This is a genomic window from Pseudomonas fluorescens (assembly GCF_902497855.1).
In the GTDB taxonomy this organism is placed as follows: Bacteria; Pseudomonadota; Gammaproteobacteria; order Pseudomonadales; family Pseudomonadaceae; genus Aquipseudomonas; species Aquipseudomonas fluorescens_BI.
Window position 1 is genome coordinate 1 of record NZ_CABVHU010000001.1, and the last position, 230,686, is coordinate 230,686.

Annotated in this window: 204 protein-coding genes and 11 pseudogenes (1 of these 215 cut by a window edge); 124 read left to right on the plus strand and 91 right to left on the minus strand. The window is 59.2% G+C overall.

Annotation, left to right across the window (positions count from 1 at the left end; translation table 11 throughout):
* The coding region (locus tag F8N96_RS35195; RefSeq protein WP_224794059.1) for a hypothetical protein at positions 1–183 on the plus strand (183 nt) is incomplete at its 5' end.
* A gap of 159 nt (positions 184–342) precedes the next feature.
* Here F8N96_RS35195 and F8N96_RS00005 read toward each other — a convergent pair.
* The 11 genes from F8N96_RS00005 to F8N96_RS00055 all read right to left on the minus strand — a co-directional run bounded on the left by F8N96_RS00005 (position 343) and on the right by F8N96_RS00055 (position 13,363).
* On the minus strand, positions 343–834 hold the full coding sequence (locus F8N96_RS00005; RefSeq protein WP_150796017.1) for a hypothetical protein: 492 nt from the start codon (positions 832–834) through the stop codon (positions 343–345).
* On the minus strand, positions 770–2,125 hold the full coding sequence (locus F8N96_RS00010; RefSeq protein WP_150796018.1) for an AAA family ATPase: 1,356 nt from the start codon (positions 2,123–2,125) through the stop codon (positions 770–772). Before F8N96_RS00010 ends, F8N96_RS00005 begins: the two co-directional genes overlap by 65 nt.
* Positions 2,126–2,418: 293 nt before the next feature.
* The gene (locus tag F8N96_RS00015) at positions 2,419–2,778 is read right to left on the minus strand and encodes a DUF6124 family protein (protein WP_150796019.1); all 360 of its coding nucleotides are present in this window, start codon (positions 2,776–2,778) and stop codon (positions 2,419–2,421) included.
* Positions 2,779–3,931: 1,153 nt separating this feature from the next.
* Entirely contained in the window at positions 3,932–5,104 is a 1,173-nt protein-coding gene (locus tag F8N96_RS00020; protein WP_150796020.1) for a DUF1624 domain-containing protein, read from the minus strand.
* Between the two features lie 66 nt (positions 5,105–5,170).
* A complete protein-coding gene (locus F8N96_RS00025; protein ID WP_150796021.1) occupies positions 5,171–5,560 on the minus strand; it encodes a hypothetical protein in 390 nt (129 codons plus the stop codon).
* Positions 5,561–5,573: 13 nt separating this feature from the next.
* Positions 5,574–7,829 carry a TonB-dependent siderophore receptor gene (locus F8N96_RS00030; protein WP_150796022.1) on the minus strand — a complete coding sequence of 752 codons (2,256 nt, stop codon included), beginning with the start codon at positions 7,827–7,829 and terminating at the stop codon, positions 5,574–5,576.
* Positions 7,830–7,994: 165 nt separating this feature from the next.
* A complete protein-coding gene (locus tag F8N96_RS00035; protein WP_150796023.1) occupies positions 7,995–8,933 on the minus strand; it encodes a carbohydrate kinase family protein in 939 nt (312 codons plus the stop codon).
* A gap of 103 nt (positions 8,934–9,036) precedes the next feature.
* Entirely contained in the window at positions 9,037–9,765 is a 729-nt protein-coding gene (locus F8N96_RS00040) for a nucleoside/nucleotide kinase family protein (protein ID WP_224789450.1), read from the minus strand.
* A gap of 46 nt (positions 9,766–9,811) precedes the next feature.
* Positions 9,812–10,738: an ABC transporter substrate-binding protein gene (locus F8N96_RS00045; RefSeq protein WP_150796024.1), complete on the minus strand. Its 927-nt coding sequence runs from the start codon at positions 10,736–10,738 to the stop codon at positions 9,812–9,814.
* Positions 10,739–10,784: 46 nt separating this feature from the next.
* Positions 10,785–11,807 carry an ABC transporter permease subunit gene (locus tag F8N96_RS00050; RefSeq protein ID WP_150796025.1) on the minus strand — a complete coding sequence of 341 codons (1,023 nt, stop codon included), beginning with the start codon at positions 11,805–11,807 and terminating at the stop codon, positions 10,785–10,787.
* Positions 11,804–13,363, minus strand: coding sequence for a sugar ABC transporter ATP-binding protein (locus tag F8N96_RS00055; protein WP_150796026.1), 1,560 nt, complete (start codon positions 13,361–13,363; stop codon positions 11,804–11,806). The genes F8N96_RS00050 and F8N96_RS00055 overlap by 4 nt, the downstream gene beginning before the upstream one ends.
* Positions 13,364–13,821: 458 nt before the next feature.
* Here F8N96_RS00055 and F8N96_RS00060 point away from each other — a divergent pair, with 458 nt between their 5' ends.
* From F8N96_RS00060 to F8N96_RS00070, 3 genes are all read left to right on the plus strand, one after another.
* Complete coding sequence (locus tag F8N96_RS00060; protein ID WP_150764123.1) at positions 13,822–14,826, plus strand: LacI family DNA-binding transcriptional regulator; 1,005 nt, start codon at positions 13,822–13,824, stop codon at positions 14,824–14,826.
* Between the two features lie 393 nt (positions 14,827–15,219).
* Positions 15,220–16,884: a glucose-6-phosphate isomerase gene (gene pgi / locus F8N96_RS00065; protein WP_150796027.1), complete on the plus strand. Its 1,665-nt coding sequence runs from the start codon at positions 15,220–15,222 to the stop codon at positions 16,882–16,884.
* A gap of 226 nt (positions 16,885–17,110) precedes the next feature.
* Positions 17,111–18,337, plus strand: coding sequence for a maltoporin (locus F8N96_RS00070; protein WP_150796028.1), 1,227 nt, complete (start codon positions 17,111–17,113; stop codon positions 18,335–18,337).
* Positions 18,338–18,471: 134 nt separating this feature from the next.
* On the opposite strand, the gene F8N96_RS00075 is transcribed toward F8N96_RS00070, so the two are convergent.
* Entirely contained in the window at positions 18,472–18,804 is a 333-nt protein-coding gene (locus F8N96_RS00075) for a hypothetical protein (RefSeq protein WP_150796029.1), read from the minus strand.
* Positions 18,805–19,007: 203 nt separating this feature from the next.
* On the opposite strand from F8N96_RS00075, the gene F8N96_RS00080 reads away from it, so the two are divergent.
* The 13 genes from F8N96_RS00080 to F8N96_RS00140 all read left to right on the plus strand — a co-directional run bounded on the left by F8N96_RS00080 (position 19,008) and on the right by F8N96_RS00140 (position 34,264).
* Positions 19,008–20,654: a thiamine pyrophosphate-dependent enzyme gene (locus tag F8N96_RS00080; RefSeq protein WP_150796030.1), complete on the plus strand. Its 1,647-nt coding sequence runs from the start codon at positions 19,008–19,010 to the stop codon at positions 20,652–20,654.
* A 31-nt stretch (positions 20,655–20,685) separates the two neighbouring features.
* Positions 20,686–22,179: an aldehyde dehydrogenase gene (locus tag F8N96_RS00085; RefSeq protein WP_150796031.1), complete on the plus strand. Its 1,494-nt coding sequence runs from the start codon at positions 20,686–20,688 to the stop codon at positions 22,177–22,179.
* A gap of 174 nt (positions 22,180–22,353) precedes the next feature.
* Positions 22,354–23,646, plus strand: coding sequence for an ArgE/DapE family deacylase (locus F8N96_RS00090; protein WP_150796032.1), 1,293 nt, complete (start codon positions 22,354–22,356; stop codon positions 23,644–23,646).
* Positions 23,647–23,765: 119 nt separating this feature from the next.
* The gene (locus F8N96_RS00095) at positions 23,766–25,052 is read left to right on the plus strand and encodes an OprD family outer membrane porin (protein WP_224789451.1); all 1,287 of its coding nucleotides are present in this window, start codon (positions 23,766–23,768) and stop codon (positions 25,050–25,052) included.
* A 50-nt stretch (positions 25,053–25,102) separates the two neighbouring features.
* Positions 25,103–26,431, plus strand: coding sequence for an MFS transporter (locus F8N96_RS00100; protein WP_150796034.1), 1,329 nt, complete (start codon positions 25,103–25,105; stop codon positions 26,429–26,431).
* Between the two features lie 115 nt (positions 26,432–26,546).
* Positions 26,547–27,890, plus strand: a complete 1,344-nt coding sequence (locus F8N96_RS00105) for an amidohydrolase (protein WP_224789452.1) — start codon at positions 26,547–26,549, stop codon at positions 27,888–27,890.
* Positions 27,887–29,491 carry a flavin monoamine oxidase family protein gene (locus F8N96_RS00110; protein WP_263596445.1) on the plus strand — a complete coding sequence of 535 codons (1,605 nt, stop codon included), beginning with the start codon at positions 27,887–27,889 and terminating at the stop codon, positions 29,489–29,491. The genes F8N96_RS00105 and F8N96_RS00110 overlap by 4 nt, the downstream gene beginning before the upstream one ends.
* A 10-nt stretch (positions 29,492–29,501) precedes the next feature.
* Positions 29,502–29,897 (plus strand): c-type cytochrome, encoded by a 396-nt coding sequence (locus tag F8N96_RS00115; protein WP_150796035.1) that lies wholly within the window; start codon positions 29,502–29,504, stop codon positions 29,895–29,897.
* A 29-nt stretch (positions 29,898–29,926) separates the two neighbouring features.
* The gene (locus F8N96_RS00120) at positions 29,927–30,433 is read left to right on the plus strand and encodes a RidA family protein (protein ID WP_150796036.1); all 507 of its coding nucleotides are present in this window, start codon (positions 29,927–29,929) and stop codon (positions 30,431–30,433) included.
* A 71-nt stretch (positions 30,434–30,504) separates the two neighbouring features.
* The gene (locus F8N96_RS00125) at positions 30,505–31,392 is read left to right on the plus strand and encodes a LysR family transcriptional regulator (RefSeq protein WP_191630681.1); all 888 of its coding nucleotides are present in this window, start codon (positions 30,505–30,507) and stop codon (positions 31,390–31,392) included.
* A 173-nt stretch (positions 31,393–31,565) separates the two neighbouring features.
* Positions 31,566–33,089 carry a CoA-acylating methylmalonate-semialdehyde dehydrogenase gene (locus F8N96_RS00130; protein ID WP_150796038.1) on the plus strand — a complete coding sequence of 508 codons (1,524 nt, stop codon included), beginning with the start codon at positions 31,566–31,568 and terminating at the stop codon, positions 33,087–33,089.
* Positions 33,090–33,169: 80 nt separating this feature from the next.
* A complete protein-coding gene (locus tag F8N96_RS00135; RefSeq protein WP_150796039.1) occupies positions 33,170–33,805 on the plus strand; it encodes a TetR/AcrR family transcriptional regulator in 636 nt (211 codons plus the stop codon).
* Positions 33,806–33,892: 87 nt separating this feature from the next.
* A complete protein-coding gene (locus F8N96_RS00140; protein WP_224789453.1) occupies positions 33,893–34,264 on the plus strand; it encodes an enoyl-CoA hydratase-related protein in 372 nt (123 codons plus the stop codon).
* Between the two features lie 71 nt (positions 34,265–34,335).
* Here the strand turns inward: F8N96_RS00140 and F8N96_RS00145 are convergent, their stop codons facing one another.
* Positions 34,336–34,725, minus strand: a complete 390-nt coding sequence (locus F8N96_RS00145; protein WP_150796040.1) for a tautomerase family protein — start codon at positions 34,723–34,725, stop codon at positions 34,336–34,338.
* A gap of 127 nt (positions 34,726–34,852) precedes the next feature.
* Between F8N96_RS00145 and F8N96_RS00150 the strand changes: the two genes are divergently transcribed.
* Positions 34,853–35,791: a LysR family transcriptional regulator gene (locus F8N96_RS00150; protein WP_150796041.1), complete on the plus strand. Its 939-nt coding sequence runs from the start codon at positions 34,853–34,855 to the stop codon at positions 35,789–35,791.
* 218 nt (positions 35,792–36,009) lie between these two features.
* Here the strand turns inward: F8N96_RS00150 and F8N96_RS00155 are convergent, their stop codons facing one another.
* The gene (locus F8N96_RS00155) at positions 36,010–36,750 is read right to left on the minus strand and encodes a Mut7-C RNAse domain-containing protein (protein WP_150796042.1); all 741 of its coding nucleotides are present in this window, start codon (positions 36,748–36,750) and stop codon (positions 36,010–36,012) included.
* A gap of 94 nt (positions 36,751–36,844) precedes the next feature.
* Positions 36,845–37,675, minus strand: coding sequence for an alpha/beta fold hydrolase (locus F8N96_RS00160; RefSeq protein WP_150796043.1), 831 nt, complete (start codon positions 37,673–37,675; stop codon positions 36,845–36,847).
* A 323-nt stretch (positions 37,676–37,998) separates the two neighbouring features.
* Between F8N96_RS00160 and F8N96_RS00170 the strand changes: the two genes are divergently transcribed.
* Positions 37,999–38,763, plus strand: a complete 765-nt coding sequence (locus F8N96_RS00170; RefSeq protein WP_150796044.1) for a tetratricopeptide repeat protein — start codon at positions 37,999–38,001, stop codon at positions 38,761–38,763.
* Positions 38,764–38,848: 85 nt separating this feature from the next.
* Here the strand turns inward: F8N96_RS00170 and F8N96_RS00175 are convergent.
* Positions 38,849–38,944: pseudogene (locus F8N96_RS00175) on the minus strand (MAPEG family protein); the annotation flags it as partial.
* Between the two features lie 69 nt (positions 38,945–39,013).
* Complete coding sequence (locus tag F8N96_RS00180; protein WP_150796045.1) at positions 39,014–39,967, minus strand: diiron oxygenase; 954 nt, start codon at positions 39,965–39,967, stop codon at positions 39,014–39,016.
* Positions 39,968–40,166: 199 nt separating this feature from the next.
* On the opposite strand from F8N96_RS00180, the gene F8N96_RS00185 reads away from it, so the two are divergent.
* On the plus strand, positions 40,167–41,114 hold the full coding sequence (locus F8N96_RS00185) for an AraC family transcriptional regulator (RefSeq protein WP_150796046.1): 948 nt from the start codon (positions 40,167–40,169) through the stop codon (positions 41,112–41,114).
* Here the strand turns inward: F8N96_RS00185 and F8N96_RS00190 are convergent.
* On the minus strand, positions 41,071–41,721 hold the full coding sequence (locus F8N96_RS00190) for a TetR/AcrR family transcriptional regulator (RefSeq protein WP_150796047.1): 651 nt from the start codon (positions 41,719–41,721) through the stop codon (positions 41,071–41,073). The genes F8N96_RS00185 and F8N96_RS00190 overlap by 44 nt on opposite strands.
* Positions 41,722–41,850: 129 nt before the next feature.
* Here F8N96_RS00190 and F8N96_RS00195 point away from each other — a divergent pair, with 129 nt between their 5' ends.
* Both F8N96_RS00195 and F8N96_RS00200 read left to right on the plus strand, forming a co-directional pair.
* Positions 41,851–43,068 carry an MFS transporter gene (locus tag F8N96_RS00195; protein WP_150796048.1) on the plus strand — a complete coding sequence of 406 codons (1,218 nt, stop codon included), beginning with the start codon at positions 41,851–41,853 and terminating at the stop codon, positions 43,066–43,068.
* A gap of 391 nt (positions 43,069–43,459) precedes the next feature.
* Positions 43,460–44,356, plus strand: a complete 897-nt coding sequence (locus F8N96_RS00200; protein WP_150796049.1) for a universal stress protein — start codon at positions 43,460–43,462, stop codon at positions 44,354–44,356.
* A 9-nt stretch (positions 44,357–44,365) separates the two neighbouring features.
* On the opposite strand, the gene F8N96_RS00205 is transcribed toward F8N96_RS00200, so the two are convergent.
* From F8N96_RS00205 to F8N96_RS00225, 5 genes are all read right to left on the minus strand, one after another.
* The gene (locus tag F8N96_RS00205; RefSeq protein ID WP_150796050.1) at positions 44,366–45,430 is read right to left on the minus strand and encodes an alpha/beta fold hydrolase; all 1,065 of its coding nucleotides are present in this window, start codon (positions 45,428–45,430) and stop codon (positions 44,366–44,368) included.
* Between the two features lie 343 nt (positions 45,431–45,773).
* Positions 45,774–46,262 (minus strand): GNAT family N-acetyltransferase, encoded by a 489-nt coding sequence (locus tag F8N96_RS00210; RefSeq protein WP_150796051.1) that lies wholly within the window; start codon positions 46,260–46,262, stop codon positions 45,774–45,776.
* A 49-nt stretch (positions 46,263–46,311) separates the two neighbouring features.
* On the minus strand, positions 46,312–47,367 hold the full coding sequence (locus F8N96_RS00215) for a hypothetical protein (protein WP_150796052.1): 1,056 nt from the start codon (positions 47,365–47,367) through the stop codon (positions 46,312–46,314).
* A 94-nt stretch (positions 47,368–47,461) separates the two neighbouring features.
* Positions 47,462–47,842, minus strand: a complete 381-nt coding sequence (locus F8N96_RS00220) for a RidA family protein (RefSeq protein WP_150796053.1) — start codon at positions 47,840–47,842, stop codon at positions 47,462–47,464.
* A gap of 27 nt (positions 47,843–47,869) precedes the next feature.
* Positions 47,870–49,006, minus strand: a complete 1,137-nt coding sequence (locus tag F8N96_RS00225; RefSeq protein ID WP_150796054.1) for an NAD(P)/FAD-dependent oxidoreductase — start codon at positions 49,004–49,006, stop codon at positions 47,870–47,872.
* 183 nt (positions 49,007–49,189) lie between these two features.
* Between F8N96_RS00225 and F8N96_RS00230 the strand changes: the two genes are divergently transcribed.
* Entirely contained in the window at positions 49,190–49,804 is a 615-nt protein-coding gene (locus F8N96_RS00230; RefSeq protein WP_150796055.1) for a helix-turn-helix domain-containing protein, read from the plus strand.
* Positions 49,805–49,807: 3 nt separating this feature from the next.
* Here the strand turns inward: F8N96_RS00230 and F8N96_RS00235 are convergent, their stop codons facing one another.
* Positions 49,808–51,277, minus strand: coding sequence for an efflux transporter outer membrane subunit (locus F8N96_RS00235; RefSeq protein ID WP_150796056.1), 1,470 nt, complete (start codon positions 51,275–51,277; stop codon positions 49,808–49,810).
* Positions 51,278–51,359: 82 nt separating this feature from the next.
* Here F8N96_RS00235 and F8N96_RS00240 point away from each other — a divergent pair, with 82 nt between their 5' ends.
* The 3 genes from F8N96_RS00240 to F8N96_RS00250 all read left to right on the plus strand — a co-directional run bounded on the left by F8N96_RS00240 (position 51,360) and on the right by F8N96_RS00250 (position 56,423).
* Positions 51,360–51,995 (plus strand): TetR/AcrR family transcriptional regulator, encoded by a 636-nt coding sequence (locus tag F8N96_RS00240; RefSeq protein WP_224789454.1) that lies wholly within the window; start codon positions 51,360–51,362, stop codon positions 51,993–51,995.
* 121 nt (positions 51,996–52,116) lie between these two features.
* Positions 52,117–53,316, plus strand: a complete 1,200-nt coding sequence (locus F8N96_RS00245; RefSeq protein WP_150796057.1) for an efflux RND transporter periplasmic adaptor subunit — start codon at positions 52,117–52,119, stop codon at positions 53,314–53,316.
* The gene (locus F8N96_RS00250) at positions 53,313–56,423 is read left to right on the plus strand and encodes an efflux RND transporter permease subunit (protein WP_150796058.1); all 3,111 of its coding nucleotides are present in this window, start codon (positions 53,313–53,315) and stop codon (positions 56,421–56,423) included. Before F8N96_RS00245 ends, F8N96_RS00250 begins: the two co-directional genes overlap by 4 nt.
* Here the strand turns inward: F8N96_RS00250 and F8N96_RS00255 are convergent.
* On the minus strand, positions 56,412–56,858 hold the full coding sequence (locus F8N96_RS00255; RefSeq protein WP_150796059.1) for a helix-turn-helix domain-containing protein: 447 nt from the start codon (positions 56,856–56,858) through the stop codon (positions 56,412–56,414). The genes F8N96_RS00250 and F8N96_RS00255 overlap by 12 nt on opposite strands.
* An 81-nt stretch (positions 56,859–56,939) precedes the next feature.
* Between F8N96_RS00255 and F8N96_RS00260 the strand changes: the two genes are divergently transcribed.
* From F8N96_RS00260 to F8N96_RS00285, 7 genes are all read left to right on the plus strand, one after another.
* Entirely contained in the window at positions 56,940–57,434 is a 495-nt protein-coding gene (locus F8N96_RS00260; protein WP_150796060.1) for a DUF2938 domain-containing protein, read from the plus strand.
* Between the two features lie 85 nt (positions 57,435–57,519).
* The gene (locus tag F8N96_RS00265; RefSeq protein ID WP_150796061.1) at positions 57,520–58,170 is read left to right on the plus strand and encodes a GrpB family protein; all 651 of its coding nucleotides are present in this window, start codon (positions 57,520–57,522) and stop codon (positions 58,168–58,170) included.
* Between the two features lie 23 nt (positions 58,171–58,193).
* Positions 58,194–58,646, plus strand: a complete 453-nt coding sequence (locus F8N96_RS00270) for an acetyltransferase (RefSeq protein WP_224794060.1) — start codon at positions 58,194–58,196, stop codon at positions 58,644–58,646.
* A gap of 77 nt (positions 58,647–58,723) precedes the next feature.
* Positions 58,724–59,494 (plus strand): APH(3')-II family aminoglycoside O-phosphotransferase, encoded by a 771-nt coding sequence (locus F8N96_RS00275; RefSeq protein WP_150796062.1) that lies wholly within the window; start codon positions 58,724–58,726, stop codon positions 59,492–59,494.
* A 97-nt stretch (positions 59,495–59,591) separates the two neighbouring features.
* Positions 59,592–59,735 carry a hypothetical protein gene (locus F8N96_RS34955; RefSeq protein ID WP_191630682.1) on the plus strand — a complete coding sequence of 48 codons (144 nt, stop codon included), beginning with the start codon at positions 59,592–59,594 and terminating at the stop codon, positions 59,733–59,735.
* Positions 59,736–59,859: 124 nt separating this feature from the next.
* Positions 59,860–60,663, plus strand: coding sequence for a helix-turn-helix transcriptional regulator (locus tag F8N96_RS00280; protein WP_150796063.1), 804 nt, complete (start codon positions 59,860–59,862; stop codon positions 60,661–60,663).
* Between the two features lie 117 nt (positions 60,664–60,780).
* A complete protein-coding gene (locus F8N96_RS00285) occupies positions 60,781–62,295 on the plus strand; it encodes a GMC family oxidoreductase (RefSeq protein WP_224794061.1) in 1,515 nt (504 codons plus the stop codon).
* 22 nt (positions 62,296–62,317) lie between these two features.
* Here the strand turns inward: F8N96_RS00285 and F8N96_RS00290 are convergent, their stop codons facing one another.
* Positions 62,318–63,838: an MFS transporter gene (locus tag F8N96_RS00290; RefSeq protein WP_150796065.1), complete on the minus strand. Its 1,521-nt coding sequence runs from the start codon at positions 63,836–63,838 to the stop codon at positions 62,318–62,320.
* Positions 63,839–63,949: 111 nt separating this feature from the next.
* Between F8N96_RS00290 and soxR the strand changes: the two genes are divergently transcribed.
* Positions 63,950–64,390 (plus strand): redox-sensitive transcriptional activator SoxR, encoded by a 441-nt coding sequence (gene soxR, locus F8N96_RS00295; protein ID WP_150796066.1) that lies wholly within the window; start codon positions 63,950–63,952, stop codon positions 64,388–64,390.
* Between the two features lie 19 nt (positions 64,391–64,409).
* On the opposite strand, the gene F8N96_RS00300 is transcribed toward soxR, so the two are convergent.
* Complete coding sequence (locus F8N96_RS00300) at positions 64,410–66,197, minus strand: ABC transporter ATP-binding protein (RefSeq protein ID WP_150796067.1); 1,788 nt, start codon at positions 66,195–66,197, stop codon at positions 64,410–64,412.
* 270 nt (positions 66,198–66,467) lie between these two features.
* Between F8N96_RS00300 and F8N96_RS00305 the strand changes: the two genes are divergently transcribed.
* Positions 66,468–67,295 carry an NAD(P)/FAD-dependent oxidoreductase gene (locus F8N96_RS00305; RefSeq protein WP_224794062.1) on the plus strand — a complete coding sequence of 276 codons (828 nt, stop codon included), beginning with the start codon at positions 66,468–66,470 and terminating at the stop codon, positions 67,293–67,295.
* Here the strand turns inward: F8N96_RS00305 and F8N96_RS00310 are convergent.
* From F8N96_RS00310 to F8N96_RS00340, 7 genes are all read right to left on the minus strand, one after another.
* Positions 67,187–68,815 (minus strand): AMP-binding protein, encoded by a 1,629-nt coding sequence (locus F8N96_RS00310; protein WP_150796068.1) that lies wholly within the window; start codon positions 68,813–68,815, stop codon positions 67,187–67,189. The two genes, F8N96_RS00305 and F8N96_RS00310, sit on opposite strands and share 109 nt — an antisense overlap.
* 11 nt (positions 68,816–68,826) lie before the next feature.
* Positions 68,827–69,579 (minus strand): enoyl-CoA hydratase/isomerase family protein, encoded by a 753-nt coding sequence (locus F8N96_RS00315; RefSeq protein WP_150796069.1) that lies wholly within the window; start codon positions 69,577–69,579, stop codon positions 68,827–68,829.
* 2 nt (positions 69,580–69,581) lie between these two features.
* Complete coding sequence (locus F8N96_RS00320; protein ID WP_150796070.1) at positions 69,582–70,823, minus strand: CaiB/BaiF CoA transferase family protein; 1,242 nt, start codon at positions 70,821–70,823, stop codon at positions 69,582–69,584.
* Positions 70,820–71,566 carry an enoyl-CoA hydratase/isomerase family protein gene (locus tag F8N96_RS00325; RefSeq protein WP_150796071.1) on the minus strand — a complete coding sequence of 249 codons (747 nt, stop codon included), beginning with the start codon at positions 71,564–71,566 and terminating at the stop codon, positions 70,820–70,822. Before F8N96_RS00325 ends, F8N96_RS00320 begins: the two co-directional genes overlap by 4 nt.
* 14 nt (positions 71,567–71,580) lie before the next feature.
* Positions 71,581–72,546, minus strand: coding sequence for an NAD(P)H-dependent flavin oxidoreductase (locus F8N96_RS00330; RefSeq protein WP_150796072.1), 966 nt, complete (start codon positions 72,544–72,546; stop codon positions 71,581–71,583).
* Positions 72,547–72,549: 3 nt separating this feature from the next.
* Positions 72,550–73,083: a MarR family winged helix-turn-helix transcriptional regulator gene (locus tag F8N96_RS00335; protein ID WP_150796073.1), complete on the minus strand. Its 534-nt coding sequence runs from the start codon at positions 73,081–73,083 to the stop codon at positions 72,550–72,552.
* A 66-nt stretch (positions 73,084–73,149) separates the two neighbouring features.
* A complete protein-coding gene (locus F8N96_RS00340; protein WP_150796074.1) occupies positions 73,150–74,529 on the minus strand; it encodes an aspartate aminotransferase family protein in 1,380 nt (459 codons plus the stop codon).
* Between the two features lie 248 nt (positions 74,530–74,777).
* Between F8N96_RS00340 and F8N96_RS00345 the strand changes: the two genes are divergently transcribed.
* The 15 genes and pseudogenes from F8N96_RS00345 to F8N96_RS35840 all read left to right on the plus strand — a co-directional run.
* The gene (locus F8N96_RS00345) at positions 74,778–75,833 is read left to right on the plus strand and encodes an ABC transporter substrate-binding protein (protein ID WP_191630683.1); all 1,056 of its coding nucleotides are present in this window, start codon (positions 74,778–74,780) and stop codon (positions 75,831–75,833) included.
* Between the two features lie 26 nt (positions 75,834–75,859).
* A complete protein-coding gene (locus F8N96_RS00350; RefSeq protein ID WP_150796076.1) occupies positions 75,860–76,930 on the plus strand; it encodes an ABC transporter ATP-binding protein in 1,071 nt (356 codons plus the stop codon).
* A 104-nt stretch (positions 76,931–77,034) separates the two neighbouring features.
* A complete protein-coding gene (locus tag F8N96_RS00355) occupies positions 77,035–77,895 on the plus strand; it encodes an ABC transporter permease (protein WP_224794063.1) in 861 nt (286 codons plus the stop codon).
* Positions 77,895–78,722, plus strand: coding sequence for an ABC transporter permease (locus F8N96_RS00360; protein WP_150796078.1), 828 nt, complete (start codon positions 77,895–77,897; stop codon positions 78,720–78,722). Before F8N96_RS00355 ends, F8N96_RS00360 begins: the two co-directional genes overlap by 1 nt.
* Before the next feature lie 421 nt (positions 78,723–79,143).
* Positions 79,144–79,836 carry an HAD family hydrolase gene (locus F8N96_RS00365; protein ID WP_150796079.1) on the plus strand — a complete coding sequence of 231 codons (693 nt, stop codon included), beginning with the start codon at positions 79,144–79,146 and terminating at the stop codon, positions 79,834–79,836.
* A 391-nt stretch (positions 79,837–80,227) separates the two neighbouring features.
* Entirely contained in the window at positions 80,228–80,641 is a 414-nt protein-coding gene (locus tag F8N96_RS00370) for a thioesterase family protein (RefSeq protein ID WP_150796080.1), read from the plus strand.
* A gap of 13 nt (positions 80,642–80,654) precedes the next feature.
* Complete coding sequence (locus F8N96_RS00375; protein ID WP_150796081.1) at positions 80,655–81,971, plus strand: phenylacetate--CoA ligase family protein; 1,317 nt, start codon at positions 80,655–80,657, stop codon at positions 81,969–81,971.
* A complete protein-coding gene (locus F8N96_RS00380) occupies positions 81,968–82,729 on the plus strand; it encodes an enoyl-CoA hydratase/isomerase family protein (protein WP_150796082.1) in 762 nt (253 codons plus the stop codon). The genes F8N96_RS00375 and F8N96_RS00380 overlap by 4 nt, the downstream gene beginning before the upstream one ends.
* Positions 82,730–82,775: 46 nt before the next feature.
* Positions 82,776–83,879, plus strand: coding sequence for a branched-chain amino acid ABC transporter substrate-binding protein (locus F8N96_RS00385; RefSeq protein WP_150796083.1), 1,104 nt, complete (start codon positions 82,776–82,778; stop codon positions 83,877–83,879).
* Positions 83,880–83,950: 71 nt separating this feature from the next.
* Entirely contained in the window at positions 83,951–84,865 is a 915-nt protein-coding gene (locus tag F8N96_RS00390) for an ABC transporter permease subunit (RefSeq protein ID WP_150796084.1), read from the plus strand.
* A 21-nt stretch (positions 84,866–84,886) separates the two neighbouring features.
* Positions 84,887–86,164 (plus strand): high-affinity branched-chain amino acid ABC transporter permease LivM, encoded by a 1,278-nt coding sequence (gene livM / locus F8N96_RS00395; RefSeq protein WP_318187364.1) that lies wholly within the window; start codon positions 84,887–84,889, stop codon positions 86,162–86,164.
* A 44-nt stretch (positions 86,165–86,208) separates the two neighbouring features.
* A pseudogene (locus F8N96_RS35200) lies at positions 86,209–86,952 on the plus strand (ABC transporter ATP-binding protein); the annotation flags it as partial.
* Between the two features lie 33 nt (positions 86,953–86,985).
* Entirely contained in the window at positions 86,986–87,744 is a 759-nt protein-coding gene (locus tag F8N96_RS35205; protein WP_224789473.1) for an ABC transporter ATP-binding protein, read from the plus strand.
* A 59-nt stretch (positions 87,745–87,803) separates the two neighbouring features.
* The gene (locus F8N96_RS00405; protein ID WP_224789459.1) at positions 87,804–89,516 is read left to right on the plus strand and encodes a sigma-54 interaction domain-containing protein; all 1,713 of its coding nucleotides are present in this window, start codon (positions 87,804–87,806) and stop codon (positions 89,514–89,516) included.
* Positions 89,517–89,655: 139 nt separating this feature from the next.
* Positions 89,656–89,796: pseudogene (locus tag F8N96_RS35840) on the plus strand (3-methyl-2-oxobutanoate hydroxymethyltransferase); the annotation flags it as partial.
* 248 nt (positions 89,797–90,044) lie between these two features.
* Here the strand turns inward: F8N96_RS35840 and F8N96_RS00415 are convergent.
* Positions 90,045–90,857: a cupin domain-containing protein gene (locus F8N96_RS00415; RefSeq protein WP_150796087.1), complete on the minus strand. Its 813-nt coding sequence runs from the start codon at positions 90,855–90,857 to the stop codon at positions 90,045–90,047.
* A gap of 13 nt (positions 90,858–90,870) precedes the next feature.
* Positions 90,871–91,824 carry a hydroxymethylglutaryl-CoA lyase gene (locus tag F8N96_RS00420; RefSeq protein ID WP_150796088.1) on the minus strand — a complete coding sequence of 318 codons (954 nt, stop codon included), beginning with the start codon at positions 91,822–91,824 and terminating at the stop codon, positions 90,871–90,873.
* A 164-nt stretch (positions 91,825–91,988) separates the two neighbouring features.
* Between F8N96_RS00420 and F8N96_RS00425 the strand changes: the two genes are divergently transcribed.
* The 7 genes and pseudogenes from F8N96_RS00425 to F8N96_RS00460 all read left to right on the plus strand — a co-directional run bounded on the left by F8N96_RS00425 (position 91,989) and on the right by F8N96_RS00460 (position 99,122).
* Positions 91,989–93,422, plus strand: a complete 1,434-nt coding sequence (locus F8N96_RS00425) for an NAD-dependent succinate-semialdehyde dehydrogenase (RefSeq protein ID WP_150796089.1) — start codon at positions 91,989–91,991, stop codon at positions 93,420–93,422.
* Between the two features lie 568 nt (positions 93,423–93,990).
* A complete protein-coding gene (locus tag F8N96_RS00430; protein ID WP_150796090.1) occupies positions 93,991–95,241 on the plus strand; it encodes a Zn-dependent hydrolase in 1,251 nt (416 codons plus the stop codon).
* A 526-nt stretch (positions 95,242–95,767) separates the two neighbouring features.
* A pseudogene (locus F8N96_RS00435) lies at positions 95,768–96,541 on the plus strand (ABC transporter substrate-binding protein).
* A gap of 14 nt (positions 96,542–96,555) precedes the next feature.
* Positions 96,556–96,900: pseudogene (locus tag F8N96_RS00440) on the plus strand (ABC transporter permease subunit); the annotation flags it as partial.
* 97 nt (positions 96,901–96,997) lie between these two features.
* Positions 96,998–97,438 (plus strand): annotated as a pseudogene (locus F8N96_RS00445) (ATP-binding cassette domain-containing protein); the annotation flags it as partial.
* Between the two features lie 219 nt (positions 97,439–97,657).
* Positions 97,658–98,625, plus strand: a pseudogene (locus tag F8N96_RS00455) (PLP-dependent aminotransferase family protein); the annotation flags it as partial.
* Positions 98,538–99,122 (plus strand): TetR/AcrR family transcriptional regulator, encoded by a 585-nt coding sequence (locus F8N96_RS00460; protein ID WP_150796091.1) that lies wholly within the window; start codon positions 98,538–98,540, stop codon positions 99,120–99,122. The pseudogene F8N96_RS00455 and the gene F8N96_RS00460, both read left to right, overlap by 88 nt.
* Positions 99,123–99,162: 40 nt before the next feature.
* Here the strand turns inward: F8N96_RS00460 and F8N96_RS00465 are convergent, their stop codons facing one another.
* The 5 genes from F8N96_RS00465 to F8N96_RS00485 form a co-directional block, all read right to left on the minus strand.
* A complete protein-coding gene (locus F8N96_RS00465; protein WP_150796092.1) occupies positions 99,163–101,556 on the minus strand; it encodes an efflux RND transporter permease subunit in 2,394 nt (797 codons plus the stop codon).
* On the minus strand, positions 101,553–102,662 hold the full coding sequence (locus F8N96_RS00470; RefSeq protein WP_150796093.1) for a YCF48-related protein: 1,110 nt from the start codon (positions 102,660–102,662) through the stop codon (positions 101,553–101,555). Before F8N96_RS00470 ends, F8N96_RS00465 begins: the two co-directional genes overlap by 4 nt.
* Before the next feature lie 66 nt (positions 102,663–102,728).
* Positions 102,729–104,078 carry a DUF1329 domain-containing protein gene (locus F8N96_RS00475; protein WP_150796094.1) on the minus strand — a complete coding sequence of 450 codons (1,350 nt, stop codon included), beginning with the start codon at positions 104,076–104,078 and terminating at the stop codon, positions 102,729–102,731.
* A gap of 14 nt (positions 104,079–104,092) precedes the next feature.
* Positions 104,093–105,961, minus strand: coding sequence for a DUF1302 domain-containing protein (locus F8N96_RS00480; protein WP_150796095.1), 1,869 nt, complete (start codon positions 105,959–105,961; stop codon positions 104,093–104,095).
* Between the two features lie 124 nt (positions 105,962–106,085).
* Positions 106,086–107,417 carry a serine hydrolase domain-containing protein gene (locus tag F8N96_RS00485; RefSeq protein WP_150796096.1) on the minus strand — a complete coding sequence of 444 codons (1,332 nt, stop codon included), beginning with the start codon at positions 107,415–107,417 and terminating at the stop codon, positions 106,086–106,088.
* A gap of 151 nt (positions 107,418–107,568) precedes the next feature.
* On the opposite strand from F8N96_RS00485, the gene F8N96_RS00490 reads away from it, so the two are divergent.
* From F8N96_RS00490 to F8N96_RS00505, 4 genes are all read left to right on the plus strand, one after another.
* On the plus strand, positions 107,569–108,480 hold the full coding sequence (locus F8N96_RS00490) for a LysR family transcriptional regulator (protein WP_150796097.1): 912 nt from the start codon (positions 107,569–107,571) through the stop codon (positions 108,478–108,480).
* A 109-nt stretch (positions 108,481–108,589) separates the two neighbouring features.
* On the plus strand, positions 108,590–110,137 hold the full coding sequence (locus tag F8N96_RS00495) for an AMP-binding protein (RefSeq protein ID WP_150796098.1): 1,548 nt from the start codon (positions 108,590–108,592) through the stop codon (positions 110,135–110,137).
* A 21-nt stretch (positions 110,138–110,158) separates the two neighbouring features.
* Positions 110,159–111,322: an acyl-CoA dehydrogenase family protein gene (locus F8N96_RS00500; protein ID WP_150796099.1), complete on the plus strand. Its 1,164-nt coding sequence runs from the start codon at positions 110,159–110,161 to the stop codon at positions 111,320–111,322.
* 67 nt (positions 111,323–111,389) lie between these two features.
* Positions 111,390–112,691 (plus strand): MFS transporter, encoded by a 1,302-nt coding sequence (locus F8N96_RS00505; protein WP_150796100.1) that lies wholly within the window; start codon positions 111,390–111,392, stop codon positions 112,689–112,691.
* A 6-nt stretch (positions 112,692–112,697) separates the two neighbouring features.
* On the opposite strand, the gene F8N96_RS00510 is transcribed toward F8N96_RS00505, so the two are convergent.
* Positions 112,698–113,639 carry a LysR family transcriptional regulator gene (locus F8N96_RS00510; RefSeq protein ID WP_150796101.1) on the minus strand — a complete coding sequence of 314 codons (942 nt, stop codon included), beginning with the start codon at positions 113,637–113,639 and terminating at the stop codon, positions 112,698–112,700.
* Positions 113,640–113,819: 180 nt separating this feature from the next.
* Here F8N96_RS00510 and F8N96_RS00515 point away from each other — a divergent pair, with 180 nt between their 5' ends.
* Genes F8N96_RS00515 through F8N96_RS00525 form a run of 3 tightly spaced genes read left to right on the plus strand, consistent with a single transcriptional unit; the run spans position 113,820 to position 115,644 of the window.
* On the plus strand, positions 113,820–114,200 hold the full coding sequence (locus F8N96_RS00515; protein ID WP_150796102.1) for a YidH family protein: 381 nt from the start codon (positions 113,820–113,822) through the stop codon (positions 114,198–114,200).
* Entirely contained in the window at positions 114,197–114,499 is a 303-nt protein-coding gene (locus F8N96_RS00520; RefSeq protein WP_150796103.1) for a DUF202 domain-containing protein, read from the plus strand. The genes F8N96_RS00515 and F8N96_RS00520 overlap by 4 nt, the downstream gene beginning before the upstream one ends.
* Positions 114,500–114,525: 26 nt before the next feature.
* Entirely contained in the window at positions 114,526–115,644 is a 1,119-nt protein-coding gene (locus F8N96_RS00525; RefSeq protein ID WP_150796104.1) for a CaiB/BaiF CoA transferase family protein, read from the plus strand.
* 53 nt (positions 115,645–115,697) lie between these two features.
* Here the strand turns inward: F8N96_RS00525 and F8N96_RS00530 are convergent, their stop codons facing one another.
* Both F8N96_RS00530 and F8N96_RS00535 read right to left on the minus strand, forming a co-directional pair.
* Complete coding sequence (locus F8N96_RS00530; protein WP_150796105.1) at positions 115,698–117,824, minus strand: TonB-dependent receptor family protein; 2,127 nt, start codon at positions 117,822–117,824, stop codon at positions 115,698–115,700.
* A 104-nt stretch (positions 117,825–117,928) separates the two neighbouring features.
* Entirely contained in the window at positions 117,929–118,228 is a 300-nt protein-coding gene (locus F8N96_RS00535; protein WP_150796106.1) for a hypothetical protein, read from the minus strand.
* Between the two features lie 84 nt (positions 118,229–118,312).
* Here F8N96_RS00535 and F8N96_RS00540 point away from each other — a divergent pair, with 84 nt between their 5' ends.
* Positions 118,313–119,008, plus strand: coding sequence for a tRNA (adenine(22)-N(1))-methyltransferase (locus F8N96_RS00540; RefSeq protein WP_150796107.1), 696 nt, complete (start codon positions 118,313–118,315; stop codon positions 119,006–119,008).
* A 6-nt stretch (positions 119,009–119,014) separates the two neighbouring features.
* On the opposite strand, the gene F8N96_RS00545 is transcribed toward F8N96_RS00540, so the two are convergent.
* Positions 119,015–120,331, minus strand: a complete 1,317-nt coding sequence (locus tag F8N96_RS00545) for an L-fuconate dehydratase (protein ID WP_150796108.1) — start codon at positions 120,329–120,331, stop codon at positions 119,015–119,017.
* Positions 120,332–120,432: 101 nt separating this feature from the next.
* Between F8N96_RS00545 and F8N96_RS00550 the strand changes: the two genes are divergently transcribed.
* The 7 genes from F8N96_RS00550 (at position 120,433) to F8N96_RS00580 (ending at position 129,466) form a co-directional block, all read left to right on the plus strand.
* Complete coding sequence (locus F8N96_RS00550) at positions 120,433–121,380, plus strand: LysR family transcriptional regulator (protein ID WP_150796109.1); 948 nt, start codon at positions 120,433–120,435, stop codon at positions 121,378–121,380.
* 1 nt (position 121,381) lies between these two features.
* Positions 121,382–122,344 (plus strand): LysR family transcriptional regulator, encoded by a 963-nt coding sequence (locus F8N96_RS00555; protein WP_150796110.1) that lies wholly within the window; start codon positions 121,382–121,384, stop codon positions 122,342–122,344.
* Positions 122,345–122,505: 161 nt separating this feature from the next.
* Positions 122,506–124,053 carry a UxaA family hydrolase gene (locus F8N96_RS00560; RefSeq protein WP_150796111.1) on the plus strand — a complete coding sequence of 516 codons (1,548 nt, stop codon included), beginning with the start codon at positions 122,506–122,508 and terminating at the stop codon, positions 124,051–124,053.
* A 137-nt stretch (positions 124,054–124,190) separates the two neighbouring features.
* Positions 124,191–125,246, plus strand: coding sequence for an Ldh family oxidoreductase (locus F8N96_RS00565; protein WP_150796112.1), 1,056 nt, complete (start codon positions 124,191–124,193; stop codon positions 125,244–125,246).
* A 201-nt stretch (positions 125,247–125,447) separates the two neighbouring features.
* Positions 125,448–126,665 (plus strand): fumarylacetoacetate hydrolase family protein, encoded by a 1,218-nt coding sequence (locus tag F8N96_RS00570; protein ID WP_150796113.1) that lies wholly within the window; start codon positions 125,448–125,450, stop codon positions 126,663–126,665.
* A 237-nt stretch (positions 126,666–126,902) separates the two neighbouring features.
* Positions 126,903–128,219 (plus strand): MFS transporter, encoded by a 1,317-nt coding sequence (locus F8N96_RS00575; protein ID WP_150796114.1) that lies wholly within the window; start codon positions 126,903–126,905, stop codon positions 128,217–128,219.
* A 155-nt stretch (positions 128,220–128,374) separates the two neighbouring features.
* Entirely contained in the window at positions 128,375–129,466 is a 1,092-nt protein-coding gene (locus F8N96_RS00580) for a GlxA family transcriptional regulator (protein ID WP_150796115.1), read from the plus strand.
* 94 nt (positions 129,467–129,560) lie between these two features.
* Here F8N96_RS00580 and F8N96_RS00585 read toward each other — a convergent pair whose 3' ends face one another.
* Positions 129,561–130,391, minus strand: coding sequence for a helix-turn-helix transcriptional regulator (locus tag F8N96_RS00585; RefSeq protein ID WP_150796847.1), 831 nt, complete (start codon positions 130,389–130,391; stop codon positions 129,561–129,563).
* A gap of 96 nt (positions 130,392–130,487) precedes the next feature.
* Here F8N96_RS00585 and F8N96_RS00590 point away from each other — a divergent pair, with 96 nt between their 5' ends.
* The gene (locus tag F8N96_RS00590; protein ID WP_150796116.1) at positions 130,488–131,444 is read left to right on the plus strand and encodes a threonine dehydratase; all 957 of its coding nucleotides are present in this window, start codon (positions 130,488–130,490) and stop codon (positions 131,442–131,444) included.
* Between the two features lie 68 nt (positions 131,445–131,512).
* Here F8N96_RS00590 and F8N96_RS00595 read toward each other — a convergent pair whose 3' ends face one another.
* From F8N96_RS00595 to F8N96_RS00605, 3 genes are all read right to left on the minus strand, one after another.
* Positions 131,513–132,187, minus strand: coding sequence for an NADPH-dependent F420 reductase (locus tag F8N96_RS00595; protein WP_150796117.1), 675 nt, complete (start codon positions 132,185–132,187; stop codon positions 131,513–131,515).
* Positions 132,188–132,421: 234 nt separating this feature from the next.
* Entirely contained in the window at positions 132,422–133,924 is a 1,503-nt protein-coding gene (gene proP, locus F8N96_RS00600; RefSeq protein ID WP_150796118.1) for a glycine betaine/L-proline transporter ProP, read from the minus strand.
* 195 nt (positions 133,925–134,119) lie between these two features.
* Positions 134,120–134,893: a ParA family protein gene (locus tag F8N96_RS00605; RefSeq protein WP_150796119.1), complete on the minus strand. Its 774-nt coding sequence runs from the start codon at positions 134,891–134,893 to the stop codon at positions 134,120–134,122.
* Between the two features lie 565 nt (positions 134,894–135,458).
* Here F8N96_RS00605 and F8N96_RS00610 point away from each other — a divergent pair.
* Complete coding sequence (locus F8N96_RS00610; protein WP_150796120.1) at positions 135,459–135,821, plus strand: histone-like nucleoid-structuring protein, MvaT/MvaU family; 363 nt, start codon at positions 135,459–135,461, stop codon at positions 135,819–135,821.
* A gap of 121 nt (positions 135,822–135,942) precedes the next feature.
* Here F8N96_RS00610 and F8N96_RS00615 read toward each other — a convergent pair whose 3' ends face one another.
* Entirely contained in the window at positions 135,943–136,407 is a 465-nt protein-coding gene (locus F8N96_RS00615) for a hypothetical protein (protein WP_150796121.1), read from the minus strand.
* A gap of 42 nt (positions 136,408–136,449) precedes the next feature.
* On the minus strand, positions 136,450–137,364 hold the full coding sequence (locus F8N96_RS00620; RefSeq protein ID WP_150796122.1) for a LysR family transcriptional regulator: 915 nt from the start codon (positions 137,362–137,364) through the stop codon (positions 136,450–136,452).
* A gap of 172 nt (positions 137,365–137,536) precedes the next feature.
* Here F8N96_RS00620 and F8N96_RS00625 point away from each other — a divergent pair, with 172 nt between their 5' ends.
* Positions 137,537–138,547, plus strand: coding sequence for a zinc-dependent alcohol dehydrogenase family protein (locus tag F8N96_RS00625; protein WP_150796123.1), 1,011 nt, complete (start codon positions 137,537–137,539; stop codon positions 138,545–138,547).
* Here the strand turns inward: F8N96_RS00625 and F8N96_RS00630 are convergent.
* The 4 genes from F8N96_RS00630 to F8N96_RS00645 form a co-directional block, all read right to left on the minus strand.
* Positions 138,534–139,214: a class I SAM-dependent methyltransferase gene (locus F8N96_RS00630; protein WP_150796848.1), complete on the minus strand. Its 681-nt coding sequence runs from the start codon at positions 139,212–139,214 to the stop codon at positions 138,534–138,536. The two genes, F8N96_RS00625 and F8N96_RS00630, sit on opposite strands and share 14 nt — an antisense overlap.
* A 126-nt stretch (positions 139,215–139,340) precedes the next feature.
* Entirely contained in the window at positions 139,341–140,324 is a 984-nt protein-coding gene (locus F8N96_RS00635; protein ID WP_150796124.1) for a helix-turn-helix domain-containing protein, read from the minus strand.
* Between the two features lie 94 nt (positions 140,325–140,418).
* Positions 140,419–142,509, minus strand: coding sequence for a hydantoinase/oxoprolinase family protein (locus tag F8N96_RS00640; protein WP_150796125.1), 2,091 nt, complete (start codon positions 142,507–142,509; stop codon positions 140,419–140,421).
* A gap of 39 nt (positions 142,510–142,548) precedes the next feature.
* On the minus strand, positions 142,549–144,294 hold the full coding sequence (locus F8N96_RS00645; protein WP_150796126.1) for a hydantoinase B/oxoprolinase family protein: 1,746 nt from the start codon (positions 144,292–144,294) through the stop codon (positions 142,549–142,551).
* A gap of 449 nt (positions 144,295–144,743) precedes the next feature.
* Between F8N96_RS00645 and F8N96_RS00650 the strand changes: the two genes are divergently transcribed.
* The 7 genes from F8N96_RS00650 to F8N96_RS00675 all read left to right on the plus strand — a co-directional run bounded on the left by F8N96_RS00650 (position 144,744) and on the right by F8N96_RS00675 (position 152,488).
* A complete protein-coding gene (locus tag F8N96_RS00650) occupies positions 144,744–146,792 on the plus strand; it encodes a hydantoinase/oxoprolinase family protein (protein ID WP_150796127.1) in 2,049 nt (682 codons plus the stop codon).
* A gap of 14 nt (positions 146,793–146,806) precedes the next feature.
* Positions 146,807–148,489, plus strand: a complete 1,683-nt coding sequence (locus F8N96_RS00655; RefSeq protein WP_224789460.1) for a hydantoinase B/oxoprolinase family protein — start codon at positions 146,807–146,809, stop codon at positions 148,487–148,489.
* Positions 148,490–148,491: 2 nt separating this feature from the next.
* Complete coding sequence (locus tag F8N96_RS34960) at positions 148,492–148,668, plus strand: hypothetical protein (protein WP_161599979.1); 177 nt, start codon at positions 148,492–148,494, stop codon at positions 148,666–148,668.
* Positions 148,669–148,717: 49 nt separating this feature from the next.
* Positions 148,718–149,275 (plus strand): HD domain-containing protein, encoded by a 558-nt coding sequence (locus tag F8N96_RS00660; RefSeq protein ID WP_150796129.1) that lies wholly within the window; start codon positions 148,718–148,720, stop codon positions 149,273–149,275.
* Positions 149,276–149,377: 102 nt separating this feature from the next.
* A complete protein-coding gene (locus F8N96_RS00665; protein WP_224794064.1) occupies positions 149,378–150,715 on the plus strand; it encodes a purine-cytosine permease family protein in 1,338 nt (445 codons plus the stop codon).
* A 179-nt stretch (positions 150,716–150,894) separates the two neighbouring features.
* Positions 150,895–151,605: a GntR family transcriptional regulator gene (locus F8N96_RS00670; RefSeq protein ID WP_128873168.1), complete on the plus strand. Its 711-nt coding sequence runs from the start codon at positions 150,895–150,897 to the stop codon at positions 151,603–151,605.
* Positions 151,606–151,720: 115 nt separating this feature from the next.
* Positions 151,721–152,488, plus strand: a complete 768-nt coding sequence (locus F8N96_RS00675) for a class II aldolase/adducin family protein (RefSeq protein ID WP_150796130.1) — start codon at positions 151,721–151,723, stop codon at positions 152,486–152,488.
* Positions 152,489–152,625: 137 nt separating this feature from the next.
* Here F8N96_RS00675 and F8N96_RS00685 read toward each other — a convergent pair whose 3' ends face one another.
* The gene (locus F8N96_RS00685; RefSeq protein WP_150796131.1) at positions 152,626–153,963 is read right to left on the minus strand and encodes an MFS transporter; all 1,338 of its coding nucleotides are present in this window, start codon (positions 153,961–153,963) and stop codon (positions 152,626–152,628) included.
* 246 nt (positions 153,964–154,209) lie between these two features.
* Here F8N96_RS00685 and F8N96_RS00690 point away from each other — a divergent pair, with 246 nt between their 5' ends.
* From F8N96_RS00690 to F8N96_RS00720, 7 genes are all read left to right on the plus strand, one after another.
* A complete protein-coding gene (locus tag F8N96_RS00690) occupies positions 154,210–155,922 on the plus strand; it encodes an FAD-dependent monooxygenase (RefSeq protein WP_150796132.1) in 1,713 nt (570 codons plus the stop codon).
* Complete coding sequence (locus F8N96_RS00695; RefSeq protein ID WP_150796133.1) at positions 155,919–156,101, plus strand: DUF2783 domain-containing protein; 183 nt, start codon at positions 155,919–155,921, stop codon at positions 156,099–156,101. The genes F8N96_RS00690 and F8N96_RS00695 overlap by 4 nt, the downstream gene beginning before the upstream one ends.
* 41 nt (positions 156,102–156,142) lie before the next feature.
* The gene (locus F8N96_RS00700; protein ID WP_150796134.1) at positions 156,143–157,468 is read left to right on the plus strand and encodes an MFS transporter; all 1,326 of its coding nucleotides are present in this window, start codon (positions 156,143–156,145) and stop codon (positions 157,466–157,468) included.
* The gene (locus F8N96_RS00705; protein WP_150796135.1) at positions 157,465–158,283 is read left to right on the plus strand and encodes a helix-turn-helix transcriptional regulator; all 819 of its coding nucleotides are present in this window, start codon (positions 157,465–157,467) and stop codon (positions 158,281–158,283) included. Before F8N96_RS00700 ends, F8N96_RS00705 begins: the two co-directional genes overlap by 4 nt.
* Before the next feature lie 151 nt (positions 158,284–158,434).
* Positions 158,435–158,914, plus strand: coding sequence for a VOC family protein (locus tag F8N96_RS00710; RefSeq protein ID WP_150796136.1), 480 nt, complete (start codon positions 158,435–158,437; stop codon positions 158,912–158,914).
* Positions 158,915–158,989: 75 nt separating this feature from the next.
* A complete protein-coding gene (locus F8N96_RS00715) occupies positions 158,990–159,382 on the plus strand; it encodes a GFA family protein (RefSeq protein WP_150796137.1) in 393 nt (130 codons plus the stop codon).
* A 58-nt stretch (positions 159,383–159,440) separates the two neighbouring features.
* A complete protein-coding gene (locus tag F8N96_RS00720) occupies positions 159,441–159,656 on the plus strand; it encodes a hypothetical protein (RefSeq protein WP_150796138.1) in 216 nt (71 codons plus the stop codon).
* Between the two features lie 203 nt (positions 159,657–159,859).
* On the opposite strand, the gene F8N96_RS00725 is transcribed toward F8N96_RS00720, so the two are convergent.
* The 4 genes from F8N96_RS00725 to F8N96_RS00740 form a co-directional block, all read right to left on the minus strand.
* On the minus strand, positions 159,860–160,750 hold the full coding sequence (locus tag F8N96_RS00725) for a DUF2950 domain-containing protein (protein ID WP_150796139.1): 891 nt from the start codon (positions 160,748–160,750) through the stop codon (positions 159,860–159,862).
* 13 nt (positions 160,751–160,763) lie between these two features.
* Positions 160,764–162,353, minus strand: coding sequence for a DUF3300 domain-containing protein (locus F8N96_RS00730; RefSeq protein ID WP_150796140.1), 1,590 nt, complete (start codon positions 162,351–162,353; stop codon positions 160,764–160,766).
* A 145-nt stretch (positions 162,354–162,498) separates the two neighbouring features.
* The gene (locus F8N96_RS00735) at positions 162,499–162,933 is read right to left on the minus strand and encodes a GFA family protein (protein WP_150796141.1); all 435 of its coding nucleotides are present in this window, start codon (positions 162,931–162,933) and stop codon (positions 162,499–162,501) included.
* Positions 162,934–163,007: 74 nt separating this feature from the next.
* Positions 163,008–163,949, minus strand: a complete 942-nt coding sequence (locus F8N96_RS00740; RefSeq protein WP_150796142.1) for a carbon-nitrogen hydrolase family protein — start codon at positions 163,947–163,949, stop codon at positions 163,008–163,010.
* A 104-nt stretch (positions 163,950–164,053) separates the two neighbouring features.
* Between F8N96_RS00740 and F8N96_RS00745 the strand changes: the two genes are divergently transcribed.
* Together F8N96_RS00745 and F8N96_RS00750 are read left to right on the plus strand one after the other, a co-directional pair.
* Positions 164,054–164,743 (plus strand): winged helix-turn-helix transcriptional regulator, encoded by a 690-nt coding sequence (locus F8N96_RS00745; protein ID WP_150796143.1) that lies wholly within the window; start codon positions 164,054–164,056, stop codon positions 164,741–164,743.
* A gap of 222 nt (positions 164,744–164,965) precedes the next feature.
* Positions 164,966–166,111 (plus strand): AraC family transcriptional regulator, encoded by a 1,146-nt coding sequence (locus F8N96_RS00750; protein WP_150796144.1) that lies wholly within the window; start codon positions 164,966–164,968, stop codon positions 166,109–166,111.
* 34 nt (positions 166,112–166,145) lie between these two features.
* Here the strand turns inward: F8N96_RS00750 and F8N96_RS00755 are convergent, their stop codons facing one another.
* Positions 166,146–167,042, minus strand: a complete 897-nt coding sequence (locus F8N96_RS00755) for a LysR substrate-binding domain-containing protein (protein ID WP_150764216.1) — start codon at positions 167,040–167,042, stop codon at positions 166,146–166,148.
* Between the two features lie 223 nt (positions 167,043–167,265).
* Here F8N96_RS00755 and F8N96_RS00760 point away from each other — a divergent pair, with 223 nt between their 5' ends.
* The 9 genes from F8N96_RS00760 to F8N96_RS00800 all read left to right on the plus strand — a co-directional run bounded on the left by F8N96_RS00760 (position 167,266) and on the right by F8N96_RS00800 (position 175,537).
* A complete protein-coding gene (locus tag F8N96_RS00760; protein WP_224789462.1) occupies positions 167,266–168,342 on the plus strand; it encodes an ABC transporter substrate-binding protein in 1,077 nt (358 codons plus the stop codon).
* Positions 168,343–168,411: 69 nt separating this feature from the next.
* Positions 168,412–169,485: an ABC transporter ATP-binding protein gene (locus F8N96_RS00765; RefSeq protein ID WP_150796145.1), complete on the plus strand. Its 1,074-nt coding sequence runs from the start codon at positions 168,412–168,414 to the stop codon at positions 169,483–169,485.
* Positions 169,472–170,344, plus strand: a complete 873-nt coding sequence (locus tag F8N96_RS00770) for an ABC transporter permease (protein WP_064678432.1) — start codon at positions 169,472–169,474, stop codon at positions 170,342–170,344. Before F8N96_RS00765 ends, F8N96_RS00770 begins: the two co-directional genes overlap by 14 nt.
* A gap of 6 nt (positions 170,345–170,350) precedes the next feature.
* Positions 170,351–171,148: an ABC transporter permease gene (locus tag F8N96_RS00775; protein ID WP_150796146.1), complete on the plus strand. Its 798-nt coding sequence runs from the start codon at positions 170,351–170,353 to the stop codon at positions 171,146–171,148.
* Positions 171,145–172,287: an NAD(P)/FAD-dependent oxidoreductase gene (locus F8N96_RS00780; RefSeq protein WP_150796147.1), complete on the plus strand. Its 1,143-nt coding sequence runs from the start codon at positions 171,145–171,147 to the stop codon at positions 172,285–172,287. The genes F8N96_RS00775 and F8N96_RS00780 overlap by 4 nt, the downstream gene beginning before the upstream one ends.
* Positions 172,277–172,630 carry a (2Fe-2S)-binding protein gene (locus F8N96_RS00785; RefSeq protein WP_150796148.1) on the plus strand — a complete coding sequence of 118 codons (354 nt, stop codon included), beginning with the start codon at positions 172,277–172,279 and terminating at the stop codon, positions 172,628–172,630. The genes F8N96_RS00780 and F8N96_RS00785 overlap by 11 nt, the downstream gene beginning before the upstream one ends.
* A complete protein-coding gene (locus F8N96_RS00790; RefSeq protein ID WP_150796149.1) occupies positions 172,627–174,003 on the plus strand; it encodes an NAD(P)/FAD-dependent oxidoreductase in 1,377 nt (458 codons plus the stop codon). The genes F8N96_RS00785 and F8N96_RS00790 overlap by 4 nt, the downstream gene beginning before the upstream one ends.
* A complete protein-coding gene (locus F8N96_RS00795) occupies positions 173,996–175,174 on the plus strand; it encodes an NAD(P)/FAD-dependent oxidoreductase (protein ID WP_150796150.1) in 1,179 nt (392 codons plus the stop codon). Before F8N96_RS00790 ends, F8N96_RS00795 begins: the two co-directional genes overlap by 8 nt.
* A gap of 9 nt (positions 175,175–175,183) precedes the next feature.
* Complete coding sequence (locus tag F8N96_RS00800; RefSeq protein WP_064678426.1) at positions 175,184–175,537, plus strand: RidA family protein; 354 nt, start codon at positions 175,184–175,186, stop codon at positions 175,535–175,537.
* Positions 175,538–175,793: 256 nt separating this feature from the next.
* Here F8N96_RS00800 and F8N96_RS00805 read toward each other — a convergent pair whose 3' ends face one another.
* From F8N96_RS00805 to F8N96_RS00835, 7 genes are all read right to left on the minus strand, one after another.
* On the minus strand, positions 175,794–176,240 hold the full coding sequence (locus F8N96_RS00805) for an RES family NAD+ phosphorylase (RefSeq protein WP_150796151.1): 447 nt from the start codon (positions 176,238–176,240) through the stop codon (positions 175,794–175,796).
* Positions 176,237–176,686, minus strand: a complete 450-nt coding sequence (locus tag F8N96_RS00810; protein ID WP_150796152.1) for an antitoxin Xre/MbcA/ParS toxin-binding domain-containing protein — start codon at positions 176,684–176,686, stop codon at positions 176,237–176,239. The genes F8N96_RS00805 and F8N96_RS00810 overlap by 4 nt, the downstream gene beginning before the upstream one ends.
* 104 nt (positions 176,687–176,790) lie before the next feature.
* Positions 176,791–177,804: a proline racemase family protein gene (locus F8N96_RS00815; RefSeq protein WP_150796153.1), complete on the minus strand. Its 1,014-nt coding sequence runs from the start codon at positions 177,802–177,804 to the stop codon at positions 176,791–176,793.
* Positions 177,805–177,851: 47 nt separating this feature from the next.
* The gene (locus F8N96_RS00820) at positions 177,852–178,640 is read right to left on the minus strand and encodes an ABC transporter permease (RefSeq protein ID WP_064678422.1); all 789 of its coding nucleotides are present in this window, start codon (positions 178,638–178,640) and stop codon (positions 177,852–177,854) included.
* Entirely contained in the window at positions 178,637–179,479 is an 843-nt protein-coding gene (locus tag F8N96_RS00825) for an ABC transporter permease (protein WP_150796154.1), read from the minus strand. The genes F8N96_RS00820 and F8N96_RS00825 overlap by 4 nt, the downstream gene beginning before the upstream one ends.
* Entirely contained in the window at positions 179,476–180,543 is a 1,068-nt protein-coding gene (locus F8N96_RS00830; RefSeq protein WP_150796155.1) for an ABC transporter ATP-binding protein, read from the minus strand. The genes F8N96_RS00825 and F8N96_RS00830 overlap by 4 nt, the downstream gene beginning before the upstream one ends.
* 15 nt (positions 180,544–180,558) lie before the next feature.
* A complete protein-coding gene (locus F8N96_RS00835) occupies positions 180,559–181,611 on the minus strand; it encodes an ABC transporter substrate-binding protein (protein ID WP_150796156.1) in 1,053 nt (350 codons plus the stop codon).
* A 108-nt stretch (positions 181,612–181,719) separates the two neighbouring features.
* Between F8N96_RS00835 and F8N96_RS00840 the strand changes: the two genes are divergently transcribed.
* Together F8N96_RS00840 and gabP are read left to right on the plus strand one after the other, a co-directional pair.
* The gene (locus F8N96_RS00840; protein WP_150796157.1) at positions 181,720–182,760 is read left to right on the plus strand and encodes a GlxA family transcriptional regulator; all 1,041 of its coding nucleotides are present in this window, start codon (positions 181,720–181,722) and stop codon (positions 182,758–182,760) included.
* A 403-nt stretch (positions 182,761–183,163) separates the two neighbouring features.
* Entirely contained in the window at positions 183,164–184,564 is a 1,401-nt protein-coding gene (gene gabP / locus F8N96_RS00845) for a GABA permease (RefSeq protein ID WP_150796158.1), read from the plus strand.
* 39 nt (positions 184,565–184,603) lie between these two features.
* Here the strand turns inward: gabP and F8N96_RS35210 are convergent.
* Positions 184,604–184,693: pseudogene (locus tag F8N96_RS35210) on the minus strand (cupin); the annotation flags it as partial.
* A gap of 182 nt (positions 184,694–184,875) precedes the next feature.
* Here F8N96_RS35210 and F8N96_RS00855 point away from each other — a divergent pair.
* On the plus strand, positions 184,876–186,549 hold the full coding sequence (locus F8N96_RS00855; protein ID WP_150796159.1) for a hypothetical protein: 1,674 nt from the start codon (positions 184,876–184,878) through the stop codon (positions 186,547–186,549).
* 352 nt (positions 186,550–186,901) lie between these two features.
* Here the strand turns inward: F8N96_RS00855 and F8N96_RS00860 are convergent, their stop codons facing one another.
* Both F8N96_RS00860 and F8N96_RS00865 read right to left on the minus strand, forming a co-directional pair.
* Complete coding sequence (locus F8N96_RS00860) at positions 186,902–187,594, minus strand: RES family NAD+ phosphorylase (RefSeq protein ID WP_150796160.1); 693 nt, start codon at positions 187,592–187,594, stop codon at positions 186,902–186,904.
* Entirely contained in the window at positions 187,588–187,992 is a 405-nt protein-coding gene (locus F8N96_RS00865; RefSeq protein ID WP_150764233.1) for a hypothetical protein, read from the minus strand. Before F8N96_RS00865 ends, F8N96_RS00860 begins: the two co-directional genes overlap by 7 nt.
* Before the next feature lie 168 nt (positions 187,993–188,160).
* Between F8N96_RS00865 and F8N96_RS00870 the strand changes: the two genes are divergently transcribed.
* A complete protein-coding gene (locus F8N96_RS00870) occupies positions 188,161–189,006 on the plus strand; it encodes a helix-turn-helix transcriptional regulator (protein WP_150796161.1) in 846 nt (281 codons plus the stop codon).
* Positions 189,007–189,050: 44 nt separating this feature from the next.
* Here the strand turns inward: F8N96_RS00870 and F8N96_RS00875 are convergent, their stop codons facing one another.
* A complete protein-coding gene (locus F8N96_RS00875; protein ID WP_150796162.1) occupies positions 189,051–189,560 on the minus strand; it encodes a YkgB family protein in 510 nt (169 codons plus the stop codon).
* A 341-nt stretch (positions 189,561–189,901) separates the two neighbouring features.
* Here F8N96_RS00875 and vapB point away from each other — a divergent pair, with 341 nt between their 5' ends.
* Complete coding sequence (gene vapB / locus F8N96_RS00880) at positions 189,902–190,132, plus strand: type II toxin-antitoxin system VapB family antitoxin (protein WP_150764235.1); 231 nt, start codon at positions 189,902–189,904, stop codon at positions 190,130–190,132.
* Positions 190,129–190,542 (plus strand): type II toxin-antitoxin system VapC family toxin, encoded by a 414-nt coding sequence (locus F8N96_RS00885; RefSeq protein WP_150796163.1) that lies wholly within the window; start codon positions 190,129–190,131, stop codon positions 190,540–190,542. The genes vapB and F8N96_RS00885 overlap by 4 nt, the downstream gene beginning before the upstream one ends.
* Positions 190,543–190,615: 73 nt before the next feature.
* On the opposite strand, the gene F8N96_RS00890 is transcribed toward F8N96_RS00885, so the two are convergent.
* The 9 genes and pseudogenes from F8N96_RS00890 to F8N96_RS35215 form a co-directional block, all read right to left on the minus strand.
* Positions 190,616–191,176, minus strand: a complete 561-nt coding sequence (locus tag F8N96_RS00890) for a YSC84-related protein (protein ID WP_150796164.1) — start codon at positions 191,174–191,176, stop codon at positions 190,616–190,618.
* A gap of 337 nt (positions 191,177–191,513) precedes the next feature.
* On the minus strand, positions 191,514–192,842 hold the full coding sequence (locus tag F8N96_RS00895) for an MFS transporter (protein ID WP_150796165.1): 1,329 nt from the start codon (positions 192,840–192,842) through the stop codon (positions 191,514–191,516).
* 152 nt (positions 192,843–192,994) lie between these two features.
* Positions 192,995–194,251, minus strand: a complete 1,257-nt coding sequence (locus tag F8N96_RS00900; protein ID WP_150796166.1) for an amidase — start codon at positions 194,249–194,251, stop codon at positions 192,995–192,997.
* 16 nt (positions 194,252–194,267) lie between these two features.
* Positions 194,268–194,834, minus strand: a pseudogene (locus F8N96_RS00905) (DUF2848 domain-containing protein); the annotation flags it as partial.
* Positions 194,835–194,856: 22 nt separating this feature from the next.
* Positions 194,857–195,258 carry a GntR family transcriptional regulator gene (locus F8N96_RS00910; RefSeq protein WP_224789464.1) on the minus strand — a complete coding sequence of 134 codons (402 nt, stop codon included), beginning with the start codon at positions 195,256–195,258 and terminating at the stop codon, positions 194,857–194,859.
* 228 nt (positions 195,259–195,486) lie between these two features.
* Positions 195,487–195,657: pseudogene (locus F8N96_RS00915) on the minus strand (SDR family oxidoreductase); the annotation flags it as partial.
* 11 nt (positions 195,658–195,668) lie between these two features.
* Complete coding sequence (locus F8N96_RS00920) at positions 195,669–197,216, minus strand: amino acid ABC transporter permease/ATP-binding protein (protein ID WP_150796167.1); 1,548 nt, start codon at positions 197,214–197,216, stop codon at positions 195,669–195,671.
* Positions 197,217–197,280: 64 nt separating this feature from the next.
* Positions 197,281–198,075: an ABC transporter substrate-binding protein gene (locus tag F8N96_RS00925; RefSeq protein WP_150796168.1), complete on the minus strand. Its 795-nt coding sequence runs from the start codon at positions 198,073–198,075 to the stop codon at positions 197,281–197,283.
* 49 nt (positions 198,076–198,124) lie between these two features.
* Positions 198,125–198,273 (minus strand): annotated as a pseudogene (locus tag F8N96_RS35215) (isopenicillin N synthase family oxygenase); the annotation flags it as partial.
* Between the two features lie 170 nt (positions 198,274–198,443).
* On the opposite strand from F8N96_RS35215, the gene F8N96_RS00935 reads away from it, so the two are divergent.
* The 6 genes from F8N96_RS00935 to F8N96_RS00960 all read left to right on the plus strand — a co-directional run bounded on the left by F8N96_RS00935 (position 198,444) and on the right by F8N96_RS00960 (position 204,041).
* The gene (locus tag F8N96_RS00935; RefSeq protein ID WP_150796169.1) at positions 198,444–199,043 is read left to right on the plus strand and encodes a DUF4157 domain-containing protein; all 600 of its coding nucleotides are present in this window, start codon (positions 198,444–198,446) and stop codon (positions 199,041–199,043) included.
* Between the two features lie 106 nt (positions 199,044–199,149).
* Positions 199,150–200,253, plus strand: coding sequence for a polyamine ABC transporter substrate-binding protein (locus F8N96_RS00940; protein ID WP_150796170.1), 1,104 nt, complete (start codon positions 199,150–199,152; stop codon positions 200,251–200,253).
* Between the two features lie 30 nt (positions 200,254–200,283).
* A complete protein-coding gene (locus F8N96_RS00945) occupies positions 200,284–201,702 on the plus strand; it encodes an aminotransferase (RefSeq protein WP_150796171.1) in 1,419 nt (472 codons plus the stop codon).
* A gap of 53 nt (positions 201,703–201,755) precedes the next feature.
* Positions 201,756–202,607 carry a helix-turn-helix transcriptional regulator gene (locus tag F8N96_RS00950; protein WP_224789465.1) on the plus strand — a complete coding sequence of 284 codons (852 nt, stop codon included), beginning with the start codon at positions 201,756–201,758 and terminating at the stop codon, positions 202,605–202,607.
* A gap of 370 nt (positions 202,608–202,977) precedes the next feature.
* Positions 202,978–203,718 (plus strand): AzlC family ABC transporter permease, encoded by a 741-nt coding sequence (locus F8N96_RS00955; RefSeq protein WP_150796173.1) that lies wholly within the window; start codon positions 202,978–202,980, stop codon positions 203,716–203,718.
* Complete coding sequence (locus F8N96_RS00960) at positions 203,715–204,041, plus strand: AzlD domain-containing protein (RefSeq protein ID WP_150796174.1); 327 nt, start codon at positions 203,715–203,717, stop codon at positions 204,039–204,041. Before F8N96_RS00955 ends, F8N96_RS00960 begins: the two co-directional genes overlap by 4 nt.
* A 290-nt stretch (positions 204,042–204,331) precedes the next feature.
* Here the strand turns inward: F8N96_RS00960 and F8N96_RS00965 are convergent, their stop codons facing one another.
* Positions 204,332–204,604, minus strand: coding sequence for a hypothetical protein (locus F8N96_RS00965; protein ID WP_150796175.1), 273 nt, complete (start codon positions 204,602–204,604; stop codon positions 204,332–204,334).
* Positions 204,605–204,914: 310 nt separating this feature from the next.
* Here F8N96_RS00965 and F8N96_RS00970 point away from each other — a divergent pair, with 310 nt between their 5' ends.
* Positions 204,915–205,745 (plus strand): sce7726 family protein, encoded by an 831-nt coding sequence (locus F8N96_RS00970; protein ID WP_191635320.1) that lies wholly within the window; start codon positions 204,915–204,917, stop codon positions 205,743–205,745.
* On the opposite strand, the gene F8N96_RS00975 is transcribed toward F8N96_RS00970, so the two are convergent.
* On the minus strand, positions 205,697–206,758 hold the full coding sequence (locus F8N96_RS00975; RefSeq protein WP_150796176.1) for a beta family protein: 1,062 nt from the start codon (positions 206,756–206,758) through the stop codon (positions 205,697–205,699). The genes F8N96_RS00970 and F8N96_RS00975 overlap by 49 nt on opposite strands.
* Before the next feature lie 231 nt (positions 206,759–206,989).
* Here F8N96_RS00975 and F8N96_RS00980 point away from each other — a divergent pair, with 231 nt between their 5' ends.
* From F8N96_RS00980 to F8N96_RS01000, 5 genes are all read left to right on the plus strand, one after another.
* A complete protein-coding gene (locus F8N96_RS00980) occupies positions 206,990–208,348 on the plus strand; it encodes an MATE family efflux transporter (RefSeq protein ID WP_150796177.1) in 1,359 nt (452 codons plus the stop codon).
* A 182-nt stretch (positions 208,349–208,530) separates the two neighbouring features.
* On the plus strand, positions 208,531–211,245 hold the full coding sequence (locus F8N96_RS00985; protein WP_150796178.1) for a type VI secretion system Vgr family protein: 2,715 nt from the start codon (positions 208,531–208,533) through the stop codon (positions 211,243–211,245).
* Positions 211,242–213,149: a phospholipase gene (locus F8N96_RS00990; RefSeq protein ID WP_150796179.1), complete on the plus strand. Its 1,908-nt coding sequence runs from the start codon at positions 211,242–211,244 to the stop codon at positions 213,147–213,149. Before F8N96_RS00985 ends, F8N96_RS00990 begins: the two co-directional genes overlap by 4 nt.
* Positions 213,149–214,435: a sel1 repeat family protein gene (locus tag F8N96_RS00995; RefSeq protein ID WP_150796180.1), complete on the plus strand. Its 1,287-nt coding sequence runs from the start codon at positions 213,149–213,151 to the stop codon at positions 214,433–214,435. The genes F8N96_RS00990 and F8N96_RS00995 overlap by 1 nt, the downstream gene beginning before the upstream one ends.
* Before the next feature lie 227 nt (positions 214,436–214,662).
* Positions 214,663–215,358 carry a phosphoribosyltransferase gene (locus F8N96_RS01000; RefSeq protein ID WP_150796181.1) on the plus strand — a complete coding sequence of 232 codons (696 nt, stop codon included), beginning with the start codon at positions 214,663–214,665 and terminating at the stop codon, positions 215,356–215,358.
* On the opposite strand, the gene F8N96_RS01005 is transcribed toward F8N96_RS01000, so the two are convergent.
* A complete protein-coding gene (locus F8N96_RS01005) occupies positions 215,349–215,906 on the minus strand; it encodes a YdcF family protein (protein WP_191630684.1) in 558 nt (185 codons plus the stop codon). The genes F8N96_RS01000 and F8N96_RS01005 overlap by 10 nt on opposite strands.
* Before the next feature lie 551 nt (positions 215,907–216,457).
* On the opposite strand from F8N96_RS01005, the gene F8N96_RS01010 reads away from it, so the two are divergent.
* Both F8N96_RS01010 and F8N96_RS01015 read left to right on the plus strand, forming a co-directional pair.
* Positions 216,458–217,861, plus strand: a complete 1,404-nt coding sequence (locus F8N96_RS01010) for an MFS transporter (RefSeq protein WP_150796183.1) — start codon at positions 216,458–216,460, stop codon at positions 217,859–217,861.
* Between the two features lie 216 nt (positions 217,862–218,077).
* The gene (locus F8N96_RS01015) at positions 218,078–219,106 is read left to right on the plus strand and encodes an AraC family transcriptional regulator (RefSeq protein WP_150796184.1); all 1,029 of its coding nucleotides are present in this window, start codon (positions 218,078–218,080) and stop codon (positions 219,104–219,106) included.
* 86 nt (positions 219,107–219,192) lie between these two features.
* Here F8N96_RS01015 and F8N96_RS01020 read toward each other — a convergent pair whose 3' ends face one another.
* The 3 genes from F8N96_RS01020 to F8N96_RS01030 form a co-directional block, all read right to left on the minus strand.
* Entirely contained in the window at positions 219,193–220,116 is a 924-nt protein-coding gene (locus F8N96_RS01020) for a transporter (protein WP_150796185.1), read from the minus strand.
* Between the two features lie 106 nt (positions 220,117–220,222).
* Positions 220,223–221,407, minus strand: a complete 1,185-nt coding sequence (locus tag F8N96_RS01025) for a serine hydrolase domain-containing protein (RefSeq protein WP_150796186.1) — start codon at positions 221,405–221,407, stop codon at positions 220,223–220,225.
* Positions 221,408–221,622: 215 nt separating this feature from the next.
* Positions 221,623–222,969 (minus strand): 2-hydroxycarboxylate transporter family protein, encoded by a 1,347-nt coding sequence (locus F8N96_RS01030; RefSeq protein ID WP_150796187.1) that lies wholly within the window; start codon positions 222,967–222,969, stop codon positions 221,623–221,625.
* Positions 222,970–223,102: 133 nt separating this feature from the next.
* Here F8N96_RS01030 and F8N96_RS01035 point away from each other — a divergent pair, with 133 nt between their 5' ends.
* Positions 223,103–224,020, plus strand: coding sequence for a LysR substrate-binding domain-containing protein (locus F8N96_RS01035; RefSeq protein ID WP_150796188.1), 918 nt, complete (start codon positions 223,103–223,105; stop codon positions 224,018–224,020).
* 153 nt (positions 224,021–224,173) lie between these two features.
* On the opposite strand, the gene leuD is transcribed toward F8N96_RS01035, so the two are convergent.
* From leuD to F8N96_RS01055, 3 genes are all read right to left on the minus strand, one after another.
* Positions 224,174–224,782 carry a 3-isopropylmalate dehydratase small subunit gene (leuD, locus tag F8N96_RS01045; RefSeq protein WP_150796189.1) on the minus strand — a complete coding sequence of 203 codons (609 nt, stop codon included), beginning with the start codon at positions 224,780–224,782 and terminating at the stop codon, positions 224,174–224,176.
* 3 nt (positions 224,783–224,785) lie between these two features.
* Positions 224,786–226,207, minus strand: a complete 1,422-nt coding sequence (leuC, locus tag F8N96_RS01050; RefSeq protein ID WP_150796190.1) for a 3-isopropylmalate dehydratase large subunit — start codon at positions 226,205–226,207, stop codon at positions 224,786–224,788.
* A 201-nt stretch (positions 226,208–226,408) separates the two neighbouring features.
* Positions 226,409–227,164, minus strand: a complete 756-nt coding sequence (locus F8N96_RS01055; protein WP_150796191.1) for an SDR family oxidoreductase — start codon at positions 227,162–227,164, stop codon at positions 226,409–226,411.
* 204 nt (positions 227,165–227,368) lie between these two features.
* Between F8N96_RS01055 and F8N96_RS01060 the strand changes: the two genes are divergently transcribed.
* Complete coding sequence (locus F8N96_RS01060) at positions 227,369–227,938, plus strand: YceI family protein (protein ID WP_150796192.1); 570 nt, start codon at positions 227,369–227,371, stop codon at positions 227,936–227,938.
* A 51-nt stretch (positions 227,939–227,989) separates the two neighbouring features.
* Here the strand turns inward: F8N96_RS01060 and F8N96_RS01065 are convergent, their stop codons facing one another.
* Positions 227,990–228,595: a M15 family metallopeptidase gene (locus F8N96_RS01065; protein ID WP_150796193.1), complete on the minus strand. Its 606-nt coding sequence runs from the start codon at positions 228,593–228,595 to the stop codon at positions 227,990–227,992.
* Positions 228,596–228,904: 309 nt separating this feature from the next.
* Here F8N96_RS01065 and F8N96_RS01070 point away from each other — a divergent pair, with 309 nt between their 5' ends.
* Both F8N96_RS01070 and F8N96_RS01075 read left to right on the plus strand, forming a co-directional pair.
* The gene (locus F8N96_RS01070) at positions 228,905–230,506 is read left to right on the plus strand and encodes an esterase/lipase family protein (protein ID WP_224794066.1); all 1,602 of its coding nucleotides are present in this window, start codon (positions 228,905–228,907) and stop codon (positions 230,504–230,506) included.
* A gap of 142 nt (positions 230,507–230,648) precedes the next feature.
* A protein-coding gene (locus F8N96_RS01075) for a sigma-70 family RNA polymerase sigma factor (RefSeq protein ID WP_150796195.1) crosses the window boundary here: on the plus strand, positions 230,649–230,686 show its 5' portion. The gene runs 472 nt beyond the window's last position; 38 of the gene's 510 nt are visible here — the first part of the coding sequence; its start codon is at positions 230,649–230,651; its stop codon lies off the right edge, out of view.

Here is a 230,686-nt window from a genome sequence, read left to right on the forward strand (position 1 = left end):
ATAGGAACGGCGTTCTTGTGGCATAGGCGTCCGCTTAAAAAGGCTAAAAATGGTGTCCACTTAAATTTAGGTGGACACCATCGCCTCAAGCGACGGTGTCAGGAAGGTGTGTTGCCCGGACGGTTACTAAAAAGCAGCAATCGCGCATCGAAAAAACGGGTGGAGTTGAAAAAAGGGGACTGAAAAAAGGGGCGGGAAAAACGAAAAAGGGAACGAAAAAGGGGGCGGATTTATTTTATAAAGAAATGATTTGTTTTCTAGAAGGGACGGAAAATAAATCCGCCCCCTTTTTTTATCTTGCGCAAACCCGCAGTCGAGCTGCATGAATACGCTGTTACTCCATCATCGACGTTTCGGTATGTGATGGTACGCTTCCAAGTCACTGTCGAGAGACCAGATAAAAAGCTCGCTCATGGGGAATCGCTCTAAGCATTTCTCGTATTCCCTGATGATGCTGAGATCACCAAAGCTAGTGCCTTCACCGGTGCGGGCGGCAGACTGGTTTTGACCTGCCCTGTCAGGGAACTCGGCTAGCCAGTCGAGCACTTCTCTAGTACTGGGAAATTCGCTAAGTCTATACGGCGGCGCATCGGTGAAAGCATCGTTTACTGCTTTGCAGAAGCGTTGCGCTGTTTGTCGACGGAGTCGGCCATCGCCGTTTTGAGCGATATGGTTTCCGGTTTCAAGGATGGTGGCCATTGGTAGAATAAAAGTGCAGTTATTGCCAGCATAATCGACAAACTCGGCAGCCACGCGCTGTGTGTTCTGATTAAGTCCCGGCACATTGAGTAGATTCAGAAATACGCTGGTATCGATCAAGCAGACCGCACTCATTCGGTCTCTCCCTGCATGCTCTGCAACCAAGCCAGTGCGTTTTGCCTTTCTGCTCTACTGTGACCGGACACTTGACGAAGCGATCGACAATGCCGTTAGTTACCAATTCTCCTAACGGCCCTTGAGAGACCAACCCGGCGTAGTCCTGCAGGTCGGCAAGGCGTACCAGGCGGCTATCGCCGTCTTGTGAGTCACGGTAGCAAAACACCACATCACCTAACGCGCTGTCCGGCAGTGCATCCATCAAAGCTGGATTGTGGGTGCTCAACAGTAGGCGCACTCCACGCAATTCTGCTTGATCGCGCATCGTGCTCAATAACTGTCTGGCACGTGACGGGTGTACGCCGTTATCGACCTCTTCAATTACAAGAGTCGACTCTGCCGGTGCAGACAATAGGGCGGCAGCAATCGCCAGAACCCTGAGAGTGCCATCGGAAAGCAGTTCCGCAGACCAGTTGCGCTCGACCGAACCGAAACTCTCGACGAGCTCAAGGGATACACGCCCGCGGCGATCCTCGAAGAAGCGGACATCCTTGACGTCTTGCTCTGGCAGACACCTGATGAACTCGATGATGGCAGGGCGAGCTTCCTCATCTTGCCAAAGGGAGTAAAGCACTCCGGACAGGTTTGAGCAGTCGCCACGTAGCTTCTTGTCCGGGTAACTGTCACCGCGCATCAGTGAAGGCACGGGATCGAGGAACAAGGTATTGGCCAATATACGCTGAAAGTGACTCGTGGTTTCCGGGATAATCTTTTGAGCCGCCTTGTGCCCGGATTCGAACAGTGCCGAACTGGCCAGCTGGTTAAAAATGGCGATCTGATCGGTACAAGTGACCTGCGGTTTTTTACCGCCCCGTGCAAAATTGTTGTAGGCAACGCGCGCGTCGGTGCTTAGGCCACTGGAGGGCTGCTCAATGCGATAAAGCGGCATTTTTTTTCGAGGCGATTTGATAGTTTCCTGAACGATATGCAACTCATCGTCGCGTAGTGCGATTTCGACGCTGAGAATATTCCACTCTTTATCGTCGGTTTCGCAACCCAAGATAAATGACTGCCCACGCAGATAGGGAAGATCCCTGACTTGGCCTCGGAGAATTTGCTCCGAATCATCGACCCGCTGGCGTAACACAGACAGTTTCTGACCTTGGCCAAGCCAGCATAGGAAACGGAAGGCCTCCAGCGCATTGCTCTTGCCTGAGGCATTGGCACCTATCATCAGCGTCAAAGGCGAAAGCGGTAGCCGCTGGTTCCGATAGCTTTTAAATCCCTCGATACGAATATTCGTCAGCATTCTGACTCCTTCCAAGGCTCGGATTTTCACCCGGCTTTTCCTATTTGACTGTGGGTCGTGCGAGAGCCTGTTCGTTTTGGACGCGAAACCCGCGCCATAGTACTACCAAAGCCCGCGACAATGGCGGGCTGACGGCATAGCGGTTTTTCCATGAGCTCTGCTGGGTTATTCGCTATGTAGTGGTGATAGTTCGATAGAGCTACGGCTGGTTTCGTTACTGGAATGACCATTGCTGAAATGCGGTCCCCAACAAAAGGGACCGCTGCACAACCTGCATCGCGAACGCGTTCGCCTCAAGCGGGCGGATCGATCTGATCCAACATACGGTTCGCCGTGATTTCCGCGAGCATGATGCTGTTGGAAATTCCCAGTAGGGCGTTGCGCGATCCGCCGTCCAGATGATCCACCAGGTGATGGACCATCACGTCGACCGAGGCCAGCGTCTCGACCAGATAAACCGCCAGGGTTTGGGTCGTGGCTTGCGGGTCGACGGTAAACAGGGTGCTTGGTGTACGCGGGGTGGCTTTGATGTCGGCAGTGGAGGGGAAGTGGAAGTCGAGGGCGCGTTCGACGGCTTCGTTGAGCTTGTCTGAATCGTGTTCGTATGGCGATACCGGATCGGTGTCCGGGGGATTGGGTGTGACCTTGAACATATGCTGATTCTCCAACTTGGAGCCGCAGCGATATCGCGACTAAACGAAAAGGCGGCGGCTGTGTGCAGGTTAGTCGACCGGTGAGAATCAGCATTGCCGGCGCGCCGAAGCGCCCTACACACAGCCACCATTGAGTACAGATACAGAGATACTGACTTAAGGAAGCTTGTGAATCTTGCTGAATAACACCGGGCGACTAAACCCGATCACTGATGAGCAGTGACACGAATCAAGGTACCGAGCGGCCTCAAGACGCACAAGCCGGCGGATTCTGGCGTAACCGTAGGCAACGGCGCAAGGTCCTGTAGCTTTCAGGACGTAAGCAGTAGGACGCTTAAACATGGGCCTTTCGCGAATGTTTAATTTGCTTGATTGAATATTGCTGCACGCCTGATTTCTTCACTCGGCCAGCGCCATGTGACGAGTATCCGGCGTGCCACCGGATAGGCCGGCATAACGGATGCAGCTATTCAGTGGTTTCTTGCACGCCATGCTTTCGATATCTCCCCAAGCGAGGCCGTCCTCCGCCAACGTGGGTAATGCTTTGGTTTAGCAGCATGACTTTGCATTAAGCCGAGTAGCGCATTTCAGAGTTTTAGGCCTGCGGTTTGTCGGTGACAAATGTCGATCCATAGCTGCCCTTCGTACAGGCCTGCTATTGGCTAAAAACAGCCAGTCACATGCATGTGAAATTGCAAATGATTTATTGTTTGGCGGAGGGTATCAGTGATGTCGCGACTGGCAGGCACTAATAGCGAGGATGTCTCGCTGCAATGAGAATTTTTTAGACATAATTATTGTGAATAACATCAATAATCTTGATGCTGGCACGGAGCTTCTCAGTGCAGCACGGACTGTTGCCGTAGGTGGCGTTGTAGTAGTCCTTGCCTTTCCAGTGCTAGCGGGAGGCAGTTGCGGGAAGCACTGATAACGCATTACCTGTAGGAGCCGGCTTGCCGGCGATGGACTCAAGTGCGCCGCGTTTAACCAGAACGCACGCGTTATCGTTAGCGATCATCGCCGGCAAGCCGGCTCCTACAAGGGACCGGTTCGCAAGGCAACGTGGCGGCGCGTTCGTACAAATGAATCGATACACCCATTGTTTTGGTCGGGAGTCGGGCGACCACGCCGCCCAAGGTGAACCGGTGTCCCGTTAAAAGTATTTAAGCCAGCCGATATCGCGACGGCGCGCCTTCAATGCGGCGAACCAGCGCACCGGCAGATACAGCGTTGCAGCCAGCAGCACCGCCGTCAGCCACACCGCCCAGATGCTGTCGTAGCCGAAGTAGTTGCCTTGGTTCGCGCCGAACACTGCCACGCTGATCAGGTACATCACTTTCAGTACGTACAGGTGGAGCAGGTAGAAGAACATCGGCGCCGCGCCAAATACCGCGAGGGTGCTGATCCACTTGCGTTGCTGAGCCCGTTCAAAGCCAAGAAGCAAGAGCAAACCGACCCCCAGCGTCAGCGACAGGAAGAGCAGGGAAGGGGGGTATTTGGTGATGTTGAAGAAGCTCATGACGGTTTGCAGGGTGCTTTCATAGGCCACCCAATGTGCCTCGCCATAACCGTTGACCAGGCGCAGTGCGACGAAGCCGATCAATGCGCCGGCGCCTGCCAGCAACAGATAGCGCTGACGCACGGGGGTGGAGGCTGAGCGAGAGAACCAGGGGCCGATGCCGTAACCCAGGGCGATCACGCCGATCCACGGCAGTACCGGGTAGGAGCTGCGCAGGCGCAGGCTGTCCGAGAATTCGAGCCAGCCGCGATCATGCAGGATCGCCCAAGGGATGTGCATCGCCGAGCCGACCAGGAAGTGCAGCGGATCGAGCAGGTTGTGCCCGGCGACGATGACCAGGCCGAGGACACAGAGGATTGGCCGAGGTAGCCAGACCAGTGCGGCGAGGGCAATCATGCTGACGCCGATCGCCCAGATCACCTGCAGGTAGATCACGGTGGGCGGGAGTTGGAATGTCCAGGCGAAATTCACCAGGGTGAATTCCAGCAGCACCAGGAACAGGCCACGCTTGAACAGGAACATCGAGACATCGTGTCTGCCCTGGTGCTTTTCGCCGTACAGGCAAGCGGACAGGCCGGTGAGCAGAACGAATACCGGTGCACATAGATGGGCGAGGGTTCGGCTGAAGAATAGCGTCGGGTCGGTGGTGTCGATGGCCATCGGGTCGGCGACTTGACGGTGGAGGAAGAAGGTTTCGCGCACGTGGTCCAGCAGCATGAAGATGATGACCAATCCCCGGAGGGCATCGATGGACATCAGGCGTTGGCTGACGCTTGTGGTGGGGGGGATTTGAGTGAAGTGGGTCATCGAGAGTCGCAGGCAGGGAGTGGATGGTGCTGTCGGTGGATAGCCGATAGCTGACGTGATGTTATTCTATAACGTGTCATTTGATTCTGTCTTGTCCGCGCGGATTTCGGTTGTCGGCGTGCTGCAAAAGCAGAAGGCGGCCTTGAGGCTTGCGGCGGCCGTGATGACGCCTTCGCCGGCAAGCCGGGCTCCTACAGGGGGTTGGGGTCGTTCACGGGTTTCTTGTTCAGTGAAAATCCCTGTAGGAGCTGGCTTGTCGGATCGCCGCACCGCAGCGAAGGCGGCCTTGAGTCTTGCGGCGGCTGTGATGACGCCTTCGCCGGCAAGCCGGGCTCCTACAGGGGATCGGTTTCGTTTCGCGATTTTGTGTTTACTGGAAAAGCACAACACCGGCGCCAGGCCGGTGTCGGGTTTTTCTTTGTCGCGTTCATCTCGGGTAGCCGGGAATGGCGCCACCCGACCGGGTGCCTTAGAAGCGGTACTTTGCCGAAGCCGTAATGCTGCGCGGTGCACCGTACGTCAGGGCGCCGTAGGCATCGAAGATGTCGAAGTACTTCTGGTCAGTGACGTTGTCGGCATTCACCTGGGCCGAGAGGTTTTCGGTGATCTCGTAGCGGGCCATCAGGTTGACCAGGGCGTAGGCGTCCTGCTGGATTTTCTCGGAGTTGCCGGCCGGGTTGGTGGCGTAGGTGTAGATCGAGTCCTGCCAGTTGACGCCGCCGCCGATGGTCAGCTTGTTGAAAGCGCCTGGCAGGCGGTAGGTGGTGAAGGTGCGCAGCAACTTGGTCGGGTACAGCGTGTTGACGTCGTCGCCGTTGGCATCTTCGGCCGTGAACTGGGTGTAGCCCACCGATGCGTTCCAGTTGGTCGCGAGTTCGCCGGACACTTCCAGTTCGAAGCCCTTGCTGGTTGCGCCTTCACTGGCCTCGTAGGCGAAGCCGCCGACCGGGTTCGAAGGATCGATCAGCTGGCCGGTGTTCTGGCCCAGGTTATCCTGCTTGATCTGGAAGATGGCCGCGGAGGCGTTCAGGCGGCCGTCGAAGTACTCGCCCTTCAGGCCGAGTTCCGTGCTCTCGCCAACGATCGGGTCCAATACCTGGCCACTGCTGTCGCGTACCGACTGCGGCAGGAAGATTTCCGTGTAGCTGGCATAGGCCGAGAGGTTGTCGGTGAGGTCGTAGACGATGCCCGCATAGGGGGTCAGCTCATGATCGACATCGACCTTGCTCGCTTCCGAGAAGATGTCATCGCTGGTCTTCTCGTACCAGCTTTCACGGGCGCCGAGAATCACTTTCAAATCGTCGGTCACGTTCAGGCGGGTGGCGGCATAGAGGCCTTTCTGCCGGGTCTCGCTGTAGCCGTAGTCGGTCCGCGGGCCCCATACCGGCTCGGCGAAATTGCCGTTGTAGGCATCGAAATCGGCAACGCCGTCAAAGCCTGTTTGCGCGTCGAGTGAATCGGCGTCGAACTTCTGCTTGCTGTCCACATAACCGAAGGCCAGATCGTGCTCGCGGCCCAACAGCTTGAACGGGCCATTGAAGCGGATGGCGTAGTCGTCCTGGGTGGTCTCGGTCTTGTAGGTCGCCGGGAACGAAAACATGCCCGAGCTGCCGTTACGGCCGGGGTTGCCGGACAGGTACAGCAGGGACGAGTCGCCGGTGCGCTCGCCACGGTTGTAGCTGAGGTTGACTTGCCAGTCGTTGGCAAAGGTGTGATCGAGGTTGACGAAGTAGGTCTCGTAGGTGGTGTCCCACTTGCTCCACTTGGCGGAGGTCGACTTCGAGCGGCTCCAGTTGGTGCGGCCGCCGTCTGCGTACCAGACGGGCAGGCCGCCCCACATCGGCGAGTCGGCGTTGCTTTCTTGCCGGCTCAAGCCGAACCAGAGCGTGGTGTCGGGCGTCAGGTCGATGTCCATGGTGCCGTAGACGGTCTGGCGCTTGTTCGAGTTCATGTCGATCCAGGTGTCGCCCTCGTTGCTCTCCGCGACCAGGCGCCCGCGAATGGTGCCTTCCTCGTTCAGCTTGCTGGCGACGTCAGCCTCGACGCCATAGGTGTCCCATGAGCCGGCGCTCAGTTCCAGCGAACCCTTAAGGTCGGTACTGCTGGCGCGCTTGCGCACCATGTTGATGGACGCGGAAGGGTCGCCGGCACCGGTCATCAGACCGTTGGCGCCACGGACCACTTCAACGCGGTCATACATGGCCAGGCTGCTGAAAACCTCCCCCGAACTCCATGGCTGTTCGTAGATGGTGGGCACGCCGTCGATCATCAGCGAGTTGAGCTCGAAGCCCCGGGCGTTGAACTGCGCCCGGCTGGTCTCGTAGCGGTTGACCGAGACACCGGTGGCATTGTTGACCACGTCGAGGATCGTATGCAGGTCCTGGTCCTGGATGCGCTGCTGGGTGACGACGCTGACCGACTGCGGCGTCTCCCGCAGGGACATGCTCAACGGCGTGGCCGTGCGTGCGGCAGCGGTGGTGTACGAGTTTGTGTCTTCAGTGACCGCACTGCGCTCGCGAACGGCCGTCTCCGTAACGGCGATAGGGGCCAAGGTCAGAGAACTCCCTGTCTCTGTCTGTTCAGTCTTTTCCGCCGCCTGCGCGGATGGCGCAGCGAAGGCGATACCGGCTGCAAGCATGTGCACGGCCAGGGCCAGGGGGCGCACAGCCAGCTGCGCGCGGGGCGGAACGGTGTTTTGTGAACACAGGGAGATGGGGGTGTACATGTGCACTCACATTTGGCTTGTTGTTAATGAGAATCCGTATCATACGCAAATGTGGTGAGTTATCAAATGCTACATGTAATGTCTTTATGGACAGATTTTACCCCAGGCCAGGCCGGAGACCCCCGTGAAGACCGCAGTGCCCGCGGCTCCGACCCTGACCAGATGTCAATCCAACTGATGCCGCAAAGGCAAGTCCGGCCCGGTCTTGCCGCAGGTCAGGGCGGCGGCGCTGACGGCAAAGGTGAGCATTGCGTCGATCTGTTCGCGGCTCAAGCGCTGCAAGCCTTCCACCGAATCAAGCTGCTGCTCGGTCAGCCAAGCGATCAATGCCGCCTGGAAGGTGTCGCCGGCGCCCACGGTATCGACCATCGCCACGGCACGGGCCGGCACCGACCAGGTGCCATGGCGGCGGCTGAACACTGTCGCACCCTGACCACCACGGGTGAGGAATACCAGTTGGCAGCGGTGCTCCAGCCAACCCCCGATCACACTCTGCGGATCGCGCTCGGGGTAGAGCAGCTTCAGGTCTTCGTCACTGACCTTGATCAGGTCGGCATGCTCGACCAGAGTGCTGATACGTTCGCGCCAACATTCGATATTCGGCTCCGGGTTGAGTCGCACGTTGGGGTCGAGGCTGATCAGACGTTTGCCGCTTTCCCGGCGGACCAGCGCCAGCAGGGTATCGGCAATCGGCTGCACCACCAACGAGAACGAGCCGATATGCAACCCGCGCACCTCAGCGCCCAACTCAGGCAAGTGCCCTGGCAACAGCTGGCGATCGGCGCAGCCTTCGCCGCGGAAGCTGTAATGCGGCGAGCCATCGGCACCGACGGCGACCATGGCGAGGGTGGTCGGTGCATCGAAGTCCTGCAGGTAGTCCGGGCGCACGCCTTCCTCCTGCAGTACTTGCCGTAAGCGCCGGCCCAGGTAGTCGGTGGACAACCCGGCGAACAGTGCCGCATCGATGCCCAGACGCCGCAGGCCCACGGCGACGTTGAACGGTGAGCCGCCAGCAACGGCCTTGTAGTTCACTTTTGAAGCTTGAACGCCAGCGTCGTTTTCACTGAAGAAATCGAACAGGGCTTCGCCACATACCAGATACATAGTCATTTGCTCTTTAAAGGTTCGCTACAGGTTGTCATTGAATCAATTGCGCCAAGGCGGACACCTGATCCAGCGAAGCTGTTGGTTAACGGCACGATCTTTCTCAAAGAGAGGAAGAGGGGGCGCTATCTGTGAGCGTGAAGTCGGCGGCAAGGCTGGCCGACATCACAAATTCGGCATTCGGAAGGTCGTTGCGACGAACTTTTTCACAGGAAGCAGACTCATCGAAACCCAATGAGCGCCATCGATCCAGCAATCGCGCCTCCAGGGTTTTGCGATCAACCTGCAGCATGATGGTCGCGTCAAAACAGTCCCTCAAGGAGGACCATGGGGCGCGGTTCAATAGAAGGTAGTTGCCTTCCACGATGAGATATTTCACGTCAGAGGACACCAGGCGTCCTGCAGCACGGGATATCTCCAGGGTTCGATCGAACACTGGAACGGCAACCGTTGGTTCGTTGTTCGCACGAAGCCGTAGCAGGAGATTCCTGAAGCCACCCACATCGAATGTATCGGGGGAGCCCTTGCGATCTAAAAGGTTCAAGGATCCAAGAACCGCGTCATCGTAATGAAAGCCATCCCCGGGAATGACCGCTGCGCTCCCCGGAATAAAACGGTTAAGGGCCTCTACCAAGGCCTCGGAGACGGTGGACTTGCCGGCCCCAGGCGGCCCCGCTAGCGCAACGACAATTCGATTGCCAGGCAGCGCCTTGACGTAGTCGAGTAGCTCTACGCTTACTAGTGTATTTGCGTTGGTATGCATGCCAGTTTTCTCGTCACCAGGGTCGTTCAGGCTTTCGCAGGCTGCTGCTTCGTATTTCGCAGCAGCCATTCCCTGTATTACAGGCTAAAAATCCCTATGCCACTTGATCAACCGGTCAGTGATCAGCCTGCCAACCTTTGTACTCAAGGACATTGGTTCGGGTGACAAGTGTGGGTTGGAGCAGTACCGTCGTGCTTTCCAGGGATTTGCCATTAAGCAGATCGTTACCCATCGTGACGGCCTGTTGTGCCTGGCCCCAAGGGGACTGAGAGGCAGAGGCCTGGATCTGTGTATCGCTCTTGAGTGCTGTCTCTATATCGGGAGCGCCATCCACCGATGCGATAATGATGCCTTTACGCTTGAGTTGCTTTGCTGCCAGGTCTGCACCTATGGCTTGGGGATCATTGATGGCGAACACTGCGTCGACTTTTGCGAAGCGGGTCAGGTCGCCTTGCATCACGCTGTAGCCACCTTCGCGCGAGCCTTTTGCATCCTGATTATCGGACAGTACCTTGATACCGGGTAACTGTGCGAAAACACTTTTGCAACCATTGACCCGGTCCAAAACTGCAGAAGTTTGCGTGCCGTTCTGGATAATAACGTTACCCTTGCCACCCAACTTCTCGGAAATGTACTGGCATACAATCCTGCCGGCTTCGACGTTATCTGTCTGTACCGTGGCGTTGGCACCTTGCACCATGACATCTACACCCACAACCACGATGCCGGCCTTTCTCGCTTTCGCAATCGCAGGCGCAATGGCCACAGGGTCGACGGCATTGACAAGAATCAGGTTTACGCCCGATGAAATGAAGTTATCGATCTGGGTGAACTGCTTGTTTAAATCGTAGTCGGCCGAGACTGAGGTAAATTTTGCGGCTGGATTGATTTGCAAGGCCTGCGCTTTGGCGCCATTTACCATCGCAACGAAATAAGGATTCCCCAACGAGCCAACGGTTATTCCTACGGATTTCAATTCTTGCGCTTGAGCGGTGTTAAATGCCAGGAATGCACAAGCCGCGGCCAATATCGTTTTCTTCATGAGTACAGTCTCTTATTGTTGGAATATTAGAGGGGTGTTACAGGGTTCAAGTGCGTGCGCCGGTCTGCCGAAAGCGATCGAGTGCTACCGCCCCGATAATGACGACACCCTTGATGATGTATTGCCAGATATCCGAAACCCCAAGCAATATCAGGCCGTTGGACAGTGTCGCGATGATCAGGGCGCCAATCAGCGTGCCGACGATGGTGCCGACGCCTCCGGTGAAACGTGTGCCTCCCAGAATAACGGCGGCAATAGCGTCGAGTTCATAGGACTGGCCCATTTGCAGTCCGTTGGCAGCCATCAATCGAGCGGAAGTCATGATGGCCCCCACACCGGCCAGCAAACCGGATATGGCATAAACGAAGAGCAGGACTTTCCAGACCTTGATCCCCGATAACCGTGCGGCCTCAGGATTGCCGCCCACTGCGTAAATCTGTACGCCTAAAACGGTCCGACGAAGAATGAGCCACGAAAGCGTCACCACGACCAATGCGATCACGACCAGCCATGGCACCCCGAACAACGTATCGTTACCAATGTAGGCAAACGACAGATCGGGGTTGAACACTGTTTTGTCTTCGCCAATGAGGCGTGCGATCCCACGCATCGCCGTCAATCCGCCCAGCGTGACTATAAAAGCAGGCAGCTTGCCGAAGGCGACCAACACGCCATTGACGAGCCCTAGCAACAGTCCGATTCCAAGCCCCGCAGGAATGGCCAGGGCAGCCAACCCGGGAACTTGCGATACCAACAGCGCCACTACTGCGCAAACAGCCAGGATCGAACCCACCGAGAGGTCGATACCCCCGGTCAAAATCACGAAAGTCAGACCGGATGCCAACACCACGTTGATAGAGGCTTGTTGGCTGATGATCGAAAAATTTTGCGCCGAGAAAAAGCTGTCGCTCATCAGGCTGAAGCCTACACACAGGAGCAGCAATACGGGGAGCATGCCCGCCACCCTCATCAGTTGGCGCATTTTATCCTGTGCGCCAGGTCCGGCGATGTTCCGTGCATTGGGGGTGATGAAGTCACTTGCTACTTTGCGTTGCAGTGGGGAAGTCATTGGACTAAGTCTCCGTTGGCTAGAGTCAAGCTGTCGCTGCCTGTGGCAAATGCGATAATGGTTTCAGGTGTGATATCAAGACCGCTGCGGCCACCGAGTTCGGCGACAAGTTTTCCTTCACACATGACCAACACACGGTCAGCAATTGCGACAATCTCTGGCAGTTCACTTGAAATCATCACTACACAAACGCCGGAGGCGGCCAATGCATTGATTATTTTATATATTTCTGTTTTGGCTCCAATATCGACTCCCGAAGTAGGCTCGTCGAGGAACAGCACCCTGGGCTTCATTTCAAGTAGACGAGCCAGCAAAACCTTTTGTTGGTTGCCTCCAGACAGCGCGCCGACATTGATGTCCGGGGATGCTTTGATATTGAGTGCCTGAATGGCTTGTTTAACGCGTGCGGTTCCAGCCGATCGGTCCACAACACCCGTCAATGAAGCATCACTTCCCAACACACAGACATTGATATTGTCGTGGACACTCATATCGAGAAAGAGGCCCAAGGCTTTGCGGTCTTCTGTCAGATAGGCGATACCTGCATTGCCTGCATCGCGAGGGGAACGTATGGCTACAACTTCGCCATCGAGTTCAATGTGTCCACCGGCGTACGCATCGACACCCGCGATCAATCGGGCAAGTTCCGTTCTCCCTGAACCCACCAGTCCTGCAATCCCGAGAATTTCGCCCGCGTAAAGATCGAAACTGCAATCCTTGATTTTGAATCCGTCTGTCAGGTTGCGAACGCGCAGTAACGGTTGCTCATAAGTACACGAAGCACGCTCATGGGCATAGAAACCGGAGACATCGCGCCCCACCATCATTCGGACCAGGGTTTCGGCCGATAGCGTGCCACGGTCCAGTGAACCCACGTAACGACCGTCCCGGAGCACCGAAACAAAATCGGACAGCGCGTATATTTCAGCCATTCGATGGCTGATATAAATGATTGCGACACCTTCATCACGTAACTGGCGAATCAGGGTAAACAGACTTTCAGTCTCTTTTGAAGACAGCGGCGTTGTAGGCTCGTCCATTACCAGGATTCGGGTGTCGGCATGAATTGCACGGGCGATTTCAACCAGTTGCTGGTCCGCAATCGACAATGTTCCGACTAGCGCGTGTGGATCGAATGTGACGCCAAGTCGCTTCAGTACAAGCTGCGCGCCTTCGGTCATGGCCTTGTGGTTGATAACGCCGCATCGACGAATTTCTCTACCCAGGTAGATGTTTTCGACCACGCTCATATTTGCGCACAAGCTGAGCTCTTGATAGATAACCGAGATGCCATGACGCTTCGCATCATTGAGGCCGTAATGTCGGATATCACATCCATCGATTCGGATAGTGCCACTGTCGGCGATATAGGCCCCCGACAGTATTTTCATCAGGGTGGATTTTCCGGCGCCGTTTTCGCCCATCAGCGCGTGGATTTGTCCGGGGAAGATACTGAGGTCGATGTCATGCAGGACGCGTACGCCATTGAATGACTTGGAGATGGCGCGCATTTCCAATAGAGCAGGGGGAGGGCTTTCAGATCCGGTATTCAGCATAGCGGTTGACTCCTTATCTACCGATTTGAGAAGGGGTTAAACCTCTCATCGGTTGTTCTTGTTCGACAAACATAGTCCAAAGGAAAGCGCTTGCGCAAGCGCTTTCCTTTGTCTGTGGAGGGGATTTTGAAAGTTAGGAAAGCGCTTGCGCAAGCGCTTTCGTCTCGGCTATGCTTTTTTCGACAGCGTCCCTGCTCCCGTTAACGGTTCGCCGGGGGATCGCCAAAATAATAAAAAGGAGTGCCCGGCCATGCTGCATAGCGCAGTCCATCATCTCGCCTCACCCGCTGTCGGTGTACAGCGCGCCTCGCTGGGCCTGCCCCGACATTGCATGCCTGTCCCGGCATCGATTCCCGGAGCTTGCGACACATTTTCTCGCCGTGAGCTTTACAATGGCTTACTGCCGGGCATGAGCCCGGCGCTATCCATGAATTCACGTGAGAAAGGAGTGGTACACAGTGGGCGCAAAGATGAGTGATGTCGCGCGGGCCGCAAACGTATCAATGTCTACGGTATCCCATGTACTCAACGGTACTCGCAAAGTGCATCCGGACACCGTTCGTAACGTGAATCAGGCTGTAGAGTCCGTAGGCTATATTCGAAACTCGCTCGCACGGTCCCTGGCCCGTTCCTCTTCAGGGGCCATAGGGGTGGCGATCGCTACGCTGTCAAACTATTACTTCAGTGAAACAGTACGTGCCATCGAAGCGGCCTGCGCGAAAAGCGGTTTGATGATGATACTGGTCAATACGCAAAAAGATCCGGAGCAAGAACTCAAAGCGATCAAGGCACTGCATGAAAGACGGGTTGACGGCATTGTACTGGCCTCGGAGTATGATCCGGAAAATAGAGTCTTCAATTACTTGAAGGCCAACAACATACCCACGGTGCTCATCGATCGGCTGCTGTCGACGTCTTTCGATCAAGTGGGGGTGGAGAACAAGCAATCATCTCAAGAGTTGATTGCACATTTGATTAAACTTGGACATCGGCGTATCGGGATGGTCTCCGGACGATTGACCCAGTCTTCTTCTCTTGAGCGAATTGACGGTTACCGTGCGGCCTTGGCTGAGGCTGGAATTGCCTACGACGAGCAATTGGTTTGCTGTGGTGAATCGGCGATTGCGCCGGCCATGGAAGCCACTCGCCGTTTGCTGGCGCTGGAGCACCCGCCGACCGCCATCATGACTGCCAACAATCTGATGACCATTGGTGCGATGCAGGCTCTTCGTGCAGCAGGTCTTGAAGTGCCAAAGGACATCGCGCTGGTCGGCTTTGACGACTTCGACTGGGCGGATGCTTTTAGCCCCCGATTGACCGTTATGGCGCAACCTCTCGAGGAATTGGGAGCCCAGGCGGTGAAGCTACTATTGAAGCGTATCAAGCAACCTGACGGGCGACGCCAGACGCTTCGATTGAAACCCTCTTTGATTCGGCGGGACTCTTGCGGCTTTCCCAAATAATTGCACTCAGGGATTGATCCTGATGAGCTGGCGGTTGCGGGCGTGAATTATTCTGATTATTTCCACGTCTGGCCGCCTGAATGGACTTTGAAAGTAAGCGGCCAGTACCTCGTTTTCCGTTTGTTGTGCACGTTTGCATAAGTTCACCTTTTTTATTGAGTGACCGGCGTTCGGTTTTTTTCAGGTTTTGATAGTTTGGTTATTGAAATTGGATCTATTTAGATCACGTTGGTCAATGTCGATCTCTTGGAACGAAGTCCGATAATGCATAGTAATTAAACACTGTGGCGCGTACTGCTGCCGGGCACTTGTGCGTTCGCAAAAGTATAAAACAACCCGATTGGAATCGTTGGTTCAGACGGCGCAAGCCGGATTGGCAAAGAGAGACTGAGCATGAATAACTACAACAAAGCGAGTGATGTGACTGCATTGCCGGCATGGCGCAAGCTGCTCGACCACCGGGAGAGCATGAACAATTTCAGTATGCGCGATGCTTTTCGGGATGACAGTCAACGCTTTCAGGATTTTTCCCTGGCAGGCTGCGGGCTGTTTCTGGATTACTCCAAAAACCTGATCACTCACCAGACGCGTTCATTGCTTGTAAACCTTGCGCGTGAGGCTGGCGTGGAACAGGCCGCGCACGCCATGTTCAGTGGAGAAAAAATCAACTGTTCCGAGGGGCGTCCTGTGCTGCATACCGCCCTGCGGCGTCCAGTGGGGGAGCCGTTGATGGTCGATGGCCGCAACCTGATTCGCGATGTGCATGGAGCCCTGGCGCAGATGACCGACGTGGTGAGTCGTATCCATAGCCACCTTTGGCGTGGCTACAACGACAAGGTCATCACTGATGTCGTGAACATTGGTATCGGCGGCTCATTTCTGGGCCCGGAGCTGGTCTCTGAAGCCCTGGCGCCTTTCGCTCGGCATGGGGTGCGGTGCCATTACCTGGCTAACATCGACGGCAATGAGTTTCGAGAGGTGACAGCCGATCTGAACGTGGAAACAACGCTGTTCATCATCTCCAGCAAAACCTTCGGGACTCTGGAAACCTTGAAGAACGCGCACGCGTGCCGAAGCTGGTACCTGGCCAAGGGCGGGACGGAAGAGAAGCTGTATCGCCATTTCATTGCCGTGACCAGTAATCGCCAGGCTGCGCTGGATTTCGGCATCCGTGAAGCCAACGTTTTCCCCATGTGGGACTGGGTCGGGGGTCGTTATTCACTATGGTCGGCAATCGGACTGCCAATTGCGCTGGCCATTGGCATCGCTAACTTCAAGGAACTGCTGTCCGGCGCCTACGCGATGGATCAGCATTTTCTGAATGAACCGCTGGAGCAGAACCTTCCCGTTCTTTTAGCGGTACTCGGGGTCTGGTATCACAACTTTTGGGGGGCGCAAAGTTATGCGTTCTTGCCCTATGACCACAACCTTCGCAACTTCGTAAAGCATTTGCAGCAGATGGACATGGAATCCAATGGTAAAAGTGTCCGTCGTGACGGCACGCCGGTTTCCTACACCACTGGCCCGGTCATCTGGGGCGGCGTGGGATGTAACGGACAGCACGCTTACCATCAGTTGCTGCATCAGGGCACGCCTCTGATTCCGGCTGATTTCATTGTACCGGTGGTCAGCCATAATCCAGTGGCTGACCATCAGGAATGGCTGTACGCCAATTGCTTGTCTCAAAGCCAGGCGCTGATGCGCGGTAAAACCCGTAGTGAAGCCGAAGCCGAACTAAAAGCCAAAGGCCTTTCATCCAGTGAGATTGAACGGCTGGCGCCGCATAAGGTAATCCCCGGTAACCGGCCAAGTAATACAGTCGCGCTTGAAGTCATCAATCCACATACCCTGGGGGCGCTGATTGCGCTTTATGAACATAAGGTCTTTGTCCAGGGTGTCATCTGGGGAGTCAATTCGTTTGATCAATGGGGCGTGGAGTTGGGCAAGGAGCTGGGCAACAGCGTCTACAACCTTCTGACTCGCTATGACGCGGAACCGGCAGATGATTCCTCGACGCAGGGGTTGATAGATTTCTTCCGGGGACGTCATCGGGGTTAGACGCTACTTAAGTTGTGCCGTCATTAGTTTGCACTCGCACCACCTGGTTTTTCTAATGTTTTTAGTCAAATGAGGTGGTGTGTTTTCTGTTTGATTTAACTTGGCATTCCGTCCGGACGTCTGTGTGCAGTGTCAGCTGCGCGGAGTCAACTGCGCACGCGGATAAAAAGTGCTAACTCGCATTATCAGCCTTATCCAACAACTATAAAAACGAAAGGTGTCATAGATGAACGTCAAGACTCTCAGTGCAGTTCTGGGTGCGTCCTTTGCTGTCGGTTTTTTACCTGTCGATGCGTATTCAGCCGATTTCAGTGGTTATTTCAGAACCGGGGTAGGGGATTCGACTCAAGGAGGGAGACAGTCGTGTTTTCAGCTGCCCGGCGCGCAATCCAAATATCGTCTTGGCAACGAATGTGAGCAATATCTGGAGCTGGATTTGCGCCAGGATCTGCTTTCACTGGACGACGGCTCGGTGCTTAGCGTGGAGGGCATGGCGCAGTTTTACAACGAGTATGGCCATGAGCCGAAATTTGACGGAGAGCACGGCTATACGCGGATGAGTCAGCTTTACGCGGAGTGGAGCAAGATGCCGGCATTGAATGGCGGTTCTTTCTGGGCGGGCCGTCGTTACTACAACCGAAACGACATCAATATTTCCGACTACTTCTACTGGAACCAAAGCTCAACGGGTTTTGGGTTCGATCAGGTCGCATTGGGAGATCTGAAATACAGCTACGTGTTGTCACGCAAGGACAATGTCTTCCAAAAGGATTTTGTTACCCGTCATGATGTGACCGTCAGTGGATTCAACACCAATCCCGGTGGCGAGGTTCAGCTGGGCGCCAGTTATCTGGATAAGCCGAGCCGCAAGGATGCTCATCAGGGCTGGTCGGTGGTTGCCCAGCACAAGCAGGTCGCGTTTCTTGGCGGAGTCAATAAGTTCGCTATTCAATACGGCCGGGGGCCGGGCACCGCATTGAGCTACACCGGTGACTCCACATTGGATGAGAGCAACAAGAGCTGGCGGATCGTGGAGTTCTTCGATTGGCAAATGACCCCTGCCTTCAGTGGTCAGGTTGAGCTGGTCTATCAAAAAGACACGCGCCCTGAGGGTGATGATCAGAACTGGTTATCCATGGGTGTTCGGCCAATTTATGCGTTCACGGATCAGTTCAAGTTGATCACCGAAGTTGGGCGCGACCAGGTTGAAGCCGCGGACGGTACCCGAAAACTCACCAAGTACACCATCGCGCCGACTTGGTCACCAAAGGGACCGGGATTCTGGGACCGGCCGGAAATTCGTCTGTATTACACCTACGCCACCTGGAACAAGGCTGCGCAACGCGCCGCCGGCCTGCAATCTCCGGGATCGGCCCTGTCTGATACCGGTGCGTTTGGCACCGACCTGCACGGTTCCAACGTAGGGGTTCAGGTCGAGTATTGGTGGAAATAAATTGCCGGAATGACCGTCCGCTATGGGTCCGGGTTTGGAATCAATCGGCGAAATAGCGGACCAGGTCTTCGTCCTGCTGCCCACTGCAACGCATACAGGCTGATTGGATCGAGTGCAGCTAATTGAACTTCCACTTACATCGACTGGATCGAAACCACTTCCACAAACCGGAATTTTTTCCTGGCCGCCTTGGTCGCTTCCTGCTCAGCCAGGAGGGTACTCAACGTATCGGCCTCATGGACCATCTCGTGCATCTTGCCTTCAAATTCATTGCCCACCCGAAGCGTGACTCTCAGCCGGGGTGTAAAGGCTTTGGCGACCTTCTTTTTCTCTGCAACCTTCGCCGGCGGCGTGATCACGATATCCGCAACAGGCTTTTGTACGGCAGGCGCATTGTCCTGCGCATCCTGCTCGCCAGCGCCGAAAAGGGCCCGGCGCATTTCTTCTTCAGTTAATTCTGGGTTCATGCCAATTCTCGGAGGGGTGTTATGAGTAGCAGGTACGATTCTATCAGCATGACGAGTTTCCAGTAGCGAATTCCCCATGTAAAAAAAGCATTGAAACTACAATTATTCAGCATTAGACGACATTGTTCCGTGTCCTTAGGCTTTGCCCCATTACCTGAGGCGCCTGGCGCGCCCGGTATCTCAAAATTATCGAGGAATGGGCGATGTCCGAACGCAGTGGTGGCCAACTTGTCGTTGATCAATTAACTCTTGAAGGCGTGCAGACAGTATTTTGCGTTCCAGGTGAAAGTTATCTGGAAGTGCTTGATGCCTTACGCGATTCGCCAATCAAGCTGGTTGTTTGTCGGCAGGAGGGCGGGGCGGGCTACATGGCCGATGCCCACGCTCGAATAACTGGAAAGACGGGCGTGTTCATGGTCACGCGCGGTCCCGGTGCGGCCAATGCCATGGTTGCGTTACACACTGCCTGGCAAGACAGTGTGCCTTTAGTGTTGTTTGTCGGGCTCATTCCACGCGCTGAAACCTACCGAGAGTCTTTCCAGGAGTTCGATCTGAACGGCTGGTTCGGCACCACCACCAAAGGCGTGTTCCAGATCGAGCACGCCGAGCGAATTCCTGAAATCGTCGCTCGGGCCTTTGCGTTGGCGCGCACAGGTCGGCCGGGCCCGGTAGTCATCGGACTGCCGGAGGACATGCTGCGTGATCGGGTGCAGGCTCAGGCCGTCGAACCTATACATACATTGCAAAGCGTCCCCGGACAGGACGCCATTGCCCAGTTGGAGCGCCTGTTGGCCACTGCTTTGAAGCCGCTGGTGATTCTCGGCGGTGGAGGCTGGACGCCCCAGGCCACCCGACAGGTCCAGCAATGGGCCGAACGGTATGAGTTGCCAGTGGCTGTCGACTTTAACTGCATGGACCTGATCGACCATCGGTCACCGTCTTATGTCGGGTCACTGGGTTATGGTCGCTCGCAAATCATGGCTGATGCCTTGCGAGAAGCTGATCTGGTCATTGGAATTGGCTCACCGTTAGGCGACATTGTGACCGATAGCTGGGCACTCCTGCCGATACAAGGTCATGCCTGCAAATTGCTGACGGTATTACCTGACAGTGATTGCCTGGGCGCGATGCATCCTCAAGCGTTGCGCATCATTTCGGACATGCCCTGTTTTGCCTCTGCACTGGACACCCTGACGCCATCGTCACCGGTGCGCTGGGGTGACCGTACCCGAGGGCTGCGTGAGGCGGGCGAACGCTACCGTCAGCCGCCTGATCTGGGCGGTAATATCGACCTCAACATTATTTTCGAGCACTTGCAGCGATCGCTGCCAGACGATGCCATCGGTACTTGGGGGGCGGGTAATCATGCCGGGTGGGCCGGACGTTACTTGCGCTTCAACGGCTACCCATCGCAATTGGCGCCACGCAACGGGTCGATGGGCTACGGCGTTCCGGCCGCCATCGCTGCCGCCCTGGCGCACCCACAGCGCCAAGTGGTCTCGGTGGCCGGCGATGGCTGCTTCATGATGAACGGCCAGGAGCTGACGGTGGCCCGAGGCCTGGGGGTGAAGCCGCTGATTATCGTCTTGAACAACGGCATGTACGGGACCATCAGGACCCACCAGGAAATCCATCATCCTCAGCGCATCAGCGGCACCGATCTGGTCAACCCGGATTTCGCCGACTACGCCCGCGCGTTCGGTGGTCACGGCGAAAGGGTGATCAAGACCGAAGAATTCGCCGGGGCGCTTGATCGAGCGCTCGGCAGCGACACGTTCAGCATCATCGAGATACGCATCCCCCAGGACCTTCTCGGTCCGGACATGCGCATGAGCGATCTGCACCGCTGATTGACTTCCCTCTCTGGCCAAGGAATCCCCCATGTCCCAATTGACCCATGCTCAGTGGCAGCAGCGCGCGCTGTCGCTGCCGATCGAAACCCGTGCGTTTATCGACGGGCGTTATACAGCGGCGACCGATGGCGCAACGTTCGAGTGCATCAGCCCGGTGGATGGGCGTGTGCTGGGTCAAGTGTCCAGCTGCGACGCCGTCGACGCGCAATTGGCGGTCGCCGCGGCGCGCAGGGCATTCGAGGCCGGACACTGGTCTCGCCAGGCGCCGTCCGCACGTAAACAAGTCATGTTGCGTTTCGCGGCGTTGATCGAGCAGCACAGTGAAGAACTGGCGTTGCTGGAAACCCTGGACATGGGTAAACCCATTGCTCATGCGCTGGGAATGGACCTGGTTGCAACCACCGAAGCCATCCGCTGGAGTGGCGAGGCGATCGACAAGATTTACGACCAGGTCGCTGCCACGCCTCACGATCAATTGGGTCTGGTGACGCGGGAGCCGATCGGCGTGGTCGCGGCGATCGTGCCGTGGAACTTCCCCTTGATGATGAGTGCGTGGAAACTCGGACCCGCACTCGCCACCGGCAACTCGGTGATCCTGAAACCCTCGGAGCGCTCGCCATTGAGCGCGATTCGTCTGGCTCGACTGGCGCTGGACGCGGGCATTCCCGCGGGTGTGTTCAACGTGTTGCCCGGTTACGGTCACACCGTTGGCAAGGCGCTGGCGCTGCACATGGACGTCGACACCTTGGTGTTCACGGGTTCCACCCGTATTGCCAAGCAGTTGCTGGTGTATGCCGGGGAGTCGAACATGAAACGGGTGTGGCTCGAGGCTGGCGGCAAAAGCCCCAACATTGTCTGTGCTGACGCTCCGGATCTGGATGTGGCAGCGCAAGCCGCTGCGGCGGCCATTGCGTTCAATCAGGGTGAGGTCTGCACGGCGGGTTCGCGCCTGTTGGTCGAGCGCAGTATCAAAGACGACTTCGTTGCCAAGGTCATTGAAGCGTTGCAGGCATGGACACCCGGACATCCCCTGGACCCTTCGAGCATGGCGGGTGCCGTGGTGGATCACCAGCACCTGGAAAGCGTCCTGGCGCACATTGCCGAGGCGCAAGAACAGGGCGCGACCTTGCGCAGTGGAGGTCGGCAACTGCGTGTTGAAAGTGGCGGTGCCTATGTCGAGCCGGCACTGTTTGACGAGGTCGACAATGCCATGGGGATTGCCCGGGAAGAGGTGTTCGGTCCCGTGCTGTCCGTGATCGCTTTCGACACTCTGGAGCAGGCGGTAGAGATCGCCAACGACAGCCCGTACGGGCTTGCGGCAGCGGTCTGGACGCGGGATTTGTCGAAGGCGCACCTGGCGGCAAAAGCGTTGCGTGCGGGCAGTGTCTGGATCAACCAGTACAACGGTGGCGACATGACCGCACCGTTCGGCGGCTTCAAGCAGTCGGGTAACGGTCGTGACAAGTCGTTGCATGCGTTCGACAAATACACAGAACTCAAAGCCACCTGGATCAAGCTGTAGCTCGGTTATCGCCTGGTTATCCTAACCCCGCTCAACACGGATGTCGGAGCGGTTTTTCGTTAACCAATACCATGCGTTTAAGGTATCGATAGTCCAACAATTCAGCATTGGACGGCATGGTTCGCTGAATTTACGCTCGTCCCACATCACATCCAGTTACCTGTGGACCTGAAAATGAAAACAATAAACATCAATGCGCTCGAGCAAGACATCGTCGCCGCGGTCGAAGCACTGCGCAACGAATCGGTCACCCTGTTGAGTGAGCTGGTCTCCCATGCATCGCTCCTGGGTGAAGAGCAATCGGCGCAAGACGTTATGAAAAGAGTGTTTTCAGATGACCTGGAACTTGAAGTTCAAGCGCTGACCATCGACGAAAGCCAGATCAAGGATCATCCGGGGTATTCGCCATCGCTGGTTTCCTATGAAGGCCGGGTCAATGTCATCGGCACTCATCGGCCTTGGGTGGTGCAGGGCAAGTCGATTATTTTCAACGGGCACATCGACGTGGTGCCAGTCGGTGATGAACGCCTGTGGACCCAACCGCCGTTTCAGCCCTGGATCGATGGCGACAAGCTGATTGGCCGAGGCGCATCCGATATGAAGGCCGGGATCGTCAGCTACATCATGGCGTTCAAGGCATTGAAGCGACTGGGTTACGAGCCGGCTGCCAAGGTCATTCTCCAGTCGGTGATCGAAGAAGAATGCACGGGTAACGGCGCGTTGGCCTGCCTGGTCGCCGGGCACACCGCAGACGCTACAATCATCACCGAGCCGACAGCGGGTTTGATGACGTGCCAGATGGGTGTGCTCTGGCTGGCGCTGGAAATCAGCGGCAAGCCGGCCCATGCGGCCATGGCGACTCAGGGCAGCAGCGCCGTTGATCTTGCATTGGCGCTGTTCGCCGGCCTCAAGTCGCTGGAAAACGAGTGGAACGAGCCTGCCAACCGGCATCACTGCTACAGCCACCACCCTAAACCGATCAATTTCAACCTGGGCAAGATCCAGGGCGGTGAATGGACGTCCTCGGTTCCGTCGATGTGTCGGCTGGATATTCGCATTGGTTTTTATCCCGAAAAAACCGTGGCGCAGATCAAGGCTGAAGTCGAAGCCCGGCTCGACGCATTGTTCCTCGCTCACCCGGCTCATCTGTCAGCCCAGTACCAGGTCACCTATGGCGGGTTCCAGGCACAGGGGTGTGAGATCGACATGAACCAGCCGGTGATCACTTCGTTGCGACGTACCTATGCCGATGTGATCGGTGAAGCATTGCCGCTGGTCACGTTTGAAGGCGCCACCGACGCGCGGTTTTTCAACTTGTACGGCGGTATCCCCGCGACCTGTTATGGCCCTGTCGGTGGCTCCATACACGGCATCGATGAGTGGGTTTCGATCGACAGCATGATGGATGTCACCAAGGTTCTCGCGGTGTTCATCGCCCGCTGGTGCGGACTCAACCACGCCAAATAAAAACCAGAGAACTCAACTTCACCTTCCTGCCTGCCATCACAAAAATTATAAGGCGCTCAGTTATGCAAATGGTTCGTTCGGCACCTCAGGTGGCCGGGTCGCTTGCGGCCGCTCTTTTTATGGCTCCAATGGCTGTACAGGCCAAGGACACCGGCTTCATCGAAGACAGTTCGCTGACGCTTAATACCCGGCAGTGGTACTCCCATGAAATCGGGCGCAAGGACACTTACTTTTCCGCGCAAACATCCCAAGGGCGGCGGGCCGTGCGCGACCGCACGGCCTGGCTTGAGGGTTTCAAGCTTGATTATGTGTCCGGGTTCACCCAAGGCATGGTCGGTTTCGGTCTTGATCTGTCGGCGTACGCTGCCGTTGCGCTTGAACGCGGCAAGTTGGCGACCGCCGGTGGCAGCAACCGGCTGTTGGTCGACAAAGATGGCGATGTGGTGGATGACTGGAGCAAGGTGGGTGTCGCGGCGCTGAAATTCAAAGTATCCGACACGGTGCTGAAAGTCGGCAGGCACCAGGTCAAGACGCCTGTGATGGGCTATTCCGATACACGCACGCTTCCGGCAGCGTTCGACGGTGTTTCCCTGGAAAGTCATGACGTTAAGGGCCTGACAATCAAGTCCGGGTACTTCGACCGGGCTACGCCGCGCACCGGGGCAGGCAGTCAGGACTTGACCCCCAGTTTCGGTAACCGACTGGTCACCAGTGACTGGGTGGCTTACGCCGGTGCCGACTACCTGGCCAGCAACGGCTGGCGCGCCAGTGCTTACGTCTCGCGTTTCGAGGACGTCTGGGACCGTGAATACGTGGGGCTGGGGCAGAAATTCAACTGGGATGCAATCACCACCGATATCCAGTTTGACTTCTACAACACCCAGTCCAGTGGCCAGGAAGTGGCCGGGAAGATCGACCAGCAGGCTTATGGCCTGAGCATTACGCCTGTTTACAAGAACCACATGCTGAAAGTTGGCTTGCAACAGATCAAGGGCGACGAGTACTTCGACTATGTGGCCGAGTCGAATGCGATCAATCTGCCAAACACCATGCTCTCGTATTACAACGGCCCCAACGAACGCTCATTCCAGGTCAATTACATCAACGATTTCGCCGCGTATGGCGTTCCAGGTTTCAAGACCATCCTCTGGTACATCAAGGGCTGGGGAATTGATGGCACTCACTATGATGGCGGGCCCGACGGTATCTATTCGTCCGTGCTCAAGCAGAGTGACGAAAGCCACTATGAGGTTGGAACCTTCGTCAGTTACGTCGTCCAGTCAGGGCAGTTGAAAGGCGTGAATCTACTCAGTGGTTATGCCTGGCATCGCGCGAGCGAAAACCAGATTGAAGGCAACCTTGAAGAGTTCCGCCTGATCGTCAACGTGCCGTTCAAGATTTTCTGATCTGCCGCAGCCCGTAACCACTCATAACAGCATACAAAACCGGAGTACCCATGAAATCCACTACGCTCCCCGTGAGTTCGACCGACGGGCCAGCTTCGACCCCGGTCAGTTTCGATGCGGCGCAGACACGCAAGATCGTGATCGCGGCCTATATCGGCACTGCCCTGGAGTGGTACGACTTTTTCCTGTTCGGCACCGTTGCCGCGATAGTGTTCGCTCCGCTGTTTTTTCCGGGCGACGTCCCCGCCATTTCGGTCATGGGCGCGTTTTTGAGCTTCGGTGTCGGCTTCGCTGCCCGTCCGTTGGGGGCGGTGATTTTCGGTCATATCGGTGACAAGTATGGCCGGCGCAGCGCACTGGTCATCACGGTCCTGATGATGGGGTTGGCGACGACCATGATCGGTTTTCTGCCGACTTACGCCACGGCCGGGATTGTCGCGCCCATCCTGTTGACTATCCTGCGTGCCGTGCAAGGTATTGCTGCCGGCGGAGAGTGGGGCGGGGCGACCTTGCTGGCGATCGAATACGCGCCGCCGAAAAAACGCGGGTTGTACGCCGCCATCGTGCAACTGGGCTCGCCCACGGGCACCTTGCTGTCGTCGGGTGCTGTCGCCCTGGCCGCTTCCTTGCCGGGTGACGCCTTCCTGGAGTGGGCCTGGCGTGTGCCGTTTGCGGTGTCCATCGTGTTGGTCGGCGTAGCGTTGTGGTTGCGCTGGAAAGTCGAAGAAACCCCGGCTTTCAAACAACTGGCGAGCGAGAACAAAACAGAAAAAATGCCGGTGCTCGAACTGTTCCGCCAAGTCCCGGGACGGCTGGTGTTGGGCATCGCCACTTACCTCTATTGCAATGCCGGTTTCTTCATCATTACCGCGTTCATGATCAGCTATGTCACCAAGACGCTGAACTTGCCCAGCCACGTCATTCTCACGGCGTTGACCTGCGGCGCGCTCATGCAAATGGTGACCCTGGTGGCGGCCGGCAAGCTGGCCGATCGCATTGGCTCGACGCAAACGGTGATCATCGGTTACGTCATTACCCTGGTGTTGGCATTCCCGATGTTCTGGCTGGTTGATACCCGTGAACCCATGTACATCAACCTGGCCATGGTCCTTGGTCTGGGATTGGCGACGGTGGCCTACGCGCCGATCGGCAATGTGCTGACCCGTCTGTTTCCACCGCATCTGCATTACAGCGGCCTGGGGTTGTCGGCCAACCTGTCCGGCCTGATAGCGGGGTTCATGCCGGCCCTGGCCACAGGGTTCCTGATGCTATCGGATGGCAAGTCATGGGGGCCTGCGCTGCTCCTGAGCCTTATCGCCGCCATCTCGCTGTGCGCCACGATCATCACGTTGTTCGTGACACGCCACCAGCCTGACTGAGCTTTCCTCAGGGTGATCGGCCAGCACGGCGATGACCCTTTTTTCCAACACGCATGATTTCTCCTCGCATCGTCAAGGGCGGGAGAGGTGTGCCTGTTCGTTAAAGAGTGTTCCGATGAAATCCATCTATCCGATGCTATTCGTTTCAATGCTTGCCGCCGCCGTCCACACGGCGTCGCAAGCCAGCGAGCCCAATGACTGGGTCAAGGCCGCTGCCTTGCAGGAAGAGCCCGCCGTCATCGCGCTGCGGCACCAGATCCACCAGCATCCCGAATTGGGCAATCAAGAGTTTGAAACGTCAAAGTTGGTTGCCGAGCGTTTGAAGTCACTGGGCATCGAGGTTCGTACCAAGGTCGCCAATACCGGAGTCATCGGCGTCCTCAAGGGCAGTAAGCCGGGGCCGGTCATGGCGTTACGCGCCGACATTGACGCGTTGCCGGTGCAGGAACCTGTGGGGCTGCCCTATGCGAGTACCGCCCGGGCGCAATACCAGGGCAAGGAAGTCCCGGTCATGCATGCCTGTGGGCACGACGCCCATACCGCGATGTTGCTGGGTGCGGCAAAGCTGCTGGCCGACCACCGTGACCAGATTGCCGGCACCGTGGTATTCGTGTTTCAGCCAGCCGAGGAGGGTGGCGCGAACATCGATAACTTCACCCAGGGCGCAGAAATCGGTGCGCGGAAAATGATTGCCGAGGGCGCGCTGGACAATCCAAAAGTTGAAGCCATCTTCGGCTTGCACGTCATGGCCGGGCTGCCCAGCGGACATATTCGCTACAAGCCCGGGCCTGTGCTCAACAGTGCCGATGGCCTGCGTATTACCGTCAATGGACGACAAGTGCATGGCTCGATGCCCTGGAAGGGTGCGGACCCGGTGGTGGCCAGTGCGCAAATGATCACGGCATTGCAGACCCTGATCAGTCGTCGCGCAGACCTGAGTCAAGGCATGGGTGTCGTCACTATTGGTGCCATCAACGCCGGCACGGCTGGCAACATCATTCCTGACACCTTGTCGATGCTGGGCACGGTGCGTACCAACGACAACGAGATCCGTAACGGCATCCTGAAGCAGTTGCCGCCGATGATCGAGCATGTCGCCCAAGCCAATGGTGTCTCGGCCAAAGTCGAGCTTTCCGAATACGCGCCGGTCCTGATGAACGACAAGCGCCTGACCCGAATGATGGCGGCGTCGATGAAGAAGGCCGCGGACGGCAACGCGAAAACAACCCCGAATTTTTCCCCCGCCAGTGAGGACTTCGCCCATTACGCCAAAAAGGTCCCGGCACTGTTCGTGTTCCTGGGAGCGACTTCTGCGGATCAGGACATGCTCAAGGCGCCCGTCAATCACAGCCCGTTTTTTACCGTCGACGATGCCACGCTGAAGACCGGTGTACGGGCCCACGTCGAGTTCGTTCTCAACTATCCACTGCTCGCGGGGTTGGGAGCCAAGTCGTCATGATCGATCAACGTAAAGTGACACGACGCACGTTGCTGCGCTGGATCGGCAACACCGCCGGTGCGGCCGCGATGTACCAGGCCATGAGCGCCTTGAGTTTTGCCGGTGAGTCGACGTATACCGGCGACTTCAAGCTGAGCCAGGCGCCAAAAGGCACGACGGTACTGGTCTTGGGCGCGGGTCTGGCAGGCATGACGGCGGCTTATGAACTGCGCAAGGCGGGGTACAAGGTCAAAGTGCTGGAGTACAACGCCAAGGCCGGCGGTCGCTGTTGGACCCTGCGTGGGGGCGATCGCTTCACCGAATTGGGTGGCGCCGTTCAGACCTGCCAATTTGATCAGGGGCTTTATTTCAATCCGGGGCCTTGGCGAATTCCCTACCATCACCATGCCATTCTGGATTACTGCAAGCAATTCGAGGTCAAACTCGAGCCCTTCGTACAGGTCAACCATAACGCTCTGGTGCACAACAGTCAGGCGTTCGGCGGCAAACCCAAACGCTATCGCGAAGTCCAGGCCGATTACCAGGGGCATATTGCCGAGCTGCTGAGCAAGGCGGTCAACCAGGGGGCGCTGGATCAGGAAGTCACTGCCCAAGACCGGCAAAAACTCCTGGAAAGCCTGCGTGTATGGGCCGGGCTTGGTGCGGGCAATGAGTACCGGAAATCGTCGAACACCAGCCTTCGTCGCGGCTTTGCCGTGGATGCCGGTGGCGGCCTGATGCCTGGGGCTCAACCCTCGGAAATCATCGATCGCCAGGCGCTGCTCCAATCCGGCATGTGGCTGTACCTCATGGTCGGTCAGTTGCATGAGTTCCAGACCACGCTGTTTCAGCCAGTGGGGGGGATGGACATGATCGCCCAGGCGTTCGCTCGCCAGCTCGACGGCTTGATCCAGTTCAATAGCAAAGTCACCCGCATCCAACAGAGCGATCAGGGCGTGACCGTCACCTGGGAAAGCAGCCAGGGCGGCCCCTCTCGCCAGGAACAAGCCGATTGGTGCGTATGCACGCTGCCGTTGTCGATCCTCAGCCAGATCCCTGTGGATTGCGGCGCGCCGATGCAGGCCGCCATTCGGGCGGTACCTTACAACGCGTCGGTCAAAATCGGCTTGCAGTTCAAAAGACGTTTCTGGGAGCAGGACGAACATATCTATGGCGGGGTGAGCTACACGGACTCACCCATGCAGCAGATCGGTTATCCCAATTGCGATTATGGCAGTCGCGGTAAAGGCGTGGTGCTCGGGGGCTATCTCTGGGAAAACAACAACGCCTTCGAATTCACAGCAATGACGCCAGAAGAACGGATCAGGAAATCCGTCGAATACGGCAGTCAGGTCCACCCGCAGTACCCGGTCGAATTCGACAACGGCATCGCTGTTGGCTGGCATCGCGTGCCTTGGAGCAACGGGTGCTATGGGGCCTGGACCGAGGCTTCGCGTGCCGCCCACTACAGCCATCTGTGTCAGATCGATGGGCGCCTCGTACTGGCCGGTGAACACGCCTCGCAACTGCCCGCGTGGCAGGAGGGCGCCGTTCTCTCGGCTCAGGACGCTATCACCCGTCTGCATGCACACATTGTCGGACGCCCGACCGCACAGGCCTGAGGAGCTAACCATGAAACGATTTTATTGTGCCTCGGTGTGGGTGATTGCGTTGGCGAGCGGGCAGGCCAGTGCACTCGACCCGCAGGTGTCGATCCCTGGCAAGCATTTCGATCAGCGAGAGGGCGAGAACCTGTTCAAGGCGATTTGCCAAGGCTGCCACATGGATCAAGGCCAAGGTGCCCGGGGTGCAGGCGCGTATCCGGCCCTGGCCAACAATCCGCGCTTATCGGCAGACGCCTATCCGGTGTTCATGGTGGCTCAAGGGCAGGGCGGCATGCCTGCTTTCAAGGGTTTGCTGGACGATGAACAGATCGCGGCGGTGGTGACCTACATCCGCACCCACAACGGTAATGCATTCAATGAACCGGTCAATATGGCAACGGTAAAAGCATTGACCGGCCGATGAGTTTTCCCATTCTTAGTAGAGAAATGTTGATGCCTCGTTCTTTCGTCAATCCGGCACTCGCCGCCAGTCTTGGAATCTTTATGCTGCTCGCTCAAGCCAATGCCAGTGAAGTGATCCGTCACAAAATTCCAGGGACCGATTTCCCGGTCGCGCTGGCCATCGAGATTCCGGCAAACGCTACGCTGGTGAATTTCAGTGGTGCGGTGCCGTCGGTGATCCACGCCAATCAGGACAAAACCAGTGTCGCCGCCTATGGTGACACCCAGGCCCAGACGGTCAATGTCCTGCAGGGTATCGAGCAATCGCTGAAGAGCCTTGGCATGGGCATGCGTGATGTGGTGAAAATGCAGGTGTACCTGGTGGGGGATCCGGCGAAGCAAGGCCACATGGATTTTGCCGGTTTCATGCAAGGTTACACTCGGTTTTTCGGCACGGCGCAACAACCGCTGCTGCCCACTCGCTCAGTGTTTCAGGTGGCCGGTCTTGCCAATCCGGGCTACCTGGTTGAAATAGAAGTCACGGCGGTACGTCCTTGACCGACTGATACGCTAAAAGCGCAGCCACTGGGCTGCGCTTCTTTTCAGGCATGCAAAAGGGTAAAGGCGCCATGAACTTACGCCGTGTCGAGTGTTTTCTCGCCGTAGTCGATTTTGGCACGGTGACCGCTGCCGCCCCGCAATTGCACATGGCGCAGCCGGCCCTGAGTCGACAGATACAAAGTTTCGAAGGCGAACTGGGCTTCAAGCTTTTCGATAATCAGCGCAACCGCTTGCGGCTGACACCGGCCGGTCGCGAACTGGTGCCGTTGGCGCGGCAGCTGTTGAGCAACGCACGGTCGGTAAAAGCAGCGGCACAGAGCTGGTCCAAGGGGCATATCAAGCGTCTGCACCTGGGTGCGACGTACGCCACGATCGCCGGGTTGATCGCGCCTTTTATCAGCACGTTGAAGGTCGAGGATCCCCTGATCCTCACCCACGAATCGTCGCATTTCGGGTTGCACGAACTGCTTCATGGCGGGATGGACATGGTGGTCTCGCCGGTAACACCGCAGCATGATTGCGCCACTCTGCAATTAGGCCTGGTACCGCTGCGAGCCTATGTGAACGACAGTCATCCCTGGGCTATCGAACAGTTGAGCATGGTGACGCTTGCCGAACTGGCGGCCCAACCGTTGTTATTGCCAAGCAGCTCCAGCGTCAGTCGTCTTGAGCTGGATCTGGCGATGACACGGGAAGGTCTGCGGTATTCGTCGGTGGAGGAGTGTGATCAATCACCCATCATCCAGGCGTTGGCGGCAAATGGGCGGGGAGTGGGGGTTGTCACGGATTTGCCGCGCTATGGGCTGCATGGCGTGCTGATCCAGGCATCGGCACGCACACCGGAGGTGAATCTCGGGGTGACTCTGCATGCCGCGTGGGATCGTCAGCATTACAGCACCCTGACCCTGGAAAGCCTGGCGCAGCGCCTCAAGGATTTTTTGCATAGCACCTATTAGCTCCTTGCAGGGTTGTCGTAAGGCGAAACCATACAGGCCGCGCATCTCGACATGCACCAATGGATTGTTCACTAAACCGAACAATCAATTCACATTATTGCCGTAGTCAAGGCGATAACCGCTGCCTACTGTGGAGGTGAAATTCAGATTCCTTCACCGCAGCGAGACCTGACATGAGCAACGTTAGCGACAACAAAGAAATTGCCCAGTACATCCACGGCGTCCACGTCGTCGGCAGCGGTGTGCGCACTCAACCCGTCTACAACCCGGCCACCGGCGCAGTCAGCAACCATGTGCGCCTGGGCAACTCGCAGGACGTGGATGCCGCAGTGGCTTCCGCCGAGGCTGCCTTTCCCGCCTGGTCGAACACGCCGCCCATTCGCCGGGCCCGGGTATTGTTCAAATTTCTGGAACTGTTGAACCAGCACAAAGACGAACTGGCGCACCTGATCACTGCCGAACATGGCAAGGTCTTCACCGATGCCCAGGGCGAAGTGGCCCGTGGCATCGACATCGTTGAGTTCTCTTGCGGCATTCCGCAGTTGCTCAAGGGCGACTTCTCCGATCAGGTGTCCACCAACATGGACAACTGGACGCTGCGCCAACCCCTGGGTGTCGTCGCCGGCATCACGCCGTTCAACTTTCCGGTGATGGTCCCGATGTGGATGTTCCCGGTGGCGATCGCGGCGGGCAACACCTTCATTCTCAAGCCAAGCCCGACCGATCCGAGTGCCAGCCTGTTCATGGCGGATTTGCTGAAACAGGCCGGTCTGCCTGACGGCGTGTTCAACGTGGTGCAAGGCGACAAAGAGGCGGTCGATGCGCTGCTGGTCCACCCGGATGTGAAAGCGGTGTCCTTCGTCGGCTCCACGCCGATCGCCAATTACATCTACGAGACCGGTGCTCGCCATGGCAAACGCGTGCAGGCCCTGGGCGGTGCGAAGAACCACATGGTGATCATGCCTGACGCCGACGTCGATCAAGCGGTCGACGCATTGATCGGCGCGGGCTATGGCTCGGCGGGCGAACGCTGCATGGCGATCTCGGTGGCCGTGCTGGTCGGCGACGTGGCTGACAAAGTCATGCCAAAACTGCTGGAGCGTACCAAGGCGTTGAAGGTCCTCAACGGCAGCAACCTGGCGGCTGAAATGGGCCCGATCGTCACGCCGGCCGCCCATGCCCGGATCACGGGCTACATCGAGCAGGGCATCAAGGAGGGTGCGCAACTGCTGGTGGATGGTCGTCATTTCAACAGCGCGGACGCCGGCGAAGGGTGCGAAGAAGGCTTCTGGATGGGCGGCACGCTGTTCGACCATGTCACCCCGGACATGCGCATCTACAAAGAAGAAATCTTCGGCCCGGTGCTGGCCTGCGTGCGCGTGCCCGATTTCGCCACCGCGGTGCAGTTGGTCAACGACCACGAGTTCGGCAACGGCGTGGCCTGCTTCACCCGCGATGGCAACGTGGCGCGCGAATTCAGCCGTCGCATCCAGGTCGGCATGGTCGGCATCAACGTGCCCATCCCGGTACCCATGGCCTGGCATGGCTTTGGCGGCTGGAAGAAGAGCCTGTTCGGTGACATGCATGCGTATGGGGAGGAGGGCGTGCGCTTCTACACCAAGCAAAAATCCATCATGCAGCGCTGGCCGGAAAGCATCGGCAAAGGTGCCGAGTTTGCGATGCCGACCGCGCAATAAAACGGCTGTTTTTCAGTGCGGGGGATGCCGGTGTGAGATATCGGTTGATTAAACTAGACGATCAGTCTAATAATCGGCCCATGACCTACATGACTGCTACCCCGCGCAAGCGCGGTCGCCCGGCGAAGGCCGCAGGCGACTACCGAGAGACCCGTGAAACCCTGTGCCGTGCAGGCGTCGCCGCCTTGACGGAGAAAGGGTTTTCGGCCACCGGCATTGACGAAATACTCAAGTCGGTCGGCGTGCCCAAAGGCTCTTTCTATCATTTCTTCGAGAGCAAGGAAGCTTACGGCAGTGAGTTGATCGCGCTGTATGCCCGTTATTTCGTGCGCAAGCTCGACCGGTTTCTGCTCGACGAGAGCCTGACTCCGCTCAAGCGCATCGAAGCCTTTTGCGAGGAAGCGGAACGCGGCATGCAGCGCTTCGAGTTCCGTCGGGGTTGCCTCGTCGGTAATTTGGGGCAGGAGATGGGTGCGCTTCCGGAGTCCTTCCGGGCACAGCTGACCGATGTGCTGCTGGACTGGGAGGCCCGGTTCGAGCGGTGCCTGGATGCAGCCAAGGCCGCCGGCGAAATCTCCACGAAGGCGGATAGCGCGCGTTTGGCGGCGTTTTTCTGGATTGGCTGGGAAGGTGCTGTGCTGCGCGCCAAGCTTGAACGCAACGGGGAGCCGTTACGGGTATTTGCAGACATGTTTTTGATGAGCCTGAGGTCTTAGGCTCTTTTTTTTCCCAATTAATATACGATCGGTCTAATTAATATGGAAGTGTGTGCATCGTTCGTAAGAAGTGAGGCGTCGCAATGAGTGAGCCCATCGGCCGGACTCAACGGCCGTGAATTGCTCTATCCACGCGGCAAGGCGCTGGCGATGGACATGATCCTCACCGGGCGCACCATCAACGCCAGCGAAGCCAAGGCTGCCGGGCTGGTCGCCCGGGTCGCGCCTTCGGCCGATCTGCTGCAAACCGCACTGGAGGCCGCGCACACCATCGCCGGCTACAACGCCCCCGCCGTGCGAATGGCCAAGGAAGCGGTCAATCGCGCGCAGGAAGTGGGCCTGACCGAAGGCATGCTGCACGAGCGGCGATTGTTCCAGGCCGCATTCGCCACCGACGGCCAGAAGGAAGGCATGCAGGCATTTCTCGCCAAGCGAGCCCCGGTTTTCCGCCATCGTTGAAGGAGGGGTGTTTGAAGCAGGGGCAGGGGAGCAATGATGCAATCCGCTCCCCTGCAACGCCCGTATGAGGGTTAGAGTTCACCCGTCAGAAACTGTGCCCGTCCATGGCCGAAACTCCAGTCGGCATCGTCGTTGATCACAATGGACACCATCACGTCGCTTGGCTGGATGTCGCAATGGGTCTGCAGCTCCTGGGTGAGCAGCTCGTAGAACTTGATCTTCGAGGCTTCACTGCGCGGTCTGCTGGTGACGCTGACAATGACCACGTCTTTGGTTCTCGGGATATCCAACCCGGTGTCTTCGACGATCATGCGGCTGGGGCGGTGTTCATTGACGATCTGATAACGATCACGCTCGGGCACTTCAAAAGCCACGACCATCGCACGGTGTGCCGCATCCAGTAACGCTTTGAGCTGCGTATCGTCGCGACCTTCTACAACATCGAATTTCATCAGAGGCATGGGGGTCATCTCGTGTAGGGAGGGGATGCCTGCACCGCAGGTCTTGATGCCCACACTAAGCCTTTGCTTTGTTCATGACGAGGCGCGAAAATCGAATTAATTGTTTCCCAGGGAGAACAATCAAATCATGATCAAAGTGGAAGTCGAAAGGCTCTGGACCCACCTGCACTGGTTGGCGATCCTTGCCGAGCAGGGCACCTATACCGCGGCGGCGATCAGACTGGGGGTCAGCAAGTCGGCGGTGAGCCAGCGGATTGCCGAACTGGAAAAAGCCACGGGGCTGAGCCTGGTGCTGCGCACGACACGCAGTGTGCGGTTGACCGATGCGGGCAACGCACTGGTGCGTGACGTGCGCAGTGCTTATGAACACATTGCCCGCAGTTTTTCCGATGTTCGAGACTCTGCAGGGGTGGCGCGGGGGCTCATACGGCTGACGGCTCCGGTCGCGTTCGCGCGCCAGCAACTGATTCCGGAACTGGCCGGCTTCTTCAAGGACTATCCCGAAGTCAAAGTGCAGCTGGACGTTTCCGATCATATTTCCTCCATCGCTTCGGAGGGTTTCGATCTGGCGGTACGGCACAGCAATCAGATCCCGGATACCCATGTCGCCTGGAAGTTGTGCGCGACGCGCTCGTTGCTGGTGGCGACCCGCAGTTATCTGGAGCAATTCGGAGAACCTCAGCATCCGCAGGATCTGGTCGAACACAACTGCCTGTACTACCCGCGCGGCAACGATACGCCTGCCTGGGCGTTTGAAGGCCCCGCCGCCGCGCAAGTGGAGGAGAAACGGTTGACGGTTCCCATCAAAGGCAGCTTTGCCACCAACAATAGCGAAGCCTTGCGTGATGCGGCCCTGACCGATTTGGGCATCGCGCTGTTGCCCGACTTCAGCGCCCAGGCCGGGCTCAAGAGCGGAGCACTGGTGCAGGTGCTGCCCACGTGGAAATTAGTCGGGGCCTTTCCGGAAGACATTTACCTGGTACGTCCTTATTCCGCCCATGTGCCCAGAGCGGTTTCCGTTTTTGTCGACTACCTGCGCGGGCGGTTCACCGCCGGTTTCAGCTGACACTCGATCACCTGTAGGAGCCGGCTTGCCGGCGAAGGCGGCGGACCAGTCAACATAATCGTTGAATGTGAATCGCCTTCGCTGGCAAGCCAGCTCCTACATTTGATCTTCGCCGGGCGCAGTATCCATGTCTGATCCCGAACCCCTGTAGGAGCCGGCTTGCCGGCGAAGGCATCCTCAAGCGATGCAAGGCATGAGGCCGCGCGACTGAACAGCGGCTATCGGTCCAGCAGCGGCGCCAGCAATGCACACATGCTGCGCCAGTGCGAACCCTCCCAGTAGATCCGCTGACAAGCGCTGCAATGCAGAAAGTGCGAATACAGGGCGCCAACCCGTGGCGGCACCCGCGGCCGGGCCAGTTCCGGGCTGATCTCGTGCAGCGGCAGGTTGCAATGAAGGCACAGGCTGAAGGGCCGCGCGCTACGCGCCAGGTCGAGGCGCTCGTACACTTCGCGCAGTTGCAGCGACGGTTTCAGGGCATGCACGTAACAGCCGTGGCTGATAATCCGCCGCTTGAGCAGTTCGCGGTCGCGGGTCAGCACGATACGTCCTTGATGCGCAGCGATCCCGGCGATCTCGCCATCCTCGAAGCCATTGTCGTAGAGGGTGTCGAAGCCACTCATGCGCAGCAGGCTGGCCAGCCCGCCCAGATGCGCATCGGCGATGAAGCGCAGCACCCTTAAAGGCTGCGCCCGAACTTTCAACTGCGGACTGATGTCCAGCGCTTCGAACTTGGGATACACCGCCAACCGGTCATCGTCGAAGATCACCCGCTCGAAGCCCGCCGACTCGCCGTTGAGCAGCACCAGCTCGACCTCCGTGTGCGGTACCCCGAGCGCCTCGATCATATGCTTGACCGTCGCCCCTCGCGCGCACTCGCAGGTAAAGGCCTGCCGCCGCCGTTCGGCCGGCAGGAAATCGTTGAGCTCCTCGTAGAAGCGGAAGGTTGCTCTGGTCATGTTGAACAGTATGGCAGAGCTGCGGAATGAGTGAGTCTGGTCCGGTGACTGGAGAAGATAGGGGGGCAGGATTTTCACCCGCCCCCCCAGTGGCCTAATCCCGTATGAAAGCGAGCAAATCGGCGTTGATTTCATCGGCGTTCGTTGTCGGCATTCCGTGTGGGTAGCCCGAGTAGGTTTTCAGCGTGCTGTTTTGCAGTAGCTTGGCTGACAACAGCCCGGAGTTTGCATAAGGCACAATCTGATCGTCATCCCCATGCATCACCAGCACCGGGATCGTGATGCTTTTCAGATCTTCGGTAAAGTCGGTCTGGGAGAAGGCCACGATCCCATCGTAATGCGCCTTTGCACAACCCATCATGCCTTGCCGCCACCAGTTGCGGATGATGCCCTCGGACGGTTGCGCACCCGGGCGGTTATAACCGTAGAAAGGCCCGGCTGGAACGTCATGGTAGAACTGTGCGCGGTTGGCCTGCAGCTGTGCCTGCATGTCATCGAAAACCGACTTGGGCAAGCCGTCCGGATTGCTCGGGGTCTGAACCATCAACGGCGGCACGGCGCTGATGATGACGGCCTTCGACACTCGGTCTTCGCCGTGGCGAGCAATGTAATGGATGACTTCGCCCCCTCCGGTGGAGTGCCCCACATGAACTGCACCCTGCACGCCGAGATGGTCGACGACCGCCGCGACGTCATCGGCATAGTGATCCATGTCGTGCCCGTCCCAGACCTGGGTGGATCGCCCGTGGCCGCGCCGGTCGTGGGCAATGACCCGGTAGCCGTTCGCCAGGAAAAACAGCATCTGCGCATCCCAGTCGTCCGCACTCAGTGGCCATCCGTGATGGAAAAAGATCACTTGGGCGTCGCGTGGACCCCAGTCTTTGTAAAAGATCTCGACACCGTCCTGCGTAGTGACGTACCCCATGTTCGCATCCCCTGTATGAAATGGAGGCCATGATCGGAGCAAGGCCGCGAAATGACTTTAGGTTGAATGTCAGCTTTAAGGTCATTGGTTTTTTTGGGTGGAATATGAGAATAGGCGAACTGGCGAAAATCGGCGGATTGGCGCCTTTGATAACAGCCGTTTTCAGCCCTGCCGAAAAAAAAAGATACTGGTTACGGTGGCCGTTGTAGCGGGAACTTCAGGGTTATGGCCAGGTCAATTGGGGCCCTGTATCGCCAATGCCGAGCAGCGCTGTGGTCTGTTCTACGGCCGTGTCGTTCGAGATCAGTCGAGTCCGCCCCCAGATGCCAACCAAGAGTTTTCTGCCAAGTCTGATCCTGGTGTTCTGCGCGGTCGCATCGCTGTGTTCGGTTGCTGCCGAACGAAGAGCGCCAGCGCAAAGTAACAGCGCATCAACCACCCTGATCGAAACCGCCTCGCGGCAGTATGAAAATGGCGAGTTGGACCAAGCCGCTGCCACGCTGGAGCGTGCCCTGCATATCCAGCCGAACAATCCCGCGACCCTGCATTACCTCGGTGTGTTGCGCCTTCAGCAGGGGCAGTACCAGCAGGCTGAAACCTTGGCGGCGCGTTCGAACATAGGGGTCGGTCGCAACGTTGAGTTACGCAACCGCAACTTCCAACTGATCCAGGCGGCGCAGAAAGCGCAGGCTTCGAATGCCCCACCCAATGCCAAAGAGAACCTGGTCGCAGTACAGAAGGGGCTGGAAGAGGAGACCCAAAGGCGCCGCGAAGCGCAAATGGCCGTTGTTGAACCATCCACTCCGGACACTGGGCGCGACGCTGGCAACTTCGCTCGCGCACAGGCAGACCAGGTATTGGATTCACCGACGGCTGGCAGGCCTCGCCCCGAAGGAAAGTTGCAAAGGGCTTCCGTCGAGCCAGCACCTGCGTACGATGAGGTTGAGATTCCCCGCGGCCATCTGCCGCCTCCGGGTAAATGCCGAATCTGGTTTCCCGATCGCCCGCCGGGGCATCAGCCCAAACCCGGCAAATGCAAGAAGCTGCGACATCGGGTTCCGTCAGGCGCCTACTTGGTGCACGGTTGAGTTTGCGCGTGTCCACTTCTGGCAGACAGCCATCCTGCTATCCGAGCAGGCCTGCGCCGTAACCAGCGGCGATGGCAATGAGCACGAGAAAACACACCCAGCGATACACCCCGACCGTTGCCATCAACAGCAGCAAAGTCCAGGTCGCAAATCCAAGCAGCGTCCACATCGGTATGGTCATGGCCGCCATCCTCAAGCAATCATTTTCAACACGTCATTCCACCGACGCGGGCCCGGTCGCCGCTGTCGATCATTGACCCATGATGGGTTGCAGCGCGGTCTGAATCCTGGACATCTGCGCAGGGGTCGTCATGCCCGTCAGCAGCCGGCCAAAGTGTGGATGCTGCACGCCCGAGACAATGTATTGCCAGCGGTAGGCGCTCAGCACCGAGGTTTTGATTTGCGCTGTCTCATCGACACTGAACGAGCGTGGACCGTTGCCAATGAAGTAGTCGGCATCGGCTGCCGATTGTGCTTGCAGGATGGCGTCGACCGCCGCCACCAGCGCAATCAGATCGTTCACGGCCTGGTCGTGCTCGGCTGGCGAGAGTTTCGCGTGCTCGGCTTTCCACTCCAGTTCATCGAGCACGACGTGCCGGCTTTCATCCATCCAGTGAAATTTGAAGACATCCTTGAACAGTGGGCACAACTCCTCGCGCGGGGCGATGCTTTGCTTGTAGTGCGTTTGCACAAACAGTTCGATATGACAGGTCAGTGCCAGCACCGACCAGCTGCTGGCTGCCAGTACCGCGCGCGCCACATCGTTTGGATCGGCCACTTGACGATATCCCGCTGGCAATTGCGCGCCCATCATCGCCTCTATGCGCCGGAACAGCTCCTGGTGCTTGATCTCGTCATTGGAAAAGTGCACCAGCGCTTCGAGTGCAAGTTGGTCGTCAAATACATGGGCCCGACCTTGATCGAGCATTTTGGCACTGATGAAACGCTCGACCAGGCCAAATATATAGGCATAGGTTCGGCCCTGAATCTGACTGAGCAGGCGCGCCTCGTCCGGGGTGAGAAAGGTCAGGCCGTCGATCCGCGAGAGTCCGTCGGGCAAGAATTTGCGCGAGAAGTCGAAACGTCGGTCCTGGAGCAAATCGCGATCGATCTGCCATTGCGTTTTCTTCGATGATCTGACGATTTGTGCGTAACGGGCGGCGTTGCCCGAATCTGAGCCGGGTACGGTAGCGATGCTGTTCATATCGATCTCCTGCTTCCCTGGTCGAGTTGGAAGGGGGCCATTGCGGTTGACGCCGGACCCAATGACCGTTGGTGAAGACTCCGGGGAGAGCCTCGATCACCGAGTTCGCGTTGGTGCTAATCTAGGCCTCGCAGTTCAGGCGAAGAATGATCGATGCGCCTGATTACATGCTCCAGACTCCAGAAGGGAGGGCTGGCCGGTGTTGGATGCGTTTTCTGATGTCTTGCGGGTGATTCGGCTGTCCGGAGGGGTGTTCCTCGAGGCCGAATTCACTGCGCCCTGGTGCATCAACGGAAGAATTTCCGCGGACGATTGCAAGCCGTTCCTGGCGGCCCCCCGACAGGTCATCGCATCGCATTTTGTCACCGCGGGGCACATGCAATTACGCATCGACGGGGGTGCCGCCGTCGACGTACGGGCCGGCGAACTCATTCTGCTTCCACGCAATGACGCTCACTCCTTTGGCAGCGACCTGAACCTTGCGCCCATGCCGGGGCGCGAAGTTATTCAACGGTCGGAAGTCGGCGGCATTTCACGAATCAAGTACGGCGGGGGCGGCGAGGCCACGCAGTTATTGTGCGGATTCCTCGGCTCTGAAATACCCTTCAGTCCGTTACTGTCGTCCCTGCCATCCTTATTGAAACTGGACGTGCGCGCGACGGCTTCGGGTGCCTGGATTGAAAGCTCGTTCCGTTTCGCTATCAGTGAGATCGCGGCGGGGCGCGTCGGCTCCACGACGGTCATCGCCAAGCTGTCGGAATTGCTGTTCGTCGAAGCCGTCAGCCAGTATGTCGCGAGCCTCCCGGCTGAGCGGCGCGGGTGGCTGGCGGGTTTGCGAGACCCATCTATCGGGCGCGCACTGGCGCTGCTCCATGCTCGTCCAGCCGAGGGCTGGACGGCAGAAGCCCTGGCGCTGGAAGTGGGCATGTCGCGCTCGGTGTTCGCGGAGCGATTCACCGCCCTGGTCGGACAGCCACCGATGCAATACCTGACCCTCTGGCGCATGCACGTGGCGGCTCAACAGCTGCGCGAAGGTCGCGGTAATGTGGCGCAAATCGGCTTTGCAGTGGGTTACGAATCCGAAGCGGCGTTCAGTCGCGCATTCAAGCGCCAGTTCGGTGTGTCGCCCGGCACTTGGCGCAGGTAGAGGCTGCAATGTCCCACGTCAGCAGTACCTGGGTGATGGCCGCATCGATGACCTCATGCTGCGTGTTATCCCGAGCGAGGATGGAAATCCCCTGCAGGAAACTGTCGAACACCGTAGCCATCGCGGGGGCGTGGACAGTGTCCGGTAACTCACCGCTACGGATACCTCGCTCGACACACGCCAGAATCCCCGTGCGAGTGCGAACGCGGGACCGGGTCAGGGCATCGGCCACCCGGGCATTCTCCGGGCTGGGCGCGCTCATCGCGCCGAGGGCCACCATGCAGCCTTTGGGATGGCCGTCTTCACACTGCATGCGCGCCGATTGGCGCAGCGCGGTCTCGATGGCCTGGCGTGGCGGCATGCTCTCGTCCCACAGGCATTCGGTGACCCGGGCGAAAGTCGCCAGGTAACGCTGCACGCACTCATCGAACAACGCTTCCTTGGAGCCGAACGCGGCGTAAAAACTCGGCGCGGAAATCCCGCCCCCCAAGCCGGCTTTCAACTGAGCGAGGGAGGTGGCGTCGTAGCCGTGTTGCCAGAACAGGTGCAAGGCCTGTTCCACGGCTTGGTCGCGGTCGAAGGTGCGGGGACGGCCCATTTGCGCCATTGCAAGATTCCTCTGGAGGACGAGATAAATACTAATCGATACATAAGTCGTTGACAACGAGCGACAGCAACCCTCAACATTTATACCGATCAGTATTTAAGTCTGAAGTCCTCATTCAAGGAGTCTCCCGTGACACCCTCAATCACCTTGTCGGCAGCGTCCGATCGCCTGCCCATCGGCGCCTTGCTCGCCCTGGCCATGACCGGCTTCATCTGCATCGTCACCGAAACCCTGCCCGCCGGCCTATTGCCGCTGATCAGCGAAGGCCTGGCGATTTCCCCCTCCATGGCCGGCCAGATGGTCACCGCCTACGCCCTGGGTTCGGTGCTGGCAGTCATCCCCATGACCATCGCCACCCGCGGCTGGCGTCGTCGTAACGTGCTGCTGCTGACCATCGTCGGCTTCTTGCTGTTCAACTCCATCACCGCGCTGTCATCCCACTACGGCGTGATCCTGGTCGCGCGTTTCTGCGCCGGCGTCGCGGCGGGGTTGGCCTGGAGCCTGCTGGCCGGCTACGCCCGCCGCATGGTCGCGCCACATCAACAGGGCAAAGCACTGGCGCTGGCCATGGTCGGCACGCCGATTGCCCTGTCCCTGGGCGTGCCCCTGGGTACCTGGCTGGGTGGCCTGGTGGGTTGGCGCACCGCCTTCGGCCTCATGTCGGCCCTGACCCTGGTGCTGATCGCCTGGGTACTGGTGAAAGTCCCTGACTACCCACCCCAGGCCGCGCACCAACGCATGTCGCTGCGCACAGTGCTGACCACGCCGGGCGTGCGACCGGTGCTGGCGGTGGTGATCAGTTGGATGCTGGCACACAACATTCTCTACACCTACATCGCACCGTTCGTGGCGTCGGCGGGATTGGGGGATCGGGTGGATCTGGTGTTGTTGGTGTTTGGTATTGCAGCGTTGATGGGGATTTGGGTGACTGCCAAATTGGTTGAGCCATTGTTGCGCAAGACTGTGCTGGTGAGCCTGGCGGCGTTTGCGGCAGTTTCTGTGGTCTTTGGCTTTTTGGGTAGCGTGCCTGAGGTGATCTGCATCGGTGCGGCGGTTTGGGGGTTGAGCTTCGGCGGGGCGGCGACGTTGTTGCAAACGGCGCTGGCGGATGCGGCGGGGGATGGGGCGGATGTGGCGTTGTCGTTGAATGTGGTGGCCTGGAATAGTGCGATTGCCGGGAGTGGAGTGGTGGGTGGGGTATTGCTGGACAACTGGGGCGTCGCCTCTTTTCCGTGGGCAATGGTGGTACTGGCCGGGGTGGGTTTTGCGACTGCCTGGTGGGCTCGGGCTCACGGCTTCAAGTCAGGCCCGCGTGCGGCTGGCAGGCCTGCGGTTGCGGGGCACTGAGTCAACCAGCCGTTTAGATAAAGGAAAAAGGGGACGGAAAAATCTTGGAAAAAAGGGGGAAAAAGGGGACGATTTATTTTTCGTCCCTTTTTTCGTGGTTCGTCTCGCGAACGGATTTGCCTGAAGATTTGATTGAATGACAATTAGCCTTACGTGGTGAATTTGATCGACGCTCCCGCAGAGCGCTTGCGCCGGGCAACTCCATTCATGAAGGGCCGCAATTGGCCGATGGTGTTGAAAAAGTCGATCCGACCAAGGGCGAATTGATGGAAATTCAGGCGTATATTGGGTAGTGTCGATCCAGATAGTTGAGGCGATAGTCAATCGTCGGTGGTGTGACACGCGAGAGCGCAGGGGGAGCTAGATATCCCGGAACGTTTGGAGGTGTTACATGAGCCAGTATCAACGACTCTTTCTGATAGCCGGTCCAGCCATGCGCCACACCCCGGCGTTGGAGCGAGCTGTCGCCATTGCCGAAGCCACTGGCGCAGCGCTGCACATCACGGTGTTTATCGAAGACTCCCACCTTTTGGGTTTGAAGAACGCTGGTACCCGTTTTCGTGAGGCCTGTCAGCAGGAGAACGAAAAATGGTTGGAGGATGAGGCCGATCTGATCCGCGGGCGCGGGGTCGTGGTGAGTACCGAAGTGCTTGTTACGCGCACCGCGCTGCAAGAAATACTGCTGCATGTGGCAGAAATGCAGCCGGATCTGGTGATCAAGGACGTGCAACACGAGTCAGCGCTCAAACGCGTTTTCATTACGCCTCTGGATTGGCACCTGTTGCGCGAGTGTCCGGTGGCTGTGCATCTGGTCAGCGAAGTCAGGTGTCCACTTCCGCGGGTGGTAGTGGCGGCAGTCGATCCGTCACAACCCGAGACGCAGATCACTGGCATCAACGACCGCATCATCCAGGCGGCGAACGGATTGGCAATGCAATGCCGCGCGGAACTGCATCTGCTGCATGCCTACGATCTCTCGCTGACACATATATCCGACGCAGGCGCTGGTGCAGTGACGATGCCAGGTTTCAGCAGCGATGTGCGCAAGTCATTGCAAAAGTCATTTACCGCATTGGCCGACCACTACGGTGTGCCCACTGAGCGACAACACTTCGTTGAAGGGCCGCCTGGCAAAGCGCTGGCCGACTTTGCAGCGCATCACCGGGCCGATGTGATCGTCATGGGCAATGCGCATCGCAAGGGACTGGGCAAATGGGTGGGCAGTACGACGGAGCATGTTCTGAATCGAGTGCCCTGCAACATTTTCGCCGTTACGGGGGCCGCGTAGAAACCGACCTTAAAGGTGATCCGCATCAATCACCGCCTTGGCGAACGCCTGCGGAGCTTCCTGGGGCAGGTTGTGGCCGATGCCGCCGCTGATCAGCCGGAACTCGTATTTGCCGGTGAAACGCTTGGCGTAATCCTCGGGGGCAGGGTGCGGGGCGCCGTTGGCATCGCCTTCAAGGGTGATGGTCGGCACGCTGATGGACGGCGCCGTGGCCAGTTTCTGCTCGAGCGCCTCGTAGCGGCTTTCGCCCTGGACCAGGCCCAGGCGCCAGCGGTAGTTGAACACGGTGATGTCGACATGGTCGGGGTTGTCCAGCGCCTTGGCGCTGCGGTCGAAGGTGGCGTCATCGAAGGCCCATTGCGGCGACGCCAGTTGCCAGATCAGCTTGGCAAAATCGTGGGTGTTTTTCTCGTACCCGGCGCGGCCGCGGTCGGTGGCGAAGTAGAACTGATACCACCACTGCAACTCAGCCTTGGGTGGCAGCGGGTTCTTGCCGGCCGCCTGGTTACCGATCAGATAGCCGCTGACCGAGACCAGCGCCTTGACCCGTTCCGGCCACAGCGCCGAGACGATGCCCGCCGAACGCGCGCCCCAATCATAGCCACCGAGCACCGCTTGCTTGATTTTCAGTGCATCCATGAAGTCGATGACGTCACTGGCCAGCGCAGCGGGCTGGCCATTGCGCAGGGTTTTGTCCGAAAGAAAATGCGTGTCGCCGTAGCCTCGCGCATAGGGAATCAGCACCCGATAGCCCTTGGCTGCCAGCAAGGGGGCGACCTCGTCATAGCTGTGAATGTCGTACGGCCAGCCGTGCAGAAGTATCACCACCGGCCCGTCGGCCGGGCCTGTTTCGGCGTATGCCACGTTCAGCAGCCCGGCGTTGACATGCTTCAACGGGCCGAACGGAGAGGGGGTTGCATGAGTGGCGCCGCCATTGATCACGGCGGTCTGCGCGGCGGCGGTGGTTTGTGCCTGGGCCGCACCGAGAACGCCGAACAGGGTGAGCGCGAGGAGCGACGAGCCGAGAAGACGGCGGCGAGTTTTGCCGGTTGTTTCCTGCAGTGCCATTTTCATGCTGATGTCTCCGTTACAAGCCGTGGTCAGGGGGCTGAATAATCCCTTTGAAACCTGGGTTGCATTCGAACGCGGCGACGTATCCGGCCTGTGTCGAATCCCGGGCCGGGTGAAAACCTGTGTATCAAGATGCCAGTTAGACAAACTTTGATACACAGTGCAGCAGCAGAATAGCTACTAATGATTAAAAGCGAGGCGGGCCGGGTCGGTCCGGCGCCACGCGGTTCCGAGTCACGCCGCATTGCCCGTGCCCAGATCTGCTTTACCGAATCGAGAAGACGCCTTTGACGTCTTTTTTCGTTTCAACTCCTAGCGTTTGGTCCAGTTGCGCCGCGCTGCGGTCTCACGGACTTTGGACTGGGAATGGTTCAACCCCTGGATCACCGTCGGCAGTTCCAGTGACAACCGGCAACGGCCAACGCATCACCTTCTCAAGGTGACCAGTGTGCTCGTCCAGTTGTTCCTTGAGAACTACAAAGCCCTGGTTCTCATAGAAATGGATACCAGGAGCATTCGCCGAATACACGGTCAGCTGTAGAGTTGACTTGGAGGCCATGGCGTCCGCGAGAAGCTGTGTACCTATACCGGCTCCTTGACGCTCAGGCGATACGAATAGCGCGGCAAGCGTGTCTCCATATACAGAGCAGAATCCTGCTACTGCCCCATCTGCCTCAAACACCCGGGACATGGCGCCGGGTAGGTAGACCTCACGCATAGCGTCAAGCTGGTTACGCCAGAATTCGGGGGCGATGAAGTGATGTGCCTGGATTGACGCTCGTAGCCAAATGTCCAGTACGGGCGCCAGGTCATCGTTTCGAAAGTCGCGGATCATGAGGCCTCAACGATAGAGTCAGGAAGGAAATATTGTGCCATAGGCGTGATCAAGCCTGGGCCAGGCGTCCTACGCGTAACCAGCCAACGACCACTGCGCCAATCAGCAAAAAGCCCAGGTAGCCAAAGAGTGGATAGACCTGGCCCACCAGGCTGACAAACCCGACCAGACTGCCGACGAAAGCCAGTACGCCAGCGGCCGCTGAGCCGATGCGGAATTTGCGAGTGCCTGCCGGCAGCAGACGGGCCGAAAAGGAGTACAAGGTACCGACGGCCGTGTTGACGATCATCAGGAAGATAATCACTGCCATCAGCAGGCCCAGGAGCGGCGAAACCTCCGTGGCGATGGACAGCATGGGCATTGGCAAATCCGCCACGCTGTCCAGGCGTGACAGCAATCCCAGGCTCATCACCAGCATCAGCAGCCCAAGCAACGCGCCACCGAAGATACCTCCCCAGATGGCCTGCTTCTCGGATTTTGCGGCGCCGCCCATGATCGCCAGAAACGGCACCCCGGCCACGATGTTGTATGACACATACAGCAACGCTCCCAGCAGCCAATGGCTCGCGCCAGCGTCTTGCTGGCTGGCCAGTTGATTGAGTTCACCGAAACTCAAGCCCCGGGTGGCGGCGCCATACAGGGCCACCGCCACCGCCGTCAGGATCAACAGCGGTGTGACGGCGCCGATCATGCCAATGACCTTCTGCACATCCAGGCAGACGATGGCGACCACGATCAGGGTCACCGCCACGCTGCCGAACATGGCGGGGATACCGAACTGTTGTTCCAGCAAGGCGCCGCCGCCGGCCAACATGACCACGGTCACCGCAAACATGAAGAAGGTGATCATCAGGTCGACAAAGGTGCCCAGGTAGCGTCCGCACAGTGCATAGACGACGTCCTTGTGTGACTTTGCCTGCAGTCGGCTACCCATGCCCGCCAATGCCATCCCGAGAAAGGTGAAGAGCGCGGCGCTGACCACCGCCCCGAGCAGTCCCCATACGCCGAAATCCACGAACATCATCTGCAGTTCCCGACCGGAGGCGAATCCTGCACCGACAATCACACCGACAAATGCACCGGCTATTTTCAGACTTTCTTTCATGACGATTTCCCTCGAATTGTTTTTGTTATGGCTTATGGGGGGACCACTATTCATGGCCCTCCCGGGGCATCGCACAGGCAAACAGCAGGGGGGATCAGCGGGCGCCGACCCAGGCCTGGACTTCGATCTCCACATCGACCCCCAGCGCCAACTGGGCGCCGCCAACGGTGGAGCGCACCGGGAAACCATTCTCGAAGTGGTGCTTGTACACCTCGTTGAAACCGGCGAAATGTTGCATGTCCGACAGCCACACCGTGGCCTTCACCACCTGATCAAAACCCACGCCGCATTCGGCCAGGGTCTCGCCGATGCGGGCCATGGCAGCCTCGGTTTGATCGCGGATATCACCGAGCACCACCTCGCCCAGAGGGTTCATCGGTACTTGCCCCGAGAGGAACAGAAAGTCGCCGACGCGAATGGCCTTGGAGAACGGATAGGGCAGGTGGCTGGGGTAACGCTGAAAATGGTCAGACATGGTATGGAACCTCGTTGGGATGAATGATTAACGCAAACGACCAGGTACCAGGCGTTGCGGCTCGACGCCCTGGCGGCGCAGCGTTTCGGGCAGGGGCTGATCAAGCAATTGGGCACAGGCCAGTTGCGATACGCCCGCCGCAGACTGAATGCCATAACCGCCCTGGGCCGCCAGCCAGAAGAAGCCTTCGCAGTGATCGTCCCAGCCGACCACCAGATCGCCGTCGGCGACGAACGAGCGCAGGCCTGCCCAGCTGTGGCGTGGGCGGCGGATGGTCAGGGAAGTGGCGGCTTCGATGTGGTAGATCCCGGTGGCGATGTCCAGCTCTTCGGGCATCACGTCCTGTGGCGGGACGGGATCGGCGTTGGCCGGCGAGCCAAGCAGTTGGCCGGCGTCCGGTTTGAAGTAAAAACTTTCGTCGATGCCGATCACCGCAGGCCAGCGTGAGAAGTCGATGCCATCAGGGCCGTCGAAGGTAAAGGCGCTGCGTCGGCAGGGCTGCAACCCAATGGGCTGCACGCCGCACTGCTGCGCCACCTGATCGGCCCAGGCACCCGCGGCATTCACCAGGTTGCGCGCACGCAACTGGCGGCCGTCGGCCAGTGTCAGGTGCCAGTGACGACCTTCGCGGGTGGCGACGCTCAGGTGGGCATCGCATTGCAGCACGCCACCAGCACGGCGCATGGCCCGCAAAAAACCCTGGTGCAGCGCGTGGACGTCCAGGTCGCGGGCGTCGGTTTCGAGCATCGCTCCGACAATCGCCTCCGGGCGCAGGCAGGGCACCAACGCGAGGGCGTGCTCGGTATCAATCAATGAAACATTGCCAGCCTGTGCCTGGCCGGCTTCGAAGGTTTGTTTCAGCAGGGATTGTTGCCCTTCGCCTGCGACGTACAGACAGCCGCGCGGCTCCAGCAGCGCATGTTCGGTGAAGTCAGTGGGCGGTCGCTCATAGAAGTCCCGGCTGGCGCGGGTCAATGCCTGGATCTGCGGTGTGCCATAGCTTTCCATGAACATCGCGGCGGAGCGTCCGGTGGCGTGATAACCCGGTTGGCTCTCACGTTCGAGCACCACAACGCTGGCTTGCCCGGCCAAGCGATAGGCCAGGGAGGCCCCCGCAATACCACCGCCGATGATGGCGAAATCGAAACATTCGCTGTCGTGCATACCGAAGTAACTCCTGTCTCTGGGAAGGGGGAAAAATGTTTTCCCACCTTTATTTTTATAATTCTCAGATAAGAGAAATGTAAGATATGAGAATCCCCCAGTCAACCCTTTACCTTGAGGTATTATTCCAGCCCTTGCCTTGGCTGCCCCAGGCACCGTTTTTCGTACGACAGAGAAGTTTGCATGAGTTCCGATCGAGTCCCGTGTTCCACGGACCATCCCTTGATAGATCGCGCCCAGGTCGGTGCGCGCCTGCGTGTCATCCGCAAAAACCAGAAGTTGACGCTTAAACAACTGTCTGAGCGTTCAGGCGTGGCGCTGTCGACTTTGTCGAAGATGGAGCTGGCGCAAGTGTCGGTGAGTTACGAGAAACTCGCGGCCGCCGCACGGGCCCTGAGTGTGGATATTTCCCAGCTGTTCAGCCCGGCCAAGGCGGGCGTCAGCGCCGTACAGCCCACGGTGGTCAGCACCGCCATCGACAGTGCGGCGGGCTACAGTACGGGCAATTACGAATACCACCCGATGGCGGGGGATTTCCCCGGGCGCAGCATGACGCCCATGTATGCGCGGATCCGTGCGCGCGAACTGAACCAGTTCGAAGACTACATCCGTCACCCCGGACAAGAGTTCGCCGTGGTCCTTTCAGGCCGTGTGCGCATTCAATTCGAAACAGGTGAATCCATCAGCATCGGCTGTCGCGAAACAGCCTACTTCAACAGCTCGATTGGTCATATTTATCTGGCTGAAAGCGAGGATGGCGCCGATGCTGAAGTGATGGTGGTGATGTCGGAGTACTGACACCTAATGAGCCGGCTCCAGACTCGCTCCGCCGACAGCCTTGTACAACGCCACCACAGCCAGTGCCTGCTGTTCGGCAACGTCCGCAGTGCTCAGTTGAGCCTCGCGCAAGGCCGTCGCCGCGTCGAGGCGATCGTGCAGGTCGGTGATGCCGCGCTGGTAAAGCGTATCGGCATGACTGGCCGTACGCTGGGCGGCCGCGAGACGAATCTCTTCCTCCATGGCTTTGCGGCGGGCGGTATCAATGGCGGTGAGCGCATTTTCGGTATCCTCGATACCTTCAAGCACTGCCAGGCGATACGCAAAGATCGCTTCGGTCAAACCCGCTTCGCGCGCATTCACGACCGCGCGGCGTGCGCCCCAGTCCAGCAAGGGGATGTGGATTGACAGGCCTGCGGATGCGTTCGTCGCGCGTTCGGCCAGAGGGGTGCCGATCAGGTTGCCATTGGCGGTGATGTCTCCTGCCAGCGTCATGCGTGGGTAGAGATCGGCGATAGCGATACCCAGCTCCGCGCCAGCTTGTGCAATCTGGCGTTCTGCACGCTGGATTTCCGGGCGCACGCGCACAAGATCGGCAGGTAGGACACGCAGCGCCAAGCGTTCGGCCACGGGTTGTGGCGTCGGCTTCAGTAAGGATGAGTCGATGGTGGCTTTACCGGTCAACACGGCGATGCGCTGCGCGGATTGGAGTATGGATTGTTCGAGCAACGGCAGTTGCGCCGCTATCTCTGAGGCTGACGTCAAGCTGCGATCAATGTCGATATCGCCCACGATGCCAGCGGTGCGGCGGTCGCGCGTCAGCGCAACGAGATGGGTTGAATCCTTGAGGTTTTCTTTCTGAAGAGCCAGGCGGCGCTGCGCGCTGCGCAATTCGATGTAGTTGCGCACCACTTCGGCTACCACGTAGACACGCGTCATTCGCGACTCGGCCAGCGCGCTACCTGCTGTCGCGTGGGCGGCTTCTTCGGTGGCCGTGAGGCGCCCGAACAGATCGAGTTCCCAGGATGCATCAAAACCTGCCTGGAAGTTGCTGCTGGTTCGGCTTCCATCAGGAGACTGCAGATCGTCTTCTGAAGTTCGCTCGAAGTTACTTTCGGGAGGGCCAGACAGACGCTTCTGGCGGCGGCCTTCAGCGGTTGCGCCCACTTGAGGCAAGCGCTGAGTCTCGGCCGTTCGCACCAGCGCCCGGGCGGCTTGCAAGCGATTGCTGGCTTGCAACAGTGTCAGGTTCTGCTCAAGCGTTTCTGCAACCAACGCATCAAGCAGCGGTTCATCAAACGACTTCCACCACTGGGCGGGATCGACGCTCGGTGCGCGAGGCACGGTGCCACGGTTCGCCCAATCGGTCGCAAGCGGCTGCATGCTTTCTGGCTGCGGGCCAAGCTTTGCGCATCCCGCAAGCGTGGTGGCCATGACCATGGCCGCGAGTAAATGCGGCCATTGCCTGACTTGAGAGGTTGCCTGTCGGCTCACGGTAAGTTCCTTTCGTATCGTTGCTTGACTGTGCGTGGGGTTTTCTCAATACTAGACTAAGTAGTCGATCTAATAAAAGAGGTTGCAGTTAAGCACCTGCCTCTACACCAGCCTTTACGGAGAAGAAATGAGAAAAGTTGATCCTGAGAAACACCAGGCCAAGCTGCAGCAGATCCTCGAAGCGGCTGTCATGTGCTTTGCCGAAAAAGGCTTTCGCGGCACTTCGACCAACGAGATCTGTGCCGCTGCGGGCATGAGCCCTGGCAACCTGTTTCACTATTTCCCCAACAAGCAGGCAGTGATCGAGGCCATTGCGGAGGAAGACCGGCGCGAAATGAGCGAGCGCTTCGCCCAACTGGCCGATGAGCCCGATGCCATTGTGGCGGTTGAGCGATTGGCAAAGGATCTCTTGAAGCAGAGTGCCGATCCTGTCTACGCCAAGATCGGCGTTGAGGTCGTTGCCGAGTCCCTGCGCAATCCTGAAATGGCCAAGCTGTTTGCCGCCAGCGAGGCTTCGATCAAGGGCGATCTGGTAGCGCTTCTCCAGCGGGGGATCGCCCAAGGTCAGATCGATGCGACCCTGGATCCGAAGATCGCTGCTACCTGGCTCATCGCTCTTATTGACGGCGCGGTCTCTCGCTCTGTGTTGGATCGGGATTTCAAGCTTAGAGCCTATACGCCAACGCTGATGCGCATGATCCGGCGATTTCTTGAATAGATCGCTTCACTAAGCCCATTGCCTGTGCGCCGTCCCTTCTCCAGTGAAAGCTGGAGCTGCAGGGGTGCCCGCCAAGCTCACGGTTCTCCTTCGTTCCGATACGCTTTTTCGGACTACCTCAATGAAAACTCCGATGAACCCCAATCCCGCCATTCCTGGTGCGCCAGGACCCCGTAACCTGAAGCGTTGGGCGGGCGTCTTCCTGCTGCTGGTCAGCTTGGGAGCATGGCTGCTTTGGCCTTCCAGCGCGCCCGTAGCTTCCGTAACGCCCCCATTGCGTGTCAGTACTGTCACGGCAAGGCCGGCGATGCTCGATCATTCCGTGCGCGTGAATGGAACACTGGTTGCCCGCGAGGAAATCGCGATCAGCTCCTCCGTGCCGGAACAACGTGTGGCAGAGGTGAAGGTGGAGGAGGGCGACAGCGTCCAGGCTGGGCAGTTGCTGGCGCGGCTGGAAACGCAAGGGCTGGATGCACAAGTTCGCCAGGCGCTAGCGACATGGACGCGTGCGCGCGCGGCAGTGGGCCAACAGGAAGCTGTCGCCGTTGAAGCACAAGCCAGCTTCAAACGCATCGAGCCGCTGGGGGGAAGTGGGACTGTCAGTGAACAGCAGCTAGATGAACGTCGCGCCCAGGCGGACGCAGCAACGGCCAGCCTCCGTGCTGCACGCGCAGAAGTTGACCAGGCGTTCGCGCAACTTGCCGACGCTCGCCACCAGCGAAGCAAGGCGGATATCCATGCGCCCTTTGCCGGTGTCATCGCGGAGCGCGCGGCACGTACCGGCTCACTGAGCGGGGGTGACCCCATGTTCCTGCTGATTCGAGAGGGGCTCATCGAATTCGAAGGGGAAGTGGCGGAAACCGATCTGGTCGACATCGCGCCTGGACAAACGCTTTCCGTCCAGATTGCCGGGATCTCTTCTGCCATGGAGGGCACGGTTCGACGGGTGGTCCCCAAGGTCGATGCCCGATCCCGACTCGGTCGCGTGCGCATTGCGTTGAACTATTCCCCCGTGCTTCGCACGGGTACCTATGCTCAAGCGACGCTGAACCTGGAACAGCGCACGCTCAACGTGGCGCTGCCGGTTCGGGCATTTTCCATCATCGATGCCAATCGGGCCTCGGTGATGCAGGTCAATGACGAGGGGATCATTGCGCGTCGGATGGTGACGACCGGTCGACGCAGCGGCGACTTGCTGGAGATCACCTCGGGCCTGCAGGCCGGCGAGCGCGTAGTGGCAAATGCGTCCGCTTTTGTGCGCGAAGGCGATGTTGTGATCGCCTCCGCCGCTGATGCGCCTCTGACCCAGGAGGCACCATGAGTTTCCAGGTATCATCCTGGGCCATTCGGCGGCCCATTCCCACGCTGGTGCTGTTCTTCCTGCTGGCTGTCGTCGGCATCAGCGCTTTCTTGCGCCTGCCCATCAACGCCAATCCACGGGTGGACTTTCCCGTTGTCACCGTTGCTGTCACCCTGCCGGGAGCCGCATCGAGCGAACTGGAAAATGCGGTCACCCGTCGCGTGGAAAACGCCATCGCCGGGCTCGCCGGTATCCGGCACATGAGTTCAACACTGAGCGACGGCACGTCTCTGACCACGGTTGAATTTCAACTCGGCGTCGATCCCGACCGCGCAACGAATGATGTGCGTGAAGTCGTCACCGAGGCGCGTGCAGAGTTGCCGCAAGCCGTACTTGAACCACGTGTTTCACGGGTGGATGTGGAAGGGGGCGCGATCCTCTATTACGCGGTCGATTCCGCTGAGCGCAATACCGTGGAACTTTCCTGGTTCGTGGACGATACCGTCAGCCGAGCCTTGCTCGCGACGCCCGGCGTACAGCGTGTGCAGCGCATGGGAGGGGTGAATCGTGAAATCCGCATTGAACTCAAACCTGATCGGCTGGCCGCACTCGGCATCAGTGCCGAGCAGGTCAACGCACAATTGGTGCAGAGCAACGTGGATGTGCCTGGCGGACGCATCATTCTCTACGGCCGCGAACAAGCCATCCGTACGCTGGGAAGTGCCGCTAGCGTTGAAGAACTCGCGGCCCGTCCGATCGCCCTTTCGGGGGGGCGGTGGGCCACGATTGCCGACCTGGCGACCGTAACCGATGCCAGTAGCGAGAGTCGGGAACTGGCCCGGTTGAATGATCGGGAAGTGGTCGGTTTTGCCGTTTACCGCGCCAAGGGCTCCAGCGACACGGTGGTTGCGCAGGGCGTCGAAGACACCATCGCCGGCCTCCAGCGCAGCGATGGCGATCTCAAGATCCAACAGTTCGCCTCCTCGGTGGACTACACCCGCTCCAGCTACAAAATGTCCATGATGACGTTGTTGGAAGGTGCAATCCTGACCGTCATCGTGGTGTTCTTCTTCCTGCGCAACTGGCGCGCCACCCTGGTCGCGTCCATCGCGCTGCCGTTGTCGATCCTGCCGACATTCGCCGCCATGGCATTGCTGGGCTACACCCTGAACAGCATCACCTTGCTGGCGTTGACCTTGGTGATCGGCATTCTGGTCGACGACGCCATTGTCGAAATCGAGAACATCGAGCGCCATCTGGACATGGGCAAACGCCCGTTCCGTGCCGCAATTGATGCCAGCGATGCGATCGGCTTCGCAGTCGTTGCCATCACCGCGACCATTGTGGCCGTGTTCCTTCCGGTGAGTTTCATTGGTGGCTACATCGGACAGTACTTCACACAGTTCGGCGTCACGGTTTCCGTCGCGGTGCTGGCCTCCATGCTGGTCGCACGGCTGGCAACACCGCTTCTTGCGGCCTATCTGATGCAGCCCAAGACTGGTGTGAGTCCAGGTGGCCATGGCGCGCACGCCCAGCCAGGCGAGCTGATGGCGCGCTATCTGAGTGTGTTGGACTGGTCGCTTCGCCATCGCCGTACAGCACTGGGGATCGGGGCGGCTTTCCTTTTCAGCTCGCTTCTCTTGATTCCCTTGCTCCCCACGGGTTTCCTGCCCGTCAGCGATCTCAGCCTGACGCAAGTCAACGTCGAACTGACGCCGGGTACACCGCTGGCCCAGACCGACGAGAAGCTGCGAGAAGCCGGCAACCAGGTCGCCCGGCGCAAGGAAGTGAATGCCGTGTTCACGCTGGCCGGAGGACAGGATGCGGCAGGCGCCAACGATGTCACCAAAGGCATGCTTCTGGTCCGCCTCAAGCCCCCGGGCGAACGGGAGCTGGATCAAAAAGGGTTCGAGCAATCGTTGCAGCAGGATCTGAATCGATTCGATGACATACGCTTCACCTTCCAGGGGGGAAGCGATGCACGGGATGTTTCCATCATCCTGCTGAGCGCGGACCCCGCGAAGCTGTCAGAGACTGCGAACCAACTTCAGCGACAAATGCGCGGTGTCGCGGGCATTGCCAATGTTCAGGTCAACGAGCCGCTTGCCCGCCCGGAATTGCTGATTCAGCCGCGTCTCCATGAGGCAGCACTGGCGGGCGTCTCTGCATCCAGTATCGGCAGTGTCATGCGCATCGCGACACTCGGTGAAGTCGATGCAGGTTCTGCTCGATTCAACCTGACTGATCGACAAATACCCATTCGCGTCGCACTGGATGAGCGCTCACGCGGTGATCTGGATATTCTGCGAAACCTGAGCGTTCCAACCGACGACGGCAATAGCGTTCCACTGCATGCCGTCGCCACTCTCGGCTTCGCGGATGGGCCGGCCCGCATCGAGCGCTTTGACCGTCTTCGACGGGTGTCGGTGGATGCGGACCTGAGTTCCGGCGTCACCCTGGGTGACGCTCTCGACAACATCAATGCCTTGCCTGTACTGCAAGCGTTGCCTGAAGGCGTGCGCCGTGTCGAATATGGTGATGCCGAGTACATGAACGAGATGTTCGACAAGTTTGGTGTGGCCATGGGTTTTGGCATCCTGATGGTGTATGCCGTCCTGGTGCTGCTGTTCAAGGATTTTCTGCAGCCCATCACGATCCTGGTCGCGCTTCCTCTGTCCATCGGTGGTGCCATTGCAGGCCTGCTGCTCTATGGCGCGGCACTCGACCTTCCCGCGATGATCGGCATCCTGATGTTGATGGGCATCGTCACGAAGAACTCTATTCTTCTGGTCGAGTTCGCCAATGAAAAGTGCCGGGAAGGGGTGTCGCGCATGGACGCACTTCTGCGTTCGGGAGCAGAGCGTGCCCGCCCGATCATCATGACGACCATCGCCATGGCCGCCGGCATGGTTCCCGCGGTACTCAGCAGCGGTGCCGACAGTGGCTTTCGGGCGCCCATGGCGATCGCCGTGATCGGAGGATTGATCACGTCTACCGTCCTGAGCCTGGTTTTCGTTCCGGTAGTGTTCACCTACATGGACGATTTGCGCGGGTACCTCGCGCAAAGACTGACCCGATTGACCTCCGTCACCGAACGAGATCGAAAGGAGGGGGAGTCATTGATGTGAGGGTGGGCGAAGGCCCTTGGGGCGTGGCGCCGAATGCTTGCCCCGCTTCAAGGCCCCGGCAGCCGCGACTTTGAGTAACCGGCGAAAATTCGGGCATTGCGCGTGGCTGGGGGCAGGGCATGCGGCCGCATGCCGCAATCCCCGACTCATCGCCTGCAGTTGCTTGACGGTCGCATCAATCTCATCGGCCTTGGCCAAAAGCACATCTCTATCAACAACGACCTCGCCACTCGGGGACAGCATGACCTGTATCTCGTCCAGCGAGAGACCTGCAGCCTGTCCGAGTGCGATAACAGCCAACTGCTCAACCACGGCAGACGCAAACTGGCGGCGAGCCCCGCGCGGGCCGACTGACGCGATCAATCCTTTCTTCTCGTAGAAACGCAATGTGTGGGCAGGAAGTCCCGTGCGTTTGACGACCTCAGTGATATCCATTTTCAGCCCATTGACTTGAAGTTGACTTCAACTTTTATCATGCCTGCGCAAGATTAATCAGTCCATGAATAAGAGGTCTGTATGGCATCGCTGGAAGAGGTTGCACAAGTTATTCTGTTGGGGGTCGGCGCTACCGTCGTCATGGATTTGTGGATGTTCCTTCTGAAGGCTTTTGGCGTTCCAACACTGAATTTCGCTTTCGTCGGGCGCTGGGTAGGTCATGCGTGCCAAGGTAAGTTCGCTCATGTCAGCATTGGAAAAGCGACACCCGTACGAGGTGAAGTGGCTCTGGGGTGGATAGCGCACTACGCCACGGGCATTGCTTTCGCGGTGTTGCTGGCGTGCATTGAAGGTGTTGCCTGGCTGCAGGAACCAACCTTCCTGCCGGCAATCGCTTTGGGCGTCGCAACAGTGGCAGTGCCGCTTTTTGTTATACAGCCCGCCATGGGGGCAGGATTTGCATCCTCCAGGACGCCGACGCCAGCCACGAACTGCATGCGCAGTTTAATCAATCATGCCGTCTTTGGAGTTGGCCTCTACCTGGCTGCTGTGGGAATCGCCTGGGCTTCGAAGTGAGTGAAGCTCAAACGGGTTATACCCCGTCCGTTGGCTGGTCAGACACAGTTGCTGACGACGTATCTGTTACGCATGGAGATGTATCGTGAAGACCGACAAGAAGATTCTGTGTTTTTCCAACGCCAGTGAGATCACTACTTTCGAGGAGGGCGATCCGGATGAAAATCCTTGGGTTTTCGGCCAGCCGAAGATCGAGAATATCAAGGTGCAGGCTTATGATTACGCCTGGGCGACGCTGTTTCAGACGCTGAGGAACAGCATTGACATCGCTCTGGCAGGGAAAGCGCTGGCGATCGAGCATGTTGGATCTACGGCCGTACCGGGATTGTCAGCCAAGCCGGTCATCGACATTGACGTGATCGTCGATGATCCCGAGAACGAAGATGCTTATGTTCCGGCATTGACAGCAATGGGCTACACGCTAACTGTGCGAGAGCGGTCCTGGTACCAGCACCGAATGCTTCGTCACGACTCTCCTCGTGTCAACGTGCATGTGTTTGGAGCTCACTGTCCCGAGCATATTCGCCATGTCCTTTTCCGGGATTGGCTCTGCGCGCATTCGCAAGACCGCAACCTGTACGCTGAAGTAAAGATGCAGGCGAAGGATGGAGCCGACACGGTGCAAACATACAACATGAGAAAGCAGGCGGTCGTCAGACAAATCTATGCAAAGATCTTTGAATCCTATGGCTTGTTGACAGCAGGTAATGGGTGCGACCCAGTTAGTTCATCGTGAACCGGGTTTGATCGCGGCTCAAAATGGAAATTATGGCAATGATTACGATTAGATCTTCCCGGCCCGGCGAGGGTGAGCGCGCAGTCGAAATTTGGCGGGGCGCGGTTGACGCTACACATGACTTTCTTTCGCAGCAGGATCGCCTCGCCATCGACGAGATGGTCTGCGGCTTTCTGCCCCAGGCACCGCTCTGGTTTGCCGTGGATGCCAATGATTACCCGCTGGCCTTCATGCTCATCGACAACGGACACATGGAGGCACTCTTCGTCGATCCAGCTTGTCGCGGAACGGGTGTTGGTTCCGCGCTCGTGCGCCATGGCCTTGCGCTTCATCCAAAAATGACTACCGACGTCAATGAACAGAACGGTCAAGCAGTCGGCTTCTATGAAAAAATGGGATTCAGGCGCACAGGCCGCTCGCCACTCGACGGGCAAGGAAGGCCTTATCCGCTCATCCACCTTGAACATGTGAACTAATCAATGGCTCGCCAGGTTCTGATCACGGGCGACTCACAGAGAATTCTGCTTTCTCGCTTAATACGCCGGGACACAACATGGACTTTCCGACCCAATGGGGTAACCAGCTCTCTGGGGCGCAAATCGAACGCCAGGCTATTGGGGAATCACGGGCAGACGTCTTTCGCATTCGCAGCAGCAACGGGCAAGATCTGTTCCTGAAGTCGGAAGTCGTCGGTTTGCTGAACGAACTACCGGATGAGATTGAGCGTCTTCGTTGGCTTGGGCAGCTCGAGCTGCCTGGGCCTTCGGTTCTTGATGCAACAACAGAAAACAATCATCACTGGCTGCTCATGAGCGCGGTTCCTGGGCAGGATCTCGCCAGCGCCAGCAACCTGTCCGCGTCTCAAATCATCAGTATTGTGGCCATGGCGCTGCGTACCCTGCATCAAGTGCCAATTGCAAAATGTCCTTTTGAGAGTCTCTTGGAGCAGCGAATAGCAACTGCCAGGGATCGCGTAAGCGCCGGACTTGTCGATGAAACAGACTTCGACGAGCAACGGCTGGGGCGAACTGCCGAGGATGTGTTCGCCGAACTGTTGTCAACGCTCCCAAGGACGCATGATTTAGTGGTGACACATGGGGATGCCTGCCTGCCGAACTTGATGGCTGACGCTGATCAGTTCACTGGGTTCATCGATTGCGGTCGGCTCGGTGTCAGTGACCGCTTTCAAGACCTGGCACTTGCTGCACGGAGCATTGAACGCAATCTTGGAGGCCAATGGGTCGCCCCCTTCTTCCAGCGGTACGGTGTCGAACCCGATGATCAGCGCATGGTGTTCTACTGCTTGTTGGACGAATTTTTCTGATCCCTGCACGTCTCGCCGTTGGCGCAGGGGTGTTGCCCTTGACGCTTGCTGCGTCCTATTATCCCGGCAGACAATCTTGTCCCCCAGCGGGCACTCCATGAGCCAGTCGCTGCACAATCACCCCATCGTTTTTCAACTCAGCGCTGAACACAACACGTTCAAGCAGCCGGGTGTTGTGCTGCTTCGACGTCGCCGCAGCATTCTCTTCGCTATCACTTTCTCACCTCCCGCCTTCAGCTGACCGGGCGCTGCGCCTGCACCAGATCTGCCGCCAACCCGGAGTTGGTCTGCATACCCTCAATGGTCGGTCCCAGATTGACGATCAAGGCATGAACCGCCCGGTTACTCGGCGGGGAGGAAGAGCAATGAATAGCTTGTTCAGCGAAATCGATATGCACCAGGGTTTGGGCCGCGCGATTGCGCATATCGGTCAACAGCGATTCTGGAAGCACCTGTCGCTGCTGTTGCAGAAAACCATCTCGTTCTACAACGCCGTGAGCGTTTTCTACCCGCAGAACGGCACACCACAAGTCCTCGCCGAGTACTGCGCCGACCCCCATGGTGCAGCCAGCTCGATGGCGACTTACCTGAATGGCGTCTACTTGCTCGATCCCTTTTTTCACGCCTGTCGTGACGGCATCAGCAGTGGCATCTATCGGTTGGACGAAGTGGCTTTCGACGCTTTCCGTCACAGCACTTACTTCCTCGATTACTTCGTCACGCTGGCCCTGGAAGACGAAGTCCAGTTCATCCTGCAGCTACCCGGTGACGGAGCACTGTCCCTTTCCCTGGGGCTGCGCCGCAGTTGTTCGGCTGAAGACAGCGGACGGCTGGCCATGCTGGCGACCTGGGTGCTACCGCTGATGCAGCAACACTGGCAGCAACATACACGTGTGTCACAACCGACTGCCCAGGGCGATTTGACTGTTCATCTGCGTGACGCTTTCCGTGGATTCGGACGCGGCGTGTTGACCGAACGAGAGATGGAAATTACCCGGCTGATGCTGCGCGGCGCCTCTTCCAAGACCATGGCCGCCCACCTCAAGGTCTCACCCGACACCATCAAGGCCCACCGACGCAACCTCTACAGCAAACTGGCGGTATCGTCACAGTCCGAACTCTTTTCACGGTTCATCCAGTCCCTGGAGCAACACGGCAGGGTGTACTAACCCTTCAGGCGTACGCCATCGGGGCAATTGTTGCGCGCAGCCGTGCATTCTATGTTGCCCCTGGAGAACCTGTGCCCTGATGCACTCGGGGCTTCTCTTGAAATAGAGGACTTCATCTTGATCGACACCCTTCGAAACGCCGATGTATTAGTCATTGGTGGCGGGTCTGCAGGCTGTACAGTCGCTGGCCGGCTTGCTGCTGCGGGCCGTCAGGTACTGCTAATCGAGGCGGGACCTGACTATGGTCCGCGGACTTCACCCGATTGGCCCGCCGACCTGCTGAACGCCCGCACCCTGCCGACTTCGCACGACTGGGGCTACACCGGCCCCGGCGGCGCCGGCCAGCCACTCGCGCTGGATCGCTGCCGCGTGATCGGTGGCTGCTCAAGTCACAATGGCACCACCCAGAATGTCGGCTGGGCCGGCGACTATGACCGCTGGGCCGCCCAAGGCTGTCCCGGCTGGGATGCGGCGTCACTTGCTCCGCTATTCGAATCGGCGTTGCATCGCTACTGGGCCAGGCACTATCGGCAGCACGAAATCCAGCCCTTTCACCAAGCGGTTTTGGGCGCCGCCACCGCCCAAGGCCTGCCACTGGTCAGCGACTTCCATCAGCTCACCGGTGGCGCAGGTGCCGGTTGTGCCCCGGTCAACAGCTCGCTCGAGGGGGTTCGCCTCAATGCAGCATTCGCCTATCTGGACCCTGTCCGTGACAGCGGGCAACTGGAGGTACTGTGCGACACCCTGGTGCAACGGATTTCATTCAAGGACGGACGCGCCCAGGCGGTCCACATCCTCCACCAGGGCGTTGAACAACGCCTACCTGCCAAGCTGATAGTGCTTTGCGCGGGGACCTATGGAAGCCCGGAAATATTGCTCCGTTCCGGTATCGGCCCCAGGGATCACCTGGCCGAACTGCAGATCCCCCTGACCCATGACTTGCCGGGTGTGGGATGTAACCTGCATGACCAACCCACTGCCAATCTGGAGTATGAGGGCACCCAGGCGCTGGCCGAAGCCCTCGCGGCCTTCGAAGCCGATCGGGTGCTGATGGACGAGCAAACCATCATCAAACTGCGCTCGCCCTTCGCAGGGAGCGCCCCTTATGATTTGCACGTGTTTCCCTGGATCGAGCGCGATCCCTCCCTCAAGCACGGTTGGCGCTGCATCTTCCCGGTCGGCTTGCTACGCCCCAGGTCGCGTGGGAGTTTGCAATTGACCTCCAGCGACCCGAGGGCTGCCGCCGCGATCGACACGGGCTTCTTCGCCGATCCTGAAGATCTCCCGCCGATGTTGTTCGGGCTGCAATGGACCCAGGAGCTGATCCGTTCGCCCGCCCTGGCCAACTTCATCGGCGCACCACTGGCCACCCTGCCCCAGCAGCAGACGGAGCTGACCGAATGGGTCAGGCGCAATCATCGCCATTACTGGCACCCGGTTGGCACCTGCCGCATGGGCCCTGCGTCCGATCCCTATGCAGTCGTCGAACACACCGGCAAGGTGCATGGCCTGGAGGGACTGCATGTTGCCGATGCCTCGGTGTTTCCCGAGGTGCCACGCGGTACCACGGCACTGCCCTGCGCTGTCGTCGGCGAACGCATTGCCCTGTTTCTGTTGAGCGGAGCCTGCTGATCACGCGCCACAACCCTGGCGACTATGACAATCGCGCGTTGCGTGAAGCCTGGCGAACCTTCCCGTCTTTTGGGTGCGGCCGGATCACTCGCAGGGCAGTAAAGACGGCGAAGATCGGCGCGAACGCGAACACGCCAAACAACCATCCCGCAGCGCTCGCCATGCCGACGATGCCTCCGGGATCAGTGAGGCCGGCAAGGTTTGCCACCATTCCCGCCAGAGCAGCGCCAAGCGCGGTGGCGAACAACTGCACGGTCGTAATCGACGCGGCGGCCAGGTCCTGCTCACCAGCCGGCGCGACTTGAAATACACGGGTCAGCAGATGCGGCCAAGCCAGGCCCACGCCCAATCCGATTGCGACGAGCGCGAGACAGAGCGGCGTGACCGTCTGCCAACCACCTGCACTTTCGGTTCGAATCAAGACGGCAAGCGCCACCATGCCGGTCACTCCAAGGATCGGGCCGGCGAGGATCGCGCGCCTGATGCCTTTACCGCTCGCCCCAGAGCTTGCGATTGATCCTAGCGTCCAGCCGGCCGCCATGAGCGCGGCGAGATAGCCGGCGGCTAGCGGGGATTGATGGTGGAGGGTCTGGAGGAAAAGCGGCACGAAGATCTCGCCACTGGTGACGGCGACTGCAAGCAGCGACATCGTTGCATACAGCGCACCCAGCGCCGATGTGATCCTGAATGCACCAGCTGGCAGCAGCCTATGGCGGGCGCGGCTTTCCGTCGTTATCAGCAGGGCCGTCAGGAGAGCGGCGGCGGCAAGGCCCAGGATGTTCCACAAGAAGATTGGCGAGACACTGCCGGCCGAAACGGCGAGCACTGCCAACGTCAGGAAAACCAGCTGGGCGAGCGGAAGCGGCGAGCGTTCCGCTCTTTCAGCGCTGCGCTTGGGCAATACGACCGCGGCCAGCAGGGCGAACAATGCTGCGACGGGGACGAGCGACCAAAACGCCGCTCGCCATGCACCCAGTTCAGCGAAGATGCCGCCGACCGCAGGACCGATCAGCGTTGCCACCCCCCACATGCCGGATACCAACGCCATCGCACGTGGCCACAAGGCTTCATGGAACACCAGCCGGATCATTGCGTAGGAGAGGGCGAATAGAAAACCGCCGCCTAATCCCTGAATGAGGCGCCCGACCAGCATGACGGGCATTGATGGCGCAAACGCACACAGGAGCGCGCCGCCCGCAAATACCAGCGTGGCGATGATGTAGGCGCCGCGCGGCCCCATGCCGATCAGCAACCTCGCCGACAGTGCCGAACCGAGGATGGAGGCCGCGACGAACAGCGTGGTGTTCCAAGCGTAATAGTCGATGCCGCCGATGTCCCTGACCACTGACGGTAGAATCGTGGTCGCTATGTAGACGTTGATCGCATGAAGGACGACGCCCCCTGCCAGCGCGAGCGAACGCACGCCATTCGAACCCGACAGCAAGGCGTGCCACCCTGTATCTGAAGAACGGTCATCCAGAGGCGCCCCCACCTCTGGTACGGATCGCGAAGGTTGATCAGTTGAGGCGTGATGCTTGTTCATGTCGGCTCCATTTCGAGATTCCATACGCCGCTGCGCATGAGGCTTGCGAAGGCAAACCGACATCCCTTATAAAACCTCATGTAAAGATGAGGTCAAGAAGGATTTGAATCCATGATCGATGTGCACGTGCCGCTTTCGGTCGGCGAGCTGGCCCGCCGATGCGGCGTCACCATCGCGACCGTCCACTTTTATGAAGCCAAAGGCCTCATTCAAGGCCAACGGAGCGCGGGCAATCAGCGTCGCTACACCCGGGAGGTCCTTCGCAGGATTGCCGTCATCAAGGTCGCACAGCGCGCAGGTATTCCTTTGGCGACCATCAAGGCCGCGCTGGACGAGCTCCCGTCCGGGCGCCCGTTAACGGCAAAGGATTGGGCACACCTCTCCACCGTCTGGAGGGACATGCTGAGTGAACGGATTCGCAGCCTGACTCAACTTCGTGATCAGCTCGACGGCTGTATCGGCTGTGGGTGTCTTTCCATGGAGGAGTGCCCACTGCGCAATCCAGGTGATCATTTGAGCAAACTTGGGACCGGTGCCGTCTTGATCGAATAAGGCACTAGTAAAGCGGGGCTCAAGGCCCCGACTTTACTAGCGCAGCATAAACACCATTGAGGTTTGTCAATTCGGTATGCGTTCCCTTTTCAACGACGCGACCACGCTGCAGGACAACGATCTGATCTGCATGGCGAATGGTGGAGAGGCGGTGTGCAATCGTGATGGTGGTGCGGCCTTTTGACAGGGCTGCAAGGGCAACCTCCATGGCGCGTTCGGTCCGTGTATCCAACGCACTGGTCGCCTCATCAAGAAGAAGAACTGCAGGGTTGCGCAAAATCGTGCGGGCGAGCGCAAGACGCTGCTTTTCTCCTCCCGAAAACCTGTATCCCCGATCGCCAACCAGCGTGTCATACCCTTCGGGCAAGGCCGACAAACTGTCGTGAATTTGCGCAATTTTGGCGGCCGCGATCAACTCTTCGTCGGTCGCGTCCGGCTTCGCAAAGCGCAGGTTGTCTGCCACAGAGGCGTAGAGAAGATAAGGTTCCTGCGTCACTACGCCAAGCAGATGGGTAACGCTTTCAAAACTCAGCGTACGAACATCCACGTTGTCATAACGGATCTCACCGGCATTGACATCGTACAGGCGAGCCAACAGATAACCCAGCGTGGTCTTGCCTGATCCTGTGGCTCCCACGATGGCGACACTGGACCCGGCAGGAATGTCGATCGATACATCCGACAGTGTAGGTTCCTGGCTGCCAGGATATGAGAATCCAACATTCTCCAGCCGAACCGCGCCTTGCATTTGCAGTCGATCCAAAGTGACGGCATCAGGTTTTTCGGTGATCTCTACGGGCTTGTCGAGGTACTCGAAAACCCGGGTGAACAAGGCACGGGTAGTGCGCAATTCTCTTCCTATCTCCAGCAACCCTTCCAGCGGCCAAAGTAATTGCTCCTGCAAGGCAATCATCGCCACCAGCGTTCCGATAGTGGCCGGAACGCCGGCGTTCATCAACAAGCCGCCCAGCAGAAGGGTAAGTGCCGGGAACATCGACAACATCAGCAAAATCAATTGCCACTGCCATTCTCCTGCGGTGTGAGAACGGACTTCCAGCCTCGCGAGATCCTTGGACGTATGCGTGAAATGCTGGGTCAGATGTGCGCCGCGCCCCATGGTACGGGCCAGGATGACCCCGGAAATCGAAAGAGACTCCTGGACCGCTGCAGACATATCGCCCAGGCGAACCTGCTGTTCATGGGTAATGGCCTCTCGCTTCTTGCCGACGCGGTCACTCAGGATGATCGAGATGGGCACCGCAACCATCGAAAAGAGGGCGAGGCGCCAGTCGAGTAGAAACATGGCGATGGTGGTCATCACTACGATGCTGAAATTGCGTGCCAACTCGTTGGCCATATTGGTGACGAGCGTTTGCAGGCCCCCGATATCGCTGGCGATGCGTGATTGGATTTCCCCAGAGCGTGTCGCTGAAAAGAAGGAGAGCGAGAGCGATTGCAGGTGCGAATACAACCTTACGCGCAGGTCATGCATGATCGATTGGCCGATCTTCGTAGACATGACAATCTGGAGTGTATTGAGCCAGGCAGTGAGGGCGGCAACGCCAATCAGTCCTCCCGCGAGATAGGCGAGAAGGGTCATATCTGCGTTAGGTAGCGCCTCGTCAATAATTTCCCGCAGCAGGAAAGGAGAAGCCATTGCGACGGCCGAACACACCAGAATCAGGCAGATGACCCGTGCGATTTGCAGTTTATAGGGCGTGAACAGCGCGATGATCCGGCTTGCCGAGACATGCTTGGCTGCAAGGTCATGGTAGGTCGTGTCTTTTGTTACTTCAGGTCCAGTCATTTTCTGTTCCAGCCCAATGGGCTCCGAATGGTTTGCCCACCTTCGGCAGCGTTCCAAGCACAGATATTCCAAGGCCGATATCACCAGGAAAGCGCGTTGCTCGTGGCCTGCCAAATCCCTGCTTTTCTCATGGAGGGGTGGATTGGCATGAGCGTATATTAGACTAAGTGTTCGGTCTAATATACTTTGTGAAGCATTGTGAAGGATGGCGAACGCAAGCAAATGTCGTGAGCCAAGGGACTTACTCAATAGTTGAGGCTGTTACCGTTGATGGACCAAAGCAGCAGTTATGATCTTGTTATTGTGGGCGCCGGAATTCATGGTGCGTCCTTGGCCTATTACTGTGCCCAGGCAGGGCAACGCGTGATACTCATTGAAGAGTCCTGGCCAGCCGGGGGGGCGGCGGGGGTCACCTCGCCGGTCGAAGCCATTGAATGCCTGATACACGCTGCCAAAGGCTTTGGCGCAAGGGTTGTTTCCAATTGCGCAGCAAACGAACTGCTCGTTGAAGGCGGGCAGGTTGTAGGCGTCATAACGCAGGCGGGAAATATCCATGGCAGTAAAACGGTACTGACTGCTGGCTTGGGAACGCTGGATCTTTTATCTCGCCAAGGCATGCATCTGCCCATTCTTTCATCCCCAGCGATCATTATTAATTTTGACGTATCCGATGATCTTTTAAACGGCATTGTTTCAAGTTCTGAGATGGAAGCTCGTCAAGCTGGCGCTCGCGCATTGATTGCAGCTGAAGACTATATCGACGATACGGAAGAAAATGGCCCCGCTGCCATCGGGTTCAGGGCGCTCACAGCCATTCGTGCCGAATTGAAAGGTGCCGAGTCAATAGAGCTACGATCCGTGGCGGTAGGGTGGCGACCGATACCCGACGATCGCCTTCCTATAGTGGGGCCTATGAGCGCTACCCGCAAAGTCTGCTCAGGTCGCAAACCCAGTCGCCCGGTACCCTCCGATACCGGGCTTTATCACGGTCAGCCCAGGCTGAATTGCGTAATAGCATGCTCGCGCAAGCGACCCTTCTGGATTTTGCTTGATCCTGTCATGCCGATGCTCTCGAACTCCTCGATGATGCACAGATAGCGCGGCACCTTGAAGTTGGCGCAGCGTGCCTTGCAGAACGCGATCAACTCTTCGCTGCTGGCGCAGTTACCCTGCTTGAGGGTGACATAGGCGGCGGGGACCTCTCCCAGTCGCGGGTCCGGCACGCCGATCACTTGTGCAAGTTCTACAGCAGGGTGTTTCAGCAGCACCTGCTCGACTTCCAGCGGCGAGACATTTTCGCCGCCGACGCGGAACATGTCCTTGAGTCGACCGATAAACTGCAGGCGGCCATCTTCGGAGAGGGTTCCGAGGTCTCCTGTATGCAGCCAGCCTTCGCTCAGGGTGGCTGCGGTTTGTTCAGGCAGCTTGTAGTAACCCTTCATCAGGCTCCAGCCGCGGGCACAGATTTCGCCCGGTTGACCGGGCGGCAATGGCTGGCCGCTGGCGGGATCACGTACCTGGATTTCCAGCCCCGGGTGGGTGGTCATGGCGCCGTTGAGACGCAACTCCAGCGGCTCGCGGTAATCAGAGCAGACCAGGTTCGGTGAGGCTTCCGAGAGGCCGTACGCGTTGCAAATGTCCTTCGCGCCCATCTTCTCGACGACCTCATGAAGGATCTGCGGGCTGGCCGCCGCCCAGCCGCCCCGCAGGCACAGTCGATAAGTATTGAAACCAGGCTCGGCCAGCATCATCAGGAACATGGTGTCGTTGCCCGAGGTCAGCGTGCACTGTTCGCGCGCCATGATCGCCAGCGCCTGAGCCGGATCGAAAGTGGCGGCAGTGACCAGGGTGGCGCCATGAACCAGTGCGACCAGCAATGACATGGTGCTGCCGGCCACGTGGTAGAACGGCCGTGGACTGAAGTAGCGATCCTCCGAGCGCACGCCCATGCGATCGGCCACACTCTTGGCAACCCCGAGCATCGACGCGTGGCTGAGCATCACCCCTTTCGGGAAAGCGGTAGTACCCGACGTGAATTGGATCAACAACGTATCGTCGGGTTCGACTTGTGCGCATGCCAGTGCAAAATCGGCAGTCTGGATGTTGGCGCCCAATTGAAGGAAATCAGCCTGGCCAAGGCCTGCCTCCGGTACGCGTTGACCAAAAACCACCAGGTGCTGCAACAGCGGCAAATGGGTCCCCGGCAGAGTGGTGTTTATAGCAGGTTCGACGTCCTCGAGCATGGCGACAAAGTCGATCTTGTCGAGGAAAGTATCGACGCAGAACAGTGCCCGTACATCTTCGTGGGCCAGGCCATAACTGAGTTCTTCGCTACGGAAGCGGGTGTTGAACGGTACGCAGACCAGACCGAGCGAAGCCGCCGCATACCAAAGCACCGCCCATTGTACGGAGTTGCCCATCAGCAGACCGATGTGCTCGCCCCGTTGCAAGCCCAGGCCGAGCATGGCGCGCGCGGTGCTATCCACCTGTTCGAGTAACTGGCGATAACTCAGGCGGCCGTCTTCGGCAATGAGTGCGTCGTTGTCGGGGTGGTGCCGGGCGATGTCATTCAATACTGTCCACAGGGGACCGGGCAGCGGGGAAGTCGATAGAGTCATGGGGGAATTCCTCAGACGAAAGATGTCATGCCGGCACGCCAGGTGCCTTCAGTCAGGTTGTCCTCGATGGCGAGGATCTCATGGGCCAGGGCGCCAAAGCGGCTGTCATCGGCACCTTTGTCGATGGTGCGTTTGGCACTACGGATGGCATGAGTTGGCGCCGAGGCGATCTCCCGTGCCAGACCCTCGACATAGCTATCGAACTCAGCATGAGGTAACACCTGATTGACCAAACCGATGGACCTGGCTTCTTCGGCGCTGACTTCGCGTCCGGTAAACATCAATTCCTTGGCAATTCGCCTGCCGACAATACGTGGCAGCCGCTGGGTAGCGCCGACCGTGCCCCAACGTGCCTCCGGATAGCGGAAGCTGGCCAGGTCACTGGCGACGATGAAGTCACAGGCGCTGGCAATTTCGCAGCCGGAACCCACCGCCGGGCCCTGGATCACCGCTATCACCGGAATCGGCAGGCCTTCCAATGCGGCATACAAGGCGAAGGCCTTGATGCGTCGAGCGCGGATTTGGTCTTCATCCATATCCTTGCGTTCCTTGAGGTCGGCACCGGCACAGAATACTGGCCCGTTAGCGCGCACCAGCAACACATGGATATCGCCGCGTTTGCTCACTTCACGGACCGCCAAATGCAATTCGAGGCATAGCTGGGTATTCAAGGCATTGCGTGCTTGCGGTCGGTTCAGGGTCAGGGTGGCGATGTTTTCCACCACCGTGAGGCTTACAACAGAGGACAGATCGGGCTGAGTCATGATTATACCGCTCCTGAACGGTGCAAGGCGTAGATGTCTTGCGAGTTGTAGCCAAGATCTTGCAGCACCTGGTCGGTGTGTTCGCCCAGCAGGGGCGGGCGGTTTGCCGTGGGGTTGTCGTAACCGTTGAACTGAAAAGGCAACTGGATGGCCGGGAAGCGGCCGCTTTGGGGATGCTCGAAATCAGCAAACACACCGCGTGCGCGCAAGTGCGGGTCGACGACCACCTCGTCGAGGGTTTTCAGCGGCCCGGCGGGTACACCCGCAGCGTCACAGGCCGCGCAGAGCTGATCGCGGGTCAGCAGGGCAATGGCACCCGCCAGAGCCGCCATCACTTCATCGCGGTGCAGCACGCGGCCGCTGTTGTGTTGCAGGCGCGGGTCCGCTCCCAGCGATTCCAGGCCGAGTACGGAGCAGAGCGGATACCAGTGCTGATCGGCGCCGGTGATGTGTACGTAACCGCCATCGGCACAAAGGAAGCTGGCTGAGGGCACACGGCCAGGATGTTCGGTACCCAGGCGCTCTGGCACCTCATCCAAAGCGAAATAGCGGGCAGCGGCCAAGGCCAGCAGGCTGATTTGTCCGTCGAGCATGGAGAAGTCGAGGTAGGCTCCCGTGCCTTCTTTTTGTCTGCCCTGAAGCATGGAAACAATACCCAGGGCGATCCACAATCCCGAGCTCAGGTCCGAAACCGGAATCCCCGGTTTCACCGGGCCGCCATCTTTCTCTCCGGTGAGACTCATGATGCCGCTCATGGCCTGGAACACAGTGTCGTAACCCTTGCGACTGGCATAGGGGCCGGTCTGACCAAAGCCGGTGCAGGAGACGTAAAGCAAGCGCGGGTTGATTTCCTTGAGCACCGGCCAGTCGAGACCGTAACGCTTGAGGGTGCCCACCGGAAAATTCTCCAGCACAACGTCGGCCTCGCGGGCCAGTTTGCGGACGATTTCCTGGCCCTCTACGGTGCGCAAGTTCACCGTGATCGATTCCTTGCTGCGATTGAAGGCATAGAAATAGGCACTGCGCTCGCGGCCCAGTGCTTCGGCCTTGGCATCCTCGTCCAGGTGGTCGACGTTCTCGTCAGCCTGGCGCACAAAAGGCTCATAGCCTCGGGTTTCGTCACCGTCGACCGGCTGCTCGACCTTGATCACGCGGGCGCCCAGTTCAGCGAGAATCATGCCGGCAAAGGGACATGCCAGGACGCGAGCCAGCTCCACAACCGTCACACCTTCCAGGGGTTTCATGCTGGCGACTCCGTTTGGCGAAAGGCACGCATCTGGGCATTCAATTGCTGACCAATCTTCAGGCCTTCGCTGAAGGGCAACTCAGTGACCCTGTGAAAAATGACCTTGGTAGCCTGCATCGCCTGTAACGGATGGGCGGCGATCTGCTGCGCCAGCGTTTGCGCCTCGCCAAGCAGATCGGCGTCGGCCACGACCCGGTTGATCATGCCCAACTGCCGGGCCTCATGAGCGTCCAGGGTACGACCCGTGGCGACCAGATCGAACGCTGCCTTGCGCCCGACATGCTCGACCAGCCCCGCCATGACGATCGCGGCGACGATGCCGTGCTTGACCTCCGGATAACCGAAGCGCGCGCTTTCGCCAGCCAGCGCCAGATCGCAGGACAAGGCCAGCCCGCTACCGCCACCCATGGCGTAGCCATTGACGGCTGCGATCACGGGTTTGCTCATCCGCTTGACCAGTCCTTGCAACTCGGTGGTCAGTGCGGCACGACGTTCTACCAGCGATTGATTGTCCGGGGTCAGCACCTTGAACTCGCGGGTGTCGGCACCCGCGCAGAAGCCACGGCCGGCGCCGGTGACGATAACCACCCGAACCGACGGGTCGGCATCGGCATCCTTCAGGGCCTGCACCAGCCCTTCAGTGAGTGCGAAGTTCAATGCGTTGAGTTTGTCCGGGCGATTGAGTGTTAGCGTCTGTACGCCATCCCGGGTTTCGCGCAAAACGACCTGTTGTTCGGTCATGTAAAGTGCTCCTGTCAGGGTTGCATGGCGCGCAGGCGGGCAAGGGCCTGTTCGAGTTCGTCGATGAGTGAGTGCATGATTGCGGCGGCTGGCAGCAGTTGATGGATCAGACCGGCACTTTGTCCGGCTTCCACTTTGCCATTGCTGACATCGCCGTCGAATGACGCTTGTTTCAAACTGGCCGAAGCCAGCAACGAGGCGTAGGCGTCGGGGGCAGCCTGTCGCATGCCATCGCGCTCGGCCTGCTCAACGCGTTCGGTAAAGGCGTTGCGCACGCTGCGCACTGGCAACGCTCCACGTCCAACCAGGACGGTGTCGCCAATCTCGGCGTCGAGTACTTTTTGCTTGTAGGCAGGATGCAGGAACGCTTCCTCGGACAGCATGAAGCGTGTGCCTAATTGCACGGCGTCAGCGCCCAGGGCGAGCAGCGCAGCAATGCCATAGCCATCGGCGACTCCACCGCCCGCCACGAGCGGGCAGTCGACTTCCTGCAACACGCGCCGCACGTTGACCAGCGTGCTCACTTCATTTGCCGGCGGGTGTCCGCCTGCTTCACTGCCGACCACTACCAGTCCATCGACCCCCGCGGCGGCTGCCTTGCGTGCGTGCTCGACAAAGGCGACAACGTGAAGCCAGGTCGCACCGTAATCCTTGAAGCGTTTCAAGTGAGCCTTGGGTGAGCCTTGGCTGGCAATGATGACCGGTACTTGCTCGGCCACCAGCAAGTCCAGGACTTCATCGGCGCCCTTGCGGTACAGGGGGATGTTCACCGCATAGGGTTTGTCGGTCAGTTCACGCACCTGACGGAGCGTTTTGGCAAGGTCGGCCAGACGCATCGGTCCTGCGGCGATCACTCCCAGACCACCGGCATTGGAGACGGCGGCGGGGAGGGCAGCGCAACTTGATGCCCAACTCATGCCTGCCTGGATGATCGGATAGCGGATGCCCAGCAAGCGGGTCAGGCGGGTGTCGAGCGGCATGCTTCAATCCTCATCGTCATTCTCCGGGCTCAGGTTGTACGGGTTGTTTTTCTTGAGTTCGCCGTAGTACTCGAGGCTATTGTTGTAGACGCGCTGCATCAATCCACGCAGTTGCTTGAGCTCACTGGCCGATAAGCCGTTGAGCATGCGTTCGTTCCGTTCCTGCGAATCATCGAGGATCCGATGGACCATCGCCCTGCCTTCTGCCGTGAGGCAGAGCAATGCGCTGCGTCCGTCCTCAGGATTGGGCTGACGCTCGATCAGCTCGCGCTTGGTCAGGTTGGTAACGATTCTGCTCATCTGGCTTTTCAGGACGCTGGCATGCTTGGCGACTTGAACCAGAGGCGCCTGATTGAGGTAATCGAGAATCGCCAGGGTTCGCCATTCAAGTACGGTAATGGCGAAATGCTGGGGAATGGTCATCGCAGCGATACGACTCGACAAGCCAGCCAGGCGTTGAAGCTGGACAGAGAACAGGTCGCGCATGTCCATGGCGATTTCGGGTTCTGCAACGACTGCTTTAGTAGCTTTTTTCATAAGGCACCGAAGGGCTATCTAGGGAAAGGAATTAGCCTCTCATTGTTCGGGAGTGCTTACCTGAGCTCAACCGTTGAAGCGCGATTGCTCGCGCAGTAGCGCCAGGCTGGCATCCAGCCCTTTGCTGAAGGCTTCAAGTACCAGGTCGACTTCCGCGTCGGTGATGATCAACGGTGGCGCGAACACCACACTGTCGTTCAGCGAACGGGCAGTCACGCCGTTGGCTTCGGTTTGCTGCGACACGCTCAAACCGACTTTCCACTCTTTTGGGAAAGCAGCTTTAGTGGCTTTGTCAGCCACCACCTCCACACCCCATATCAGCCCGGCACCGCGTACTTCGCCCACCAACGGATGGTCGGACAATTTGCGCAAGCCGGCGCCCAGACGTGCACCGACCTGCTGGGCGTGTGTCGGTAATTGGCGCTCCTCATAGATGTTCAGGCATTCCAGTGCCACCGCTGCCGGGACCGGATGGCCGCCATAGGTAAAACCGTGACCGAAGATGCCGATCTTCTCGCTCTGGCTTTTCATGGCCTGGTACACCGGTTCGGAAATCATCAGTGCGGAAATAGGCAGATAGGACGCCGAGAGTGCTTTGGCGCACGTCACCATATCGGGCTGCAGGCTGAAGGTCTGCGAACCCCACCAGTTGCCGGTACGACCAAAACCACAGATGACTTCATCCGCTACCAGCAAAATGTCATGGCGTTTGAGCACCTGTTGGATTTTCTCGAAATAGCCCACCGGCGGGGTGATTACCCCTCCGGTCCCCATCAGCGGCTCGGCAAAGAAGGCGCCAATGGTATCGGCACCTTCGCGCTCGATCAGTGTTTCCAGCTCGGCGGCCAAGCGGGTGGAGAAGGCTTCTTCGCTTTCGCCTGGCAGCCCCTCGCGGTAATAGTGCGGGCAGGTGACATGCAGAAAGCCGGGTAGCGGCAGGCCGAAATCCTGGTGCAAATGCGTCAGGCCCGTGAGGCTGGCACTGGCGATGGTCGTGCCGTGATAAGCGCGATTGCGGCTGATGATCTTGCGGCGTTGTGGCTGGCCGAGGGCGCTCCAGAAGTACCAGACTAGCTTGATCGCGGTGTCGTTGGCTTCGGAGCCTGAGCAAGCGAACAACACTTTGGACATCGGTACCGGGGCCAGCGAGATCAAGCGCTCTGCCAATTGGATGGCCGGCTCGGTGGAGCGGTGTGCAAAGTTCTGGTGATAGGGCAGCTGCTTCATCTGCCGCAGTGCGGCCTCTTCCAGACGCGTCTCGCTATAACCCAGCGCGGCACTCCACATGCCAGACATGGCGTCCAGGTACTTCTTGCCCTGGTCATCCCAGGTATAGATGCCCTCGCCACGGACCATGACCGTCGGCCCGACCTTTTCGTGGTTGGCCAGATGGGTCTGGCTGTGGATGTGAAAAGCGATGTCGCTGGCGTGTAATGAGCGTGACATGGCGGTACTCCGTTCGGGTGGTGCGACTTGCGTCGTGAGTGCAATTGTTGTTTTTGAAGTGACTTCAATATGGTTGACAATGTGAATCATGTGGTTCATGTTGTCAACCATCTTCTGGCGCTTCATGCCCCTGAAGAAAAACGACAGCAGACACCGTCGAGCTGATGGATAGCTGCGCTAAGGTTTGATCTTTATCTCTGCTTAATAACAAGTCCGCGCTCATCGGGCGCTAGAAACGGGAGATGGAAATGTTCGACGCCCTGAAAGTTTCAGCAATAAGACTTCAAGTGTTGGCGGTTGCGGGGGCAGTCTTGATCGCAGCGCCAGTGTGGGCGGCCGATCCGTCTACTGTGACTGTCGCCGGCTACGGTGGCGGCCTGCAGGATGCGCTGATTGCAACGCTTTGGAAGCCGGCTGCGGAGAAGGCTGGTTTGAAGCTTCTTACCGAGTCCCATGACGGACAGCCAGCCGTACGCCTGCAGGTGCAGTCGGGCAAACCCGCGTGGGATGCCATTCATATCGGCGCCAATGACTGTGCGGCATTAGCCCGGCAGGGGATGCTCGAACCCTTGGACTATTCGGTGATCGATGCCAAAGGTGTGCCGAGCCTGGCGCGGGATAAAAACTGGATCGCGACCAACAGCTATTCAGTGGTCATGGGCTGGCGAACCGACAAATTCAAGGAAGGCCCGAAGAGCTGGAAAGAATTCTGGGACGTGAAGAAATTTCCGGGGCGCCGTGCGCTTTCCGTCGCGCCGGATGAAATGCTGGAAGTGGCTTTGCTGGCCGATGGCGTACCACGGGATCAGCTCTATCCCCTGGACATCAAGCGAGGCCTGGCCTCACTGGAAAAAATCAAACCCTACGTCGCTGTCTGGTGGACGTCCGGTGCTCAGTCCGCGCAACTGATCAAGGACGGCGAAGTCGACCTGATCGCGATCTGGAGCAGCCGCGTCGACTCAGTGGTGAAAGACAAGGCTCCAGTGGCCTATACCTATGAAGATGGTCTCCTCGGTTATGGCTGCATGGCCATCCTCAAAGGCGCCGGGAATGCGGCGGGGGCGCAGAAGCTGATTGCGAATGCTGTTACCCCGCAAACTCAGGCGCGGATCCCGACGATGATGGGTTACTACGGCCCGACCAATAACCTGGCCTTCGAGCAGCCCGGCATACCGGCCGACGCGCTGAGCAACTCGAACATGTCGCCCGCCAACAGAGCCAGGCAAACGCTGATGGACCCGCGTTGGTGGGGCGAGCATGTCACTGATGTTCAGGAAGACTACAAAGAGTTGATTGCACAGTAATGGGCGTTTCTGTGGAGGTCGGAGTTATGCAAGGCAATATTGCGATTCGTGATGTCTACAAGGGCTATGGGTCGTTTACCGCGATTGACCATGTCTCCCTGGACGTCAATCCTGGTGAGTTTCTTACGCTTCTCGGCCCTTCGGGGTCGGGGAAGACGACCTTGCTCAATGTGTTGGCGGGCTTTATTCGCCCGGACTCGGGAAGTATCAAGGTCGATGGCGTAGAGTTTCTGAACTGTCCGCCACACAAGCGGGATATCGGCATGGTGTTTCAGAACTATGCGTTGTTCCCGCATATGACGGTTGCAGAAAATGTCGCCTATCCCTTGCGCCTGCGCAAGGTCAGCGGCGCGGAGCGAACCCGCAGGGTCAAAGCCTCTCTGGAAATGGTGCAGATGGACCATCTCGGTGAGCGCGGCATTCATCAGCTTTCAGGCGGTCAGCGTCAGCGTGTCGCGCTGGCCAGGGCGATGGTGTTCGAACCGAAGATCATGCTGATGGACGAACCGCTTTCAGCACTGGACAAGAACCTGCGCGAGCACATGCAACTGGAGCTCAAGCGCCTGCATGCCCGACTGGGCATGACCACGATTTATGTCACCCATGATCAGAAAGAAGCGCTGACCCTGTCACACCGCATTGCAGTGTTGAACAAAGGTAGGCTGGCGCAACTGGATACTCCGGATGCGCTCTATGAGCGGCCGAACAATCGGTTTGTCGCGGGTTTCATCGGCGAGAGTTGTTTTTTTCCTGTGGGGGAGGATGGCAATGCCGTTACTTTCCAGGGGCGAGCGTTGAAATTGCCGAAGGGTACGGCGCTCAAACTTTCACAACCGCGGGTGCTGATGGTGCGCCCCGAGCGCCTGCAATGGCAGGCCCCGTCGGATTCGAGTGCGATGAACCGAATCGACGCAGTTGCACGCGACGTGGTCTATCAGGGTGACAGCTATCACGTTGGCCTGGTGCTGTCCGATGGCAGCGAGCTCACTGCGCGTCATCAAAAAGGCTTTCGCGACGTACCGGTGCCGACACCGGGTGCGGCGGTTCAGCTTTGGCTGCATGCCGAGGACACTTTGCTGGTGACGGAGGGCGCATGAATGCCGACCTTCCCCCTCGCCAAAAGCAACAGAGGGTTACGCCCATGAAACACGTCAGTCTCTCCAGTCGCGCCAGAAGCGCTGCCATAGGCGGGGAAGATCCCATGGCCAGCCACCTGGCGATGGCCGAACGAAAGGAGCGCTGGGCTCTACTTTCCCTGACGCTACCGGGTTTCATTTTGGTGTTCGTGGTATTGGCTGTGCCCTTGGGATGGCTGTTCTGGTTGTCGGCATTTGACAGCAGCGGTGCACTGACCCTGGACAATTATCTGCGTTTGCTACGGCCTGTGTATCTGAGCAGCTTCATCATCACCTTCCAGATGGCGTTCTGCGTGACGCTGGTTTGCGTGTTGCTGGGTTATCCGCTGGCCTACCTGCTTTCGCAGTTACCCGACCGGGCCAGCCAAATCTGCATGGCCTTTGTACTGCTGCCGTTCTGGACTTCGATCCTGGTACGTACCTACGCCTGGCTGGTGTTGTTACAGCGCCAAGGGGTCATCAACAACTGGTTGCTCGATCTGGGCTTGATCCATGAACCGCTGGCTTTGGTTAATAACTTCTTCGGAACCGTCGTCGGCATGGTGCACGTCATGTTGCCGTTCATGGTGCTGCCGCTCTACGACAAGATGAAAAACATCGATCCACTGTTGATGTCGGCGGCGGCCAATTGCGGTGCCACACCGTCCCAGGCATTTCGCCAGGTGTTCCTGAAATTGTCGCTACCTGGCCTGGCCTCGGGCATCACGCTGGTCTTCGTGATTTGCCTGGGCTTTTACCTGACGCCGGCATTGTTGGGCGGTGGCAGGGTGTCGATGTGGTCGATGAAAATCAGCGACACCATCGCCCTGTACGGTAACTGGGGGGCGGCGAGTGCACTGGGCGTGGCCCTGCTGATCGCTACTGTTTTGATCCTTTGGGGGATGCGCAAGTTGTTCGGTCTCAATGATCAAGGGAGAAAAAGCTGATGTTCAAGCTCAATCAAACGGTGACGCCGACACAGATTACCCACGCGCACCGGCTCTGGTTATATGCGCTCGTAGGATTGATCCTGCTGTTCCTGATCATTCCGTGCCTGATTGTGATCCCGATGTCGTTCTCCGCCTCGCAGTACCTGGAGTTTCCGCCGCGGGAATGGAGCCTGCGCTGGTACCAGGCCTACCTGGGTTCGCCGGAATGGATGATGGCAACCTGGGTCACGGTGAAAGTGGCGATCATGGCGACCTGTATCGCCACGGTGTTGGGGACGCTGGCCGCCTACGGTCTGTCGCAAGTGCGCGGAGGCATGGCGAAGTTGGTCAATAGCCTGATGATGCTGCCGATGCTGGTGCCCATCATTCTGGTAGCGATCGGGGTGTTTTTCGTCTACTCGCGTACCGGACTGAACAACTCCATCATGGGACTGGTGCTGGCCCACAGTGTGTTGGCGATTCCATTCGTGCTGATCGCCGTGGGCAATGGCCTCCAGGGATTTGACATGAATCAGGAAATGGCTGCCCGCAGCCTCGGTGCGTCGCGCCCCTGGGCCTTTCTGACGGTGACGTTGCCGCAATTGCGGCTATCGATCTGTTCTGGAGCGCTGTTCGCCTTTATCGCTTCATTCGATGAGGTGGTCATCGCACTGTTCATTGTTGGGGGCGAGAGCTCCACGCTGCCACGACGCATGTTCGCCAATATCCGTGATCAGATCGATCCGACCGTGGCAGCGGTGTCGACCTTGATGATTGTCTTGTCGATCCTGCTCTTGGTGGCGATGCAGTACATCAAGAGCCTGGAACGTCGTCAGCAACATTGATTTGATTCGATGGTGTTTGGTGAGGGGCGCTCTATTCTGGTGTGGCTGGTGGGGCTCAGTCACGCCCATGCAATGCATGGAAGCAGGGATGATTGAATAAAAATTTTACGTAAAATTATTTTACACCGTAAATTTATAAGACAAAAAAATCCGCAAGTTTTGTTACGGATTAGCGGAATATGTCCCTCCGCGGCGTGGGAACCCGTAAATAATAAAGCCCTCGGTGGTGTGGCATTCATTTTGCTTGAGTGGCTCTGTGCGATCGACACGTGGCCCCCCCAGAATATTGAGGTGAAGGTTGTGGTGTCGCAAGTACTAGGTTTTAAGGGTGGTTGAGGAAGTTTGGCATTCAATCAATGAGCTATTAATCATTGTGGTGACGTTGAACTTTAATTAAAGTCTAAAAACAAGGGTCAATGACATGCGAGCATTCAAGGCGATCACCTTCGATTTCTGGGGAACGCTGGTCGATGTTGATACTAGCGGTCAAGCCGGCGTGGCTGAAGTTCTTGGCGAATGTGGCTTGGCTGGTTTCGACTCGCAAGAGCTCTATTTAAAATGGGATGACGCGACAGTGCGGCGTTATCGGTCCGGGGTCTGGCAGCCTTACTTCAACTACGCTCTGCTTGGGCTCCGGGACGTGTTGGAACCTTTGGGATTTGAAGCTGGACCAGAACGGTGGCTTCAACTCACCGAGATATTGCTGGCGACGATGACACGGGATGCGAAACCTCATCCAGAGGTGCCCGAAATTATCTCCGTCCTGAAGCAGCGCTATCCGCTGATGCCGATCACCAATATGGATAATAGGTTCTTTGATTTGAATCCCTTCAGGGCTGAGTTCTCCCAGGCGACAACCGCCGAAGAAGCGAATGCGTTCAAGCCTTCGGCCTTAATTTTCAAGCATGCAATTGAAAAGCTTGGAGTTCCCGCGGACCAGATCCTGCACGTATCTCTGTCTCAGTTTGCAGATCTGGAAGGTGCGATGCCGATGGGAATGCAAGTCGCCTGGATCAATCGGTATGGCGAGCCAAGAGGGCGATTTACACCCGCTCCGCTCTACGAGTTCGGAAATTTATTGGGGTTGCGCGACGTGATTGAAGCTGCTTGGTAAGAGTTAGCCTTTTTACTTTCAGTGAGTGCCTTGCGCTCTCTATGTTTACAATTTGAGTGTGGTGTGAAGTTTGCGTTGTAGTGGTCATGGAGCAGTATTCCATGGCTGCTGCAGCGCTTTTTTTATGCTTTTTTAAAGCGGGTTCGAAGTGTCGCGAAAGATGTGCTTGATGAACTGGCTCTGACGGCTGCATTGGGACGCTTTCGAGGTGACATCAACCGTACAAAATATTTACAGTGTAAAAATATTGATCGATTTAATTTTTTACATTGCATAAAATTTGCAGTTCAAGTTTTTAAAAATAATCGTTATATATCAGTAAGTTGTCGAAAAAATCCTGTCTGGCACCCTCTTTGCTTACTGCTAAGCACATCAACAAGAGAGGTGTTTCATGGAGATTGCAAAGGATTCGACACATCACGTGGATACTCAGGTCACTCCGAGTATGACCGCCAGTTCATTCGCTACCCGCCCTGGAGAAAAGTATCCAACGGTGCTGAGCACGCCCTTTTTGGTAAGTGAGCTTGAGCGCGTTGCTGCGGACATGCTCGTGCCACTGCTGGGTGAAGGCAAAGTATCGGTGGGTGTTTCTGTAGCTATCGAACATTTGGCACCGACCCCTGTGGGTTTGAATATTCGTTCCCACGCCCGCTTTATCGGGCAAGAAGGAAAACTTTATTGGTTTGAAGTTTGGTCTGAAGACCCAGCAGGGTCGATCGGACGTGGGAAACATGCCCGAGCCATTGTAGATCTCTCGGCTATTGAAACACGCGCTGCCTCACGCAGCTCCTCAACAACTCAATAATAAGGAGACTTTCATGCCGCCCGAATTGTTGCACCCGGAATTCGAAACACTGTCGGAACAGAGCATCCGCAATCTCCAGAATGGTCTGTGGGAACAGCAGTGGGATTATGTACGTCGCACGTCAGCTTTTTATAAGGAAAAATTTGGAGCGACAGTCGATCAGAAGATCACTATTGATGATTTGCAGACCCTGCCGTTTACAGGAAAAGAAGAAGTTCGACGTAGCCAGGAACTGAGTTACCCGTTCGGCACTTACATGGCTTGCAGCAACGACAAAGTCGTTCGCGTTCACAGAACTTCTGGCACGACAGGCAAACCGCTGCAGCTGGCAAATAGTCGGCGTGACGTAGACCTTGTTTCTCTCGTCGGTGGCCGTGCTCAGTATTCCGCAGGCCTGAGACCTTCCGACCGCGTCGTACATTGTTTGAATTACTGCCAGTGGACGGGTGGTGTGACCGACCATATGACGCTTGAAGAGGCTGGGGCGGCAGTCGTGCCGTTTGGCGTTGGCAATACAAAATTGCTCCTGGACACCATTACCGATCTGGGTGTCACCGCAATTTCCTGCACTCCTTCATATCCGGCTTTGCTTGAAAAACTTTTGCGTGCAGAGGGCCGTAATCCTCGGGATCTCAAGCTGCGTGTAGGGTTGTTCGGCGGTGAAGCAGGCCTCGATAACATCGAATTCCGCGCGGCGATGGAAGATATGTGGGGCTTCAGCGTTCGCAACGCCAACTATGGCATGTCCGAAGTGCTGAGCAACTTCGCGAGTCAATGCGATCACTCCAATGACCTTCATTTTCATGGTGCCGACGCGCTCTTCATCGAAATTCTGGACGCGCAGGATCGCAGTCAATCGATTCGCGAGGGTACCACCGGGGAGCTTGTATGCACCCATTTGGCGAAAGAGTGCCAGCCTCTGGTCCGCTTCAAGACGCGCGATGTCATCACTGTCACTGGCACCGGTCCATGCAAATGTGGCCGTACCGGATTCCGTTTCCGGGTAACCGGCCGTACCGACGATATGTTCAATGTTCGCGGTATTAACGTTTTCCCAAGCTCTGTTCAGAAAGCGATCTTCAGCCGGCCCGATCTCGCCTCGGGTCAGTTCCGAATCGTATTGGAAGGTTCAGGTCCTTGGGACCGGATTCGGGTCAAGGCAGAAGCGGCGGCAGGCGTAGGCGAAGAATCCTGGGAATACGCCAGAAAGTCCCTCGAAGATGCCATTCGAACATTCGCGGGGGCAACCGCTGAAGTAACGATTCTGCCGATCGACAGTCTCCCCCGCACTGATGGCAAGACAGCATTGATCGAGAGGAAATCGTCATGAGTTACGCATTGTACGACCGACGCGACGCCATTGGTGTCGTGACATTGAACCGGCCTGAACGATTGAATGCCATCAGTGGTGAACTGTTGGCAGCGTTTTCGGTAGCGTTGAAAGCAGCAATTGACGACTCGGAGGCGGCGGTCATCGTGCTGCACGGCGAGGGTCGAGCATTTTGCTCCGGCGATGATCTGAAAGAATTTGGTCTTCAAAGCGCCAATGCAGCATCGATCAAAGCGCACATCAGTGCGATTCAGGAAATTACCCATTTGATGATGGGTTGTGACAAACCCATTGTCGGGGCTCTCCACGGTTTCGCCGTCGGTGGTGGCTTCGAGTGGTTGTTGAATTGCGACATTACTGTTGCTGCTGACAACCTTGTGGCCTTCTTTCCCGAGATGGATTGGGGCCAATTTGTCACGGGTGGCGTGACTCATCTATTACCCCAATCAATTGGTTATCAGCGAGCAATGGAGCTGTTATTGCTCGGTGAGCGGCAGTCGGCCGACCAACTCCTGAAACTGGGATTAGTAAACCGAGTTACCAAACTTGAAGATATGCATGACGTCGCATTCGAAATGGCGGCGAAAATTGCTACGAAATCCCGTTTCTCTGTCTCTCGTCTGAAAAATCTTATTAATAAAGGTTTGGGCGACTCGCTGTGGAATGCGGTGAAGTTGGAAGAGGAAGTTACCATCGAGGCTTTTAGCCAACCTGGTGCGGCTGAACGTGTTCAAGGATTTATCGCAAGAAAGAAATAAACCCTAACGGTGTAAGAATATCAATAATAAAAAGGGAAATAGTAAGATGAAAATCCAGCGAATTCTCACAGTGTCTACTGTTCTCATGGCATTGAACACACCTTTGGTCCAGGCCAAGGATGTGGTTCTGGGTGTCGTGGGGCCGGCCACCGGTCAATATGCAGCATTTTTTGACCAAATCACCCACGGCGCAAAGTCAGTAGTAGAAACGATTAATGCTAATGGTGGTGTAAACGGCGACAAGCTTGTCTTGGATATTCAAGATGACGCGTGCGATCCGAAGCAGGCCGTTGCCGTTGCCAACAAATATGCTGCTCAAAAAACTGCGGCCGTTATTGGGCACTTTTGTTCGTCATCTGCCATTCCGGCTTCGGAAATATATGCTGACGCTGAAATTCCGATGATTGCCTCAGCCGCCAGTAGTCCGATCATAACTGAACGTGGTTTGCAGAACGTGTTCCGCACTTCAGGGCGTGACGACCTGTCCGCTGTTGTTGCCTATGAGGCAATTATCAAGCGCAAGCTAGGCACCCGAATCGCCATCATTAATGACAAGTCTACTTACGGACGTGGACTGGCAGAGAATGTTAAAGCCGGTATCACAGCTGCCGGCTTGCAAGTGGTCGTCGATGACACGCTGACGCAAGGCGAGAAGGATTTTTCGACACTTGTTTCCAAACTCAAGTTGGCTAACGTCGACCTTGTTTTCTTCGGTGGCTACTTTGCAGAGGGGGGGCTTCTTGTAAGGCAGGCACGGGAGCAGGGACTGAAGGCAACCTTTATGGGGGGTGACGGTATGGCGTCGACAGAGTTTGCCTCTATCGCTGGGGCTGCCGGGGATGGTTTCCTGTTTACGTTCTATCCAGATCCGCGCAATAACCCTAAAGCCGCTGATATCGTCAAAAAATTCCGCGACGTGGGCTATGAACCTGAAGGCTATACGCTTTATACCTATGCCGCTATCCAGGCTTATGCCAGCGCTGCGAATAATGCAAAGTCGACAGATGGGTCCAAGGTTTCGAAATCATTGCACACTGATTCGTTCAATACTGTTCTCGGTGATATGAAATTTGACAAAAAGGGTGACCCGAGTACCGAACCTTTTATCATCTATGCGTGGGAAGGTGGTAAGTACAAACCGCTTAATTAAGATTTTGACCATCGGCTTATGTCGCGTTTGACATAAGCCGACTTTCGATTAATTTAATTTTGGAGTTTGTAATGGGCTACTTCCTTCAGCAAACGATCAACGGCCTTACGCTGGGGGCTATATACGGGTTGATCGCGCTCGGTTATACGATGGTCTACGGGATCGTCGGAATGATTAACTTCGCCCACGGCGAAATTTATATGATCGGGGCTTTCATTTCTTTGATTGCCTTCACCGTTTTGGGTTTGTTAGGGATAACTTGGGTACCTCTAGCAATTCTCCTCGTCTTGATAATTGCTGTGGTCTTCACTGCCATTTATGGTTGGGCCGTTGAGCGCATCGCTTATCGCCCACTTCGTCGATCGTTTCGTCTCGCGCCGCTGATCTCAGCAATCGGCATGTCAATTTTCCTGCAAAACTATGTCCAGATCGTCCAAGGCGCGCGAACTCGGACGCTTCCGCAACTCTTATCCGGGGGCTATTCACTCTGGGAACATGATGGTTTCTCTGTGCAGATTACTGCCATCCAGATTTCCATCGTTGTACTGACCTTTTGCCTTATGGGGCTGCTGTATCACGCTGTCGAGAAGACCCGGTTCGGCCGTTCACAGCGCGCTTGTGAGCAGGATATGGAAATGGCTGGCATGGCCGGCATTGACGTGAGTCGGACTATTTCTGTCACTTTCATGGTGGGGGCAGGGCTCGCCGCCGCCGCAGGATTGATGACCACTCTGTACTACGGCTCAGTGGATTTTTTCATCGGTTTTCTTGCCGGCGTGAAGGCATTCACGGCTGCCGTGCTCGGCGGTATCGGGTCCATTCCTGGCGCGATGATCGGCGGACTCATCATCGGGTTGGTCGAGGCTTATTGGGGAGGTTATGTGTCTGGTGCCTACAAGGACGTTTCGGTGTTCGCCGTGCTGATCCTGGTATTGACGATTCGGCCTTCCGGACTCTTTGGTCGCCCGCATTTAGAGAAAGTCTGAGGCAGAAAAATGAAAACAACAATCGCCCAAACCCTTAAGAGTGCAGTGCTCCCCGCGCTGATTACGGCTCTGCTTGCGCTCCCCTTGGCGGGTTTGCAGCTTCAGGATCTTGGCGGCAAGAATGGACTGAACATCAGACCCCTCTGGGTCATTGTTCCAACCATTATTGTCTTCATCGGCCATTGCCTTGTGCAACTGCTGAGGAATCGGAACAAGCTCCAGCCTAAAGTTCCACGTCAATCACGAGCATCGACATATATCGCTCATGTTTCACCACGCCTGTTTCTGATGATCGGGATTGTAGCGGTGGTCTTTCCGATGTTGCCGTTTACAAGTCGCTACGAACTTGATCTGGCAACCACGTTTTTAATCTACGTGATGTTGGGATGGGGGCTGAATATAGTCGTTGGTATGGCAGGTCTCCTTGATCTGGGCTATGTCGCGTTCTACGCCGCGGGTGCCTATACGTTCGGTTATCTCTCAGTCAATTACGGCGTCAGCTTCTGGGTGGCGCTACCGCTCTGCGGACTGGTATCTGCATCATTGGGTATCTTGCTCGGTTTTCCGGTGCTTCGGCTCAGGGGCGATTACCTGGCGATCGTTACACTAGGCTTTGGGGAAATCATTCGTATATTCCTCATTAATTTGACGGACATCACCGGCGGACCAAACGGGATCGCGGGCATCGCCCGGCCAACCTTTTTTGGCCACCCGTTCGCAGCAACCGCGCCGGATGGAGTATCGACGTTCGCCGATATTTTCCACCTGGACTTTTCGCCGGACCACCGCTTCATGTGGCTCTATTACATTATTCTCGGCCTGGCAGCTCTCACGCTTCTCTTCACTGAAAGACTGCGTCGCTTGCCCATCGGCAGGTCATGGGAAGCCTTGCGCGAAGACGAAACTGCCTGTCAGGCGGTGGGTATCAATCCTACATCCGTGAAACTGACGGCGTTCTCGCTAGGTGCAATGCTGGGTGGCTTCGCGGGTTGCTTCTTCGCCGCCAGGCAGGGGTTTATCAGCCCCGAGAGTTTTACCTTTACAGAAAGCGCGATCATCCTTGCGATTGTCGTGTTGGGCGGAATGGGCAGCCAGTTGGGAGTTGTTCTAGCAGCCATTTTACTTGTTGGCCTCCCAGAGCTAGGACGAGATTTCGCTGAGTATCGGATGCTCTTGTTCGGCCTTGCGATGGTATTCATCATGATCTGGCGGCCACAAGGTCTGATAGCTGGAAGAAAGCCGTCGATTCTAGCTCCCACGACATTACCCCATCTTCAAGTTTCGGAGTCGCTGCGATGAATCAGGCCCAAAATTCCAGACTGCTGTCTGTAGAAGGTTTGAACATGCATTTCGGTGGGATCAAAGCGATCCAGAACCTTGACTTCAAAGCCGCCAGTGGTGAGATCACCGCCGTGATTGGTCCCAACGGTGCGGGCAAAACAACTGCTTTCAACTGCGTTACCGGTTTTTACAGACCGACTTCCGGAAAGATAACTGTAGAGGGAGCCGGCTCCAGCATCAGGGTCGACAGTCTGTCGGGCCATCAGATCGTCACGAAAGCGGGCATAGCGCGTACGTTTCAGAACATACGATTGTTTAAAGGGATGACCGCTCTGGAAAATCTGTTGGTCGCCCAACATACAGTGCTCAGCGGTGGTGGACTGCTGCAGGTCGCCGGTTTGTTCGGCTTAAAATCCTATCGTGACAAAGAGGAGGAAGCCGTAGCAAAAGCCATGACCTGGCTGCGGCGGATGAATCTTGTCGCACGTGCAGATGATCTCGCGGGCAATCTTTCATATGGGCAACAACGTCGGTTGGAGATTGCACGCGCGATGTGCCTTGACCCCGAATTTCTTTGTCTCGATGAGCCTGCCGCAGGGCTGAATCCGAAAGAGTCAGGAGAACTGGGCGAGGATCTGCAACGACTGAAGCTGGAGAATGGCGTCGGCGTGCTGTTGATTGAACACGACATGAGCGTTGTGATGAATGTATCGGACCGCATCGTGGTGCTTGAGTACGGCAAGAAGCTGGCTGAGGGGACCCCCGAGTACATCAAGGAACATCCCGGTGTAATCGCTGCGTACTTGGGGCACAGCGACAGCTCGACATCGCTGCAGCGTCTGCCACGTGATGGGCGGGTCCCCACCACTTTTGCACCGGCGGTTCTTGCCGTTGAAAATCTCCATGTCAGCTATGGTGCGGTAGAGGTGCTGCACGGTATCAACATGGAAGTTCGGCAGGGCGAGATCGTCACGCTGTTGGGTGCTAATGGAGCAGGAAAATCGACATTACTCAAAACCATTTTCGGCTCACCAGCTGTCAAAGAGGGGTCGATATCGTTCAGCGGTACTCCGTTGAAAGGTTTGCAGTCCCACTGTGTGGCGGACCTGGGTATTGCGCATTCTCCAGAAGGGCGCCGTATCATGCCCAAGATGACCGTTCTGGAGAATTTGCAGATCGGTGCATTCTTGAGCGATCCGAAGCATTTTCAGAATGACTTGAAAAAGGTTTTCCGCCTGTTTCCTCGATTGGAGGAGCGTGCATGGCAACGCGCTGGGACAATGTCTGGCGGTGAGCAGCAAATGCTCGCTATCGGACGGGCCTTGATGCAGCGCCCTAAACTTTTATTGCTTGACGAACCATCGCTAGGTTTGGCACCGCTCGTCATTCGTCAGATCTTCGATGCCATCCAGAAAATCAATAAAGAGGATGGCATCACCGTCCTGCTCGTCGAGCAAAATGCGGCAATGGCGCTCGCAATAGCAGACCGCGGCTATGTGTTGCAGACGGGGCGCATTGTGCATTCTGGAGACGCTGAAGTCTTGGCTTCCCAGTCCGAGATCAGAAATGCTTATCTTGAAGGGATGGCGGTGCCATGATTCCATTGACAGGCCAGTGACGGTAAGTGAATTGATCGATTCTTGAGAGTGCGATAGCAATGGAAATGGTGAAAGCGGACCCACTAGTCGCTCATCTCAACGAGCTTTGCGATTTGTATAGCTCAATTTTTCCTGAGGCAATGGTGGGTGTCGCAATTTACGATGACAGCTATCGATTAAGGAACTCCGCAGGTCTGATCATGTTTCCTGCTGTGGTGCCATTAAGCCGGCACCCGGTGGAGGACACTCCCGTCATGGGAGAGTGCAGTGGTCGCGCTCTGGCAATGGTCAGAATGGCTACAGGGGCGGAACAAGGGGCAATCTACTTCGCGGTGTGTGCGGCAGAGCCGATTTCTGAAGAGGTTCTTGTCCGGTTATGCAAAATGGGCTCGGGTTTCGTGGCCCGAACGCTTGACCTGCTTGAGCAGGCAAGTGTTTCGCAGCAGCTTTTCCGAGAGCAGAAAGCAATCATGGACAATATGTCGGATGGCTTGCTGGTTTTGGATCGATTTGGTGTCCTGCGTTACCTTAACGCCCCCGGGGGGCGAATGCTGGGTGTAGATCCAAAGAAAAACATTGGTCGCGAATTCCGTGAAGTCATCGATTTCGAACCCTTCATCACCCCCATCTTTGCTACCAAAAAAGGTTACGTTGATCGCGAACTTCAAATTCGGTCGAGCCGGCTGAATCTTCATATCCTTGATACCGCAGTACCGATTATCGACGAGGAAGGAACAGTCGTTTCCATCGTCAATACATTTCACGAGATTGCTCGGGCAAAACGACTTTCTAACCGAATGGCCGGCGACCTGGCTCGTTACCATTTCACCGATATCATCGGACGTTCCTCAAAACTTACCCAGGCAGTCGCCATCGCAAAGCGGGCAGCCAATTCGGATGCCAACGTTTTACTGTATGGAGAAAGTGGAACGGGTAAGGAAGTGTTTGCGCAGTCGATTCACAATGAGAGCAAGCGAGCCGGCTCGTCCTTTGTGGCAGTTAACTGTGCAGCTCTCCCGAGAGACCTGATCGAGAGTGAGCTATTTGGTTACAGTCCAGGAAGCTTCACAGGGGCGGATAAGGCTGGACGATTGGGCAGGTTTGAACTCGCTGCGGGTGGCACAATTTTTCTCGACGAAATCTCCGAGATGCCACTTGATGTGCAGGCCAAATTGCTCCGAGTGCTTCAAGAGCGGCAGGTGACACGGATCGGTGGCGCCACAAGCATTGCGCTTGACGTGCGAGTCATCGCTGCCGCTAACCGTGATTTGACTGAAATGGTTGCTAAGAAGGCATTCCGGGAAGATTTGTTTTACCGACTTAATGTGCTTCGCATTGATCTGCCGTCCCTGAGGGAGCGGCCTGATGATATCGAGCTGCTTATTGACCAGTGCGTGCAGAGAACGTGTACGTTGCTGCACCGTTCACTCATTGAGCTCGGCCCGGCCGTCATACATACGTTGCGCCATTACAGTTGGCCGGGGAACGTCCGGCAGCTCCAGAATGTTATCGAGCGCCTTGTCAATATGACCGATGGAGACCACGTAGCAGAAATGCCGCATGGCTGGCTAACGGACGAGAGGCCAGACATGTCGGTGCCCCTCGCTTCTGATGCTTCGGAGTCGATCCTCACGCTTGCCGAGAGCGAACGGCGAACGATCATTGGTGCGCTTCGGGCGTTTGACAATAACGTCACTCGAACAGCGTCAGCGCTCGGTATAACCCGACCGACCCTCTACAAAAAGCTCAAGCAATATAATACCGATGTATAAATGTCAGCGAGGTTGCTCAAGGGGCGCGCTCATCGAAATGCCCGGAAGAAGTTCGATAGCTGCTGATTACCTCTTCAACGAGACTAACCAATGAACGAGCAACTCCCACCTTATGGCGTTGCACCACTTGCACAGTCGGATAAAGATTGAGGGCAGTCTAGAAATACTTCCTCAAGTCGAGAAGCTCACCAGTTCTGGCATCCCCGTTATGGCTCATATGGGCTTTACACCTCAACTGGAACATCAGCTTGGAGGCTACCGCGTCCAAGGTCGGGGCGAGGCGTTCGATACTTCGCGATGCAGCGAGGGAATTTGCACAGGAAGTAGAGTCGAGTACCTTTCCCGGCCCAGAGCATACCTTCTAGTAAAACAGCGCCTGCGCAATCATTGTGCGGGCCATTTTCGAGATGTAATAACAGCTGCTTTCATCAGCAGGGAGATTCCCGTTTTACGCCATCAATACAGGGCCAGAAAAAACGCAGGGACTCAGGTCCATGCGTTTTCTGGTTCGGTAATGATGCGAGCGTGTCACTCGAAGTAGATGGTTTTGGCCGAATCGTACGCCGGTGCATCGAAGCTGATGAACAGCGCCGATTGCTGACCTTCGACGTAATACTTGTGTGGGACATTCTGCGGGATGGAAACGTAATCGCCTGTCTTGAGGATTCGATCTTCAGTCGGCGTGACAACCCGCGCGCTACCACTGAGGAGGATCAGTGAGTGATCGGCATCCGGGTGACTGTGGTTTTTCAACTCGGAGAACATCTCCACCAGATTCACTCGCTTGTCCGGTGTCTTTATCAGTGTCCAGCCGCGGTCACTGGGGTCGTTCCAGCCGGTGGGGCTGGCCATCACTGATTGCTGTTTCTTGACGACGGGAGGGGAGGCTGTGGTGGGCGTGGAGAAATCAACGGCGGAGGCCTTCGTCATGTCGATGACAGGGACATCAAAGCCCAGTAGAAGGGGTTTCTCCTGATCCAGCGGCGTCATCTGGTAGGCCTGTCCGGCAGGGATCGCAACATAATCACCGGCATTCAGGAAAACCTCACTGTCGGTGAAATGGAACAGCACCTTGCCTTGCAAAACGATCAGCGTGCGCTCACCGGAATCGTGCCTGACGACGGGGGTTTGCATGTCGAGCCGGACCAGGGTGGTGTGCGATAAAGCGGTTTTATGCATTTCCCAGATTTGCTGGCCGAGCACGGTTTCGTTCGCCGGGCCCTTCATCAAATCATCACGTTCAACCAGCAGCAATTTATCGCTGGCAAAGACCGGGGTTGAAAGCAGCAGCACCCCGCAGATCAACCGCAACCGCCGTGCAACAGGATCAAGAAAGACCATTTTTTTCACCTCTTCATTGGATGATGTCGCTTGGGGAAACAGTGGAGTGCAAAAGTGGATTCATTCCGCAGCGCAGGACACGGCTGTGCAGTTCGCGGCCTAGCGCGGCTTCGCATTCGGCAGCGACATCCAACAGGCGGTCCAGGTCGATGCCAGTGCTTACTCCCATGGATTCCAGCAGGTTGATCCAGTCCTCGGTACTGACGTTGCCGGTGTGCCCGCCACCGTACTTGACCTTGGTCGGATGGCCGCCAACACCGCCGAAGGCACAGTCGTAATGCGTGACGCCGACTTCCAGAGCTGCGACGTAATTCACCAGTCCGGTCGCGCGGGTATCGTGAAAATGAGCGATCGGAGTGATCTCGGGAAACGACGCCAGCACGGCGCCGAACAAGCGCTTGACGCTCTGCGGTGTCGCGACGCCGGTGGTATCGCCAAGGGTGACGAATTTCACGCCGCGTTTGGCAAACTGCTCAACATCCGCCAATACACTGGCTTCGCTGACGCGTCCTTCAAACGGACATCCAAAAGCGACGGAAACCGTACCGATCAAGCGAAACTGGTTGAGGGCCTTGTCGGCCATCTGCTCAATGTTCAGCCATTGATCTGCTCGGCTGCGCTTGAGGTTTCTGCGCGAATGGGACTCAGAGGCGGACACCAGCAGGCTGATTTCATTGGCCCCGTGACCGGCATCGAGATCGGTGACAGCTCGCTCCACTGCTCGCACGTTGGCGCAGGTCGCTTTATAGAACACGCCGGCACGACGCTGCAGAACCGCCAACAGAGCACTGGCGTCGGCAAATTGCGGAATCACGGCAGGGTTGGAGTAAGAAGTCGCCTCGATCCTTTGAAAGCCGATGTCAGCAAAACGCTCCACCAACCTGCGTTTGATATGTGTAGGCAGATAGTCCGGTTCGTGCTGCAGACCGTCGCGGGCAAAGCATTCACACAGAATGACGTCTCTCATTGGGACCTCTGAGCTGAAAACGAAACATGGTTGACATGGTGAACTAAATTTACGAGCATATGGTTAACAGTGTCAACCTGTTGCTGTGGGTTCCGTTACCGCTCACGCATTGCAGCTACCAGTGCAACCACCTGCGTCCAACGCTAATTTCCGAGGAGTGATCCATGTACACCGACCTGTTGTTTTACATCGACGGCCAATGGACTGCCGGCAGTTCTGGCAACACTGCGGCTGTAATCAATCCTTCGACGGGGAAGACGATTGGGCAATTGCCATTGGCATCAAATGAGGATCTGGATGCCGCATTGGCAGCGGCTGCCAGCGGATTTGAAACATGGTCCGCGACGTCTGCCTACGACCGTTCGGGCATCTTGCGTCGAGTAGCTTCGCTGGTACGTGATCGCCATGCGCTGATGGCCGAGTGCATGACATTGGACCAGGGCAAGCCGCTGGCAGAGTCGACCATGGAAGCCAAAAGCGCAGCGGACCACATTGAGTGGTATGCAGAGGAAGGCCGGCGTGCCTATGGTCGCATCGTGCCTTCACGTAATGCGGCGGTACGCCAATTGGTGGTGCGCGAGCCTGTCGGTCCGGTGGCCGCCTTCACCCCGTGGAATTTCCCGATCAATCAGGCGGTGCGCAAGATAGCGGGGGCCCTGGCTGCGGGTTGCAGCATCATCATCAAGGCGCCGGAGGAAGCCCCAGGCGCCGTGATCGAACTGGTACGCTGTTTCCACGATGCTGGTGTACCCAAGGGCGTATTGAACCTTGTGTTCGGTAACCCTGCGCACGTCTCCGATTATCTGATCAGGTCCCCGATTATCCGTAAGGTGTCCTTCACCGGATCGACTGCCATAGGCCGACAGCTCGGTGCCCTGGCCGCGACACACTTGAAATTGACGACGATGGAATTGGGCGGACATGCGCCGTTTATCGTGTGTGAGGATGCCGATATTGAGGCCGCTGCCACTTTGGCTTGCACCCTGAAGTTTCGCAACGCCGGGCAGGTATGTGCCGCGCCCTCGCGTTTCTACGTGCATGAAGCAGTATTCGCCCCTTTCTCCCAAAGATTTACTGAGTTAGCAGAGCAGCTCAAGGTAGGCGACGGCTTCGATCCAACCAGTCAGATGGGGCCGCTGGCCAACGCTCGGCGTTTGATGATGGTTCAGGAGTTGCTTGCTGATGCCAGGGACCTAGGGGCGAAAATACTGACTGGAGGGAAGCGCATTGGTGACAAGGGTCATTTTTTCGAACCGACATTATTGGCCGATGTACCGCAACAGGCACGACTCCTCAGCGAGGAGCCTTTTGGTCCGGTGGCACCGTTACTGCGCTTCAACGACCTGGATAGCGTCATTGCCCAAGCTAACAGCCTGGAGTATGGGCTGGCAGCGTTCGGTTTCACCAAATCGTTGAAAACGGCGACCGAGTTGGGTAATCGCTTACAGGCGGGAATGGTCTCGATCAACCACTTTGGCCTGGCCCTGCCGGAAACTCCGTTTGGTGGAATCAGGGCCAGTGGTCATGGAAGTGAAGGCGGAACGGAAGGCCTTGAGGCTTACTTGACGACGAAGTTCATCAGTCAGATAGGCATTTGAAGTAAGACAGCCCAAGACCACTCAGTCCACGAAAGCTGGGTGGTTTTGGGTTTTTAAATCCTTCATGGGTGTTACTTGTTGATACGACGGTGTAGCGCTGAGATGAATATGGGGCAAGGAGTTACATTTTGCCTCTGAAAGCCTTCGGTCCAGCTCAGCGGAAAACAAGATATGGTGCCGGAGCTATCGGAATAGAAGTGTTTATGATGGGTGGCCCACCACTTGCAGTGATTAATGTTTTTTTTGTGGCGGCTGCGATTTGTTGGTAGGTAAAAAAAGCGCCTTTTTCAGTTTTTCTATAAATGGTTGTCGCATTCAAGAAATGTAGACTTCAATCCTCTCGCTATTATGTGGCAACTCGCTTGTCATCGATGATGTTAAGCCAGATTTTACATTAGTCTTAATTGGCGTCGTTTGTTCGAAGTGACTTTTAGTCTGTTTCTACGGCAGACTCATGCCGCTGTTTTTTCCCAGTCTGATATCTGGACAGGCCGTTGCAAAGTACGCCATTGAGCAAGAACTCCCAATAAGAAAGATGAAAAGGTGGACTTGAGTATGGAGCATAATCATGGTGCTTATTAATCCCAGCAGACTACTCGCAGATCTGAGACAGTTACGAAGTTTTGGGGCCGTCGGACCTGGTGTGGTTCGACTGTCGCTTTCTGCGGTAGACATGGAATCGCGCAACTGGCTTGCCAGTCGGATGGCAGACGCAGGTCTGGAGCCGGTGATAGATGGCGTTGGAACAGTCTTTGGGCGGTCGAAAAAAAGTGGCCCAGCGCTGTTGATCGGCTCGCATACGGATACACAGCCCACGGGCGGATGGCTAGATGGCGCATTAGGCGTAATCTACGGCCTTGAAATTGCTCGGGCCTTAGCGGAAAACGCAGATACGGCCCACTTGGCGATCGATGTTGCATCATGGATCGATGAGGAGGGAACGTTCTCAGCGCTTCTCGGAAGCCGCAGTTTTGTAGGCGATCCCGTAGAGGAGTCAATCGCTACTGCGACCAACCAGCAAGGCGTCCGCTTGTGTGACGCGTTGCAAGCGGCTGGTCTTGTTGATCGCCCCAGGGTTCGGCTTGATAGAAACAGGCATGTTGTATGTCTGGAACCTCACATTGAACAGGGGGGGCGGCTTGAGGCGGAAGGGAAGTCTATAGGCGTCGTTACCACAATAGTCGGTATACGCGAGTTTCGGGTCAGATTCGCCGGGCAGCGGAATCATGCAGGCACCACGCCCATGTCCATGAGGCAAGATGCCGGTGCAGCGCTTGTCGCTTTCATTGCAACGCTCGACGAAGCGTTTGTGCAAATCGCCGACGATGACACGGTGTGGACGGTTGGTCGCATTGATCTCGATCCCGGTTCGCTCAGTGTTGTTCCGGGACAGGCCGACATGTATTTGCAAATCCGCGATGCTAAAGCTGCTCGCCTGATGGCGCTTGAAGCGAAGCTGGCCCAGCTTGTTGAAGATTTCAACCTGAGCAACAAGGTGCGAGCGGAGTACGCAATGTGCGATGAGCCCAGTGACCCAGTCACCATGAACGAATCGCTACAGGGGCACATCGCGAAGGCGGCTGAGGGCGTGGTTCCTGGCCAATGGATAAGTATGCCAAGCGGAGCGGGACACGACGCTCAGCTTGTCGCTAAACACATCCCGACGGCGATGCTGTTCGTGCCAAGCATTGGCGGTGTCAGTCATGACTTCATTGAGGACACCTCCGATGAACACATTGTTGCGGGATGTGAGGTCGCCGCTGCTGCTGCAGTCAGCATTCTGCTTGAGAAGTGGGAAAGTTGGGCAGGGGAACTATAAGCATCCGTATCATTGCGCCTGATGAGATCATCGAAGCCCCACCCACGGTTCTTCGAGAGCTGAGTGTGGGGCTGGCCGAAAATTACTAAATGTATGTTCCCTGCCGCCCGGCGAATAATGATGATATTGACGTGAAAACTGGCGTCCATGGGTTTACATAGTAAGGGGCTCCCCATGGTTCAAGTTAAACGTCGAGCGCAACCGCAGCCAAGGACGGTTCATCGGTTTGTTTGATTCACAAAACGATGAGACGGTGGTGCTGTTGAATGACGAGTCTTGATTCTCAGATATTTAAACTTTATTGAAATCTAAACACCTTTCAGTATTTTAGTAAGTTGTTGTCGCATTAAAGAAATGTCGATTTCAGGTTTCTCGCTATCGGGCAGATCACTCGCTTGTTATTGCTGAGGTTGAGCCCGGTTTAATATGGGTATTGAGTGGCGCCGATTATTCGAAGTGACTATTAGTTTGTTTCGATGGCTAACTCATGCTGCTGTTTTTTTTCCGACACCGATGGAGTCTCAAGATGAAAAAACGTGTGCTGCTAGGCGCTTTGGCACTGTCCGTACTCTGCGTACAGACTTTCGCCGATGAGAAACCTCTAAAAATTGGTATTGAAGCGGCTTACCCTCCATTTGCCTCCAAGGCATCTGACGGCAGCATCGTGGGTTTCGACTACGACATCGGCAATGCCTTGTGTGCAGAGATGAAGGTTTAGTGTGTCTGGGTGGAACAGGAGTTCGACGGTCTGATCCCGTCACTCAAGGTGCGCAAGATCGATTTGATCCTTTCGTCCATGACCATCACCGAGGACCGCAAGAAGTCCGTGGACTTCACCGATCGCTACTATCTGACCCAGGCACGCCTTGTGTTCAAGCAGAGTACTGCCGTCAGCAGTAGCCTGGATGAACTCAAGGGTAAGAAAATTGGTGTGCAGCGCGGTTCAATCCATGACCGCTTTGCCAATGAAGTGCTGGCACCTAAGGGCGCGGTCATCGTTCCTTACGGCTCGCAAAACGAAATTTACCTGGACGTAGTTGCCGGACGCCTTGATGGCACATTGGCTGACGCCGTATTGCTCTCTGAGGGCTTCCTGAAGACCGACGCCGGCAAAGATTTTGCTTTCGCAGGCCCGGCATTTACTGACGTCAAATATTTCGGCGGCGGTTCGGGTATTGCCGTGCGTAAGGGCGACCCATTGAAAGATAAGTTCAGCGCAGCTATTGCCGCCATTCGCGCCAACGGTACCTACAAAAATGTCGAGGAAAAATACTTCGATTTCGATATCTACGGCAAGTAACCACCCAACGCCGCAGCCTGCGCGCCACGCCGAACGGCGAGATCGAAGCGGCCAAGGCCATGGGCATGTCGCGCTTCAATATGTACAAGCGCATCCTGCTGCCGTCGGCTTTGCGCCGGGCACTGCCGCAGTACAGCAACGAAGTGATCATGATGCTGCAGACCACCAGTCTGGCCTCCATCGTGACCCTGATCGACATCACCGGCGCCGCGCGCACGGTCAACGCCCAGTTCTACCTGCCGTTCGAGGCGTACATCGCTGCGGGTGTGTTATACCTGTGCCTGACCTTCATCCTGGTGAAGCTGTTCAAACTGGCCGAGCGCCGCTGGCTGGGCTATCTGGCCCCGCGGAAGCACTGATATGGAAAGTATTGAGGCCAAGGTGGCGGGGCGCGAAGCGCTGCGTCACGGGCGCTTGCTCAACGACTGACTGACTGTTTTTGTGAGAACCGACCGCATGTACAAACTTGAAGTCCAAGACCTGCATAAACGCTATGGCAGTCACGAAGTGCTCAAGGGCGTGTCCCTGAAAGCGGCGGCTGGCGATGTGATCAGCATCATCGGCTCCAGTGGCTCCGGCAAAAGTACCTTCCTGCGTTGCATCAACCTGCTGGAGCAGCCGTACGCGGGCAGGATCCTGCTCAACAGCGAAGAGCTGAAACTGGTGGCGAACAAGGACGGCGCAATGAAAGCCGCCGACCCGAAACAGCTGCAACGCATGCGTTCGCGCCTGTCGATGGTGTTCCAGCATTTCAACCTGTGGTCGCACATGACCGCGCTGGAAAACATCATGGAAGCGCCGGTTCATGTACTGGGCGTGTCCAAGGCCGAGGCTCGCGAGAAAGCCGAGCACTACCTGAACAAGGTTGGCGTGGCGCATCGCAAGGATGCCTACCCGGGTGTTTGAACAGTTGCTCCTGTGACAGCCGGGCGCGGGTATCCTGGACCGTTGCTCGGACGGCCTCTTCACCGAACACCAAGCCCTGAAGGTAGGTGCCGCAGGGATGCCACTAACTCCAGTGCCAACTGATACGCATGGGAAACCTGGCCATTCGGGCTGGCATTGATTAACAGAACATTGTTCATGTCTGATTCTCTGTCTGAAGGCTCTGCGTGAGCGCTGGATGCCTTTCCCCGCAAGCTCTGGACAAGATTGGCGGGCCGTCAGCTACGGCAGGCCGGCCTCGAGGGGCTCGTCTACCCGGACCCGCGAGGCCATGCACCTTTACGCGCAGCTATTGCGGCCTACTTGGGCATTTCGCGGGGTATTTCCTGCCACCCGGAGCAGGTGTTCGTGTGCGCGGGCTATCGCGCGTGCCTGGACCTAATTAATCACACGCTGATGCACCCAGGTGATACGTGCTGGATGGAAGAGCCCGGCTACTTCATGGCCAGGAACGCTCTACTGGAAGCTGGCGCACAGTTGGTGCCGGTTCCAGTGGATGACCAGGGGCTTGACGTCGCGCAAGGCATCGCTCGCTTCCCGGATGCCCGCTTCGCAGAGGTCACACCGACCCACCAGAGCCCGCTGGGTGTGTCGCTGTCACTGCCGCGTCGGTTGGCGCTACTGGACTGGGCCAACCGCCAAGGTAGCTGGATCATCGAGGATGATTACGACAGTGAATACCGCTATCAGGGCAAGCCCTTGCCTGCCCTCAAGAGCCTCGACCAGCAGGGCCGCGTGCTCTACACCGGTACCTTCAGCAAGGTACTGTTTCCAGGCCTGCGCTTGGCCTATCTGGTTGTGCCGGCCGAGCAGAGCGACGCGTTCGCCCGCCAGGCGGATCGTCTGCATTAGTGATCAACCCTCAGGCGGGGGGCATGCACCTGGTCGAGGGTCTTCGCGAAGGTGATGATATCGAGTTCGCTCAGCGTGCCCGGGCTGTTGGCATAGCCGTCGAACCGCTGTCACAGTGGTACCTGGAAGCCAAGCCCAGGCACGGCCTGGTGCTTGCCTTCACGAACATCACCAGTGCCGAAGAGGCATCGACTATTCCATGGCGACCCCGAAGTCAAGCCCGTCTATCCGGGACGGCGATGCGCAGGTCCGCGCCAACCAGAAGCTGCGCACCCGTCAAGCGCTGATCGATGCCGCCGTCGCGTTGCGCGACGAGGGCCATAACCCTAGCGTGGCGCAAGTGGCCGAGCGCGCGAGGGTGTCGCGCGCCACGGCGTATCGCTATTTTCCTTCGATGGAGGCGTTGATCAGCGAGACGGCGGCCGACCGTGAGATGCCGCCGCTGGAGCGTCTCTGGCGCCCGGGTGGCGATCCGGTCAAGGGCATCGGCCTGGCGGCGAATGCGTTGAACACACTGTTGCTCGACGACGAGATCGGCCTGCACGTGATGGAGCGTTCGTTCATGACGGTGTGGCTCGACAGCGAGGCCCACGAGCCCCTGCGGCCGGGCCGACGCATGAGCTACATCGAGCCGATCGTCGACTCGCTCAAAGACGTGCTGTCACCCCGGGCGCGCAAGCGACTGAAGCAGGCGCTGTCGATCGTCATGGGCACCGAGGCGTTGATCGCCGTGCGTGATATCAGTCGCGCGAGCATCGAAGAATCCCTCGATGCCGCCGCCTGAGCGCGCGGATCGTACCCGCCGCCCAGATGATCCACTCAATTCACCGAAGTGTGCCCACTTGCACATTACGTCGGGCAGTGAGGTTGGCAGGCCTGACCCTCAGCAACGATACCAGTGCCGGCATGAGCACTAACGCCCCTACCATGTTCCATACAAACAGCAGGACCAACAACAGCCCCATGTCCGCCTGGAACTTCAACGACGAGAACGCCCAGGTACTCACCCCCAGGGCCAGGGTGATGCCGGTGAAGGCTACGGATGTCCCTGTGGTTTTCAGTGTTTCGAAGTAGGCCTGACGCAGTTCCATGCCTTGTCGCAGAAAACTTTCCATGCGGCTGTAGAGGTAAATGCCGTAGTCGACGCCGATGCCGACACCCAGGGCGATCACGGGCAGGGTGGCGATCTTCACCCCCAGGCCCATCTTCGCCATCACCGCTTCGCACAGCACGGTCGAGAGGTACAGGGGCGCCATCAGGGCGAAGGTGACCTTCAGCGATTTGAACTCCCACAGCACCACCAGCGAGATGATCACGAACACCAGCACCAGCATCAGCTTTTCGGAATGCTTTATGACGCTGTTGGTCGCGGCTTCGATGCCGGCATTACCGGCGGCCTGAAGCACCTCGAACTGGCCGCCGGCATAGTCTTGACTGAAACGTTCGACGGCCTCGCCGACCCGGCTGAGCGTCTGGGCCTTGTGGTCGCGCAGGTAAAGGCTGATGGGCACCATGCTGCAGTCGCTGTCGACCTGTTCGGCCGGCACGCCGGAGCGGGCGTTGTTCATCACATAGGGATCGCGAGACAGCTCTGCCCATTTCGGGTTGCCTTCGTTACGGGCGACGATATTGAAGCGCATGGTGTCGTACAGCGATTGCACCGACTCCACACCTTCGACTTCACGCAACTGCTGTGCGAGTTGATGGGCGAGGTCCGCGGCGGTAAAGCGTGAACATTGCTCCGCCGCCGTCTTGAACATCAGCACATAGACATCGGTGCTGGTGGTGTAGTGGGCGAGCAGGTAGGCGTTGTCCTGATTGTAGCGGGCCTGGGGCCGAAACTCCGGGGCTCCGCCGTCGAGGTCGCCGATCTTCAGGTCCTGACGCGCCTGGTAACCCATGGCCAGCAGCACCAGGCAGACCAGCACCAGCGGCACGGCGAAGCGCGGTTCGACGACCGCGGCAAGGCGCCGGAACACCGGCCAGGAAGCCTTGGCCCGAGCGTGCTGGCGGGCTGTGGCGCGGGGGCTGACGCCGACATAGGACATGAGCAATGGCAGCAGGAACATCTTGGTAAAGATGGCGACGAACACGCCGATGCTGGCGGTGATCGCCAGTTGCTTGATCACGCCGATATCGATCACCAGCAGGGTGATGAAACCCACAGCATCGGCCAGCAGCGCCATGGTGCCGGGAATGAACAGCGCCCGGAAAGTGCGTCGCGACGCTTCTATCGGCCCGTGGCCCTGGGCCGTTTCACTGACCATCAGGTTGATGTTCTGCACCGCATGGCTGATGCCGATGGCGAAAATCAGGAAGGGCACCAGGATCGAGTAGGGGTCCAGGCCGTAGCCCAGCAGGCTGAGGATGCCCAGTTGACACACAACGGTGAGCAGGCAGGTGAAGACGGTGATCGAGGTGCTGCGCCAGCACCGGCAATAGGCATAAAGCAGGGCACTGATCAGCACCACGGTGAAGGCGAAGAACAGGGCAATGTTCGCCGCTGCCGCCAGCAAATCACCAATGATCTGTGCAAAGCCGATCACCCGGATGGTCACGCCCCGGGCCGAGAAGTGCTCGCGAACCTGCTGGTCCAGGGCCTGGCTGAAAGCGCCATAGTCCAGGGGCTGACCGGTTTGTGGGTCGGCATCCAGCAGCGGCACACGGATGATGGTCGAGCGCAGGTCATTGGCCACCAGGCTGCCAGGCATGTTGGCGCGCTGGATGTTCTGCCGCACTTGGGCCAGGGCCTTCGGGCTGCCATCGTAGCCGTCGGGAATGACCCGGCCGCTGCGCACCCCCTCGGTGGTGACTTCGGACCACACGGCATTGGGGGTCCACAATGATTTGAGCTTGCCGCGGTCAACTCCGGGAATATAAAAGACCTTGTCGGTGACCTCGCGCAGGGTTTGCAGAAACGCCGGGGTGAAGATTTCCCCCTCGGGGTTTTCAACGATGATGCGCAGTACGTTGCTTTGCGGGCGCAGCACATCCTCGAAGCGCAGGTAGTTCTGGATGTACGGGTGACTGGTTGGGATCATTCGCGTGAAACTGGCGTCCGCCTTGAGCGACAGGGCCTTGTAGCCCAGCAGCAGCGAGACCAGCAGGAACAGTATCAGCACGGCGACGCGGTGGTGGAACAGCCCCCGCTCCAGTGCGTTCATCAAGCGTGACTCGGGGATGTCCAGTTGCAGACGGTGTTTGGCCTGGACGGTCATTGCAGGTACTCCTTGAACTCGTCACGCCCGAGCAGGCGCAAGCCGCGATTGCCGACCAGCGCCAGGGTCCCGTCGGATAAAGTCGCTGCGCCCAGCCACACGGCCTTGTTGCGCGGTTGTAGAACGCGGAAATGCTCCAGGTCCTTGCTGTACAGCAGGCCCGCCTGGCCGGTGAGTAACACACTGTTGTCGGCCAGTTGCTCGGCGCCATACAGGTGGGTAGGACTCGACAGCGTGGCGGCCCGCCAGTGCTGGCCGTCGTCCTGGCTGCTGAACAGCGCGCCACCGAAACCCATGGCCAGAACCTGGCCATCGCGCAATTGAATCAGTTTGTACAGCGAGGCCAGCGTTAGTACTTGCGCCGGTTGCCACTGGCCGGCGGATTGGTGATACAGCCGTCCGCCTTCTCCGGCAATCAGCAGGTCGCCGTTGGCCAGGCCCACGACAGTGTTCAGGTGCAGGCGATCGGGGTTGTCGAGGCCGGCAATATAAGCCCAGGTGCTGCCGCCATCGGTGGTGTGCAGCACGGTGCCGTAGGCGCCGACTACCCAGCCTTCGCGGGCGTTGCGAAACCATACATCCAGCAGGGGGCGAGAGGGCCCGGCTTCGGCGCCGGCGCTGATGTCATCGAGGGTGAAGCGGGCGCTCTCCAGTGCCTGTTCGTCAGTCGAGGGCGCGGCCTGCAGATGCGCGACTTCGCCTTGCGCCCATTCGAGCATCAACCCATTGACGGTTCTGCCGTCCAGTTGCCGGGTCCAGGAGGCGCCGCCATCGTCGCTGTGCAGCACCACACCGTCATGACCCACTGCCCAACCGTACTGATCGTCGACGAAATGCACGGCGGTCAGCAGCAGGTCTACGGGTACCCTGGCCTGGTCGACCTGGCCATCGGCCTTGCGCACAAGGATATGACCCTCGGCACCGACCATGATCAGGCGATCCGCCAGCGGCTGCACATCCAGCAAAGGGGCCTGCTGTGCCTTGGCAGTCAGGCGTGACGGACGTTCGAGGCGGTCTGCCAGGGGCGCCGCCCAGGCGACGGTCGACAGCAGGCAGGTACTCAGGCTCAAGGCAAGGCCACAGCAGGCAAAGTCAGGCATCTTCATCGCACAAATCTCAAAAGCGGAGGAGAGGATGGCCACAAAGGCCATCCCCAGGGCGCAGTGGTGGGTTCAGCGACCCGAGCGGCGCAGTGCCGACGGGCTGAAGTCAGTCAGCTTGGCGGTGAGGCCGAAGGTCGCGCTGCGCTCTTCGTTTTCCAGGCCATAGACCACATAACGGCGCGCCTGCAGGTCGTAGATCACTTCGCTGATATGGATCGCCGACAGCACGTCGTAGCGTTGCAGGCTGTGAGCTTCCTGCACCCGCCACAGTTCGCCGCGACCGTCATAGAGGTCGGCCGCGAGAATGCTCCAGCTGTCCTCGTCGACATAGAACACCCGTTTGGCATAGATGTGCCGCTCGCTCGGCTTCAAGGTCGCCTCGACGACCCAGACCCGGTGCATTTCGTAGCGCAGCAAATCCTGGTCGAGATGGTTGGCCTGGATGATGTCCTTGTACTTGAGGCTGCGGCTGGCCAGCTTGTAGGTGTTATAGGGCACGAGCATTTCTTTCTTGCCCGTAAGCTTCCAGTCGTACTTGTCCGTCGCGCCGTTGTACATGTCGATGGTGTCGTAGGTGCGCAGGCCGTCGGAGGTGCCCAGCGGCGAGTCATAGGCCGCTTCCGGCGCGCGCAGTACGCGACGTTGCCCCGGATTGTAGGTCCAGGCCAGGCGCGCTTCACGGGTCTGGTCGATGGGTTCGTGGATCAGGGTCTGGCCGCCAGCCACGCTTTCCGGCGACGTCACCTTGCCCAGGTAGTAGTAGAGCCGGTTGGGCTCCGGGTTGCCCATGGCGGAGGCCATGACGGCTTTGACCTCGCGCCGGATCGGGGTGAAGTTGCCGTTGCTTTGCACCACCATCTCGGTGGGGTAGTACTGATAGCCACCGGTGCGGTAGCGCACGAAATGATTGAACAACACTTCCACGCCGGTCTTGGGAACGGGGAAGGGCACGCTGCTTTTTTCGTAGCCGGCCAGTCCGTTGTTGTCGGCGGTGAGGCTGACCTCGGAGGCCTCTTTGCGGATCTGCGCATACTCGCTCTGCGGCAGGGCCGCGGTGCGGTGGCTCGGGTACACGGGCATCGAGAAGTCCGTGTACTTGGCCAGCATGGCCTGGTACCCATGGCTGAGGTGCGCCGCATATTGTTTGAAGTTGCTGGCATTGATGGTGTACAGGGGTTTCTCGCCGGCAAAGGGGTCGACATAGCCCTGACCGGGGTTGGAACCGGCCGGGGCCTGGGTCAGGCCGCCGGTCCAGGCCGGAATGCTGCCGTCGGCGTTGCCGGCTTTCTCGGCACCGGTGGGGGTCAGGTCCTGGCCCAGGCGGGCGACCTCGGCGCTGTCCAGTTTAGCCATGGCGGAGAGGCTGATAAGGCTGAGGACGCTGCCCAATGCGGCAGCGCGAAGCAGAGTGGTGTTCATGGTAGACCTCACGTTCAGAAACCCATGCGCAGGCTGAGGGAGACAAAATCCTTGTCGGTGGCGGCAAAGGGGGTATTGCCGCTGCCCGACCAGGACAGTTCTGCAGCGTATTTCTGCAGGTAATCGAATTTGGCGCCGACCGAGCCCAGCAGGCGGTCCTCGGCGAACACACCGTCGTACGACCAGCCCTTGATGTCCTGGCCGAACGCGACAAAGGGCGAGACGTTGACTCCGGCCAGCAGCCCCGGGTAGTTCAGCTGCGCGCGCAGGCGGTAACCCCAGGCAAACCGGCTGGTGTAGCCATCGCTGGAGCAGGCGAGCTTGCGGTACTTGGCTTCGCTCCCCAGTGCACAACCTGTTGCGTTGCCATTGGCCAGGTCGGAACCGAAGGTGTCAGCCCTGGCATAACGGCGCTCATCGAGGCCGGGCAGGTCGTGCATGTACTTCATGCCCACTTCGCCGATCAGGTTGAGGCTGTCGGCACCCAGCACTTGGGGGATGGATTTGAGCGCACCCAGCGACAATTGCGAGATCTTGCGGCGGTCATAACCGTTGTAGTCCGAACCCGGGGTGGCATTGATGGCATCCTGGCCGAGGGTGATGTTCTGGCCGATCAGCTGGCCGAGCTGAGTGGGGTTGCCGGCGAAGGCTGGAATCAAATCACCGGTGGCCAGTTGGACGGGTTGGTTAGGACGAAAGCTGTATTCGCCAAATACTGACGTGCCCCACAGGTTGGTTGAGAAGCTCAAGCCGTAGATGCGTATGTCTTCGGGAAAGTCGGCGAAGTAGCGGCCATTGGTGGATTGCTGTCCAGGCAACCAGCCGGCTCCGGGGCCCGGTCGCAGGTCGGTGATCAGGCTGGAGTAGGGCGTGCGCGAGTGGATGTTCATGGCGTAGGCACCGAACTCGGTGTCGATGCTGTCGGCAAAGTAGCGCAAGGCCAGGCCGAACTGGCCGGCGTTGGAGGGTTCGTTGTCGCCGGCACGCTGGATGATCAGGTCGTTGGCAAAACTGGCGGGGTCGTTGGCGCCCCCCCGTGGCACACCGAAGCAGCCTTCGGGCATGAAGTCATTGGTCGAGAAGTAGGTGCCGCAACCTTCCAGCACGGTGCGGCGCCACTGCAACTGGTAGAAGGCTTCCATATTGAGATTGTCCGTCAGGCCCAGGTTGGCGTAGAGCATCGGCACCGGCAGCAATGCCTCCTTGACCTGGGAACCCGGGCGGCGCAGGGCGGCGACGTCGATCGGGTTGATGGCGTTGATGCCGTTCTGGAAGTACAGGCCCTCGCCCCAGTTGATCACCTGGTTGCCGACCCGTGCGTTGAGCGGATGGTCGGCGAGGGTGAAGTCACCGAACACGTAGGCGTCAAGCAGGGCCAGCCCCTGAAACTTGGCCAACTCATCGAAGTGGCTGTCGTCCAGTTTGCTGTTGGCCTTGTAGCCGTTGGACGAATGCCCAAAGTCCACTTCGCGGTTGCTCAAGGTGTAGTCGTACCAGGCCTTGCCGCGAATGAAGGCGCCGTAGTTGCGCCAGTTGAGCTCCATCTCGCCCAGCAGGGTGACGGGTGAAGACACCAGGTTACGCTTGCGGAAGTTCAGGCGCCCGTCATCGCCGGTGCGCCCGCCGCTGGCATTGAAATCCCCGGGCTTGCCGTAGCCAATGGCATTGGCGTTGCCCTGGAAGATGTTGTCGGCGCCGGGTTTCTCTGCGCTCCACAGGCCGCCGATGCTCAGGCTGCCGTTGTAGCGGCCGCTGACCTCGCCCAAGTTGAATTCGGCGGCGCTGGCATAGCTGCACAGGGCACAGGCCAGGGGCGTCAGCAGAAAAGTCGCCAATGAGTGGCGGTTGGGTAATTTCGTGTGGCGGGCTCGTTGGGAGCTCATGGCGGCTGCCTCTTGATTATTGTTATAGGAAGACCGGCAGCACCGGGCCCAGCATCGGCCAGGTGCTGTTGAATCGACTGGGGTAAGGGCGACCGACCCGGTGGGCCGGCTGCGGAGTGTTGCGCTACAGCACGGCTGGAAGCAGGGCACTGACCATGCTGTTGAACGCGGCAGTGGTATCCGCCGCCTGGCGCGTGCTCACGGGGGCTGCTGCCGCGCTGGTGGCACGGGGTGCCATGTCCGGCGCTGAAGACATCTTGACGATCACCAGCTCGCGCCTGGGGTTGATGTAGATGCGCTGGCCAAAACGCCCGGCGGCTTCGACTGAACCGTCGCCATCGTTCTTCTGGTACCAGTAATCCCGATAGGCATAACCGTCGCGGTCTTTGCCTTTGGGGCTCTGGGCAATCAAGGCCTGGTTGTCGTTGGGTTTGAGGGCCAGGTGCACCGCTTGGGCGAAAGGCGAGGTGCGATCGTTGTCTCGCCAGGCCAGGCGTATGGCTTCGGCGAAGCGCGCAGCATCGCGCAGGGTGCTGCTCAAACCGCCGCTGGCCATTTCCGTGCCCAGGGTATCGACCTGGCTGTAGGCATCGTCTTCGGCGAACTGCGACCAGATTCGCTCCGTCACCAAGGCCGACCAGCTCTTGCCGGTGACCCGGCGCATCGCCCAGGCCACGGCTTCCGGCGAGCCGTTCTGGTAGTACCAGATCGGCGTGGCGCTGGCTTGCGCGGGCAGAGTGGCGGCCTGCAGGAAGCTGTAGATGTTGTCGGGCATGTCCGCCTGGCGCGGCACGATGCCAGCGGCGGCAAACAGGCCGATGTCCGGCGGCACTCTGGCGGGATAGACCGCCTCCACCTGCATGTCCAGGTTTTGCTGCACGGTCGCTTCGCCGAACGGCGTGCCGGCCAGTTCCGGTACATAACTGGACAGCTTGGCGTCCGGGGCCAGCTTGCCCTCGACGATCAGTCCGGCGGCGAGCAGGCCGGTCAATGACTTGGTCATCGAGGCCCAGATGTGTGGCTGCTCGGGGCTGAACGAATCGAAGTAGCGCTCGTATACCCGCTTGCCGCGGTGCAAGACGATAAATCCGTCGGTGAACGTCGCCTGCAGATACTCGGGCAGCGACAGCGACTGCTCACCGACAGTGAATGTCAACTGATCCAGTTCCACCGACGTTCCCGCTGCCAGGGCCAGGGGGCTGGGTGCACGGCGAATACCGGTGGTGGGCGTCATGGCCCGGGCGTTACGCAAGGCCCAGCGCAGGTTGGGCAGTTCGAAGGCATTCTGCCTGGTCACGCGCTTATCCATCGCTGGCGGAAAGCCCTGCATCACGCCCAGGCGGACCGGGTCACTGGTCTCGGCGGCGGCCAGGCACTGGCCACTGACAAGGGCCAGCAACAGCGCAGGCAACAGCCGTTTGCAAGTGGATGAAGGTTCAGGGGTTGTGCAGCTCATTGTTGTTATCTCCTGGCGGTACAACGTGAGGGGAGCGCCTGGCCCCTGCATCGCAGCTCGATGGCGAGCTGACATTGATCTCAGTCTGAGAGCGCGATATATCTGTGCGCAATGCATCAACAGCTATAGATCCATAGCCAAGAGGAATGTCATGGACGTACGTGACCTGGAATACATCATCGCGGTCCAGCAGTGCGGGACGGTGGGCAAGGCAGCGGAACAGCTGGGTATTACTCAACCTTCGCTGACCAAGGCGGTGCGTCGTGTCGAGACCCGATTGGGGGTCATGTTGTTCGAACGCACCTCCACCGGCATGCGCCTGACCCAGGCTGGAGAGTTGTTCCTGGCCCGCGCCCAGCGCTTGACCCGCGACTTCGACGATGCCTTGGCCGAGATGCGCAGCATCCGCAGCGGTGAACAGGGTGGGGTTCGCCTGGGGTACTCGCCGTCGCTACCCGACGCGTTGGTGGTTGCCAGTTGCCGCCGGCTGCTGCGTGAACGGCCGGCGGCACGCTTGCGCATGCGCAGGCGCCTGGCCAGCGAGTTGCTGGAACTGCTGCGCGATGGCGAGATCGACGTGGCGGTGATGCCGGTTTCGGCGGCCACCGAGGGCTTCGACACCCAGGTGCTGTATGAGGATTGCCTGGCGGTGGTGGCCGATGCCCGGCACCCGCTGGTGGCCAGGGATCGAGTGCAACTCAGTGACCTGCACGATCAGCAATGGCTGTTGCCGGAAGGCCACATCAGCATTCGCCAGGCACTGGACAATGCGTTTATCAAGCAAGGCCTGGCACCCCCGACGCTGCGTATCGAAGCCGATTTCAGCAGCGAAGCGCTGTTCGAACTGATCGTCGGCACTCCGACCCTGACCCTTTCACGCTGCGGGCGGATGACCCGGGCCGCCGGGCTTGCCCCCTTGAACCTGGACCTGGGCGGCCTCGATCTGCGCCGGCGCATTGGCCTGATCACCCGGCCCGGTGGCTACCTGTCGCCGGTGAGCAACCGGCTGATCGAACTGTTCAAGGACGAGGCCTGCGAGCGCAATATCCAAGAGTGGCTGTAGGCGCAGCCATCCCATTTTGTTATGGGGGACCGCTCAAGAGTTGTATTGGCGGGCTTTTTTTCTCCACTTGTAAGATCGGCGCACCCCGTTCTACTTCGGAGAATAAAAAGTGAACCTTGGAAAAATACTGAGCCGAAGTGCGCGTTACTGGCCGCATAACGAAGCAGTGGTCGACAGCCGCCAGCGGCTGACCTACGCGCAACTTGAAGCGCGCAGCAACCGCCTGGCGTCCGGCTTGTTGAAACTTGGGCTGGCGCCTGGCGCCCATGTGGCGATCCTGGCGATGAACCGCGTCGAACTGGTCGAGGCGGAGGTGGCCTTCTACAAGGCCTCCATGGTCAAGGTGCCGATCAATGCACGTTTGTCGCCCGAAGAAATCGTGCGCGTGCTGGACGATTCACGCAGCGTCGCGGTCATCACCGGCAGTGCAGCGGCCAAGGCCCTGGCGGCCAACCGCGCAGCGCTGCCGCACTTGAAATGGATTATCGTGCTGGCCGATGAGGGCGGTGATATTCCCTATCGCGAAGTGCTCGACATGGGCGATGCGTGCGCGTTCAACAGCGACCCGGACGATGAGGCCCTGGCGGTACTGCACTACACCTCCGGCAGCTCCGGTGTACTGAAGGCAGCAATGCTGACCTTTGGCAATCGTAAGGCGCTGGTACGCAAGAGCCTCGCCAGTCCGGTGCGCGGTGCCGGTCCCGATGATGTCATGGCCCATGTCGGGCCGATCACCCATGCCAGCGGAATGCAGATCATGCCGCTGCTGGCGGTGGGCGCCTGCAATCTGCTGATCGAGCGTTACGACGATGAACTGCTGTTGCGCACCATCGAGCAAGAGCGGGTGACGCGTTTGTTCCTGGTGCCGGCGATGGTCAATCGCCTGGTCAACGTCGAGGGCGTCGAACGCTTCGACCTGAGCAGCCTGCGCCTGGTGATGTACGGCGCCGCCCCCATGGCCCCGGCCCTGGTGGAGCGCGCCATCGAGGTGTTCGGGCCCATCCTGGCCCAGGGTTATGGCGCAGGTGAAACCTGTTCCCTGGTGACCGTGCTGACCGAGCAGGATCACCTGATCAAGGATGGCGACACACGCCTGTTGTCCTCTTGCGGGCGCTGCTATTTCGAGACTGACCTTCGGGTGGTCAACGAAGCGTTCGAGGACATTCAGCCCGGCGAGATCGGCGAGATCGTGGTCAAGGGCGACGACATCATGCAGGGCTACTGGCAGGCGCCGGAACTCACTGCCGAAGTCATGAAGGACGGTTACTACCTCACCGGTGACCTGGCCACGGTCGATGAGCTGGGCTACGTATTCATCGTCGACCGCAAGAAGGAAATGATCATTTCCGGCGGCTTCAATATTTACCCCACCGAAGTCGAACAAGTGCTCTATCGCCTGCCCGAAGTATTCGAGGCCGCCGTGGTCGGCGTGCCGGACGAACAATGGGGCGAGGCGGTGAAAGCCGTGGTGGTGCTCAAACCAGGGGCGCACCTCACCGAGACGCAAGTCATCGACTTCTGCGCGCAGAACCTGGCCGGCTTCAAGAAGCCGCGCAGCGTCGACTTCATCGATGAACTGCCAAAGAACCCCAACGGTAAAATCGTGCGCCGGGTGGTTCGCGATAGTTACTGGAAAAACACTCAGCGCAAGATCTGACGCCGCAGGAGCAGTACCGAAATGATCGAACCAAGCGAAAAAGCCCAACGCATCATCAGCGACATGCAAACCTTCATCCGCGATGAAATCATTCCGCTGGAGAAGAAAGAAAACCTGCAATGGGGCGAAGCGCACCCACGGGCAATTCTCGCCGATGTCTGGAAGCGTTCCTGCGAACTGGGTTTCTACAATGTCATGCTCCCGGAACACCTCGGCGGTGCTGGCCTGAGCGTGGTCGACCTGTGCGCGGTCAAAGAGGCGGCGATTCTTACCGGCTCGATGCTTGCGCCTCATGTATTGGGCGAGCTGAGCGGCCCGCCACGGGTGGGTCACCTGTTCAAGGTGGCCAGCGACGTGCAGGTAGAGAAATTCCTGAAACCGGTGTGCCGGGCCGAGAAGGCGGTGTGTTTTGCCCTGACCGAAGCCGAGGCCGGCTCCGATGCCAGCGCGATCAAGACCAGCGCCCGGCTTGACGGCGATCACTATGTACTCAATGGCGCCAAGCGCTACATCTCCGGCGCCCCCTACGCCGGCATCGCAGTGCTCCTGGCGGTGACCGGACCGGGGCAGGGTGCGGGCGGCATCTCGGCATTCTTCATCGATCTCAAGGGGCCGGGTGTGCAGATCGACGCTGATTACCAGGTGATGTCCGGCGCCGGCAGCCACGGCAATATCGAACTCAAGGACGTGCGGGTACCGGTGCAAAACCGTATCGGCGAGGAGGGGGCGGGTTTCAAACTGGCCATGGGACGCATCACCCTCAATCGCCTGCTGCATTGCCCGACCATGCTCGGCATGGCCGGCCTGGCACTGAACCTGTCGATTGACTATGCCCGCACCCGCACCCAGTTCGGCAAGCCGATCGCCATGTTCCAGGCGGTCAATCACATGATCGCCGACATGGCCACCGAGTTGCTGGCGGCGCGCAGCATGCTGTACGCCACGGCGGCGCTCAACGATGCTGGTGGCGACATTCGCACCCAGGCGCCGATGTGCAAGCTGTATGCCTCGGAGGCGGCATTTCGCATCGTCGATCGTGCCGTGCAAGTGCATGGCGGCGCCGGTCTGATTCGCGGCAATCCGGTGGAGTGGATGTTCCGTGCCACCCGCATGATGCGTATTCTCACCGGCACCAGCGAGATCCAGCGCAACACCATCGCCAAGGGCATCCTCATGCCTGGCTGAGCCCATGAACCTTGCGCCCGCCAATAGGCGGGCGACTTTTACCTATAACAATAATCAGAGGTATCCCATGCTCGGTATCGAATCCAGCTACCGCCCGAAAGCCGCCTGGACCATTGCGGCACTGTTGGCGGTGATGATGTTGGTGAACTTTCTCGACAAGGTGGTCATCGGCCTGGTCGCCGTACCGATGATGGCGGAACTGCAACTGAGCCCGGCAGAGTTCGGCCTGATCGGTGGCGCCTTGCACTGGTTGTTCTCCCTCTCGGCAGTGCTCGGTGGCTTTCTCGCCAACCGCAAACCCACCCGCACCCTGTTGCTCGGCATGGGCCTGTTTTGGGCGCTGGTGCAACTGCCGATGCTGTTTGCCACATCGCTGTGGACCATCGTCGCCTGCCGGGTCCTGCTCGGAATCGGCGAAGGCCCGGCCTCGCCGGTGGCCACCCACGCCCTCTACAAATGGTTCCCCGATAACAAGCGCAGTCTGCCAGTGGCCTTGCTGCATTCGGGCAGCGCCATGGGCCTGCTGGTGGCCGGCCTGCTGATCCCGTGGATGAGCGTGCATTACGGTTGGCGCAGTAATTTCGGCGTGCTGGCGGTCATCGGTCTGGTCTGGTGCGTGGCCTGGTATCGCCTGGGCAAGGAAGGGCAGCTGGACAACATCGTTCCGGCCACTGCCGAGGCCGCGGTGGCGCAGTCGCGTATCCCTTATCGGCGCCTGCTCAGCGACCCAACGGTGATCGGCAACTATGTCGGTCACTTTGCCGCCAACTGGTCGCTGGCGCTGACCCTGACCTGGGTCCCGGCCTATCTGGAGAAAGGTCTGGGCATGGCTTCGATGAGCGCCGGGCGTATGTTCGTGGTGTTTGTGCTGGTGACCACGCCACTGAGCCTGATCATGGCCTGGTGGTCGCAGCGTCTGTTGCGTCGCGGTTTGCCGTCACGGGTGGCCCGGGGCGTGTTCGTTTCAGTGTGCCTGATCCTCAGCGGCCTACTCGCCGCCTCGCTGATGCTGCCGGGGCTGTCGGTCGCCGAACGCATGGGCTGCCTGACCTTCAGCGGCGGCCTGGCCCTGGTGATGTATTCCATTGGCCCGGCGATGCTGGCCGAAGTGGTGCCCAGCGGCCAGCGCGGCAGCATGCTCGCCATCGGCAATGCCTGCGGTTCCCTGGCGGGGCTGGCGGCGCCGGTAGTCACCGGTTTTCTGGTGCAGAATGCGCAAGGCATCAACGGTGACGGTTATGCCCACGGCTTCATGGTCTGTGGCGCGATCCTGATCAGCGCCGGCCTGATCGGCCTGCTGACCATGAACCCGCAGCGTTCGCGCAACCAGCTCCAGGTGCCGGTGCCCGCCATGCCCCTGCGCGGCTGAACGTCCTCAAGCGTCCAGCGGTTCGCGCTGACGTTCAATCAACTCACCTTTCCAGCGCCCTGACTGCACCACCTCGATCAGCAGATCGCGCACCAGATCACGCATGCACGAGGCGGCAAAGGTCAGGGGCTTGTGGGTCGAGTAGGCGATCGACAAGGTGCGTCGCACGCTCGGCTCGACAATCCGTCGGGCCATCTGCTGCGGATTCTCCTCCACCGCCGGCCAGTTGCCGATGGTTGCCGCCAGGCCACTGCGCACCAGGCTGCTGATGCCCTGCGCGGTCTGTTGCTCGTATTGCACCTTGAGCTCCAATCCGGCTTCGATCGCCGCCTGTTCTACCCGCCGGCGCAGGTGTGAACTGGCCCGTGGCGCCATCACCAACGGGCCGCTGATCGCGTGGGCCAGCGTGATGCTGTCGTCCGCGCAGGCCAATGCCTGCAGGCTCAACCAATACAACTCTTCGGTAAAGATCGGCTCGGCGTGTACATGTTCCAGCTCTTCGGCATTGGGCACCACACCGAAATCCACTTTACCCAACTCGATGGCTTCGCCACCTTCCTGGCTCAGGCCGTCGCGCACGGTCAGCTCGATGCCTGGAAATTTTTCGCCGGCGCGGATGATGATCAGCGGCAACAGCAACGCCGAGGCGGTTACCGGTATGGCGATGGCCACCCGACCCTTGGGGTTGCCCTTGGTCGACTCCAGCTCGTCCTTGACCGAGTCGATGGTCTGCACCACCGAACGGGCGATCTCGTACAGCCGTCGACCGGCATCGGTGAGGTTGATGCCATCGTGCAGGCGCTCGAGCAACTGCATCTCCAGCTCGCTTTCCAGCAGGTTGATTTGCCGGCTCAGCGCCGGTTGCGCGATGTAGGCCCGGCGCGCTGCCGAGGAGAAACTCCCGGCTTCGGCAATCGCAATCAGATAACGCAGTTGTTTGAGTGTCATCGGGGCTTCCGCGGCCATGCCGGCGCGTTATGGGCAGTATTGAAAGACGATATTGGTCCAGCACGCAGCACCTCACTAGGATGGCGCCATTGCTTTTATATGACCTGTTTATCGGTCTGGTTGCAACGCTAGCGTGTTGATTTTCAATGCATTGCGGCCAGGCACTGTGGAGTGCGTTACATGAAGCCGACTGCGTTTTCCTCTGCCCTGAATCGGCTATTGCTGGGGCAGGGCCAGGAGCCTGATCCCCGCTTTACCCTGGCCAACGAGCGCACTTTCCTGGCCTGGATCCGCACCGCATTGGCACTGCTGGCCAGTGGCATTGCCGTCGAAGCGTTCACCTCGGTCTTGTTCATCCCCGGCGTTAAACGCTGGCTGGTGATCGGTTTGCTGAGCCTGAGCCTGATGGTCAGCCTCAGCGCCTTCTGGCGCTGGTTGGGTGTCGAGCGCGCGCTACGCCAGCAAGCTGCGCTGCCGGTGTCTCTGTTGACGCCGCTGCTGTCACTGGGTTGCGCTGTGCTCGTCGCCGGTGTGATGGCGGCGTTCTGGGGGCATGGATGAGCGATGCGGGGCTGCAGCCGGAGCGCACCACCCTGGCCTGGAGGCGCACGCAAATACTGCTGATGCTGGTGGCTTGCCTGGCCTTGCGTGGCCTGCAACCCCATCCGCGATTGGTCGCCGCGGTCGTCGCCCTGGCGACGCTGCTGGCGTTGCTGATCCTGGTCGAGCAGGGCCGTTGCTACCGGCGTGCACGCCTTGGCATGGCCGGACAGGGCACGACTTGCAATCCGTTGCCGCTGCTGATCCTCACGCTGTGCACGGCGCTGTTGGCGGCGCTGGCGTTGGTAGCCCAAGCCTGAATTTCCCAGTGATAAGGAGTCGTAACATGAAGCCGGACTGGTCCTGCCTCAAGGATGTAAAGATCATTGATGTCAGCCAACTGCTACCCGGGCCCCACGCCACTTCGCTGCTATTACAGCTGGGCGCGGATGTCATCAAGATCGAGCAACCCGGCACCGGGGACAGCTCGCGGATGCTAGGTGATGCCGTATTTGCCCAGTTCAACCGTGGCAAACGCTCCATCGCGCTGAACCTCAAGGATCCGGCCGACAAAGCTGCCTTACTTGAGCTGGTGCGCCATTGCGACGCCGTGGTCGAGGGCTTTCGCCCCGGTGTCATGCAGCGTCTGGGCCTGGGGTATGAAGACCTGGCGAAGGTCAACCCGGCCATCGTCCTGTGCTCGATTTCCGGCTTCGGCCAGACCGGCCCCTATGCCGCCCATGCCGGCCACGACCTCAATTACCTGGCCATGGCCGGCTACTGGTCGATCCCGGTGCAGGTCGAGGACAAGATCGCCCGGCCCAAGGTGCGGCTGTCCGACTATGCCGCCTCGGCCTACGCGGCGTTATCGCTATCGGTGGCCATCATGAGTGCCCGCCAGCAGGGGCTCGGCCAGCACCTGGATGTGTCGGTGCACGACGCCATCTTGTCCTGGACCGCCCACATGGCCTGGCAGGCACGCGGTTTTGAAGACAACCCCGTGGCATCGCCGACCGTCATGCCGGAGAACGATATCTTCCAGACCCTTGACGGTCGTTACCTGGCGTTGGGCATTCTCGAAAACAAATTCTGGGTGACCCTGTGCGATGTGCTGGGCGAGGAATACCCGACGCTCAGGCATGAGCGCTTTGCCAACCGTATGAGTCGCTTTGGTCGTAAGCAAGAGCTTAACGCTGTGCTCAAGGCGATGTTCCTCAGTCGCACATTGGCGCAATGGACCGAGGCGTTCGCCGGGCATGACTTGCCATTTTCGCCACTGCTCACCGCCAGTGAGCTGTTCGACGATCCGCATGTACAGGCGCGGGGCACTGTTCGCATGCTGCCGGAAGAACGAGCGATCAGCGTCGGTTTTCCGGTGAAATTTTCCCGTGGATTGCCGGACGGCGATACAGCGGTTCCTGCGTTGGGCGAGTACGGTGTCGAGGCGTTCAAGGCCGGTACCTGAAAGACATGGGAGCCACGTCAAGCGATGGCGGTGGGTCCGGGTACGCCAAGGCCTCAGCGCAGGCTCCACGACACGCCGACATACATCGCCAACCCCTCGCCCGGCGTGGACCGTGCCGCATCCAGGCCCTTGTCGTCGTAGCCCGGCGTGACGGTGCCGGCATAGTGCTGGTCGGTCAGGTTGCGCAGGTCCAGCCAGGTCTGCCAGTCGCCCTTGGGCGCGTTGTAGCCCAGGGTCGCGCCGAACAGCGCGTAAGGGTCGGCGTAGTAGCTGTTGGCGTAATCAACCGCCACCTTGGACACCCACTGGGTATTGAGCGCAGCGAAGAAGCCTTGAGGCCAGTCATAGCGCAGTTCGCCCTGGTAATAGTGCATCGGCAGGCCGGGCAGGCGGTTGTCGCCGAAGCGGTCGTCGTCGCGGTAGTGGAAGTCGCTGAAGGTATAGCTCTGGCGCAGGCTCAGTTGGCCGCCATCGTCTTGCGACCACAACGTGCTCTGCAGGCTGGCTTCCACGCCCTGGTGCACGGTGGGGCTGGCGTTGAGTTCGTAGGGCGTGGTGGCGTTGGCATCCGGCAACACCGAGAGCAGTTCGTGGCGTACCTGGGCGTAGTACCAGGCCAGGCTCCATTGGCCCAGCGTGCTGTCGCCGCGGCCGCCGATTTCCAGGGTGGTCGCGGTCTGGTTTTGCAGCTCGATCGGGTCGCGCTGGGTGCCTGTGGCGGCGCCGCTACCGGCCGGGAAGCGCTGGTTGGCGCTGTAGATCAGCGACCAGGGGTGTGGCGCTTCGACCGAGCGGCTGAGATTGCCGAACAGCTGCAGGTCGGGTGTCAGCTGATAGCGCAGGCCCAGGCGCGGGGCGTAGTCCCAGTCGTTCAGGCTGGTCTTGCCACCGCCTTGGGGGTAGGTGACAGCGCTTTCGCGGCGGGTGTAGATGGCGGCGAGGCCGGTCGTCAGCCACAGGTCGTCGGCGATCTCCAGATCATTGCCCAGATGCAGGACGGTGTCCGAACCCTGGTAGGTAAAGTTACGCATGGGCGTGCCCGGCGCGTAGCCGGCGGTGTTGTCGGTGGGGATGCGCACCCGTTCGCTGGCGCCGGCATTGGGCAGGTGTTTGGTCACTCGCAGGCCCGCAGTGCTTTGGCTTTCCAGGCCCCAGAGGGTGTCGCGTCGCTTGTAGTCGAAGGTGCCGCTGACGTCGGTGTACGCCACTTTCAAGCGGTTGGGACCTTCGCGCAAGTCCATGGGGTAGTCGTGGTAGGCAAGGCCGGTCTGGATGCTCGAATCGTCGTCGATAAAGTAGGTGGTCTTGTTGCCGATGAAGGTGCTGCCCGGTTGCTCGCGGCTGTCGTCCCGCGCCACGTAAGCGGGGTTGGCTGCCCGTGGGTCGTGTTCGATGGAGTGCTTGGTCACCCGCCCGGCGAGGTCGTTGTCGGTCTGGCGATAACGCAGGTAGAACCGCGTTTCCAGGTTCGGGTTGAAGCGATAACCGAAGTTGGCGATGACGCCCTGGCTCTCGCTGGCGGTGTGGTCCTGGTAGCCATCTGCGCGCGCGTCGGTCATGGCCACGTAGTAGTCGAAGTCGCCCAGCACCTGCCCGGAGCTGACCTGGCGCTGCTGATAACCGTGGCTGCCCATGGCGTAGCGCACCTGCAACAGCGGTGCGTCGTAGCCGGTGTGGCTGATGTAATCGATGGCCCCGCCCAAGGCCAGCGCGCCTCGGTCGAAGCCGTTGGCACCGCGCAGCACTTCCACGTGGTCGAGCCACAGCGGCTCCAGCAATTCATAGGGCGTGCCACCCGGGCCGGTCAGCGGCAGACCGTCGAGCATGGCGTACAACCCTGAGGCATGGGCGCCTGGAGCACGGTTGATCCCCGATCCGCGGATCGAAATCTTGACCCCTTCATTGCCCGCGGACTGGGCATAGACCCCCGGTTGATAAGCCAGCACATCCTGGTTGCTGGCCACGCGGCCTTGCAGGGCGCGACGCAGGTCGACCACATTGGTGCCGCCGGGCACTTGGGCCAGCCGGGCCTTGGCGTCCTCGATCGAGGCGTCTTCACCGCTGCGGTCCTCAGCCCCGATCAGCACTTGTCCAAGCTCCAGGCCTTGGGTCTCGGCCATGGCCGGACAGGCAAGGGCCAGCCCCAGCAATGCAGCGGGCAAGGATTTGGGCGAGGGCATCGAGGGAACTCCAGACGGACAGGAACGGGCAGTGAAGAACTGCGACGTAGAGAAGAACGAAGGAAACACATGTTTTATTTAAGTGAGCGAGCTTTTCTGCACGCCTATTTTCTGCATTCGGCCAACACCACTTGGCAGGTGTCCGGCGTGCCACCGGATCGGCCGGCGTAGCGTATGCAGTTACTCAGGGATTTCTTGCGCGCCATGCTCAAGGTGTCTCCCCAGGCGAGGCCGCCCTCGCCGGAGGTGGGAAGCGCTTTGGCATAGCAGTTCGAGCCCAGGCTCGACGCCGAATTGCGGGCCGTGGCCGCCTTGCCTGAACATCCCGCCATCAACCCCAGGTGGATGGCGAGCAGCGAGGGCAGGACCCATGACGAGCAGTGGCGTGCTGTTTTTGCAGTCATGGCCTTTGTCCTGCAGGAGGCGGCTGGCAGTATGTGCAGTCGGGTACTCTCAGATTAGACGGTACGTGTGAAAAGGAACGGCAGTTGAACGAACAGACATTGTCCATGCGCCTGGAGCGCGTGGCAGCGCAAGTGCCCGCCGGTGCGCGCCTGGCCGATATCGGCTCGGATCACGGCTACCTGCCGGTGGCGTTGATGCGCCGTGGCGCCATCGCGGCGGCGGTGGCCGGGGAGGTGGCATTGACGCCGTTGCGCTCGGCCGAACGCACCGTGCGCGAGAACGGCCTGGAACAGCGGATCAGCGTGCGCCTGGCCCATGGCCTGGCGGCGATCGAGCCGGGAGACGGGATCACGGCGATCAGCATTTGCGGCATGGGCGGCGAGACCATTCGCGACATCCTCGACAGCGGCAAGGCGCGGCTGAACGGCCGGGAACGGCTGATCCTGCAGCCCAACGGCGGCGAGCAGCCACTGCGCCAATGGCTGATGGACAATGGCTACCGCATCCTCTGCGAAGAATTGCTGCGGGAAAATCGTTTCTACTACGAAATCATCGTCGCCGAGCGCGCCGGGCCGGTGATGTACAGCCCCGAGGAGCTGTACTTCGGCCCGCTGCAGATGCAAACACGCAGCCCGGCGTTCCTGGCCAAGTGGCAACGCCTGCTGCGCCAGAAGCAGAAGACCCTGAACAACTTCGCCCAGGCGCGGCAGGCCGTGCCCGAGGAGAAGGTACAAGAGGTCGCCCGGCAGGCCCGGTGGATCACCGAGCTGCTGGCCTGAGCCTGATCAGGTGCGGGCGATATCGAGCCACACCTGCCCGTCGGGATACTGGTAACGCTCCAGGGTTTCAGCAGTCATTTCGATGCTGTAGCCCGCACGCTGCGGTGGCATGTAGCGGCCGCGGCGGATCACCACCGGGTCGAGGAAGTGCTCGTGCAGGTGGTCGACGTACTCGAGTACCCGGTTGTGCAGCGAGGCCGAGACGGCGATGTAGTCGAACAGGGCGATGTTCTGCACGTACTCGCACAGACCGACACCCCCGCCATGGGGGCAGACCGGCACGTTGAACTTGGCGGCCATCAGCAGCACGATCAACACCTCGTTCAGGCCGCCCAGGCGTGCCGCGTCCAGCTGGCAGAAGTCCAGTGCGCCGGCCTGGAACATCTGCTTGAACATCACCCGGTTGTGGCAATGCTCACCGCTGGCGACGCCGATCGGTGCGATGCGCTGGCGGATGCTGGCATGGCCGAGGATGTCGTCGGGGCTGGTCGGTTCTTCGATCCACAGCGGTTCGAATGCGGCCAGGCGGCGCATGTTGGCGACCGATTCATCGACGCCCCAGACCTGGTTGGCGTCCATCATCAGGGTCCGTTCCCAGCCGATTTCTTCGCGCAAAATCGTCGCGCGGCGGATGTCGTCTTCCAGGTTGGCACCGATTTTCTGCTTGATGTGGGTCCAGCCATCCTCGACCGCCTCTCGGGCCAGTTGGCGCATTTTGTCTTCGCTGTAGCCGAGCCAGCCCGGCGCGGTGGTGTAGCCGGGGTAGCCTTCGCGCAGCATCTGCGCCTCACGCTGGGCCTTGCCCGGCACCTGGCGGCGCAGCAGGGCGATGGCTTCTTCGGGGGTGAGCACGTCGGTGACGTAGCTGAAGTCCAGGCAGCGGACCACTTGTTCCGGGGTCATGTCGGCCAACAGCTTCCACACGGGCTTGCCTTCGTTTTTGGCCCACAGGTCCCAGATGGCGTTGACGATGGCCGCGGTCGCCAGGTGGATCACGCCTTTTTCCGGGCCCAGCCAGCGCAGTTGGCTGTCGCCCACGGTGATGGTGTGCCAGAAGGCGCCCATGTCGGCCACGATCTCTTCCAGGGTCAGGCCGACCACCATGGGGGCCAGGGATTGCACGGCAGCCACGCAGATCTCGTTGCCACGGCCGATGGTGAACGTCAGGCCGTGGCCTTCCAGGCCGCCCGGGGCGTCGGTGTGCAGCACGACGTAGGACGCGGAATAATCCGGCGCGCTATTCATCGCATCGGAGCCGTCCAGCGACAGGGAAGTGGGGAAGCGGATGTCGCGAACGCTCAGCTGGGTGATTCGAATGCTCATGGTGGGCTCTTGTGCTCGATGACCAGTTGGAGACCCGACTGTAGGTCGCCGAGCGATACAGGCATAATCAGGGTTTCCTAAGTAGCGATATCGGATTTGATATGCCTCTAGGTCCTGAAGCCACCACGATCACCCCCCGCAGTTTTGGCGCGCTGAAAATTTCCAGCCGGCAGATCACCTTGCTCACGGCCCTGGGTGAGTTCGGCAACCTGCGCCGGGCCGCCACGGCAATGCACACCACGCAACCGGCCGCCAGCCTGCTGTTGCAGCAACTGGAAGAGCGCCTCGGCGTGCGCCTGTTCGAACGCTTGCCGCGTGGCATGCAGCCGACCCTTTATGGCGAGGTGATGATCCGCTACGCCCAGGGCGCGCTGCATGAATTCGAGCAGGCCCAGGCGCAGATCGCGGAACTGCAGCGCGGGGCCTTGGGGCGGGTGCGGGTCGGCAGTGTGATGGGGCCGGTGCCGCGGCTGCTGACCAAGGCGGTGCTGGCGTACAAGCGCGATCACCCCAAGGTGCGGATTTCCATCGAGGTGGGTACCAGCGATACCTTGCTGCCGGCTTTGCTGCGCGGCGATTTCGATGTGGTGCTGGGGCGCTTGCCGGACCAGAGCGACAGCCAGGACCTGGACATCGAGCTGTTCGACAGCGGCGAGCAGATGCGCGTGATCGCCCGGGCGGGGCACCCGCTGGCGGGTTCGTCGGCATTGCAGTTGGCCGACTTGATCAGCTTGACCTGGGTCCTGCACCCCATCGGCAGCCCCATGCGCCGCCGGGTGGAAACGGCACTGCAGGCCGCCGGCATGGTGCAGTCGCTGGACATTGTCGAAACCGCTTCGATCCTGGCGACCACGGCGATGCTCGAGGCTTCGGACATGATCGCGGTGGTGCCCAATGACGTGGCCGAGCATTATGCGCGCTATGGGATGGTGGCTATCTTGCCGGTCGAGCTGCCGATTTCCATGGTTAACATTGGCCTGCTGACCTTGCGTTCCCGGCCAAGGTCGGTGGCGTTGAACACGTTGCTCGACTATTTCAGGGAGCCCTAGCATGCCGTCGGACATTACCCATTCCAGCTTCTGCAACTGGGTGCGCTTCAAGCACCTGGTGCTGATCGACACCCTGGCGCGCACGCGCAACATGCACGCCACCGCCATACGCATGAACCTCAGCCAGCCCGCCTTGAGCAAGATGCTGCGCGACCTGGAGGAGCAGTTCGGCTTTGCCCTGTTCCAGCGCCTGCCCCGCAGCATGCCGCCAACGGAGCTTGGCGAGTACGTGGTGCGCTATGCACAGGCGGCACTGTCCGATTCACACAAGTTCGTCGACCAGGTCAACCGGTTGCGCAAAGGCGGCCACGGGTTTCTCAAGGTGGGCGGGATTTTCGCGGCCACCTCGGTGGTGCTGCCCCAAGCCATCGTCGCGATCAAGGCGCGCAGCCCGTTGCTGTCGATCGAAGTGGTGGAGCAGTCCAGCGATCACCTGCTGGAAATGCTTGAGCAAAACAAGCTCGACCTGATGATCGGCCGCTTCACCGAGGAACGTTACAGCCAGGTCTTCGACTTCGAGCCGTTGGAGCCCGAGCCCTTCAGCCTGGTGGTCAACAGCAGCCATCCGTTGAACGAGCTGGAGTGCACACCGCTTGAAGCGCTGGGCCAGTGGCCGTGGGTGCTGTACCCGGTCGGCACGCCGATTCGCGATCGCCTGGAGCTGGCGTTCAAGGCCGCGGGCATCGCCTCTCCGGCCGACAGCGTCGAAACCATCTCCATGCAGATGTTCCTGCAACTGCTGCACTCGGGGCCAATGATCGCCATGTTGCCCCGATCCATGGTGGCCGCGCAGCTGGACAGCGGCCAGTTCAAAGAGCTGCAGACCCCGTTGCGCCTGGCGCAGCTCGAGTACGGCATCATCACCCGCAAGGACGAACCGCTCACCGGCGCTGCGCGGGAATTCGCCGACATCCTGCTCGATTTCGCGCGTGAACGTCGGGAGGAGGGGGACGCGAGCGATTGATTACTGCTGTTCGATAAGCCAAATCGATAACGCCAGGTTATCGGTTGATCGGATCATCTCATTGGGAATGTCGGGGCTGGCTCCCTACAGTTATCGCAGATTCGCCCGGCACAGACCGGGCGAGGCCATAACAAGAAGTCAGCCGTACCCTGAGAGGTCCCATGCAACTGATTGCCAGAACCCGGACCGGCGACCCTGCCGTGATCCGCCTCAATCCCCTGGACAACGTATTGATTGCACGGCAGGCCCTGCCCGAAGGCCTGAGCCTGGAAGCCGACGCGATCACCGTGCGCCAGCCGATCCCCTCCGGGCACAAAGTCGCCAGCCAGCGCGTGGAGCAGGGCCAGCCCCTGCGCCGTTATGGGCAGATCATCGGTTTTGCTTCGCAGCCCATCGGGGCCGGCGATCATGTGCATGTGCACAATGTGGAGATGGGCGACTTTGCCCGTGACTACGCCTTCGGCGTCGATACCCACACCACGCCGGGCACTGAGGCCGTGTTCCAGGGCATCGTGCGTGCCGATGGCCGCGTCGCGACCCGCAACTATGTCGGCATTCTCACGTCGGTCAATTGCTCGGCGACCGTGGCCCGGGCCGTGGCCGATTACTTTCGCCGGGATATCCACCCTGAAGCGCTCGCCGCCTTCCCGCACATCGACGGCGTCGTGGCGCTGACCCACGGCGCCGGTTGTGCGGTGGACCCCAACGGCGAGGCCTTGGGACTGTTGCGCCGCACGCTCGGCGGCTACGCCGTCCACCCGAATTTCGCGGCGGTGCTGATCATCGGCCTGGGCTGTGAAACCAACCAGATCGAAAGCCTGCTCGAGACTCAGGGTCTGACAGCCAGCGACCAGTTACGCGCCTTCACCATCCAGGGTATCGGCGGCACGTCGAAAACCATCGCCAGTGGCATCGAGCAGGTCAAGGCATTGCTGCCACAGGCCAACCAGGTGCAGCGCGAACCCGTCAGCGCTCGCCACCTGATCGTCGGCCTGCAATGCGGCGGCTCGGACGGTTACTCGGGCATCACCGCCAACCCGGCGCTCGGTAATGCCGTGGACCGCCTGGTGGCGGCCGGCGGTACCGCGATCCTTTCGGAAACCCCGGAGATCTATGGCGCCGAACATTTGCTGACGCGCCGCGCCGTGAGCCGCGAGGTGGGGGAAAAACTCATCGCGCGCATCCACTGGTGGGAAGACTACTGCCAGCGCATGAACGCCGAACTGAACAACAACCCCTCGGCCGGCAACAAGGCCGGTGGCCTGACCACCATTCTCGAGAAATCCCTGGGCGCGGTGGCCAAGGCCGGTTCCAGCAACCTGGTGGACGTGTACCTGTACGCCGAAGCGGTCCGGGCCAAGGGCCTGGTGTTCATGGACACCCCGGGCTACGACCCGGTCTCGGCCACCGGCCAGGTCGCCGGCGGCGCCAACCTGATCGCCTTCACCACAGGCAGAGGCTCGGCCTACGGCTGCGCGCCGGCGCCTTCGATCAAGCTGGCGACCAACAACCGGGTGTTCGAGCACCAGGAAGAAGACATGGACGTGAACTGCGGCGGCATCGCCGACGGTTCCACCAGCATTGAGGAGCGCGGCGCCTACATCTTCGAACAGATGTTGCGCATCGCTTCCGGCGAGCGCAGCAAGAGCGAGCAACACGGTTATGGGCAGAACGAGTTCGTGCCCTGGCAGATCGGTGCCGTGACCTGATTGATCGCTTTCACACGGCGAAAAGCACGCGGCGTCGCTGCTCGATGCCTTGAAGAACGCCAACCCACCGGGCCGGCAGCGCCTGGTCGATGGCCAGCACAGCACCGCGGCCTTGAATTGAATACGGAGCAGCAAGCATGACTGAAGGCAAACGCTACGACGCACAAACGCTCACCACGTTCGTCGAGCACCTGTTCGAAACGGCCGGGGCCGATGCCGAGGTCGCCCAGGTGGTGACCCGGGTGCTGCTCGAAGGTGAACTGCTGGGCCATCGCACCCACGGCCTCAACCTGGTGAGCCGCTATATCGGCGGCATGCTGACCGGGCAGGTCAAGGCCCGTGCCGGGTTGCTCGAGCAGGTCTCGGACAGCGGCATCTCCGCGCTGTTCGACGGCCATTATGTGCTCGGGCCTTATTGTGTCAGCCGTGCCCTGGACAGTGCGGCCAAGGGCGCCACGGAGCAGGGCATAGGGATCGCCGTGGTGCGCCGTGCCTCGCACATCGGGTGCCTGGCCGCTTACCTGAAACCCTTCACGGACCGGGGCCTGGTGGCCATGGTCTATTCCTCGGACCCGTCGGTGGGGCTGGTGTGCGCCCATGGCGGGGTCGACCCGATCTACACGCCCAACCCGATTGCCGCCGGCATCCCGACCCGGGGCGAACCGATCCTGCTGGATGTGAGCATGTCCACCGTGACCCTGGGCCTGGTCGGCCAGTGCCGCGAGGCCGGCAAGCCGCTGCCGCACCCGGTGCTGATGAGCAACGACGGTCAGCTGAGCGACGACCCGGCCGACTTTTACACCACCCCACCGGGCAGCATTCTGCCCCTGGGCGGCCAGGCCTTTGGCCACAAGGGCTTTGCCCTGGCGATTCTGGTCGAGGCCCTGACCTCGGGGTTGGCCGGCCATGGGCGCAAGGATGCTCCGGACCAGTGGGGCGCCTCGGCTACGGCTGTGGTGATCGACCCGCGCTTCTTCGGCGGGCTGGACGCCTTCACCGACGAAAGTTCGTTCCTGAGCAAGCTGATCCTGGCCAGCCGTCCGGTGGACCCCGAGCGCCCGGTGCGCTTGCCGGGCCAGGCCGGCCTGAAGCTGCGCGAGCAAGCTTTGCGCGAAGGCGTGAGCCTGGCGCAGAAGGTGGTCGATGACCTCAACCAGAGCGCCGCGCAGTTGCAGCTGCCAGCCTTTTCCTGACTTGCTCCGGGTGGCATTCCGACGATGGCCGTCAACGATAACGCGTGTTTGCTGGATAAACGCGGAGCCCTGTAGGAGCAAGCTTGCTCGCGATGGTCGTCAACGATAACGCGTGCTTCCTGATTAGACGCGGCGCCCTTTGGCCATCGCGAGCAAGCTCGCTCCTACACATACACACACAACGACAACAAGAGTGCAGACATGACCAACGAATCGACAACACAAGCACCGCTGCCGTTGAGCAGCAACCCCGCCGTCTTCAACACCGGCAGCTGGGTCGGACGCATCTGGTTGCCCGGCCAGGGCCCGGCCGTGGTGCTGGTCAAGGCCGGCGCCGTGCACGATATCAGCGCCCATGTGGCGACCGTCTCGGCCTTGCTTGAAGTGGCTGACCCGGTGGCGTATCTGCGTGCATTGCCCTTGGGCCAGGCCTTGATCGAGTTGCCCGCGCTGCTGGACAACAGCGACCCGAACCAACGGGACGAACACCTGCCATGGCTGCTGGCGCCGATCGACCTGCAAGCGGTCAAGGCCGCTGGCGTGACCTTCGCCGCCAGCCTGCTGGAGCGTGTGGTCGAAGAGCAGGCCAAGGGTGATCCGGCCAAGGCCGACGCGATCCGCGACACCCTGGCCAGCCGCATTGGCGCCGACCTGTCGCAAATCGTCCCGGGCTCGGCCCAGGCCGAAGCCTTGCGCAAGGTCCTGGTGGAGCAGGGGCTGTGGTCGCAGTATCTGGAAGTGGGCATCGGCCCGGACGCTGAAATCTTCACCAAGGCCCAGCCACTGTCGGCGGTCGGCCACGGCGCCGATATCGGCATTCACCCCAAGTCGAGCTGGAACAACCCGGAACCGGAAGTGGTGCTGGCGGTGTCGAGCAACGGCAGCATTCAGGGCGCCATGCTCGGCAACGACGTCAACTTGCGCGACTTCGAAGGCCGTAGCGCGTTGCTGCTGAGCAAGGCCAAGGACAATAACGCCTCCACCTCGCTGGGGCCATTGCTGCGTCTGTTTGACGAGACCTTCAGCCTGGATGACGTGCGTAATGCCGAAGTGGATCTGCGCGTCGAAGGTCAGGACGGTTTCATCCTCGAAGGCCGCAGTTCCATGCGCCAGATCAGCCGCGACCCGCTCGACCTGGTCCAGCAGACCCTCAATGAAAACCATCAATATCCTGACGGTCTGGTGCTGTTTCTCGGTACCCTGTTCGCCCCCAAGCAGGACCGCGACCAGCCGGGCAACGGCTTCACCCACAAACCGGGTGACCTGGTGGCCATCAGCAACGCGCAGCTGGGGACCTTGTGCAACCGGGTGACCACCAGCGACCAGGCGCCGCGCTGGGACTTCGGCCTGCGCTCGTTGATCGGCAGCCTGAGCCGGCGTGGCCTGCTCGAGGCGGCAGTAACTGCGCGCCAACCCTGATTCACCCACATTCAACTGTAGGAGCTGGCTTGCCAGCGAATGCGTCGGGTCAGTTGACATCGTATCGCCTGAATGGACGCCTTCGCTGGCAAGCCAGCTCCTACAGGGGTTGCATGTCAGCAGGGGGTTCCTGTGTGTCAGGCCGGATTTTTTTGTAGGGTCCAGGGATGAGCGTGCACCGGATGATGGATCGGCCCGGTATTGAACCGCTGCAATAACAATAATAAAGGCCATCAGATGAAACCACTGAAGAAGTACCAAAGCATCACCGTTGTCTTCCTGTTGTTGATCGGCATCGTCAACTACCTGGACCGTAGTGCGTTGTCGATCGCCAATACCTCGATCCAGAAGGACATGATGATCAGCCCCTCGCAGATGGGCATTCTGTTGTCGGCCTTCTCCATCGCCTACGCCTTTGCGCAGTTGCCGATGGGCATGATCATCGACCGCCTGGGCAGCAAGATCGCCCTGGGCGCTTCATTGCTGGCCTGGTCGGTGGCTCAGTCGACGTTCGGCATGGTCAACAGCTTTGCCGGCTTCATGGGCCTGCGTGTGCTGCTGGGGATTGGCGAGGCGCCGATGTTCCCCTCGGCGGCCAAGGCCCTGTCCGAATGGTTCGATGCCAACGAGCGCGGCACGCCGACCGGGATCGTCTGGTCGTCGACCTGCATCGGCCCATGCCTGGCACCGCCCTTGCTGACGCTGTTCATGGTCAACTTCGGCTGGCGCGGGATGTTCATCATCACAGGTGCGATCGGTATCGTCCTGGCCGTGTGCTGGTTGGCCTTCTACAAGAGCAAGGCGCAATACCTGGCCGAACTCGCCGCTGAAGGCAAACCGTTGCCGACCGAGAAAACAGCCCCAGTGCAAGCGGCCGACCCGCAGGCACCGAAGGTCTCCTACTTTGCCGGCTGGCTCGACCTGTTCAAGCACCGCAGCACCTGGGGTGCGGTCCTGGGCTTCATGGGCGTGATCTACATGCTGTGGCTGCACCTGACCTGGCTACCCGGTTACTTCGAACGCGAACATGGCATGAACCTGTACAAGACCGCGTGGCTGGTGTCGCTGGCCTATGGCTTCGGCGCGGTGGGCACCATCGTCGCCGGGCGCTTCTGCGACAGGCTGGTGCGCCGTGGCATGAGCATCCTGGCCAGCCGCAAGTTCGGCGTGATCACCGGCCTGGTACTGGCTGCGCTGTTCACCGTGCCGCTGTCGTTCGTCACCGGCCTGACCGGTTGCATCATCCTGCTGTGCCTGGCGCTGTTCAGCATCAACATGGCCAGTGCCACCGCCTGGATGATCGTCAACACCATCGTCGACAGCCGCCGGGTGGCCTCGTTCGGCTCGATCCAGAACTTCGGCGGCTACATCGCCGGGTCCGTCGCGCCGATCGTCACCGGCTTCAGCATCCAGTACTCGGGTTCGTTCAATACCGCGTTCATGATCAGTGCGGTCGTGGCGCTGTGTTCGGCCCTGGCGTACTACCTGCTGCTCAACGCACCGATCAGCGAAGCCGAGCCTGCACCCGAGCACATCGTTGGTGTGACCGAGTAAGGGCCTCAAGAGGATACGTGCCAGTGCATGTCGAAATCAGACTCGCATCTGGCGCGCCCAGGCTACTTGCGTTGGAGGTCAGCCGCGTAAGGTAACGTGTCACTTCATACCCCGGTGTGAAGACGCGTGACCGCTCGCTGCGAGGCTGACTTCCGATGGCATACGACACCCCCAGGGCCGTTCCTCCCCAGACCATTGGTTTTCTGCTGCTGGACCAATTCACCTTGATCTCCCTGGCGTCTGCTGTAGAGCCCCTGCGAATGGCCAATCAGCTAACCGGTCAAGAGCTCTACCGTTGGCACACGTTCACCTTGGGTGGCGCGCAGGTGTGGGCCAGCGACGGCATGCCGATCACTCCGGATTCGTCGATCGATGACGCACTGCTGCTCGATACCGTGATCGTCTGCGGTGGTACTGGCATTCAAAGCGCGGTCACCCGGGAACACATTACCTGGTTGCGGACCCAGGCGCGGCGCACGAAGCGGATGGGGGGCGTGTGTACAGGCAGTTGGGCCCTGGCCCAGGCAGGCTTGCTCGATGGCTTCGATTGCAGCGTGCACTGGGAATTCCTGGCGGCCATGCAGGAAGCTTTTCCGCGAGTGAACCTCAGTTCCAGTTTATTCACCCTCGACCGGGACCGCTTCACCAGCTCCGGTGGCACCGCGCCAATGGACATGATGCTGCACCTGATCAGTCGCGATCATGGTCATGAACTGTCAGCGGCCATCTCCGAAATGTTTGTCTACGAGCGAATCCGCAACGAGCAGGATCACCAACGAGTGCCCCTCAAGCACATGCTCGGTACCCATCAACCGAAGTTGCAGGAAATCGTCGCCTTGATGGAGGCCAATCTGGAAGAACCGATCGACCTCGACGAACTGGCGAATTATGTCGGCTTGTCCCGTCGACAGCTGGAGCGGTTGTTCCAGAAATACCTGAAATCCTCGCCTTCGCGGTATTACCTCAAGCTGCGCCTGATCCGCGCGCGTCAGTTGCTCAAGCAAACGTCGATCTCCATCGTGGAGTTGTCGGTGGTGTGTGGCTTCGTGTCCACCCCCCATTTCTCAAAGTGCTATCGCGAGTGTTTCGGCATTCCACCGAGCGACGAGCGCCTGGTGGCGCAACCGCAACCGCAAGTGACAGCAAGAGCGGTTGAGCAGGCGTTGCCATCGGCAAGGCAGGTGAGTTTGCTGGAACAGGCTCGTGATGAGTCGACATTCGCGAGTATCAAGATTGTGAAATCCTGAGCAGTCTGGTGAATCCTGGCTTCAGCTGCGGAATCTGAGCGGGGTCGAGGGGGGCCTCACCGAAACGTTTTTATACTCTTGGGCAAACCGCGATTCATACGGGTAGTACCGACCTCGAACAGGTTCGTAATTGCGCCGGGCTGACACCCAGCCGTTGCTTGAACGCTGTCGTCATGTGCGCCTGGGAGTTGAAACCGCAGGTGAGGGCGATCCCGGACAGGCTGGCTGTCGAATCGCGCAGCAAGGCGCGAGCCTTGGCGAGTCGTCGGTCGATCAGGTAGCTGTGCGGGCTTTTGCCCGTTGCCTGCTTGAACGCCCGCATGAAAAATCCTTCGGACAATTCAAGCAGTCCTGCCATCGCCTGCACGCTCAGCGCACCTTCAAGACCTGCGTCAATGAATTCATCGAGCAGGCGCATGCGGCGGCCGGAGATGGAGCCTTGGGTCGGCACCGGCAAGGCTTCCTGGGCCATGGCCCGTTCAGCCAGGGCGAACGCCCAGGGCTCCCAATCGTCATCTATCGAAGCGTGCAACAACGCGTTGCGCATTCGCAGCGCAAGGGCAATGGCCTGCGGATCGATGCGATTGTTGAAGGCTCGCTCCCCCATCAACACCAGACCGTCGGCGCGCATGACCCGCAGATACTCACCGCCGTCGGCCGACTCGGACAACACGTCACACCCGGCAGGGACAAACGCCAGGCCATTTGGCGTGGCCACGAAAGGCAGCACCCGGTCGCTGCCGATGGCGTGCAGGCCTTGCTGGCTGTCGAAGGCAAAGCCGATCGCCGCATGGGTCGCGACATATCGGGCAGCGTAGGAGGAGCCGGGCAACAATTCGATCGTCCAGGGCCCGGCCTCGACACGGCGGACCGGTTCGGTCATCAGCGAGGGCGGTAGGCGGTTTCGACGGTTCATGAGCACCATAGTAGTCAAGACGGGCCACAAAAGTCAGGTCGGTTTTCTGAAAGCCGGCTCGGGGGCAACGCGTGCAGACTGGGCAAAACCCCAGGGAGAGTGCTCATGCACAGACTGACTCGCGACGACATCGAACAAGCTGCCCACCAGGTGTACCAAGTCATGCCTGCCACCGCCCAGTACCCTTGGCCATTGCTGGCTGAAAGGTTGGGGTGCACGGTGTGGGTCAAGCATGAAAACCATACGCCCACGGGGGCTTTCAAGGTGCGCGGGGGCATTACCTTCATGCACTGGCTCAAACGCGCGCATCCCACCGCCAGGGGCATCGTGACCGCGACCCGCGGCAACCATGGCCAGAGCCTGGCGCTGGCGGCACGGGCGTTGGGTTTGCGCGCATTGATCGTAGTGCCGGAGGGCAATTCGGTAGAGAAAAACCATGCCATGCGCGGCTTCGGTGGCGAAGTGGTCGAATGGGGTCGCGATTTCGACGAGGCCCGGGAAGAGGCCGCCCGCCTGGCACAAGCGCATGATCTTTTTCTGGTGCCGCCGTTCCACACCGAGCTGGTCAAAGGCGTGGCCACGTATGCGCTGGAGCTGTTCAAGGCGGCGCCGGACCTGCATACCGTCTACGTGCCGATCGGCTGTGGTTCCGGGATTTGTGGGGTGATCGCCGCGCGCGACGCGCTGGGCCTGCAGACCCAAGTGGTGGGCGTGGTGTCCACCGAGGCGGCAGCGGCAAAACTGTCCTTTGAAACGGGAGAAATTTGCGAAACCGCGACGGCGACCACCTTTGCCGATGGCCTCGCCGTACGTAAACCGATTCCTGAAGCCTTCGCCATCTACAGTGCCGCTGCGGCGCGGATCGTATCCGTCGATGAGGACGAAATTGCCGAGGCCATGCGTGTGTATTACACCGATACCCATAACCTGGCGGAAGGGGCAGGTGCGGCCGCGCTGGCGGCGCTCATTCAGGAGCGTGAAGCCATGGCGGGAAAACGGGTGGGGGTGATTCTGTCCGGCGGGAACGTCGACAGAGCGCTGTATGCGAGCGTGATCGGGTGACCGATGGCGGCGTCAGCGCTCGTGTTCCGGCACGAGGGCCGCAAGTGTTTGCGCGCCAATCCGCTCCGCTATAGGCCTAATCTCTGCTTGAGCTCGGCCTCGCTCAACACGCCGCTGGCCGGGCCGCCCGGCAATCCTTCACCGGCCCGCGCCAGCGGTAGAAGTACCGGTATGAATCCGGCGTCGCGCACCAGTCGGGCGCCCAGGTCGCGGGCCTGGGCGTCGTCGGCGAAGGTTGCAATCGCCTTGCCTTTGCCAGACTGGCTTTTCATTGAGGCATAGCCGATGGCGTTGAACGCCCGCACCAGGTGCACACCGGGCAGGTACTGCTGGTCCGCCAGGGCGACCCCCTGAGCCAGCGCCTGGCGCCCGACGTCTCCGTCGCGGGCGCTGAACGGGTTGCTGGTGCTGAACACCACCTTGCCCTCCAGCTTGCCCTTCAGCTGTTCGGACAGCGCCGGCATTGCGCCGTAGGGAACACTCAGCACGATCACGTCGCCCCAGGACGCGGCGTCGCTGACCGTGCCCGCCCGAGCATTCGGGCCGGCGGCCTTGACCAGGTCCTGGAGCTCCTCGGGGTGGCGTGACGAAAACATCACCGAGTGCCCAGCCTTTACCCACAGCGTGCCTAGCGTACCGCCGACGTTACCGGCGCCGATCACGCTGATCTTCAGGGTGTCCGCCATCGCCTGGCTGGTGCACAGGACCAGGCTGGCGAACGTTAGCAAGAGGCGTCTGGACATGCGTTGCGTCCCCGGGTTGGACAAATGGTTTTGTCATTACCCTAGTAGAGCCTGCGCATAATCGAAAGGTGCGGGCAGGTGCTGACTGAACTGGATTTTATCCAGCCCCGGCCTCTACTCATGAATCTGGCAACTGTCCTGTAACGCGGTCCCAATTGTCATGGCTTACGTGCCAATAGGCGTGGTTGGCGTCCATCGTCGAATGCTCCGCGCTTATTGTTTGATTGCCCCCCCTTATTCGATTCGCGGATGCTGCTGCACGAGATGTTCGCGTTTAGCTTCCAGCTCGGCGATCTGTGCGTCGATGTCCTCGATCTTCTGCTCGATGTTGTCGTGATGTTCCTGCAGCAGTTCGTGCGCTTCTTCAATGTCGGAAGCCGCCGGAGCTGCTCCGCGCAAGGGTTTGTTCGCCGTTTCTTTCATCGTCACGCCGGTAATCAGCCCCACCACCGCAACCACCATCAGGTAGTAGGCCGGCATGTACAGGTTGCGGGTGCTTTCCACCAGCCAGGCGACGATGGTAGGGGTCAGGCCCGCGATCAATACCGAGATGTTGAACGCGCTGGCCAATGCGCTGTAGCGGATGTGGGTGGGGAACATCGCCGGCAGGGTGGACGCCATCACGCCGATGAAGAAGTTGAGCAGCACCGCCAGCAGCAGCAATCCGGAGAAGATCAGACCGAGCTTGCCACTGTTGATCAGCATGAAGGCCGGGATGGCGAGGAAAAACAGGCCGACGCTACCGAAAATAATGAAGGGGCGGCGGCCAATCTTGTCGCTGATCAAACCGATCATCGGCTGGACGAATAACATGCCGACCATGATCGCGATGATGATCAACACGCCGTGACTTTCGCTGTAGTGCAAGTTGTGCACCAGGTAACTCGGCATATAGGTGAGCAGCATGTAATAGGTGACGTTGGTGGCCACCACCACGCCAACGCAGGTCATCAGGCTGCGCCAGTGCTGGGTGGCCACTTCCTTGAACGACACTTTCGGGCCACTGGCCAGGCCTTCGCGATCGCCCTGTTCGAGTTGCTCGACATGTTGCTGGAATGCCGGCGTCTCCTCGAGCGCGTGACGCAGGTAGAGCCCGATCATGCCCAAGGGCAGGGCGAGGAAGAAGGGCAGTCGCCAGCCCCACTCCTGAAACTGCTCTTCGCCCAGAATGGTGGAAATCAGCACGACCACGCCTGCGCCAAAGACGAAGCCGGCGATCGAGCCGAAGTCCAGCCAGCTACCGAGGAAACCGCGCTTGCGATCCGGGGCATATTCGGCGACGAAGATCGAGGCACCGGTGTATTCACCGCCCACCGAAAACCCTTGAGCCATCTTGGCCAGCAGCAGGAGGATGGGCGCCCAGATGCCGATCGAGGCATAGGACGGTATCAGCCCGATGGCGAAGGTGCTGAGCGACATGATCACGATGGTGGCCGCCAGGACTTTCTGCCGACCGTATTTATCCCCCAGCGTACCGAAGAACAAACCGCCCAGGGGGCGGATCAGGAAGGGCACCGAGAAGGTCGCCAACGCGGCGATCATCTGCAGGTCGGGATCAGCGCCGGGGAAAAATACTTTGCCGAGAACATAGGCGACAAAACCATAGACGCCGAAGTCGAACCATTCCATTGCGTTGCCGAGTGCAGCGGCAGTGATCGCCTTGCGCATCTTGACGTCGTCGACAATGGTGATGTCTTTCAATCCGATCGGTTTGACGTCATTCTCAGGTGATTTCATGCGAGTCACTCTGTCACTGATCTGTCTTGCCGCAAACCGCTGAGCCCGGTGCGGCGCAGGCTGGACGGATCTCCCTTGGCCGATGCCATCTTTTTAATGGCACGGCTTGTTCAAGATCAGATACAAGAAGATAGGAAAAAATTCACATCTCGCCGTTATTTTTTGCTGGCGGCGACAGCTCCACCGAAGACCAACTTAAGCTGCTCGCTCCAGTGCATCCAGCAAGTCAACGAACTCCATCGAGAGTTTATGACGCGGTGCCAAATGGATAAGGGGTACAGAGGCTTGGTGGGACTCGCGCATTTTAACCGAGCTGCTCAAATAAACCGGTAGCACGGGAACACCCTCTACGAGCATTTCGTTTACGAGCGTCTGGTGCAAGCCGGTGTGTGCGACAAATTGATTAACCACCACCCCCTCTATCTGCAGCGATTCGTTGTGATCCATGCGCAGCTCTTCTACTTGAGCGATGACACTGTTCACAGCCTGCCGGGAAAAGCGGTCGCAATCATAGGGAATCAACAACCGATCGGCGGCGACCAAGGCGCTGAAGGTGAAGAAATTCAGCGAAGGAGGGGTGTCGATATAGATACGCTCGTAATCCTCGGAAAGCTCTACCAGCAATCTACGCAGCTTGTTGATCTTGAACCTGCGCTCAAGTTTTGACTGGAGATCTGCAAGATCCGGGCTGGCGGTCACGAGATGAAGGTTCTCGTAGGCCGTCTCGGTTATGGCCACTCGACATTTTTTGCTGGCAAAGCCTCCCGACAGTGTCTGTCTGAAGAAGTCGGCAATACCTGTGGGAATGTCGTCGTTGAGCAGGCCTGTGAGGTAGTGAGTCGAATTCGCCTGGGGATCGAGATCAACCAGCAGTGTCCGGTAGCCTTGCGCTGCACTCACAGCGGCAAGATTGCAGGCGATGCTGGATTTTCCAACACCACCTTTTTGATTGAAGACAACACGACGCATGAGGGCAGTTCATCCGTGAAAGGAGGCCTGAAGCCAGGGTTATGTAAGCGGATGAATGCAATATATGACCATTAGGTTTCAGTTTTAAGACAAGTTGTTGAATCAGCTGGAAAATGGCTGGCGCAGGCATTCTCGCCCCCAAGCGCTACCCGCTACAGCCACCGGAAAAGGGGCTCGACTGGCGGGCTATACAAGACCGACAAACGACAGAATAACCAGGACGATCACAACGGCCCCAACGATGTAGATGATATTGTTCATGACGACCTCTCATCTCGAGTGGATGTGCGACACCAGGGTGTCTTATACAATGACACCGTGCCCGCCGGTTCCGTTCCGCAAACCGATTTCAGCGGCGGCCCCATCAAATCGCGGCCCCATCCAATCAATGTTCCGTTGGCGATTTTACGAACCTTCTCGGGTTGCTAACTGTCGATTGATAGGCCTCTGCTCAAGTGCGAATCTGCAATGGATGCGACTTGATGAGTAAAAGTAAGCGCGCTGACTTAAGGCAAGTCGGCGTTTTTAGTGTAACGTTAGGATAACAGTCACGGAGAGAGTTCCCATGTCCAAACTCGCAGAATTTCGCCAACTTGAAAAACACCTTGCCGAGCAGCTTCAAGCGCTTGAAGCCTTGAAAGGTGACGCTGGCCTGAAGCAGGAAATCGAATTCGAAACCAAGCTGCGCGCACTGCTCGCCAAGTATGGCTACAGCTTGAAAGACATCGTCAATCTGCTTGATCCACACGCCGGTCGCCGTGCGCCCGCTGCCGAGCCTAAAACAGGCAATCGCAAGCCTCGCCAGGTGAAAGTCTATAAGAACCCGGAGTCTGGCGAAGTTGTGGAAACCAAGGGCGGCAACCACAAGATATTGAAAGAGTGGAAAGCGAAATACGGTTCCGACACGGTGGAGTCCTGGCTGTCGTAGGAGCAAGCTTGCTCGCGATGGTCTAAATGGCGACACGTTTATTCAGAAAAAACGCGTTTTCGTTAACGTCCATCGTTGGAACGCCGCCCGGAGCAAACTCGCTCCACACGGAAAGAAAACCTTAGCGCCCACTGGGCAAGGGCGCTCGGGTCTCGATCTGTTCAAGGCTCACACGAAAAGTGGTGTAAGTATCGCCGTCGGCCAGATAGAGATCGCTGTGGTAGTCCTCGACCGCGCCTTTGATCTGCACTTTCAAGCCGTTGGCAACTCGGCGTATGACAACATCCTTCAAGTCTGTGTCCGAAATCAGAAACGGACGCTTCTTGCCCAGGCGTACTTTCATCACCTCGTTACTTGAATCGTAATCATCGACATAAAAGTTCAGCGTCTTGGGTTCTGACGTGTGTCTGGGGTTCTGAACGACGTAAATCCACTGCCCGGGTATGAAGTTCTGCTTCATGACTATTTCCTTCGGATGCTCCGGGGCATTCAGGAAGGCGTAGGACACCACCGCTACAAAGCCCGACAGTAAAGCCCAGGCAAGGTACTTTTTCCTTTTGGCCGTGGACGGTTTCGGTTCAGGCATACGCGGTACTCTTTCGGTCATCATGGCTTGTTGTTTAATCGGTTATTGCTCCAGCCAGGCAGAGTGGAGTTGGGGAAAGCGCTCTTGCAACCACTCAAGAAACACTTGCACTTGCGGCGCCAGGTGCGTCCGGCTTGGGTACAGTACTGTGACAGGGCGAGGATGGGGACGAAAGGGTTTGAGAACCTCCACCAAGGCGCCGCTAGCCAGGTATTGGCCGACGGCAATTCCCGGCGCTTGAATGATTCCGAAACCCGCCACCCCACATTGAACATAGGCGTGTGACTCGGTAACGGTGATTCCTGCGTTGCTGATATAGGCCCTGTCCCGGCCATCAACCGAGAAATGCCACGGCAGTGTCCTGTTGCTTTGCCCGGACAGAAAGTTGACGCCACGATGTGCAACCAGATCTTCCAGCTTTTTGGGTTCACTGTACTTGTGCAGATAGTGGGGGGCTGCGCACGTCACCATTGTCGCCATGCCAACCGGGCGCGCGATCAAGGTTGAGTCCGGCAACTCGCCGATGCGAAGTGCACAATCAATCCCTTCACCCACCAGATCAACTGTCCTGTCGGTCACGCCAAGCACCACATGGATTCCCGGGAATGCCGTGGTGAAGTCTTTCAAGCTGTCCATGAATTCGACTTGGGCGAAAGCGGTCGGGATATCGATCCGAAGCCGTCCACTCAGTGTTGCTCCGGATCGGTCGAACATCGAGGTCGCGGCAGAGACGCTGGCGAGAATATCCTGCACTCGCTCATAGAATCGCTCGCCTTCTGCCGTGAGCGTGACCTTTCGTGTGGTGCGCTGGAACAGGCGTACCCCCAAAGACGTCTCCAGCTCCTGAATATACCGGGTGACCTGCGGACGCCCGATGTCCAGCGCCTCGGAGGCCTTGGTAAAGCTGCCGAGCTCGGCAAGCCTGGCGAACAGTCGCATCGATTGAAGCAGTTCCATGAGCTTTTCCTGGGCGGACTTCGACGGTTTATCTTCAGCTGATTGTTGCCTGAAAACAGAATAATCATGTCTTTTTATACGCATTTATTGCGCAGCACTAAAAGCGAAAGATGGGTTCAGCGCACAGCCGACCTCTGGTTGTGCCTCTACTGGCTACGTTTGGAGATTCGCAATGAAGGCTTGGTTACTGAAAGATTTCGGCCTCGACAACCTCGAGCTGGGTGATGCGGCAACCCCTCATCCACAGGCTGGCGAGTTGCTGGTAAAGGTCGGGGCCGTCTCGCTCAACTTTCGCGACAAGGCAATCGTGGACGGCATCTATGAGCCTCACAAGGTGCCGAAACTTCTGATCCCTGTCAGTGACGCAGCCGGCACCGTGGTGGCGGTCGGCGCTGGCGTCACGCGCTTCAAAGTCGGTGATCGCGTCAATTCTCACCTCTATTCCCGATGGCTGGACGGTGAACCGGGGCCCGATGAACCGGATTACTGCTTCGGCTCCCCGCTGCCGGGCGGATTGGCTGAATACATGATCATCCACGAAGACAGCGCAGTGCGCGCGCCAAACAACATGAGCGACGAAGAGGCGTCCACATTGCCCATAGCCGCGCTGACGGCCTGGTATTCGCTTGTCGATTTCGGGCAGATTCAGCCAGGGCAGACCGTGCTGGTTCAGGGGACTGGAGGCGTTTCGATTTTCGCGGTGCAGATAGCCACCGCGCTGGGCGCGAAGGTTATCGCAACGTCCAGTAGCGACCAGAACCTGCAAGCCGTCAAGAGTCTGGGGGCCGTGGCGGGGATCAACTACCGAAGCACGCCGAACTGGGCGGATGAAGTCCTCAGGCTCACCAGTGGCAAAGGCGTCGACCTGCTGCTCGACGTGGCAGGCGGAAGCGGCATAAACCAGTCCGTCGCGGCCACCAAGGCAGCCGGTCGGATTGCGCAGATCGGGTTTTTGACCGGGCAGACCGTCCAACTCAATCTGATGCCACTCATCTTTCGCCAGACAACCATTCGCGGTATCGCCGTCGCTCCGCGCTCGTCGTTCGACCGAATGAACGCGTTCTTGAACGAACACAACATTCGACCTGTCATCGATCAGGTCTATCCGTTCGAACAGGCCCGTGAAGCCTACCAGCATCTGGCCAAGGGGGCGTTTGGCAAAGTGGTGATCAAGATCGCCTGATCACGGGCTCGGCCACCAACAGCAACGACTGCGGCACCGGACTTTGCGGGTGCTGCGGCTCCTGCAGGCCGACCAGGCGAAAACCGGCCATGTCCAGCGCATTGAACCAGCTGGACAAGGTGCGCAGGTACCACGGCATGGGTTGCCACTGACCCTCGAACCCGGCAAAGGCTTCTTCCCGCCAACCATCCTGATAGTCGCCCGCCGCCGCGGTCCATGGGTGCAGCGTCTGGATCACCAGCGCGCCGCCAGGGGCGAGCAGGGCGTTCATGGCGGCGAGCAGCGGGATGATGTCCTGGTGCAACAGCGCGAAGTTGGCGCAGATCAGGTCGTAGCCGCTGCCGATGTCCACCTTCGCTTCCACCAACGCTTCATAGTTCGCCAGGTGCACCGGCGAAGAGCCCGCTGCCCGCGCCGCCTCGACCAGCGTCGCATCGCCATCGACACCGACTGCGGTGATGCCCCGGTCAGCCAGCGCGCGCAACAGCCAGCCCTCGCCGCAGCCCAGGTCGAGCACGCGCTCCGGCTGGCGACCCAGCACCGCCAACAGGATGGCCTGGTCGGTGACCTTCAGGCGGCTTTCGATGGTGCCGGTGCGGACGGCGTCGATCCAGAGCCGGGCGTTGTGGTGCCAGCTTTGGAGGAGGGTGGATTCGGGGGCGGGCATTTTGCTGTCCGGCATGCAGTTATTCACCTGGTAAAGCGATGTTTGAAACGATACCGGCTTCGGGGGCCAGATACCGTGATGCCGATGGAATCTTCGGAGCGGCCGTCGAGCAGGAAAAGCCCCGCCTCATACACAAAGCTGCGGCGCGACCGCTGAACGAGTCGTGCCGGTACGCACCTCTCTGGCGGTGCAGCCGAAGTGTTGACGGAAACTTCGAGTAAATTGAGCCTGATCACTGAAGCCCCAGCGCATGGCCAACTCACCGATCGACAGATGGCAGTTGGGGTCGTGCAGGCCTCGATTGACCGCCTCGAGACGCCTCAGGCGAATCCATTCCCCGACGCTGTAGGGCGTGCTGTTGAACAGTTTGTGCAGATAGCGCACTGACAGGCCGCAGGCGTCAGCGATCATCGGCGGCGCCAGGTCGGGATTGCCCAGGTGTCTTTCGACGTATTGCTCGATGCGTTGCAAATGCAAGGCGGTCAGGTTGGAGCTTTCGCTGCTGAGTACCCGCTCATCATCGCGCAGCGCCATCAATAACGTTGAAAGGGCTTGCTCCAGCAGCATGTGGCGGGCCGCCTCGTTACATTCATCGAAACGAGCGGCGCACATGGCCAACTGGTCGACAAAGATCCGACCGAGCGCGCGCTTGGCATCGAAGCACAAGCGCGTGTAGCGCTCGGCACCGCGCAGTTGGCCATGGAGCGCGCGCTCCGGGAGCTTGAACACCCACAAATCGTTGTCGCTGGCATAGTGGAAGCGGTAGGGCGCATCACCGCGTTCGAAGATGAATCCTCCGGGCTGGCAATGCAGTTCCCGGCCGTCCTGCTCGAAATGCACTTCGCTGCGACGCGGCACGGTGACGAGGTAGCAGGCGTCGTGATCTTCACTGACTTGGGCCTTGCTGCGCGAATAGCCAAGCTGGCTGGAGCGCAAGCGTGACAGCGTCAGGGGGGTAGTGGCGGTTTCCCAGATTTGCAGGCTGCCGCTGAAGGTGGCGTTGGGCGCGAACTCCAGCGAAAGTGGAAAATAAGCACAGGCGATCGCGTCCGCCCACAGTGGCTGGCGTTGACTGTCGGACCAGGAGCGGGTGGAAAGTTTGGTCGCCATGGCTGCCCTCGTATGATTTTTGTTCTGAGGACGGTGCCGGGGAACAAACCGTCGGCACCGTGGGTTGCCATCATTTGCCAATGCTTACGGACGGTCAATCACCAGGTGTCAGTCGGTAGGTGGCCGAGGGGGCAAGCGTTGCCAGCCAGCCAGGTGGCACGACGATGTTGGTCGTGGCCTCTTCGATCACGCAAGGGCCGTGTACCGTTTGCCCGGATTGCAGCCGATCACCGTTGTACACCGGCGTTTCCTGCCAGGACGATTGCGCGCTGAACAGCATCGACCGGTAACCGCTCGCGGCAGGTGTGACCTCTTCGGCGGGTGACGGCAGTTCCGGCATGGGCGGGCGTTGCAGGCGAGCAATCACGGAGCACTCGAGGTTCACCAGTTCTGCCGGACTCTCAGGCTCGCTGTAGGAAAACAAAGCCTTGTGGCGCGTATGGAATGCCTCGCGCAGGGTGAGCAGGCCGGCATGATCCAGTTGATCGCAGGTCAACTCAACGCTGCATTCGTGGATCTGGCCGAGGTAGCGGATCTCCAGGTTGTACAGGCACTCGACGTTGTCCCCGGCGTCGAATCCATCGTCGCGCAGATTGTTCATGCCGCGTTCACGCAGGTCACGCAAGGTCTGGTTGAGCAGGGGCAGGTTGACCAGGTCGTCGTCAAGGCGCATCGCAAGCGTGGTCAACTGGTCATAGCGGATGTCTGAAAGAATCTGCCCATACGCGCACAGTCCGGAAGCGACTTTCGGGATGAGCACCACCCGGCTGCCGATTTCCTCGGCCAGACGCATGACATGCATGCCCGCAGCCCCGCCCGCGCCGATCAGGGCGAAGTCCCGCGGATCATAACCACGCTCGACCGACACCCGTCGAATGCCACTGACCATGTTCAGGTTCACCAAGGTGATGATGCCAATGGCCGCACGTTCAACGCTGATGCCTAAAGGCTCGGCAATCTTGCGCTGGATGGCCTCGATCGCGACCTTGCGATCGAGCCGGATGCTACCGCCCAGCAGCGCGCCGTCGGCCAGGTAGCCGAGCACCAGATTGGCGTCGGTGACGGTTGGCTCGGTGCCACCCTTGCCGTAGCACACCGGTCCAGGGTTGGCACCGGCACTGCGCGGGCCGACCTGGAGCATGCCGAAGTCGTCGAGAAAGGCAATCGAGCCGCCGCCGGCACCCAGGGTTTCCACTTGAATCATCGGCACACCGATACGGTATCGCAGGAAATCAGTGTCCTTGCTGAAGTTGGTGCGCCCTGACTTGCTCAAGGTGATGTCGAACGAGGTGCCGCCCATGTCCACGGTGATCACGTTGTCGATGCCGAACGGCTGTGCAACGCATAAGCCGGCTTGAGGCGCGGACGCCGGGCCCGAGTTGATTGCGTTGACCGCACGTTCGCGCATCACTACGCCGGGCGCCAGGCCACCGTTGGATTGGAAGTAGCGAGTCGGCTGCTGCGCGCCGAGCTCTTCGAACAGGGCGTCGATCCGTTCGATGTAGCGGCCCATGACCGGGCTCAGGTAGGCGTTGACCACGGTAGTCGACGTGCGGGTGTATTCACGGATTTGCGGGAACACTTCATTGCCGGTGCAGACGAATACGCCCGGCAAGGCTGCTCGCACCATCTCGGCGGCGCGTTGTTCGTGGCTCGGGTTGCGCACAGACCAGACGAACGAAATGGCCACGGCTTTGACGTCCTGCTCGCGAAAATAGTCGATCGCTTGAACAATCGCCTGTTCATCGAGCGCAGCGTATTCGCTGCCGTCGCTGATGATCCGGCCGCGAATGGGCCGACGCAGATGCCGCGGCACCAACATATGGGCCGGCGGATAACTGGCATCGTAGCGGTGTCCGTCTTCCTTGTGTCCCAGGCGAATTTCCAGGCTGTCTTCGTGCCCGTCGGTACACAGCAGACCCACCTTCACCCCGGTTTTTTCAATCAGGGCGTTGAGGGCCACGGTGGTGCCGTTGATGCACAGGTCGCAATCGCCAATGATTTCAGCGGGCGTGCGACCGATGGCGTCGGCGATTTGGGCCAGGCCGTTACGGATGGCGAGGGTGCCATCCTGGGGGGTTGACGGTGCCTTGAACAGCTGCACGTTGCCACTGCGATCAGCCAGGATGAAATCGGTGAAGGTGCCGCCGGCGTCGATGCCCAGACGGTATTGTTGCTTGGTCATGATGAGGGTTTCCAGATTGCTCAGAGGGGCCGGGTTCGATTAATGGGTGGCACGGCAGGCGTGGGTCGCGGCTTCGTCGACCAGGCCATTGCTTTCGATCACCACGCCATACTCCAGGCGCGCGCCTTCAGGGGACACCAGGCCGTTACGCACGTCGTTCAATACACTGGCAATCGGGCGCCGCAGGGGATTACCGTAGCCACCGCCCCCAGGGTTGATGTTGATCACCCGTTCGCCAGGCTGAGCAGTGAGTTGCGCGTTGTAGATAAACTGCTGTTCTTCGCCGTCGACCTTGCGGTGAATCAGCCGGCCCAACTTGGGTTCGAGCATGATGTTGTGGGCGCCCGCGGCACCTGACGTCGGCAGTTGTCGACCCTCACCGAAACCGACCACGGTCATCGGGTGATTCAGTGGTTCGATCTCGATGCGGGTCCCCGAACCACCACGAAATTCACCCGCGCCGCCGCTGTCGGTCATCAGGCTGTAGCGGTGAATCAGGATGGGGTAGGCGTGCTCCAGCAACTCGATATCGCCGGACATCAGTGCGCCGAAACAACACAACGGACCGCATGCCGGCCAGCCGTCCATGGCCTTGTTGGCGCCGGCGCCGGAGATGATCGAGGCAAGGACCATGGTCACGTACTCGTCGTTGCCATTGCGCGGATCATGGCCTGCAATGTTGATTCCGCTGGCGTGGCCCCAGGAGGCGGTGACGCGTTCCGGCGCGGCTTGCTCCAGTGCCTGGCGCACCGCGTCGGCCAGGGTTTCCATCGGTGTGGTGGTGCTGTTGACGTGCGGCGCGGGTTCCTGCGCATTGCACAAGGTGCCCGGTGGGCCGAGGTCGACGGATACGCAGCGGTACAAGCCTTCGTTGTACGGCGGCGGCACCTGGGCAAACATCATCAGCCCCAGGTAAACCCCGGACACTGAGTTGCCGGCGTAAGAGTTGATGAAGTAAGGAACTTGCGGTGGGCTCTGGATCAGGATGTGGGCAACGTCGCCACGGATTTCCACCTGCGCCGTGATCGACAATTCGCCCAGTCCGTGGCCCGAGTCCTCAAGTACTGCGGTGCCCGTGTAGCACCCATCCGGGACGTCGCGCAGCAAGGCACGCATGTGACGGTCGGCCATGTCTTTCAATTCGGCGATGCACGCGCGCACCTGTTCCACGCCATAGCGATCGAGCAGTTCGAGCAAGTGCCGTTCACCGACGTTGCACGCGCCGTATTGGGCGTTGAGATCGCCTTCCTGATAGGCGCGGGCGCGCATGTTGGTCAGCAGCAGGTTGATCACGTCTTCACGGCGCTTGCCTTGTGACCAGAGCTTCACTGGCGGGATGCGCAAACCCTCGGCGTAGATTTCCCTGGCATCCGGGTTGTAGCCGGCGGGCACCGGGCCGCCGATGTCGGTCAGGTGGCCTTTGCACACGGCCCAGAACACCAGCTCGCCTTTGTAGAACACGGGTTTGTACATGCAGCAGTCGAGAATATGGCTGCCCATGTAGGCGGGGTCGTTGTGGTAAATCACATCGCCTTCCTGGACGTCATCGCCGAAGAAACCGGCGACGCATTTCATCGCCGGAATCAGCGAGCCGAGATGAATCGGGATGTCCTGACCTTGGAGGATCATTTCCGGAAAGTGGTCGAAGAGGGCATTGGAGTAGTCGTGAGCCAGGTTGAAAACGCTCGAACGACCGGTTTTCTCCAGGGTGATGGTCATTTCGCGCTGCGCGGTTTCGAGTGCGCCTCGCACGACGGCCAGGGTGATCGGATCTACTGTGCTCATGGGTCACCAGAAATCTTGTTGTTATCAGGTGGAGGTCAGGACGAACGTCTAACCCACGGCACAAAATTACGCGCTCGACCCCGTGTCTGGCTTGGCGCCGAGTGCACTGGTTGTTGATCCCCAGTGCACGGTTTACTGCGCATTGTTCCTGGCGCTTGCGATGACAGGACTCGAACCGGTTGACAGCCATTTTCCTCAAGGGCAAACTGTCCACAGTCTTCAGTCCACAGATTGAATCATGCTTCTCCTGCAAGGACAGCCGACCGAAAGCGGGCAAAAGCACCTGCTGTGCGAGGTACGAATGTAGAAAAAAAAGAATAAGAGAAATGCACTTACCGTGATAATTCATTTATTCGCGTCCATCGCGATGCACACGGTAACCACCGCATAAAAAATATTTAAGAACTGCCCCCGAAAAACTTTAGATTTATAATAAAGCGGAGCGCCTTATGCGTGAGGACAATATTGTAGGTGTCGACATTGGCGGTACTTTTACCGACTTCGTGTCATACGACGCCACAACTGGCAAGATTGAAAACTGGAAAAATCTAACGACTCCAGCCAATCCTATCGATGGTGTTTTGGAAGGGCTATCCAACATCGAGTCGATGGCAACCGTTAACAAGATTCGTCTGGGCACCACGATTGCGACGAACGCACTGTTAACGCGAAAAGGCGCGAAGGTTGCCTACGTCACCACTAACGGCTTTAAAGATGTGCCGTTTATCCAGCGTGGTGACCGCCGCAGCCACTACGACATCACTTGGATCAAGACCAAGGCATTCGTCAGTCGAGCCGATTGCTATGAAGTTGCCGAACGTATCAGCGCCCTGGGTGAGGTAGTACTTCCTCTGGATGAGCTCTCGGTGCGCAAGGTCGCACAGGCCATTCGCAACGATGGCACCATCGAAGCTATCGCCGTCTGTACCTTGTTCTCTTACGTCAATCCACAGCATGAGGACCGCATTGCGCAGATTCTGGCTGAAGAGCTGCCTGATATCCCTATTTCGTCTTCGTTTCACGTACTTCCGAAGTGGAAGGAATACGACCGCGCATCCACGACTATCGCTGATGCTTTTCTCAAGCCGATCGTTCAGGAAAGCTTCGCACGTATAAAGACTTGCCTCGATGATCTGGGTATCGGCGATAAAGTCGGCGTCATCAAGTCCAATGGCGGCGAATCCAGCATCTGGGGCGCAGCGGCGACTCCCGTACAGATGGCCTTGTCCGGACCAACGGGTGCCGTAGTCGCCACCCGTACTGTCGCTGAACTCACCGGGATCAAAAACCTGGTGGTGTTCGACATGGGTGGCACGTCGACCGACTGTGCAACCGTGGTCAACGGCCAGGAAAACATCACCACCGACTTTGAAATCGAGTGGGGGATTCCGATTCAGGTGCCGATGATCGACGTTCATACCATTGGTGCTGGTGGCGGCTCCCTGGCATGGATTGATAAAGGTGGCCTGTTGCGAATGGGCCCGCAGTCTGCGACCTCCGTTCCTGGTCCTGCCTGCTATGGCCGTGGTGGCCTTGAAGCAACCGTGACCGATGCGAATGTGGTGTTGGGTCGCATCAACCCTGATTTCTTTCTCGGCGGACGCATGAAGCTCGATGCCAGCGCCGCCCATCGTGCGGTTGCGCGGATTGCCGACAAGCTCAATATGGCCGTTGATGAAGCGGCCATGGCGATGCTCCAGATCGCCAATAACAACATGCTGGGTGCGCTGCGCACGGTGCTGTTGCAACGCGGTCTGGACCCTCGCGACTTCACCCTGTTGTCATCCGGGGGCGCAGGGCCGGTGCACATCTGCGACCTGCTGGAAATCAGCGGCATCCCCCAAGGCTTGGTGCCTAACTATCCCGGCCAGTTTTCGGCATTCGGGTTCATCATGACCAATGCTCGTGTCGACAAGCAGCGGACTATCCAACAGGTCTCCACGCGGTTCGACGCGCTCGCGGTCGATGAAGCGATGACCCATCTGGTGAGCAGTGCGGTCAGTGAGCTCACCGAACAGGGTTACGTTGACAACATCCATGTTCAACGCTCCATCGAAGCGCGTTACCTCGGTCAGAATCATGGACTGGAGCTGCCGGTGGACGAGGCATCGATCGATACCGAGTCTGCAGCCCGGTTGTGGCAGAAATTCCATGAGATTCACCAGGCCCGGTTTGGCTTCTCCACGCCTGGCGAAACCATTGAGCTGGTGACCATCAAAGCGGTGGCGATCGCGTCTTGCGAGAAACCGCACATTGCGACACTGGCGCTTGCCGAAAAATCCGCCAAAGCCAATTCCAGTCGCAAGGTTCGCTATGAGGGCGGTTGGATCGATACGCCGGTGTATGAGCGCGAAACGTTGCTCCAGAACCATGTGATCACAGGACCGGCGATCATCGAAGAAAGTGCCTCGGTCACGATCCTGCGACCCGATCAGCAAATTCGCGTAAACGAATACGGCTACATGCTCGTAACTGCAAAATCCGCGGAGGGCAAGTAATGGATATGGTAGCGATGAGTATTCTCGACTCGACGATGGTATCGATCTGTCGAGAAATGGGAATTACCCTGCAGAAGACCTCCTACTCCACGATCTTCAACGAAGCGCTGGACTTCACCTGCGGTCTGGCCGACAAGCAGGGCAATCTGATTGCGGTCGCCGATTTTTGCCCCGCCATGATTGGTGGGATACCGCTTTTGGTGGAGTCGTGCTTGAAGGAAATCGACGTGGTGTCCCTCAAAGAAGGCGACATCATCCTCCACAACGACCCCTACCGTGGCGGCCTCCACACGCCTGAACACACCTTCTTCAAGCCAATCTTCTTCCATGGCGAGCTGCAAGGCTGGGCAATCGCTATTGGTCATATCGCTGAAGTCGGTGGCATGGCGCCGGGCGGTTTCCCTGGCGAGGCTACGGAAATCTTCCATGAAGGTGTGCGTGTTCCTCCGGTGAAGATCAAATCCGCCGGCGTCGATAACAACGATATCTGGAAGCTGTTGCTGGCCAACGTTCGTACACCCCGGACCAATTATGGCGATCTACGCGCCTTGATTGCAGCTGTAGATCTGGGCGAACGCCAGATGCGCGATGTGCTTGAAAAATACGGCGTCAGTGATGTCCAGCAGATCATTGGCGACCTGCTCGATTACGCAGAACGTCGCATGAAAGCCGAAATCGACGCCATTCCCGACGGTATCTACTCCTTCGAAGATTCTGTGGAGAGTGATGGTGTAACCCCGAACAAGACCTACCGCATCGCTGTGGAAGTTCACGTTCGTGGCGATCAAATCATCATCGACTACACAGGTTCTTCGCCACAGGCGCGTGGTCCGATCAATGCAACACTAGGGGTATCGACGTCAGCTGCCTATAACGCAGTCCTGCATATGACGGACCCATCGATACCGCGCAATAGTGGATGTTTCCGTCCGATCAAAGTGCTTTCGCCTCCCGGCACTATCGTGAACGTGGATTTCCCGGCGCCTTCGGTCGGGGGTAACACGGAGACACATCCACGCATCACCGGCGCCATTCTGGGCGCCATGGCAACCGCGGTTCCCAATCGAGTCATGGCTGCCGAAGGCGCAACCCATTGCAACTTCGTATTCGGCGGCGTGGATGCAGCCAGCGGCGAATACTTCGCCTGTTATGACTTGGAAACCGTGGGCTGGGGCGGGCGCGCTTTCGCAGATGGCAACGACGCTGTCGACTCGATCAACGGCAACTGTCGTACCACGCCTGTCGAAGTCTTCGAGACCCGGTTCCCATGGCGTGTCGAGTGTCTCGCTCTGGATGCGGACTCCGGCGGTGCAGGCGAATTCCGAGGGGGGTTGGGTTACACCAAACAAATGCTTTGCCTGAATGAAACCATCACCGTTTCGCAAATGACCGACCGCCATTTCACCAAGCCCTGGGGCTTGGACGGCGGTCTGGAAGGTGGCTGTGGTGCCACCCTTGTCCAGAAAAATGGTTCACACAAGTGGGAAACGATGTGCGAGGCGTACGGGAAGATTTCCACGAGCCGTTATTCGAACGTCGACATCCATGAAGGGGATCGGGTCAAGTTGATCACACCAGGTGGCGGCGGCTTCGGCAGTCCGAAAAAACGAGCGCCGGAGTCCGTCGAACGTGATCTGCGCGATGGCTATATCTCACTCGAATCTGCAAGGTCGAATTACGGATACACGGGGAACTGAAGATGAAATTCTCAGAAAACGGGCTCTACATCGAACGTTACGTTAAATGCGCTAACTGCGGCGTCCTGATCTACGAACAGGATGCGCCGACGAAGGTTAAAGTCGACGGCAAGGAATTCTGTTCCGACTGGTGTGTTAAATGGAGCGCTGAGCGTCAGCAGCGGCGCGCTTCGAAGTAAAAATACTCGGCGGGGCTGTTACAGCCCCGTCCGATGGATAGGAAAAAAGATGGAAAAGGCTAACTTCAAAAGTATTGACCAGATGAAACCCGAAGATTGGAAGCTGATTTCCTCTTTCGAAACCGACGAACATAAACATATGCCTGAGCTGGTGATCAAGCATCTGCAACTCCTGGGGCAGGGTGAGCAGCCCTACCAGATTGACCGACTGCAGCATTCGCTGCAGACGGCCACTCGGGCGAAGCGTGACGGCGCCGATGATGAAATGGTGCTGGCTGCGCTAGTCCATGATATTGGTGACACACTCGCGCTGTACAACCATGCTGAATTGGCGGGTGCGCTGATTAAGCCTTATGTGTCCGAAAAAACACATTGGATTGTACTTAATCACGACGTCTTCCAAGGGTTTTATTACTGGGAGAACCTGGGGTGGGACAAAAATACTCGCGAGAAATTTCGTGGGCATCCTTGGTTTGATGAGTGCGACAAATTCTGTCGTGAATGGGATTGTCCTTCGTTCGACCCGGAGTACGATACCTTGAGTCTTGAAAGCTTTACCCCCTTGATCGAAACGATATTCTCTCGACAACCGTACTCGCACAAATAATAATAAATAAACGCTTGAGCATTCCTGAAGAAACATTTAAGTAGTCGTTCTGCCCAAAAAACGTGTTTTAAACACCTCCTTCTATCACTGGAGTAATAAAAAATGGCGGGCCCAATTAAAAGTAACGGCGGCGCAGGGCAACCTGTGGCCGTGGTGGGACTTGACGAGCGTATTAATAAAGTATCGCTGTCCATGGCGTGGTGGGCAGTGTGCAGTGCAATGTTCTACATTATTGTAGGCGGCGCACTTGCTTTGGAATACGGAACGTTCAATGCGATTACGGGAATGCTCCTTTCGGTCATTTCCTATGGCGTCATCACCTCCCTGATGGCTCGTCACGCCATTAAAACAGGTCACTCGGTGACCTCCTTCTCGGTAGAGCTTTTCGGCTCAAAAGGGGCCGTGCTCGCTGCGATCATCCTCGGGGCTACCGCCATTTATTACGCTGTATTCGAAGGGTCTGTCATTGCGCTTGCGATCAACCATCTCTTCCCCTCGATCAATCACACTGTCGCCGCTCTGATCGTCGTGGCCTATAGCGTCCCGTTGGTATTAGGGAAAATCCAGGTCTGGCTCGACAAGCTCAATGGTGTGCTGCTACCGGTCTACGTCATAGGCCTTGTCGCAGCCGTGTGCATCTCCATATCCGAATATGGCTACTCAACCAATTGGATGACCTTTGGACCCGCCGAACCATCCCCTTACGGCTGGTGGAACTGCTTTGTGTACTACATGGGCATCTGGGTCCTCATGCTCTTCGCCTATGAGTATGCGAAGTTTGGCAAGCCTTCCGACGAGGCGTTTCACAGTAAATGGAATTTCGGCTTCTTATTTTACTTTGTGACGATAGTCGTCAATGGGGCGTGTGGTATTTATCTGGTCAGCTCTGTGCCAAGCATCGAGAAGATCAGTGAAATTTCTGTAGTGCTGGCCATCCTGAGTTTGCTTGGGTTCTGGGGACTGGTCTTTGTATGGGCAACACAGACCCGAATCAACTCAGCTAACTACTTCGTCGCTACCAGCAATCTGAAAACAATAGGGCAGTTCTTTGGCATTGGCTGGAAATGGGGCTGGTGGGCTGTCGTTGTCGGTGTGTTGGTGTTTGTCCTCATGCTCGCCGATGTCTTCAAGTATCTGTTGGAAGCGCTCGCGTACCAAGGGATTATCGTTGTCGCCTGGGTGGGTGTCGCCCTGTCGAGAATCATTGAGGTTCGCAGGTTGGCGGATGGCGGTACCTCGGATGTTCCGTGTAAAACGGTAAACTATTGCGGGTTGACTGCGTGGTTGGTTGCCTCAGTCGTGGGCATAATCCTTATGAACTGCACAGGCCTGGTGGCAACATTTTCAGCGCCCGCGACAGCCATTGTTGCCTACGCGGTAATGCGTCTACTATCAAAACGCCAAGTGGTAACTAGCCCAAGTATCAGCAAGGTAAATTGATTGTTGTTGCGTAGGCTTCTTACTATTTAAGGGGCCTACGTGACAGCGACTACTTGAATTGACAGGAGGGGGATAAAAAGGCAAGCTAACTGTCCACAGTCGACAGTGCGCAATCTGTAACGCGATTCAGTTCGACCACGATCGTTATCTACATCGAAGACATAGCGGATCAACTTCAGATGAATCAGTTTCCATCCTCAGTTTCAAACGTCCCTACGAGCGAGCCAGGATCGTTCCCGGCACCGGTTGTCGACAGTAAAAGCTTGTCGGAGCAGGTGACCGAGTATCTGTACAAGCTGCTGGTCAGCGGCCAGCTGAAAGGAGGGCAGCGTGTTAATGAGGCTGAGCTGGCGCGGACGTTGAAGATCAGCCGTAACCCGATCCGGGAGGCGATCCGCAAGCTGGAAGAGCGAGGTTTGCTTATCTCCAGCCCACGGCGAGGCACTTTTGTCCGTTCGTTTTCGGAGTCGGACATCCAGGATATTTTCTCATTCCGGCTGGCTTTGGAGGAGTTTGCGGTTCGTCAGGCATTTCCCTATCTCACCGATGAGGACATCGAGGGCTTGGCTGCAATCGTCGGCCAGATGGAATCAGCGGCAAAAACAGGGCGTGAAATGGACCTTGTCGAACGCGACATCGCGTTCCATCAGCGAATCTGTGAGTTGTCGAGAAACACACAGACCATTCGGGCTTTTTCAAATATCTATGCAGAAATCCAGATTTCGATCAGCCTGGTTGAACATCGATTTGCAAGTCTGGAAGATGCGGCAGCGGATCATTGGCCTATTGTCGAGGCGTTTCGCACCAAGGATGAGCAAGCCATCATTGAATCGCTACGGTTTCATATAGGCGATTCCTGGAAAAGAATCAAGGAAGCTTACAACTTCTAATTTGTCGGCAGCAACACTTGGCAATCTTAAGTGATAGTGCAGGGATTTTTTTTGTCTTGAGTTTGGTTTCTTTTATTTTTGTTGCGCATTCTGTTTGTTTGCTTAGGTGGAACTTATGTTTAATGTTGCAAGTCCCCATGCTTTCATATCCAACGCTGAATGGAGTGTTCGATGCGAACTGGCAGCCCTTTATCGATTGCTCGCTCATTTTCGAATGACGGACCTGATCGACACCCACATTTCGGTGCGCGCGCCAGGCAATGAAGGACTGTTTCTCATCAATCGCTATGGTGTCCTGTTTCACGAGATGAAAGCATCTGATCTGGTCAAGATTGATATCGGCGGCGATATCGTAGATCAACTCCATGTCGCAGGGGCGGTCAACAAGGCTGGTTTTAACATCCACTCAGCCATTCACGGCGCTCGCCATGATGCTGTCTGCATCGTGCATACCCATACCTCGGCGGGCATGGCAGTAGCCGCTCAAGAGGAAGGTCTGCTGCCGATTACACAGCATGCATTAAAGTTCTATGGCTGCCTCAGTTATCATGATTATGAAGGCATCGCGCTCAACCCTGCTGAATGCCCGAGACTTGTGACTGATCTGGGTTCAAACATGGCAATGATTCTCAGAAACCATGGGTTGTTGGCTGTGGGAGGCTCTATTGCCGAGGCCTTCAATCAGATCTATTTTCTCGAGCGAGCTTGTCAAGCTCAGGTGGCTGCCTTGACTGGCGGGCAACGTTTGCGCGTCCCCGCCAAAGAGGTATGCGAGCTCACTGCCAGGCAATCAGCCGATGAAATTCGAGATAATCTTCATATCCTGGCCTGGGAAGCCGCGTTGCGTCTGATCGACGATCAAAAGTCTGAGTACTGTTCCTGATTACCTTTCTACATCGCCAAGGCGATGCCCATCGAGGAAGCCGCTCGCCGGTATTTACCGGCGATGCAGAGAGCCGTGCAAAAGATTCAGGCACAGTTGGGGTAGTTTTTTCCAGCCATGCGGGCTGGCACTGATGCTCAATGCACTGCGAGTGGCTGACTTTCGATGGCCTCGGGTTGGGTGCGAATGATCATCAGCCCTGCAGCCGCAATCACCAATGGCACAATCAGCGCTGAGTAATAGCCCGCAGGACCACCGTGCTCGAGAAACCAGCCGCCGCTGGCCGAGCCGATAATGGCGCCCACCCGACCCAGTGCAATCGCCCAGCCGGTTGCCGTTGCGCGCAAGGCAGTGGGATAGGCTTGGGCAACCATGTAGTTCAACACGATTTGCTGACCGCCAATGCCCAAGCCCGCGCAGCCGGCGAGGATGAATACCAGTGTCCAGTTGTTGCCACTGTTGGCCAGTCCAATGCATAGGACAATGCCGAAGAGAAACAGGACCAGCAACAAAAGCCGGGTGTTGATCTTGGGTAGGATGATCGAAAGTGGAATGGCACACACGACAAACACCGCGTTGACCGCAACCGTCCCCATGGGCGCCTGTTCCGTTGGTAATCCGGTGGCTTTGAGAACGGTGGGCAGCCAGGAGAGAAACATGAACCAGGCAACCCAGTTAAAGAGATAGACCGTCCATATGCCAAAGGTATTGCGCGCCAGTCCACCACTGAACAAGGAGGTCACTCTGGTTTTTACATCCATCTCCGGGACACTGTAAGTACTGTCGGGAGACAGTGGGCGTTTGGTGATTCTGGCGACGATTCGCTCGATCTTCTGCCGACCGATCACTGCCCGGTGCCTGGTCAGAAAATGCAACGACTCCGGCAGTGCGAACATCAATATCACCACCAGCGCCAGCGGCACGATACCGCCGACGGCAAAGATGCCTTGCCAACCGATCGAGGGCAACATCCTGGCGGCCAACAATCCTCCAAGAATGGCGCCAGCGGGCAAGCCGAGTAACACCGTGGTCATGATCGTGCCACGATGCCTGGCGCTGCCGTACTCGGCCGCCAGCGACAGGACAACGGGTGTTGCGCCGCCCATTCCCAGCCCGGCGATAAATCGCAGCACCAGGATCTGCTCGGTCGTCTGGGCGAATGCGGTCGCCAGGGACGCCACGCCAAACAAGGCTACCGAGCCGATAATCGTCGGTCGTCGACCAAATTTATCGCCCAGCAAGCCCAATGCCATTGCCCCGAGCACCATGCCGACAATGCCTGCTGTCAGGATCGGCGCCAGGGCTCCGGCACCCAGTCCGAAGGCCTGGATGATCGAGGGGCCGGTGAAGGCAATCGCCTGGGTATCGAATCCATCCAGGATGGCCACTAAAAAACACAGGCCAAAGACTCGCCACTGAAAAGCGCTGAGTCGAGTGCTGTCGATCAACTCGGGAATGGAATAGTGAGTGCTCATGGCGACTCCTCTCAAAGGGCACTTTATTGTTTTTTTCGCGCAGGCAGAGCCTGCCGGGTCACAGGCTAAGTGTGGCGCTCGCCAGGGTCTAATATCGTTTGGGTGCCGTGCGATACCTGAGAGGTATGGTTGGCGGGCGCCAGCAAGATGTCCCCTTCAGGGGACATCCCCCCGCGCGCCGGGATTTAGAGTGGCCCGAGACAAAACCTGTCCCCGAAAAAACAATAAACCGGGAGCCACCGGACCATGCATCAGCCTCAAGTCGTACCCCATCAATCCCTGTATTTTCCCTATCAGGTTTATCCTGCTTTCGTGCCGTCCCAAGGCATCCTCAATCGCTCGCCCGTGGTGATTGTGGGCGCCGGCCCCATTGGCCTGACGCTGGCGCTCGAACTGGCGCGCTACGGTGTCCGAAGTACCGTTCTGGCGGCTGAGCAGCAAGTCTGTGAAGGCAGCCGCGCGATTGTTTTTACCCGCCGTTCCATGGAGATTTTCCAGCAAGTGGGGGTGTCGGAGGCGGTGACCGAGCAGGGGCTGCCCTGGCGTTTCGGCAACTCCTACTACCGCGGTCAGCGGGTTTTTCGTATGGAAGCACCGGTCGACGAGCATGATCGTTTTGCGCCGATGACCAACTTGCAACAGCAATACCTCGAGCAACATCTGGTGGAGGCCGCCCAGGCACAGCCGCTGATCGAAGTGCGTTGGGGCAATAAAGTCATCGATATCGAGCAAGGCGTCGACCGCGCGGTGTTGAAAGTCGATACCCCAGGCGATACCTATAGCCTGGAGGCCGATTGGGTGGTGGCCGCTGATGGCGCCCGTTCCGGACTGCGCTCGTTGCTGGGGCTCAAGCTTGAAGGGGCGTCTTATGAAGGGCGGTTCGTGATTGCCGACATCCGCATCAAGCTTGATCTGCCGACTGAACGCCTGGCGTTTTTCGATCCCTCCTGGAACCCCGGCAACACCGTGTTGATGCACCGCGAGCCCGGCGATATCTGGCGCATCGATTACCAGTTGCCCGTGGACGAAACCCCCGAGCAGGCGCTGCACCCCGACTCGTTGCGTGAGCGTATCGATGCGCAATTGGCGATGCTCGGCGTCGAGAACCCGGTATGGGAGCTGGATTGGAGTTCGGTGTACTCGGCTCGGGCGCTGACCCTGGCGCAGTACATCAATGACCGCGTGATTTTTGCCGGAGACGCGGCACATCTGTTGCCGATTTTCGGCGTGCGCGGTGCCAATACCGGGTTCCAGGATTGCCACGACCTGGGCTGGAAACTGGCCCTGCACATCAAAGGCCTGGCCGGTGCCGGACTGCTGGCTTCCTACAGTGACGAACGAGTCAAGGCTGCTCGGGAAATCATTGAGGAGGCAGGCAAGAGCACGCGGTTCATGGCGCCTCCCAGTCGCGGCTATCGACTGTTACGAGATGCGGTGCTGTCGCTGTCATTGACTCGGGAGTTCGTGCGTCCGTTGTATCACTGGCGGACCTCAAGGGCTCACGATTACGCCGATTCGCAACTCAACGCGGTGGCCGACGATAACCTGCTGTTCACCGGCGGGCCGCGCAACGGTGCGCCGTTGCTCAATGTGCGTCTGGCCGAGCAACGCTATTTGTTCGACGAGCTGGCGCCTGCCTTCCATCTGATTTGCTTCACCGACGCGGCGGTACTTGATGCCGATGTCGATGCCCAGGTTCAGGCGCTGCGCCGTCAGGGGCTGCCGATACAAGTGATCGCGATCGCCATGAACGGCGTCAGTCAGGTGCAACACGCCGACCTGACGCTGCCTGATACCGACGATGTGTTCAGCGCGCGTTATGGTGTGCAGCGCGCAGGCGCCGCGTATCTGGCGCGCCCGGACCAGCACGTCTGCGCCCGCTGGCTGCATCTGGATGGCGAGCGTTTGCGCCTTGGATTAAACCAGGCCCTTGGCCACAACGGGAGTAACCAACCATGAGTCATTCGATGAATGTGACAGACCTCGAGCGCGTCTACGATCGGCTCGCCGAGGCGATCGACCGTACGGGTAACGACAGCGAGTTGTTCCTGGTCAAACTGGCGCTGCTGGCGGCTGAGGCACTGAACGATGCCGAGCGCTTCGACGCTCTGGTCGAGTGCGCCGTGCAGGACCTGTAAAACCTTGCGTCAGCCAATAATTACAAAAACAGGATCACCCTATGCCATTCCGTCCTGCTGTGACCCCTGGCGAGGAGGCCGGCGCTCATCCGCCGGTCATCGCCAAAGTCTCGAAACGCCTGCTGTGGTTTCTGTTCATCTGCTTCGTTTTTTCATTTCTGGACCGTATCAATATCGGGTTTGCCGGGCTGACGATGATGGACGACCTGGGGTTGAGCAGTACCCAGTTCGGCATGGCAACCACGATTTTCTACCTGGCCTACATTGCGTGCGGCATCCCCAGCAACATGGTCCTGGCGAAACTTGGCGCCCGGCGCTGGATCGGCAGCCTGATGATTGCCTGGGGCGTGGCGTCGACCGCCACCCTGTTTGCCCATGACGCAGCCAGCCTGTATTGGTTGCGTGCGTTGGTAGGCATCACCGAGGCAGGGTTTCTGCCCGGTGTGCTGTTGTACATGACGTTCTGGTTTCCGGCGGCGTACCGGGCCAGGGCCAATGCACTGTTCATGATTGCCATGCCGTTTACCGCCGGCTTTGGTTCGGTCTTGTCCGGCGCCATTTTGGGGCTGGACGGCCACTGGGGACTCGCAGGCTGGCAATGGCTGTTTCTTCTCGAAGGATTGCCCAGCGTCTTGCTCGGCCTGGCGGTGTACGGTTATCTGGACGATAAGCCGCGCCAGGCACACTGGCTGAGCGACGATGAGAAACTGCAGCTGGCCGAGTTGCTGGAGCAGGACCGCCAGGCACCTTCCCCCCACGCCCACTGGGGACGCGAGTTGCTGTCGCCAGCGGTGCTGCTGTTCTGTCTGGTGTACTTTTGCCTGGTCAACACCCTGGCGATGATCGCGGTCTGGACGCCGTTGATCGTCAAGAGTTTCAGCGCTGGTCAGAGCAATACGCTGATCGGATTGTTGTCGGCAATTCCTCAGCTATGCACCATTGTGGGCATGATCCTCTGGGGTCGACATTCCGACCTGACCCAGGAACGGCGCTGGCACCTGGCGCTGCCGATGCTGATGGCCGCTGCGGGCTGGTGTTGCACGGCCCTGTCGAGCGAACCGATCGTGCAACTGGCCGGGGTCTGCATGGCGGCGACGGGTTCCTACACGGCCATGTCGATTTTCTGGACCCTGCCGGATCGCTCGTTGAGTTTTCAAGCCCGGGCAGTGGGTATCGCGGTGATCAACGCCGTGGGTAATCTGGGGTCGGCCCTCAACCCCCTGGTGGTCGGCTGGCTCAAAGACCTGACCCATACCTATACGGCCGGTTGTCTGTACGCGGCGCTGCTGTTACTGGTGGCTGCCATACTGGTGCGGGCACTGCCCCACGAACGCCAACCTTCAACGCGCGAATTGATCCCTGAATGAACCACTGGCCGCTCACCACCGTTTACCACCAGGTCCCGTTGACGACGGGACAAATCGCCCATCTGTTGGCGCGGGTGGGCGAGGACTGCCGGACCTGGCTGGCGGCTGAGTTACTGACGTTGGTGCGGGGGGTGATGCCGCTGGCTCAGTGCACTATTTTCGCTTACCCCGAGGGCCAGGAGCCGCAGGTGTTGTCGTGTTCCGATCAGGCCAGGCTGGTGCAGATATCGCGTATTTCCCGGGATTACGTCGAGCGTTTTCACAGTCTGGATGGCAACCGTCAGGCGATGCTCGGTCACAAGGCGAAATATGGCGGTGCACGAATCCTGGCGCAGCTTCAGTCAGTCGAAGACATCACCCATCGTGACTATCGTCGAGTCTGCTACGAGCAGCCGCAAATCTCCCAACGCATGGCCTTGCTCAATCATCAGGAGGAGGGCGGGGGCTGGCTGTCGATCAACTTCTATCGAGGGCGTGAGCACGGCAACTTCAATCAGCGCGAAATCGAATTTATCGAGTCGGTTGCGCCGTTACTGATTCAAGTCACGCGATTGCACTATCGCGCCTATATCGAAGCCAATCAGATGCCGTTTTTGCTGAGTCAACGGGTCGAGCAACTTTATCCTGAACTGACTCGTCGGGACCGTGAACTGCTCAGGCATTTGCTCAGTGGCCTGGGGGCGGAAGACATCGCGCCCCTGATGGGCATCCAGCGCTCAAGCGCCGCTACCTACATCAAGCGGCTTTATCGAAAAACAGGCGTCAGCGGACATCGAGAATTGCTGGGGCTGGTCGTGAGAGGTCGTTGGTCCTGAACTCGCGGACTTTGGTTCAAATGACTTCATTGAAAATCGATTGATCGTCAGCTTGCCTGTTGATCTCTTCCAGGTTTGCAAGTGCCCGAAGTGGTCCGCCCGACCTGCGCTGCTAGACTGCCTATCTCACTCCCGATTCTGGAGAACCAAGATGGTCAGCAAGAATACGATTTGTCTCTGGTACGACGGCACCGCACTGGACGCTGCGACGTTCTACGCCGCGACGTTTCCGGACAGCGCCGTGGGCGCTGTCCATCGTGCCCCCGGCGACTATCCGGCGGGCAAGCAGGGCGATGTATTGACGGTCGATTTCACGGTGATGGGCATCCCTTGTATCGGACTCAACGGGGGCTCGGCGTTCAAGCACAACGAGGCGTTTTCGTTCCAGGTGGCGACCGATGACCAGGCCGAAACGGACCGCTTGTGGAACGCGATTGTTGGCAACGGCGGTCAGGAAAGTGCATGCGGCTGGTGCAAGGACAAGTGGGGGCTGTCGTGGCAGATCTCACCCCGGGCGCTGACGAGCGCGGTGACCCACCCCGATCAAGCGGTGGCCAAGCGCGCCTTCGACGCCATGATGCAGATGCGCAAGATCGACATCGCAACGATCGAAGCGGCTGTGAAGGGGTAATCCGCGCTTGCGGTGGGCAGCTTTTTTCATGGCCGCCGGGGTGGGTTTATCGCTTGATTCCAGAGGAGACGCAGCATGGACCGATTCACTGGCGGTTGCCTGTGCGGCAACGTCCGGCTCGAGGCGACAGGACGCCCCTACCGGGTCGGCCTTTGTCACTGTCTCGATTGCCGCAAGCACCATGGGGCGCTTTTTCACGCCTCGGCGATATTCCCCCAGGACGCGGTGACGATCGAGGGCGAAACACGTGACTACGCCGGGCGGTTTTTCTGCCCCCGCTGCGGCTCATCCGTTTTTGCGCGCACCGGCGACGAAATCGAAGTGAACCTGGGATCCCTGGATGCCCCTGACCAACTGACGCCCACCTACGAAAGCTGGACGATGCGTCGCGAGTCCTGGTTGCCGCCGTTTGCGCTCACGAGACACTACGAGCGCGATCGTGACGCCACGGGGCGTTCCGAGGAGTAACATTGCCGACACATTCGCCCCCTATGATTCGCGTCTATCGAAACCAGGGAGGCAACAGATGAATCGGCCATCAAGGAGCATGCGCAAACTGCTCGACTCCGTCGCCAGCAACAATGAGAACGCAGCACTGGATATCATGCGCGCAACCGAGCAACTCAAAGACGAACTGTTGCGCCAGCGGTTGCTCAACCTGATTCACCAGCTCAATCAGGACGCCTGCGACTTAAAGTCAGCTCGAGACGATATCCCGGGTGGCACCATCAAGTTCGCGTGAGCGGCCTGGCGCTTGTCTGAACTGCCCCTAAATGTTGGACGGTCTTTGTCGCTAGCCAGCTCCTACATGATCACCGGTGTACAGATAGATTGTGGTCAACGTCGAATCCTGTAGGAGCCGGCTTGCTGGCGAAGGCGTCTGCATGGGCGGTGCAAGGCTTGAGGCCGCCTTCGCTGCGGTGCGGCGATCCGACAAGCCAGCTCCTACAAGCCGGGTTGCTCATCGACATCGCTCCAACTGCTGTCCGGATCGAAGCGGCGCATGGACTTCGACAGTTTCGCGCTGTCCGGGCCCTGGTCTTTCTCGAACAGCTCGCCCTCGTGGCTGATCATGAAGCTCATCACGCCGCTGTCGCCGTACTTCGCCGGCCAGGCGATCAGGGCGAAGCCGCGGCTCATGTTGTTGCCGAGCTTGTAGCTGTAGGCGCCGCCTGGCGCTGAGGGTCCCTGTGCGTCGAGGATACGGTACTGATAGCCATGCCAGTCGTCGCCGGGTTTGGCGTCGCCGAACAACGGGCCGAGCGGACTCTCTTCCACCCCGGGCTCTTCGGCCCAGTACAGGCCATCCTGCTTGCCGTTGCTGCTGATGAACTTTTGCGCGTACTCGAGCACTCCATCGCCGTTGCGGTCGACCGTGGCGTAGTCCATCTGGGCATCGTAGTAGGCCAGCGCCGATTGCACGGTGGCCAGTTCGTTGCGACCGATGCGTCGCTCACGGATTTCCTCGCCACCGGCCTTGGCGTTGAAGGCCCAGCCAGCTTTGCCCTGCATGATCGGCAGCGGCAAGGTCCAGGGATCGGTGCCGACCACCAGATGCGCCTTGCCTTGCCCGTCGGGCTGGATGCTGTGTTGTTCCCGGTAGTGGGCGAGGAAGGCATCGACATCGTCGCGGTCGATGCCTTCGAGCGGTATATAGGAGCGCCAGTCCGCACCGAGCAGGGCCGCGAGGCGTGCTTGATCGGCCTGCCGGGTGCCGAGCGCGGCGACCAGGGCCTCGGCGGCGGCATCCGGACTGGGAAAGGCCTGCTGCGCATGCGCGTCCAGGGCCAGAATCGCCAGCAGCATAACCGGGAAAATACGCAAAGCAGCCTTCATGGCAAGTCTCCTGTCAGCGCCGATTGCCGCCGCCCCGGGACGGGCGTTGTACAGTATGACCACTGCCGCGCTCCGCGCGCGGCCGACTGGCGGAAACGTGACTGGCCTGGCCGCGGCTGGCTTGCAATCGCGATTGCGAGGGGTTGCTGGCGCCGGCGAAGGCATTGTTGCGCGGCCCTTGGGTGCTGGCCTGCTGCTGACGCGCTTGCTGGCGGACCTTTGGATTGTCTGGCGTGCCCTGACGCTGCTGCGCACCGGCCTGAGTCTTTTGGCGCGCCTGTGCGCTGGCTTGCGCCTGCTCGCGCTTCTGCGCACCGGCTTGAGTATTCTGGCGCGCTTGTACATTGGCTTGCGCCTGCTCGCGCTTCTGCGCAGTGGCCTGGGTAGTCTGGCGCGTCTGCGCACTGGCTTGCGCGCGGTCGCGCACTTGCGGTTGTTTGTCCAGATCGCGGCTCGCCGCCTGGGCCCGCTCGCGTGCCTGGCGATTGCTGGTGGCCGCAGGTTCGATGCCGCGTTGCGCCAGCGCCTGGTTGGCGCGCTCGCGCTCGGAGGCCCGCACCGGATCGCGGCCGCGGAAAGCGTCGCGCTGTTCGCTGCCGGCCAAGCGCCGGCTATTCTGTTCGCGGTTGGCGCGATCGCGGTAGGGCACGCCGTCGCGGTTGATCGAATTGTGGCTCCAATTGTTCTGGTTGGCGTTGATCTGGCGGTTGGTGTTGATGTTGTTGTAGCGGTTGACGTCGATGTCGATGTCGCCGCGGCCCCAGTCGCAGTCGCCCCAGAGCGAATCGACGATGGCCACGCCTGCGCCGAAGGCCAGGCCGGTGGCAAGTGCGGTGCCAAGGTAGTAACCCGGCGGTGGCGGATAGTACGCCGGCGGGTAGGACGGATAGGCCCAGGTGCCATAGACCACGCTCGGGTTGTAGCTCGGCACGTAGATGGTCTGCGGCTGGGCCGGCTCGATGATGATGGTCTGGGTGGCGGCAGGCTGCTGCACCACCACCGTCGAATTGGTCGGTGCCGGTGCCGGTGCCGGCGCTGACACTGGCGCGGCGGGCTGCACGGTGACGCGCTGTTGCGCGTTGGATTCGAGGTGGCCGGCGGCTTGCGCCTGGCGACGCAGGCGTTGCACCGAATCCATTACGGCGTTGGGCTGCGCGAGGAAGGCGTCGCCCACCCGTTGCACCCAGGCCGGATCCTGACCCAGCATCACCAGCGCTGCCGGAAAGGCGACCAGCGATTGCACGCTCGGATCCCAGGGTTCATTCGCCACTTGACGCACGGCGGCGTCACCGCTGCTGTCCGGATGCGCCTTGGACCAGGCCACCGCGTCGGCGACATCGCCCGGATAGGTCGCCGCCATCAGGACCTGGGCCAGTAACGAATCCGGATACAAGGCCAGCGGCGCCAGCATCTGGTCGAGTTCCTCCGTCGTGAAGACCGTCTCGGCCGGTGCAGTCGGTTCGGGTGCGGGTGCAGCACCCGCGGCACCGGCCTCGGTGGTCACGGCCAATGCCTTCGTGATGAAGAACCCGTCCTCGTCCGAACCACCGGACACAGACAGCACGGCGAGCAGGATTGCGCTGAAGCAATAGCAAACACGCATGACGCTTCTCCCGGGGGAAGAAAAAGCGGGACGGGTCGCAGCGACGACCGTCGGCGGGGCTGGATGCTGTCAATCATAGCCGGGTGCAGCGCGGGCGTAGTGATTATTCGGATGGATCACTGACCGCCCGCCCGCCAACCTTGCGCTATTCGTCCAGGCTGATGCCCGATCCCCCCAGTTCTTTGGGGACATCCTTCAGCTTGGGCAACCCATCCTTGATGCGCAGCACGGTCTCCTGGTAGTGGACGTGAACGCCTGGCGAGTACGCGAGCTCGGGGATGAGCGCGGCATACACGTCGATCAGCCCCATCCCCGGGTGTTCGGTGAAGAGGTGCCCGCCGCACGTCTTGCACCACTTGCGGTAGCTCTGCGCTGTCTTGTTGTAAGTGCCGATGTTGTCGGCACCCCGAGTCACTTGCAGCGCCTCGGGTTTCCACAGGGTGAAGGCATTGATCGGCCCTGCCGACCAGTGCCGACAGGATTCGCAGTGGCAATAGCCCATCGCCGCGGGCTCGCCGCTGACGGTGAACTCGACTGCGCCGCAAAAACAACTGCCCTTGTAGGATCGTTCATCGTTCATGGCCTGACTCCTTGCTCAAATTGGTGAGGCGATACCGCCACAGAGGGCATGGATCGCCGGAACCTTGCCTGACTTCACTCGTCGATGTAGCGCACCGCTGTCGCCGGCGTGCGCCGCACCTGCAGTTCGAAAATATCCGGGCGCGCGTAGTGCCCGGTGACGTCGAGCGCCCGTCGCGCGGGTGCCACGAGTGCGACGTCGATGTCCGCATACAGAATGCCGGCCTCACGGTGCAACGGACCGGCCACCACCCGACCTTGGGGACTGACCACCACCGAGTCGCCGTCGTTGATCCATTCGTCCGGATCGGCGAACAGGTGCGCACGGTGCGGGAAGTCGTCGGGAATGTCGCTGCCGCGCAGCACTGTGCCACTGCCGAGCACCCAGCAGCGGCCTTCGAGTGCGATGTGGCGCATCGTGCTGATCCAGCCGTCGCCCGTGTCGTAGGTGGGGGCGACGTAGATCTCCACCCCTTGGGCATACAGGGAATAGCGGGCCAGCGGCATGTAGTTTTCCCAGCAGATGAGCGTCCCCACGCGGCCGACCGGTGTATCGACCGTGCGCAATCCGGACGCATCACCGAAGCCATGCACCATGCGTTCGGGATTGGTCGGCATCAGCTTGCGGTGGCGGTTGAGCACTTCGCCGTCGGGGCCGATTACGACTACGCTGTTGTAGAGCGTGCCGCCGCCATTGCGCCGGTCACATTCATCGATGCCGCACACGATCGTCACGGCGTGAACGCTGGCGGCCTCGCACAATGGGCTGAGGTCACCGTTCGCGATATCGACGGCGTTGGCCAGCAGCCGCGTGTGCAACTGGCCCATGACAGCCCCGTCCTTTCCCGCCGCCAGCCGCCAGATCCATGACGGATAACCTGGAATGAAGGATTCGGGCAAAACGATCAGCGAGGCGCCTGCCGTCGCCGCCTCGGCGACCGATTGCACGGCGCGGGCGATCGTCGCGCTGCGATCGAGCAGCACGGGCGGGCGCTGAATGATGGCTACCTTGGTCATGGCGTTCTCCTTTGGCGATTGGCTATCGAAGGCTTCAGCGTGCGCGTGGTGCAGCCGCGGGGCTAGTTCAGAATCTGAAGCGTTGCAGTTGCGGAGTCCAGGCGATGGAAGAAAGCTACGGTCAGTTCTGCACGGTCGCGCGCGGTGCCGAAGCCCTGTGCGAACGCTGGACCCCTTTGGTGGTGCGCGAGCTGCTGTGCGGCAGCAAGCGCTTCAATGAACTGCACCGCGGCGTGCCCCGGATGTCCACCGGCCTGCTGGCCCAGCGCCTGCGCCACCTGGAAGAAATCGGCGTGGTACATCGCACGGCCGCCGGCAAAGTCTGGGAGTACAGCCTGACCGAGGCGGGCGAGGAATTGCGCCCCATCATCATGGCGCTGGGCCATTGGGGCGCGCGCTGGATCGGCAGTCGCCTTCGCGAAGACGAACTCGACGCGGGCCTGCTGATGTGGGACGTGCGCCGGTTCGTGCGCATCGAAACGTTCCCGTCCCGACCGGTGGTGATCCATTTCCATTTCCGCGACGCGCGGCCCGGCGAGCAAGTGTGGTGGCTCGTGGTTGAAGAGGGAGTGGCAGACCTGTGCCGCGACGACCCCGGCCGCGAACTGACCCTTGTCGTGGACTCCAGCGTGCGCGCGTTGACCGAGGTGTGGACCGGCGACCGCACACCGCAGGAGGTTCTTCAGTCAAAAGAGCTGCGGGTAGATGGCGCCGCGCAGGATGCGCAAAACCTGTGGCGCTGGCTGGGCACGAGCGCGTTTGCCGGTACCCGTAGCGCGGCGCGCCAGCCCTGATCATCGGATCGTTTTCGCGAGCAGGCTCGCTCCCAAAAAAGCCGTCTGGCTCGCGGATGTGGCTAATTTTGGCGCCATCGGGATTTCGGGTCTACGCTGGCCGTGGGGTGTCTGTTGCAGCATGCATAACGGCCCTGTAATGAATGGCCATTAGGATGAATTTCAGAACAAATTCAATGGCTCACAAAAGAAAGCGTGGTTCAACAGGTTTTTGAGGTTTTCATGTATAGAGTGGGTACAGGCTATACCAATGTGTTGGTGAATACGCTCTCGGCTGAAGGCTTGGATGTGATCGAATTATCCCGGGAGGCGGGGCTGAATCTGGCGATTCTGAGTCAGCAGCAAGCCTTCTATGAACGAAGTGTCATCTACCGTCTGTGGGCGTTGGCAGCGCAGGCGTCTGGTGATGCGAATATTGGTCTGAAAGCCTACGACCATGTACATCCGGGTAACTTCCAGGTCGTGGGGTACTCGATGATGTCCAGCATGAATCTGAAACGGGCGCTCGAACGCCTGGTGCATTTCAGCCCGTTGCTCAGCTCTGGCCTCAGCCTGTTTTTGGGTCAGGAAGGGCAGAATTTCAGACTGACCGGGCTGGATCACCAATGCGACTCGGTCAAGCCACGGCAGTTCACCGATGCCGGGCTCGCGTCGCTGCTGGGATTCTGTGGTTGGCTGACCGGCGGCAGGTTGCCGAAACCCTTACGCGTGGAATTCACCTATCCGGAACCTGAAGACATCTCGCAGCATCAGCGGCTGTTCGGCAATGAGCTGCGTTTCGGGGCGGCCTATGACAGCATCCTGTTCGATGGCCAGGAGCTTCTGCGTCCGTTGAGCATGGCCAACGAGTCGTTGGCTGTACTGCATGACAGTTTTGCCGAAGCTCAGCTGGACCAGTTGTACGGCTTCACCATTGTGTGCCGGATTCGGGCACTGATCACCGAGCGCCTGAGTCAGGGGCAAGGGCAGTGTGATATGGAATCGATAGCCACCGCGCTGAACATCAGCAAGCGAACGCTGCAACGAGCGCTGGAGAAGGATGGCGCCCAGTTCAAGGACGTACTGAACGATGTGCGTCGGCAGTTGGCCGACTTTTACCTGCGTTATTCCCATTACAATATGAAGCACGTGACTTACCTGCTCGGGTTTCACGACCACAGCAGTTTCCACAAGGCGTGCATCCGCTGGTTCGGCATGACGCCCGGTCAGTATCGAGTCGATGAATCCGTGCTGAAGTTCAGGGACACCAGGCCGCGTCTGGTCAGCCAGTCGTTAACGATAGACGGTGGTCAAAGGCAGGCACCTTTCAGGGACATCAGGCGAGTGGCAGGTGCGGGTCGAGCCATGGCCATGGTCGCAACAATGTGAAATCAACGGCGGGGGGCGCCGGTTCGACGTGCGTTTAAACGGTGCCCACCGCGTCCCGGTAATACGCCTTCAGCGTATCGACGAATTCTTCAGCCAATCGCGTCCGCGTTTGTGCGCTGGGCCAGATCACGTAGGTCGGAAACAGGATGTCCGGCCTGAACGGTCTGATCACGATATCCCGATGCCGATAATCCTTGGCCACCAATGGGTGGGCGAGGGTGATGCCCATGCCGAGCGCGACCATTTCGCAGTTGATTGCGCTGTACTGCGCTTCGACGGCCATCACCCGCTCGACGCCCGCCTGCTCGAACAAACCATCGACCAACGAGCGTGTGCCATCCCCATGACAGAGCGAAATGAACGCTTGCCCTTCGAGGTCGGCGAAGGTGATCTGCGCGCGCTCAGCCAACGGGTGTGAGCGAGGCAACACGCACACGGCCGCTATCTCGGCGAGCAACTCGACCTGCTGGCTGTTGACGTCGCCGGGATGCACCACGATGCCGATGTCGCAGAACTGCGATTTGACCCATTGCTCCACGGTGGGCGAGGAGTTCACGTGCAACGACACCGTGAGCTCCGGGCGGGTATCGGTGAAGTGCTTGATCACGCCGGGAAGCACGCTCATGCCGGTCGAGGGCACGGCCGCCACGCGCAAGCGGCCGGTGCCCAGGTTACGGATGTTCTTCGCCGAGTGCTTGAGGCTGTCGAGGCCGACATAGGCGCGCTCCACTTCATGAAAAAACGCCTGACCCTCCTGGGTCGGGATCAGCCGCACGCCTGCGCGCTTGAACAGGGTCAACCCGGTACTCAGTTCCAGCTGGGCAATCAGCCGACTGACGTTGGGTTGCGAGGTGTACAGCACTTCCGCCGCGGCGGTCATGGAGCCCAAGCGCATGACACTGCGGAATGCTTCGATCTGCCTGAGGTTCATGCCGACCCTTCCATATCAAATATGAATAACTGACCCGGATATTGTGATTTGACCACATGGATAGTGCATCGCAATACTCCAGACCAGCAACCCATAGCGCACATGAAGATGCGCCATCCCGTGAGGTATTCGCCGGGAACATGCACCGCGCTGCATGGCTTCGATTGACGCCGAAGCAACTGACGCATTGTTCGATCTGCCCCACGCACTTCGGAGATAGTCTGTGAATAATCATAAATCGACCTTGATCACGCCGTCGTTTCGCCCCCTGACCCGCATTGCCGCTGCTGTCGCTGTCGCCCTTGCCGGGCTGGGCAGTGGCGCCGCCTGCGCCGAGCCGACGCTGTATGTCGCCGGTGTCGGTGGTTCCACCGAGCAGATGTACAAGACTAAAGTCATCCCCGCGTTCGAGAAGCAGCACAACGTCAAAGTGGTGTACGTCGCCGGCAACTCCACCGAAACCCTGGCCAAGCTGCAGGCGCAGAAGGGGCGTCAGCAGATTAACGTCGCGATGATGGACGACGGGCCGATGTACCAGGCGCTGCAACTGGGCCTGTGCGAAAAACTCAGCGACGCGCCGGTCTACAAGGACCTTTATCCGCTGGCGAGGCTCAGCCCTGAAGCGACCGGGGTCGGGGTGGTCGCCACGGGCATCGGCTACAACGAAGAGGCGTTCAAGAAGCGTGGCTGGGCAGCGCCGGACTCCTGGGAGAACCTCACCGACCCGCGCTACAAGCAATTGCTGGGCATGCCGCCGGTGACCAACACCTACGGCCTGCACACCCTGGTGGAAATGGCCCGGTTGCGCGGCGGTGGCGAAAAGAATATCGACCCGGGCTTCAAGGCGCTTAAAGACGAAATCGGTCCCAACGTCCTGGCCTGGGTTTCGGCGCCGGGTGAGATGGACGGCATGATGCAGAACGGCGACGTGGTCATGGCGGTGTATGGCAGTGGTCGTGCCGTGGCGTTGCAGGGCACCGGTTTTCCGCTCAAGTTCATCTACCCGAAAGAGGGCGGCATCGCCTTGCAGATCGCCGCCTGCGGCATCACGCCCAACGCGCAGCCCGAGCTGTCGCAGCAATTCATTCAGTACGTATTGTCGCCTGAAGTGCAAGCCATCCAGGCCCGGGAGAACGGCTTCGCCCCGGTCAACCAGACCGTCAAACTCACGCCGGACATCGCCGCGCGCATGCCCTATGGCCCGGAGAAGGTCAACGCGCTGATCAAGGTCGATTGGGACACGATCAACCAGCAGCGCAGCGAGTGGACGACCCGCTGGAACCGTACGGTCGAACGCTAGCCGCGCACTGGCTCCCATCCTTCCCGACCTCATTCTGGAGACGCAGGCCCGCGCCTGCGTGGCAAGCCCATGGCATTTCTCACCCTTGAAGGCATCGTCAAGACCTATGGCAGTTTCAGGGCCATCGACGGCTTGAACCTGGAAGTCCGCCACGGCGAGTTCATCGCCTTGCTCGGACCTTCCGGCTGCGGCAAGACCACCACCCTGCAATCCATCGCCGGCTTCGTGCAGCCCACCGAAGGCCGCATCGTGCTCGATGGCCGCGACATCACCCATGTGCGTCCCGAGCAGCGGGGCCTGGGCATCGTCTTTCAAAGCTACGCGCTGTTCCCGCACATGAGCGTGGCGCAGAACATCAGTTTCGGTCTGGAGATGCGCGGCGTGCCCAAGGCCGAACGCAGCAAGCGCATCGATGAAGCGCTGGACCTGGTGCGCCTCGGTGGCCTCGGCGAACGTTACCCCAAGGCGCTGTCCGGCGGGCAGCGGCAACGGGTCGCCATCGCCCGGGCCCTGGCGATTCGACCGAACCTGTTGTTGCTCGACGAGCCGATGTCCAACCTCGACGCCAAGCTGCGCGAAGAGATGCACATCGAGTTGCGCGCGATACAGCGCGACCTGGGTATCACCACGATTCTGGTGACCCACGACCAGGTCGAGGCCATGACCATGAGCGACCGCATCGCGGTGATGCAAAAAGGCCGGATCGTGCAGATCGACACCCCCTACGAAGCCTACGAACGTCCGCACTCACCCTTCGCCTCGGCGTTCCTGGGCAAGACCAACGCCTTCGCCGGCGCGGTGCAAACCCGCAATGCCCGGTGCTGCAATGTGCAGGTCAAGGACACGCTGTTGCACGTGCCCCACGAAGATCGCTCCCTGGGCAACGACGTCAACGTCTACATCCGCCCGGAAAAAATCCGCCTGGCGCAGGCGGGCACGGGGCGGTTGCACGGACGCGTGCGCTTGCGGGTGTTCCTCGGCAACCTGTGGTTGATCGCGGTGGAAACCAGCTTCGGTGTGGTGCACATGACCCAGCCCAACCTGGGCACGCCACCGCCGGATGAAAACAGTGAAGTCGGCCTGGACTGGTCCGACGACGACCTGCGCCTGCTGGATCGGGAGGTCGCCCATGGCCAGGTATGATGCCGAACACGTCGGTGCCGCACCGTGGTTGCTCAGCGGTCCGGCGTTGCTGGTGTTCGTTGCGCTGTTGCTGGTGCCGCTGCTGTTGACCGCGGTGCTGTCGCTCAACCTGTTCAGCGACACCGAAGGCGTGTTGCCGGTCTACAGCCTCGGCAATTACCTGGAGGTGTTCAAGGACGGCTACTTCCACGAAATTTTCCTGCGCACCGGCGGCATGGCGCTGGCAGTCACCGTGCTCTGCGTGCTGCTCGGGGTGCCGGAAACCATCATCATTGCGCGCATGGCGCCGCGCTGGCGGTCGTTGTTTCTGCTGGTGGTGCTGGGGCCGCTGCTGATCTCGGTGGTGGTGCGCACGCTCGGCTGGGCGATCCTGCTGGGCAACAACGGCCTGATCAACGATGCCTTGCAGGCGTTGGGGATTACCGAGCAGCCGGTGAAGATGCTGTTCACCCAGGTCGGGGTGATCATCGCCCTGACCCATGTGCTGGTGCCGTTCATGGTGATTGCGGTGTGGGCCACCTTGCAGCGCCTGGACCTGCAGGTGGAATGGGCCGGGCTGTCCCTCGGCGCGTCGCGCCTGACGGTGTTCCGCCGAATCATCCTGCCGCAGATCATGCCCGGGATTCTCTCCGGCTCGATCATTGTCTTCGCCCTGGCGGCGTCAGCCTTCGCGACCCCCGCGATCATCGGTGGCCGACGCCTGAAAGTGGTGGCGACGGCGGCCTACGACGAATTCCTCGGCACCCTCAACTGGCCCCTCGGTGCCGCCATTGCGATGCTCCTGCTTGTTGCCAACCTGATCATCATCGTGGGTTGCAGCAAGCTGGCCGAGCGCCGCTTCAAGCAAGTCTTCGAGTAAGCCGCCATGCACAAGAACGGATTTTTCTCGCTGCTGTTTCATTACCTGTTCATCGCTTTTATCGTCGCGCCACTGCTGGTGGTGATGGCGATGGCGTTTACCGACAAAGGTTACCTGTCGCTGCCCACCGACGGGTTGTCGTTGCGCTGGTTCCGGGCGCTGCTGGAGAACCAGGAGATGCTCGATGCATTCTTTCTGTCACTCAAGCTGGGCCTGGTCTCGGCCACCGTCGCCACATTGCTGGCGGTCCCGGCGGCCCTGGCGATCAGCCGCTACGAGTTTCCGGGGCGCGGCGCACTGACCGGTTTCCTGCTGTCGCCGCTGATGATCCCCTCCGTGGTGCTGGGCATTGCGTTCCTGCGGTTTTTCTCCATGGCGCAGATTGGCGGGTCTTTCTGGGCCCTGAGCATTACCCATGTGATCGTGGTGCTGCCCTATGCCTTGCGGCTGACGCTGGCCTCGACCATTGGCCTGGAGCGCGACATCGAACAGGCCGCCTTGTCCCTTGGGGCGCGGCGCTGGGCAGCTTTTCACCGGGTGGTCCTGCCACGGATTCGCACCGGCGTGATCGGCGGCTGGATGCTGGCCTTCATCCAGAGCTTCGACGAACTGACCATGACCGTGTTCGTCGCCACGCCCGGCACCACCACCTTGCCGGTGGCCATGTACAACCAGATTTCCCAGACCATCGATCCGTTGATCACTGCCGTCTCCACAGTGCTGATTGTCGGCACCCTGGTGTTGATGCTGGTGCTGGATCGCCTGGTCGGGCTGGATCGGGTACTGATCGGAGAAGGCAAATGAGCCAGGACAGACTCAACGTTGTGCAGTCGGACGTGATCGTGGTCGGCGGCGGGCTGGTGGGCACGGCGGTGGCCTACGGGCTGGCCCGCAGCGGTGTCGACACCGTGGTGCTGGATCAGGGCGACGATGCGTTTCGTGCGTCCCGAGGCAATTTCGGCCTGGTCTGGGTCCAGGGCAAAGGCCACGACCTGCCGGATTACGCGCGCTGGACCCGGTCTTCGGCGAGTCGCTGGCCGGCGTTCGCACAAGCGCTGATGGCCGACAGCGGGGTCGACGTGCAGCTCAAGCAGCCGGGTGGTTTCCACCTGTGCTTCAGCGACGAGGAACTGCTGGAGCGCCAGTCGCGCCTGCAGACCTTGCAGGACGCGCTGGGCGATTACCCATACGAAATGCTGGACGCCGCCGAAGTGAAAGCGCGTCTGCCACTGATCGGACCGAAAGTGGTCGGCGCCAGTTACACCTCCCAGGACGGCCACGTCAACCCATTGAAGCTGCTGCGGGCCCTGCATACCTCGGCGCAAGCCAAGGGCGCGCAAATGCATGGCGGTGTGCAGGTCGATCGCATCGACTGCGCCCCCGGCGAGTTTCGGGTCAAGGCAGGGCAGCGTTGCTTCGTCGCGCCACGCATCGTCCTGGCCGCCGGGCTGGGCAATGCGGCGCTGGCGCGGCAGGTGGGGCTGTATGCACCGGTGGCGCCCAATCGCGGGCAGGTGTTGATCAGCGAGCGGGTCCGGCCCTTTCTCGAGTACCCGACCCTCAACGTCCGCCAGACCGACGAAGGCACCGTGCAACTGGGGGACTCGATGGAGGAGGTGGGCTTCGACGACGGCACCTCCACCGAGGTGTTGGCCGCAATCGCCCGGCGCGGGGTGGCGAGCTTTCCCATGCTGCGTGATGTGCGGCTGGTGCGAGCCTGGGGCGCGTTGCGGGTGCTGAGCCCGGACGGCTTGCCCATCTACCAGCAATCCGGCGCGCACCCCGGTGCCTTCGTGGTCACCTGCCACAGCGGCGTGACCCTGGCCGCCGCCCATGCCCTGCGCATCGCGCCGTGGATCATGGGCGGGGCACGACCCGAGGAGCTGGCGGTGTTTTGCGGTGATCGTTTTCTAACTGACAAGGTGTTTTCACATGCGCACTGATCCGCTGTTTCAACCGGTCTCCAGTGAAGCCAGGGCGACGCGGACGGTGAGCCTGACCTTCAACGATCAACCGCTGCACGTGCCCGCCGGCATCAGCGTCGCGGCAGCCTTGCTGATGTCCGGCATCAACCGCTTTCGTGCGACGCCGGTCAGCGAGTCGCCCCGGGCCCCCTACTGCATGATGGGCGTGTGCTTCGAGTGCCTGGTGGAGATCGACGGCGTTCCCAACCGCCAGAGCTGCCTGATCGAAGCGGTCGACGGCATGCGCATTCATTCCCAGGAAGGCGCTCGGGATTTGATCTATCAACCGCTGAATGTGCAGGCCGTGGAGGTGCAGTCATGAACCGTCAAAGCGTGGATGTGGTGGTGATTGGCGCCGGCGCGGCCGGCATGGCGGCGGCAACGCGGATGGCCGGGCTGGGCTTGCGGGTGGTGTTGCTGGATGAGCAGGGCAGTCCGGGTGGCCAGATTTATCGGGGCATTACCCTGGCGCCGCTGTCCCGCCGGGACCTGCTGGGGCCGGATTATGCCCACGGCAATCAGCTGGCGCAGGCCCTGGCCTCCTCGAGCGTGCGTTATGAAAAAGGCGCGTCGGTGTGGCAGGTGACCCGGGATCATCAAGTCAGCTACCTGCGCGAAGGTCGGCTGTACACCCTGGACGCCAAGGCCGTGCTGCTGGCCACCGGTGCCATGGAACGGCCGTTTCCGATTGCCGGCTGGACCTTGCCCGGGGTGATGAGCGCCGGCGCTGCGCAGATCCTGCTGAAAAGCTCAGGCCTGGCGCCGAGCGAACCGGTGGTGTTGGCCGGTTGTGGCCCACTGTTGTATCTGCTCGGCTGGCAGTACTTGCGGGCTGGCGTGACGATCAAGGCCCTGGTCGATACGACGCGACCCGAAGATTATTGGCGTGCCCGCCGACACCTGTTTGCCGCGCTGCGCGCCTGGCCCTATTTGCGCAAAGGGCTGGAATTGATGCGCAGCCTGCGCAGCGCCGGGATTGCGCATTACACCGGTGCCGAGCATTTGGCGGTGGAGGGCGAGGAGGCCGCCCGGGCACTGACGTTCAACGTGTCCGGCAAGGCGCAACGCATCGCCAGCCGTTGCGTGCTGTTGCACCAGGGCGTGGTGCCGAATATTCAGTTTAGTCAGGCATTGCGCGCACGGCATGAATGGGACCTGGATCAGCTGTGTTTCCGGCCGGTTACCGATGCCTGGGGTGAACTCGATGTGCCGGGGATCTACGTCGCCGGCGACGGTGCCGGTATCGGTGGCGCCCAGGCAGCAGCGGTGCAAGGGCAACTGGCGGCGCTGGGGATCGCTGCACGGCTCAAGTCCATCAGCAGCGTCGAACGTGATGACCAGGCTCGTTCGTTGCGCGTGCAACTGGAGGCCAACTTGCGGATCCGGCCGTTTCTCGACGCGCTGTATCAACCCAAGGAGCAAAACCGCATTCCGGCCGACGATGTCATGGTCTGCCGCTGCGAAGAAGTGACGGCGGGTGAGCTGCGCAGCTTTGTCGCCCTGGGATGCGCGGGCCCGAATCAGGCCAAGTCATTCGGGCGTTGCGGCATGGGACCCTGCCAGGGACGCATGTGCGGCCTGACCGTGACCGAAGTCATCGCCAAGGCCCGTGGCGTATCGGCGGCCGAGGTGGGTTACTACCGCATTCGTCCGCCGATCAAGCCCATCACCCTGGGAGAGCTGGCCGGTGAGTGAGTCGAGCAACCTCCAGGCCGACGTGCTGGTGATCGGCGGCGGCATCCATGGTTTGAGCACCGCGTTGTACCTGGCGCAAGCCGGGGTCAAGGTGACCGTGCTGGAAGCGGAGTATTGCGGGCGCCATGCCTCCGGCGTCAATGCCGGTGGCGTGCGCACCCTGGGCCGTCACGTTGCGGAAATTCCCTTGGCGCTGTCATCGCGGGATCTGTGGCATGAGCTGAAAAATACCCTGGGCGACGACGGTGGTTTTGTCCCCAGCGGTCAGCTCAAGCTGGCGGAGAGCCAGGCCGATCTGGAGGAATGCCGGTTGCGGGTCGAGCAGCTGCAGGCGCTGGGTTTCAGCCATGAAGTGTTGGTCGATCAACAACAGGTGTTCGACACAGTGCCGACCGTGTCACGGCATGTGACGGGCGGTATCTGGGTCAAGGACGATGGTTACGCGGTGCCTTTCAAGACGGTCACTGCGTTTCGCCTGGCCGCGCAAAAACGCGGGGTACGGATTCATGAAAACACCCCGGCGCAACAGATCGAGCAGACAGGTACCCAGTGGCGGGTGAGCACACCCGCAGGCCATTTCAGCGCCGAGCACCTGGTGGTGACGGCGGGCGCCTGGGCCGGAGGACTGGCGGCGCAGATCGGCGAGCCGGTGCCGGTGCATCCGGAAGGCCTGATGCTGATGGTCACCCATCGCGTCGCACCGTTCTGTGTTCCGGTGCTGGGGGCCACCTCACGCGCACTGTCGTTCAAGCAGTTCAGCAATGGTACGGTAGTGATCGGCGGCAAGCTGGTCGGCTCGCTGGATTTTCTCGCGCGCCATGGCGAGGTCGAGATGGAGCGCCTGGGCAGCAGCGCGCGCACGGTCACCGACTTGTTTCCGCATTTGCGACACTTGGGCGTCAACCGCGTCTGGGCCGGTGTCGAAGCCTTCACCGCCGATGACCTGCCGGTGATAGGCGCCAGTCGCAAGGCCAGTAACCTGAGTTATTCATTCGGGTTTTGCGGCAGCGGCTTTCAGATGGGCCCCGGCACCGGTAAACGCCTGGCTCAACTGATTCTTGGCGAACAGTCGGACATTTCACTGGAACCCTTCGCCATCGACCGTTTCAACCGGGCGGCCAGCGTGCCGCCGGGATCTTTTCAATCCGCTTCAACCATCGCACACCCTTAAGGAGTTCACATGCTGGACATCAAACGTATCGAAACCAATCAACGCATGAGCCGCGTCGTTCAATGCAACGGCTTCACCTTTCTTGGTGGCCAGACGGCCACCGACCGCACCCAGGACATCAAGGGCCAGACCGCCCAGGTACTGGCCAAGATCGACAATTTCCTGGCCCAGGCCGGCCTGGACAAAACCCGTATCCTCACCGCACAGGTCTGGCTGTCGGACATCCAGGCCGACTTCGCCGGCATGAACGAGGTGTGGGACGCCTGGGCACCCGAAGGCCACGCGCCGGCCCGTGCCACCGTGGAATCGCGCCTGGCTGCGCCGGACCTGCTGGTGGAAATCACCGTGGTCGCGGCGGGCTGATCGCCATTGGTTGATGGAGTGGGCCGGGTGCACCGGTCCATTCCAGGTTCGAAAAAACGCTTTCTCGTGATCGTGAAGGTAGCCGTCGGGCTAATGCCGTTCAGTTAAGCGAATGCGGTCCCTGTAGGAGCGAGCTTGCTCGCGATGGTCGTTAACGATGACGCGTGTTCGCTGGTTAAACGCGGCGCTCTTGAGTCCATCGCGAGCAAGCTCGCTCCTACAATTTCCTTAACTGACTGGCATTAGACCGTCGGGCTTACGCTTTCTTGAACAGTCGGTTGTCGAGCCTGAACGGCTCGGCGGTAATGACGGCCTTGACTGAATCCAGGTGCATAGGGTTGAACAGGTAGTTCAGCGAATGCGGCATGATGGCGCTCGGTACCGGCAACAACAGGGCAGGGCATCCTTTGAGGAATGAATCGCCAATGCCTTTGGTGTGGTTCAGCTCGAATTCCCAATCCGGCTTGAGTGCCGGGGCAGGGGCGAGGCTGATATCGTCGGGCACCTCGACCTTGAGCAACTGGAGCGTCTCAGGGAGGTCTTCCTGATCGATCTCGAGGTGTACCAGGATTTCGAGCATTGCACCGGCAGGCGTCCCCGCCAGATACACTACCGGTCTCCCCGCCGTGTGCCAGCGTCCCCCCGCGAGGATGCCGCCACGTCCCGTCAGATCCGCAACAGCGCTGATCCGCCAAAAGATCAAAACGCGTAGCCTTCGGCCAACTGGATCAGTGTTTCCTCGACCTGGCGTGTTCCCTGTACCGTCGACAGCATTGCCATTGGGCTACGGCCCGAAAACCGGTCCTTGGGTTTCGACAGCCAGCGTTTGGCTTTTTCATCGCTGCCAAACACGGCGTCTGCCATGGCGGTGATGTGGGCGGCGCGGAACAGGCGATCGCTCTCGTCGACCGTGAGGTGCTGGTCTTTAGCCACCCGGGTCTTCAGGGTTTTCAGGGGGATGATCTGGTCACGCTCCAGCGGCGTCAGTTCACCCTGTTCGCAGAGCGCCACCAGACGGCCAGCCGCAAAGCCGATCTGGATGATGTCGTGGATTTCCAGGTCAGACGCATCGGTGGGAATTTGCAGCAAGGCGTGCAGCCGAGCGCGGTAGGCACCGTAGGCGGGTTCACGCATGATTTCAGCTAGCATGGCCTTCTCCTGGATCGGCGTTTATCGATTAGTCGGCGTTTACCGAATTCTACCCGGTAAATGCCGACTATGCGAGCGATCTTGGGAAGTCCCGCTTCAGCCCGTCAGTTGACGACGAAGCCCGCCCCGACCGGGTCATTGCGCTCGATGACCCAGCGCGATGTCCCCAGAATGCTGGCCGTGCCCTTGACGGTCGGGCGCACCGCGCGTGTGCCGTTGAGGTCGACTTCGCCGAGCAGGCAGCCTTCGAAGGTGCCGCTGCCCAGCAGGCCTTCGGACAGGATGGGCTGGTTCAGGCCGAGTTTGCCCCGGGCCTCGAACATGGCCATCATCGCGCTGGTGCCGGTTCCGCCGGGAGAGCGGTCGAGCTGGCCGGCGCTGAACACGTGGACGTTCTTGTAGAACGCGCCTTCGATGGTTGCCGGGTGCCAGAACGTGATGAAGTTGAGGTCGTTGATATGGGCCTCGGTGGGGTGCTGGATCTTCAGCTGCCGGTTGATCTGGTCGCGTGCCAGCAGGCCCAGGCGCGACAGTTCGCTGCCGTTGTCCGGGCTGATGCGCAGGTCGCAATCGGTCAGGTCGATGATGCCGAAGTAGTTGCCGCCCCAGACCAGGTCGGCCTTGAGGTCGCCATAGCCGGGAAGATGGATCGGGATGTCCTGGGCGGCCACGTAGGCCGGCACGTTTTCGAAACGGGTCCAGAGTACGTTGTCGCCTTCCGAAGCCACTTCGGCCACCACCAGGCCGGCGGTGGTTTCAAAACGGATTTTGGTGATGCCATCGGCGCCACGCGGCACCAGCCCCAGGGCGACCATCGCCATGCTCACCGCGATGGTGCCGTGGCCGCACATGTGCGAATACACGCTGCCGTCCATGTAGATCAGCCCGGCGTCGAACTCGCTGCTGGAGGGCGGGGTGAGAAACACCCCGAACATGTCCTTGTGGCCGCGCGGTTCCTGCATCAGTGCCTTGCGCAGCCAGTCGTAGTTCTGCTCGAGAAAGGCGCGCTTGGCCAGGATGCTCGAACCGGCGGGGTAGGGAATGCCGCTGTGGACGATGCACAGTGGTTCGCCTTCGGTATGGGTATAGATGACATCGAACGTGTCTTGCATGCGCATGACTGAACTCCTGGCTTACGGGATGTATGAGGGGGTTGATTACGTCGTTATTTGCGTTCTGACAAAAGGTCGAGGCCGATGCACAGATCCAGCACGATCACAGCGAGTACGACGACGATGATGGTGGCGCCGGAAGCGGCGGCGATGGTCGGGTCGACGGTGTACTGCACGTAGTTGAAGAGCTTGACCGGGATGGTGTTCAGGTCCGGCGTGGTGTTGAAGATCGACAGCTCGACGTTGATCCATGACGAGATGAAGGCAAAGATCGACCCGGTGACGATCCCCGGCCGGATCTGCGGCAGCACCACCAGAAAGAAGGTGGCCCAGGGGGTACCGCCCAGATCGCTCGAGGCTTCTTCCAGGGCGCGCTGCTCGGGCGTCAGCATCGACAGCACCGAACGCAGCACGAACGGCGAGATGATGATGGTGTGACCGATCAACAACGCCAGGAAGCTGCGGGTCAAGCCGAAGTAACCGCCAAACTGCAAGAGCGCCGCCCCCAGCACAATGTGCGGAAACACCAGCGGTGAAGTCAGGGCGGCGAGGATCGTGGCTTTGCCGCGAAAATCGTAACGGGCCATCGCCAGGGCGGCCGGCACGCTGAGCAGCACCGCGACCAAGGTGGCGACCAGCGCCAGGACGGTGCTGGTGGCAAAGGACGCCACATAGCTTGGGTCACTGAGCATCTTGGCGTACCAGTCCAGCGTCCAGCCCTGTGGCGGGAAGGCGAGGAATGACGTGGCGGTGACCGAGACGCCGAGGATGACCACCAGTGGCAGCAGCATGTAGCCCAGCACGGCCCAGGCCACCAGCCTGACCAGTATTTTAGTGATCATGGGTTGCTCCCCCGAATACTGCCCACACGCCCGGCCAGCCCGACCATGACCAGGGTAAAGATCAGCAGCACCACGCTCAGCGCGCCGCCGTAGTTGAAGTCGAAAACCGAACTGTATTGCTGGAAAATCAGCATCGACAGCACCGAGATCCGGCCCCCGGACAGCAGGGCCGGCGTGACGTAGGCGCTTGATGCCAGGGTGAAGACCATGATCGAGCCGGAGATGATGCCGGGCATGGTCAGCGGCAACACCACATGGAAAAAGGTCGCGCGGGGGCTGGCGCCAAGGTCCTCGGAGGCCTGTTCGAAGGCCGGGTCGACCTGGGCCAGGGCATTGCCGGCCGCGAGCACGATGAACGGCAGCAGGATGTACACCATGCCGATCAGGATGCCGAGTTCGGTGCCCAGGAAACGCACCGGCGTATCGATCAGGCCGGTTTCCATAAGGCTCTGGTTGACCAGGCCCTTGCGTCCCAGCAGCACCATCCAGCCGAACGAGCGCACGATGTTGCTGGTGAACATCGGCACCACCAGCAGAATCACGCAGGCTCGGCGCCAGGCGCGCCATTTCACGACGCGCACCAGATACCAGGCCAGCGGATAACCCAGCAGCAACGAGATCAGGGTGGTGAGCGCGGCGATGCGGAAGGTCACCAGAATCACGTCCCAGTGGTACTGGTCGCCCAGCACTCTGACGTAGTGTTCCAGGGTGAACGCCTGATCGGCGCCCTTGGTCAGGCTGGCGAAGATCACCACGGCGAACGGCGCGAGAAAGAATGCCGTGAAAAAGGCCAGGGCGCCGAACAGCATCAACGAGGGGGCGAGCACCGGGCGTTTCATACCGGCTCTCCGATCAGATGCAGGTGCGCGGGATTGAAGCCCAGGCGCACGGCGCTGCCGGTGCTCAGGTCGGCGCGGGGGAAACCCATGGTGCGCGCCACGATCGATTGCCCGTCGATCAGCGAGTGCACCAGGGTATGGCTGCCCACGGTGACGATGTCGGTCACTGTGCCCTTGAGTTCACAGCAACTGGCGCTCGCCGGACTCGAGGCATCCAGCACCTGCAGGTGTTCGGGACGCAGCACCGCCACCCCGTGGGGCAGCAGATCCTTTGCGCCGCTCGAAATCGGGGTATGGGCGATGCCCAGGCGAATCTCACCGCTATCGCTGGCCTGATAGCCGATCAGGTTGGCCTCGCCGATGAAGTCGGCGACGAAGCGCGAAGCCGGGGCACTGTAAATCTCGCTGCTGGCGCCCACCTGTTCGATGCGTCCGGCATTCATCACCACGATACGGTCGGCGATGGTCATCGCTTCTTCCTGGTCGTGGGTGACGAAAATGAAGGCGATGCCGAGCTTGGCCTGAAGGTGCTTGAGCTCCAGCTGCATGCGCTTGCGCAGTTTCATGTCCAGGGCCGAGAGCGGCTCGTCGAGCAACAGCAGTTTCGGTTGATTGACGATGGCGCGAGCCAGGGCCACGCGTTGCTGCTGCCCGCCGGACAAAGCGCGGGGAAAGCGATCCTCCAGGGCTTCCAGGCCGACCATCGCCAGGGCTTCTCGCGCCTTGAGCCGGGCCTCGGTGCGATTGACCCCCTGGCGCCGCGGTCCGTAGGCGACGTTTTCCAGGACGGTCATGTGCGGGAACAGAGCGTAGTTCTGGAACACGGTATTGAGGGGCCGACGGTAGGGAGGCAAGCGACTCACATCCTGCCCGTCGATGGCGATGCGGCCGGAATCGGGCTGCATGAAGCCGGCGATCGAGCGCAGCAAGGTGGTCTTGCCACAGCCGCTGGGGCCGAGCAGCACGATGAATTCGCCCTGCTCGATGTCCAGGTGGATGTTGTCCAGCGCCTGGAACGGCCCGAAGCTTTTACAGACACTGTCGATGCTCAACAAAACTGACATTGCAGACCTCTTGAGCTAGTTTTTGGCGGTGACTTTGCGGTTCCAGTCGTTGGTGACACCGGCGCGCTGGGCGTTGATCTGGCTCCAGTCGAACAAACGCAGGTTGTCGATCGAACCCCCCACGCCCCAGGGCAGCTTGCGGGCCACGTCATCGGTGACCACGACACCTTTCACCGCCGGGCCCAGGTACAGCTTGCCGGCCAGGCAGGCCGCCGCCTCCTTGGTCAGCGCGGTATTGATGAACTGCTCGCCGGCCTTGCTGTTCTTCGCCCCCTTGATCAGGTGCAGGCGGGCGTCGGTGGCCCAGGCACCTTCCCTGGGAATGGTGAAACCGATCGGCGCACCCTTGTCGATCAAGTCCCAGGCACCGACGTTGAAATGCGCGCCGATGATCGCTTCGCCACTCTGAAAGGCATTGGTGGCGGCGCCCGAGCTGTCGAAGAACAGTGCGGTGTCCAGCGCGCCCAGCTTGGTGTAGACCGGCTCCAGGTTGGCCCGGTCGATGCCCCAGACATCGGCCATGAAAAACACGAAGGGCACCCCGGAGGAGTTGGCGGGCGAGGGCAGGGCGATGGCGCCGGCGTACTCCGGTTTCCACAGGTCTTTCCAGCTGGTGGGCGCTTCCTTGATTTCCTTGGTGTTGTAGGTCAGGCCCAGGGAATAGAAACCGCTGCTGACGGCGAAGGTATGGCCGGCATCGGTGTAGACCGCTTTTTCCTGCACGTTTTTCAGGTTGGGAATGGCCGCCGGATCGAGATCGGCGACGACCCCGGCGGCATAGGCCAATTCACTGATGCCACCGTCCATCCAGGCCACATCGATCGTCGGGCTGGATTTCTGTTGCTGGAGTTTGGCCAGGGTGGTGGTCGAGGTGCCGACTTCCGCGGCGACGGCGATCCCGGTCGCTTGCGTGAAAGGTTCTGCAACACATTTGAGGAAGGCCTCACCCCAGTTGCCGCCATACAACGCAACGGTCAGCTTTTGCTGTTCGGCCATGACGGCCGATGAGGAGATGCAGCCGGTAACTAAAAGAGCAGCGGTGATTTGCTTACCTGTCTTCAGTTTCATCGTGAGTCCTCTTGGGGCGTTGTTGGACTGTACCCCTTGCCTGAATATTGCTCGTATCCGTGATGCGAGCGCTTGCACTGCGGGGTCTTAAAGTTGAATAGTTAGGTCATGACAAAAGTGACCCAGCTCAATCGAGAAAGCCTGCAACCTGACTCCCCCGATCCCGGGGCAGGCAGTCGTCCGCAGCTGTCGGTGGGCCTGGTCCTCCTGGATCAATTCACACTGGCTGCGTTTTCCGGCTTTGTCGATGTGTTGCGCTTGTCCGCCGACCTCGGCGGCGGCAGCCGGCAGATCCATACGGCGTGGCGGGTGATGAGTGTGGACGGCTTGCCGCGAACCTCCAGTGCCGGGATTACGCTGGAAGTGTCCGGGGGGCTGGCGCAGGATCTTGAAGCCTTCGATTACGTGGCCATCTGTGGCGGCAACGATTACCTCAATACCCATTTGCCCAACCCCTTGCGTGACTGGCTGCAGCGCGCGGCGAAGAGTCGAACGCGGTTGCTGGGCATCTGCACCGGCACCTTTGCCCTGGCGCAGGCGGGGGTGGTCGGCAGTCGTTCGGTGTGCGTGCACTGGAACGTGCTGGATGCGTTCCGCGCACGCTTCCCCAAAACCCCGGCGGCGGTGGACCACCTGTTCATCGACGAGGGCGACCTGATCACTTGTGCCGGCTCGACCGCGGCCATTGACTTGGGGTTGTACCTGGTGGCCCGGCATTGCGGCCGGGAAAAAGCCCAGCAGGCGGTGCGGCACATGATGCTGCAGGGCATTCGCCCGGGGCGGCAGCCCCAGGCGCACTTCTACGCCAACCTGGCGGACATCAAGGATGAACGCGTGCGCCAGGCCGCGCACTATATCGAGCAGCGCATGGACAGCCTGCCGACCCTGGATGCCATCGCGCGTTATGTAGGGCTGGGACGGCGCCAACTGACACGGGCGTTCCAGCAGTCGCTGGGGTTGTCGCCCATGGAGTTCCAGCGCTCGCTGCGGGTTGAGTATGGCGGCTGGCTGCTGGTGAACAGCCACAGCAGCATCACCCAGATCGCCATGGACTGCGGCTTCTCCGACGGCGCGCATTTCTCCCGGGAATTTCGCGCGCGCTTTGGCGTGTGCCCGCGACAGTATCAGCGCCAGGAGCGGTCAGGCTGATGGCGTTGCACGGCTGAGTCGTCTGGCTCGGTGTCTCCCTCTATTCAAACGGCCCTGCCCTGTAGGAGCTGGCTTGTCGGATCGCCGCACCGCAGCGAAGGCGGACTGTCAGGCAACAATGATGTTGAATGTGACGGCCCTTTCGCTGGCAAGCCAGCTCCTACAGGGAGGCCGCGTGGCGAGATCAGATACGGCGGTGGCGCGATCAGGTAACCGATTTGGCGGATAAGGCGGGTAAGGTGGCGCATCTTTTCAAGCGCGGTGGGCACATCGCGATGACCGATTGAAAAGAGCAGTAGCGTTTGAGGAGTGCCGCTCCCAGGAGGGGCTACAGGAAGGAATGATGATCGCCTGACCCTCAGTCAGTACGCTTAAATGTCGATCACCAGAGAATAAAAAACCAATGATCAGCCCGAACTCCCAGGATTCGAATGGCCAATTGGCGCAGGGCTTCAAGCCGCGTCACGTCACAATGCTGTCTATCGCAGGAATCATCGGCGCAGGATTATTCGTCGGCTCCGGGCATGCCATCGCCGCGGCTGGCCCGGCCGTCATGCTGGCGTATCTGTTCTCCGGCCTGCTGGTCGTGCTGGTCATGCGCATGCTGGGTGAAATGGCGGTTGCCAACCCGGACACCGGGTCTTTCTCCACCTATGCCGACCAGGCCATCGGACGCTGGGCCGGCTTCACCATTGGCTGGCTCTACTGGTGGTTCTGGGTGCTGGTGATACCGATCGAAGCGCTGGCCGCCGGCCATGTATTGAACCAATGGTTTCCCCAGATCGATGCCTGGCTGTTCGCCCTGGTGTCGATCATTGCGTTGGTGATCACCAATCTGTTCAGTGTCTCCAAGTACGGCGAATTCGAATTCTGGTTCGCCATGGCCAAGGTGGTGGCGATCATCGGTTTCATCGGCGTGGGTTTCGCCGTGCTGATGGGCTGGGTTCCCGATCGGGAAGTCAGCGGGTTGAGCGGACTGATGGCCGAGCATGGCGGATTTGCCCCCAACGGCCTGTCGGCGGTAGTCGGCGCTTTCATCACCATCATGTTCAGCTTCATCGGCACGGAAGCGGTCACCATCGCCGCCGCCGAATCCGACAACCCGTCGCAGAACATTGCCAAAGCCACGCGTTCGGTGATTTGGCGCATCGGCGTGTTCTACCTGTTGTCGATTTTCGTGGTCATCTCCGTGGTGCCCTGGAACGATCCGCTGCTGGCCCAGGTAGGCTCCTACCAGCGGGCACTGGAAATCATGAACATTCCCAACGCCAAGTTCATGGTGGACGTGGTGGTGCTGATTGCCGTGGCCAGTTGCATGAACTCCTCGATCTACATCGCCTCGCGCATGCTGTACTCGCTTGGCCGTCGTGGCGATGCGCCGAAGGCGATGAAGGCGACCTCTTCCGAAGGCGTGCCGCGGGCAGCCGTCATCGCCAGTACCGTGCTGGGCGCGGCAATCACCGTATGGAGCTACTTCATGCCTGCCGGGCTGTTTGAGTTCCTGCTGGCCAGCTCCGGCGCGATTGCCTTGGTGGTGTACCTGGCCATTGCCGTATCGCAGCTGCGTATGCGCCGGAGGTTGGAGCGGCAGAATGTCGAGCTGACCTTTCGCATGTGGCTATTCCCCTGGCTCACTTGGGTAGTGATCGTGTTCATTTGCGCAGCGTTGGTCGTGATGATGATTGCACCGGAGCACCGTACCGAGGTGAGTACGACCATCGGCCTGGCGTTGGTCATTTCCTTTATCGGGCTGGTGACTTCGCGTGAGCAGCCGCAGCCTGAGAAAGCCGCTTCCCTGGGTTAGGTCAGGTTTTTATTGCCGGCCCCGACTGACTCAATACTGGCCCGGGCCGACTTTCAGCACATGACCTTGCGGGCCGCCCAGCATCAGGCGAGCGTGGCCGCTGGCGATGCCAAGCACTTCATGGCCTTCGCGTGATGTGAGCTGATCGACAGGACCTGGCCTGTCGTCGGCTGCCCCGCTCAGCCAACACCGCGGGGGTATTCTGGATCCCTTAAGCTATCGATGGTCTCCAGGAAACCGGACCTCCACCCTCTCTGGGGTCTGCCAGGATTTCCTGTGAGGTTTCAGGCGCTGGTCGGGAGGATGAATCGATGGACGACTATTACGACCTGGGTACCTACAGCCGCGCGATGACTACCGGTTCGCCCCAGGCCCAACGCTGGTTCGATCGCGGATTGCTATGGTGCTACGGCTACAACCACGATGAAGCCATCCGTTGTTTTCGCAAGGCGATCGAACACGACCGCGATTGCGCAATGGCTTACTGGGGCATCGCCTACGCCTCGGGCCCCAACTACAACAAGCGCTGGGATGCCTTCATCGAACAGGAGTTGAAAGAGGCCGTGGCCCAGGCCCGGCTGGCGACACAAGCTGCGCTGGCGCATATCGACAGCGCTTCGCCGGTGGAGCAGGGGCTGATCCGGGCACTGGAGCAACGCTACCAGGCCAACCAGGCGACGAGCCTTGAGCAACTCTTCAGCTGGAACGATGCCTATGCGGCGTCCATGCGCGAAGTCTATCGGTCCTTTGCCGATGATCCGGACGTCGCTGCGCTGTTTGCCGAAGCCCTGATCGACCGCACGCCCTGGCTGTTGTGGGACCTGCGCAGCGGGCAACCGGCAGCGGGTGCCGACACCCTCGAGGCGGTGGCCGTGCTGGAACAGGCGCTGCAGCGCATGGAACGACACGGCGACACGCCGCACCCGGGCGTGCTGCACATGTACGACCACACCATGGAAATGTCGCCGCACCCGGAGCGGGCGTTGCGCGCCGGCGATGTCCTGCGGGACTTGGTGCCGGATGCCGGACACTTGCGCCATATGCCGTCGCACATCGACGTGCTCTGTGGCGATTACCGTGGCGCCATGATCACCAACAGCCGGGCGATCCAGGCCGACGGCAAATACCTGGAACAGGAAGGGCCGCTCAACTTCTATACCCTGTACCGCTGCCATAACTACCACTTCAAGCTCTATTCGGCGATGTTCCTCGGGCAATACCGACCGGCCCTGGAAGCCGCCGATCAGCTGCAGGCGACCATCCGCGAAGAACTGCTGCGCGTGGAACAGCCGCCCATGGCCGACTGGCTGGAAGGCTTCGTGTCGATGAAGGTCCATGTGCAGATTCGCTTCGGCAAATGGCAGGACATCCTCGCCAACCCGCTGCCGAACGACCAGGCGCTGTACTGCGTGACCACGGCCATGCTGCATTACGCCAGGGGCGTGGCGCACGCGGCCTGTGGGCATGTCGCTGCGGCGGAAACCGAACAGCAGTTTTTCCTCGACGCCCTGACCCGGGTACCGGCCTCCCGCTACATCTTCAACAACACCTGCCTCGATATCCTGGCGGTGGCCGGCGCCATGCTCAGCGGGGAAATCGAGTACCGCAAAGGCAACTACGACAGCGCTTTTGCCCATTTGCGCCAGGCGCTGTCACTGGATGACAACCTGCCCTACGACGAGCCTTGGGGCTGGATGCAACCGGTCCGGCATGCGCTCGGCGCGCTGCTGCTGGAACAGGGCAGGGTGGAAGAAGCCTTGCAGGCCTACCGCGCCGATCTGGGGCTGGACCACACCCTCAGTCGTGCGTCATGGCACATGGACAATGTGTGGAGCCTGCACGGCTATGTCGAATGCCTGAAACAGCTGGGCCGGGATGAAGAAGCGGCCGCAGCCCAGACCCGCCTCGACCTGGCGATGGCCCGGGCTGATGTGCCGATTATGGCATCGTGTTTCTGTCGGGTCGGGGAGCGTTGTTGCAACTGATGCCGCCAGCACCGCCGGGAATCAGCGGTTCTACGCAAACCCTGTAGGAGCCCGGCTTGCCGGCGAAGGCTGCCTCAAGCCTTGCATCGCCCATGAAAACGCCTTCGCCGGCAAGCCGGGCTCCTACAGGGTTGGGTATTTCCCATTAAATCCGGTGGTACGCAGGTCATACGGGTCCGGCGTGTTCCACAATCCAGCGGTGCACAATTAACCTGTAGGAGCCGGCTTGCCGGCGAAGGCTGCCTCAAGCCTTGCATCGCCCATGAAAACGCCTTCGCCGGCAAGCCGGGCTCCTACAGGGTTGGGTGTTTCCCATTAAATCCGGTGGTACGCAGGTTATACGGGGCGGCGATCAGGCCTCGCTGATCTTGCTGACACTGGTGACCTGTCCATTCCAGACCATCTCGTAATGCGCAGTTTGAATAACCAATAACACCGGTCGTGGCGTCATCAGCGCCCAGCAATGACTGCCCTGCATGCGCACGGAGTTGTAGCGAATACCGGGACATCCGGCTTCCTTGACGGACCGCCCCAGACGACGGGAATCGGTGTAATCGTCAGGATCATAGACAGGATCGGTCATCGGGATGGCCGCGACGTCTTTCATCGCCACCTCGACAAAGGAACAGGACAGCCCACGGAAAACAAACCGCTCGTAGTTGAGGCTCGGCACATTCGACCAATACAGACTCTGATGATGCCGGACTTCGGCCAGCGCCGTTTCCATGGAGTCCGCCAGGTACAGCACGCCAAAACGTCCATCGCTGAACCGCGAACCCGCCGGGTTGACGTGGGTAAAAGGCGCGGTCGCGTAAGAGCAGCCAGGTATGCCGAAAGGGATCTCTGCCCGTGGAATCAACTCGAGATGGCCCACTTCATTTTTCAGGCGGGGGTTGGTCAGCGCCTGTATCTGATACAACACCTCAAACTCGTCCGCATCCGCGACATCATCAAACAACGCAATCGGCGGAAACTTCGAATTGACCAGTCGGTAGGCCTGTATTTGCTCGCCGGCAAGCGCTGCCAGTTCGCCGAGCGTCACCATTGCGCGCCCCGCAACACGTCAATGCGCCGAAAGGTTTCATACAGGGAAATCATATCGCCCTGGGACATGATCTCGAGCGGGCTGCGCCCATTGAAAAACTCGTTGTCGTTGGCCATCGATGGAAAGCCATAGACATTCTCAGGGTTATCGAAGACCAGGCGCAGCGCGGCATGGATGTTGAGCACAAAACTGATGCGCTGCATCTGGTCCGAGTCCAGCGCCACGGCCCAGTCGGGATCGCGCGCCCTGGCGCGGGTGTAGGTGCTGCGGGAAATGCGCAGGATGCGGCAGGCTTGATCGCTGGACGCGGCCCACTTTTCGAGAATGCCAACCGCCGCACGCAGACCCGTCACGCACTGGCTCTTGGTGAATGCCTGTTCCTGGAGGGCGATGGCCATATTTAACAGCTCCTGATTCATCTGTAGACTCAAATATAGTTTTATTGAATCTATAGATCAAATAATCTCGACCAGTGGGCAACTTGTAATTCAGGCGCGGGCGGCCCAAAAGGGATCGAATCCGTCGGTGATATGCTTGGGCGTCTATATCTCGCAACGAGATCGCCCATGGATCGCTTGTCTACGTTGTTCTCGCAGTTCGGCGTGCGCGCAAACCTGTTTTACAACGGCAAGCTTTGCGGCATGGCGTCATACGACGGCGCTGACCAGCGCGGGCATATTCACTTGCTCCAGGCAGGTACCGTCACGCTGCTGGGGCCTGATCGAAAGGACCTGCTGCTGACTCGACCCAGCCTGATTTTCCTGCCACGTCCAAGCCGGCATCAACTGTTCGCCGGTGAGCCCGAAGGGGCCCAGCTCCTGTGTGCGGCCATGCAGTTCGAGGGGGGCGTCGATAACCCGTTGTCGGCGTCGTTGCCCGATATCCTGGTGTTGTCCCTGGATGAGCTGCCGCTGCTGGCCGAGACACTGAAATGGATGTTCGATGAGGCGGCAGGCGGACATTGTGGTCGGGAGGCAGCGCTGGATCGCTTGTTCGAGCTGCTGATCATATTGTTGTTTCGGCATCTGCTCGACCATCAGCAATTACGTACCGGCATGATGGCTGGACTGGGCGATGTGCGGCTGGCGCGCTCGCTGGTGCAGATGCACAACGCACCTCAGCATGCCTGGTCGGTGGCGGAACTGGCGAGCGCGTCGAACATGTCGCGCGCGGCCTATGCCGTGCATTTCCGGGCCGTCGTCGGGCAGACGCCGGCGGATTATCTATTGAGTTGGCGAATCAGCCTGGCGCAGAAGCGGCTGCGGGAAGGGCGACCGATAGCGCTCATTGCCGCCGAGGTCGGTTATGAAAGTCCCTCGGCGCTGGCACGCGCGTTTCGGCGCAAGACGGGCTGCAGTCCACGGGGCTGGATGAAAGATTCGGCAGGCGAAGTTGATGGGGCAACGGCCTGAAGCATTGAACTGTTTCAGGCCGTCCCGAGAGAACAGTCATCGGTTCAACGGTTTTCCAGCGCAGTCAGGGAATGGCCGGCGACGAAGATGGAAGCGGCAAGCAACCCGATGTCCTTGAGCAGAAACTGGCCGGGTGCAACTGTAATGGCCGGGAAGCCCAGGCCGGGCTCGATCACGCCGGGTGTCGAGAACATAAAGCTCAAGGTGGTGAAGAACAATCCCGCAGACAGCACGCCACCGATCAGCGAAAGCTTGGGTGACAGCAGGCGACCGGCGATCAGAACACCGATCGAGACCTCCAGGACACCGAGCAGACTGGAAAAGGTATCGACACTGAAAATGTCATACACCCACCCCAGGAACGGACTGTTGCTCACTAGCGGCACCAGTCCCTGCGCCTCATAGTGCGTGAACTTCATGCCGCCGAACCAGAAGTAGATGACGGCGAGCGCAAAGAACACACCGTAGGTTCCAAGCGCCGTGGTTCTGGCCCCCAGCGATAATTTTCCGGATCTGTCGATGCGGCTGTCGTTCTCGATATTCAAGGTTGTCATGATCAAGGCTTCCAATAGTGTGTTGACTCGAAACCCGGCGCGGTTTGCGTTGGGCGTGGCGACATTGTTGTCTTTGCTGCCGCGCGCTTGGGTTCTGAACGTATTGAGAACTGTGCAGATCGTCTTGACCCTCTGCCGGTCTTGAACGAGGAGGGCGGGGCGCTAAGGCTGTCGTGAGCGACGGTGGCCCAGCGCTCCCGAAGCAATGGGCATCACACTGATTGTGGTGGGGGTCGTCAAGGCGATCGGCGCGTTCCACGCCTCGGCATCAAAGCCTATGCCTTGCCTATGCTGACGACCTTGTTATACTGCATATGCCAACCATATGCAGGAGCGAAATCATGCGCACTGTTTCAATTTTCAAGAACGGCAAAAATCAAGCAATTCGCTTGCCCACTGATATGGCTTATGAGGGGGTGGGGGAGTTGGAAATTACACGCGACGGCGACACCATCACTTTGCGACCTGCACGTCCGAGCTGGCTTTCTCTGGCTGAACAGCCCAAAGCTGATGCTGACTTTCTGGAAGAACGGCCGAACGTTATCAGTGATGAAGGCAGGTTTAACCTTTGACCACGTACATGCTGGATACCTGCATTTGCTCGTTCATCATGCGCGAACGCCCCGAGGCGGTGTTGCAGCGATTGGCGTCAGCCGTTGAGCGAAACAATCGGATCGTGATTTCTGCGATCACCTACGCCGAAATGCGTTACGGGCAGATCGGCAAGAAGGCGTCGCCCAAGCACAAAACGTTGGTCGATGAGTTTGTGAAACGCCTGGATGCGGTGCTGCCCTTGGATCAGAGTGCTGTCGACGCAACGGTGGAAGCGAAGCTCCAGCTCACTCAGGTCGGTCTGCTCATTGGCGAGAACGACACCGCAATTGCGGGCCATGCAATTGCCTCAGGCTGTACGCTGGTCACAAACAATGTGCGCGAATTCAGCCGCGTTGAAGGACTGGTTTTCGAAGACTGGGTTCACTGAAGGACAATCCATGAACCGCTCGAATCACCCGGCACTTTTGCGTCTGGCGCATCCCTGCGCCAGGCCGCCGGCTTCAGCGCTTGATCAGTGAGATCTTGGTGCCTTCGATGCTGACCCCGGCCATTAACCCCTGCTGGTCGAAAATGAACGCGTAGGCATCGTCCTTCAGCGTCGAGCTGGACAGATTCTTCGCCACCCCTTCATCGACCACCACCACAGTCGGCCCTACGCCGATTTCCCAGCCCTTGGATTCGCGGACATAGTTAACGGCCTTATCGGTCATCAGGAACAGCGCATAGCCATACGACTGGGCGCCTGCCTGCAGCCCCCATGAGCCGGTGACGGAGTTGTAATAAGCCTCTACTTTCTTGCCCTTCATCAATGTGCCTTCACCATAGCTGCCACCGAACACCAGGCCGGCCTTGATGATTTTCGGAAAGATCAGTATCGCCTTGGCGTTTTTTGAAATGGTTTCGGCAAAGGGCGTAGCCTTGTACAGCGTTTGCAATGCTTGCCGGGAGTCGGCATCCAGATCCTCGGCGGTTGCCGCACCTGCGGTGTTCAGGAAGCTCGCCGAGGCCAGTGAGGCTGTCGCGAGGATGATCGATAGGAAGAAGCGCATTGACTGAGTCATTTTCGTACTCCGAACGGGAGCATTGGACGTGAGCAGCAGTCAGCGCCTGCCCCCGGCAGAATCCGAGCCTGCTGAAAATGATCCGGCGCACCCTGAAATGTGTGAACCCCTGGCTTCGCCGTTGAATGAAGCAGGCCAGCGGCCTTTGATCATTGGCGATGTCATCACTGGCTTTGACCTCTGTGAATCGGCCAGGTTCGTCTGTTTCACACCCTCTGCATCGCGCAGATAAATAGACGGGCCTGTTGCAGATGCTTTATGGCTATCCGGGAAACACAACGCCGATTCGATTGACGACGTTGTGCTCCGAGGGTCGAGTATTGATCGCGGCTCAAGTCTAAGACTTGCTCACCTTGATCCCTTTGAATAACAACAGGAGCAACACACCCGCCAGTATTTCAAAGCTTGCGACCAGATACAGGCCGGCGGCCAGGCTACCGGTCTGGGTTTTCAGCCAGCCGATCATGTAGGGCGCGACGAAGCCGGCGAGATTGCCGATGCAATTGATCAGCGCAATGCCCCCGGCGGCGGCGGTGCCTGCCAGGAATGCACCTGGAATCGACCAGAACACCGGAAAAGCGGCAAGAATGCCCATGGCGGCAACGGTCAGGGAGATCAGCGCCAGCGCGGCGTTGCCGATAAACAGGCCGGTGCAGATTAATCCGAGGCCGGCCAGCAGGGCTGCCATCGCGCAGTGCACACGGCGTTCAGCGGTCTTGTCGGAGTGAAAGCCGTTCCACAGCATCGCCACGGTGCCCAGGATAAAGGGGATCGAGGAGAGCAGTCCGATGTTCATGTTGTCATCGACGCCCAACGACTTGATGACGGATGGCGTCCAGAACGCAATGGTCGCGTTGCCACTGACCAGGCAGAAATACACCAGCGCGCATAACCACAGCTTGGGATAACGCAGCAAGGAGCGAAGGTCGCTGTGTTTGCCTGGCGCCTTGTCTTCGCGGGCAATGGTGTCGCTGACCATTTTGCGTTGTGCCGGGCTCAGCCACTTGGCATTGGCCGGTTTCTCCGGGAGATAACGCAGGACCAGGAACCCGGCGATCACCGAAGGAATGCCTTCGAGGATGAACAGCCATTGCCAGTTGGCCAGGCTGCCGACCCCGACCATGCGACTCATGATGAACCCGGCCAGTGGGCCACCGACGACGCCGGCAATGGCGAAGGAGGTCATGAACATGCCATTGATCTTTGCCCGCTGCGCCGCCGGAAACCAATAGGTGAGATACAGCACGACGCCGGGAAAGAAGCCCGCTTCAAAGGCCCCGAGCAGAAACCGCAGCACATAGAACGACCAGGCGCTTTCGACGTACGCCATGGCGATGGACGTCAGGCCCCACATGATGGTGATGCGCGCCAGGGTGCGGCGGGCGCCGATTTTTTCCAGCAGCAGATTGCTGGGCACTTCGAAGATGAAGTAACCGATGAAGAATATACCGGCGCCCAGGCCATAAACGGCTTCGCTGAAGCCCAGGTCCTGCAGCATGGCCAGCTTGGCGAAACCGACATTGACCCGGTCGATCCAGGCCAGTACGAAAAGAAACACCAGAAACGGGAGAAGGCGCCAGGCGATCTTGCGATAGACGGCAGCCACTTCGACCGTCGTCGGGTCGAGGTCTATCGCCATGGTTGAACTTGCGTGACTTCGGTTCATAAGTTATCTCGTCAATTCGTTGCGCAGTTGGGCACGCAAGCCGATTGGCAGGCGAGTGAGGACGCACGAGGGTCCGCCGTGTGATTTTTTCGGTAAGTCAGTCAGGTAAAACAGGGCAGGCGCGGGCCTGCCCCTGGTTCAGCGGCAGTGCATCAAGTGTGCTCTTGCAACAGTGCCTCGATAGCGCGAGACACCTGCAGGACACGAGCGTCCTGACCCTGCAGGCCGGCGATCGACAGCCCGACCGGCAGCTCGTCCCCGCGCTGGCAAGGCAAACTCAGGGCGCAACCGTCCAGGAAATTGATCACGCTGGTGTTGCGCAATACCAGGCCGTTGGTGGCGAAAAAACCATCGTCTTCAGTAAGGTCCGCCAACTTCGGCGGTACCACGGCGACCGTGGGCATCAACCAGGCGTCGGCGTCGCCCAGACGCTCACCCGCCACGCTGATCAGGCGTTGGCGTTCGCTGCGAATGTCCAGGTAATCGGCTGCACTGATAGCCGCGCCGCGGCGGATTCGTTGAGCGACGCGGGCGTCATAGCACTGGGCGTTGTCGCTCTCGAGCCACTGGCGGTGGCCATGCCAGGCTTCGGCAGCCGTCAACCCGCCAGCCGCATTGATACGGGGCAGTTCATGCAGTTCTGGAAAGTCGAACCAGCGGATGCAGGCGCCTGCCTGGGCGAGCAGGTCCAGGGCGCGTTCGAAGGCCGCTGCGACGCCGGCATCGAGCTGATCGAGGACAAAATCCCGGGTGACCGCCAGCCGAAGCCCGGCCAGGGGCGCGGCACGGGTATCCAGCTGCTCGCCGGTGAGAATCCGGTCGAGCAGGATGCAGTCGGCGACGCTGCGTGACAGGGCACCGACAGAGTCCAGGCTGACGGCCAAGGGGAACGTGCCGGCCATGGGGACTCGGCTGGCACTGGGCTTGAACCCGGTCAGGCTGCAGAACGCGGCGGGGATCCGGATGGAGCCGCCGGTGTCGGTGCCCAGCCCGGCGACGGCCATGCCCAATGCCACGCTCACAGCGGCGCCGGAGCTGGAGCCGCCGGCGATGCGGTCAGCCGCAGACGGCGTGAGCGGCGTACCGTAGTGCGGGTTCAGCCCCAATCCGGAAAAGGCGAACTCGCTCATATTGGTGCGGCCCAGTAAAATGGCGCCGGCCGATCTCAGCCGTTCGACCACGAGCGCATCGCTGCTGGCGGGCGGCGCATCGGCCAGCAGCCTGGAGCCGGCCGCAGTGACTTGTCCGGCCACATCGAACAGGTCTTTGATGGAGACCGGGAGCCCGGCCAATGGCGACGGCACGTAACCTGAAGCCCGTGCCAGATCGCTGGCTTGCGCAGCCTGCAAGGCGCCTTCGGCATCGACGCTGATGTAGGCAACCCCACCCGCCGCACGATGCGCTTCGATAGCCCAGTTCGCCGATCACCGATTGCGTACCGCAGAACATGGCAGTGTCCGCGGGCAGCGAAGCGTCGCTGTTGAGTTTTGCCAGCAGCGTTTCCGGCGCCAGCAGGTTCGTCACCGGGCCCTGTTGGTACAGCGCACGTACGCCGTCACGCACGCGCCAGGTGCGCATCACCAGTTGATCCCAATGCCCCTGGACCTCGGTATAGCGCCAGACCTGCCGGGCGATGGGTTTGTCGCACATCTGCTTGGAGACCGTGACGTCATAGCTTTCGACCTTGCGATCGGTGTGATCCGACCCCAGGCCGATCAATAGCCCTTGCTCGCTGGGGAGCAGCACGAATTCGGTCTCCCCGGATGAGTCCTTGCCAGGCACCTGGATGCTGTCGGCGCTGTTCAGCAGGCTGGCCGATACCCGGTAGAAACACGGGACCTGCGTCGGACGGCGCACGCCCAGCGCTTCCAGTTCGGCGATGTGGTGTTCCACCGCTTCGCTGTTGCGTCCCGCCCAGCCAGCGATAATCAGGTGCTTGATGCTGGCCCGGTGTTCGCCCTGGCCGACTACCTGGAATGTCAATTGGGTCATGAAGAACTCTCGTGGTGAGTGATTAAAGGGTGCGCATGATGGCGCGACGGAAATCGTCGATGTGGTGGTGGACAGCCGCGACGGCGGCGTCGCCGTCACGCTGTTCCAACGCCTCGAGGATCTGCAGATGCTCGTGGTAGATGCGTTCGCTATGGTGGTTTTCCGACAGGGTCAGGTACCAGAAGCGCGCCTGTTTTTCGTGAAGGTTGCGCAGCAGTTCGGCCAGCACGCGATTGTGTGCGGCGGCGGAAATCGACATGTGGAACTGCAGGTCCAGGGACATGAGCCCCGCCACGTCGTGTTTGGCCAGCAAGGCGGGCGTGCGCTCGAGAATGTCGCGCATGGCCTGGATCTCGGAATCGTGAGCGCGCTCGACCGCCAGCTTGATGCACAGCTGTTCGTTGCTCACGCGCACTTCGATCATGTCCAGCACTCAGGTTATTCGCGAGCAAGCTCGCTCCTACTAGACGCATCAGGCACCCAGCGACCACCTCGGCGACGGGTCTCGCCATTGTTATGGCTCGCCTTTGCGACGTGCCGGTATTGGCCTTTACCGGATTGCTGGCCCGGGGCCTGGAGATCAAGCTGCCGGGGTTGGCCTGAACGTAGACGGAAGCATCCATGCCATCCGCCCCAATTGTGCCTGCCGTCTTTATTGGCTGGAGCGAATGGCCCCTCCATCAATCAACAGGTTCTGCCCCGTCAGGTAGCCCGCATGACTGCTGCAGACGAAGGCGCACAGCGCACCGAACTCTTCGGGTGAGCCGAAGCGTTTGGCAGGAATTTCGCTACGGCATTCGGCGAGGAATGCCATTGTCTGTTGCAACACCCTGCCTACGCAGGATCCGCGGTGACAGACAGGTTTGGCGATAGCGTATTGATGCCCATGAAGCGCCGCACTCGCTCTCCTTCGGCAGCGCAGCGTATGGTTTCAGGTGCGGCATCCAATTGGATATTGCCGTTCTCCATGAAGACGACCCTGTCGGAAATCGACATGGCAAAGTCCATTTCGTGGGTGACGATAATCATGGTCATGCCTTCATTGGCAAGGTCGCGTATGACGTTCAGCACATCGCCCACCAACTCTGGATCGAGCGCCGACGTAGGTTCATCGAACAGCATGATGTCCGGCTCCATGGCCAAGGCGCGAGCGATCGCCACGCGCTGCTGCTGCCCGCCGGAGAGCTGGTGCGGGTACTTGTGGGCGTGGGCGAGCAGGCCGACCTTGTCCAGCAGCGCATAAGCACGGTGTTCGCTCAGCTCGCCCGGATGGCCGTGGTAACGCGGCGCCAGCGTAACGTTGTCGAGAAGGGTGCGGTGCGGGAACAGGTTGAAGTTCTGGAACACCATGCCGATGTGCCGCACGCCTTTGCGCAGGCGGGAACTGTCGGGTTTGTCCGTGGCTTCGATGAATTTCTCGCCGAACAACAGAATGTCGCCGGTATCGATGCTTTCCAGGCCGTTGACCGTGCGGATCAGCGAAGTCTTGCCGGAACCGGAGGGACCAATGATCGAGATCACCTGGCCGTATTCGACATTCAGGTCGATCCCCATCAGCACTTGGTGCGTGCCATAGCTCTTCTGGATGTTCTTCAATTGCAGGATGGGCGTCGCGTTGTTGCCCGCTGCTTTGCGCGCAACGTCGGGCAAGGCTTCGGCGCAAGCCTTGAGCTTGGCCACGGCGGCGGCGTCGAGCGTGTGCGGCTTGCGGAAGTTCAGGTCCAGGTAGCATTCCAGGCGCTGCAGGAAATAGCCGAACACGGTGACGATCAGCACGTAGTACACGCCCACCGCAGCCAGGGTTTCCATGACCAGGAAGTTGGTGGCATAGAGGCGTTGGCCGACCGTGAGGATTTCGGTCAGGGAGATGACCGAGACCAGCGACGTCAGCTTGACCACCGTGATGTATTCATTGATCAAGGTCGGCAGCGAGATACGGAACGCCTGGGGGATCACGATCAAGCGCTGCATGCCGAACAGGCCGACACCCAGCGCGCGCCCGGCTTCCTTCTGGCCCTTGGCCACGGAAATAAGTCCGCCACGATGGATTTCCGCCATGTAAGCCGCTTCCGTGACCACCAGGGCCAGCAAGCCGGAATAGAAGGGGTTGGACAGGATCGGCCCGCTACCGGGAAACAATTGCGGCAAGTTGTAGACGAAGACCACCAGCACCAGCAACGGGATACTGCGGAAGAACCAGATGTAGACCGCCGCGGGAATGCGCAGCAAGGGCGACTGGGACAGCTTGGCCGTGGCCAGGACAAAACCCAGCAGCATGCCGATGAACCAGGCCAGGGCACTGAGCTGGACCACCGTGACGCAGGCCTTCCAGAAATCCGGCAGGGAGAACAGGGAGATGAAATACGACCAATCGAATTGCATGGGGCACCTCGATCTGCCGCCCCGGTGCAGGGGAGGCAGATGACCGGATTAGAAGGACACGTGCTTAGTTGGCTGTCGGTTCTTCCAAGCCATACTTCTTGAGAATAGCGGCGTATTCACCGCTCTTTTTCGTCTCCTCGAAGGCCTTTTGCACGGCCTGGAAGGTTTCGTCGTTCCCTTTCTTGACGAAGATGCCCAGCGTTTGCTGATAGATCGGGTGTTCGGTGGTGATCACTACCCGGCCATTGGTTTTTTCCGCGATCATTTTTGCGGCGCCAGCGATTTCAACCTGGGCCTGAATGTTTTTGGACAACAGGGCCTGGGTCACTTCGGGCGCCGAGGGGTACTCGCTGACGGTGATGGCGCCTTTGTTGTTCGGCACGCAGTAGGCATCGGAGAGCTTCCTGAATTCCTTGACCCAGGTAGTGCCCTGTTCCAGACCCAGTTTCAAGCCGCACAGGTCTTCAGGTTTCTTCGCATTGATCTCGCTGCCCTTGGGCACCATGACCGCGGCACCGGTGTTGGCATAGGCGATGGTCTGGGCCTGAGTCTGGCGCTCCGGTGTGATGTACATGCCGGAAATAACCGCGTCGTACTTGCCGGAGTTCAGGCCCAGGATCAGGCTCGGGAACTTGGTGTCGATGAACTCCACCTTGGCGTTCATGTGCCTGGCCAGGGCCGTTGCCAGTTCCGGGTCCGAGCCGACCACGTTTTTGTCCTTGTCATAGGACTCGAAGGGCGGGTAGGTGACTTCCATGCCGACCTTGAACGTGTCTGCTGCGGCCACGCTCAACGAGGCGCCGAACATACCGGCTGCCAGTACGGTCATGGGCAAAAGGGCGTTCTTATTATTGTTCATTATTCACTGACTCCGGCGTAGGTAAGGGTGTAGCTGGAAACGTCAATCGGGACGGTTGCCCCTGATTTTTCAAATGTCCGAGACTGGCGGGTTTGCGTGCCTTCTCTGGCATTGAAACGTCTCCATTGGCCACCCTGTGCCGCAGGTCTGCCGCGCTTGGCCATACAGGTGTTCGCCGATCGTGATTTCTCCGTAGTCCTTGTCTGTCCGGGCACTGGTTGCCACCAGGCGCTGCCGTGGCTGGTTCGCTGTGGAACCAATGTTAAGCATAGGCGGCGGGGTGAAAGAATCTGTAAGCTCAAATGAATACTTCAGACTTTCGTCAACAGATAGCTAGCTGTTTAATCGCGCTGTCCCTGGAGCGCCCAATGCCGCCCATCACTACGCGCCTGGTGGCGCTGTTGGTTCTTTGCCTGACGCTTGACGTGCCAGCCCAGGCCAACGCCTGTCCGGCTGGCGAGAAACCAGTGTGCCTGGACAGCTGCATCTGCCTGCCAGACCTGGGACCGCTACTCGGTCCTCTGCCGGATGGCATCTTCCAGGTCGCGGCACCTGCCCTGGCGCTGTGGCTGACCCAAGCCCGCGCCGAAGCAGCCAACGCCGGCATCCAACCCATCCCACCGCACATCCGCGAGCAACTGCTGCGCTGGTACGCCCCCGGCGTCCTCGATGCCGCGCGCTACAAAATCAGCGACAACGGCCAATTCAGCGCCGCCACGGCCATGCTGCAAAACCCCGATGTCGGTGCCGTGACGCTGATCGACATCATCCTGTTCCGGGACGCTCAAGCCGCAGAACAGGACCTCGCGCTATGGGCTCACGAACTCAAGCATGTGCAGCAGTATCAGGAGTGGGGGGTAGAAGGGTTTGCCCAGCGCTATACCCAGGATTTCAATGCGGTGGAGGCGCCGGCCTATGCCATACAGGTTGAGGTCCGGCGGTGGGTGCGGGAAGGGTCGAAACGGTAAAACGGCGCACACACCCATTCGGGGTATGGCGCCGTTCGGCCGATCGCTCAATAGTAGGTGCAACCGGTCATCCAGAACCGGCTTCGCTTGCTAAGGTGAATTTGCTATGCGCAAGGCCCTCATGGTGATTACCAGTCTATTACTTGCACCGCTGACACTGAACGCTCACGCCGCCGAAGTGGACGGCAGCAGAACGCTGAGGCTTTATAACTGGGCCGATTACATCGGCGAAAAAACCATTGCCGATTTTGAGAAGGCTTCCGGCATCAAAGTGATTTACGACACGTTTGATGCCTATGAAACGGTGCAGGCGAAGTTGCTCACCGGCCACTCCGGTTACGACCTGGTGGTACTGAACGCCTCCCTCGTTCCGCCACTGATCAACGCCAAGGTGTTCCAGCCCCTGGATAAAAAGTTACTGCCAGGCTGGACCAACCTTGACCCGAAAGTCTTGCAGGATTTGCAGGGATTTGACGCCGGCACGGTGTACTCCGCACCCTATACCTGGGGCAGTAACGGCATCACTTATAACGTCGACAAGATAAAGGAACGCATGCCGGACGCGCCGATCGGTTCGCTGGCGATGATCTTCGATCCGAAAATCGTTTCGCGCTTCGCCGATTGCGGCGTCACCCTGGTCGATGCGCCCACCGAAGTCATTCCACTGGCCCTGAAGTACCTGGGACGCGACCCGCGAAGTGCCGCGCCAGAAGACCTGAAAGCCGCCCAAGAGTTGCTGTTGTCGGTGCGGCCGTACATCCGCAAATTCGACTCGGTCAATTACCTGACCAGCCTGCCCAATGGTGATGTGTGCATGGCCATGACCTGGTCTGGCGATTACGCGACCGCCATGGCCCGTGCCGAAGAAGCCAAGCTGAAAATCAAACTGGCCTATTTCATCCCTACGGAAGGCTCGTTGATCTGGTTCGACAACATGTACATCCCGGCCGATGCGCCTCACGTCGTCAATGCCCACAAGTTTCTCGATTACTTGATGCAGCCACAGGTCATGGCGGACGTGACGGACTACATCCACTACGCCAACAGCAACGCGGCGGCGACACCGTTGCTCAGTGCCGACGTGCGCAATAACCCGGCGATTTATCCCGATGACGAAACCCGTCAGCGCCTGTTTCCGCAAAAAACCCAGGACGCGAAAGACATGCGCGCCATGACGCGCGTCTGGAGCACGGTAAAAAGCGGCATCTGATCATTCAACCCTTTGGTTTGAGGTTTTGGTATGGCTACTCCTACTAAGAACGTATTGTCCGCGGCCGATGAGTCTCGTCTGGTCAAAGCCGACAAAGCCCATTACATGCACGGCTATCACGTGTTCGATGAGCACAGCGAACACGGTTCCCTGAACATCGTGGCGGGTGACGGCGCGTATATTTACGACACTCAGGGCAACCGCTTCCTGGATGCGGTCGGTGGCATGTGGTGCACGAACATCGGACTGGGCCGTGAGGAAATGGCCCTGGCGATTGCTGACCAGGTGCGCCAACTGGCCTATTCGAATCCGTTTTGCGACATGTCCAATAACGTCGCCATCGAACTGTGCGAAAAACTCGCCAGCCTGGCCCCTGGCGATCTCGATCATGTGTTCCTGACCACCGGCGGCTCCACGGCCGTGGACACCGCGTACCGGCTGATTCAGTACTATCAGAACTGCCGTGGCAAAACGGACAAGAAGCACATCATCGCTCGCTTCAACGCCTATCACGGCTCGACGACGCTGACGATGTCGATCGGCAACAAGGCCGCCGACCGCGTGCCGGAATTCGATTACGCCAACGACTACATTCATCACGTCTCCAACCCCAATCCGTACCGCGCCCCGGACGGCATGGATGAAGCGCAATTCCTCGAGTTTCTGATCAAGGAGTTCGAGGACAAGATTCTGGCCATCGGCGCGGACAAGGTCGCAGGCTTCTTTGCCGAGCCGATCATGGGCTCCGGCGGCGTGATCATTGCGCCCCAGGGTTATCTGAAGCGCATGTGGGAAGTCTGCCAGCGCTACGACATTCTGTTTGTCGCCGATGAAGTGGTGACGTCGTTCGGTCGGTTGGGCAAGTTCTTCGCGTCCTATGACGTGTTCAATGTACAGCCTGACATCATCACCACGGCCAAGGGGCTGACGTCTGCTTATCTGCCGCTGGGCGCCTGCATTTTTTCCGACCGCATCTGGAAAGTCATCGCCGAGCCGGGCAAGGGCCGCTGCTTCACCCACGGTTTCACCTACAGCGGTCATCCGGTGTGCTGCACCGCAGCGCTGAAAAATATCGAGATCATCGAGCGGGAAAACCTGCTCGAACATGTCGACGTGGTGGGCGCGTACCTTGAAGAGCGGCTGTCGACGCTCAGAGACTTGCCATTGGTGGGCGATGTGCGTTGTCAGAAACTCATGGCTTGCGTGGAGTTCGTGGCCGACAAACGCACCAAGGCGTTGTTTGCCGACGAGATCAACATTGGCGAAATGATTCACTCCCGAGCGCAGGCCCGAGGCCTGCTGGTGCGGCCGATCATGCACCTCAACGTCATGTCGCCGCCGCTAATTCTGTCCTGCGCTCAGGTTGATGAAATCGTCGAGATCTTGCGCGCCTGTATCCTTGAGGTGGCGGCTGAGCTAGAGCAAAGCGGCCAGTATTTCGGCCAATGAGTGCTTCAAGGCTGCGGTTACCAAATGCCGGCTCACCCGCTAGACTTCGGGGCATGAGCAAACCAGACGACGATGCACTGATCGCTTTGTCCTTCGGGGCATTACATAAATGGCATGGCGACATGCGCGAGGCATTCGCGCATATCGACACGCTCGATGCCCTGCAATATCTGGCGTCGGCGTTTGGGCATCTGGTGTCCATCGAATCGGTTTTGATCAGCCTGGAACACAAGGACCGTGCACCACAGTTGCTGTATCAGCGTGGCATTCCGGAAAAATATCGTGAGTCGATCATCGACCGCTATTTTTCGGGTGGCTACTTGCTTGATCCGTTTTGCCTGGCGGTAGAGCAGGGATTGGCTGAAGGATTTTATCACTTGGAGGAAATAGCCCCGGACAACTTCTTCGAGAGTGAGTACTACAAAACTTATTACTTGAAAGCCGGTAGCTCCGAAGACAGTTTTTATATTGTCGATACGGTGAATGACTCGCAGATTTCAGTGAGCCTGTTTCAAGGCTTCGGTGGCGAGGCGCTCAAGGCGGAGCAACTCAATTTGTTGCGAGCGGTCGAACCGCTGGTACGGGAATTCATCAGTGAGTTTGGCCCGCGTGGCCTGCAGAAGAGTGGCGCAATACAAGCCGATGTTGAAGCTACGGTGCATGATGATTTCAAACAACGTTTGCAGGGCGCCTTTGAAAACTTTGGTCGCGACCTGCTAACCGAGCGCGAGCGCGAGGTAGCGCACATGGTGCTCCGCGGGCACTCCGTGAAGTCCACCGCCAGCCAGTTCGGTATTTCGCCAGAAACGGTTCGCATGCACCGCAAAGGCCTTTATTTGAAGCTGAAAGTCAATTCTCAGGCGGAGTTGTTTGCACTGTTTTTCGAGTGGTTACGAACGAACTAAATTATTACCCATCAGCGTATCCTAATAACAATAAGGTTGGCTTGTTCAGGCAAGCGACTTCTACCCCGGTGTAGTCAACCCGATCCCCTGTAGGAGCTGGCTTGCCAGCGAAGAGGCCCTTCCAGCCGACATCAATGTTGGCTGACACACCGCTTTCGCCGGCAAGCCGGTCTCGCTCCCACATTTGCTTTATGCAACCCATCGAGCTCCGGGTCCACACTCTGCCGCACGATGGGCGGCGGACCACGGGCCAGGCAATGGTCTGCGCAGATGGCTTGCAATAGCTCCCGCTTATCCTGTATCCAGTTTCAGAGCGGTCGGCGTACGGCCAATCGAACCGGCAGCGCGAACAAAAAAACCAGGAGACGAAATGCCGTACCGAACAGGAAGGGAAGCGTTCATGCAAGGTGTCCGGGCGCTGATTCCATTGAGTCCCGGTGTCGTGCCTTTTGGCTTGCTGACGGGGGTCATGGCGATCAACATGAGCCTGTCGCCGGGAACGACCATGGGCATGACGCTGCTGTTCTACTCCGGATCCGCGCAGATGGTCGCCCTGCAACTGCTCCATACTGGCATTGCGCCGCTGGCGATCGTGGTCACCGCCCTGGTCATCAACCTGCGCTTCATCATGTACAGCGCGTCACTGGCCCCGCATCTGCACCACTTGCCCCGACGCTGGACGTGGCCGTTGTCCTACATGCTTTCGGACCAGTCCTACGCGCTGTGCAGTCTCAAGCTTTCCTCTGGCGAACTGGGGCCATTTGCTCACTACTACTATGCCGGCACCGCCGTTGCCATGTGGCTGTCCTGGCAATTGTCGGTATTGGCGGGCATTTACCTGGGCGCAAGCATCCCCGAGACCTGGTCACTGAGCTTTGCCATACCGCTTTCCTTCCTGGCGCTGCTGGTTCCCGGCCTGCGTAGCGCTGCAACCCTGGGCGCCGCCACGGTCGGCGGGCTGCTCGCCGCGATTGCGATCGATATGCCGTACAACCTTGGGCTGGTCACCGCTTCCATCGGCGGTGTCATCGCGGGTCTGGTGATCGAGAGTGTTCGCAAACGCCCATTGAGCGGTGCACCGACTCCTGACGTCGAGAGGGAGACGCGATGAGTGATCTAGCCATGTGGGGACTGTTCCTGGCGGTCGGCCTGGGAACCTTCGCCATGCGTCTTTCCTTTGTCGAACTGTATGGCCGGTTGCGCATCCCGTCGGTGCTGAGACGGGCCTTGCTGTACGTACCGGCCAGTGTGCTGGCAGCCCTGGTGCTGCCCGCCGTGGTGTACCCCAATGGGCAGGGTGAGTTCGTGTGGAGTAACCCGCAGATACCGGCGGCCATTTTGGCGGCGTGGGTTGCGTGGCAGACTCGCAATACGGTTTTGACGTTGGCGGTTGGGATGGGGGGGTTGTGGTTATTCAGGTTTTTGGGGTTGTAATGCATCGAATCGGGTCGAGCCAGGACTTTGATGTGACCAGGGGCATACGGGTCTGTGCCGTATGAAAGTCTGCACATTTTTTTTCACATACTGACTTGATGGACAAGCGCTAATTTACTGGCCTGTAGAGGTTTTCAAGACTTTTTAAACGAAGTTTTCTGCACATATTATTTCACATTTTTTTTGGTGCGGTGACTTCGGTCAATGGGTTCACGAAAGGATCCTTCAGACGCGTTTGCACACAGATCGCAATTGCAGAAACAGGCGCCCTTTGAGGCGCCCGTTTTTACTTACTCCTTCGCCTGCGCTCGCAAGCGTCGACCGATCACGTCCATCAAGTCACAGCCGTCGCGCAACGGAATGGCCAACAGCTGAGAAAAGTCCTTCAGCACCACCGTGTCGCAGCCGAGTTCGGCGCGGTAGGCGATGTTTTCAAGCACTTGCGTGACCGTGCGGATGCGATGGTCAGCCATGGCTTGCAGAACGTCGAGCGGGGCTTGGGTGTCGATGAGCAAGGAGGCCGGGATCAGGTCGATTCCGGTGAGGGGAATGTATCTTTCCATAGGTGAAACTCCGATCAAGGCAAAGGTTGACTGTCCCTCAATCGTCGCCAAACGAATGGGTGACAGCTGTACGCAGGTTGGCGAACCGGGATCGGAAAACCGGCAGACCCGAAGGTCTCCCGCGCACAGCTGCCATAAAGACAGCTTTGCGAGCGTGCAACAGCGTCTGCAAGAAAGCACAGAGCTTTTGCACCCGATAACTCAGGTCGCCAAACCTGGTCGCCATTGGGGCGACGGGGCGGACTATAAGCTTCTTGGGTCTAGGCGGGCAAGGTTGATAACTTTTGTGTTTGTGTAGGACTAGCGGTGAATGAATCGTCCTCCAGCTGCAAGAGTCGATAGGCTGCAAGGTGATGGTAAATACTCATGGTCGTTGGGGGTTCACATAATCCTGTCAAGGATGCTACCCACATTTTTTGTATCCGACCTTCAACTGATCCGAACCATCCAGTCATCAGATTCTTGGCAATTAGGGTCTGCCATCCTCATTTGGCGCACCCCCACGCATAGGCTTCGAATGGGAGAGAAGCTATACTCCTGCGCTATGCACAATCCAGAACATATCCGCGAATTACTCAAGACATGGGTCGCCAAGACCATGCCCCATGCTGAAGGCGATGTTTTCATTGGAGAGCTTTGCTTCATCAACAAAGCAAGGCGTGCAGACCTCGTGCATGCGAACGGTCAGCTAACGGCGTTTGAAATAAAATCTGCCGCGGATAGCCTATCCAGGTGGGAAGGTCAGCAAGACGCATACCTCAGTTGCTTTGATCAGGTTTGGCTTTGCTGTCATTCCAAACATATAGAGAAAGCGTTCAGCGTTACTCACAAAAGCGTTGGGATTCTTGTGGTTGATGACCTTGGATCTATCGCTCTTGTTAGAAAGCCAGCGCCCAATAAGTTTCGCGATAAATTTATCCTCACCGGATTGTTGTGGAGGTCGGAGTTAGATGAGCTCTGCAAAGAGTTTCAGATTCAAACGAAAAATATTATGAGGATAAAGGAAGTGCGCCTCGAAGTATCCGAGGCGCTAGAGTGGGACCGCATCCGAGATAAAGTCTTAAGTAGGCTAAAGGTTCGATATTCTGATTGTCAGAATATGTCATCAATTGAGATGTTGTCGCCACTATCTTTGTGTTGAAGAAATTGGAGCGTTGCACAAATATGCTGGTTAGCTCTTAGGCCATTCCATACTCCGTTGTTCCCATACTTTTCATTCGTTTGACTAATCCGTCCATACTCTCTAGTCGCCCAGCAAAACTCATCGCCGTGGTAGTCTGGTAGTTGGCGAATGTCTCTTGCTAGCTGAACGTAGTTCTCAAATTCTTTATCTCTTCCTAGCCGCTTTAACCACCATTCATTAGGGGCGTAATAGCTGGCAAAAGGTATGACAGCCATGCCTGGAATATATTCCACAGCGGCGCCAGGATTTGTGCCTGCATAGTCACCATAAATTAAATTTATAGAAGAGTTCAGTTGTTTTGCTTCAGTTTGCCAAGCTATATCGTGACAAGTTGCCGTGCTGGTACTTCCGGATTGAGGTTTCTGACTCGGGAAGGATGAGCTAATTAGAGACGCGCTGTGAACCCCATAGGCGTCTAAGGTAGATAAACTATGGTCGAGAGTGCCACCGTTAATGGTGGATATTGGAGATCTGTCCCCAAAGTCCAGTATTGCAATTATGTTTTCTGGGGTAGCTATGGCGTCAAGAATACTTATTGCTCTGTCCCAGCTAGCTCCTGTTATGTCTGCAGTGCAGATAATTCTGATGGCTATGGTTTCAAAGTTTGTTAGTAGCAGTCTAGCCTGTTGTATTACGTCTCGTGAGTTGTCCGTGTCAAGCCAAGATACAACGGGTATTAGTGAGTTGTTTTTAATTTTTAACTCTGCGAGCCAGACTCGTTTTTTTTCGAAGTGATTGGCAGGGTTGTGTAGGTCCCTTTCTGCTATGACTTCTTCTGCGATATCTTGTGGTGATCTAGACACGTCCATCAAATATGGATGGTCTCCCCAGTTCGCAAGAAAATCGTTAAGATTGCGTTCTTTGCCTCTCATATTGAGAAGTGGTGACACTAATTTTTTACGATGTTCTTCCAGATTTATCAGAGCCTTTACATCGTTTTGACCTACCTTCATACACGGTATGTAAAGCATGCGTACCTTCCTTTGGTGGTGGAGCGAAGCTCGACTAGAGCTGGATTGAGCGTAGATGCCTTTTTCGAAACCGCTGTCTAGGTGATGTATCTTCGTATTTCTTGATTTTTTTTTACGCGGATTCCGAAATACAATTTCAAGTCATTAGTTTTATTCATTTATGCTTGTGTAAATCCATTTACAATCCCCCATTTGCGTAGCGACCTACCCTCATCCGAGACTTTTCTACTCATGCAAGCCTCCACCCAATCCCACCCCCTCTGGAAAACCTACCTCCTTTTCCTCGCCCCCATGGTCCTCTCCAATTTCCTCCAATCCATGTCGGGCACCATCAACAGCATCTACATCGGCCAGATGCTCGGCACCCAAGCCCTCGCAGCCGTATCGGGCATGTTCCCCATCGTGTTCTTCTTCATCGCCCTGGTCATCGGCCTCGGCGCGGGTGCTGGCGTGCTTATCGGTCAAGCCTGGGGCGCGCGTGAACCGCATCTGGTGAAAACCATCGCCGCGACCACCTGGCTGTTGGGCGCAATGATCGGTTTGGTGGCGGCGGTGTTGGGCAGTGTGTTCGCGAGGCCAGCCCTGCAGGGTTTGGGCACGCCGGCCGACGTGCTGGACGACGCCGTGGCCTACGCCCAGGTGATGATGTGGATCATGCCCTCGCTGCTGGTCTATGTGCTCTTCACTCAACTGCTGCGCGGGGTGAGCGATACGGTGTCGCCGCTGATCGCGTTGGTGGTGTCGACCTGTATCGGCCTGGCGCTGACGCCGGCGTTGATTCGCGGTTGGCTGGGGTTGCCGATGATGGGGATTCAGAGTGCGGCGTATGCGGGGTTGGTGGGTAACCTGTCGGCGATGGCGTGGCTGGCGTGGCGCTTGATCAGCAAGGGGCATCCGTTGGCGCCGGATCGAGAGATGTTTGCGGCAATGCGCCTGGACCTGGTGATTCTCGGCAAGGTGTTGCGCATCGGGTTGCCGACCGGGTTGCAGATGGTGGTGTTGTCGATGTCGGAGCTGGTGATTCTGGCGCTGGTGAATCAGCACGGCTCCAAGGCGACGGCGGCGTATGGGGCGGTGACGCAGATCGTCAATTACGTGCAGTTCCCGGCGCTGTCGATTGCGATCACGGCGTCGATCCTGGGTGCCCAGGCGATCGGGGCAGGGCGCATCGAGCGCATCGGGCCGATTCTGCGCACGGGGTTGTTGATCAACGTGTGCCTGACCGGTGGGTTGGTGGTGTTGGGTTACCTGTTGTCGCACTGGTTGCTGGGGTTGTTCCTCACGGATGACGTCACTCGTGCGAAGGCCGAGCATCTGTTGCACATCATGCTCTGGAGCCTGTTGGTGTTCGGCTTCCAGGCGATCATCGGCGGCATCATGCGTGCCAGCGGCTCGGTGTTGGTGCCGATGGCGATTTCGATTTTCTGCGTGGTCGGGGTGCAGTTGCCGGTGGCGTATTTGCTGGACGGGCACTTTGGATTGCAGGGCGTGTGGATGGCGTTTCCGGTGGCGTACCTGGGGATGCTGGTGTTGCAGTCGGCGTATTACAAGATGGTCTGGCAGCATCAGAAGATTGAGCGGTTGGTATAGGAAGGCATCGCAGACAGGGGTAATTGACTTACCGGTTTTCAGAAAATACGGAAACGTCTTACGCTCCCATCAGAAACACCCTATTTAAACCGTGGCCGCCATCGTAAAAGCTTCCAATCCCCAGGACCAGGGTGGAAGCGAAACCCTTCCTGATCGTCAACATCAGACCAGGAAGGCCTGACATGCCCAACCCCATACGCACCTTCTTCGACCACAGCCGACACAAACTCAGCGTCCATAACTTCGACGCGACCCTCGACGTCCTGGCCTTCCACGGCGAAGAACAACTGAGCCAGCCGTTCCACTACGTCGTCGAATTCACCTGCACCGAGCAGGACATCGCCGCCGACCAGCTGCTCAACCGCGACGCCCGCTTCAGCCTGCACGCCCCGCCGCGCCAGCCCACCTTCCTGACCCGGGACCTCCCGATCAAACCGCTGCGCACCCTGCACGGCGTGGTCACCGGCTTCAAACGCCTGTCCGGCTCCGTCGACGAAGCCCGCTACGAAATCACCCTGCAACCGCGCCTGGCCTTGCTCGCCCGCGGCCAGCAATTCCGCCTCTACCAACACCAGTCCGTGCCGCAAATCGTCGAACACATCCTGCGCAGCCGCCACGATTTCAGGGGCGAGGATTTTTTCTTCAAGCTCACCCGCAAGTACCCGAAACGCCTGCAAGTCATGCAATACGGCGAAAGCGACCTGGCCTTTATCGCCCGGCTGCTGGCCGAAGTCGGCATCTGGTACCGCTTCACCGGCGACGAACGCCTGCACCTCGACGTCGTCGAATTCCACGACGACCAGCTGCATTACCAGTCCGGCATCGAGCTGCCGTACCACTCGCCGGCCGGCCTGAGCAGCAGCGAGCAGGACGGCGTCTGGGCCTTGCAAACCCAACACCAGGTGGTGGAGCGCCAGGTCAACATCCGCACCTACCAGCACCGTGACGCCTACGCCCACCTGGACGGCGAGATCGACCACACCCGCGGCGCGACCACCACCTACGGCGAGGCCTATCACTACGCCGAACCCTACACCGCCCTCGGCGACCGCTACCAATTCTACGAAGACCTGCCACCGGAAACCGGCTACTTCTACGCCCGCCTGCAACACGAACGCTACCTCAACGACCAGACCCGCCTCAGCGGCACCAGCAGCAGCGCCACCCTGGCCCCGGGCCAGGTGCTGAAAATCACCGGCGGCGCGCCCCAGGCCTTCGCCCGCGGCACGGTGATCACCCACCTCAGTACCCGCGCCGCCCGCGACGCCAGCTTCGAAGCCCGGTTCCAGGCCATCCCCTATTCGGAAAGCGTGTGCTTCCGCCCGCCACCGCTGGCCAAACCGCAGATCGCCGGCACCCTCCCGGCCCGGGTCAGCAACCCGCAAAAAAACGACCCCTACGCCGAAGTCGACGTCGAAGGGCGCTACTGCGTGCAGTTCCTGTTCGACCGCGACACCTGGAAACCCGGCGAGGAAAGCATGTGGCTGCGCCTGGCCCGGCCCTACGCCGGCGACACCCACGGCCTGCACCTGCCGCTGATCGCCGGCACCGAAGTGGCGGTGGCCTTCGAACAGGGCGACCCGGACCGCCCCTACATCGCCCACGCCCTGCACGACAGCGAACACCGCGATCACGTGACCCTGCGCGCGCGCAATTACAAACGCAACGTGCTGCGCACTCCGGCCAACAACAAGCTGCGGATGGAGGACACACGGGGCAAGGAGCACGTCAAGCTGAGTACCGAGCACAGTGGCAAGAGCCAGCTGAATCTGGGGCATCTGGTCGATGCCGAGCAGCAGAGGCGGGGTGAAGGGTTTGAATTGCGCACCGATGGTTGGGGGGCGATTCGGGCGGGGAAGGGGTTGTTCATCAGTGCCGATGAGCAGGCCAAGGCGCAGGGGCCGGTCCTGGAAATGAGCGCGGCCATCGGTCGCCTGCAGCAGGCGGGTGAGCAACTGCAACAACTCTCCGTCGATGCCCAGGCCAGTCAGGTCGATCCCGCCGACGTAACCGCGCAGATGAACCTGCTCCGGCAAGACCTGGATCAGCTCAAGTCCTCCGTGCTGCTGCTCAGTGCGCCCCAGGGCATCGCCCTCACCAGCGGCAAGCACCTGCAGTTGGCGGCGCAAAACAACCTGATGCTCAACGCCGGGGGCGAAGCCGACCTCAGCGTGGTCAAGCGCTTGTTCATCGGGGTGGGGCAGGGGTTGAGTGTGTTTGTGCGCAAGCTGGGCATCAAGCTGATCGCCAACCACGGCCCGGTAAGCATGCAAGCGCAAAACGACAAATTGGAGCTGATGGCCCGTCACGGCCTGACAATCACGAGTACCGAAGACGAAATCCACATCACCGCCAAGAAGAAAATCACCCTCAACGCCGGCGGCAGCTACATCACCCTCGACCCCTACAGCATCGAATGCGGCACGGCGGGTGATTTCAATATCAAGTCGGCGGATTTCAACTACAGCGGCCCCGCCAGCATGAAGGCCACGCATCCAGAGTATCCGCAAAGTCTGGCCAAACAAATCTTGCGCCTCAGCGTACCCCAAGCCCCCAACGCTCCCGACCAAGGCTGGGCGGGAATGCCCTACACGCTGTACGCCGATGGCGCCGTGCTCCAGCGAGGCGTGCTGGACAAGACCGGTCAGCTGTCGATCGACCATCAAGTCGTGACCCGCGGTTACCGCCTGGACCTGGCCAACGGCCTGCGTTACCAGATTCCAGTGCCCAGCGACTACCGCAACGCAGAGCAAGCGCACCTGGCCAACAAAGGCCTGCAAAATCACCCCTCGCAAACCGACCCCGAGGTGAGCCAGCCGACTTCACACACCGACCACCGTGCGCTGTATGCAGCGGTTATTGAAGGAACCAGCGACCAGGAAGGGAGCACACAATGAATCACCCCGACATCGTATCGCCAGCCGCGCTGCAGCATACCAATGAGGTGACCTGCATCTCGCCCTGGTACGTGCAGAACACCGAATACCATCCAGTGAAGGCCACCTATCGTCCCTTGATCAATGGCGAAGAAACCTTCAAGGCCGTGCACCTGGCTATCGCGGCGGCCACGAAATCCATCGACATCATCTGTTGGGGATTTCAGCCGTCGATGTACTTTATCCGCGACGATCCCAAGGCGCCGAACATCGGCACGCTGCTCATGGACAAAGCCAAGGCAGGTGTCGAGGTTCGTATATTGGGCTGGGAGATGCCGTTCAATACCGCCGGTGTGGGCGACGAGGCCAATTTGCCCGGTAAAGGACCATTGCGCATCATGGACCGGGAAATGCAACCCTCCACGGATGACCAGTACGCCAAGGACCGAGAATGGTTCGCCCGATGCGCGTTCACCGGCCACCTGGCCCCTGCCATCCGCGTAGCTCGCAACGTACCCGTATTCGTCAGTCGCGGCTTCAACCTGTTTGAAAGGGCTGAAGTGGCCCATCAAGCGAAATACAAAAGTCTCGACCCGCAGCTCAGCCTACTTACGCTTGCCGTGCTGACAGCGGCGGCGACCCACCATCAAAAGACTGTTTTGGTGGATTACGAACTGACGGATCGCGCCGTCGGTTTCGTCATGGGCCATAACATGCTCGACGCATACTGGGACACCGACGCGCACACGGCACTGAAGCGCGACAAGGGTGACAAACTTGAACCCAACGCCGGCCCGCGTGGCGATACACCCCGCCAGGACATCTCCAGCCAGGTCAGCGGGCCGATTCTGGAACACTTGCACCACAACTTCGCCACCGCCTGGCGCAAGGAAACCGGCGAGGACTTGCTCGCCTCCCGCCAGGCCATGCAGGTGGGACCCAAACTCCAATGCACCGCCGGTGAAATCCGCCAGTTGGCGCAACTCGTGCGTACCCAGCCCCAGGAAGGCAAACGCGATATCGAACGGCTCTATCTGCAAGCCGTCAACAACGCGACCCAGTTCATCTACATCGAGAATCAGTACTTTCGCTGGCCACCCCTGGCCGAGCTGATCAAATCCGTCGCCGCCCGCCATACCCAGGCCGGGAAGGATCCCGGCGAACACGGCCATTTGCATCTGTTCGTGATCACCAATGCTGACGAGTCCGGCATCGGTCCGGGTGCCTTGAACACGCAACGCATGCTCGAAAGCCTCGGCCGCGGCGACACCATTCCGATACTAACGAAGCTGCAACGTACTGAGAAAGCAAAAGCCCAATCAGCGGAACTGGCGCCCACCCTGGGTGAACTCGTCGAAAAACAGGCCCTGCTCACGCTGACCAGTCTCACTGATGCGTTGGGAGGAACCGATATCAGCGACAAAGCCAGGGAAGCTCAAAGGGACACCGCCAGGTCCAATGAGTGGCGGCAGTTCGATCTCGAGAAGCAGATCAAGAAGATCAAGAGCGAACCCGTTAAAGCGGACCTGAATATTCCTGGCCTGAAGGTTCATGTGTGCTCGCTTGTCGCCCCCGACTCGCCCGCAGGTAAAAAATGGATGCCGGTGTACATCCACTCCAAGTTGATGATCGTGAATGACGTGTTCACCACTCATGGCTCAGCCAACATCAACACCCGCAGCATGCAGGTCGATAGCGAGCTGAATATTGCTCATGAGTGGGCGAGTGTGACGCGGGCGTTGCGCAGGCGGTTGTGGGATCTGCATACGAAGGGGGAGGGGGCGCAGGATGATCCAGACCAGGCGTTCAAGGCTTGGCAAGAGATCATCGATGACAACAAAGACCTCCAGGAAGACGAGAAGACGCCCAGCGCCCCGCTCGTCGAATTCTACTACGGCGACGATAAGCCGAAGGACCTCGACTAATGCGCCGGATCCTCCTGCTGTCAGGCCTGTTACTAGCCGCTTGCGATCTCGACGGCGACTTTAATAACACTAAGAAGGACAAATCCTTGAATCCGCTCACTGAGATTAAAGCCAACTTGGCATTCAGCTGCATGCACGAGACGATTCCAGAGTCGCCAACCGATGCCAATACGCTATTTCAATATGCTCGCTGGCTGCAAAAAAACAATCAGCTCAAACAAGACAAAACCGTCGATGCCGAGATCGAGCGGCTGTACCGCATTGCTAGCGAGAGCGGAAACTACAAGGCCAACATCAACTTGCAAAACGGGGCCATGCGTGGACACTTCAACGTCCGTGGCGAGGAGCATTTGCGCATGAGTCAACAACTGATCGACGCAGGTGTTGCCACGGGTTATTTCTTCGCGGGTACCTTTCTGAAAAACGGATCTGCCGGACTGAAGCAAGACACAGAAATGGCACTCCGTTACTACCGCAAGGCTGCAGATCAAGGCAGCGCCGCAGCGCAATACTATGTGGCTGACAGTTTAGCGCCCAAAAATATTGCTCCGGTCGTTGCCAGGCAGATGCGCCGTTGCGCCGCTGAGCAGGGCCATGGTAGGGCAGCTGTGATGGTGGGGATTCATTTTAAAAACGAGGGGAAGTATCAGGAGGCACTTGAAATGTTTCAGATGGCAGTCGCCGCTGGATACAGTTCCTCGGCTTCCCGGTTGTCAAAAGCCTTTCGTAACCCACCGCCTTCCAATGAACTGCATCACCTAGGCCTGCAGGAGGATCTGGAACGTGCTGACCGTTATGAGAAAATTGGCAACGTATTAAGTAATTACTCCTATGCCAACCCCACGACCCCCGAAATCAACGAAATCCTCCCATTACCTCCAGCCAAACTACCCGCCTGGGACGGCAAACTCCAATGGCTCGAAGCACGCCTGGCCAACATCCCACCGCAAAAGCCCACCGAAGCACTGATCCATCAACTGGCCAAGGCCAAGAGCCTCGACCCCGCCACCGGTAGACCATTGCCAGATTCACCCGCCTTCATCCAGGCCACATACCCCTGGCCAACCTGCCAGAGCGGCCAAGCTTGCCCGCAGACCGGCTACTGGAAAGCCGAACCGTTCTACCAGAGTCGCGCCCGCTTCGAGGGAATCTCTATCCGGCGCTTCAAACAGGGCGAGATGATGCCAACCCAGGAGGTCACGAGGTACCAAACCCGTTTCTTGCTCGCCGATCGAATCACGGTTCAAGTGGAAAACGTCAGTTGGAGACTGTTCGGTGAAGCCTAAGTGATGCCTGATAGGGATTTTAAGCGCGGCACTTGGCGGTTGTGATGGCCCAACCCTTCCTCCATCGGTGGCCCTGAACAGGGACCACCCCAGCAAGGATATTTGTCGCGAATACACTGATGAAGATCTCAAGCCTGAACTTGATACCAACCACCGTCAGACCGACAATCCATCAGACGACCCCATGATGTGAATCGCCAGGCGTGATCGCCTGAGGAGGCGTTCAAATGAGTCCCTCATCGCCACTCATCTTGCAAGACCGTGCCGCAGCGGGTCGACGTCTGGTGGAACCGCTGCTCAAATACGCGCACAGACCCGATGTCATCGTCCTCGCCTTGCCCCGTGGCGGGGTGCCGGTGGCTTATGAAGTGGCCACTGCCCTGGAGGTTCGCCTGGACCTGATGCTGGTGCGCAAGCTGGGGGCTCCCTCCAACCAGGAGTTCGCCATGGGCGCCATTGCCAGCGGTGGTATCCAGATCCTCAATGACTATGCGCTGCGGGCTCACCCGATTGATCAGGCCACGTTCGATGGCGTGGTCGCACGGGAAACCCGGGAGTTGTTGCGGCGTGAGCAGGCGTATCGGGGAACGCGCGCGCTGGTGCAACTCAAGGATCAGGTGGTGATCCTGATCGACGACGGTCTGGCGACAGGCGCCTCGATGATGGCGGCGATCCAGGCGGTGCGTTTGCAGGCGCCGTCGCGCCTCGTCGTCGCCGTGCCGGTGGGACCGATCGAGACGGTGGAGGCGTTGCGCCGTGAGGTGGATGAGCTGATCTGTCCCGTCGTACCGGATTGGTTCATGTCGATCGGGCATTGGTACATGGATTTTTCCCAGACCTCGGATGCAGAGGTCATCACGCTGTTGCAGCGGGCCTGGCAGAAAGAGGCCGATCTCGCTCGACAGCCTCCCGGTCATGAGTGATCAGGGGCAGGGCGCTGACTGGTTCCAGGGTTCGGATGGGGGTACAGGACGTCACCGATCATGACGCCTCCTTGCGTCACGAGGCGCTCCATCGCAACCACCTCATGTTTGCCGACCGCGTCGTCCGGATTCGCCGAGTTATCTGCGCCAAAAAAATCGACACGGGTTGTTGGAGCAAGACATTCAAATACGTAGCGGCAACGCGCCAGGTGAGAATTCGAGGTGACGACCCCATAGTCCGGACAACCGTTTTTCTGCGCAAAGGCGATGATCATCCAAACGTCTTCGACCGTATTTGAGCTCAGCAGATCAGCAGGTGTCGCTCTGTCAATCGTTGCTCCTCGATTGAGCAAGCACTGGTGCACCAGCTCGCGGTGTGGCGTGTTGGACGTGTTGAAATGTTCGCCAAACCCGCCCGTAGCCAGGAGAACGATATGGGGGTGCGTTTGCTGCACTTCGAGCGCTTTCTCAATTCTTCCAATTGCAATGGGTGAAAGCGTGCCATCGGCGCTGTTGGGGGATGCAAGAATGAATACGGGTTTTTTCATTTCAGACCATGAACAACAGTGAGGGTGAATTTGGGCGGACCGATCGCAGTTTTCAGGACCTTTAGCCAGCCCATCCGAGAGTCGGAAGTATTCGTCCGGCCCTTCAAGCGGCAGCGCCCCGTCCAGGAAAAACGTATTTCCTTTTGGAAATCGTCGTCGTACAACACGTCTTGGCATCCTCCTGGGCATCAACACCTGAGAATCAAAGGATTGGCACCCACACTGCCCGCATTCTCTGAATGAAGCTGGATATTCAGCAGAGCCTTTGAGACGAGCGGCCATTCTTTCAGATTGACAGCGGGGTGGTGAACTCGATATAAAAAGCGCAGTTGTACGACGACAGACGAATCACCGCCTGTTCTCTCTAAAAATAAAAAGTGTCGACCCTCATGAATTCAGCCCGCTTGCCCACCTCCCTGATTGTCCCATCCAATGGTTCGAGTCCTGGCTCCATACAGCTGGCCTGTTGCATCGTTCTGGCTGCTCCACGACCCGATTGATCTCGCTTGAAACGAGAAATCATCAGCATAATCCAACAATAAAGTGATGCTATGAATCTGAACGAGCCCCTCATCCCGCAACGAGTCGGCCAAACCGTCGGCAAATATCGCTGGACCATTTGCGCGCTGTTATTTTTCGCCACCACCGTCAATTACCTGGATCGCCAGGTATTGAGTCTGTTGGCGCCGGACTTGTCGACGCAATTTGGCTGGAGCAATACCGATTACGCCAACATCGCCTCCGTCTTTCAGTTTGTGTACGCGATTTCCATGCTGTTCGCCGGCCGCGTGGTCGACAAGATCGGCACCAAGACCGCCTACATAATAGCGATCGGCATCTGGTCGACCGGCGCGATCATGCACGCCTTTGCGGTACCGATGGGTGAGGGGATCGGTGCCCTGAGCAGCGCGTTGGGCCTTGCCGTCATCCCGGTCTCGATTGCCGGCTTCATGCTGTCGCGCGCCGTGCTGGCGATCGGCGAAGCGGGCAACTTCCCGATCGCGATCAAGGCCACCGCCGAATACTTCCCGAAGAAAGAACGCTCCTTCGCTACCGGTATCTTCAATTCCGGGGCCAATGTGGGCGCGATCCTGGCGCCGATCTGCGTGCCGCTGATTGCCGCCCTGTGGGGTTGGGAAGCGGCGTTCATCGTGATCGGTGCGTTGGGCTTCGTCTGGGTGGCGGTATGGATTGCGCTGTACGAGAAACCGGATCAGCAAAAACGCCTGTCGGCGCAGGAACTGGCCTATATCCGCAGCGACCAGGGCGCGCAGGCCGTCGAGAGTACGGACTCGGGTGCCACCGCGAAAAAAGTATCCTGGTTCAAGCTGCTGACCTACCGCCAGACCTGGGCCTTTGCCTTCGGCAAGTTCATGACCGATGGCGTGTGGTGGTTCTTCCTGTTCTGGCTGCCGACCTACCTGTCGGCGCAATACGGCATGAAGGGCCAGGCCATCGTGCTGCCGCTGGCGGTGTTGTACACCATGACCATGGTGGGCAGCATCGGTGGCGGCTGGTTCCCCAGCTATTTCATGGCACGGGGCGACGCGCCCTATGACGGTCGCATGAAAGCCATGCTGGTGATCGCACTCTTCCCGCTGCTGGTGTTGCTGGCGCAGCCATTGGGTTACATCAGTTTCTGGGTGCCGGTGCTGCTGATCGGCGTGGGCGCCTCGGCGCACCAGGCGTGGTCGTGCAATATCTTCACCACCGTGTCCGATATGTTCCCGCAAAAATCCATCGCGTCCGTGGTCGGCATTGGTGGTATGGCGGGCGGCCTGGGCGGCGTCGCGATGACCAAGTTAGGCGGTTGGGTGTTCGACTATTACAAAACGATCAACGATATCCATACCGGCTACATGATCATGTTTGCCATCTGTGCGCTGGCCTACCTGGTGGCGTGGAGCGTGATGAAGGTGCTGGTGCCGCGCCACAAGGAAATCACCGATCTGTAGAAGAGCGGTTGGCTTGGCACTGATGGGGCGCAGTGAAAACGACGCCCCATTTTACTGCCTGTCGACTTTCCACGGGCAAGGCGGGATCGCTCGATGGGGCTCGCCACCGAGCCTGGATGAATAACCAAAAAAGCCTTTACGAGCCAGCACAGGCACCGGATGATCTTGCACCAACGGCCGCATCAGCCCGACAAAAAAACAAGATCAGGTGCCTCCATGCTTCTCGAGCAGGCGTTGTTAACCGATGTCAGCGGCAAGCCGATTCAGCAGCATCACAAGAATTTTTCTACCGAATGGGATGAAATCAGCGACTGGTCGGATCGCGTCTACATGCCCTATCGGGTGTGTCCCGTAGGGCAGGCCATCAAGCCGTGCGCCAGCATGCACTCATCGAGCATCGGCGAGCTGACGCTGACGCGTTTTGCCTATGGCGTGGCGGTGAGCATCGACGATTTTTCCCCCGATGCCGGGAACGCGCTGCTGCTCACGACCGTTCGCGGCAATGCCCGGCACTGGGCGCAGCGTTCGGTTACTGAAGATACCGCGGTGGGCGAGTCCTTCATTGCCGATTGCAGCCGGGTCGATTACCGGATCGACCTGGACCCGGATCACCTGCAGCTGAATCTGACCATTCCCCATGCAGTGCTGGAGCGGATGGCGCAGCAGTGGTTCGGGTTCGTCCCCGATGACCGGTTCTGGCGACACAAGTGCGTCCTCGGCGGGGTCGGTTCGAGCTGGTTGAGTCTGCTCGAGTACACCGTTCGCTGTGTGGCCGAGGCCCCCGGGCACATGGCCGAAGGGCGCATGGGCGCGCACCTGGAGCACAATCTTTGCGTGCACTTGCTGCAGGAATGGGCTAGCCGCGCCGGGCGGGCGGGGCTAGATCTGAGCAGTCCGATGAACCGGATCGCTCCGCGTTTTGTGAGGGCTGCCGAAGAGTTCATGAGTGCCAATGCCGCGAACCTGCCCACGCTGGCAGAGGTGGCCGGCGCGGTCGGGACCAGTGTGCGGTCATTGAGTGGTGCCTTTTCGCGTTTTCGCGGCATGACCCCCGGTGCATTCTTGCGCGAGCAGCGGTTGCAGGGGGCGCACCGGGATTTGTTGGCGACTGATCCGCAATCGGGTACGACGGTGGCGGTCATCGCCTCTCGATGGGGGTATCTGAACCTGGGGGAATTTGCCGGGATCTATCGCAGGCGGTTCGGTGAACTGCCTTCGCACACCTTGCATCGCCGTCTGCGCTAGCGTGTGACGCAAAAAAAAAGGGCACCGCAAGTGGCGTCCATCCCACCCTCTCGGTGCCCCAAAAAAAGTCGGTTATTGGTCTCGGGTCAGAACAACCACAGCAACCGCAGGTTGACCCGCTGCTGTTCCTTGAAGCCGTTGTCGACCGATACGTCCTGGCCGTAATTGAGCAGGGCCTGGAAGGTGGGGGTTACCCAGTAGGACGAGCCGACACGGTACTTGGCAGTGTCGGGTTCATCGTTCTGGTCCTGCCCGTCGATGCGGGTCTCTCCACCCCAGAGTCGTGAGGCTCCCACGTGCACCGACAGCTTTGGCGTCACCGCGTATCTGAGGTAGGTCTGCGCTTGCCATAGTGGCTTCTGGCGCAACGTCAGGCCCTGGCTGGTGAGGTCGTCATTCTTGTCGAACAGCGTCACGTCCGCGGTGAGGTCCAGGGACAACCTTTCAGTGAGGGCGGTGACATAGCCCGTTTGCAACGTCAGCTTCCAGCGGTTTTCCCCCAGGTTCAGCGCATCGTTGCGGTCATAGTGGCCGGTCGGCACGTACAGGTAGGGAGCAATGCCCCAGTAACGGTTTTTCGCCGGGTCATTCACCAGCCACAGGGTGCTCGCCAGGACCAGATCGCCGACGCCATTGGCTTGTCCCAGGGTGTCGTTGTCGCGTTTGCCTTCCATGCGGCCGAAGGGCAACAGGAACTGGGTGTTGATCGTATAGTCACCCAAGGTCTGGTAATGCGCGACGCGCAAGATGCCGATCTCGGAGTCGAGCCCGGCCTTGATCGGCACCTTGTGCCCGTCACTGTACAGCGAGCGCCGCTGCGTATCCTGCAGGTACAGCAGGCCGATAGTGCTCCCGGCTGGCAGCGCCGCGGTGTATTCGCCGGCGTCCACATCGATGGCGTGGGCGTTGCCCGCCAGAGTGGCCAGCACCAGGCCGGCGCCGAGGGTTGAAGTGCCAGGCGCGCGTGCCAAGAGCCGAACGCGCGCAGGGGTACCTGTGGAGATCTCCATGAGTCACCTGTTTTGTTTTTGTTGTTTTTGCGGAGGGAGAGTGTTCGTGCGCCATCGCCTGGAGCCCCAGGGTTCACATGGGAACTGAACGGCGTCAGCGAATGGCTCAGCGGGTCAGATAGCGGTAGGCCGCCGTTTCGAAACCCAGATAGCCAGAGACCGAGATGGGGTCGGCGAACGGCAGTATCTGGGTGGCCCAAAAACCACCGATGCCGTTCTTGCGATCGATCCAATAGAACAGATTGGCCAGGCCAGCCCAGGCCAGAGAGCCCGCCGGGCGACCGGTGTGCGCATCCTCGTCATTGATCATGAAACTCAGCCCCCAGGACTTGGGCATGCCCGGGAAGAATTCCGCGGTGTTGGTGAGGCTCGGGATAACGCCGGGCAGGGCTTTGATCTTCAGGTTGTCGAGGCCGTTTTTTTCCGCCAGGCGAATCGTCTCCGGCCGCAGGATCCGCCCATGATCGCCTTGTCCATCGTTCAGCCAGGCACGGATAAACCGACAATAATCCTGCACGGTTGAATACAGGCCATGGCCTCCCATATGCACTTCGGGATCCTGCGGCAGGATGAAATCCTCGAGTACGCTCAGCGATCCATCCACTTCACGCTGGTGCAGGCAAGCTCGCCGCTGGAGCATCGACGGGGTCATGGTAAAGGCGGTATCGGTCATGCCCAGCGGCTCGAAGATACGCTGCTGCATGACTTCGCCCAGGCGCTGTCCGGTAATGGCCTCCACCACCAGGCCGGCCCAATCCAGGTTGGAGCCGTATTCCCACTGTTCTCCGGGCTCGAACAGCAAGGGTGTTTGCAGCGCCGCCAAAGACCCGCTGATGATGCCGGGCAGTCCCTGTTCCCGGGCAAGTCGGTTGTAGTGTTCGTTGAAGAACTCATAACCAAAGCCTGCGGTATGAAGCAGCAGCATGCGGGTGGTGATGGGGTTTTTCGGCGGGCGCAGGCGCGGGCTGCCGTCGCTGTCGAAGCCCTCGAGTACCTGCTGTTCGCCGATCATCGGCAGGTAGTCCCTGGCGGGTGCATCGAGATCCAGTCGACCTTCCTCGACCAACTGCAGCACCGCCGTGGCGGTGATCGCTTTCGTCGCGGAAAACAGGGCGAAGACGCTGTCGGTGGTCATTTCCCCGGCTTGACCGAGTGTGCGTTGGCCCGAAGCGCCTTCATAGACCAGGCCGTCACGCCCGGTGATGGCGGCGACCACGCCAGGCACGCGCAGCGGTCCGCCGGTGACGGTATCGAACAAGTGGTTGAGTGATGAAGTAAGACCTGTATTCATTGTTCTTATTCTCCCTACACCCCTCCATGGACCGGCTGGCGCTCATGGCGAGGTGTGCAGTGGTAGGACTGTCTGGCCCGACGTGAAGCGCTGAACGTCGGGGCCAGTGGAGAGTAAGAACATGCAATCAGGGCGTCTGTCGGTTGCCGGCAGAGGGTGTCGGAATCAGGCAGTTAATGTATATGCCGGGCAGGTGAGGCGACGCAAAAAACGGTTCAGGCAAAGATCCCCAGCAATATCGTCGCCAGAATTACCGTCGAAGCACCACCGATGCGCGTGGAGATCTGCGCGAACGGCATCAGCGACATGCGGTTGGACGCCGACAGGATCGCCACGTCCCCGGTGCCGCCCAGGCCGCTGTGGCAGCAGGTCACGATGGCCGATTCGATGGGGTACATTTTCATCAGGTTGCCGATGAAGAAGCCGGCAATCGTCAGCGATACCACGACGGACACGCAGACCAGCACATAGCCGAGCGAAAACACTTTCACCACGCTATCGAGCGGTACATAGAGCATGCCCAGGCCGATCATGACCGGCCAGATAAAGGCCGCGGAAACCAGCTTGTAGAAGGTGTTGGCGCCTTTCTCCAGTTTTTCCGGCAGGACGCGCATGTACTTGAACAGCACGGCGGCCAGAATCATCATCACCGGGCCTGGAATGCCCACCACTTTCTCCAGCAGACCGCCGAGGATGAAGAAGGCGCAGATGACCAGCACCCCGGCGCCCATGATCCGGAAGTCGACCACCGAGCCGGTGTCTTCCTTGACCTGGAATTTATCGTTCTCGGCCTTGACCCGGATCAGCGAACCTTCGCCATTGAGGTGCGGGCGCTTGAGCGCCAGGCGGGCCAGGTAACCGGCGCAGATGATCGCGGCGATGTTGCCGACCACGGCAGCCGGCGCCAATTGCGCGACATAGATATCCGGCGTCCCGCCGAGAATGGCCGAGTAGGCCAGCGACAGCGGCAGGATCCCTTCGCCAATGCCGCCGCCAATGATCGGCACAATGATGAAAAAGAAGGTGTGGTAGAAGCTGTAGCCCACCAGTTTTCCCACGATCAGCCCGCTGCCCACGGCGGCCAGGGTGCCGACGAGCAAGGGGATGAACATCCGGATCATGCCCTGGACCAGAATGAAGCGGCTCATCCCGAGAATGCTGCCCACCACCAGGCTCGCAATCACAAAGTATAAAAAGTTCGCCTCCTTCATCAGCATCTTGGTCGCGTCGATCGTGGCGGGGCCGAAGAAGCCAAGGAACACCAGCACCGAAGGCAGCATCAGGCACAGGATGGCGCCACCGCCGATTTCCTTGAGGATGGGCAGACGTTGACCCATCTGGCCGAAAAACACACCCATGGTCATGATCACGGCGAGGCCGCCGATCATGTTTTTCGGCAGGAAACCGAGGTGGGCCGAGAGGAAAACAATCAGGGCGATGCCGAGAAAAACCGGCAAGGGGATCACGCCGATTTCGTAGGCGCACAGGCTGCGCAAGCGCTGACGAAACCCGCCATCACGGGCTTCATCGAGGTTCAGGGGCTGCTCATAAGACTTGTTCATGGGGCTCATTCCTCATGGTTGTTTTTATCGAGGATTCAAGGAAACGTACGGCTGACGCGTCACGGATCACCCGTCGGTAGAACAGATGCTATCCTTCGCAAATCATGAGATAAACCGCAGAAGTATGAGGCGTATGAACACGAATCGTGATCAATTTCCCTTACCCGAAGACCTGAAGGTGTTCCTGACGGTGGTCCGGAAAAACGGCTTCGCCAGCGCTGCGGAAGAGCTGGGTTATTCGCCGGCCTACATCAGTAAACGCATCTCGGTGCTGGAAACCACACTCTCGACGCGCTTGCTGCACCGCACCACCCGGCGCATCGCGTTGACCGACGATGGTGAACGGGTACGGGTGTGGGCCGAGAAATTGCTGGGCGATCTTGACGATTTCCTTGGCGAAATCGCCGAGGCGCGGCACCAGCCGAGCGGCTCGCTGCACATCTGCAGCAGCTTCGGTTTCGGCCGTAACCATGTCGCGCCGGCCATCTGCAAGCTGTCGCAGACCTACCCGAAACTGGAAATGCGTCTGGACGTGTTTGATCGCGTGGTCGATATCGTCAGCGAAGGATTCGACCTGGAAATCCGCGTCGGCGATGATCTGCCGGGCCAGCACCTGGGCCGCAAGCTGGTGAGTAATCGGCGAGTGCTCTGTGCCACGCCCGACTACCTGGAACGGCGCGGCGTGCCGCAGTCGCTGGATGATTTGAAAGACCATGATTGCCTGGTGCTCAAGGAGCGCAATAACGCCTTCGGGGTCTGGGAGCTGACGAAAGACGGGCAGCAGGAATCGGTGCGAGTCAGCGGGCCCTTGTCCTCCAACAATGGCGAAATCGTGCTGGAGTGGGCGTTGAGCGGCGGCGGGGTGTTATTGCGCTCGATGTGGGACGTCAAACCGATGCTGGAGCAGGGGCGCCTGGTGCAAGTGCTGCACGAATACACCCAGAGCGCCAACGTCTGGGCGGTGTACCCGACCCGGCTCAGTCAGTCTGCCAAATTGCGGGTGTGTGTTGAGTTCCTGGAGGAGTACTTTCGGGAGCTGTCGGTTGAGTGAGGCCCTGGCGATGCAGAACTTGCCCCGGGATTGGTGTACGCACCGATGACCTGTAGGCGCCGGCTTGCCTGCGATGAACCGGAGAGCGCCGCGGAGTGTCAGGTTTCCAGCGCTATCGTTGACGACCATCGCGAGCAAGCTTGCTCCTGCAAGTCAGCGCAACCAGGGATTTTCAGTCAGGTGCCGGGATTCGAACTCGCGGATCTGCCCGGCACGCTGCAGCGTGGTGCCGATGGCGTCCAGGCCGAGCAGCAGCGATTGCTTGCGCAGTTCATCGATCTCGAACGGGATCACCGAGCCGTCGGCCAAGCGGATGTTTTGCTCGGGCAGATTCACGCTGATCGTTGCTGACTGAGTATCACTGATAACGCTTGCGATTTGGTGCAGTTGATCGTCGGACAGCTGAATCGCCAACACCCCGTTACGCTGGCAATTGTCATAGAAGATCCCGGCAAAGCGGGTACCGATCAGCGCCCTGATCCCCACTTGCTTCAAGCCCCAGACCGCATGCTCGCGACTCGAACCGCAGCCAAAGTTGGGCCCGACCACCAGGAACGCGGCGTCGCTCCAGGCCGCTTGATTGAGGATGAACTCAGGGTTGGGCGCGCCGGATTCAAGGAACCGCACAGCAAAGAACAGACCCCGGTCCAGCCCCTGGCGGTCGATCCCCTTGAGAAATTGTTTAGGCATGATGACGTCGGTGTCGATGTTGGACGCCAGAAGCGGCGCTGCACTGCCGGTGACCGTGGTGAAAGGTTGCATGCTTCAAGCCTCCAGGGCGAAAGATCGAACGTCAGTCAGGTGACCGGTAATCGCCGCCGCGGCGACCATTGCCGGGCTCATCAGGTGGGTGCGCGCACCGGCGCCCTGACGGCCTTCAAAGTTGCGATTGGTACTCGACGCACAGCGATCGCCCGGGGCGAGCACGTCGTCATTCATGGCCAGGCACATCGAGCAGCCCGATTGCCGCCACTCGAAACCGGCATCGAGGAAAATCTGCGCCAGCCCCTCGTCTTCGGCCTGGTCACGCACCAGGGTCGAGCCGGGCACGATCATCGCCCGCACATGGGCCGCCACGCGCTTGCCGCGAACCACCCGCGCCACGTCACGCAGGTCTTCGATCCGGGCATTGGTGCAAGAGCCGATGAATGCATGGCTGATCACCACGTCGCTGAGCGGCATGCCGGGCTCCAGGCCCATGTAGTGCAGGGCGCGCTGCATGCCCTGGCGCAGAATGAGGTCGGGTTCGTTGGCCGGATCCGGCACATGCCCGCCCACCGGCGCCGCCTGATCGGGGCTGGTGCCCCAGGTCACCATCGGTTCCAGGGCCGCGATATCGAGGGAGACTTCGCGATCGAAAAGGGCGCCTGCGTCACTGTGCAACCCGCGCCATTTGCCGACAGCCTGTTCCCACATTTCACCTTGGGGAGCGCGGGGTTTCGATTGCAGGTAGGCAAATACCTTCTCGTCCGGCGCCATGAACGCGCCCCGGGCGCCGGCCTCCACGGCCATGTTGCAGATGGTCATCCTGGCCTCGACGCTGAGGGCATCGATCGTCGGCCCGGCGAATTCAATCGCATAACCCGTGGCGCCCGACGCGCCGATCTTTTCGATCAGCGCCATGATGATGTCCTTGGAGGTCACGCCGTTGCCGAGCACGCCGTTCACCGTGACGCGCAGGGTTTTCAGGCGCTTGTAGACCAGGGTTTGCGACGCCAGCAAGTGTTCGATTTCAGAGGTGCCGATACCGAAACCGAACGCGCCCAACGCCCCGTAAGTCGTGGTGTGACTGTCGCCCGCGGCAACCACCATGCCCGGCAGGATAAAGCCTTGCTCCGGGGCCACGACGTGTTCGATGCCCTGGCGTTTGTCGAGCACATCGAACAGCTCGATGCCAAAGTCACGGCAGTTCTCTTCGAAGTACGAGACCTGCCGCGCACCCCCGGCGTCTGGCATCGTGGCGATGCGCGTCGGGGAGGTCGGGTTCACATGGTCGACCACCGCGAGCGTGGCAGCGGGGCGCCAGACCTTGCGTCCGGCTTCGCGCAGGCCGCTGAACGCTTGCGGGCTGGTGTATTCGTTGGCGACCTGGCGATCGATGTACAGCAGCACATGGCCCTGGTCGTCGAGGGAACAAACGGTGTGGCTATCGATGTGCTTCTGATAGAGCGTTCTGGGGCTGTTCATTGGATGGGCTCATTATTCGTGTGGTGCGGATCACGGGATGCGACTTGACGACAGCATATTCATCGCGGAATCTGCATCAAGAGCGGTTAAGTGAAGGCGTTGAGCACGAATTGTGAATAATGAGCGGCACGCAGGAGGGAGGAGGCGAGCGGAAACTGTGGCAAGGGAGCTTGCTCCCTCGCCACAGGGATATGCACCCAATCAGGCATGTGCGGTGTTCTTGAGCCAGCTTTCAAACCGCGTCGCCCCGAGGACCGGATCAGCTCCCGGTATCAGTGACTGGTCGTTGACCGGCGCACCGAAATACGGAACGGTATCGTCCGAAACCGCCTGGCGCGGATCCTTGATGTGTTGCAGGTACTCACTGACGAATTCCACCAGCGGTCGGCGCTCCGGACCGGCCACTTCCACGGTCTGGTTGCTCGGCATTTTCAAGGCGATATCGGTCAGTGCGGCCGCCACGTCGATCGAGGCAACCGGTTGCAGCGCGGCACAGGTCAGGTGGATGGTGTCGCCGTCCTCGCGACCCGAGAAGGCAATGGCGCTGATGAACTCGAAGAACTGCGTGGCCCGCAGGATGGTGTAGGGAATGCCCGAGGCCTTGATCAGTTTTTCCTGGGCCATCTTTGCCCGGAAGTAGCCGCTGTCGAGCATCCGTTCGGTGCCGACAACGCCCAGCGCAACATGGTGTTTGACACCGTTGACTTTCTCCGCCGCCAACAGATTGTTCCCGGCCGTTTCGAAAAAGTGCAAGGCCGCGTGGTCTTCGAAGGAGGGCGAATTGGCCACGTCGACCACCACGTCGGCATTGTTCAGCGCATCGAGCAGTCCTGCACCACTGATGACGTTGACGCCGGTACTGGGTGACGCCGCCAGGGGTTCGTGCCCCAGTGCCTGCAGGTTTTTGCACAGTTGGCTGCCGATCAGGCCGGTGCCGCCGATGACGACGATTTTCATGGTCGGTTGTCCGTTGCGGTGAGTGCAGCATTCATTAAACACCCGCTCAACGGGAACGTCGGGTGCACCCATGCGTGGACCGACAGGTGGTCGGAAGTCCGCGCGCCAAGTGGAATAAACCGCGTTTCTTTGCTTTAGTCCACCTGTGGCTGGCCGGTGCGCCCAGCACCCCGACGCAGCAGGAAGCCCTGACGGAAGAATCCCATGAGCCCTCGATTTTCACCTTCCGCCGCCTGGGTTGCCGCACTCGCATTCGCCGCCTTGCCCTGCGTCGAGGCGGCCGAATACACCCAGGTCAATACGACTGCCAGCACCATTTCCTTCACCTATAAACAGTTCACCTCACGGGCCTACGGCACCTTTGGCAAGTTCGAAGCCACCCTTGATTTCGACACCGGCAATCCCACCGCCGCGCGTGCTGTACTGCGCATCGACCTCGACAGCATCGACGCCGGCAGCAGCGATGCCAACGAAGAACTGCAGAAACCCGCATGGTTCGACACGGCGAGTTACCCAGTGGCGACATTTGAGTCGAGTGGCGTGAAAGCGCTGGGCAACGATCGCTACCTGATCACCGGCAATCTCACGCTCAGGGGGATGACGCGCGTGGTGGAGGTGCCGGTGCAACTCAAGGCCGACAACGCCATCGGCATCTTCGATGGCCAGCTGACGGTCAAGCGCAGCGACTTCAACATCGGCGAAGGCGAATGGGCCGATGGCGTGGTGTCCAACGATATCAACATCAGGTTTCGCATGGTTGCGCCACAGCAGTAACGTCAGCGCGTCCATGGCGCCCATGGCTTGGCGTTGTGGATTTCGATCGCCCTAGACAAAGACTTCCTGATGGTCTGATTTGCGTTTTCTGAGTGCGGCCAGCATATCCCTTTCGGTCATCCCGTTGGCCCAGGAAGGGCGCAGTTGATAGTGGGGCTCGTCCTTGAAGCTTTTCCAGTTTCCGCCCCACTCCAGACCCAGGTCCATCGCCAATACCCCGACGGCTTTGTACTTGGGCGAGTTGCCAAGGTACTTGCCACTTTCAAAGATACCGATATCGAACGCGATGCCGAAGTTATGGTTGGACTGGCCACCTTTGGCATTGGTGACCGGCGGACCATTGTCAGGGCGACCTTTGGCGTAAAGCGCGTCTTGCTCCTCGTAAGTTCTCAGGCCACTGATGATCTTGATATTGATGCCGTTAAGTTTGGCTTTCTGTATGAGTGCAATGGCATAGGGGCGCACTGGCGGCAGCAAGCTGTCGATGTTTTTTTTACTTTTGGGGTCCAGGTCAGAGGTGGAGTCATCTGCCAGCGTTACGGCTTGATCGGGAACCAGGCGTTGGGCAATGGCGATCCAGGTTTGTGGCCCGGGTTTACCGTCGACGTCTACGCCGACAGCGGCTTGAACGGCACAGATCAGCTGTTGGATATCCATTGCTCTGTTCCTGCACGCTTGATGTTAATTGAATGTTACAGGGGTTGTTAATCCGGGTTTACAGTTCCGCAATCGGTTTTTTTATGGGTGATTAGTTAAACGGTAGATGCTGTGGAGTGATTGATCAACTTGTCTGGATTGATATAAGTTGTATCAAATTTATTACACATCTGTAACGCCGGCTTATCAGTTTGCATTGAGATCAGCGTTTGTCATTGATGTTTGTTGCTGATAGCAAACGGCTCATCTAAGTTGTCATGGGAGCCGTTTGCAAGTGCATCACATTGATAGACGGCACATTCACTTTCTATGCCCGGCAGGCTGTCGGAAAGGAAGGTCGCGATGGCTAAACCCACTCGCAAGCCGCAACCCCTGATATTGATCCGCGGGTTCGGCGGGCTCAACGTCGAAGACGAGAAAAAGACCACCTATCAAGGTTTCAACGACGGCACGGTCTACCCCCAGAAGCGCGGCGAAAACTATATCTATGAAGGGTTCATCCTCAGGTTCCTGAAATCTTCCTGGCAATACCAGGATGCAACCAATGTCGTCGGCTATTACGGCGAAAATGTCGGTACGACCGCGCCGCCCATTCCTGCTGAACTGAAGGCACTGGATTCGGGCTTTTTCAGCCAAGGCAAGGTGATCATCGATCCGGCCATGGCGTTGCACCTGATACGCACGACGAATGACCCGAATCGGACATTGTGGGTATTTCGCTACTACGATCTCAACGATCGCAACATGGTCGCCTACGGCGCTGCACTGCTGCGCCTGATCGACTTTGTCCGGGCCCTGGCCAAGCTCAAGAACCCTGCGCAACCCGAGCCCATGGTCAATATCATCGCTCACTCCATGGGCGGCCTGTTGGTCCGGCAGACGATTCAACAGACGATTCCGAACGCCAAGCGAACCGCCGACGATCTGATCAACAAAGTAGTGACCCTTGGTACACCCCATCAAGGCATCGCCTTTCAAGTGTTGAAAAAATGGGTCGGGACCGAGGCGCAAAAAGAAATCGAGCATTTCAATCCCGAGACTCAAAAAAGTCCTAAAAACAAAACCTCATTTACTAAATTTGGCGATTGCTTCCCACTGGATCGCCTGCTGACGGTGGTGGGTACCAACTACAAAAGCTACGATGTCGGTTCTGCCTCCCTGGGCAATCGGCTGTTTTCGGTGGCCGACGAATTCGGCATGAATTACAACCGCAGCGATGGTCTGGTCAAACAGAGCTACGCACAGATTCCAGGGGCGCCACGAACGTTCGTGCATAAGTGCCACGGCGGTTTCGACTCGTTGGTGACGGCCCGGGAGTCGTTCGAAATCGCCACGCGATTCTTTTTTGGCAACGTCAAAGTGCGGTTGCGGCTGGTGGAAGGTGAAGTGCTGCGCGGCATGGATATGTTCGGTAAGAGCGAGTTCTTTTTCGGTGTCTCGATCAAACCGCGCGGGGTCGATTTCGAACTGTTCCATCAGGGTGCCGATTCGGAAAACTGCTATGGCCCTTTCACCAAGACCAGCCTGACCGACCCGACTGTGGAGTTCGGTTGGGCCGGCCCCGACCGGCTGATTTGGGAAGGGTATCTCAACACCACGCCCATTCTGGAAGATGCCAGCATCAGCAAAAAAGACATGGTCATGCGCCTGGACTTTTATGTCGGCGAGCGCGATCTGTTTGGGGTGGGTTTTTCCGATAATGTGATTTTCCGAAAGCAGTATTACGTTCGCGGATTGCTGTTGCCGCCTTACACCATGTTTATCCATGACGGCGAACAGTTTGCGGCGCCCGGTTATGTCGACGATCCCAAGACGCTGATGACAAAAGTGGCCAAGGGATGGGAATTCGACGTGACGGGGACGGGATTCAAGGGGCATTTCAGGATCGAGATTGACCAGATTCCCGAGTGAACTCCGATCGTCCGGCTCAACCCTTGCCGCCTGTATCGCGGCAAGGGCTTCCCTATCACGACACTGGCCCGGTCTTGCCAAAATGCACTGACCTGGAAGAAAATGAGAGTCATTATCAAATAACTCCATTGGGCCGTCTTCCATGTCCTCCGTCGACCTCTCGCTGCAACACGCCGTGCA

Excerpts from the sequence above, each read along its gene's own strand:
- F8N96_RS00655 (WP_224789460.1), top strand. The coding sequence starts at position 146,807 with ATGAGTATTCTCGACTCGACGATGGTATCGATCTGTCGAGAAATGGGA.
- F8N96_RS00865 (WP_150764233.1), bottom strand. The coding sequence starts at position 187,992 with ATGGCCATCGCCCTCCAGGAACAGGCATTCACCAAGAGCCAGTGCGTG.
- F8N96_RS00480 (WP_150796095.1), bottom strand. The coding sequence starts at position 105,961 with ATGAGCTCCCAACGAGCCCGCCACACGAAATTACCCAACCGCCACTCA.
- F8N96_RS00740 (WP_150796142.1), bottom strand. The coding sequence starts at position 163,949 with ATGACCAAGGTAGCCATCATTCAGCGCCCGCCCGTGCTGCTCGATCGC.
- F8N96_RS00835 (WP_150796156.1), bottom strand. The coding sequence starts at position 181,611 with ATGAAACTGAAGACAGGTAAGCAAATCACCGCTGCTCTTTTAGTTACC.
- F8N96_RS00075 (WP_150796029.1), bottom strand. The coding sequence starts at position 18,804 with ATGAACCCAGAATTAACTGAAGAAGAAATGCGCCGGGCCCTTTTCGGC.
- F8N96_RS00330 (WP_150796072.1), bottom strand. The coding sequence starts at position 72,546 with ATGCCGCTCGACACCCGCCTGACCCGCTTGCTGGGCATCCGCTATCCG.
- F8N96_RS00310 (WP_150796068.1), bottom strand. The coding sequence starts at position 68,815 with ATGACTCTATCGACTTCCCCGCTGCCCGGTCCCCTGTGGACAGTATTG.
- F8N96_RS00895 (WP_150796165.1), bottom strand. The coding sequence starts at position 192,842 with ATGAACCGAAGTCACGCAAGTTCAACCATGGCGATAGACCTCGACCCG.
- F8N96_RS00765 (WP_150796145.1), top strand. The coding sequence starts at position 168,412 with ATGGCATTTCTCACCCTTGAAGGCATCGTCAAGACCTATGGCAGTTTC.
- F8N96_RS00145 (WP_150796040.1), bottom strand. The coding sequence starts at position 34,725 with ATGCCTCTGATGAAATTCGATGTTGTAGAAGGTCGCGACGATACGCAG.
- F8N96_RS00390 (WP_150796084.1), top strand. The coding sequence starts at position 83,951 with ATGGGCTACTTCCTTCAGCAAACGATCAACGGCCTTACGCTGGGGGCT.
- F8N96_RS00535 (WP_150796106.1), bottom strand. The coding sequence starts at position 118,228 with ATGACTGCAAAAACAGCACGCCACTGCTCGTCATGGGTCCTGCCCTCG.
- F8N96_RS00790 (WP_150796149.1), top strand. The coding sequence starts at position 172,627 with ATGAACCGTCAAAGCGTGGATGTGGTGGTGATTGGCGCCGGCGCGGCC.
- F8N96_RS34955 (WP_191630682.1), top strand. The coding sequence starts at position 59,592 with ATGAGCCAGTCGCTGCACAATCACCCCATCGTTTTTCAACTCAGCGCT.
- F8N96_RS00100 (WP_150796034.1), top strand. The coding sequence starts at position 25,103 with ATGAAATCCACTACGCTCCCCGTGAGTTCGACCGACGGGCCAGCTTCG.
- F8N96_RS00665 (WP_224794064.1), top strand. The coding sequence starts at position 149,378 with ATGGCGGGCCCAATTAAAAGTAACGGCGGCGCAGGGCAACCTGTGGCC.
- F8N96_RS00335 (WP_150796073.1), bottom strand. The coding sequence starts at position 73,083 with ATGAAAAAAGCTACTAAAGCAGTCGTTGCAGAACCCGAAATCGCCATG.
- F8N96_RS00775 (WP_150796146.1), top strand. The coding sequence starts at position 170,351 with ATGCACAAGAACGGATTTTTCTCGCTGCTGTTTCATTACCTGTTCATC.
- F8N96_RS00720 (WP_150796138.1), top strand. The coding sequence starts at position 159,441 with ATGAATCGGCCATCAAGGAGCATGCGCAAACTGCTCGACTCCGTCGCC.
- F8N96_RS00470 (WP_150796093.1), bottom strand. The coding sequence starts at position 102,662 with ATGAAGATGCCTGACTTTGCCTGCTGTGGCCTTGCCTTGAGCCTGAGT.
- F8N96_RS00380 (WP_150796082.1), top strand. The coding sequence starts at position 81,968 with ATGAGTTACGCATTGTACGACCGACGCGACGCCATTGGTGTCGTGACA.
- F8N96_RS00510 (WP_150796101.1), bottom strand. The coding sequence starts at position 113,639 with ATGACACTCAAACAACTGCGTTATCTGATTGCGATTGCCGAAGCCGGG.
- F8N96_RS00120 (WP_150796036.1), top strand. The coding sequence starts at position 29,927 with ATGCCTCGTTCTTTCGTCAATCCGGCACTCGCCGCCAGTCTTGGAATC.
- F8N96_RS00260 (WP_150796060.1), top strand. The coding sequence starts at position 56,940 with ATGGCATCGCTGGAAGAGGTTGCACAAGTTATTCTGTTGGGGGTCGGC.
- F8N96_RS00305 (WP_224794062.1), top strand. The coding sequence starts at position 66,468 with ATGGACCAAAGCAGCAGTTATGATCTTGTTATTGTGGGCGCCGGAATT.
- F8N96_RS00345 (WP_191630683.1), top strand. The coding sequence starts at position 74,778 with ATGTTCGACGCCCTGAAAGTTTCAGCAATAAGACTTCAAGTGTTGGCG.
- F8N96_RS01010 (WP_150796183.1), top strand. The coding sequence starts at position 216,458 with ATGAATCTGAACGAGCCCCTCATCCCGCAACGAGTCGGCCAAACCGTC.
- F8N96_RS00275 (WP_150796062.1), top strand. The coding sequence starts at position 58,724 with ATGGACTTTCCGACCCAATGGGGTAACCAGCTCTCTGGGGCGCAAATC.
- F8N96_RS00735 (WP_150796141.1), bottom strand. The coding sequence starts at position 162,933 with ATGAACGATGAACGATCCTACAAGGGCAGTTGTTTTTGCGGCGCAGTC.
- F8N96_RS00950 (WP_224789465.1), top strand. The coding sequence starts at position 201,756 with ATGAGCAAACCAGACGACGATGCACTGATCGCTTTGTCCTTCGGGGCA.
- F8N96_RS00290 (WP_150796065.1), bottom strand. The coding sequence starts at position 63,838 with ATGAACAAGCATCACGCCTCAACTGATCAACCTTCGCGATCCGTACCA.
- F8N96_RS00670 (WP_128873168.1), top strand. The coding sequence starts at position 150,895 with ATGAATCAGTTTCCATCCTCAGTTTCAAACGTCCCTACGAGCGAGCCA.
- F8N96_RS00015 (WP_150796019.1), bottom strand. The coding sequence starts at position 2,778 with ATGTTCAAGGTCACACCCAATCCCCCGGACACCGATCCGGTATCGCCA.
- F8N96_RS00045 (WP_150796024.1), bottom strand. The coding sequence starts at position 10,738 with ATGAAGAAAACGATATTGGCCGCGGCTTGTGCATTCCTGGCATTTAAC.
- F8N96_RS00975 (WP_150796176.1), bottom strand. The coding sequence starts at position 206,758 with ATGCTTTACATACCGTGTATGAAGGTAGGTCAAAACGATGTAAAGGCT.
- F8N96_RS00620 (WP_150796122.1), bottom strand. The coding sequence starts at position 137,364 with ATGGAACTGCTTCAATCGATGCGACTGTTCGCCAGGCTTGCCGAGCTC.
- F8N96_RS00755 (WP_150764216.1), bottom strand. The coding sequence starts at position 167,042 with ATGAACCTCAGGCAGATCGAAGCATTCCGCAGTGTCATGCGCTTGGGC.
- F8N96_RS00985 (WP_150796178.1), top strand. The coding sequence starts at position 208,531 with ATGCCCAACCCCATACGCACCTTCTTCGACCACAGCCGACACAAACTC.
- F8N96_RS00935 (WP_150796169.1), top strand. The coding sequence starts at position 198,444 with ATGCCGCCCATCACTACGCGCCTGGTGGCGCTGTTGGTTCTTTGCCTG.
- F8N96_RS34960 (WP_161599979.1), top strand. The coding sequence starts at position 148,492 with ATGAAATTCTCAGAAAACGGGCTCTACATCGAACGTTACGTTAAATGC.
- F8N96_RS00840 (WP_150796157.1), top strand. The coding sequence starts at position 181,720 with ATGACAAAAGTGACCCAGCTCAATCGAGAAAGCCTGCAACCTGACTCC.
- F8N96_RS00420 (WP_150796088.1), bottom strand. The coding sequence starts at position 91,824 with ATGAGAGACGTCATTCTGTGTGAATGCTTTGCCCGCGACGGTCTGCAG.
- F8N96_RS00750 (WP_150796144.1), top strand. The coding sequence starts at position 164,966 with ATGTATAGAGTGGGTACAGGCTATACCAATGTGTTGGTGAATACGCTC.
- F8N96_RS00080 (WP_150796030.1), top strand. The coding sequence starts at position 19,008 with ATGTCCGAACGCAGTGGTGGCCAACTTGTCGTTGATCAATTAACTCTT.
- F8N96_RS00355 (WP_224794063.1), top strand. The coding sequence starts at position 77,035 with ATGGCCAGCCACCTGGCGATGGCCGAACGAAAGGAGCGCTGGGCTCTA.
- F8N96_RS00725 (WP_150796139.1), bottom strand. The coding sequence starts at position 160,750 with ATGAAGGCTGCTTTGCGTATTTTCCCGGTTATGCTGCTGGCGATTCTG.
- F8N96_RS00875 (WP_150796162.1), bottom strand. The coding sequence starts at position 189,560 with ATGACAACCTTGAATATCGAGAACGACAGCCGCATCGACAGATCCGGA.
- F8N96_RS00325 (WP_150796071.1), bottom strand. The coding sequence starts at position 71,566 with ATGACCGAACAACAGGTCGTTTTGCGCGAAACCCGGGATGGCGTACAG.
- F8N96_RS00955 (WP_150796173.1), top strand. The coding sequence starts at position 202,978 with ATGCCGTACCGAACAGGAAGGGAAGCGTTCATGCAAGGTGTCCGGGCG.
- F8N96_RS00910 (WP_224789464.1), bottom strand. The coding sequence starts at position 195,258 with ATGATCGAAGTGCGCGTGAGCAACGAACAGCTGTGCATCAAGCTGGCG.
- F8N96_RS00685 (WP_150796131.1), bottom strand. The coding sequence starts at position 153,963 with ATGAGCACTCACTATTCCATTCCCGAGTTGATCGACAGCACTCGACTC.
- F8N96_RS00230 (WP_150796055.1), top strand. The coding sequence starts at position 49,190 with ATGAGTTCCGATCGAGTCCCGTGTTCCACGGACCATCCCTTGATAGAT.
- F8N96_RS00530 (WP_150796105.1), bottom strand. The coding sequence starts at position 117,824 with ATGCCCTCGCCCAAATCCTTGCCCGCTGCATTGCTGGGGCTGGCCCTT.
- F8N96_RS00500 (WP_150796099.1), top strand. The coding sequence starts at position 110,159 with ATGATCGAACCAAGCGAAAAAGCCCAACGCATCATCAGCGACATGCAA.
- pgi (WP_150796027.1), top strand. The coding sequence starts at position 15,220 with ATGAATAACTACAACAAAGCGAGTGATGTGACTGCATTGCCGGCATGG.
- F8N96_RS00560 (WP_150796111.1), top strand. The coding sequence starts at position 122,506 with ATGCAACTGATTGCCAGAACCCGGACCGGCGACCCTGCCGTGATCCGC.
- F8N96_RS00220 (WP_150796053.1), bottom strand. The coding sequence starts at position 47,842 with ATGTCTGACCATTTTCAGCGTTACCCCAGCCACCTGCCCTATCCGTTC.
- F8N96_RS01005 (WP_191630684.1), bottom strand. The coding sequence starts at position 215,906 with ATGAAAAAACCCGTATTCATTCTTGCATCCCCCAACAGCGCCGATGGC.
- F8N96_RS00695 (WP_150796133.1), top strand. The coding sequence starts at position 155,919 with ATGAGTCATTCGATGAATGTGACAGACCTCGAGCGCGTCTACGATCGG.
- F8N96_RS00705 (WP_150796135.1), top strand. The coding sequence starts at position 157,465 with ATGAACCACTGGCCGCTCACCACCGTTTACCACCAGGTCCCGTTGACG.
- F8N96_RS00035 (WP_150796023.1), bottom strand. The coding sequence starts at position 8,933 with ATGTATCTGGTATGTGGCGAAGCCCTGTTCGATTTCTTCAGTGAAAAC.
- F8N96_RS00385 (WP_150796083.1), top strand. The coding sequence starts at position 82,776 with ATGAAAATCCAGCGAATTCTCACAGTGTCTACTGTTCTCATGGCATTG.
- F8N96_RS00555 (WP_150796110.1), top strand. The coding sequence starts at position 121,382 with ATGCCGTCGGACATTACCCATTCCAGCTTCTGCAACTGGGTGCGCTTC.
- F8N96_RS00820 (WP_064678422.1), bottom strand. The coding sequence starts at position 178,640 with ATGATCACTAAAATACTGGTCAGGCTGGTGGCCTGGGCCGTGCTGGGC.
- F8N96_RS01020 (WP_150796185.1), bottom strand. The coding sequence starts at position 220,116 with ATGGAGATCTCCACAGGTACCCCTGCGCGCGTTCGGCTCTTGGCACGC.
- F8N96_RS00215 (WP_150796052.1), bottom strand. The coding sequence starts at position 47,367 with ATGAAAGAAAGTCTGAAAATAGCCGGTGCATTTGTCGGTGTGATTGTC.
- F8N96_RS00650 (WP_150796127.1), top strand. The coding sequence starts at position 144,744 with ATGCGTGAGGACAATATTGTAGGTGTCGACATTGGCGGTACTTTTACC.
- F8N96_RS00460 (WP_150796091.1), top strand. The coding sequence starts at position 98,538 with ATGGCGACCCCGAAGTCAAGCCCGTCTATCCGGGACGGCGATGCGCAG.
- vapB (WP_150764235.1), top strand. The coding sequence starts at position 189,902 with ATGCGCACTGTTTCAATTTTCAAGAACGGCAAAAATCAAGCAATTCGC.
- F8N96_RS00205 (WP_150796050.1), bottom strand. The coding sequence starts at position 45,430 with ATGAAAATGGCACTGCAGGAAACAACCGGCAAAACTCGCCGCCGTCTT.
- F8N96_RS00070 (WP_150796028.1), top strand. The coding sequence starts at position 17,111 with ATGAACGTCAAGACTCTCAGTGCAGTTCTGGGTGCGTCCTTTGCTGTC.
- F8N96_RS00200 (WP_150796049.1), top strand. The coding sequence starts at position 43,460 with ATGAGCCAGTATCAACGACTCTTTCTGATAGCCGGTCCAGCCATGCGC.
- F8N96_RS00505 (WP_150796100.1), top strand. The coding sequence starts at position 111,390 with ATGCTCGGTATCGAATCCAGCTACCGCCCGAAAGCCGCCTGGACCATT.
- F8N96_RS00125 (WP_191630681.1), top strand. The coding sequence starts at position 30,505 with ATGAACTTACGCCGTGTCGAGTGTTTTCTCGCCGTAGTCGATTTTGGC.
- F8N96_RS00095 (WP_224789451.1), top strand. The coding sequence starts at position 23,766 with ATGGCTCCAATGGCTGTACAGGCCAAGGACACCGGCTTCATCGAAGAC.
- F8N96_RS00855 (WP_150796159.1), top strand. The coding sequence starts at position 184,876 with ATGGACGACTATTACGACCTGGGTACCTACAGCCGCGCGATGACTACC.
- F8N96_RS00130 (WP_150796038.1), top strand. The coding sequence starts at position 31,566 with ATGAGCAACGTTAGCGACAACAAAGAAATTGCCCAGTACATCCACGGC.
- soxR (WP_150796066.1), top strand. The coding sequence starts at position 63,950 with ATGATCGATGTGCACGTGCCGCTTTCGGTCGGCGAGCTGGCCCGCCGA.
- F8N96_RS01065 (WP_150796193.1), bottom strand. The coding sequence starts at position 228,595 with ATGGATATCCAACAGCTGATCTGTGCCGTTCAAGCCGCTGTCGGCGTA.
- F8N96_RS00110 (WP_263596445.1), top strand. The coding sequence starts at position 27,887 with ATGATCGATCAACGTAAAGTGACACGACGCACGTTGCTGCGCTGGATC.
- F8N96_RS00490 (WP_150796097.1), top strand. The coding sequence starts at position 107,569 with ATGGACGTACGTGACCTGGAATACATCATCGCGGTCCAGCAGTGCGGG.
- F8N96_RS00365 (WP_150796079.1), top strand. The coding sequence starts at position 79,144 with ATGCGAGCATTCAAGGCGATCACCTTCGATTTCTGGGGAACGCTGGTC.
- F8N96_RS00190 (WP_150796047.1), bottom strand. The coding sequence starts at position 41,721 with ATGGCGCAAATGGGCCGTCCCCGCACCTTCGACCGCGACCAAGCCGTG.
- F8N96_RS00690 (WP_150796132.1), top strand. The coding sequence starts at position 154,210 with ATGCATCAGCCTCAAGTCGTACCCCATCAATCCCTGTATTTTCCCTAT.
- F8N96_RS00085 (WP_150796031.1), top strand. The coding sequence starts at position 20,686 with ATGTCCCAATTGACCCATGCTCAGTGGCAGCAGCGCGCGCTGTCGCTG.
- F8N96_RS00770 (WP_064678432.1), top strand. The coding sequence starts at position 169,472 with ATGGCCAGGTATGATGCCGAACACGTCGGTGCCGCACCGTGGTTGCTC.
- F8N96_RS00605 (WP_150796119.1), bottom strand. The coding sequence starts at position 134,893 with ATGCGTCGTGTTGTCTTCAATCAAAAAGGTGGTGTTGGAAAATCCAGC.
- F8N96_RS00515 (WP_150796102.1), top strand. The coding sequence starts at position 113,820 with ATGAAGCCGACTGCGTTTTCCTCTGCCCTGAATCGGCTATTGCTGGGG.
- F8N96_RS01015 (WP_150796184.1), top strand. The coding sequence starts at position 218,078 with ATGCTTCTCGAGCAGGCGTTGTTAACCGATGTCAGCGGCAAGCCGATT.
- F8N96_RS00360 (WP_150796078.1), top strand. The coding sequence starts at position 77,895 with ATGTTCAAGCTCAATCAAACGGTGACGCCGACACAGATTACCCACGCG.
- F8N96_RS00270 (WP_224794060.1), top strand. The coding sequence starts at position 58,194 with ATGGAAATTATGGCAATGATTACGATTAGATCTTCCCGGCCCGGCGAG.
- F8N96_RS00675 (WP_150796130.1), top strand. The coding sequence starts at position 151,721 with ATGTTTAATGTTGCAAGTCCCCATGCTTTCATATCCAACGCTGAATGG.
- proP (WP_150796118.1), bottom strand. The coding sequence starts at position 133,924 with ATGAAATCACCTGAGAATGACGTCAAACCGATCGGATTGAAAGACATC.
- F8N96_RS00050 (WP_150796025.1), bottom strand. The coding sequence starts at position 11,807 with ATGACTTCCCCACTGCAACGCAAAGTAGCAAGTGACTTCATCACCCCC.
- F8N96_RS00625 (WP_150796123.1), top strand. The coding sequence starts at position 137,537 with ATGAAGGCTTGGTTACTGAAAGATTTCGGCCTCGACAACCTCGAGCTG.
- gabP (WP_150796158.1), top strand. The coding sequence starts at position 183,164 with ATGATCAGCCCGAACTCCCAGGATTCGAATGGCCAATTGGCGCAGGGC.
- F8N96_RS00520 (WP_150796103.1), top strand. The coding sequence starts at position 114,197 with ATGAGCGATGCGGGGCTGCAGCCGGAGCGCACCACCCTGGCCTGGAGG.
- F8N96_RS00250 (WP_150796058.1), top strand. The coding sequence starts at position 53,313 with ATGAGTTTCCAGGTATCATCCTGGGCCATTCGGCGGCCCATTCCCACG.
- F8N96_RS00970 (WP_191635320.1), top strand. The coding sequence starts at position 204,915 with ATGAATCGTCCTCCAGCTGCAAGAGTCGATAGGCTGCAAGGTGATGGT.
- F8N96_RS00280 (WP_150796063.1), top strand. The coding sequence starts at position 59,860 with ATGAATAGCTTGTTCAGCGAAATCGATATGCACCAGGGTTTGGGCCGC.
- F8N96_RS00730 (WP_150796140.1), bottom strand. The coding sequence starts at position 162,353 with ATGCGTGTTTGCTATTGCTTCAGCGCAATCCTGCTCGCCGTGCTGTCT.
- F8N96_RS00160 (WP_150796043.1), bottom strand. The coding sequence starts at position 37,675 with ATGGGGTACGTCACTACGCAGGACGGTGTCGAGATCTTTTACAAAGAC.
- F8N96_RS00635 (WP_150796124.1), bottom strand. The coding sequence starts at position 140,324 with ATGGCGACCAAACTTTCCACCCGCTCCTGGTCCGACAGTCAACGCCAG.
- F8N96_RS00645 (WP_150796126.1), bottom strand. The coding sequence starts at position 144,294 with ATGAGCACAGTAGATCCGATCACCCTGGCCGTCGTGCGAGGCGCACTC.
- F8N96_RS00020 (WP_150796020.1), bottom strand. The coding sequence starts at position 5,104 with ATGACCCACTTCACTCAAATCCCCCCCACCACAAGCGTCAGCCAACGC.
- F8N96_RS01000 (WP_150796181.1), top strand. The coding sequence starts at position 214,663 with ATGAGTCCCTCATCGCCACTCATCTTGCAAGACCGTGCCGCAGCGGGT.
- F8N96_RS00430 (WP_150796090.1), top strand. The coding sequence starts at position 93,991 with ATGGTGCTTATTAATCCCAGCAGACTACTCGCAGATCTGAGACAGTTA.
- F8N96_RS00010 (WP_150796018.1), bottom strand. The coding sequence starts at position 2,125 with ATGCTGACGAATATTCGTATCGAGGGATTTAAAAGCTATCGGAACCAG.
- F8N96_RS00940 (WP_150796170.1), top strand. The coding sequence starts at position 199,150 with ATGCGCAAGGCCCTCATGGTGATTACCAGTCTATTACTTGCACCGCTG.
- F8N96_RS00800 (WP_064678426.1), top strand. The coding sequence starts at position 175,184 with ATGCTGGACATCAAACGTATCGAAACCAATCAACGCATGAGCCGCGTC.
- F8N96_RS00225 (WP_150796054.1), bottom strand. The coding sequence starts at position 49,006 with ATGCACGACAGCGAATGTTTCGATTTCGCCATCATCGGCGGTGGTATT.
- F8N96_RS00350 (WP_150796076.1), top strand. The coding sequence starts at position 75,860 with ATGCAAGGCAATATTGCGATTCGTGATGTCTACAAGGGCTATGGGTCG.
- F8N96_RS00745 (WP_150796143.1), top strand. The coding sequence starts at position 164,054 with ATGGAAGAAAGCTACGGTCAGTTCTGCACGGTCGCGCGCGGTGCCGAA.
- F8N96_RS00990 (WP_150796179.1), top strand. The coding sequence starts at position 211,242 with ATGAATCACCCCGACATCGTATCGCCAGCCGCGCTGCAGCATACCAAT.
- F8N96_RS00980 (WP_150796177.1), top strand. The coding sequence starts at position 206,990 with ATGCAAGCCTCCACCCAATCCCACCCCCTCTGGAAAACCTACCTCCTT.
- F8N96_RS00115 (WP_150796035.1), top strand. The coding sequence starts at position 29,502 with ATGAAACGATTTTATTGTGCCTCGGTGTGGGTGATTGCGTTGGCGAGC.
- F8N96_RS00405 (WP_224789459.1), top strand. The coding sequence starts at position 87,804 with ATGGAAATGGTGAAAGCGGACCCACTAGTCGCTCATCTCAACGAGCTT.
- F8N96_RS00210 (WP_150796051.1), bottom strand. The coding sequence starts at position 46,262 with ATGATCCGCGACTTTCGAAACGATGACCTGGCGCCCGTACTGGACATT.
- F8N96_RS00090 (WP_150796032.1), top strand. The coding sequence starts at position 22,354 with ATGAAAACAATAAACATCAATGCGCTCGAGCAAGACATCGTCGCCGCG.
- F8N96_RS00180 (WP_150796045.1), bottom strand. The coding sequence starts at position 39,967 with ATGAACAGCATCGCTACCGTACCCGGCTCAGATTCGGGCAACGCCGCC.
- F8N96_RS00170 (WP_150796044.1), top strand. The coding sequence starts at position 37,999 with ATGCCAACCAAGAGTTTTCTGCCAAGTCTGATCCTGGTGTTCTGCGCG.
- F8N96_RS00590 (WP_150796116.1), top strand. The coding sequence starts at position 130,488 with ATGCACAGACTGACTCGCGACGACATCGAACAAGCTGCCCACCAGGTG.
- F8N96_RS00640 (WP_150796125.1), bottom strand. The coding sequence starts at position 142,509 with ATGACCAAGCAACAATACCGTCTGGGCATCGACGCCGGCGGCACCTTC.
- F8N96_RS00415 (WP_150796087.1), bottom strand. The coding sequence starts at position 90,857 with ATGGTCTTTCTTGATCCTGTTGCACGGCGGTTGCGGTTGATCTGCGGG.
- F8N96_RS00255 (WP_150796059.1), bottom strand. The coding sequence starts at position 56,858 with ATGGATATCACTGAGGTCGTCAAACGCACGGGACTTCCTGCCCACACA.
- F8N96_RS00860 (WP_150796160.1), bottom strand. The coding sequence starts at position 187,594 with ATGGTGACGCTCGGCGAACTGGCAGCGCTTGCCGGCGAGCAAATACAG.
- F8N96_RS01055 (WP_150796191.1), bottom strand. The coding sequence starts at position 227,164 with ATGAAAATCGTCGTCATCGGCGGCACCGGCCTGATCGGCAGCCAACTG.
- F8N96_RS00575 (WP_150796114.1), top strand. The coding sequence starts at position 126,903 with ATGAAACCACTGAAGAAGTACCAAAGCATCACCGTTGTCTTCCTGTTG.
- F8N96_RS00585 (WP_150796847.1), bottom strand. The coding sequence starts at position 130,391 with ATGGTGCTCATGAACCGTCGAAACCGCCTACCGCCCTCGCTGATGACC.
- F8N96_RS00925 (WP_150796168.1), bottom strand. The coding sequence starts at position 198,075 with ATGAACAATAATAAGAACGCCCTTTTGCCCATGACCGTACTGGCAGCC.
- F8N96_RS01030 (WP_150796187.1), bottom strand. The coding sequence starts at position 222,969 with ATGAACAAGTCTTATGAGCAGCCCCTGAACCTCGATGAAGCCCGTGAT.
- F8N96_RS00135 (WP_150796039.1), top strand. The coding sequence starts at position 33,170 with ATGACCTACATGACTGCTACCCCGCGCAAGCGCGGTCGCCCGGCGAAG.
- F8N96_RS00870 (WP_150796161.1), top strand. The coding sequence starts at position 188,161 with ATGGATCGCTTGTCTACGTTGTTCTCGCAGTTCGGCGTGCGCGCAAAC.
- F8N96_RS00315 (WP_150796069.1), bottom strand. The coding sequence starts at position 69,579 with ATGACTCAGCCCGATCTGTCCTCTGTTGTAAGCCTCACGGTGGTGGAA.
- F8N96_RS00825 (WP_150796154.1), bottom strand. The coding sequence starts at position 179,479 with ATGAAACGCCCGGTGCTCGCCCCCTCGTTGATGCTGTTCGGCGCCCTG.
- F8N96_RS00570 (WP_150796113.1), top strand. The coding sequence starts at position 125,448 with ATGACCAACGAATCGACAACACAAGCACCGCTGCCGTTGAGCAGCAAC.
- F8N96_RS00960 (WP_150796174.1), top strand. The coding sequence starts at position 203,715 with ATGAGTGATCTAGCCATGTGGGGACTGTTCCTGGCGGTCGGCCTGGGA.
- F8N96_RS01025 (WP_150796186.1), bottom strand. The coding sequence starts at position 221,407 with ATGAATACAGGTCTTACTTCATCACTCAACCACTTGTTCGATACCGTC.
- F8N96_RS00040 (WP_224789450.1), bottom strand. The coding sequence starts at position 9,765 with ATGGCTGCTGCGAAATACGAAGCAGCAGCCTGCGAAAGCCTGAACGAC.
- F8N96_RS00485 (WP_150796096.1), bottom strand. The coding sequence starts at position 107,417 with ATGAGCTGCACAACCCCTGAACCTTCATCCACTTGCAAACGGCTGTTG.
- F8N96_RS00815 (WP_150796153.1), bottom strand. The coding sequence starts at position 177,804 with ATGCGCATGCAAGACACGTTCGATGTCATCTATACCCATACCGAAGGC.
- F8N96_RS00610 (WP_150796120.1), top strand. The coding sequence starts at position 135,459 with ATGTCCAAACTCGCAGAATTTCGCCAACTTGAAAAACACCTTGCCGAG.
- F8N96_RS00525 (WP_150796104.1), top strand. The coding sequence starts at position 114,526 with ATGAAGCCGGACTGGTCCTGCCTCAAGGATGTAAAGATCATTGATGTC.
- F8N96_RS00890 (WP_150796164.1), bottom strand. The coding sequence starts at position 191,176 with ATGACTCAGTCAATGCGCTTCTTCCTATCGATCATCCTCGCGACAGCC.
- F8N96_RS00055 (WP_150796026.1), bottom strand. The coding sequence starts at position 13,363 with ATGCTGAATACCGGATCTGAAAGCCCTCCCCCTGCTCTATTGGAAATG.
- F8N96_RS00375 (WP_150796081.1), top strand. The coding sequence starts at position 80,655 with ATGCCGCCCGAATTGTTGCACCCGGAATTCGAAACACTGTCGGAACAG.
- F8N96_RS01035 (WP_150796188.1), top strand. The coding sequence starts at position 223,103 with ATGAACACGAATCGTGATCAATTTCCCTTACCCGAAGACCTGAAGGTG.
- F8N96_RS00340 (WP_150796074.1), bottom strand. The coding sequence starts at position 74,529 with ATGTCACGCTCATTACACGCCAGCGACATCGCTTTTCACATCCACAGC.
- F8N96_RS00715 (WP_150796137.1), top strand. The coding sequence starts at position 158,990 with ATGGACCGATTCACTGGCGGTTGCCTGTGCGGCAACGTCCGGCTCGAG.
- F8N96_RS01070 (WP_224794066.1), top strand. The coding sequence starts at position 228,905 with ATGCCCGGCAGGCTGTCGGAAAGGAAGGTCGCGATGGCTAAACCCACT.
- F8N96_RS00300 (WP_150796067.1), bottom strand. The coding sequence starts at position 66,197 with ATGACTGGACCTGAAGTAACAAAAGACACGACCTACCATGACCTTGCA.
- F8N96_RS00785 (WP_150796148.1), top strand. The coding sequence starts at position 172,277 with ATGCGCACTGATCCGCTGTTTCAACCGGTCTCCAGTGAAGCCAGGGCG.
- F8N96_RS00425 (WP_150796089.1), top strand. The coding sequence starts at position 91,989 with ATGTACACCGACCTGTTGTTTTACATCGACGGCCAATGGACTGCCGGC.
- F8N96_RS00475 (WP_150796094.1), bottom strand. The coding sequence starts at position 104,078 with ATGAACACCACTCTGCTTCGCGCTGCCGCATTGGGCAGCGTCCTCAGC.
- F8N96_RS00545 (WP_150796108.1), bottom strand. The coding sequence starts at position 120,331 with ATGAGCATTCGAATCACCCAGCTGAGCGTTCGCGACATCCGCTTCCCC.
- F8N96_RS00565 (WP_150796112.1), top strand. The coding sequence starts at position 124,191 with ATGACTGAAGGCAAACGCTACGACGCACAAACGCTCACCACGTTCGTC.
- F8N96_RS00780 (WP_150796147.1), top strand. The coding sequence starts at position 171,145 with ATGAGCCAGGACAGACTCAACGTTGTGCAGTCGGACGTGATCGTGGTC.
- leuD (WP_150796189.1), bottom strand. The coding sequence starts at position 224,782 with ATGCAACCTTTCACCACGGTCACCGGCAGTGCAGCGCCGCTTCTGGCG.
- F8N96_RS00710 (WP_150796136.1), top strand. The coding sequence starts at position 158,435 with ATGGTCAGCAAGAATACGATTTGTCTCTGGTACGACGGCACCGCACTG.
- F8N96_RS00700 (WP_150796134.1), top strand. The coding sequence starts at position 156,143 with ATGCCATTCCGTCCTGCTGTGACCCCTGGCGAGGAGGCCGGCGCTCAT.
- F8N96_RS00245 (WP_150796057.1), top strand. The coding sequence starts at position 52,117 with ATGAAAACTCCGATGAACCCCAATCCCGCCATTCCTGGTGCGCCAGGA.
- F8N96_RS00465 (WP_150796092.1), bottom strand. The coding sequence starts at position 101,556 with ATGACCGTCCAGGCCAAACACCGTCTGCAACTGGACATCCCCGAGTCA.
- F8N96_RS00595 (WP_150796117.1), bottom strand. The coding sequence starts at position 132,187 with ATGTCCAGACGCCTCTTGCTAACGTTCGCCAGCCTGGTCCTGTGCACC.
- F8N96_RS00810 (WP_150796152.1), bottom strand. The coding sequence starts at position 176,686 with ATGCTAGCTGAAATCATGCGTGAACCCGCCTACGGTGCCTACCGCGCT.
- F8N96_RS00660 (WP_150796129.1), top strand. The coding sequence starts at position 148,718 with ATGGAAAAGGCTAACTTCAAAAGTATTGACCAGATGAAACCCGAAGAT.
- F8N96_RS00370 (WP_150796080.1), top strand. The coding sequence starts at position 80,228 with ATGGAGATTGCAAAGGATTCGACACATCACGTGGATACTCAGGTCACT.
- F8N96_RS00830 (WP_150796155.1), bottom strand. The coding sequence starts at position 180,543 with ATGTCAGTTTTGTTGAGCATCGACAGTGTCTGTAAAAGCTTCGGGCCG.
- F8N96_RS00155 (WP_150796042.1), bottom strand. The coding sequence starts at position 36,750 with ATGACCAGAGCAACCTTCCGCTTCTACGAGGAGCTCAACGATTTCCTG.
- F8N96_RS00945 (WP_150796171.1), top strand. The coding sequence starts at position 200,284 with ATGGCTACTCCTACTAAGAACGTATTGTCCGCGGCCGATGAGTCTCGT.
- F8N96_RS00920 (WP_150796167.1), bottom strand. The coding sequence starts at position 197,216 with ATGCAATTCGATTGGTCGTATTTCATCTCCCTGTTCTCCCTGCCGGAT.
- F8N96_RS00995 (WP_150796180.1), top strand. The coding sequence starts at position 213,149 with ATGCGCCGGATCCTCCTGCTGTCAGGCCTGTTACTAGCCGCTTGCGAT.
- F8N96_RS00320 (WP_150796070.1), bottom strand. The coding sequence starts at position 70,823 with ATGAAACCCCTGGAAGGTGTGACGGTTGTGGAGCTGGCTCGCGTCCTG.
- F8N96_RS00965 (WP_150796175.1), bottom strand. The coding sequence starts at position 204,604 with ATGGAAAGATACATTCCCCTCACCGGAATCGACCTGATCCCGGCCTCC.
- F8N96_RS00580 (WP_150796115.1), top strand. The coding sequence starts at position 128,375 with ATGGCATACGACACCCCCAGGGCCGTTCCTCCCCAGACCATTGGTTTT.
- F8N96_RS01060 (WP_150796192.1), top strand. The coding sequence starts at position 227,369 with ATGAGCCCTCGATTTTCACCTTCCGCCGCCTGGGTTGCCGCACTCGCA.
- F8N96_RS00005 (WP_150796017.1), bottom strand. The coding sequence starts at position 834 with ATGAGTGCGGTCTGCTTGATCGATACCAGCGTATTTCTGAATCTACTC.
- leuC (WP_150796190.1), bottom strand. The coding sequence starts at position 226,207 with ATGAACAGCCCCAGAACGCTCTATCAGAAGCACATCGATAGCCACACC.
- F8N96_RS00630 (WP_150796848.1), bottom strand. The coding sequence starts at position 139,214 with ATGCCCGCCCCCGAATCCACCCTCCTCCAAAGCTGGCACCACAACGCC.
- F8N96_RS00105 (WP_224789452.1), top strand. The coding sequence starts at position 26,547 with ATGAAATCCATCTATCCGATGCTATTCGTTTCAATGCTTGCCGCCGCC.
- F8N96_RS00150 (WP_150796041.1), top strand. The coding sequence starts at position 34,853 with ATGATCAAAGTGGAAGTCGAAAGGCTCTGGACCCACCTGCACTGGTTG.
- F8N96_RS00550 (WP_150796109.1), top strand. The coding sequence starts at position 120,433 with ATGCCTCTAGGTCCTGAAGCCACCACGATCACCCCCCGCAGTTTTGGC.
- F8N96_RS00615 (WP_150796121.1), bottom strand. The coding sequence starts at position 136,407 with ATGCCTGAACCGAAACCGTCCACGGCCAAAAGGAAAAAGTACCTTGCC.
- F8N96_RS00030 (WP_150796022.1), bottom strand. The coding sequence starts at position 7,829 with ATGTACACCCCCATCTCCCTGTGTTCACAAAACACCGTTCCGCCCCGC.